Consider the following 230,686-nt stretch of genomic DNA (forward strand, 5'->3'; position numbering starts at 1 on the left):
ATCGCTTGGCTTACCTCCTTTTTGCTCTACTGCAACTATTGGAGTTGCCGGTACATCAACAACTTCTACTAGAGTGTCTTTCTTACATGAAAAAATCGTAGAAGCTAATAAAGGAAAAATAACTAATTGTTTCTTATTCATTTTTTTCGAGTGATTTCCTCAATTAAATCTATATAAGCTTGTTTTGCTTCGTCTTCAGACAAATGACTAACTTGCATCCATGCATTCAACTTAAACGCATCGACAACATCATGCGTAGAGTAATTGATACTTCCGATATTTCCGAAAGCCGCTTGCTTATAAAAAGCGTACAAACGAAGCATAATATCTTGTGGAAGCGAATCTTGCTCCATATTAGAAGCTATTTCAAAAGCTTCTTTAAATTGACTATCTAAATCTTTTTCAGACATAAATTATGCAAGTGCAATGATCGTTTGATTACCAACTGCCTTCTCTTGTAATTTCACATTTACTTTAGTACCGATTGGCAAATAAATATCTACTCTTGAACCGAACTTGATAAATCCTGCATCAGTTCCTTGAACTACATTCGTGCCTTCTTCAGCATAATTGACAATGCGTTTTGCTAATGCACCCGCAATTTGACGATACATGATTTCACCAAAGACTTTATTTTCAATCACTACTGTTGTTCTTTCATTTTCGGTACTCGCTTTCGGATGCCAGGCCACAAGGTATTTCCCAGGATGATATTTACTGTATTTCACCAATCCCGAAACTGCATAACGAGTTACGTGTACATTTATTGGCGACATAAAGATGGAAACCTGTAGTCTTTTATCCTTGAAATATTCCGGCTCAAAAACTTCCTCAATTACAACCACTTTACCATCCACTGGCGCAACGATTTGATTATCATTTGCCGCTATGGTACGGTTTGGATTTCTGAAGAACTGCAAGATCATAATAAAGAAAAAAAGTAGCACCAGATGTAAAGCCAAACGCAACCATGATACTTCTACTAATTTATCTACCAATAACAATCCCACAACAAAACTGATTGTGGCAATCAAGATGATTTTATAACCTTCTTTATGAAACATATTCTAAAATTTTAAATAATAAAAAAACAAATGGAGCTACAAATATAATACTATCCAATCTATCGTATATACCTCCGTGACCCGGCATAATATTTCCACTATCTTTAACATTGGCCAAACGTTTGAACTTCGATTCCACTAAATCTCCTATGGTCCCAAAAACACTAACAATGATTGCAATTCCTATCCAAATTAAAAAGGAAAAAGAGGTTACATAATACTGACTGATAATTATTCCTGCCACAATGGCAAAAAACATTCCGCCTGCAAAACCTTCAATTGTTTTTTTGGGCGATATTCTCTCGAATAGCTTATGCTTTCCTAAAGATTTCCCTACAACATAGGCAAATGTATCGTTTGTCCAAATCAATATAAAGATACCAATAATTATTGAAGGTATGAAATAACCTCCTACAACAGGTAATTTTGTTATACAAATAAATGAAAATACAATATATCCAATCAATGTTGCCCACTTAGACTGGGCAAATGGTTTTTGGTTTTTAGAAAAAAGCCAAAAAGTCAATAAAACCATCGTCATCACAGCGATAAGAACCAATGCTAAATCAATCCATTGCGGGGAAGAAAAAACAGAAAAATTAATAAAAATAATTGCAGAAGCAAGTATAGCTAATACTTTGGGTAATTTGACAAGAGCAGTAAATTCATTCACGGTTTGTAACATGAATAAACCGAAGAGGATTAAAAAAGATTCTCTTGAAAAAAGGGTAGCTGATATTAATAGTACAATATAAACTAAACCGGATAATGAACGTATTACAGTTTCATTCATTTTACAGATCCTCAAGTAGTAAAAGGTATAAATTCTTTGGAGAACTTCCGTAATGCAAAAAGTCTTCTTCTTTGGTTTCCTCGAAATATTTTATGCTAGTAATGTTGGTTGGATAATCTGTAGTATAGCGTTTTTTAATTTCTCTCAATCCATCACTTTTGCCCAATACGATTTGACTGGTTGAAGCAACTACAATGATGTTTAATGGTAATTCTGCTACCTTTTTTTGTTTGATTTGAGAAGAAGAAAACATAATCGAACCTTCTTCCGCCACTAAGCTTTCACAACAAGTAAGAAGAAATTTTGGATTGGTTGCATTTTGATACGAGATATTATTATCCTCCAGCATCTTGAACAAACGTGGTTCGATGCATAATGCTTCAGACTCAAACCAATCATTCTCTTCCATGATATTTTCAAATTGTTCATTGAGTTCGGCAATATTTTCACAGTACAAAAACTTTCCACCGTTCTTCTTAAAATTATGAGTGAACTGCTCATCCACTGGAAGTTGCGCGTTTACATCTTGAAAAGGATTATAATCGTTATCATTTGCTTCACTGGAAGCGTCACTGCTAGTGCCAAATATTTTTCTGAAAATACTCATCTATTGCTTTAAAATGTGCGAACTCTTTGATTCATCAATCAAAGATAAAAAAATCTTAACCTAATTTTCCGATTAGATTAAGATTTTTACTGTTTTTATTAACGAAGTTTTTAACAATTATTCTCCGAAAATTTCTTTTTCGAAAGGTCTTTTGCCAAATATGTTTTCTAAATCGTCTTTGAAAATCACTTCTTTCTCGATTAAAATATCCGCAAGTTGCTCTAACTTACCTCTATTTTCCTGCAGAAGCTTGATAGCTCTTTGGTATTGTGCTTCAATAATTAGTGATATTTCTTGATCAATAGTACGTGCAGTTTCTTCAGAATACGGTTTTGAGAAATTGTAATCTGTTTGCCCTGATGAATCGTAATAGGTAATATTTCCTAATTTTTCATTCAAACCATACACTGTAACCATGGCTCTTGCTTGTTTGGTTACTTTCTCCAAATCACTCAAAGCACCTGTAGATATATTGTCAAAAATTACCTTTTCAGCAGCACGACCACCCATGGTTGCACACATTTCATCCAACATTTGATTAGGACGTACTATTTGACGCTCTTCTGGCAAATACCAAGCAGCTCCCAAACTTTGCCCACGAGGCACAATAGTCACTTTTACAAGTGGTGCAGCATGTTCCAACATCCAACTTACCGTCGCATGTCCTGCTTCGTGAATTGCGATTGCTCTTTTTTCCTCTGGAGTGATGATTTTATTTTTCTTTTCTAAACCTCCTACAATTCGGTCAACAGCATCAAGGAAATCTTGTTTATCTACAGCAACCTTATTATTTCTAGCTGCAATTAATGCTGCTTCGTTACAAACATTGGCAATATCTGCTCCTGAAAAACCAGGTGTTTGTTTAGCCAAAAAGTCAGTATCTAAGTTTTCTACTTTTTTAAGCGGTGCCAAATGCACTTCGAAAATTTCTTTACGTTCGCGAATATCCGGCAAATCAACATAGATCTGTCTGTCAAAACGACCGGCACGCATCAATGCTTTATCCAATACATCCGCTCTGTTTGTAGCTGCCAAGACAATTACACTGGTATCGGTTCCGAAACCATCCATTTCGGTCAGTAATTGATTCAATGTATTTTCACGCTCATCATTAGAACCTGAGAAATTATTCTTTCCACGGGCACGTCCCACCGCATCAATCTCGTCAATAAAGATAATGGCAGGTGATTTTTCTTTCGCTTGTTTGAATAAGTCACGAACACGAGATGCTCCTACCCCAACAAACATTTCTACGAAATCAGAACCTGACAAAGAAAAGAAAGGCACTTGTGCTTCTCCAGCAACAGCTTTCGCTAGTAACGTTTTACCTGTTCCCGGAGGACCAACTAATAAAGCACCTTTAGGTATTTTTCCTCCTAAATCAGTATATTTTTTTGGATTTTTAAGAAACTCAACGATTTCTTGAATCTCTTCTTTAGCCCCTTCTAGACCAGCTACGTCTTTAAATGTAGTTTTTACATCGTTCTTTTCATCAAAAAGCTTCGCTCTTGACTTTCCAATGCTAAAAATCTGACCACCGCCACCTCCGGCACCACCACCAGACATACGACGCATCATGAAAAACCAGAAACCAATTAAAATAATTATGGGTAGAAAATTAAACAGTACGTCTGCAAAATCACTTGACGTCTTGTAATCGTAACTTGCTAATTTTCTTCCTTTTTGAGCATCTTCCAATCTTTTTTGAAAAATTTCATCATTACCAATTTCCAAGGTATAGTGTGGTCCCGAATTCGTTTTTCCTAACCAATTATTTTTGGGTAATTTTTCATGACCTTTTAGAGCTAAAGCTCCAGGTTTTAGAAAAACTTCTGCCGATTTTTTATTATAAACAACGACTTTATCTACCTGTCCGGCATCCAAAAACTCGTTAAATTTAGAAATGGTTGTTTTAGAAGGTTCAACCCAACGAGATTGTCCTGAAATCCATATAGCAAAAAAGATGACTCCTATAATGCCATAAATCCACCATGGATTAGGTTTAAAATTATTTTGCTTTGTTTCTTTTGACATAGCTATTTTTGATTAATATTTGTTTTCAATTGTTGTGATTTTCGCATCACCCCAAAGACTTTCTATGTTATAGTATTCCCTAATATGCTTTTGGAAAACATGAACCACAATATGAACGTAGTCCATTAATACCCATTCGCCATTGTCAGTTCCTTCTACATGCCATGGTTTGTCTTTAAGTTCTTTTGAAACTACTTTCTGAATTGAATTAACGATTGCATTCACCTGTGTGTTGGAGTTACCATTACAAATTACAAAATAATCGCAAACCGTATTCTCTAATTCTCTTAAATCAAGAATATCTATATCATTTCCTTTTACGTCTTCAATTCCCTTAATGATATTTGCTAATAAAATATCATTGTTTACATCTTTTTTCGCCATTTAATTCTTATAAATATTTTGCACAAAGTTATTGATTTTTGTCTTTATTTTGAAGACAAAATGCAAATGTGCTTTCTTGACAAAGTTCCAAAATTTGACACATGAAATTAATCAAACTCGATGCCATAGATTCAACCAATGATTTTTTAAAAGGACTGTCACAAGATCAAGCCCTAGAAAACTTCACTGTTGTCACTGCCAAATCACAGACAAAAGGAAAAGGACAACATGGCGCTACATGGCACACAGAGACTAATAAAAACCTAATAACCAGCATCTTAATCAAAAATACTTTAAGTAACATTGAAGGTATTTTTGCCCTTAATATTTCGGTAGCTTTAGGAATAACCAAGGCATTAAAAAAGTTTAAAATTCCTTCAATTTCAATCAAATGGCCTAACGACATAATGGCAGACAATAAAAAAATTGCTGGCATATTGATTGAAAATTTGATTAAAAGTGACGGTTCAATTGAATCAATTGTTGGTATTGGATTGAATGTCAATCAAACTAATTTCGATAATTTGCCCAAAGCTTCCTCGTTAAAAAACATCACAAACACTGAATTTGACCTCGATGTAATTTTAGAAACCATCGTAATGGAAATTCAACTTCAAATCAATTGTATTGGTCAAAATCAATCCAAACAGCTTTGGGAACAGTATGAAGAAAATTTATTCAAGAAAGGAGTCCCCATGGCGTTTGAAGAAGCATCGGGTGGTAAATTTATGGGAATAATCCGAGGTGTTACTCCAACCGGAAAACTCGTCGTACAAGTAGAAGATGATTCGTTTCGTGAGTTTGGAATAAAGGAAGTGCAATTATTATTTTAAAAAAGAAAACCCAAGCAAAATACTTGGGTTTTCATTAAATCTTTATGAGCTGACTTACAGCTTTGTCATGTTTTGTGCCAACGTTTCGATGAATTTAGTAATTGGATTTTTGATCATCATCGCCATCATTGCATTGAATTCGCCATCAAAAAACAATTGTACACCCGTAGTATCTGCACCTTCTTCAGTTAAGTTAGCAGTTAATGTAAATGGTAATTTACTTGAAGCTGCCCCTAATACAATTTTAGAGTTTGGAGTCGATTCTTTTTTTACCAATTTTATTTCAGGCATACCTTTCAAACCAAATTCGAAACAATTTTCGTCGATTACTTCAAATTTAGCGATGTTATCTGGCATTAACTTTTCGAAGTTTTTTACTTGCGATAATTCGTTGAACAAGTATTCAGCTGATTTTGAAACCGATACTTTTGGGCTTTCTAAATTCATTCTTTTGTAAGATTATTTAATTGAAAGACATAAAGAAAGACTTTACATCTTATAAAAATGTTTTTAATTCCTATAGTGTTTTACAAAAACTATACCTCAACACTCCATTCCGAAGGATTTTTACGCCATTCTTTTAACGTATCCTGTTCTGCTTCGGTGATGTATTCTTTGGCAACCGCTAAATCCAATAAATTATCATAATTACTCAACGTGAATAAATCTACATTGGCATTTTTAAAATTATCTACTGCCACCTGGAATCCATAGGAAAAAATGGCAGCCATTCCTTTTACATTTGCCCCTTCATTACGCAAAGCTTCTACAGCTAAAAGACTACTGTTTCCAGTACTGATCAAATCTTCCACTACCACGACATTTTGCCCTCTTTGCAAAAAACCTTCCACTTGGTTCATACGGCCGTGTTTTTTTGGTTCCGGACGTACATATACGAACGGTAAACCTAAATCTTCGGCAACCAAAACACCAATTCCAATGGCGCCTGTCGCCACTCCGGCAATAACATCCGGCTTCCCGAATTGTTTTTCAATATTCTTTGCAAACTCGTCTCTGATATAATTTCTTATGGCAGGAAACGACAAAATTACCCTGTTATCACAGTAGATTGGAGATTTCCAACCTGAAGCCCATGTAAAAGGATTTTTAGAATTCAATTTAATTGCATTTATTTGTAAAAGCAATTCGGCAGTTTTACTAGCTGTATCTTTATTAAAAATCATACTGCAAATGTATAAAGTTTTTGTAAACGACAAACCTCTTTTCTTGACAAATCAGATTGTCAAAGAGACTGATTTTAAGTTTTTTTTACTTGAAAGCATTGATATTGAACAGCTTATTGTAAGCTACTTCCAGAATAAAATCAATAAAGCCTATTTGTACCATCCTGACGAAAAGGAAATTATTAAAAAATTAAAGGAGAAAATCCCTGTTAACAAAGCTGGTGGAGGATTAGTTTATAACAAAAAAGGGGAAGTTTTATTCATTTTGCGCAACGGAAAATGGGATTTACCAAAAGGTGGATTGAACAAATCGGAAGAAATTGAAGACGCTGCCATTCGTGAAGTAGAAGAAGAAACCGGTGTAAACCAACTTAAAATCACCAACAAACTGCAGAAAACGTACCATATTTTTAAACGAAACGGTAAGTACAAACTCAAAATCACACAATGGTTTGAGATGCATACCGACTTTGACGGAACTACGGTTGGTCAAGCTGAAGAAGGCATCGAACAAGTTGCTTGGCTAAATCCGACACAAATAGAAGACGCTTTGAAGAATTCGTACGAAAACATCAAATTACTTTTCGAAGAAGAAAAAAAACTACAACGTTCCTAAACCGCACTTATTTTTCTACCCTATATACCGGATATTGCAGATGTGCTTTTTCATAGTACACTGAATTTTTATGCACCCAATCCAGTTGCATTTCTGGACTTTTGGCAAAAGTACTATCCGTTTTCAATTTTTCATCGAACTGTTGTTTAAGAATCGGGGTTTCCTGAAGGATTTTTACTGCCAAATCTTCAAATAAATAATCGGAGTAACCTTCTTTTTGTTGTAGAATCGTATCGAAGAAATTCCAATTGAAGAACGAATCTGTCATTTCGGGCTCAAGTGCTTCTATAAGGTATTTTATTGCTTTTTGGTTCGTCGGGATGATATAATCTCCTTTCTCGAAACGTACTTTTTCCGATACTTTCACCACTGATGTATTGCGATGTGGGTAATGTCCTTCGTAGGCTTGCGTAGCTGTCGTATAATTGGCAATGCGGTAACTTCCCACTTCTAGTATAGTATCTTTTTTTAAGAGCGAATACTCGCAACCGTTTTCTTTCAACAACGCAATCACGTTCCACCATGATTTTGGAACGATATACGCTTCAGGAATTATGACACTCTTTGTTGCCTTATAATGCGAATAGAAATCGATTGGCTTGTCGAAAGGTTGACTTCTGTCGTAAAACAATCGGTTGCCCGTAGTTACCTCACTTTTTTTGATTATTCCTTCGTAACCTAAAAAACGACGTTTGACCATTTTGGAAGAATCGATAGTCCACGAATAAGGATAGACACTTTTCGGTTGGAATAAATTCGCATTTGCTTTTCGAGCCTCTTTAATCGACTTTCCGTTCGAATCGGCATAATGAATTACACTCGATAGGAATTCATAAGTTGCTTTTACCCTTTTGTCATAGTCTTTCCACATATGCGTTTCCACCACATAACCAATAACATTGAACAGCGAAGTATATCCTGTGGTATATCTTGGTGAATCATTAAACTGCACAAACCCTTTGTCCGGAGTACCGCTCCATACGTTTACATACGGAGTACTTTCAATACCTTTTGCTTTCAAATCGGCTTCCAATGCCGGTGTGATTTGTTGTGTCATGAAATTGTCCAGCTCCTTCCCTATTTTTGACGGCTCTGTTTGAATAAACGTTAACGTATACTGGTAATCGGCACCATTGCTTACATGATTGTCGATAAAGATATCCGGATTGACTTTATGAATTATTTCCACCAAACCTTTTGTATTCTTCGTATCCGACTTCATCATGTCACGGTTCAGGTCATAGTTTCTTGCATTTCCTCTAAAACCGTATTCTTCCGGGCCGTTTTGATTGGTTCTCCATGTTGAATTTCTATTCAGATATCCTCCAATATTGTAAACCGGAATGGTTACAACAATAGTATTTTTAGGCACTTTAACTTTAGCAGTGGCCAAATCTCGGAACAACATCATCGAAGCATCAACACCATCGGGTTCGCCGGCATGAATCGAATTGACAATTAGCACCACCGTTTTCTCCTTGTTGTTGTAATCCAATTTTCCATCGGCACTGTAAGTAACCATATGCAATGGGTTACCACTGTCTTCGATGGCCATCTTTTGCATTTTGATTGTACCAAAATCCTTATCCAGCAATTGATAGAATGAAATGACCTCCTTATAAGTGGCGGACTGATTTCCGTTTCCTTTTTCGAAGAAGGTTAGGTATTTGGATTGACTGTAAGTAAGAGACGACAGAAGAAAAAAGAAGGCTAGGATTTTATTCATGGGTTCAAAAGAAAAGGCAAGGAAACTCCCTGCCTTATGATTGTCTGTAGTTATTATTTCACTTCCACTGCGGGTGGCACCAATACTTTGTAGTTTCCGCCGTTGCGAATTACATCACGAACAATACTTGAACTGATATAAGATGTATCTGCAGCGGTCAATAAAAATATGGTTTCGATTTTTGACAAACGGCGGTTGGTATGTGCGATAGCCTTTTCGAATTCGAAATCGGCGGGATTGCGCAAACCGCGGAGAATAAAATCGGCTTCGAATTTTTTACACAAATCGATGGTTAAACCTTCATAGGTAATCACAGAAACCGAATCTTCTCTTTTGAAAGTTTCTTCGATGAAGCGTTTGCGTTCCTCTAACGGGAACATGTATTTCTTTTCCGCATTGACACCAATTGCAATAATAATTTCATCGAATAGCGGAATACTTCTATTGATGATATCGACATGTCCTAAAGTAATAGGATCGAACGATCCTGGAAATATGGCTCTGCGCATAAACTATTTATTTAATGCTAATTCAATCGCGTTAGTAAACAAATCCTGAAGTGAGATACCGGCTTCTTTGGCTTGTTGCGGAATTAGACTCTCGTTTGTTAATCCCGGTATGGTATTCATTTCAAGCATGTACGGTTCTCCGTTGACTAAAATGTATTCGCTACGGGAGAAACCACTCATTTTTAATACTTCGTAGACTTTTTTAGCCACTTCACGAACACGTGCTTCCACTTCCGGGGTTAATCGTGCCGGCGTAATTTCCTGTGATTTACCTAAATATTTGGCTTCATAATCGAAGAAATCATTATCCGAAACGATTTCGGTAATTGGCAATACGATAACTTCCCCTTTATAATTGATTACCCCTACTGATACTTCGGTACCGTCTAGGAAACTTTCGATAATAATTTCATTGTCCTCTTTATACGCATTTTCCACTGCGGTTAAGAAATCTTCTTTATGATGTACTTTGGAAATTCCGAAGCTGGATCCCGATTTGTTCGGTTTCACGAAACAAGGCAATCCGACACGTTCGATAATCGCCTCTACATCGATGGCATCGCCTAAATTCAAATAATACGACGTTGCCGTTTTAATTCCGTACGGTTTTAGAACCGATAACAAATCCCTTTTATTGAATGTTAGCGCCGCTTGATAGTAATCGCAAGACGTTTGTTTGATATTGAGCAATTCGAAATACGCCTGCATTAATCCGTCTTCACCCGGCGTACCGTGAATGGCATTAAAAACAGCATCGAAGGTAATTTTCTGACCGTTTACCACAACTGAGAAGTCATTTCTATCGATTGGAAATTCGGTTTCATTATCGTCTACGTATACCCATTTTTCTTTGAAGATATGGATACGGTAGCCTTTGTATTGAGTTGGATCGAGATTTTGGTAGACAACGTTTCCGCTTTTAAGTGAAATTTGGTACTCGCTAGAGTAACCTCCCATAATGATGGCGATATTCTTCATATATATTATTTTGGATTGTAGGATAGCCCTGATGGAAGCGGCATCCTTTTTTTGCTTTCCTATAAGGCAAAAAAAGATATAGCGTACAGCAGGATTAGCTCCTAATAAACAAAATTATCATTTTTTTGAATGAATTGGCTTTCGCATTTTATATTTTTTACATAAAAATTTATGTAAGTTTGCAGTAAATCACTTAATCTATGAGTTGGAAACGATTTCTCCTTAGTTTTACTTTTTTCAAGCAAGTAGCCCTTGCGTTACTTATTGTTGTAGCTTGTTTATTTCTATTCATGTATTGGATAGGATTTACAACGAATCATGGGCAGGAAATTACTGTTCCCAATTTAAGCAAATTGACTTTAGAGCAAGCGGAAGAAAAATTGGATGAGTTGGATTTGGATTATGAATTATTGGATACGGTAGATTACAATGCTACATTTCCTGAGTTGACGATTGTACAACAAGATCCACGTCCGGGTACCAAAGTGAAGGAAAACCGTGTTATTTATGTAAAGATTAATGCATCGGGTTATGCCAAAGTACGTTTACCAGATTTGGTACAAAAGACGTACCGTCAGGCTGTACCGACATTAAAAGCGTTAGGTTTGGAAGTGGGTGACACCAGCTATGTTCCGAATTTAGCCAAAGACATGGTATTAGAGATGAAAATAAACGGTTCGCCAGTGAGAGCCGGTCAACAGGTAACCAAAACCACCAAAGTTGATTTGGTTTTGGGAGATGGTAAAGTAGGTTTTGACGAAGAAGAATTGGAAGACACTCCGCAAACGGATTCCATTGTTGCTGAAGAATAAGAATGAATCAAGAAATTTTTGAAAACGAAGAGCTGGACGACGAATTGTACGAACATCACAAGTTCATTTCGCCTAAAGGTCAGTCGATATTACGAGTAGATAAGTTTTTAATGCAACTTATCGAGAATGCTACGCGCAATAAAATACAACAGGCAGCGGAAAGAGGCAATATCTTTGCCAATGGCGTTGCTGTAAAATCCAATTACAAAGTCAAGCCGTTTGATGAGATCAAGGTAATGCTATCGCATCCACCGTTTGAGAATCATATTATACCGGAAAACATTCCGTTGAACATTGTGTACGAAGACGATGCCCTATTGGTGATCAATAAGCCTGTAGGTTTGGTGGTTCATCCGGGACATGGCAATTACACGGGTACATTGGTGAATGCTTTGGCCTTTCATTTTGACAATTTACCGATGAACAGCAGTGAGCGACCAGGCTTGGTGCATCGTATTGACAAAAACACTTCCGGGTTGTTGGTGATTGCCAAGACCGAGACTGCGATGACGCATTTGGCGAAGCAATTTGAAGAAAAAACCACCGAAAGAGAATACGTTGCGATTGTTTGGGGTAATGTGAAAGAAGACGAAGGTACTATTGAAGGCAACTTAGCCCGTCACGCGACCGATCGTATGCAGATGGCGGTATATAAAGATCCGGAGATTGGCAAACCTGCGATTACCCATTACAAAGTATTGGAACGATTTGGTTATATCACTGTGGTATCTTGTATTTTGGAGACAGGCCGCACCCATCAGATTAGAGCCCACATGAAACATATTGGTCACCCCTTATTTAATGATGAGCGTTATGGTGGTCATTTGATATTGAAAGGAACAACGTTTACCAAATACAAACAATTTGTAGAGAATTGTTTCAAAATTTTACCAAGACAAGCATTACATGCCAAGACCTTAGGGTTTGAGCATCCGGTTACGAAGGAATATATGCGTTTTGATACCGAAATTCCGAAAGACATGACCGAGTGTATTGAGAAATGGCGTGTGTATTCAAAATCACATATTTTCAATCAAGAAGAAGAGTAATAGTTATGGGAAAACATTCACTTCGTACCGATAAAACCTGCTTGAACTGCCATCATGTAGTCGAAAACAGATTCTGCCCCAACTGTGGACAAGAAAACAAAGAGACGAAGGAATCCTTTCACTATTTATTCACGCACACCATTGAAGATTTAGTACACTACGACAGTGGTTTTTGGAAAACCATCAAATACTTGTTGTTTTATCCAGGTCGGTTGAGCAGAGAATACATTGCTGGTCGACGCAAAATGTTTGTACAACCGGTAAAGCTGTATATTTTCATCAGTTTCGTTACCTTCTTTTTATTGTCGATTTTCACTACGATCAATCAACATTCTGGAACGCCGATTGCGGTGGTGGATAAAGAAAAAGCAAGTATAGAAAAGGAGAATATCCGCTTTTCGACTGAGAAGAAAAATACCATACAGATTGACACGACCAATATTGACTCCAATTTAGGTGAGTTGAAAGGCAGTTTTGGGGAATGGCTCAATGAAAGAGCCCGTTTTGTTGCTCTGCATGCCAAAGACAAAGATTTTGTGAAGCAATTTTATAAGAATCTATTCAATACTATTCCGAAAGCCTTGTTCTTGTATATGCCACTATTTGCATTTGTGTTGTGGTTGTTTCATAACAAAAAGAAATGGTTCTATTTTGACAGTGGCATTTTTACCATCCATTATTTTTCGATGATTTTATTGTCCTTTACCATTAATCAAGTACTCACCGAGCTCCTGTATTGGTTGTTTGGAGAAGCCAATGTAGCTACTTTGACAGGATTCATGGCCTTTGGATTGATGGTTTGGTGGTTGTTTTATTTCTTCCGTTCGCATCGTTTGTTTTTTCAGGAAAACCGATGGGTATCCCGATTGAAAGGAATCTTTATTTTTTCCATTAATTTAGTGCTGTTGCTAGCCCTTATCGTGTCGTTGCTAGCCTACAGTGCATTAAATGTTAATTAATCCTAATTTTTTTGATAATCTTTATCAATTTGGTTAAATTCGTTTAACAATTACTCATTTTATGAAAAACAGCATTTTAGTTTTGGCTGCGGCTACGTTTACGTTTACCAGCTGTACCAGTCAAAAGTCTACTTCCACCTCTTTCAAGCCGGAAGCAAAAGAAGACATTACCAAGTACATGAATACCATTACGGCTGAGGATTTAAAGACACATCTTTACATTGTAGCTTCTGATGAAATGCAAGGAAGAAACACCGGAGAAGAAGGTCAGAAGAAAGCCGGAAGATACCTTATCGACCAATATACTAAGAACGGGATTTCGTTTCCTACCGGAGCTTCGGATTTTTACCAACCGATACCCTCTTCCTATTTTCAAAAAGCATTCAGTCCTAAATTAGGTGATTCTGAAAACATTTGGGCTTTCATAGAAGGTTCTGAAAAGCCGGATGAAATTTTGGTGATTTCTGCGCATTATGATCACGTGGGTATGAAGAATGGTGAGATTTATAATGGTGCCGATGATGACGGATCTGGAACAGTTGCTTTGTTAGAAATTGCGCAAGCCTTTCAACAAGCGAAGAAAGAAGGAAAAGGGCCGAAACGTTCGATTTTATTTTTGCATGTAACTGGTGAAGAGCATGGTTTGCATGGTTCACGTTTTTATACTGAAAATCCGTTATTCCCTTTGGCTAAAACCATTACCGACATCAACATAGATATGATTGGTCGTCGTGATGCACTACACAAAGACAGTAACAATTATGTGTATGTTATTGGTTCGGATTATTTATCGAGTGACCTTTACAACATCACAGAAGAAGCGAACAAACATTTTGTAAATTTACAATTGGATTACAAATACAATGATCGTAATGACCCGAACCGTTTTTACTACCGTTCTGACCATTACAACTTTGCGAAACACAATATCCCTTCGGTGTTCTTCTTTAACGGAACACATGAAGATTACCACCAGCCGGGTGACGAACCGAACAAGATCGAGTACGATGCTTTGGCAAAAAGAACACAGCTCGCCTTTACGGTTGCATGGGAATTGGCCAATCGTAATGACCGACCTGTGGTTGACAAATCAGGTAAATAAACGCAAAACTCCGACTTTCGTCGGAGTTTTTTTTGCCTTATTTTTCGTTGTGTAACGAATTATTTTCCATGTATTTGATCCATTTCTTACCAAGTCTCATAATGCAGTACACCGCCACTACAGACAAAACAAGCAACAGTATCTGTATACAAAGTAGGCCAATACTAAGATTACTAATTGGGGTTTCCATTGCACTTGTTTATTTCTTTTTATAGTATATATAACTAAAAGAAAATGAATAAATTATACAACGGCTGTAATTCTTTTGGAGTAGAACGCTTGTGTTGCTCTTTTCGATAGATGCGTTGTTTTGCTTTTTCCAAGCCTTACTTCGCTTCTTCAAGGCGTACCTTTCTTCTTCCAAGGCTTACTTTTCTTCTTTCAAGGCTTACTTTACTTGTTCCAAGCTCTACTTTTCTTCTTCCAAGGCTTACTTTACTTGTTCCAAGCTCTACTTTTCTTCTTCCAAGGCTTACTTTACTTGTTCCAAGCTCTACTTTTCTTCTTCCAAGCCTTACTTTGCTTCTTCCAAGGCTTACTTTTCTTCTTCCAAGCTCTACTTTACTTGTTCCAAGCTCTACTTTTCTTCTTCCAAGGCTTACTTTGCTTCTTCCAAAGAGTTTTGCGCTTGACCCAAGCCATTTTGCACTTGACCTAAGCCATTTTTCACTTGACCTAAGGCATTTTGCGATTGACCTAAGCCGTTTTGCACTTGTCCTAAGGCATTTTGCGATTGACCTAAGCCGTTTTGCACTTGACCTAAGCCATTTTGCACTTGTCCTAAGCCATTTTACACTTGACCTAAGGCATTTTGTACTTGACCTAAGTGACACTTCGCTTGGTCCAAGGCTTACTTTGTTTGGTCTAACTCTTCTTTTATTTCTTTGTGGTTGCTTTTGATTACTTCGTATGTCGAGTATCTGAAAACTTTAGCCTTTTCAGGTTTTTGTTCTGATTCATAACCTTCAGGATATCCTTTGTTTACATAAAACTGTCCCGTAAATTTTATCCGGTCACCGTTGTATCCGAGTGTATCCGTTAATTGTACTACTTTATCAATCGGTTCGATAAAAACACTTTTTTGAGACAAGCTGTCTTCCTTATCGTAAAATTTTTCAATATCATTTGGAGTTGCCCAGTTGGCGCAGTCACAAGCCCATCCGATATATTCCAATTCGATGGTTTGGGTTTTGTGTTCCAATTCTCTAGTTTGAAAATTAGAGCAACCCATTAAAAAGAAAACGAATAAATTCAGTGCAATTGTTTTCATGATTGAGTGAAAGAAAAATCTTTTATGAGTTACAATGCCTCAACGTAATAGGCTACAAACTCTCGGGGTAACGAATACAGATCCCACCATTCGAAAAAGTGAGGGCTTGCGCTTTCGATGTTTTCGAAACCTTTGTTTCGGAAGAGTTTTTTGGTTCGGGTTTGGTGGAAATACTGCGAGACCGTGATGGCGCTTTTGAGGTGCAGGCTGTCCATGATGCGAATGGAATTAACCACCGTTTTCTCGGTATCGTTGCCATAATTATCGACAAAAATTTGATCGGCCGGCACTTGGTGTTGCACCAAGTATTTTTTCATGGCATTGCCTTCCCATTGCCCTTCCCTACCCAATCCGCCGCTTACAATGATGGTTTTCACGCGATGGTTGTTGTACAGTTCCAGTCCCTTATCGACGCGCGCTTGGAGTCGTTCGGAGAGCGTTCCGTTGGGATTGACTTTACTTCCGAGGATGATGGCTACATCGGCAGGTTGATTTTTATCGCGGTAGCCGTCGTAGATGATGTAAATGGTGTGTATAGTTCCCCAAATCAGTGTTCCTAGAATCATTTTTTTGGTGTATTGGAGTGCTTTTTTCATGGATCAAATTACTTCTTATTTCTTCTAACGATTTTAACTACAAGGAATATACCCAGCAAGATAGTTACTATTAGACCCATTGTTTTAGGGTAATTCATTTTAGGATTATGCAGTTTCGCCTTTTCCTTTTTCAAGCCTTCTTTTGCAAACATCATTCTTTTTTTGAATAGTTCACTTTCAAATCCGTACTCTTTTGCTTTTTCGAATACTATGACTGCATTTGCATAATCTTTCTGAAGCAATCTAAAGTTACCTAATTCGAAAAGCATAGTTGCAACGATTTTATCTTTGGGCTTTACCAATGATATTCTCTCATTCAGTTGGTAAAAAAGTGCTCTATATAATTTTTGAAGTTTTGGGGTATCTAGAAACTTTTTTGGGCTACTTTCATTTCCAAAATCAGTACCCAATAAAAACTCACCGGTTATATAGTTGTCCCCTTTGATTTTAGCTTCTAGGATATTGACATGAATCCATTCTGACCCACGGTGTGAATTTGGATCGATTTCAATCGCTTTTTTGATCCATTCCAATGCTTTTTGGTTATCCCCAATCAACTCGTAAATGGTTCCAATGTTTGAAGCCGTAGAATACTTGTTAGGCTGTTTTTTTTCAATGTTTAAATACAGTTGAAGGGCTTCTTTGTATTTCTTTTGCAGAATAAGTACCAAACCCTTGTCAGACAAATAGGCCAAATCATTTGTCTTTTTATACAGACTATCCAATTTGAAAACCATTTCGTCAAATTCATTTTCATAAAATTCATGACCGAAAGGCAAAACATTCGAATAATCTTCATACAAATAATGACCACTTTTCAATATTTTACTTTCACCGTTTAGGCAGGCGAAAGATTTAAAGGATACAATTAATAAAAGTATCAGGAGGGATTTAAGTGTTTTCATTTATTATTTATGTGTTTTTAATTGCTGGTGGTTGATCTGTTAGTTCGTTTTTGTTTCGTTTTTGTAGTTCCCCATTAATGAAAGCTTCCTGTATATTCCTTATTCTTCACATCATAATAGGCAGCTATCGATGCTTGTTTCCATCCCACGGCTTGTATTACTTTGCCGTTTAATTGGGTTTCATTGAGTACTGTTATTTTCCGATAGCAACAACCAATCCATGCATATCTGGCTTCTTGCGGCAGCACAGTAAGATCTTGAGTACGATGGAATTTTTCCAGTACGTTTTTGGGTACTGCTTTCATTTTAGCATAGGCTGTATCTCTTTCTATTTGAGCAATCGTATAGAATAGAATATAAGATACGATGAAAGCCACCAAAAACAATCTGCCTATTTTGAGATAGGAAACGGTATGGGTTTTGAAACTAATTAGTATTGCCGTGGCTAAACCGGTAATCAAGACAGTTACCACAAAGTAACCTATAGTAGTGCCGCACTCCAGACTTATGACGGTAGAAAGTATTGTGGTTACTAAAAAAAAGACTAGATATCGAGACATAGAGTTGGTTTACGACTTCTTTGGGAGCGCTGTTGCTGTTTGAAAAACAAAACTACCACTTTTTTAGGGTAGTAGTTGCTATTTTTTGTGTGTAGGAAACTAATTCCGGGTTATTGGCATTTTATACATTCACTCCAAAGAGATAACCGACTAATGCAGAAAGCACCATTGCGATTGTTCCCCAAATGGTAATTCTCAAAATTGCTTTTTTGCTGCTTGAACCGCCTGTTTTGGCTGATGTAAGTCCAAGAATGATAAGAAATACGATTGTAAATCCGTACAGCCAATATTCCATTCCTTTTACCGGGGCAAAGAAAACCACTACAAGAGGCAATACGCCACCAACGGTAAAAGAAGCCCCAGAAGCCAAAGCCGCTTGTATTGGGTTCGCCTGACTGATTTCGTTAATGCCTAGTTCGTCTCTAATATGTGCTCCTAATGCGTCTTTTTCAGTAAGTTCAATGGCGACTTGCATAGCCGTTTCCTTTTTGAGTCCGCGTCTTTCATAGATTTGAGCCAAAATAGCGAGTTCTTCCTCAGGCATTTCTTTGAGTTCTTGAATTTCTCTTTGGATGTCGGCCTTTTCGGTGTCGGTTTGTGAACTCACCGAAACATATTCGCCGGCAGCCATGGACAAAGCGCCCGCTACAAGTCCGGCGACAGTTGCCAAAACAATTGGTTCTCTGGTTGCGCTTGCTGCGGCAACCCCAATAGCTAAGCTTGATATGGATATTATTCCGTCATTGGCGCCAAGAACTGCAGCTCTTAACCAGTTGCTTCTGTGAATGTAATGGCTATCTAAGTAGTTGTCAATTGTTATCATACGTTAATTATTGTGTTGTTGGTTTCAGTTGTTCTAATTTACGGATAACTTCTAAATCTACACTATAAGGAATTGACGAAGGCCTAAAATTGTAATGATTTGTGTTTGGGCTTTGTGATGGCATGTTGTAATGGTTTCGCTATCGATTTTAAAACTAATGGGAAAAGATTATTGAATGATAACCGTAACGTTGAAAAAAAAAATTCAACTTTTAGGTTTTAGTTTATATTCTTTTTGGGCACGAGCTAGAAGCTCGCGCCAGCGTGGAGTTTTAAATATTCAAATGCAAAATTGTCAACAAAACAGAGAGTAGTATTTCAAACTCTTTGTCATGCTGATCTTCAAAACAGTTCAATTCAAGAGTTATACCTTTACTATCGAGTATTTTTTTAAGTTTTACCTTGGCCACATTTTTTGAATTTAGTGAGATAGTTGCCCATTTTTTGTTTAAAAAGTAAAGCAAATTTGATTTCACTACAATGTTATCATCTCCCATATCAAACTCCGAAAAAAATAAATTATGGCTTTTAATCTTGATTTCGTTGGTTAGATTTTGTTCTTTAATTTTAAGAGTAAACAAAAAACTAGAGCACTTCACTAGCAAAGTATCGTTTTGATAAATTTCGGCTTTGATTTTTGAACCCAATAAAAACATTCTCTTCATTGTTACAATTAGTTCATTGTCTTTATAAACATAAACCTCAGAATTTACGTTATTGGGTAATTGTATTGTAAGAGTTGAGGACATGTATTGTAAGGTATAAATTGCTTTAATCGAGAAGGTCGTTGTTTAGATACTCCACATTAACTTACCTCGAACTTCAGACTTTAGCTGTGTTTTGCAGATAATTGTAAATATAGGAAAAATTGGATTTGGGTGCTGATATAGGAAAGTAATAGCTACAAAAAAAGCCCTGAATTACTTCAGGGCTTCTGGGTGAAAGACGGGTCTCGAACCCGCGACCTTTGGAACCACAATCCAACGCTCTAACCAACTGAGCTACAATCACCATTTGGTTTTGCTAGAGGGCTTTGCTTCGTGATGAAACTCATTTCCCTTTTGCGAGTGCAAATATATTGCAAAAGTTGGGTTTTGCAAAAGATTTTTACAAAAATTTACTTTAAATCCCCTAAGCTATTGACAGCCAAATACCTTTCCACGGTAAAACCTTCGGCAAAGTCGGTCCCAATGAGTCTTCCGAGGTCTTGTGCGCGGTATTTTACGCTATCCAAAAAGTTTTTGGAGGTGATTGGCGTCTCCGGTTCGTTGGTATCCGGATTATAAAACTGTGACGAGTACGCCATAATGGATTCCATTTTGATGTCCATAAATCCGGTGACGTCAACAACGAAATCGGGTTCGATAGGCAACCACTGTATGTAATGATATACCAATTTGGGGCGCCATGCTTGTTGGATGCTCCCGTTGTAACTGGTTTCTATTTTGGGTAATCCGGATAAAAAGCACGCATCGGAAACCAATTTATTCCCTTTACCGTGATCGATGTGACGGTCGTTGATGGCGTTACAGATGACGATATCGGGTTGGTATTTGCGAATCATTCGGATGACTTCGAGTTGGTGTTTTTCGTTGTTTCGGAAAAAGCCATCGCGGAAGTTTAGGTTTTCGCGAACGGAGATATTCAGGATTTCGGCTGCTCTTGCTGCTTCTTGGTCACGGATTTCGGCTGTTCCTCTGGTTCCTAGTTCGCCTCGGGTTAAGTCGATGATTCCAACTTTCTTCCCTAGGGAAATTTCTTTGGCTAAGGTGGCAGCGCAACCTAATTCTACGTCGTCGGGATGTGCTCCGAAGGCTAGTATATCTAATTTCATAAATTAATTCGGTATTGTCATGAAGCCGTTGGTATTATAATACCCGTTTCATGGTTTTTGATTTGTTTACGGTTTCCTCCCATTCGGATTCCGGATGACTGTCTTTGGTAATACCACAACCGATAAAAAGCTGTGCGGTATTGTCTTTGATTTTCATACAGCGCAGGTTGACAAATATGTCGGTCGCATTGTCGTCGTTACTGAAGTTATGGTTCAGTTCACCCAAAAAGCCCGTATAGAACTCGCGATCATAGCCTTCGTGCTTTAGGATAAAGTCTTTGGCTGCGAACTTAGGCAAACCACATACGGCTGGCGTTGGATGCAGGATATCGATTACTTTTTTCAGGTTGGAGTCGTTGTTGATGATTCCTTCCACATCGGTTCTCAAATGCAATAAGTTTCCGGCTCTGGTTGTATAGGGATTGGACGCATTGATATTGAAGGCATGCGATTTTAGGTTTTCGAGAATGAACTCGGTTACAAACTCCTGCTCTTCTTTTTCTTTGTCTTTCCAGAAAACGACTTCGGTACCTTGATACGTTTGTGTTCCGGCTAATGCCATCGTATTGAAGACATCGCCTTCAGCTTGGATTAATTTCTCTGGGCTCGCTCCCATCCACATTCCGATTTTCGGATGGAACCAGCAATAGCAAAAGGCTGCTGGATACAATTGAAGCATGCGTTCAAAGATGGCTTCCATTTCGAAGCTGTCCAATTGCACTTTTTCTTTGCGAGAAAGCACCACTTTGTTGAATTCGCCTCTCTTGATGGCAAAAACGCCTTTTTTTACCAAGGCCAGAAACTGTTCTTTTTCGTAAAGATCGTCATGGCTTTCGGCGATATGCGATTCAAATTGCTTTTCGAAATAAATACTATTGTATTTGACTTCGGCATTGTCAAGAGGAAAAACAATCGGAGCACCATCGAAAGGCGCGAAAACGAATCCTTTTTCAAGAAAGTTTTCCGAGAAATAGAGATGGTCATTATTTTGAAAAACGCCAATTAAAGTCTTCGAATTGGGTTTTCGGTAAACCACAAAGGGTAAATTGAGCTTCTGATGCAAATGCACTTTTTCGAATAGACTTTTCATCCTTATCTTTTTGGCAAAATCATATTGGTTAGTTTACAAAGCGAAATCACTTTTCCTTCTTCATCAACTATTTTTATTTCCCACAAGTGAATTGATCTTCCTTTATGTACGATTTTGGCAGTAGCAGTAACGATTCCTTCTCTTTTGCTTTTTAAATGATTGGCGGAAATTTCGATTCCTCTTACTTCCTGCTTTTCATGGTTAATAAACATAATTGAAGCGGCACTTCCTACACTTTCCGCCAAAGCTACCGTTGCGCCACCGTGGAGTAACCCCATGGGCTGGTGTACTTTGGAATTCACAGGCATTGTGGCTGTTAAATAATCTTCCCCGGCATCAACATATTCAATTTCAAGGGTTTGCATTAAGGTGTTTTTACACCAATCATTACATTTTTTAAGAACTTCTTCTTTATTAAAAGACATATTTTCCATTTAGTATATCAAATTTACGAAATTTAGGATTAAATTTTATTCGGCAGAATAAAAAACAATTTCATTCGTTAATTTATATTACCTATTTTTATCCAAATTTAATTTGAACAATGCGTTATACTTTTCTGTTTTTTATTGTTTTCCTCTTATCCTTAACCTCTTGTAGGCAAGATTTTGAAACGGTTCCAAGCAACGGAAAACTAGCCTTTTCTAAGGATACGGTTTATTTGGATACGGTTTTCACCAATATCAGCTCGAGTACTTATACTTTAAAAGTGTACAATAAAAGCAATGATGATATTCACATTCCAACGATTGCATTTGCGAATGGTGACAATTCAAAATACCGTATGATGGTGGACGGAATGACCGGAAGAGACGGTAAAGGAAAGTATTTTGAAAATGTAGAGATTCTGGCAAAAGACAGCTTGTATGTATTTATTGAAGCGACCGCAGGTATTGAAGATGCCGATCCGGTTGACTTTTTATACACTGATAAGGTTTTATTTGATTCCGGTAGCCTTCAACAGGATGTGGACTTAGTAACGCTAATTCAAGACGCCTATTTTATTTATCCTGAACGTACGCAAAATCCGGATGGAAGTTATACCTACGAAGGAGAACCTTTAACTGAAAACGATCCAAAAATCACCGCTTTTCCCCTTGATGAAAACGATCCTGTGAATGGCAACGAATTGCATTTCACGAATACGAAACCCTATGTTATTTATGGTTTCCCAACCGTTCCGAACAATAAAGTATTGGAGATTGATCCCGGTGCGAGAGTTCATTTTCATGACCAATCTGGGTTGATTGTAGCCGATAATGCCAGTATTCATGTGAATGGCGCTCCATCGACGACTGAAGCTTTAGAAAACGAAGTTATTTTTGAAGGTGATCGTTTGGAACCTGGTTTTGCAGAAATACCCGGACAATGGTTTGCGGTTATTTTAACCGATGGAAGTACTGATAACCGTTTCAAGAATCTAACAATTAAAAATGCAACGGCTGGCCTTTTCATTCAAAATAACGATGGTACTGCTGTAGATATTGAAAATACACAGATTTACAATTGTACGGTTGCGGGTATCTTAGCGCGCACCGGAAGAATCAACGGAAGAAACATTGTCATCAATAAAGCCGGACAATATGCTTTGGCTTGTACTTTAGGTGGTACTTACAACTTTACGCATTGTACTTTTACCAATTATTGGTCGGCTGGTTCGCGTTCGACACCTTCTGTTTTATTGGATAATACTTTATTAGTCGACACTACTCTTTTTGTAGCACCATTAAGCGCAACAATAACGAATTCCATTATTTACGGCACTAACAGCATAGAAATTGGATTAAAAAAGGACAATAGTGCTGCTTTTACAACCGACATTAGTTATTCTCTTATCCGTTTCAGCGATATCAACAATCAGTTTACCGATCCGATGTATGATTTCGTCAAAAATCCGGCATCTAAAAACAATATCGTAAGCAATTTCCAAACGTTGAATGATCCGAAGTTCAAAAACCCGCAAAGAAACAATTTGAGAGTTTTATTGGGTTCTTCTGTAATCGATAAGGGAAATCCTGCCGCTTTGGTTGCCAGAGATGCAGATGACATCCTAAGATCTATCACCACTCCAGATTTGGGCGCTTATCATCATTTGAATGAGTAATAAAAATTTACTGCATAAAAAATCCCGCTTAAAGGCGGGATTTTTATTTATAGGTAATTCTGTTTTAGAAAACAAACATCGCTCTTTCGCTCATCATGTCGTTTACTTCATCAGCAACTTGCTCTAATACTTCTTCGTTGGTGTGATTCATCAATACACGATCGATTAAATCCACAACCGTTTCCATATCTGCTTCCACCAAACCACGCGTTGTGATTGCCGGAGTTCCCACACGGATACCTGAAGTTACAAAAGGTGATTTATCATCAAATGGCACCATGTTTTTGTTTACGGTGATTTCTGCTTTTACCAAAGCATTTTCAGCTTCTTTACCAGAAATATTTTTGTTACGTAAATCGATTAGCATCATATGGTTGTCTGTACCACCAGAAATGATATTGTAACCTCTTTTCACGAATGCTGCAGCCATCGCTTTAGCATTTTTCTGCACCTGAACTGCATAGGTAAAGAACTCATCCGATAAACATTCTCCAAAAGCTACCGCTTTTGCAGCAATGATATGCATTAAAGGTCCGCCTTGATTTCCAGGAAAAACTGACATATCCAAAACGTGCGACATCATTCTGATTTCTCCTTTTGGAGTCGTTAATCCCCATGGGTTTTCAAAATCTTTACCCATCATGATCATACCACCACGAGGTCCGCGTAATGTTTTATGTGTTGTTGTTGTAACTATATGACAGTGAGGAATTGGATCATTCATTAATCCTTTGGCAATTAAGCCTGCAGGGTGAGAAATATCGGCCATTAAAATAGCCCCAACTGAATCTGCAATTTCGCGGAAACGTTTGAAATCCATATCACGAGAGTAAGCCGAAGCACCTGCGATGATTAATTTCGGTTGTTCTTTTGTTGCAATTTCTTGAATTTTATCGTAGTTCAACACGCCGGTTTCTGCATCAACACCGTAAAAAACCGGGTTGTATAATTTTCCTGAAAAGTTTACTGGAGAACCGTGAGTTAAGTGACCACCGTGCGACAAATCAAAACCTAAGATGGTATCTCCCGGCTTTAAACAAGCAGCAAAAACAGCAGTATTCGCTTGAGAACCAGAGTGTGGTTGAACATTCACATACTCGGCACCAAAAAGTGCTTTAGCTCTGTCGATAGCGATTTGTTCTACAACATCCACTACTTCACAACCACCATAGTATCTTTTACCTGGATAGCCTTCTGCGTATTTATTGGTTAAACATGATCCGGCAGCTTCCATTACCTGGTCGCTTACAAAATTCTCAGAAGCAATAAGCTCGATTCCATGAATCTGTCTGTCTTGCTCATCAAGAATTAAATCAAAAATTTGTTCGTCGCGTTGCATTTTTATTATTTTTTGTTAAATACCCGTCAAAAGTACAAAAAGTGTTTGGTATAATCCCAATAGAAACTATATTTGAACTATCAAAACAACGTTTTATCACAAAAAAATATATTATGCCTATAACTGCTAACAACCCAAACAGAAAATCATGGTTAGAAATTTCTTCCGATAGTGATTTTCCCATTCAGAACATTCCCTTTGGTGTGTTTTTAACCAAAGAAAACATAGTAACTGTAGGGACGCGTTTAGGCGATTTTGCCATTGATTTGGGCGCATTACAACAGTTGGGATATTTTGAAGGAATTGAGTTGACAGATGACGTTTTCTTACAAGATACATTAAACGATTTTATTTCTGACGGAAAGAAAACATGGCGATTGGTTCGCAACAGAATAGCAGAGATCTTTGATGCTGAAAACCCCGATTTACGAGACAACAAAAAACACCGCGATGTAGTTATTTTCAGAATGGAAGATGTGGAAATGCAACTTCCCGTTTTTATTGGAGATTACACTGACTTTTACTCAAGTAAAGAACATGCTACCAATGTAGGAAAAATGTTCCGTGATCCTGAAAATGCTTTATTACCCAATTGGTTGCATATACCTGTAGGTTACCACGGAAGAAGTTCTACCATTGTTCCTTCAGGGATTCCGGTTCACCGCCCAATGGGACAAACCATGCCTGCAGATGCAACTTCACCGGTATTTGGTCCGTCACGTTTAGTGGATTTCGAATTGGAGACTGCTTTCATTACTACAGACGCCAACATTATGGGTGAAAACATTCCTGTGAACGAAGCAGAAGATTATATCTTCGGAATGGTATTGTTGAATGACTGGAGTGCACGCGATATCCAGAAATGGGAATATGTGCCGCTTGGACCATTCTTAGCTAAGAATTTTGCATCATCAATCTCACCGTGGATTGTAACCATGGACGCATTGGAACCATTCCGTTGCGCACAACCAAAACAAGAACCAACTCCCCTACCGTATTTACAGCAAGAAGGAGATCACGCCTTTGATATTAATTTGCAAGTGGCCATTACTCCGGAAAATGGTGAAGAAACTGTAGTATGTGATTCGAATATGAAATACATGTATTGGACGATGAGTCAACAGTTAGCACACCATACTATCAATGGATGTCGAATCAATTCGGGTGATATGATGGGTTCAGGAACCATTTCAGGACCAACAGAGAACTCTTTTGGATCGATGCTGGAATTGACTTGGGGTGGAAAAAATCCAATCCAAATGAAAGATGGTTCAGAGCGCAAATTCATTAATGATGGTGACACTGTAATCATGAGAGGTTATTGTCAAAATAATGAGGTACGAATTGGTTTTGGTGAAGTCTCAAGTAAATTACTTCCTCCAACACCTACTAAATAAAATATTACGTTTTCATTAACAGATAGATAAGAGCAATTGAATTAAATTGCTCTTATTTTTTTACACATATCAAAGAAAACAATCAAAAACTAACGAAATGAGATTGACTTTTATATTCTTACTTTCTTTCCTTTCGATTTCATTATTTGCTCAAAAACCATGTGAATCCAATTCAAAGTATAATGAGTTTGATTTCTGGATTGGTGAATGGGAAGTTTATGGTCCAAAAGGAATTGTGGGTCATTCTAAAATCTCTAAAATTCTAGACAACTGTATAATTCTTGAAGAATGGGTATCAGCCAATTCACAGCAAGGTTTGATTTTTTCGGGAAAAAGCTACAATACCTACAATGCAGCATCAGGACAATGGCAACAAACTTGGGTAGATAATACTGGTGGTACTACCGAATATTTAACTGGTAAATTTGAGAACAACAGCATGCAGTTTCTTAGCCGACCATTTAACAACGGAAAAAACAGTTCGATACGACGTCTAACTTTTTTTAAATTGGAAAATGGCTATGTAAGACAATTGGGAGAAATTTCAAATGATGAAGGCAAAAATTTCAGTACCGAATACGATTTAGAATACCGTAAAAAAAAGACTTCCGAACAAGAGGAAATCCTTACACTTCTTAAAGAAATGGAATCGAATTACAATAAAGGAAACTTTGAAGGAATTGCCGATTATTATTCAAAAAAAGGAAAAATTATTGGGCGAAACACTGAATTTTCGGGTGAAGTAGAGCTCAAAAAATACTGGAAATCATTTGAAAATCTGGGTGGAACATGGAAATTAACCAATTTATCCTTTGAACCCATCAACGAAACAATTTGGCAAAAAGGAATTTCTGAAATCAAAGACAAGCACAACAAAGTGCACAAAGTCAATTTTACCCTAGTATTTATAAAAGAAAACAATCGTTGGAAAATCCTTCAAGATAGTTATTGGTAAAAAATAACATCAATCCTATAAAAGTTTTTTTGGCTTGATATTTGTCTTTCCAAATACATAACTATATTTGCCAAAATTCAAGACTATGAAGAAAATTACATCTTTCGTATTACTTATCGGATTATTAGTGAGTTGCAGTGGTGTTAAAAAAACCCAATCTCTATTGAGTGACGGTAATTATGATGCTGCCATCAACCGTTCTGTAGAATCTTTAAAAACGAACAAAGCTTCAAAAGGAAAACAAGATTATGTTTATTTATTAGAGGAAGCTTACGCAAAAGCGAAAGATCGTGATCTGCGTGAAGTAGAAATGCTTCAAAAAGATGGCAATCCAGCTAATCTTGAAAAAATTTACAATACCTATTTACAACTCAACAATCGTCAGGAAAAAATCAGACCTTTATTACCTTTACCGCTTTTACAGGAAGGTCGTAATGCTATTTTCCCGTTCGATGATTATTCTTCACAAATCATAAAAACACGCGAAGCCTTATCAAAGTATTTGTATGACAATTCGAAAGCTTTAATGAAACAAAATGATAAAATGAGCTATCGTAAGGCGTATGATGATTTTGGTTATTTGAATGAAATCAATCCAGGATACAAAGACATTAAGAAATTAATGGATGAAGCACATTTCAAAGGCACTGATTTTGTACATGTGTATACTAAAAACGAAACCAACATGATTATTCCGGCTCGTTTGCAGAATGATTTATTGGATTTTAGTACGTTTGGCTTGAATGACAAATGGACTGTGTACCATAATAACCGTCAAAAAGATATTAAATACGATTTTGCAATGATCGTGAATTTCAGAAACATTACCATTTCTCCCGAACAAGTTAAGGAGCGTGAGTTTGTAAAAGAAAAACAAATTGTTGATGGCAAAAAACCTTTGCTTGATGCCAATGGAAATCAGGTAAAAGATGATAAAGGAAATGTAGTTATGGTAGACAACATGAAAACAGTACGAGCTACCATTTATGAATTCAAACAATTCAAAGCCTGTCAAATTACTGCTAAAATTGATTATATCGATTTCAGAACAAACCAATTGATTGATGCATTCCCACTCTCAAGCGAATATGTTTTTGAATATATCTATGCGAATTACAATGGTGATAAAAATGCTTGCGATAGCGAATATTTACAATATTTTGGCCGTAGAGCTACTCCATTCCCAAGTAATGAGCAAATGGTTTATGATTCAGGAGAAGATTTAAAAGCCAAACTAAAAAATATCATTACCCGAAATAAATTTAGAAGGTAAACAAAATAAAAAAGCTCTGATTTCTCAGAGCTTTTTTTATGAATTTATTTTTTCACCACTAACCTAAATCCTTCACCGTGAATGTTTAGAATTTCCACATTTGTATCCGATTTCAGGTATTTGCGCAATTTAGCGATATATACATCCATACTTCTTGAAGTGAAATAATTATCGTCTCTCCAGATTTTTGTTAATGCTAATTCTCTTGGCATCAAATCATTTTCATGCAATGCAAGCATTTTAAGCAATTCATTTTCCTTTGGCGACAATTTAATAGGTTCTTCACCAGGGAACGTTAAAAAACGCAATTTAGAGTTCAGATGAAACTTTCCGATTTCGAATTCGAACTTAACCACATCTGCTTTCACTTCAGAGGCTTTACGTTGAATAATTGCTTTAATTTTCATCAATAACACTTCCGAGTCGAAAGGTTTATTCAAATAATCATCAGCACCTACTTTATAGCCTTTAAGAACATCTTCCTTCATTGTTTTAGCTGTTAGAAAGATAAGAGGCACTTCTTTATTCTTTTCACGAATTTCTTTTGCTAAGGTAAAACCATCCTTATACGGCATCATTACATCCAGAATGCACAAATCGAAATTGTCTTTTTTAAACTTTTCAAAGCCTTCCATTCCATTCTTAGCCAATACGACTTCAAAGTCATTCATAGACAAATAGTCACGAAGAATTGAACCAAAGTTTGGATCATCTTCAACTAATAATATTTTCTTGTTTGTATCCATAATTTAATAAATTAATGGGAGTTTGATTATAAATGTACTTCCTTTTCCTTTTTCACTCTCGACCAACACTTCTCCGTGATGGTCATCAACTATTCTTTTTACATAGGCAAGACCCAATCCGTGTCCTTTTACGTTATGAATATCGCCGGTATGTTCACGATAAAATTTATCGAATATTTTCTTTTGCGCAATTTTACTGATTCCCAATCCTTGATCTTTGATTTTAACTACGATGAAGTTTTTAATATTCTCAGAAGTCACATGAATGACAGGTCTTTCCGGAGAATATTTCACCGCATTTTCCAATATATTGACCAAGACATTGGTAAAATGAACATCATTAAGTAATACAGACGTTTTAGTAGCTTTCAGATTTACATTAATCTCACCTTCTCTATCTTCCACAATAAGACTAACATGCTCAACTGCTTCCTCAATAATATCATGCATATTGCATGTTTCTTTTCTGATATCTAATTCTCTCTTTTCTAATTTCGAAATTCGCAATACATTTTCCACTTGCGCATGCATTCTCTTATTTTCATCCTTAATCATTTGAAGATAACGATGTACCTTCTCTTTATCATCAATCACTTTTGGATTTTTTATTGCATCCAAAGCCAAATTAATTGTAGCAATTGGAGTTTTGAATTCGTGTGTCATATTATTGATGAAATCTGTCTTGATTTCAGAAATATGACGTTGAGTATTCAATTGTTTCAATGCACTGTAATAAGCAACGATAATGATAGCAGTAAACAAGAACGACAGAACAGCAATACCAACTAAATCAGATGCTAAAAATGCTTTCTTTTTAGGAAAACTAACCAACAATTGAAATTTGCTCACACCCTCATTATCGGTAAAAATAGGGGTGTCAAAAGTGGTTTTTTTATCGAATTTAAATTTTTCCGATTTAACTTTTGTAGCCAATCCGTTACTATATATTCCGAACTCGAAAGGCGTATCTATTCCATATTCCTCCAATTCATTTCGAAACAACGCTTCCAACTGTTTATTGGAGACACGTTGCGTAATGGAACGCGTAGCAGCAATATCTTTGAAATTGAGTTGAAATTGCGCCTTATCCAATACTTCTACCACACCCGATTTTTCTGTTTTTTCAGATGGAAGGACATCATTGTTAGCAGGATTACTTTCCACATTACTTTCGTTGTAAACCTCTGTCACCCTTTTTGCAACATAATTTTTAATTCTTGTGGAATCATTAGCTTTATCAAAGAACGAGGCTGAAACCGAATAATCTTCTGGGATAATACTACTTGAATATATTATCGTTTCATTCGTTAATTCGTTTTTCTCAACATAGAAAAATTTCATCAATTCACTACGTTGCGGTGCTTTACCAATACTATCTTTTAACTGGTTGAACCTACTCAAAAATGAAAACGCTTCCTGTTCTTCAACTTTCTTTGCAACATTCGAAATTACCTGTTTAACTTGATAGGTAAACTGCTCGTCTTTGTTTTTAAAAGAAGCGTGAATAAGATAGCCTTGAACAGCAATGATACCCAAGAGGGCCACTGTCATTAAAACAATCACTAAACGAAACAAAGCCTTATTCATTGATACAAATTTAATATTTTAACATTTGAATCTTAAAAGGATTAACCAAATATTAACAATTAATAAATTTACTGAAGATTTTTCAAAATTTTAAGAATTTCGGAGAAATTTGACTTTGTTTCTGCAAAATTTTCATTTTTTATAACAAAATCACTTTTAGCCATTCGTTCCTCATCCGACCATTGATTGTGAATTCTTTCCAAAACATCCTTTTCTGACGCATTATCTCGCTGCATAACACGTTTGATACGCGTCGCCTCAGAAGCATAAACTGTAATTATTTTATCACAAAACTTATAACTACCACTTTCAAATAAAATAGCAGCTTCTTTAATTACGAACGGATGTTTTTCATGCACTTTCAACCAATCGTCAAAATGTTTTTTTACTAATGGATGAATGATAGCATTAAGCTTTTTTAATTTCTCAGGATGATTAAAAACTATTGCAGCCAATTTTTTTCGGTCAATAAGATGATCACGAACCACATCTGATCCAAATACCGAAGCAACTTCACTAACGGTTTCAGGATGCAGCATTATTTTTTTCGCTTCATCATCAGCAATGTAAACAGGAATTCCCTCGGCTTCAAAAAGTCTTGCGATAGTTGTTTTTCCACTACCAATGCCTCCGGTAAGTCCAATTACTTTTGTCATCAAAGTTTAAAAAAAAGTTCAGGGAATGCTTCTTGTGGTTTTTTCTTAAGTATAAAAATTTTAAAATACGATTCGATAAATCCCAAACCATATCCAAAGAATTGTCTCCATAAAGCAATAATCGAATTAAAACCGACTATCAGGTTTCTATTTTGATAGGTAGACACCAAAAATATCAAGACAGTATAAGCGAAATACAACTTCAAAATCCAATCACCGGAAGTAAAAATCAGTTCCAAAATGCCAATCCCGAAGAATATAACAAACAATGCAGGCAAGAAAAACGTGGGTTTTGCATATTCCGGATACCATAAATTCAAAATGGGACGTACTTTTCCGAACTTATTGACCTGAATATAAAACTTTTCCCAGTCGATTCTTCTTTTGTGGTAAACAAAGGCTTTGGAGATTAGTTTTGTTTCAAACCCTAATTTCCATAATCGGATAGACAAATCCGGATCTTCACCTGGATGGATATTAGAAAAACCTTTTGAAGCTTCAAAAGCTTTTTTGGAAATACCCATATTAAAACTACGGGGTTGAAATTTTTCCAATTTTTCAGATGCCCCACGAACACCCCCAGTTGTCAAAACAGAAGTCATGGTAAAATTAATTGCCTTCTGAATAGAAGTAAAGCTAGGCAGCATATTATCTGGACCGCCAAAGCAATCAACATACTTTTCATTAAGACTCGATTCAACTTCCGTTAAATAATTGGAAGGAATAATACAATCGGAATCGAGGATAATATAATAATCTCCTTTCGCATACTGCATCCCAAAATTACGGGAATCTCCTGGACCTGAATTGTATTTAAGATAATAAGTCAAATTCAATTTTCCGCGGTATTTATCAACGATACTTTCGCACGGAATACTTGAACCATCCTCAATAATAACTATCTCAAATGACTTTGTGTAAGTTTGTTTAGTCAAACTATCCAAAAGCTCGTCAATCTCATCAGGACGATTATAAACAGGTATGATAAAAGAAAAGTTCATCTCTACAATTTTGGCAAAGGTACATTTTAACAAAAAAAGCCACAATAAATTGTGGCTTTTTTTAACATTTATAATTCTGTAAATCTATTCTTTAATCACTTTTACCGTGTTTACCAAACCGTCAACCGTAACTTTAACCAAATACGTTCCTTTTGACAGTGAAGTCATATTGATTTCCGAAGATAACGCATTCACTTTTTGCGTTAATACTTCCTGACCCAATAAATTATACACAGCAACTGATGAAATTTCTTTTACATAAGATATTCTAAAAATATCTTTAACAGGATTAGGATATGCTTTAAATCCTTTCAAATCAAAAGAATCTGAGCTTAGAGAAGCATCATAAGCAGAAACTCTGAAATTACCAATTGCAGTATTACCATATTCCCAAACTCTGAAATACAAAGTTTCACCAGGGGTTCTACCTGTAAGAGAAATTAGAGGATGGTCTCCAGAAGCACTTAATGAATCATTACAACCTTCTAAAACTAAACTATTACAAGCTCCACTGTAAACAGCACCACCGGTATCATCAAGACCACCTACAGATTCATTCACTTCAAAAGTCAATGATCCAGAAGCTGGAACAACAGCACTATACCAAACATCACCACCTAAATAACTTGCACAACCTGGAGCAGGAATAGTTGGATCTGCATTTTGAGACGCAGTTGCTCCGGCATTAGTACCAGTCACTTCACCAGCAGCAAAATTACCACCAGGAATTAAAACTACAGCACCTGAACAATCATTATTTGCCGGCGGAGTTGGCAATGTTGTAAATGAATAGGTTACCCAGTTACTATATGATCCAGAACCACAATCCGTTCTTAAGTGGAAATAGTATTGTGTACTAACATTCAATCCTGATGCTGCATAAAACTCACCTGCTAAATCTGTACCAGAGCCAGCAGGGTTAGTAGCAACATTATCTAAAACATATTGATAGTTTCCTGATGTAGCATTCCAACTTAAATCAACAGAATTGTGTGTTAAGTTATTACCAACAATTCCAGAAGGAATTATACATGCCGGAGATAATAAATTAAGAGTAAAAGTACCTTGTTCTGCAGTACTGCTCCACACTTGTATATAGTAAGTTTGTCCAGGCGTTAATCCAGTTAACGCTTCTGTAGTTGCTGCAGTTAGATCTGAATTACAAGTCCCTGTTAATAATGTCAATGAATTACAATCGGCACCTGAATATATTGCAAAATTAGCCGATGTCATAGTTAACGGAGTAACTACACAATCAACAACTCCATTTGCAGGTCCAACAAAAGAAAACCAAACATCTTGAATTGTTCCAAAAGTATCACAAGAAGGTTGAGTTGGGCTAATATCACCACAAGTATTATCCGAATTCACATCAACACCGTTAGTACTAACTGACAATGCCGTAGCACAAGTTTGATTAGCAACAGCAGGAGTACAAGCTGAAACACAAGATGTCACCATTGTGAATGCTCCAGTATTACCTGCATTCCATCCTTCAATTGCAATATAATAAGTAGTAGTTCCATCAGAAGTAAAATTCAATTTGGATCTAGTACCACCAGCAGAACATGACGCTTCATCATCGTTCGCTCCTATTAACGTCAAAGCTCCAGAAGTTCCAGTATAAACCAACACCGAAGTATCGTAAGCAGAACCACACAAATCAAGCGTTACAGTTTGTGGAGTACCACTTCCTGTATAAGAAAACCAAACATTTGGCGCATCCATATCAGCACCAAAACCATCTGGAGCATCATCTTCGTCTAAAGAGGCAGTGGCAGTAGTTCCATTATATGTATTACCACAAGTAACAGCAATTGCATTAGCAAAATTATCATTAGCTGGTGGAGATAAAGTATTTACAGTTAAAAGGTTTGTTGCTACACTAACATTATAGTAAAAATCATAGGGGCCAGCACCACATCTTGTATATTCATACACTTTAGCATAGTATGTTGTACCAGCAGTCAAGCCAGTAACAGTTACCGCCGTACCAGTTCCATCATAAACAATTTGCTCACCTCCCGCATAAGCAGCAGCTGCAGTATTAGCCGGAGCATTTCCATTTACGGGATCAGTAAAAGAGTTCACAGAGTTAAAATAAACTACACGTCTAGTTCCATTTCCATTAACCCAATTTAAAGGTATAGTAGTCAAAGTTGCTGTACCTTGGGCTAAATTGGTAACTTGTGTTGCAGGTGCATTAGGTGGATTGACTACAACTGAAGCTGTTTGTGCTGATTGTCCTGAAGGCGTACAAGTTACATTCAATCTATAATATATTGTTGTTCCTGCAAATGCAGGAGGTGTATAAACTGAAGTAGTAGCTCCTGTCCCAGTAGCTACATCTGTCCAAGCATCACCCACACCATTATCATCTGATTCTTGCCATTGGAAAGTTAAACCTGAAACACCTGGTGTAAAACCAGTACATACAAGATTTGCAGGTATAGCACCGTTACAAACATTTTGAGCAACTGGCGCAACACTTCCTGATGAAGGTGTCCCTGTACAAAGCACAGGTGGAGTCCAAGTAAACGTTAATCCTGAAGCCGGTGAAACTGTACTATTTAGAGTAATTGTTGCATTATTAGCTAAACCAGCTGTAGTGGCAGCCCAAGATGTTGTACTTGTTCTATTGTTGTAATTTGCATTAGTTGATGCTCTTAACCCCACTTGAAGTGTTGTTGCAGTTGCACTTCCGATAGCAGTACCGTAAATTACATCAATAACATTAGTAGTTTCGTTCAAAACAATCTGATAATCAATAGTAGCCAAAGACACATTATAAGGTCTCATTCTGGTAAATTGAATAACCAAACTTTGATTTGGAGCAGTTCCATTCACTTTATAACTGATTCTTCCAGCAACATTAGTAAACGTCCTTGAAGTTCCTGTTGAAGTACAGTTGGCAGAAATTGTAATAGTTGTAGCCGTTGTAGAAACTACAGTTGACCCCGCTGGAATACCAGTACCAGCTACAACAGAACCAACAGCAAATTCAGAAGCATTACCCGAAGTAATTGTTAATACTGGAGAACCATTCGTATTACTTCCCGTTACTGCGTACCCCCCATTGGAGTCTGTTCCAAAAGCTGAAATTGCACCATCGTACACATTAGTAGTACTTATGGGCACATATGTATTAGTGGCAGGTGCAGAAGCACCAAAAGAAACAAAACCATTTGTATTTACATAAATGTTTGTTCCTGAAGCATAGTTTACCCCACTAAAATTGAAAGCAAAAGGCAATGCAATGGTATAATTCACATCATCTAAGGCTGTAGCAGCTGTTCCTGAAGCAGTCGTTTGACTTGCCAAAACAGTATCACCTGTTAAACTGGTATACGTTCCGCTAGATTGCGAAAACGAATAATTGTTCACTTGCCCACTACTCTCCGTAATCCCGGCAAGCAAAAGGGCAAGTAAAAAAGTAATTTTTTTCATATTAGTCTGTTTATTTTTAATTAGCACAGCAATTTATGAAAAAAACTAAATACTTGTTAATTTTTTAAAAAAATTAAAACAAAATCAACAATATCAAGTTAACAAAAAAAACAACCTTTACGAACTACTTTTTAGTAATCTTGACTGTTTTCAGTTGATTTCCCGAAGACAACCGAATCATGTAAACTCCTTTTGAAAAACCGTACATATCCAATGAAAAATTCGAGCTACGCATCAATTTTTCAAACATCATTTTCCCTGAGATATCAAAAATAGCAACCTTTTCTATTTCAGTTGTATTAATGATATTGACACTATTATCTACAACTGCAGGAAACACTTTTAACCCTACAAAATTTGTGTTAGTAACACCCATTAAAGTCGGAACCCATTTAAAAATAGCACCCGATACCGGAGGAGCAATCGTGTTCACCATTGCACAACCTGTTGAAGGTGAAAAACCAGAATCCGTTGCCGCCCAAGAATTGGTAGAACTTACAGAAGAAGATACCCATCTATTGTTGTAATCCGTTTGTACATAACCACCCAGCCCTACCTGTGCACTATAACCATTAGGACCGAAAGACATGCTACCATAAACCACTTCAACCTCGTTAGTGGTTTCATACAAACGAATTTGAAAATTATAATTATGACCTGCTCCGCCTACTCTTTTAAAATTCTTCCATTGTGCAACAAATACTCTATTTGGAGCCAGACCAAGTGTTTCAATACTTAATTCCGAATCTACAGCTCCTCCCAAATCCGAACCTAAGGCAGAAACTCTATTTCTAAGCTCATCATTTGGACTCATGTCATGTGTACCATTCCCATCAGCATCAGCAAATTGAGACAACGGTGATGTAGCAATTTGAGAAAATACAGCATTATTACCTAAGCTACTTTTACCGAAAGACAGCCATCCATTTGTATTTACTGCCACTTTATCAAAAGTATTTCCATTAAAAACAAATTCAAATCCAATTGAAAATCCAGGACCTGGTATAAGATTTTCAGTTTCCCCATTAAGGTTGTTCGGATCAATAAAACAATGATTTGCACTAGAAGCATTCCCAAGAACAATTCCTCCATTAATTTCATTATAAACTCCCACTGATTGTTCAAAAGTATAACCTGAAGAGACATTAGGATTTGCCATAGGCTGCGCACCCTGTTGAGCATTACTTTGTGTAGTTAAGAATAAGATAAATAGTAGCGTATTAAATTTCATTATATTTTTAGTTTAGTGTATTCAAATAACAGAAAAGCCCTGAAATTTCAGGGCCTCTACTTTAAAAACGGGTATTATTGTATACTTTCTATTTTGACCATTTCATTGGTATCTGCAAGATAATCTACCCCATCAAAACCAAATCCAAAAAGATTCAAGAAATCTTGTTTATAACCAGCCAAATCTCCAATTCCCTTCAAACTTTCAGTATCAGCTTGCGTCCATAATGTTTTCACAGCCTCCTGAACGTCATCACGCATTTCCCAATCATCAATTCTGATACGCCCTTTATCATCCAAAGGAACTTCATTTCCATTGTACAATCTATCTGCAAAAAGACGTTGAATTTGTTCAATACATCCTTCGTGAATACCTTTTGCTTTCATTGTTTTGTACAACAAAGAAATATACAATGGAATTACCGGAATTGCTGAACTTGCTTGGGTAACCAATGCTTTATTTACCGAAACATAGGCTTTACCTCCTAAATCTTTCAAAGATTCTGTAATTTCAAAAGCAGTAGCTTCCAAATGGTCTTTCGCACGACCAATAGTTCCTTTTCTATAAACCGCCTCAGTTACTTCAGGGCCAATATACGAATACGCCACTGTTGTAGCACCTTCGGCCAAAACCCCAGCTTTTTTCATAGCATCAATCCACATTGTCCAATCTTCTCCCCCCATAACCACGACAGTGTTATCAATATCTTCCTGAACAGCAGGCTCAATAGAAACTTGAGAAACTATTCCGGTATGAAAATCAACTGTTTTATCGCTAAAAGTCTGTCCGATTGGCTTAAGTGAAGAACGATGTAAAACTCCAGTAACAGGGTGCAAACGTACTGGCGAAGCCAAACTGTAAATAACCAAATCTACTTGACCTAGGTCCGATTTAATCATATCGATAGTTTGTTGTTTTATTTCATTAGAAAACGCGTCACCATTGATACTTTTGGCGTATAAACCAGCTTTTTTTGCTTCTTGTTCAAAAGCAGCTGAATTATACCATCCCGGAGTAGCTGTTTTTCCAGGAGCAGGTTCTTTTTCAAAGAAAACTCCAATAGTTGAAGCTTCAGAACCAAAAGCGGCAGTAATTCTAGAAGCCAAACCAAATCCGGTTGAAGCTCCCACTACTAAAACTCTTTTAGGTCCGTTTATATTTCCTTTCGATTTTACGTATTCAATCTGATTTTTAATGCTCTGAGCACATCCTTCTGGATGAGCTGTTAAACATATAAATCCACGCATTCTTGGCTCTATAATCATAATTTTGATTGTTAGATTTCTAAATTGTGAAACAATATAGAATTGTTAGTTATTTTATTTATCTGTTCAATTATTTTTGGTCACACAAAGCTAGTAAATATCTGAGAAGTCTGAAAATCAAAACTTCTAAAAAATCTAGTTTAGTAATGCTTTAGCGTGTGTCAGTGCCGATTCTGAAATATTCTTACCAGAAAGCATTTCCGCAATTTCAATTACCCTTTCCTCATTAGAAAGCAACTGTAATTCTGAAATTGTATTTTCGCCTTGAATTGTCTTAAACACTTTATAATGTTGATGTCCTTTTGCGGCGATTTGCGGCAAATGTGTAATAGCAAACACTTGCATTTGATTACTCATTGCTTTCATAATATCACCCATCTTATGCGCAATTTCTCCTGAAACTCCAGTATCTATTTCATCGAAAATAATGGTTGGTAATTTCGAATAATTGGCCAAAATAGACTTCACCGCCAACATAATTCTCGACATTTCCCCACCTGAAGCCACTTTCTTCAACAAACCAAAATCAGTTCCTTTATTTGCCGAGAACAATAATTGAATTTCATCTTTACCAGAAATCTGGTAGTTTTCGGAAGGTCGAATTTCGAAGTTAAAACGTGCATTCGGCATTCCTAATTGTTCTAGTATAGTCGTAATCTGATCTGTTAGCACCGGAACTGCATTCTTGCGGTTTTCTGAAATTTTCAATGCCAAATCATCCAAAACAGAAATCAGTTCATTCAATTGCAAATTCAATTTTTCAATATGACTATCCAAATCATCGGCAAGAACCACCTTGTTATCCAAATCATTTTGAATTGTAAGTAAATCCTCCACTGATGTCACATTATGTTTCTTCTGTAAACTATATATAACTTGTAATTTTTGGCTTACCAATTCCAAACGTTCAGGATCATTAACTAATTTTTCGGATTGAGTATTCAATTCAGCCATTATATCATCAAACTCGATTAAAACACTCGAAACTCTTTCAAACAGATCATTAAAATCAGTCGAAATGGCAGCAATTTTATGTAATGAAGTTTTCACTTCTTTCAATGAGATTATAATTCCAATTTGTTCCTCATTGGCTAAAGCCAGTGATTTATCCAAACTTTCCTTGATAAACTCAACATTACTAAGTTTTTCCAATTCCATTTCCAAATCAGCCTGTTCCCCAACCTTCAAGTTCGCAGCTAACAATTCTTCCAATAGAAAAGCAGTATAATCTGATTCTTTAGACAAACTATCTTTTTCTTCAATACGCTTTTTTAGCTCACTTTTAACCGATTTGTATTTAGCCAGATGTTGTTTGTATTCCGAAAGAATAGTATGATGGTTAGCTACAGCATCCAGAATTTCAATTTGATATGTCTCATTAGACAACTCCTGTGTTTGATGCTGAGAATGAATATCAATCAGAAATTCTCCCAAATCCTGCAATTCATTCAAATTAACCGGACTATCATTAATAAATGCACGTGATTTACCTGAAGGTAAGATCTCACGTCGAATAATGGTCATTGGCTCATAATCCAAGTCATTTTCGGTAAAAAAATCTTTAAGATTGTATTTGTCTATTTGAAAATGTGCTTCGATTACACATTTTTGCTCTTTATCTTTAAGTGAAGTTAGGTCGGCACGTTTTCCCAAAACCAACCCTAAGGCACCAAGCAAGATTGATTTTCCCGCTCCGGTTTCCCCAGTAATAATAGAAAACTGGTTGGAGAAATTCATTTCCAACTGCTCTATCAGTGCAAAATTTTTAATGGATAAGGAAGTAAGCATTCAAGAAATTTAATAAGTAATCTGGCTCCACTTACTCGTATTTGTTGGAGATAGTTTATTTAATGTTGCCAAAACATCTGTAATATCGACTTTGGGACCTTCTGTGAATACACTGAGAATTTCATCAGCTTTAGCATCAAAAAAAACACGAGTTAAATAGGCATTGGGGCGAACATTAGCCACTTCTGTTAATGTCTTCAATGCTTTTTTAATCCCTTCTTTGCCTTCTTTTTGATTTTCACTCATTTTATCCAAAGCTCCAAAATGGTATTCGTACATCGTTTTTCTAAATGCGGAATAGGTTGGAGACAACATATCATTAACCAAATAAAATCTGTTTTGATTGCCTGTTGACAACCAAGCTTTATCTTGAGTTTGTTGTGCCTGAACAACAATATTCGCAGCCGTTTCGAGTGATTTTGTACCACCTTCTAAAGAAAAAGTATCCGCATCTATACCAACAATCATATTTGCATAAAATGCAACGATCGATATTAAGTTGTTTTCAAAATTATTAGGATCATAGTTTATGTTTTGAAATTCATTGTATACAAAACCCACTTCTTTATCATTTACATTTAAGATAGAAGTTGAATACGTTGAATTATAAACCGGTCGTGAAGCCTGAACTTGTAATGATCCAGAAAACTGGTTTACATTATCAAATGAAGTAATATTAAAAAAGAAAGAACAATCGATTTTTTCAACTCCTCTATAGGTCTTATCTGACCATTTGGTATTATTTAGAAATTCAGTTAATGATTTTTGTAATGTTTTAAAAATCTGTTGATTTGTTGCCGCCACCTGATCTGTATTGAATGTCACAGAACAATTCAATTCTTGTGCAAAAGCAGAACTAACAAGCGACAGGAATACAACAACAATATATTTACGCATAATAAGCTATAATTTTATTTACAATATCGATAGCAACTTCTTCTTTGGTCTTCAATTCTTGAGGCTCTATTGTATACTCTTTATCAATAAAAGTAACTTTATTAGTTGGCTTACCAAAACCAGCACCAGTATCATTCAAAGAATTTAACACAATCAAATCTAAGTTTTTTTTCTGGATTTTTTGCTTAGCATGTTCAATTTCATTTTCAGTTTCCAATGCAAAACCGATTAAAAACTGATTTTTCTTGATTTGACCTAACGAAGAAAGAATGTCCTTAGTTTTTTCTAATTCTATTGTAAACGAAGCATCGTTCTTTTTTATTTTCTGATCCGCTACATTTTTAGGTCGATAATCCGCTACAGCAGCAGCAGCAATAGCTACATCGACAGCATCAAAATAATCATGACAGGCCGAATACATTTCTTCAGCTGAAACCACTCTAATCAACTTAATTAATGAATGTTTCACCTGAAGATGTGTTGGCCCTGAAACCAAGATGACTTCTGCGCCCAAATTTGCAGCAGCAATTGCAATATCGAATCCCATTTTACCGGAAGAATGATTTCCAATAAACCGAACAGGATCGATCGCTTCATAAGTAGGTCCGGCGGTAACTAATATTTTCCTTCCTTTTAAAGGCAATTTACTTTCTAAATCTTTCTCCAGAAATGCAATGATGTTTTCAGGCTCAGCCATTCGACCTTCCCCCGATAATCCGCTTGCAAGTTCTCCTGACTCAGCTGGAATGATTGTATTACCGAACTTTTTAAGTTTTTCAAAGCTATCCAAAGTTGAAGGATGCTTGTACATGTCCAAATCCATTGCTGGCGCAAAATACACAGGACATTTTGCAGAAAGATAAGTCGCAATTAGCAAATTATCACAATTCCCATTTACCATTTTAGACATGGTATTGGCTGTTGCAGGTGCAATAACCATAAAATCAGCCCAAAGTGCCAAATCCACGTGGTTATTCCAAACTCCGTTTCCTTCTTCTTCATTAAAAAAAGAATGATAAACAGGGTTTTTAGATAAAGTTGCCAAAGTCAGCGGGGTAACAAAATCTAAAGAAGCAGGTGTCATGATCACTTGGACCTGAGCACCTGCTTTTATAAAAAGTCGAACCAATGACGCTGATTTGTAAGCGGCAATCCCACCAGAAACTCCTAGTATTATTTTTTTACCACTTAAAACAGACATTAGTTGTTTTATTTTGATGACTTATGATAGATTTTACCTTCCAACCACTCTTGAACTGCTAACGCATGAGGTTTAGGTAATTTCTCATAAAATTTAGAAACTTCGATTTGTTCTTTATTTTCAAAAATTTCTTCCAAGCTATCATTATAGGTAGCAAATTCTTCTAACTTTTCAATTAACTCTTTTTTAATTTCAGCGTTAATTTGGTTAGCTCTTCTTGCCATAATAGTAATTGCTTCATACACATTTCCGGTCGGCTCTTCTATTACAGTTTTATTGTAAGTCACCGTATTCACCGGAGCTGTTGTTTTCTTTAAATCCATACCCTTACTTATTTTGAAAATTGTTGTAATTCATTATTTATTCTAACCAACATGTCGTCAGCTACACTTTTAAACTCTGTATTTGAATTGAATTTTAGCAATGCATCATATGCATTTTTTGCTGCATTCAAACGTTCCTCCATTTTTGAAGGTACACTATTAATTGCCAATTGATAACTAGAATCCAATTTGTAATACAAAGCTTTTTCCTTAAATGGAGTTCCCGGATACTCTGAAATAAAATTATCCAAAGCCTTTATTGCCGATTTATAATCTGAAATTGTATTGTATTGTTTTGCAATTTCAAATGCTTTCTTCTCTAATTTTTCTCTTAAGTTCTTTACCGTAGTATTTGCTTCACCACTAAAACGTGAATTTGGATACTTATCGATAAATGCCTGCATTTTTGTAATAGCTTTTTCTGTATCCGTTTGATCTAACGAGTATACAGGAGACAATTCAGAATAAGACTTCGCACCTAAAAAAGCAGCCTCTTCCGCTCTAGCGTTAGTTGGATACAACGAAGCATAGCTTTCAAACTGATAACCTGCTAAATAATACTGTTTTGTTTTATAATACGATTGTGAAAACATATAAAACAGATTTTCAGCTTCTTTCTTTCCTCTGTAAGCAGAAGCAATTTGTTCAAAAAGACGAATCGCTTTGTTGTACTTTTCTGCTTCGTATAGTTTAGTTGCTGCTTCATATTTAACAGCAACATCTTCAGATTTTAAAGCTTTTTGGTATTCCCCACAAGATGAAATGACCCCTGCAAGCAACAACACATATATAAGTTTATTCATATTTTGATTTAAAACAGTCAATTTTAGGGCATTCCCTTCGCCTTAAAACGAACTGCAAAGTTAGTCATTAATTTATTTTTACAAAACTTATTTTTCTGCTTATTTGGACAGCTGTTTTGTAAAAACATCCAATCGATCAGCTAGGTTCTGATTCACATTTACCAAAGGTAAACGAACCGTATTTTCAGACAATCCCAATGATTTAAAAATCTCTTTAATTCCTCCAGGATTTCCTTGTTCAAAAATCATATCGATACTATCCATTAATTTATAATGCAACGCGTAGGCCTCATCAACCTTACGTTGTAATCCCAATCGAACCATTTCGGAAAACTCCTTTGGATACCCTTCTCCGATTACTGAAATCACACCTGCACCACCTGCAAGAACCATCGGTAAAGTAATCATATCATCACCAGAAATTACCAAAAACCCTTCCGGTTTGTGCTGAATTAATTTCATTGCCTGTACAATATCACCCGCTGCTTCTTTAATTCCGACAATATTTTTAAAGTCATTTGCCAAACGCATTACAGTTTCCGGCAACATATTACTAGCCGTTCTTCCTGGCACATTATAAACAATTACAGGAATTGGAGAAGCTTCCGCCACCATTTTAAAATGTTGATAAATTCCTTCCTGAGTTGGCTTATTATAATAAGGAGAAACCGAAAGTATTGCTGTAAATTTTGAAAAGTCTCTTGTTTTTAATTCTTCAACAACCTTTAATGTATTATTCCCCCCCACACCTAACACCAATGGTAATCTACCATTGTTAGCCTCAACGATTGTGTTGATAACCAATTCTTTTTCATCTTGCGATAAAGTTGCTGATTCGGCAGTAGTTCCCAAAACCACCAAATACTCCACTCCACCATCAATTACGTAGTTTACAATTTTTGTAAGTGCTTCGGTATCGACTGAAAAATCTTTTCTGAATGGTGTTACCAAAGCAACGCCAGTTCCCATTAATGACTGCATAATAATCTATATTTTGTTTAAAATTTTTAAATATCGGAATAATTCATGAACAAAAACTTTATAATTCTCCGCATTGGTATTAATCATCAAATGATGCAATCTTTTGTCCACAGCTGAAAATCCAGCTTTAAATAAAGCTTTAGAATGATGCGTAACCAACAACAAGGGCGTTTTTTCCATATCGTAGTAACTGATCAGCATATCAAAAGGTGTATTGATAAAATCGTTTACAAAAGCTACTGAAAAATCTCCTTTCCAGCCCATATGCTTAGCACTGAATGCGGGCTGATCAGTAACTTCATTTTTTTTTACCTTATCCTTAAAAACCAAGACGGTAATATTACCAGAAGGAATACCTTGTTCTACTAATTCTCTTACTAATTGCTCCTTTTCGGCAAAATAACTTTCATCAACTAATATGCCTACAGTGCTGACTGGCGAAGCCAAAGAGCTGGGTTTTACATTGTGCAGACTACTTTTGAGTATTTTTTTAACAGATAATTCTTTTATATACTTTGTAAACATATTATATTTGCGTCTTGCAATCTTCGGAGCAAAGTTAAGTTTTTGTATTTAATTGGCACGATAAATGCATTGGTAAAAATAAAAAGAGAATATTACAAATGAAACATTTTGGTTTAATTTTAACGTTATTCGCTGTAAGTTTAAATACAACAGCACAGGACGTTGTTACAATTATTGAAGGTAAGCAGATTAATATCAATGATAAATCTGCGGCTAAAGAAGATTTTGAAGCCTTGATCAATCCTTTTAGAGAAAAAATCAACAAAGATTTAAATCAGACTCTTGCCGTTTGTCCAGAGACATTGGATAAAACCAAAGGACAATTCCAAAGTAATATTGGAGATTTCTTGGCTCAATTGGTGTTGGATAAAGCAAATTTTGTTTTTACACAAAGAGGTAACAAAAACATCGACATCAGCATTCTTAACCACGGAGGAATCAGAGCTATGATTCCACAAGGTGCAGTTACTGCTCGAAACGCATTCGAAGTATTGCCTTTTGAAAATTTTGCAGTAGTAGTAGAATTAAAAGGAGAACAAATTGTAGAATTTGTTAATTACTTCATTAACGAAAGAAAACCGCATCCTATTGCCGGTCTTACTTTTACCATCACTGCAGATAAAAAACCAAAAGACATCAAAATCAAAGGAGAACCTGTTGATTTGGCTAAAACATACTATGTTGTTACTAACGATTACTTAGCCAATGGTGGGGATAAAATGGAGTTTTTCAAAAAAGCCACTAACTTAACGTCTTTAGATTATAAATTACGAAATATGTTAATTGACTACATGAAAGATGTTGACACATTACAAATACCGAATGAAGTTAAAGTAACACAAGAGAATTAAAGCAATGAAAAGAAGAGAATTTATTAAAAGTACGGCTGCAGGAACTACTTTACTGGGGCTTGGAGGTTTATCATTGAGCAGCTTTAACTCTGCTGTAGAAATAAAAAAGATTACCATCTTACATACTAACGACACTCATAGTCAGATTGATCCGTTTCCTGCGAATCATCCAAAAAACCCAAATATGGGTGGTGTTGCAAGAAGAGCTGCCGTTGTGGAGCAAATCAGAAAAAGTGAAGAAAATGTATTATTATTAGATGCTGGAGATATTTTTCAAGGAACACCATACTTTAACTATTATGGTGGTGAATTGGAATTCAAACTGATGAGCATGATGAAATACGATTTGGCGACAATTGGTAATCATGATTTTGACAACGGTATCGACGGTTTATATGCACAATTACCACATGCTAAATTCGAATTTGTAAATTCTAATTACGATTTTAAAAACACAATTATGAATACTCACGTAAAACCGTACAAAGTATTCAAAAAAGCAGGTCTTAAAATTGGTGTTTTTGGATTAGGAATCGAATTAAAAGGTTTAGTAGACAAAAATCTATACAAAGAAACTATTTACAACAACCCTATTGAGGTAGCTACAGATACTGTAAAAACATTAAAAGAAGTTGAAAAATGTGATTTAATTATCTGTTTATCACATCTTGGTTTTGAATATAAAAATGATCCAGAAAAACCTTCTGATATCATGTTGGCTCGTAAAACCAAAGATATTGATTTGATCATCGGAGGTCACACGCATACTTTCTTAGACAAACCAGTTGTTGAAAAGAATTTGGATGGAAAAGAAGTAATCGTTAATCAGGTTGGTGCTTACGGTGTTAACCTTGGTAGAATTGACTTCTTCTTTGATAACAAAATGAATTTATCAGCTGCTGGAAAGAAAATATTAATCTAACGCTCCTTATTACTTTCAGCCAATATCATGAATTTATAAAGTGCATACTGCGCAAATACATATAGAATCATAGATATTGGCTGAAATATTACCATTGATACATAAAATAGTTTCAACACTATAATAAATTGAATGACTGCAAACAAAATACTATTAATTAGTAGCCAATAATTCATTTTATTTTCTTCAATAATATAATTTGACAGAGCAAAACCTCCTAGAAAGCTCATAAATAAAACCTGGATGATGTATAATCCGAAACCCTCTCCTAATTCATCCATAGTCATAAAAGTCAAATAAGCAAACACTGTTAAAAAAGGAATACTTCCCAGAAATACAGGCAAAAAACGCTTAATTTTTACATTTTTAAGTACTAAATAAATTACCAACGTCCTGTGCAATAAAAAAAAAGTAGAAGCCAGAACTATAGAGGTAAAATCCCTAGAAATAAATAACAAATTGGCCAACAACGCAAAAAACATAGACACTAAAAAATAAGGATTTCGCCTAGTTGATGTTTTCCAATATATAAGTGTTAGTATTGGAATTATAAGAGGTTTGAGAATATAAACAAATGCTATTTTATTAAAAAACTCTGCAAAAATTTCAGCAAAAGAAACAAAGAAAAAAAGCACTAAAAGCAATTTCTCTTCCGATTTATTTGAATTTTTAATTTCTCTTGCTATCATTTAAATTCCTTTTTGTTGAATAAGTCACCTTATAACTTATCATATAAAAATAAGACACGAATTGAGCTGCTAAGTTTAGCAACAAAAACACATACATGTTTACATAAAAATTATAAACTATATAAAAAACATCCGTTGTTATAAAGCAAATACACATAATCAAAGCATAAAATGTTTTAAGATTATGCGCTGCGACATGATTGATTATCGCCAAAGACGCCAGTGTTGAAATAACGAGTCCATAGATTAGATACATCACCAGTGTAGTAGTAGAGATATCACTCATCAGCGTCAGCATAATATACACAACAGCCAAAAAAGAAACCAAATTACCGAAGAAATACACAATTTTTTGAGTCTCTAAATTTTTAAAAGAAAAATCATGAATTACATAGTAAAGCATCACTACATAGGTAAACATATTCAGTAAAGTAATAACAACCTGATGATTTTCAACATCAAGCAATACAATCATATCAGATGCATAACTACTCAGAAGTCCAAGAAAAAAAAATACCTCAATCTTAAATTCATTTCGTTGGAGATAATAATAGAATATCGCTGGAACAATAATCGGTTTAATCAAAAAAGTGAGCCACTCCCATTCTATAGCTGTACTGATTACCGCAATTACAGAAGTGATTACATATAAAACCAATGAAGGATATTTTGATTGCATTGAATTGTTGTTACATTTTGGTTTTATTAGTTATTAGAAAAAATCGCACAAGAAAATAATAAGATACTATATTCGCCATTAAAGTTAAACATCGGAACAATATAAAATCAAAATAGTAATAATAAACGACATAAAATAAATCTGCCATTAAATAGCAAAAACTGGTTAACATCAAATACACATCCGCTTTGGTATGTTTCAAATTGTATAAAATGGAATTCAACACCACCAAAGAGGAAAGAATACAACCATACACTACCATTGGCACATAGAGTTCATAAGATGTATCAAAGATCATGAACAACAATACATACATCAAACAAGATAAAAACAGCACCATTAAAAATATGTAGGCTAAATTGACTTTATCTGTGAAACGTATTTTCACTTCAAATAGACTTTTTATGATATGGCTTATTAAAATTCCATAACCAAAAGCATTCAAAATCAAAATATAAAGTAACGCTTGGACGTCTTCGAAAAGATTCAGTATACCGCTAACAAAAAAGAACAACAAAACCAAGATATGCCAAGGATTTACCTTTCCATCCGATTCTTGCCAATAATAAAACATAATGGCAGTTGGCACAACTGGCTTACTAATAAAAACCAGGTATTCATTACCAGCCATAGACGAAATAAAGAATATAATTCCTGCAATGACATATAACGCTAATGCTGGATTAACTGATCTCATTTATACCATATTAGTATCTAAATACATATTTTCCCTATCGATAAAGTAGGCAACAATGTAAAAATAAGAAATGATTTGCAAAGCAAATTCTATGTAAGTTAAAGCTTTTACATTTAAAACCATATTGGTAAATACAAAAATAACATCTGCCACGAGACTGAAAGAAGCAGCCAAAAAAACCAACGATGCAATTTCAGAAAAATTCGTCATTAAGAAATTATACGAGCTAATACTTACAAAAAGCCCCAAAACAATTCCGTAAGACACACAAGCAAAAGTCAAATCAATTGATTTCATTGAAAAAGCATCCAGCAGAAAATACATAGCAACCATTAAAATGATAAAATAAAAAATACTCAAACTAAAATTTACTTTACAAAAGCCAATTTTAAAAGCATCCTCTGTAACCACTTTTATCAACATTATATAGGGAATGTAATCCAGCACAACAAGATAACTGGTAATTCCTTCCAATTTCACTAATGCAATAGCGTCAGAAACAAAATAAACAAGCAAAACGAAGACCAATTCCAAGCTTAACACTTTCTTTTCTGAAAAAAAATAGTATGCCAATAAAGCTGGAATAATCATTGGTTTTGATAAAATCAGCAGCCATTCGTTATTAATAATCGAAGCTAACAGAACCAAAAAACCTGCGATTACGAACAAATAAATCGAGACAATCCTACTTTCCATGAATCATATTTTCAAAGTCATTTTCACTGATTATTGGAATATTCAACTGATTGGCTTTTTCCAATTTAGCCGGCCCCATATTATCTCCAGCAACCACGTAACTCGTTTTGGCTGAAATAGAACTACCTACTTTTCCGCCATTATCTTCAATGGCTTTCTTTAAATCATCACGTGAGAATTTTTCAAAAACCCCAGAAACCACAAAGACTTTCCCATCTAAAATAGAGGAAACTGATGTATTTGCTTCTTCTGAAATTTCCAATTGTACACCGAATTCCTTCAATCTTTGAATGATTATTTTATTTTCTTGATTCTCAAAATATTCAATTAAACTTTGCGCTATTTTCTCACCAATTTCGTCAACGGCAATCAATTCTTCTGTAGTAGCTACTGATAATGTTTCTATATTTTTATAATGTTTCGCTAGTTTTTTTGCCACTGTCTCACCAACATAACGAATACCTAAAGCATACAAGACACGATCAAAAGGAATCTTCTTTGACTTTTCAATTCCAGTTATTAAATTTTCAGCAGATTTATCGGCCATTCTTTCCAACACTACCACTTGCTCTTTCTTCAGTTCATACAAATCAGCATAATTAGTAACCAATCCGTTATTGAACAATAAAGCCACCGTTTCACCACCCAAACCTTCAATATCCATTGCTTTTCTGCTGATATAATGTTGAATCCTACCTATAATTTGAGGAGGACATCCATAAAAATTAGGGCAATAATGATTGGCTTCACCTTCTTTTCTCTCCAATTGAGTATTACATTCAGGGCAATTGGTTATATAAGTTGTCGCTACAGAATCGGAAGCTCTTTGTGACACATCCACCCCAATAATTTTAGGTATGATTTCCCCTCCTTTTTCTACAAACACTTCATCACCAATTCGTATATCCAGTTTTTCTATCTGATCCGCATTGTGTAATGAAGCTCTTTTTACTATTGTTCCTGCCAATTGAACTGGTTCCAAATTCGCCACAGGAGTAATCGCTCCTGTCCTACCCACTTGGTATGAAATTGAATTCAGGCGCGTAGAAACTTGTTCCGCTTTAAACTTATACGCAATTGCCCAACGAGGAGATTTAGCGGTATATCCTAATTCTTCCTGTTGATGAATACTATTGATCTTAATTACAACACCATCGGTTTCATAAGGTAATTCGTGTCGGTGTTCATCCCAATAGTTAATAAACTCCAATACTTCGTCCATATTTTTAGCCAATTTGGAATGTACTGGCACTTTAAACCCCCATTGACGCGCTTTTTCCAAACCATCGAAATGTGAAGCTATTGGCAGATTATTTCCAATTAAAGAATACAGCAAGCAATCGAGCGGTCTTTTCGCAACCTCGGCACTATCTTGTAATTTTAAGCTACCGGAAGCCGTATTTCTTGGATTAGCATAAGGCGTTTCACCAATCTCTATCAAATCTTGGTTCATTTTTTCAAATCCGGCAAAAGGCAATATAATTTCTCCTCTGATTTCAAACTTATCAGGATAATCACCTTTCAATTGAATTGGAACCGCTTTAATCGTTTTGATATTATTGGTTACATCATCACCTTGAAAGCCGTCTCCACGCGTTACAGCACGCTTCAACTTACCTTTTTCATACAAAATACTAATAGATGCACCATCATATTTCAATTCACACGTAAACTCAAGATTCACATTACCCAACAATTTTTGAGCACGTGTTTGCCAATCGAGTAAATCTTCTTTGGAATAGGAATTATCTAAAGAATACATTCGAAATTCATGCTTAATTGTCTCAAAATTTTTGGTTACAGCACCACCTACTCGTTGCGTAGGCGAGTTTTCATCAAAATATTGTGGATACTTTTCCTCAAGATCTTGTAATTCTTTAAGCTTAGAATCAAACTCAAAATCTGAAATTGTAGGATTATCCAATACGTAGTAATTGTAATTATGTAAGTTTAATTCTTCTCTTAAGGCTTGAATTTTAGGCAACACATCCATATAAAATAAAAAAAATTGGCTGAATTAGTTTAATGCAACTAATTTAACCAATTTCCAGTAAAGCAAGGCTTTTTTTCTTTATTTCTATTGTTCTAAAATGGAAGACATTTGTTCGTACAATTCACCTTTACTAAAAATAGCACCTTGTTTCACTAATTCGAAAATTTCTGGGTTTCTGTCACCTGCAAAAACCTTTTGTCCTTTCTGTACTTCCACAGTATCAGTAAACAAATTATCACTCAACCACTCTAACCCTGTTTTGGTCATAAAATCTACGTCTTCAGCAGTTTTGATGATAATCGTTCTCATATATACTTCATCACAGTAGAATAAAAAGATATAATTTTTAGAATAATGTTCTAAATAACGTGCATTTGTTAAAACTCCTTCCCAAATCAAATCTGAGAACACCTCAATTTCTTGATCTGCTACATCGGGTTTGTGCTCTTTGATCAAATCCCATTCGTTTTTATCTATCTGTTGTGCCGAAAGAAAGTTGATAAATTCTTCGTGCAATTCTTCCAATTGCTCCTTTGACAGTTTTGCGTATTTCATCAATGCATAATTTATTAATAAGACTCTACCTCTCCAATCACTATAATATCAAAATTACAGCCAAAGATGTTTAAATATAAAACTTAATACAGTAAGGTCAAATCTTTAGTATAAAAAAAGTCCCGAATTCGGGACTTTTACAATGTATGTTTTGTACAAAATTATGCTTGTTCAGCAACGATTTCGTAAGCTAATTCAACGATTACTTCACGGTGTAAACGAACAGAAGCAGTATATTTACCAGTTCTTTTCACGATACCTGAAGTGATGAATTTTTTGTCAATTGCTTGACCGTTTTTACCTAAAACTTCAGCGATATCAGCGTTAGTTACCGAACCAAAAAGTTTTTCACCACCTGCTTTAGCAGTAATTTTGATATCCATAGCTTTCAAAGATTCAGCTAAAGCTTTTGCATCAGCAACGATTTTAGCTTCTTTGTGTGCTTTTTGTTTTAAGTTTTCAGCTAATACTTTTTTAGCTGATGGAGTTGCTAATACAGCAAATCCTTGAGGAATTAAAAAGTTACGACCGTATCCTGGCTTAACAGTTACTACATCATCTTTAAATCCTAAGTTTTGAACGTCTTGTTTTAAAATAAGTTCCATGTTGTTGTCCTTATATTTTAGAAGTTAGGTTCCTTTAGGGAAACCAACAACTAGAGTTTATAAATTATTTTAATAAATCAGCTACGTATGGCATTAAAGCTAAATGACGAGCTCTTTTTACCGCTACAGATACTTTTCTTTGGTATTTCAAAGAAGTTCCTGTTAAACGACGAGGAAGGATTTTACCTTGCTCATTTACAAATTTTAATAAGAAATCAGCATCTTTATAATCAACATACTTGATTCCTGATTTTTTGAAACGACAATATTTCTTTTGTTTGTTCGTATCAATGTTTAAAGGCGTTAAATATCTAATATCTCCGTCTTTTTTTCCTTTTGCAGATTGCTCGATTGTTGACATGATAATTAAGCTTTTTTAGTTTTTAACTTTTCTCTTCTTCTCTCAGCCCAAGAGATTGCGTGTTTATCTAAACTTACAGTTAAGAAACGCATTACACGTTCATCACGTCTAAATTCAGTTTCAAAAGCTTTTAACACTTCTCCTTCAGCTTGGAATTCAAATAAATGGTAAAAACCAGATTTTTTGTTTTGAATTTCGTAAGCTAATTTTTTCAAGCCCCAATCCTCTTTCGATACCATCTTAGCACCTTTTGAAGTTAAAAAATCTTCAAATTTGCTAACTGTTTCCTTTACCTGTTGTTCAGATAAAACGGGATTCAAGATGAAAACAGTTTCATAATGATTCATAGTTATAAAAATTTATTTGTTATAAAATTGGGTGCAAAAGTAGTGCTTTTATTTTAACCCGCAAACATTTCAGACAAATAATCGATGAAATTGCATTTTTTGCACAAAAAAGTTTGGAGGATAATTTTTTTATCCTATTTTTAACAAACCAATCTATTAAAATTGACGCTTATGAAGTTGAACTGTATTGTTGTAGATGATAGCTCTATCCAAAGAATTTTGGTCACAAAATTAGTAGATGCACATCCGAACCTTAATTTAGTTGGCGAGTTCTCAAACGCCGTCGAAACTAAAAACTGTTTAGCCACCAAGCAGGTTGATTTGTTATTTCTTGACATTGAAATGCCAGTTATTAACGGATTTAATTTACTTGACGGATTAAAAGAAAAACCTCAAATCATTTTCATTACAGCTAAAGCTGAATATGCAGTCAAAGCATTTGATTATGACGCAACCGATTATCTTCAAAAACCCATCACCAAAGAACGTTTCAATGCGGCAATCAAAAGAGCAATGGATTTGTACCAGCTTCGCCGAGAAAGTCTTGAGGAAGAAGGAGAACACATTTTCATTAAGAGCAATCTGAAAAAGTTGAAAATTTACACCTCAAAAATCAAATGGATTGAGGCTTATGGTGATTATGTAAAGATAGTAACGGAAGATGACAGTCATTTAGTACTTTCAACAATGAAATCTTTTGAAAAGGATTTATCCAAAGAGAAATTCATCAGAGTACATAAATCATTTATTATCAATATTGATAAAATCGAGAAGTTTAACAGTAAATTCGCAGAAATAGGAGTAACAAAAATACCTTTAAGTAGAAATAAGAAAGAAGATCTAGTAAAGGCTCTTGAATCTTAATCTTTAATAAAAATCAACATTTACAGTAACTTTAATTGTTCTGTATTGTGCAATCATATCAAAGCTGTTCAGTATTCTCTGAATGGCTTTTTTTGTATTTCCCAAGTGATTCTCTTGCGGTATTTTAATTAGTATTGTCCGTATATATTCGTTACGGATTTTACTTACCGGCGGTTCTTCCGGACCAAGAACAGGTATATCAAATTGTTGCTTCAATACTTGATACAACCACATCGAACCTTCCTTCAATTTCTCGAAATCTTTATGCTTTAGTGTAAGCTTTATTAATTTAAAATAGGGCGGATATTTATAAATATGTCTTTCATACAATTGCTCCTTATACATCCCTATGTAATCATTATGAGTTACCTGCTGTATCGTATTATGAACGGGATTATAGGTCTGAATTACCACATTTCCTTTTTTGTCAGAACGCCCTGCCCTACCTGAAACCTGTGTCATCATTTGATAACTACGCTCAAACGCCCTAAAATCAGGAAAATACAGCATCGAATCTGCATTAAGAATTCCAACCAATGACACATTATCAAAATCCAAACCTTTTGCCAACATTTGAGTTCCTACCAAAATATCAATCTCTCTGTTCTTAAAACTATCGATTAATTTTTCGAAGGCATACTTACCTCGTGTGGTATCCTGATCCATTCGTTTAACATTCTTCGATGGAAAAAGGGAAGCCAATTCCAACTCAATTTGTTCGGTACCAAACCCTTTTGAAGTCAAATCGACACTTGAGCATGCATGACAATTGGTTGGTTTTGCCATACTGTAACCACAATAATGACAACGCAACTGTCCTTTAAATTTATGATAAGTCAAACTTACATCACATTGAGGACATTGCGGAATATGTCCACAAGTCATGCATTCAATAACCGGCGAATAACCTCTCCGATTTTGAAACAAAATAATTTGTTCACCATTCGATAAAGCTTCGGTCATACTTTCAATTAAAAACTGACTAAAATGACCCGTCATCTTTTTTCTAAAGTAATTATCCTTCAAATCTACCAGATGAATTTCAGGCAAAACTGCATTTCCAAAACGTTCTTGCAATTCAACGAAACCATATTTTCCACTTTGCGCATTAAAATAGCTTTCAATACTTGGCGTAGCTGAACCCAGCACCACTTTCGATTCATGAAAATTCGCCAATACAATGGCTGCATCGCGAGCGTGATAACGAGGCGCAGGATCGACTTGTTTGAAGGTTGGTTCGTGTTCTTCATCCACTACGATCAAACCGAGATTTTGAAAAGGCAAAAACAAAGCGGATCGGGCTCCAATAACAATCTGCGCCTTATCCGATTGATTCAAAACTTGATTCCAAACCTCTACCCTTTCATTATTGCTGTATTTAGAGTGAAATACCGCTACTTTATTTCCGAAATGCTTCGTTAAACGGTACACTAATTGTGTGGTCAAAGCAATTTCCGGCAACAAATACAATACCTGTCTGTTTTGCTCCAAATAGCTTTCAATTAATTTAATATATACTTCCGTTTTACCTGAAGCCGTAACCCCATGGAACAAACAAACATCTTTGGTTTTTAAACCTTCTTGAATTTGACAAAAAGCCTCATTTTGATGGTGACTCAACGTGATTTCACTCTCCTCCACATCCTCAAAAGAAACCCTATCATGTTGCATGAAATATTCTTCGAAAATCCCTTTATCAATAAGTGCTTTCACAATGGCAGCCGTAGCTCCAGAGTAATCTATCAATTCTTTTACCGAAAGCGGTTTGCGTTGCGAAGCTTGTAATTGAAAATAACTCAACACTACTTCTTTTTGCTTCTGGGCATTTTTCAAGAGATTCAACAACTCTTCAAGTCTATCTGCTGAGTTAAATTCAGGAAACAGTCGAATATAACGAACCAACTTAGGTTTGTATTCGTCCACCATTTCCTCTTGTAGTGACAACACTCCTTTTGCCATCAATTGCTGGATAACTGGAAAAACTTTTTTCTTATTCAGAATTGAAGCCGCTTCGGTGATTTTAATTGAAGTTTGTTGTTGCAATGCCTCAACCAATAGGTATTCCTCATCCGATAATTGCGTTGGATCTAGTTCGATATTTTTCTGAGCCGCAATTATTGTTTCACTTTCCAGCATCAGTGCCGTAGGTAAAGCAGTACGATATACTTCACCGATGCTACACATATAATAAGATGCAATCCATTGCCAATGTTTTAGCTGAATTGCTGTTACAATAGGAAACTCATCAATAATCTGATGAATCTCTTTAGCTTCATACAAAGTGGGTGAATCATTGTGCTTATCAGCAACTAAACCGGTATAGAATTTACTTTTACCAAATGGCACGGCTACACGACATCCTTTTTTGATATAATCAAACTCGGCCTCAGAAACTTTATAAGTAAAAGTCTGTGGCAGCGCAATTGGTAAAATAACTTCTATAAAAAACATTTATCGAACTCTAACCCAAGTTTGAGAGCGGCCAATTAAAGAGATCCCCATATAACCGCGAACCACTAATTTTTCTTTACCTTCCAGTTTTAAGTTGCATTTGTACAAACTACCTGATTCCGGATCTAAAATTTTTCCTCCGCTATACTCGTTGTCATCTTTTTGTAATCCACGAATAATAACCATCCCTAAAACTGGTTTGTTTTTATCTGATCCTTCACATTTATCACATTTGCGATCTCTTTTAGTTTCATCAAAAATTTCGACAATTTTTCCGTAAATCTTTCCGTTGTTTTCATAGATTTCTACAACAGATTTCGATTTTCCTGTTTTATCATCGATGGTTTTCCATTTTCCGGTAACAGTTTGTGCATTAATTTGCGTACAAGCTAAAAGCAATAAGGTCAGTAGTATTCTTTTCATAGTTATAAGTTATAAATTTAGAGATGAGGATTTTTCGTTGGATTTGATTTTAATTTAGCAATGGAAGCATCTAATTCAAAACCTAACAACAAAACCATACAGTTAATCCACAGATAAAACATGACAACCAAAAGTGTGCCAATGGATCCGTAGAGTTCATTATATTTCGAGAATTTCACTACCCATATTCCAAAAAAATAGGAAGATAGTACAATTAATATCGTAGTAAAAACTGTACCTATAGTGATTAATTTTTTCCTTTTAGATTGTTTAATACCATATTTAAAAAGTATAGCGGTTGCCAAAAGAATCATAAGTATTACAAAAACGTATCTTCCCATTTCCAACAAGGATATCTTATCGGAAACTCTACTGGTTAACACATCCTGAATAATCGTTTTTTGAATGATAACCTCCAAAACAATGATGGCGGCAACGGTAATAATAAGAATACTCGTTAACAACAATGAAATGAGCAACGCTACAAAATACTGTCTGAAATAAGGGCGTTTCACTGTTACATGCAACGATGTTTCAAAACCACTCATAACCGCATTTACGCCGTTTGTCATTAAAAAAACAGAAAGAAAAACCCCCCAAGACAATAATCCGGAATGACTATTATGAAGGATATCATTAATAATCTGTTCAATAGCCGCAAAAGTAGTCGGTGGTACACTTTCCTGAACGAAATAGAGAAAATCTTCCTGAAATCCTTCGATGGGAATGTAAGGAATCAAGTTCAGAATAAATAACGCAAATGGAAACAAAGCCATAAAAAAGCTAAATGCAATAGCAGCCGCTCTATAACTGATTCCTCCTTGCAAAATACCTGAAATGTAAAATTCAATAAGATCGTAAAAAGAGACACCTTCAAGCCAAGGCAGCTTAATATTATCTAAAATCACCACCAATTGTTTAATCAGCGGAATCTTATTTAGTATTTCTCTGGTTTCACTCATTTAGATTGCTTTCAGACTTAAATCCATATTATGAACCGAATGGGTCAATGCTCCCGAAGATATGTAATTTACGCCACATTCAGCATATTGACGGATGGTATTTTCGTTAATATTTCCCGAAGATTCTGTTAAACATTGATTCCCAATAAGTGCCACCGCTTTTTTGGTATCCTCAAAATTAAAATTGTCAATTAAAATTCTGTATACACCATCGGATTGCAAAATTTCTTGAATTTCAGCCAAGTTTCTAGCTTCAACAATAATTTTCAAATCCAGATTATTTACTTTTAAATAGTGCTTCGTTTTTTGAATAGCCTGAGTAATTCCTCCAGCAAAATCATTATGATTGTCTTTCAGCATCACCATATCGTACAATGCAAAGCGATGATTTTCTCCACCACCAATTTTTACAGCCCATTTTTCGGCTGCGCGAAATCCAGGAGTTGTTTTTCTGGTATCTAAAACTTTCGTAGCTGTTCCTGCAAGCAAATCAACGTAATGACGTGTTTTCGTAGCAATAGCACTCATTCGCTGCATCGAGTTTAATACTAAACGTTCGGCTTTTAAAATTGACTGAGAACTTCCTGAAACATGAAAAACAACATCACCATATTTAACCCGACTTCCGTCTTCAATAAAAACCTCGACTTGTAAATTCGCATCAACGTGATTAAAAATCATTTTGGCAAACTCTACACCTGCTATAATTCCTTCATCTTTTACTAAAAGTTTTGCCTTTCCTAAAGCTGAAGAAGGAATACACGCTAACGAACTATAATCGCCCGGACCAATATCCTCACGAATTCCATTTTTTATAATTGACAATAATTCTTCCTGAAACTGTGCTTCTGAAATCATACGATTGAATTTTTTATAAGGTTGCTAAAATAAGGAAAAAACTGGATTTTGTTATTTGTTGAATTGTTATTTGACAAAGCTTTTCAAGTTTGTAACTTTGCTTTTTCCGCAATTCACTTAAAATGAACATTAAATTATTGGCCATAGGCAAAACCGACAATAAAAATCTTCAAGCTTTAATTGATGATTATACCAAAAGATTATCGTTTTACATCAAATTTGAACTGGAAATCATTCCGGATATTAAAAATGTAAAAAATCTCAGCGAATCCCAACAGAAAGAAAAAGAGGGAGAACTTATTTTGTCGAAACTCTCTGCTACTGATCAGCTTATTTTATTGGATGAAAACGGGAAAAACTTTTCCAGTGTTGGTTTTAGTGAAGAATTACAAAAAAAAATGAACTCAGGTGTAAAAACCTTGGTATTCGTAATTGGCGGTCCGTATGGATTTAGTGAAGAAGTATACAAAAAAGCCCAAGGAAAAATTTCACTTTCTGCAATGACCTTTTCTCATCAAATGGTTCGTTTGTTCTTTATTGAACAATTGTACCGTGGATTTACTATCTTGCGCAACGAACCTTACCATCATCAATAAGTGTTATCCGTACTGATTCCAACATACAATTATTCAGCATTGCAACTCGTAAATGAAATCCATCATCAATGCGAAGAGGCGCAAATTATCTTTGAAATTGTAGTTTCTGATGATGGTTCCAACGACAAAACAACTTTATCTGAGAACCTTACAATCAATAATTTATCATACTCCCAATTTGAACAAAATCCTACCAATTTAGGCAGAGCCATAAACAAGAACCTTTTATCTAAAAAAGCTCAGTACGAATGGTTACTTTTCATGGATTGCGATACGTTTCCGAAAGATAAAAACTTCATCATTAATTATCTTGGCGAAATACAAAAAAGCGATCAACTTGTACATTTCGGAGGTATTTGTTACAAAAAAAACTTTCCCAACAGCAATCAGATTTTAAGATGGAAATACGGCAGAAAACGTGAAGAAATCAAAGCTTCTGATCGGCAAAAACATCCTTACAAGAACGCACTAACTTCCAATATTTTAATTCATAAAACCATTTTTCAAAACGTAACTTTCAATTCGAAGATTACAGAATATGGCTATGAAGATTGGGTATTTGTTACCGATTTACAATCCGAAGGAATTACTATCAATCATATCGACAATCCGACGTATCATTTGAATTACGAAACCTCTAAAATCTTTTTAGAAAAAACGAAAAAAGCGTTAGAAACATTAGTATTTATTGAAGAGTCCAAACTTATTTCAACTGAAAAAACCAAAGTTCAAAAAGCATACAAATTCCTTCAAAAGTTTAAATTATCGGGTGTTTTTTGCTATTTCTTCAACTTGTTTTTTAAAGAAATCGAACGCCAACTAGTTTCGTCAAATCCATCTTTATTGATATTCGATTTTTACAAATTAGGCTACTATGCTAGGTTGAAATCAAATCGTTAAATAGTGCTTCCCACTTTGACATAATCGGCTCGATACCGAATTGTTTTACAGAACTATTCCCCTCACTTCCGATTCGCTTACGCAATTCAATATCTTCCATTAATGTTTTCATTTTTTGCACAAAGTCGTCTTCAGTTCGACATAAATAACCATTATTACCGTTTTCTATTATTGTTCTTGGACCAACGGGGCAATCATAAGCAACAATAGGTAATCCCATAATTTGCGCTTCAAGAAGTACCATTGGAAACCCTTCGGAACGTGAAGTCATCACATAAATCGAAGATTCTAGGTATTTATCTTGAATATTTTTAACCGGTGCATAGAAATTAACAGAAGTTGTAATGTCCAAAGAATCGGCCATCGCAAGATGTTCATCCAACAAATGTCCATTACCATAAATATCCAAAACCCAATCTTTTTTCTCTTGAACAACTTTACTCCAAATTTGAAGAAGTCTATCAATTCCTTTTTCATAAGAGTGACGCGCTATCGAAATCACTCTCTTTTGGGTCAGATTACTCGTCACCTCCGAACGAAAACTAACAGGATTCGGTATAATCTCTCCTTCTAATTGCCATTCTTCGCGGCTATGTTCTGATAAAAAAACTCTTTTTTCAAATGTTTTCAAAAGCGTTACCCGGAGATATGCCCGTAGCGAATTTAAAAAATCAAATGATTGTTTTCTAGTTTCATTATATTTTGATCCATGAATTTCAAATACAATCTTTGCCTTACTTTTTACGAAGAGATTAAAACAAAATCCTTTCCAACCAAAATCACAAATAACAATAAGATCCGGCTGAATTCGATCGAGATAGGACTTTACTTTTTTATAATAATCCAATATACGAAATGGCTTAAATCCATTGGTTTTACAATCTATTACATTAACTTTCCGATTAAAATCGTAAAAAAAAGAAGTTGTTTCATTATTGGAAGTCAGAATATAAACTTCGTGACCACAAGCTTCAATGAAATGATTGGTTTTAATTGAAAGAACTCTGGCCACTCCTCCTTCATCATATACAGTAGGTGTCAGATATAGAATTTTCATTTTTTTGAACTCAAAAATTCATCATAATTCCTTATATAATCCTCTTCGGCAAACTCTCCTGAATTCAAAACCAAACAAACTGATCCTGAAGAAAAATTTTGAAGCTCGCGCCAGAATCCAGGTGGTATCAAAAGACCAACATTGGGTTTATTGAGAAAGAAAACTTGCTTTTCATGACCGTCATCAATGATAACCTCAAAGCTTCCACTGAGAGCAATCAATAATTCCAGTTGTGCAATGTGAGAATGTCCACCTCTGAAAGCACTTGAGGGAACATCAAAAAGATAATACACTCTTTTACATTCAAATGGAATGGTTCCATTTTGAATAAAAGCCAGATTTCCTCTAGTATCTTTAATTGTTGGTATTTCTATCAGCTGTATCTTTTCCAAAATCTTCTAAATTAATCGTTTTGTCCACAATAAAAAGTGGCCTTTGTTTCACTTGATTATAAATCCGTAACACATACTCTCCAATTATTCCTAGTGAAATGAGTTGCACACCACTGAACAAAATTATAGCCAAAATTGTTGCCGTAAAACCCTGAGGAATGTCGTTGTACATTAACTTGCGGTATAAATTATACCCAAAATAAAGCAATGAAATACATATTGTCATCAATCCTAATCGGGTGATAAAACGAATTGGAAAATCACTGAAATTAAAAATACCTTTAAAAGCCAACTGTATCAGTTTTCCCCAAGTATATTTTGAGTTTCCAGCGAAACGTTCTTGTCTTTCATATTCAAATCCAATTTGTTTAAAGCCAACCCAGGCTCTAATTCCTCTCAAATACCGATCCTGTTCGGGCATTTCATTCATCAAATTGACAACTCTTGTACTCAACATAGAAAAATCCCCACTATCGATAGGTATTTCGAAATTAGAAATTCTTCGTTGCAGGCGGTAGTATAACTTGTAGCAAATCCGTTTCAAAAGGGATTCTTTTCTGTTTTTTCTAACCGCATAAACCACATCGTTTCCTTTACAAAGCAAATCATAAAAATCATGAATCAATTCAGGCGGATCTTGTAAATCACCATCAATTATTAAAACACCTTTTCCGGGATTACTATATTTCAAACCAGCACTAACTGCAATTTGGTGCCCATAATTTCTAGAAAGAAAAATTCCTTTGAAATTGGTATCATTGCCACAAATATCTTCAATCATTTCCCGAGTCATATCAGTGCTTCCGTCGTTCACCAACACAACCTGAATAGAAAAACTGGCTGTTTTGATTATTGCTTTCAATCGTTCCACTAATGGATACAATGTTTTCTCTTCATTATAAAGAGGAACTACAATAACTATATCATTTTTAAAGGAATTCATACAATCGTTATTCTGTTATGGTAGAATCTTTAACCCGTATTACAATTGATTTCTTTTGATAAAAATCCATTAATTCCTGGTTTTTCCAATTATTTTTATCATTTGTAAGTCCCATATCCACCGCATTATAAATTGTTGTTGGTTTGTTTTCCAAAGGTTCAACTACACAATCCTCATTTTTAGTATTTTCAAGAAAATGAAATCTTGCTTTCAATTCTTTATCATACTTATAAGCTTTCAAAGAAAGTAAATCTTTATATGCAATTGTTACATTATTATGTGAAATGAAATTAAAAATAATCAAAATCCCTAAAACAACTTTTGTGGATGGATTGATTTCAAAATGAACTCTGTCTAAAAAATAATGAACCAATGTTGCAAAAAAGTAGAAAAATGTGACACTAAAAAAGAATACCGAAGTATTGATGGTTCTTCCTGGTGGTGGACCATTAGTACTCCATAACCCAGGAAATATTCCCATGAACACAATCAAAAGAAGCAATCCAAGAACCAATAAAGGGTGTAAAAAATATCTTGACGGTATTGCTACAATTTTTTCTTTAATCGTATTGAATAGAAAAAAACAAATTAATGTCAGCAATGGAATCCAAAGTGTAATGTAATAAAATGAAAGTTGAATTGATTTCAATATTGAATGCACTAATAAATTCTTAACCGTAAAATGACTTCCTCTCACGGAATTTCCTGGAGCGAGAACTTCAAAAGCTGCCAATCCACAGGTTAACAGCAATAGCAACAATAATAGCCAACTGATTTTCTTTTCCTGAACATAAAATAACACATTCAAAAGACAATGAATCAGCAGCATTATAATCACAATAATTTCATTGCAACCCATGATCATTGGCAAAAGAACCAATGCAGCCAACACGTATTTTATTTTTTTAGTTCTATAATAATGAATAAGTGACGTAAAGTAGAATAATGCCAAGGAAACTGGCAATTGATTCGTTATAGCTCCTGGCATCCAGTAAAAACCTTCACATAGATCCGGCATCAAAAAAAGATAGGAAAATACGATTGCTGATGACAACCCTAATTTTTCACATTTGTTCAAATCCAATTGTAAACTTGCGACAAAAGCAAAAACTGAAAAAACAAATAACCCAAAAAGGAGAATCGGCAAAATTTTAAAACCGAAAAAATCATTGAAATATAGAGGATCTAAACTAAGTAAACCATTAGAAAAATACCTTCCCGACCAATCATGATATCTTCGAATTTGTACACTCCAGAAAGGCTCCAACTGAGATTCATAAGCATACCAAAAATCATCAGAACCTGGATTATTAAAAAAAGAAAGCAACAACAACGGAAACAAACTGATTAACATCAGATAATACATAAGTTTAGGGCTAACAATAATATCTGTTACTCTCTTAAATTTATTGAAAAAAATCATGGTAGTTTTGTCGCTAGGTTGACTGTTTGTCATATTTTTGCCTCAAATATAACTCTTTTGTCTACAAAAATGATTAAAAAACCCATTGTTAGTGTAATCTGCCTCTGCTATAATCATGAAGAGTATGTGACGGATGCATTGGACTCAATCATTAAGCAAACGTATGACGAAATAGAAATTATCATTATCGACGATTGCAGTACAGACAAGTCGGTTGAAAAGATTGAACTTTGGTTACAAAACCACCCCGAAATTGTTTTCATCCAAAACAAAGCAAACCTTGGCAACACCAAATCCTTCAATATTGCTGCAAAGCAAGCCAGTGGAGAATATCTGATAGATTTTGCGACTGATGACCTTCTGATTGAGAATTGCATTGAGAAACAAGTCGATCGATTTCAAAATTCCATATATAAAAATATCGGATTAGTATATGGCAATACCCTTCTTGTTAATGAGAAAGGTGAATTTCATTCCTATTTTTTTGATGTAGACCACAATGAGAAAACAATTGTAAAAAGACCAACAGGAAGAATATTTGACCATGTTATCGATACGGGAAAAGCGATATGCTCAGTTTCTGGCATGGTTTCCAAAAAGGCATTCGATCAATTAAATGGTTATGATGAACAATTAGCTTATGAAGATTTGGATTTATGGGTTAGATTATCGTATGAATATGAAATCGATTACATTGATTCGGTATTGGTCAAAAAAAGAATCATTTCAAATTCTTTAGGTTCGCAATTCCACCGAGAAAAAAAATATTCCCAAAAAATCAATCATTCCACTTATCTGATTTTAAAGAAAATCATTCGATTGGTTACCACCAAAAATCAATGTAAAGCACTGTTAAGGAAGATTAATTATGAGATCAATCTTTCCATAAAATCAAAAAACTATGGTTTACTAATTAAGTTACTTATTGTAAAAATGAAAACACATTGGTTAATGCTTATTAAACCAAACTTTTCCTGAAAATCATCACCAAAACACAAGTATACAAAACGTAGGTTATGGCGTGCGCAATAACAACTCCTTCCGTTTTTAAGCAATTAATCAATAGCGTACTTGAAAACAACAATATCATTAATGAAATTAATTCGGTTATTATGAATGTTTTAGTCATTTTTTTAGCAAAAAACTGCATTCCAAGAATCAAAGATACACCTTTAAAAAAATCGCCAATCAATTGCCAGAAAAACAAGGTTTCTACAGGTTTAAAATCATCCGTAAACAAAAGCTGTATCAAACTATTTTTCAAGACAAAAACCACAACCAAACCAATTCCGAACACTGGGATAATGTGTTTATAAAATCCTCGAATCACCTCTTTCGTTTCGTCCTCATTTTCTGCCAAAACCATTTTCGGATAATAATAAACGGTTATTAATGTGTTCAAAAACAACAAATAATACGATGATATTCGACACATTGCCTCCCAATAACCTGCGGCATTAATATCCACTGTTGCAATCAAATGATTACGTATCAAGAGTAGAACCAAAGGACCAAAAATCCCCGACACCAATGCCATAAGAAAATAATGCGACAAATTTTGCAGCAAACTCCAGTCAAATAAACCGGGTTTAAAAAAAGTTGCTATAGAAAAATCTTCCAATAGAAAAAAGAGACTCACGAAAAACAACAATCCAGGCGTAATGATAATCGAAACGAGCGCACCGTAAATCTGAAAGTTAAAAACCAAAATCACAGTGACTATTAAACTCAAAAGTGTACCTATAATCGTAATATAAATAATCTTTTTAAACTTCCCTAAACCATTAATTACTGCATTTAGATATAATCCACCAATATGAAGTGGCAATACGAAAGCTAATAATTTAAAAATGTATTCAAAATGATACTGCTCCCCAAAAATAAACGTGTTCAACTGTTCAGCCAATACAAAAAGTGAAATTCCAAAAACAATGGTTACTACAAATAAGCAACAAAATAAGGTAGAAATAATTTTCTTCAAACCCTCTTTGTTTTTTTCATTTTCAGCCACATACTTTACTATTCCCGACTGAAAACCAAGACTAGCCACATTTTCAATTGAAACCAAAAAATTACGAAGGTTTCCTAACAAAGCCATCCCGGTTGGGCCAACAAAAATAGCCAACACTTTTGATGTAATTAAACCAACACCAATTTTAAGCAACACACTGATACTGTTCAAAGAAGTTATTCGAAACAGTTCTGAGGTTTGTATTTTTTTTACAATCCTCACTTAGTGTACCGATTTAAAACTGAAATAATATGACTTACTTCATCATCTGTCAAAACAGCACTCATTGGCAAACTCACTACTTCATCATGAATTTTTTCAGTAATCGGAAAAGACAATTGATTCCATTCCGGAATTGCCTTTTGTTTGTGTGGAGGAATTGGATAATGAATCATGGTTTGGATTCCATTTTGATGTAAATAGTCTTGAAGTTGTAGTCTGTCTTTACATCGAATGACAAACAAATGGAACACATGATTATCTGATAAATCCCAATGAGGCAAAACAATAGCATCGTTATTAATTTCGTTGATATAACGTTTTGCGATACTTCTCCTTCTTTCGTTATCCGAATCCAAATCGGGAAGTTTTATATTTAAAAAAGCCGCTTGTAATTCATCCAATCTGGAGTTAAAACCGATACTTTCGTTGTAATATTTTATTTCAGAACCGTAATTTCGCAATTTAAGAATTGTTTTTGCTAACATTTCATCATTGGTTAACACGGCTCCACCATCACCCAATGCACCAAGATTTTTACCTGGATAGAAGCTGAATGTTCTGGTGTGACTTCCTTGAAATGGCAATCCGTGACCTTGCGCGGCATCTTCAACAATTAAAAGATCATATTGATAACCCAATTCGATTATCCGATCCATTTTTGCTAACTGCCCATACAAATGAACGATTAAAATCCCTTTGGTTTTATCCGTAATTTTTTCCTCAATTAATTCAGGATTGATATTATAAGTGGTTAACTCCGGTTCAACCAAAACAGGTACTAATCCAGCATGCAGAATTCCTAAAATACTGGCAATATAAGTATTGGCTGGAACAATAATTTCGTCACCTTTTTTCAACACGCCTCTTTCGATATAAGCCAAAAAAGTCAATGTAATGGCATCCAATCCGTTACCTACTCCAACACAGTACTTGGATTTACAGTATTGGGAGAAATTTTGTTCAAAATCCTTGACTTCATTACCCAAAATATACCAGCCACTATCCATAACCCGCTTCAGTATTTCCTGAAAAACGGCTTCATAGCGAAGGTTTATTTTTTTAATGTCTAAAAATGAAATCATAGTTTAATTTTATAATGCTCCTGTGAATAAATAGCACAGCCTAATTCTTCTTTCTGTTTCAACAATCCTTCATTATACGAAGTTCCATCATTGACAATACCCATGTCAAAAAATCGCTTTCCTTCCCTTTTGAATTTTTCAATCAAATACATAAAAAGAAAATCCAAGGCTCTATCTTCTTCACCTTCTTTTGTTGTTGCTCCGTACTGTGATTTAACGCCGTTTTCAAATTCAAAAATGGTTATTCCGGCTAAAATAGTTTCCTCTTTATAGATCGAAAATTGACGAATAGAATGGGGAAATAAAACCTTTAACTTTTCCATTTCATCTAAAGTGTGTACAGGACTTGATTGGTGTTTTTCTGACAGTCTCGGGACCAACACTTTTTCCCAAAACACCTTGACACTCGATTCCTCTTTAATCTCCAAATGCAAATCATCAAACTTCTTCCAGTGTTTTTCTTTCGATTTATGAAAACGATGCTGTTGTGAATAATCAATTAGCAACGCCATATCCTTTCGATAGGCAGTGACACCTTTCTGAAACAAACAAAAATCAAGACCAAGATTTCCAATTTCACTATACAGCGGAGGTTGCATTTTAATTGTAAAATTAGTTATACCATTGCTTAGCAAAAAGGTTAAAACACTTTGAAAAACCAACGTAAAATTGGATCCCCCAATATTTTTTGTCATAACAAATCCGCCGTAGGTTAATCCTTGATGCGAAATCACTTCGCTTTTAGAAATAGTAGCAGGAATAATGGCAATAAGATTCTTTTTCGAGTCAAAAACCAGCATTGAAAAATCTTCAAACCGATCTTTATGGTATTCCATGAAATCTCTATGAAATAGGAATGTGCCATTTTTAGCCTCTGAAACAAATTGGTTCCAAATAATATAATCTGAGGATTGGTATTTTTTTACGGAATAGTCTTTCACTACTTTACATGTTTTGAGTATAGTAGTTATAATCTTTCAAAATAGTGCGGATAAATTCTCTGTTATTGGTAGTCTCCATTTTTTTGATACCTGTAACTTTTTCGATTTTTTCCTTCAACTTATTAATAAGTTCATAATCATCCTGTGCAACCGCGTTATTGAATGTTTCCTTAATAATTCGCATATCATTATCGGAAAGTTTAATTACCATAGCATACGTTGGCACGTATTCGTTTCCAATTTCTTCCAATATCGTATTGCTAATAGTGATACTGTTCTTAAGAGTAATTACTGCTGTACCTGCAGCCATATCTCCAAAACGTTGTACTTTTTTACTAGAAACCATCGCAATTAGTCCAATTATACCTCCCATTAAATTATTTTCGATAATTCTAAAAATCCAACGTATCAAATAATCGCCAAAACCGGCTTGGTACCCATCCAGTTTAACCACTTTTATTTTGATTAGTTTTTTTCCGATGGTCTGTCCTTCAAAAATAGATTCCAATACCAACGAGTAAACAAAAACAGGAAAAAATAAAACAATGATTACAGTTATACCAGACCAAGGATCTGCATTATCAATGTAACTTGACAATCCCAACATATTCAAAAACACATAGGAAATTACCAAAACGTAAGCCAATTTGATCACAATATCTATAAAACTTGCCAGTATTCGTTCGCCTACAGAAGCTGCTTTAAAATTTATATTGACATTTTGTGTTGTATTTATTGTTAATTCTGACATAATAATTATTTTAGCACTCTAATGAGAGAAGTAGCTTTTATAAAACAAAATAAAGAAAAATGGCTTGAACTTGAGCAAGCAATTTTGGGTAAATCTATAAAAAATCCTGATGAAATAGCCAATTTGTATATTCAAATCGTCAATGACTTATCCTATGCCCAAACGTATTACCCTAAAAGTAAGACTGTTGTGTATCTAAACCATTTGGCCTCACAGATTTTTCAGAAAATTTACAAAACCAAAAGAACCGAAACAAATCGACTTGTGTATTTCTTTACAACAGAGGTACCGCTATTGGTTTATCATTACAGAAGGTATTTACTGTACGCCTTTGCGTTGTTTTTTGCTACTGTTGCCATAGGAGTGGTATCGGCAAAATACGATCAAGATTTTGTGCGATTGATTTTGGGAGACGCTTATGTGAATGAAACATTAGACAACATCAAGGATGGAAATCCTGTAGCAATTTATAAATCGGGAAGTAATTGGGGCAGCTTTGTGGGTATAACATTCAACAATTTACGCGTTGGAATTATGTGCTACATCTACGGATTTTTTGCAGGAATTGGTACCTTTTACATTTTCCTTCAAAACTGTATCATGTTGGGTTCTTTCCAATATTTCTTTTATGAACAAGGTGTCTTTTGGGAAAGCGTTCGTGGCATTTGGATTCACGGTTCGATGGAAATTTTTGCGATCGTAATAGAAACTGCAGCCGGATTCATTTTAGGCGCTTCAATCCTATTTCCAAGGACTTTTTCAAGAATAAATTCTTTGAAAATTGGTTTTAAAGACAGTTTTAAAATTTTCTTGAGTACTTTTCCCTTTACCATATCCGCGGGTTTTCTGGAAGGGTTTATCACAAGATATTCAATTGACATGCCCATTTGGCTTAGTAGCTTTATCATTTTATCAACATTGGCAGCTATATCCTATTACTATTTAATATACCCATTTCTAGTTCATAAAAAAATTAACAATAATTATGTTCCAACTCTATAAAAAAAGAACTTTTGGAGATTTAATTTCCGATACTATTGCTTTTTTTAGAAGCAACGGAAAACATTATTTTAAAAACTATATTTCAATCAACGGAATCTTCATTGTTCTTTTTGTTATTATTATTTATTTCCTGATGCGACTATACATGGATTTTATATTCTCCATGTCAACAATGGCTGGTCAGAATAATAATCCTGAAAGTATTTTCAACCAATATTTCAATGAAAATTTTCCATTATTCATAGGAAGTATAATCGTGACAATGCTATTGGCAATGATTGTATCGATGTTAAATTTTGCTTTTCCGGTAATTTATCTTGACTTAATGGAAAAAACCAAAGGCAATGAATTTGGATCCAAAGAAATTATTACTGAGTTGAAAAATAATGTCGGCCGATTGTTCATTTTTGCTATCGCTTCCATTTTTATTATGATGCCTATCCTATGCATCATTGTAATGATTGTTTTTGCATTGGTATTCATAATCATTGGTTTCCCTTTACTCTTCATCGTTTTTCCGGCTCTATTGTGTTGGGTTGGACTTAGTTTCTACGATTACCTTACCGCAAAATCAGGCTATTTTGAAGCGTTGGGAAATGGATTTTCATTGTTAAAGCAAAAATTCTGGACCAATATTGGTACCGTTGCAATTGTTTTATTCATGATACAGGTGGCACAAGGTATTATTACCATGATTCCTTATATGATTGGAATGTTTTCCATGATGACCACATTACAAAATCCGGAAGCAATTCAAGATGGCACTTTTTTAAGTGGGTTTTCTTTATTATTTTCTGTTGTAATGGTATTATCAGTTCTGTTAGGACTATTTTGTAATAATATACAATTCATTAACCAAGGGCTCATTTATTACAGCCTACGTGAAGAAAACGAAGAGCATGGTTCTCATTCTGAAATTGATTTAATTGGTACTGACAGTGAATAGACTTTTATATATTTTTTTATTTTTTATTTCGACTAGCTATGCTCAAAGAGACTCTTTGGATATGGCAAAAGTAAATATTGATAAGACATCAGCAGTTGAAGTCCGTCATTTCGGATCTGACTTTAAATCCAAATACAAAGATCCAAGTTTCGTCTATGAATTCAAGACACCTGAGAAAAATGCTTGGGACCGATTCAAAGAAGCGATTGCCGATTTTTTCAATGACTTGTTTGGATTCGCGGATAACAATATTTCGGCTAAAACAATCGAAATAATCTTAAAATCAATAGCTGGACTTATCATTTTATTTGTGATTTATCTCATAGTGAAAGCGATAATGAATAAAGAAGGAAAATGGATTTTTGGAAGAAATTCAGACAAAAAAATCATTGATTACTCTGAAGTCGAACAAAACATTCACAGTGTTAATTTTGAGAAATTAATCAAAGAAGCTTTAGAACGCGGAGAAAAAAGAATCGTTATTCGATATTATTATCTATGGTTGCTAAAAAAAATGTCGGATAAAAACATCATTGAATGGGATATTGAAAAAACCAATTCGGATTATAGTTACGAAATTCAAAATGAAAAGCTCAAAACAGATTTCAATTATCTTTCGTACCTCTATAACTACATCTGGTATGGTGAATTTGAAGTTACAGAAGACATCTTTGATAAGACTAGAAAATCATTTGAAACCACTTTCCAATCATTAGTAAAATGAACAACAAAATAATTTTATATATCGTTATACTATTACTAGTGATTATTGGTGTGGGCTACATTGACGCTGCGCGACCAAAACCCATAAATTGGAATCCTAGTTATAAAGTCAGCGACAAAATTCCGTTAGGACTTTATGTGTTTGATAAAGAAATCGGAGGATTGCTTAAAGATTCCAAAATTGAAAAGTTAGACGTAACACCTTATGAATTTTTCACGCAGAACTATGCGAATTCGGAGGATTATGAAAATGACTCCATTGCTCCCGTATATACAAAAGAAGGTACATTTCTGTATATTGATGAATCAGCACGTTTGGACGATGAATCCATCAACGAAATACTTACCTTCGTTTCTTACGGTAACAAAGCTTTCATCAGTGCAAAGGATTTTCCAAGAAGTTTACAAGACAGCTTACAACTAAATCTTACTTCCGAATATTCATTTGGTATGGATATTTATAATTCGGTGTACAATGATAAACTTGGGAAAAAAGAATACAAACTCAACGAAGGAGTTTCCAATAGTTATTTCAACAAAATAGATTACGAAACCACTACTGCTTTGGGTTATATCAGACAGGATACATCCAGAATCAATTTTGTGAAAATAAATTATTATCAAGGAGAGATTTACCTTCACAATCAACCGGCTGCCTTTACCAATTTTCATTTGCTAAAAGACAATCATCACGAATATGCCGAAAAAGTACTTTCCTATGTTCCTAAAGGAAATATCTTTTGGTATACCAAAGAACAAATGGGCAATAAGGATTCTGAATCGCCATTACGCTATATTTTGAGTCAACCGGCGCTAAAATGGGCATGGTATATTTTCTTGATTGGTACATTATTGTTCATGATTTTTAATGTCAAGAGAAAACAACGTATTGTTCCTATCATTAAACCATTGCACAATACCACAATTGATTTCGTAAAAACCATTGGAAATTTATACCATCAGGAAGGAGATCATGACAATATCATCGAGAAAAAAATCATTTATTTTCTGGAAAGAGTACGAAATGAATATTTAATGGACACAACAGTTCTTGATGATCATTTCATCCGAAAATTACACCAAAAATCAGGAAAAGACATTTCAGTAATAGAGAAAGCGGTTCGATTAATCAATGCGCACAAAAAAAGTCCGCACTCTGCCATTGAATCCGATTTAATAGAAATTTCAACAGCAATAGAAAACGTTTTACATAAAGACTAACAATATGGAAGAGAATACAGCACAGGAAGTAAATTTTGAATCACGCATCAATTTAAATCCACTTTTAGAAAATATTAATGCTATAAAAAAGGAAATCGCAAGCGTTATTGTGGGTCAGGAAAAAATGATTGACCAATTATTGGTAGCCATTTTATCCAATGGTCATGTACTTTTGGAAGGCGTTCCTGGTGTAGCTAAAACCATTACGGCCAAATTAGTAGCCAAAACATTGAACATAGATTTTAGCCGTATCCAGTTTACGCCCGATTTAATGCCTTCTGATATTTTAGGAACTTCTGTGTTTGATTTGAAAAAATCAGAATTCGAATTCAAAAAAGGACCCATTTTTTCCAATTTGATTTTAATTGATGAGATCAATCGTGCCCCAGCTAAAACACAAGCGGCTTTGTTTGAAGTAATGGAAGAACGCCAAATCACAATTGATGGGAACCAATTTGCATTAACTGCACCGTTTTTAGTAATCGCAACACAAAACCCAGTAGAGCAAGAAGGAACGTACCGTTTACCAGAAGCACAGCTGGACCGTTTCTTGTTCAAAGTAAGTATCGATTACCCTAAATTGGAGGAAGAAATTGCCATTATCCAACGTGAACACTCGTTACAAAGCAACAACAAGTTGGAAAACATCAAAGCGATTTTAACCGCATCGGATATTGTTAGCTATCAGGCATTGGTAAAACAAGTGATTGTTGAACCAAATCTAATTCAATACATTGCCAAAATAGTAACCAATACTAGAGAAAACGGTTTCATTTATTTGGGTGCCTCTCCACGTGCTTCTATTGCTATTTTGAACGCTGCCAAAGGATTTGCTGCCATCAAAGGTCGTGATTTCGTAACTCCGGAAGACATCAAAGAAGCTGCGATCCCAGTTTTACAACACCGTATCATTGTAACTCCGGAACGCGAAATGGAAGGGATTACGAGTACTGAAGTAATCAAACAAATCATTGATTCAGTAGAAATTCCAAGATAATTTTTAATCTTAATAAGTCCGATTTGAATTTTTTTAAAAAACTATACATCAATAACTTCTTTTTCTACTGCCTTATCGGCATCGTAGCACTATTTTGTTTGGCATTCATGTTTCCAGTGCTTTACAATATGGTGTGGAATGCATTATTGACACTAATCACATTCCTTGTATTGGATATAGTGATAGTCTTTTTTGCAAAAACCGGAATTGAAGCCACTAGGATAACTCCAGAAAAACTTTCGAATGGCGATGAAAACCCTATCCGATTGGAAATCAAAAACTATTTCACGTTCCCGATTTGGATAAAAATTATTGATGAAATTCCGTTCCAATTCCAAGTCCGTAATTTTGAAATCAATAAAAAAATAAAGGCATCCGCTGAAGAGATTCTAAATTATAATTTACGTCCAACACAACGTGGGGAATACCATTTTGGCAACTTGAACATCTATGTTTCTTCACCCCTTCGACTCATTTCAAAGCGTTTTATATTCGATGGTGGAAAAATGGTGCCAACTTACCCTTCCTACATTCAATTACGAAAGTATGACTTAATGGCTTTTTCTAACAATCTACACCAATACGGACTAAAAAAAATAAGAAGAATTGGTCATACGATGGAGTTTGAACAAATCAAAGAATATGTACAAGGCGACGATATAAGAACATTGAATTGGAAAGCTACAGCTAAGAAAAATGCCTTAATGGTCAACCAATTCCAAGATGAAAAATCACAATCAGTATATATGCTCATCGATAAAGGGCGTGTCATGAAAATGCCTTTTAACGGATTGAGTTTATTGGATTACGCCATCAATTCCACCTTGGTTTTATCCAATATCATTCTGAAGAAACAAGACAAAGCCGGAATGCTAAGTTTCTCTAAAAAAGTGGAGAACCGTGTAATTGCAGAAAAGCGTTCGTCGCAAATGCAGAAAATACTGGAATCGTTATACAATATCAAAACCGATTTCTTCGAGAGTGATTACAGCCGATTGTATGTTGATATTAAGAAAAACATCACGCATCGAAGTCTGATTATTTTGTACACCAATTTTGAGACATTAGATAATCTACACCGTCAATTACCCTATTTGAAAGGAATTGCCAAAAATCATTTATTAGTAGTTGTCTTCTTTAACAATACCGAATTGAATCAGTTCATCGATAAAAAAACGGAAACCATTCAGGAAGTATACGATAAAGTCATAGCCGAAAAATTCACTTTTGAAAAACGTTTAATTGTCAATGAGTTGAAAAAATATGGGATTTACACCGTACTTACCCAACCTGAGAATCTGACACTAGACACCATCAATAAATATTTGGAAATAAAAGCCAGAGGAATTCTGTAATTCATTGTGTTTTTCTCATTTGGAGATGAAAAAAAACTTAGTAACTTAGCCATTTAGTAACTAAGCTATACTCCCATTGAAACAAATCACTTCGGTACAAAATCCATATATCAAATCTTTGGTTTTACTTCAGGAAAAATCGAAAGAACGCAAAAAAACGGGAACATTTTTAATAGAAGGTGTTCGAGAAATTGAATTGGCCCAAAAAGGCGGATATGAATTGCTAACGATTTTATACTGTAATGACGTATTGGATCATTCGCAAATAGCAAAATTCGCAAATACTGAAATTGAACGAATAGAAATCTCCCGTGATGTCTATCAAAAATTAGCTTATCGCGACACAACGGAAGGTATTTTGGCCGTAGCAAAAGCCAAATCATTCCATTTATCTGATTTACAACTACCTGACAATCCTTTGATTTTAGTAGCCGAAGCTCCTGAAAAACCGGGAAATATTGGTGCCATGCTGCGCACTGCAGATGCTGCAAATTTGGATGCCGTAATTATTGCCAATCCGAAAAGTGACATGTTCAACCCGAATATTGTCCGTTCGAGCGTAGGTTGTATTTTCACCAATCAGATAGCAGTTGGAACGACCGAAGAAATTATTCGCTTTTTAAAAGATAACAATATTGATTTTTATGCTGCTACATTGCAAAATTCGACAAGCTATCATGTGCAGGATTATACCAAAGCAACTGCATTAGTTGTAGGTACCGAAGCAACCGGTTTAAGTCAAGAATGGCGCGATCATGCTACACAGAATATTATCATTCCGATGCAAGGTGAAATAGACAGTATGAATGTATCGGTTGCCGCCGCAATATTGATTTTTGAAGCCAAAAGACAACGCAATTTCAAATGATAAAAAAACTCTTTTTTCTAATTCTTGGTTGTATGGCTATCCTGATGGTTTTCCGCAAAAAAATTGCCGATTGGTATTTCAAAAATAAAACCAAGCATACTGTAGAACAGGTTATTTCTAAACACGAAAAAAAAGTATTGGAGAAGTACACTCTAAACTTTAAAGAGGCGAAAATTGATTCCACTAACTTTGAAATTGCTTTATTAGCCTTTAAAGATACTCGAAAACTGGAGCTATATGCCAAAAATCCAAATTCCGATTACAAACACCTCAAAACATACGACTTCACCGCTTTCAGTGGTAAGATTGGCCCAAAATTAGTCAACGGAGACAAACAAATACCAGAAGGTATTTACAGCATGGAATACCTCAATCCGAATAGTCGTTATCATCTTTCCATGAAAGTCAGTTACCCTAATGCTTTTGATTTGGAAAAAGCCAAAACGGATGGTCGAACTGATTTAGGTGGAGACATTATGATTCACGGAAAAAAAGTAACCATTGGATGCATACCCATTGGAGATAAAAACATAGAAGAAGTCTTTACTTTGGCTGCCAAATCGACCAATCAGCGGTTTCCAATCATCATTGCTCCAACCGATTTCCGCAAAAACAAAAAATTCCCTGTTATTGAATCCATTAATTGGGAAAATGAACTATATTCCACCATTCAATTCGCACTAGAAAAATACAACACACTATGAAGAAAATTTACTTTTTCGCATTACTACTAATAAGTTACAATGCATTTGCACAAATTACTTCGCAACAAATAGATGAAGTTACTGCTAAAACATTAACGGCTTTTAATGTACCCGGTATTGCTGTTGCTGTGGTGAAAGACGGCAAAATAGTTCATGCCAAAGGCTATGGTGTAAAGTCATTGCAAACTAACGAACCCGTTAACGAAAATACCCTATTCGGAATTGCATCCAATAGTAAAGCATTTACATGTACGGCCTTGGCTATATTAGCTGATGAAGGTAAATTAAAATGGGACGATAAAGTCACTACATATTTACCTCACTTCAAAATGTATGATCCGTATGTAACACAACAATTTACAATTCGTGATTTGGTAACCCATCGTAGTGGTTTAGGTTTAGGCGCCGGAGATTTGATGGTTTGGCCTGACGGCACCGATTTTACAGCCACAGAATTGGTGTCCAATATTCGTTACCTTAAACCGGTTACCAGCTTCAGAAACAATTTCGAATACAATAATGTTTTGTATGTAACTGCGAGTGAAGTTGTAGCAAAAGTAAGCGGTAAATCATGGGCCGATTTTGTACAAGAGCGTATTCTAAATCCTGTTGGAATGACTAACAGCGTAAGCAATGTTGGAAATTTAAAAGACACTTCCAATGTTATTGACCCTCATGTTCCTACGGATGGTAAATTGGTAATTATCCCAAGATACAGTAGTCATATATTTGACGGTGCAGCGGGAATTTACTCGAGTGTAGCTGATATGAGCAAATGGGCTTTGGTTCAGTTGAATGGTGGAAAACTCGACAACAACAAACCATTGCTGTCCGAAGCGCAATACAGAGAAATGGGGCAATTACAAACGATTACACCAAGTTTCACTAGAGCACCATACAATACACATTTCAGTGGATATGGTTTGGGTTGGTTTTTGAGCGATATTAAAGGCTACAAACAATTGTCGCATACAGGTGGTTTGGAAGGAAACGTAACACAATTCACTTTAATTCCTGAACTCAATTTGGGAATCATAGTATTTACCAATCAACAATCCGGAGGAGCATTTTCAGCAATCACAAACACAATCAAAGACAGTTATCTAAATGTAGAGACTAAAGATTATGTGAAATTATATAGCGAAAGAGAAGCGGAAGCCTTTAAAAACCATGAAAAAACCATGTCAGAAGCTTTCGGAATTGCCAAAGAAACGTTTTCATTCCCTTATTTAGGCAAGTATAGAGACAATTGGTTTGGTGAAATTGAATTGTACCAATCCAATGGAAAATATTATTTTAAATCCACTCGTTCTAAAAACCTAAAAGGCCAAATTTTGAGCTACAAAGGCGATACATACATCGTGAAATGGGACAATCGAACCCTAACAGCCGATGCTTTCATGACTTTCGAAAACAAAGGAAAAAAAATGACGATGAAAGCCATTTCCGATTTAACGGATTTCAGTTATGATTTCCATGATTTGGAATTTACGAAAGGAACTTCAAAAGGTGTTAAAAAATAACCTAATTTTCATACAACTCTTTGAAATGTTTTCAAAAGTGAGTAATTTTAAGGAATAGAAGAAGAATGACATGGTTGAGATAGATATCGAGAAGGAAAACAAAGCAATTGCTCAGGAATACAAAGAATTACTTCGCATTAGTTACCAGACCCTTACAACTGAAGACAAAAAACTGATCAGAAAAGCTTTCGATGTTGCTGTGGAAGCACATCAGGATCAACGTCGTAAATCAGGTGAAGCTTATATATTTCACCCCATTGCTGTCGCTAAAATTGTGGCTGGTGAAATCGGTTTGGGTGCCACTGCCATTGCTGCTGCCTTAATGCACGATGTTGTAGAAGATACTGATGTTACCGTAGAAGATATCGAAAAGTTGTTCAACCCTAAAGTTGCTCAATTGGTTGCCGGTTTAACCAAAATATCTCAGGTTAAAAAGGACATGAATATCTCTATGCAGGCGGAGAACTTCCGTAAGATGCTACTTACCTTGAATGATGACGTTCGTGTAATCATTATTAAGTTGGCCGACCGACTTCATAATATGCAAACCATGGAATCCATGGCCGATTACAAACAAGTCAAAATTGCTTCAGAAACCTTATACATTTATGCTCCTCTTGCCCATCGTTTAGGCTTATACAATATCAAAACACAACTGGAAGATTTAGGACTAAAATATACCGAACCGGCCGTTTACAATGATATCGTTAGTAAAATAAAAGAAACCAAAGAAGAACAGGACGCTTATATTAAAAACATTTCCGATGTGTTGAAAAAATCGTTGGATGAAGAAGGAATAGAATATATTATCAAAGGCCGACCAAAATCCATCTACTCGATTCGACGCAAGATGGCAGCACAAAACGTAAGTTTTGATGAAGTGTATGATAAGTTTGCCTTACGCATTGTTTACAAATCGAATCCTCACGATGAAAAATTTCTAGCTTGGAAAATCTATTCGGTAGTAACGGATCATTACCGCCCGTCTCCGAGTCGTTTGCGCGATTGGATTTCTTCTCCAAAATCAACAGGATACGAAGCGTTACACATTACCGTTATGGGACCATTGGGAAGATGGGTTGAGATTCAGGTTCGAAGTGAACGAATGGATGAAATTGCCGAAAAAGGATACGCAGCACATTACAAATACAAACAAGGTGCTAACGAAGAAAGCGGCTTGGATACGTGGTTGAATTTATTAAAAGAAGCATTAGAAAATTCGGAAACCAATGCCGTAGATTTCGTGGAAGATTTCAAAATGAATTTGTATGCCAAAGAAATCTATGTCTTTACTCCGAAAGGAGAAATCAAATCCTTGCCAAAAGGGGCAACTTCTTTGGATTTTGCCTTTTCCATACATTCTGAAATTGGTGTAAAAACAAGAGGAACGAGAGTTAATGGAAAATTAGTTCCGCTGAACCATGAATTGAAAAGTGGCGATCAAGTAGAAATTATTACTTCAGCCAATCAAAAGCCAACCGCCAACTGGTTGGATTATGTAACTACCGCCAGAGCTAAAAATAAAATTCGCAACGTACTCAACGAGAATACAAAGAAAATTGGTGAAGAAGGAAAAGAAATTCTGGAGCGAAAACTGCGCCATTTAAAAATTACCCTGAATGAAACTACGGTCAACGAATTGGTTGCTTTTTTGAAATTAAAAACCAGTCTGGACTTGTTTTATCGTGTTGGTATTGGATCAGTAGACAATCAGCAATTGAAAGATTATGCAGCTCAAAAAAGCAATACCTTTTTCAATTTCTTCAAAAATAAAATCAAACGAACTCCGACCAATCCGGAGATGTTGCAAAAAGACGAACTCACTAGCAATTACGACTTGTTGGTGTTTGGTGTCGAACAGGATCGATTGGATTATAAACTATCCTCTTGCTGTAACCCGATTCCTGGTGATCCCGTATTCGGTTTTGTGACTATCAATGAAGGAATTAAAGTACATAAAAGAGATTGCCCTAATGCCATCAGTATGCAATCAAACTATGCGTATCGTATTATTCAAGCAAGATGGATTGACTCTTCACAACAGGAATTCAAAGCGACTCTTCAGATTACCGGTATGGACAGTATCGGACTCACAAACGAACTAACGAGAGTGATTTCGAACAATATGCATGTTAACATTCAAAATATTTCACTTTCTGGAGAAGCTGGTATTTTTAATGGTAAACTAACTGTTGTAGTTCCGAATAATACAGTACTTAAGAAATTGATTGACAACATCAAAAAAATTGACGGGGTAGACAAAGTAACTAGAGTTTACAATAATTAACTTAGTAGTCTATTCCTGATCCATTTCTGAAAACAACACCATTTATCTCAGCATTTTATTCGTAAAAAGATAATCGGCTGTCTGGTACCATGAAATGGCCTCATCGAAAAACGTCTTGTTTATTGGAATGGGCGTTAGACTATTGTCTGATTTATTCCAAGTATAAAAATTTTGTTTTTTCTGATCCGACAAAACCATCACTTTATCCTGCTTCATCAGTACTAATTTTCGATAAGTTCCCATCAAGGCTCTTTCTTTAAAATTATCTACCAGCACATTTTTCCCAAAGAAATTGGATTCATATTTCCAATTCAGCATCGAAAAGAACGTTGGAAACAAATCAATTTGAGAACATTGCTTCTCAATTTTTTGGTTCATCTTGTTGGGCATATTGATAATGAAAGCGGGAATATGGTAATTGGCAACGTCAATTTCTTCTTTCCCTGCACTGCTCGCACAATGATCGGCTATAATCACAAAAACCGTGTTTTTAAACCAAGGTTTTTGTTTCGCTTTTTCGAACATTTCTTTCAAAGCAAAATCGGTGTATTTTACCGCTCCATCACGACTAGTTCCGGATGGAATATCTATTTTACCTTCCGGATAAGTATACGGACGATGATTGGAGGTAGTCATTACAAAGTTGAAAAACGGAGTTTGATTTTTATAATGCGCATCGGCTACTTCAATCATTTTACGGTAAATATCTTCATCACAAATGCCCCATGCATTTTCAAAAGTCACTTCGCTATCGTTAATATTATTTCGAGTGGTTTTTATTTGATCACTTAAAACACTCCCTCTTCCCCTATCGTAAATAGTAAATCCATTACCACCGAAGTAAGCATTCATATTATCAAAGTAACCATCACCTCCATAAAAGAAATTGGAAGAATATCCTTTTGATTTAAAAACGTTAGATACGGTAAACAAATTTTGATTCTCCGGTCGTTTTACAATACTTTGACCCGGAGTGGGCGGAATACAAAGTGTCATGGCTTCCATTCCTCGAACCGTTCTGGTTCCGGTTGCATACAAATTATTGAAAAAGACACTCTTTTGCGCAATACTATCCAAAAAAGGAGTAATATTCTTCTTATTACCAAACTCCTTCATAAAACTACCGCTCAAGCTTTCTACCAAAATGAAAACCACATTCTTTTTGACTTCAGGTTGATTGTTTCCACTTTTAATCGTTCTTTGAATCGAGAAATCATTGAAACGAAACGTCGCATTATTTTCCTTCAAATTATTTTTCACAATGGCAAACGCCTTATTCTTATCTATCGAAGTATAAAACTCATCATACTTCATTTGATTGTTCCGAAAAGCGGCAAAAAAAGAATAGATTCCTGATTTGGAAATTTCCGAATTGTAACGGTTCGAAGACCATTCAGCCTGATTATTGGTAATACCCATTGCAAAAGTCAATCCAATCCCAGCTACTACTAAAAGTAGAATCACACGTTCTTTCCAAGTCGCTTTTGTTGCAAAAGTAGTTGTGAATGATTTTCTTTTATTGAAAAAAAACAGCACTAAAAAAGTTACTACAGTCACACCTAAAACCAACAAAGGCAAAGGATAGGATTCCTGAATATTAGACACTACTTCATGGGTATAAATCAGATAATCGACAGCAATAAAATTGAATCGTGTTTTAAATTCTTCCCAAAACGTTATTTCGGCAAAAAAAGTAAGCACCAAAACAAACACGGTAAGTGATGTAAAGCACCAAACCAACAATTTATCCAACCACGAACCAATCCATTTGTTCGGAAAAACGGCAAAATAAAGTGTTGCAGGAAAAACAATAAAAGCTATGGTTCCGATATCAAAAATAAAACCGGTGAAGAATGTTCGCAAAACCGTAAAAAGATTCCAAGACACGTCTTTCTTCTCCCAAACATAAAAAACGATACGTAAAATTTGAGAGGTAATTAAAAACCATACCATAAAATGAAGCAAAACCGAGAAACGATTTCGCATACTATTCAATACTAATTTTATCATTGCTGAAGATTAAGTTTACAGCAAAGGTGATATTGAAATTAGAAGAAATTTAGAATTTTAAAAATGCAGGGTGAAATTATGCTGTCCGTTTTCAAAACCATATTCAATTCGCCAATGGTTCAAATCGACAATTTTTTTTACGATAGACAACCCCAAACCGTTCCCTTTCGAAGAAGGATCAATCTTTGCAAAGCGTTCAAATAGTGTGGTACTACTAAGTGGTTTCGAACTGCCGGTATTCGAAAAGGAAAGCGAATGATTGTTTAATGCAACCTGTATCGTTCCGTTTTCAATATTATGATTGATTGCATTTAAAAATAAATTACTCACTAAAATTTCAAATAGTGATTGATTGGTTTTCTTTAGCACATCGTTTTCCAAATGGAGAGTAATGGTAATATTTTTGGAAAGCGCCTGTTCTTTAAAAAAGTCGGACTGATGGAGAATTGTGTCATTTAATACTACCTCTTCATCCACTACATACTGTTTGCTGTCTAATTTTGACAATAATAACAAATTACGGTTCAACTTACCAAATCGGGCTGTTCTTTCGTTGAGCTTATCCAAAAGTTCAAACTGTTCGTCATTCAAGTCGGTGCGTTGTAATAATGTTTCGATTTTACCTTTAAAAATCGCAATGGGTGTTTGCAATTCATGAGCGGCATTTTCGATGAACTCTCGTTGACTTTGGAAGATGATTCGATTCTTTTGGATAAGATTTTGAAGGGCATGATTCAGTCTTTCAAATTCTTCCGTTGAACTGGCGATTAATTCGATGTCTGTTTCCTTATCAATTTCAAATCGTTCAATTCGATCCAAAGCCACATAAAACGGATTCCAAATCGTCTTCGAAATGATTTTGGTAATTATAAAAAAACCTAAAAATAACAGAAGTAGCAATGAAATAAAAAGCGTAACCGTACTAAATACCAAGTTTTCTTTTCCCACCATATTCATTCGGGCCGAAAAAGTATACGCTTTACCTTCAATTTGTATTGGAGATTCTAAAATTCGGAACGGTTCGACTTCTTTATTCACCGAATCATAAAAATTAAAATCAAACAAGGTATCCTTTACCTTACCATTTGCTTTTTCAATTTTCATATCGTGACTGAAATTATTCCAAGAAACGATATCTTTTTCTTTCAGTTTATGAAGAGTATGATTCGTAAAATTATCCTTTAGAACCAATAGATCTTCATCGGCATCATTTTCAAAAAGAAAACTGGAAATGAGATAAAATGAAGGTCCGATACTTAGTAATACAACTAAAGCATACACAAAATAATAGTTCAGTGTTTTATGAAGTAATTTTTTAGTCATCTTCCCATTTATAACCCGTTCCATATACAGATTTGATATAATCGCTGCTTCCAGATTCTTTTAATTTCTTTTTTAGGTTTTTGATATGCGCGTATACAAAATCATAATTATCGAGCATATCGGCCATATCTCCGGAAAGATGCTCCGCAATGGCACCTTTTGACAATACTTTATTTTTATTCCCGATGAGAAACAAAAGCAAATCCATTTCTTTTTTGGTGAAATCAATTTTATTTCCTTCAATTTTTACGGTTTTACCCAATACATCTACTTCAATTTCATTAAAAACCACCAAATTATTTCCACCGAAATTCTTTCTTCGTACCAATGCTTGAATCCGAACCAGCAATTCAGAAAGATGGAAGGGTTTGGTGAGATAATCATCGGCACCAAGATTGAAGCCTTCGATTTTAGTTTCCAGAGTTTCCTTCGCCGAAATAATAATCACTCCGTCTGTTTTATCCAATGTTTTCAGCTTCTTGAGAATCTCAAATCCGTCACCGTCCGGGAGCATTAAGTCCAGAACGATACAATCATAATCGTATAAACTGATTTTATCGATAGCGGATTGGCAGCTATCACTCATTTCGCAAAGTATTTCATTTGACTTCAAATAGTCACGTATACTATTGGCGATTTCTTTCTCGTCTTCGATAATTAAAATTTTCATGATGCAAATAAGTGACTCAAATTTGAAGCAAAATTGAATTTGGCGAATCAATGAACTAATGTACTACATATTTCCTAGAATTCACAGTTACGCTCATAGCATCTCCTTACATTCTTGCCATCTTGCTTCCAGCATTTTTCGGTAGTACTCCAAAGTCTCCAATTTCATACGGTATTGCTCTTGAATATGCCAACCGCATTTGTATAATTTTACTCTTATCCGTTCTTCAATTACAATTAAAGCCTGCATTTCGTATGAAGATATATCTTCCTCTTGCTGTTTCCAAAACTCCAATGCCTGCAAAGCCATTACTACCGATGTATACTTCTCAGTAATCCTCTCAATCTGACGACGTATTTTTATTTGCTCGAATTCATTTTCCCTGATTTCATTCTTCAAAAATACTTTCATACTTTCTTCCTGTTCTTTAAAAAACGGCATCTTTTCCTTTACTTTTTTTTCAGCAGTTTCAGCATATTGACATCCTTCTCTCAACATTTTCATTGCCCGCACGGGTATATTCTTCTGGTCCAACTCATATAATGACAATTGGCTACGCGAAACTTTTAAAATTATAGCGGTGTCTTCCTGTGTAAGACCCAACATGGATCTGAAACTACTATTTCTATTCATCTATTTTATTTTTTTATCAGAAAATTCTTAGTAGCAATTTTTAAGCCAGAAAAAAAACTTACTACTTTCAATCAGTAGCATTTTTAAAATATCAAAAAAAAAATGCTACCCATGATTTGTAGCAATTTTTAAATAGTAAATTTTCTCTGCTACACAATCAAAACAAAACTACTTTTCAAAAGGAATTCTTATAAACAATCTGATGTCCATTCGTTTACAACTTTACTCCTTTCATAATTTTTTCTTTTAAACAAAAGAATTATCTTTGCAGGATATGACACAAATAGCTTCGGATAATACTTCAAATCAGGAAATTGTAAAAAATGTTTTTACACTGTACCTGGAACAAAAAGGCCATCGCAAAACTCCTGAACGTTATGCCATCCTTCAGGAAATTTATGATAGTGAAGAGCATTTTGATATTGAAAATCTGTATATCAAAATGAAAAACAAAAACTATCGCGTTTCCCGTGCTACTCTTTACAATACCATTGAATTACTTTTGGATTGTGGATTGGTGCGTAAACATCAGTTTGGTCAAAACCAGGCACATTATGAAAAATCGTACTTCGACAAGCAACACGATCATATCATCATGACCGATACCGGAGAAGTAATCGAATTTTGTGATCCGAGAATTCAAACAATAAAGCAAACCATGGAAGAAATCTTTGGCATAGATATCCAAAACCATTCGCTCTATTTTTACGCTACAAAAAAACAATAATTACAAATACAACAACACAACACAATGACTGTAGACTTACTGTTAGGATTACAATGGGGTGATGAAGGCAAAGGAAAAATTGTCGACGTACTAACCTCAAAGTACGACATTATTGCCCGTTTTCAAGGTGGGCCCAATGCGGGACACACTTTGGAATTTGACGGAATCAAGCACGTTTTAAGAACGATTCCTTCTGGAATTTTCCACAAAAACTCAATCAACATTATAGGTAACGGTGTCGTAATTGATCCTGTGGTTTTCATCAAAGAGATTGAAGGCTTGGAAAAATTCAATATCGATATCTATTCAAAGCTTTTAATTTCAAGAAAAGCACACCTAATACTTCCTACTCACCGCTTATTGGATGCCGCATCTGAAGCCGCAAAAGGGAAAGCGAAAATTGGATCTACATTAAAAGGAATCGGTCCAACGTATATGGACAAAACCGGACGTAACGGAATCCGTGTTGGCGATATTGAATTAGCCGATTTCGAAGAGAGATACCGTAATTTAGCCAACAAACATGAGGAAATGATCAAGTTTTATGATGTTTCCATACAATACAATTTGGCCGAATTGGAAAAGGAATTTTTCGATGCAGTAGCCGACTTAAAAAAATTAACTTTCATCGATTCTGAAGAATACTTACACCAAGCACAAAAAGCAGGAAAATCTATTCTATGTGAAGGTGCTCAAGGTTCGTTATTAGACGTAGACTTTGGAACCTATCCATTTGTTACCTCTTCAAATACAACAGCGGCAGGTGCTTGTACCGGATTAGGAATTGCACCGAATAAAATCAAAGAAGTATATGGAATTTTCAAAGCCTATACCACCCGTGTAGGTAGTGGGCCTTTCCCTACTGAAGATTTTGAAGAAGCTGGAAATACTATGGCTAAAGTGGGTAACGAATTTGGATCGGTAACCGGCCGTCAGCGTCGTTGCGGATGGTTGGATTTAGTTGCTCTAAAATACGCTATTCGAGTGAATGGTGTTACGCAATTGATGATGATGAAAGGTGACGTTCTTTCCGGATTCGATACTTTGAAAGTGTGTACATCTTACCAATACAAAGGGCAAACAATTGATCATTTACCGTACAACATTGAACCGGAAAATGTAACACCGGTTTATACAGAATTCAAAGGTTGGCAAGCAGATTTAACGGGTATGAGTGCATACGACCAATTGCCAAAAGAATTGAAAGACTACATTGATTTCATTGAAAAAGAAGTGGAAGTGCCAATTACAATTGTATCAGTTGGCCCAGATAGAAAACAGACCATCACAAAATAATACAAATAAAAAAAACGCTCTTACTGAGCGTTTTTTTTATATCTTATCTATTTATTATTCGATTACTAGATCTTTCTTCGTTACCGCTTTGTATTCTGCTCCAATTTTATCGAGCATCACTTTCCATTCGGCAGCATTTTGCTGGATGATATTGTTGAATTTTTCTTCAGCTTGAATTTTTACTTTACAATTCGCTTCAGTAACATTTTTCTCGTCAGCAGTTTTCAAAACCTCCATGAACTCCATAAAAGCTTTTCTCTTATTTTCTTCACAAGCCTTAATTTCATTACTTTCGATAATTCTCAATCCGAAATCACCTTCTTGAGTAGCATTCCATTTTTTTACTTTAGTAAGTTGCGCTAACGCTTTCACATACTTCGCCTGATTTGCCGCTTCTTGTTGCTTACTGTTTGCTGCCGCCTTTTCAACTGCTACTTGTACATCCTTAATACCACATCCAGAAGATTGCGAAAAAGAAAACTGTGCACCTAAAGCGAAAAGAGAAATAATAAAAACTTTTTTCATTCGTTTATTAGATTTTTATTTAAAAGCCAAAAATAGTTTTTTTAATTAGAATACAAATACATAGATAATGATTTGTAAAGTCCTATTGTTAGCTTTTACACAAAAATAAAGCCTATATTTGTAATTCTACATTACTATAATACAATGCCAACACGAATTTCAGCATCATTTCAATTATTCTTGAGAAAAATTTTACGTCGTTTTGAAATTTTCTTTTTTCTTGCCAAAGAAGTTTTATCAGAACGCAATTTCATTTATTTCTCCTGTGTAGCTGTTGCTATTTCTTGTGCATTTGCGGTAATACTTCTAAAAAGTTTTGCTCACAATGTTTTTTTGTGGGCCAACTACATCAATAATTATTTAAAATTACCTTACTCGAACAGTATACTTCCTATTGTCGGTATTATTTTGACTGTTGTTGTGATCCAACGTTTTTTGGGTGGTAACATCGAAAAAGGAAGTTCCCGTATATTACATTCGGTAGCCAAAAAGGGAGGAATTATACCCCGAAAGCAAATGTATGCACAAATCATAACCAGCTCACTTACCGTTGGTTTGGGTGGATCTGCTGGATTAGAAAGCCCGATTGTGATTACCGGCGCTGCTTTTGGCTCCAATTATGCTCAAAATTACAAGCTGTCGCAAAAAGACCGCATTTTACTATTAGCCTGTGGTGTTTCGGCTGGAATTGGTGCTGCTTTCAATGCTCCTATTGCTGGCGTATTATTTGCAATTGAAGTCATACTGACTGATATTACCATTTCTGCCTTTATACCCATTATGATTTCAGCAGCAACAGGTGCCTTGATTTCTAAAATAGTATTGAGTAGCGACATCCTTCTTAGTTTCCAACAAGAACAAGATTTTAACTTTAGAAATACGCCTTACTATGTTTTGCTGGGTATTTTAGCCGGTTTGGTTTCTGTATACCACGCAAGAACATTTCGAAAAGTAGAACATTATTTTGCTCATTTTTCGGAAAGAAAATATGCCAAAGCTATTTTTGGTTCATTGGTTTTAGCCGTATTAATTTTTCTTTTCCCTACACTTTTCGGTGAAGGATACGAAAGCATCAAAACGCTGTCTACTGCGCATCCCGAAGAATTATTAGACAACACTTTATTGGAAAGTCAAAAAAGTAAAGAGTGGGTACTATTACTTTTTGTTGGAGCCATTGCATTAATTAAATCAGTGGCAACAGGAATTACATTAGGAAGCGGAGGCAATGGAGGTAACTTTGCACCTTCCCTATTTGTTGGATCGTATCTTGGTTTCTTTGTGGCTAAAACTGTGGAAATGCTAGGACTTTCAAAATTACCCATTACCAATTTTACCATTGTGGGCATGGCAGGAATTTTGAGCGGTTTATTTCATGCACCGCTAACTGCCATATTTTTGATTGGAGAAATCACCGGTGGTTATGATTTAATGATTCCACTAATGATAGTTTCTTCCATTAGTTTTGCCATTTCAAAGCGTTTTGAAATCCATTCGATGGATGTAAAAACATTGGCAGACAAAGGAGAAGTATTTACCAGCGATAAAGACCGTAATATTTTGCAAAGTATTGATGCGTTAAATTTAATCAAAACGCACAACGAATCAGTTACCGAAGACACTTCATTGGAAAAATTGACAGCGCTTTTATCGTCTCGCAAACAAGAGATTTTTCCGGTTTTAAACAGCAACAATCAACTGATTGGTATTATAGAGTTCAACAAAATCCGCGATGTGATTTTCAATTCTTTTCAGGTAAAATATTCGACGGTTAAAGAATTCATGTACTATCCAGAAGTAACGTTAGAATATGACGAAGACATCGACTCTATTATGGAAAAATTCGATTTTTCAGATCACGAAACATTACCCGTACTTAAAAATGGTAAATTTTTTGGCTTCTTATCCAAACTAGATATTTTGGAGGCGTATCGTATCAAATTCAAGGAAATGGTGATTGAATAAGTGATAAATAATTCTTAATGCAATCCTGATTTGGCTGATTTTAGTTAATTTTGGCAAAAAAATAAACATACTTTGAGTAAGATATATTTTCGAATTTTCCTTTTCCTACTGATTACTTGTCAGCACCAAGGCTGGTCACAGGTTAAGTCAGCACAAACGACTCCTCCTGCAGACAGCAAGCAGATTTTTATTGAACATTCAGACTATTTGGATATTTCTGAAAAAGAAGTACCAGGCGCTGTTGTACTTACAGGAAATGTTGTAGTTATTCATCAAGGAGTACGTATGACTTGTAACAAAGCCTATCATTTTACCAAAACCAATTATGTAAAAGCCTTTGGAAATGTGAACATGGTTCAAGGCGATACACTAAGCATGAGCAGCAAATATGCCGAATACGATGGCAATAAAAAATTTGCTTTTGCCTCTGGAAATGTCATCATGACCGATCCAAAAATGACGGTTACCACAGATACCATCAACTTTGACAGAAACAGTCAGATTGCGTATTACAACACGGGAGGAACCATTCGTGATGCAGAAAACACATTAACCAGTAAGTCAGGAACCTATCACTTGAACCAAAAGAAATTCCAGTTCAACACCGCTGTAACGGTTAAAAATCCGACACATACCATTCGTACCAATCATTTGGATTATTACACCAATTCGGGTCATGCCTATGTGTTCGGACCATCCACTATTGCTTCAGCAACGAACACGATTTATACCACAAAAGGATTCTACGATACAAAAAAAGACGAAGGAAAACTCCAGAAAGGTTCCAAGATCAAATACCGGGACCGGATCATAGAAGGAGAAGATTTGTACTATGATCGTAAAAAAGATTATGCTCGCGCTATTAATAATGTAAAAATCACCGATACGGTCAACAAAATGGTGGTAAGAGGTCATTATGCTGAAGTTTTCAAACAAAAAGACTCCATGTATATTACCAAAAAAGCATTGGTATCAGGACTTTTTGAAAAAGATTCGGTTTGGTTTCACGCCAAGCGATTGGTCGTAACCGGAAAGCCACAAGAACGTATTTTAAGAGGTTACAATAACGCCCGTTTCTTTAAAAAAGACATGAGTGGCAAATGTGATTCCATTCATTTTGATCAGAAAAAAGGATTGACACAAATGATTGGGCAACCTATTTTGTGGAATGGTAAAAATCAAATGACGGGTGATGTAATGCATTTGATATCGAATGCCAAAACAGAAAAAATAGATTCCTTAAAAGTACTGAACAATGCTTTTATCATTTCCAAAGACACTATTGGAAACGGATTTAATCAGGTGAAAGGACAAAACTTATTTGGTAAGTTCAAAGACAACAAACTGCACGAAGTAGATATTGTCAAGAATACCGAAGTACTATACTACATGAGAAACGACAAACAGGAACTCATTGGTATCAATAAAAATGTCAGCAGTAAAATCAATATGATTCTCAACGGGAATACCATCGATACCATTACTTTTTTCACCAATGTAGACGGTGATATTTTCCCGGAAAACGAATTGCCTGAAAATGCAAGGACGCTACGCGGATTTGTATGGCGCGGTGACGAACAACTTTTATCCGTTGACGATATATTCCCGAAAGAAGAACTCGAACTCGACGCCAAGGCCAAAGCGGAAGTTAAGAAAAAATCACTGGAACCGGATGCGCCAATGGAAGCTTCAAAGGAAACATTGGAATACGACAAACCGAAACCAACTGCTAAAAAACCGGTTGCAAAGAAGAAAAAATAAACAAGTAATGCTCAACGATTTCTACAAATACCAAGCCCAAACTTCCCCCTATCCATTAGGAATGGAAGTTTCTCACGCATTGGGCTCATATATCTACGATACCAAAGGAAAGAAATACCTGGATTTTGTTGCCGGTGTATCAGCATGTACATTAGGACATCAGCATCCGAGAGTTAAACAAGCCATTATTGATCAGTTGGACAAATATGCCCACGTAATGGTATATGGCGAATATGCGCAAGATCCATCGGTAGCCTTGTGCAAGTTAATGGCAGAACACATGCCTCCGCAATTGAATAAAACCTATTTAGTGAATTCTGGTACTGAAGCTACAGAAGGTGCTTTAAAATTGGCCCGACGTGTAACAGGAAGAAGCCAACTGATTTCCTGTTTTAATGCGTACCACGGCAACACTATGGGTTCGATGAGCGTGATGGGATTTGAAGAACGCAAGCAAATATTTCGTCCTTTGATTCCGGATGTAGATTTTATTACATTCAACAACGAAGAAGATTTACTTAAAATCACCGAGAAAACAGCAGGAATTATCTTAGAAACCATTCAGGGTGGAGCTGGTTTTATACAGCCGCATAATGACTTTTTAAAGAAAGTCCGTCAACGTTGTGACGAAGTGGGTGCTATGATGATTTTGGATGAAATACAACCTGGTTTCGGAAGAACAGGGAAACTATTCGGATTTCAGAATTATGATGTGGTTCCGGATATTGTCGTAATGGGCAAAGGAATGGGTGGCGGAATGCCTGTGGGTGCGTTTACTGCCAATGAGAAGCATATGGATTTATTAAGCCACGATCCAAAACTGGGTCATATCACCACTTTTGGTGGTCATCCGGTAATTGCTGCCGCCTGTTTAGCCACTTTACAAGAATTGGTGGAAACCGATTTAATGCCGGAATGCTTGGAGAAAGAGCAATTATTTCGTAAATTGTTAGTACATCCTTTGATTAAAGAAGTACGCGGTGAAGGATTGATGCTTGCTGCTATGACAGAAAGTCCGGAAATCACCAATAAAGTAATCTTCAAATGTCAGGATAAAGGATTGATTTTGTTCTGGTTACTGTTTGAAGGCTGTGCTATACGCATCACTCCGCCTCTAACCCTTTCAAAAGAAGAAATAGAAGAAGGATGTGGCATTATTATTGAAGCTATGAATGAAGTATTGAGTGAATTGTAACGTTTTACTGATTACAGAATTCGATAAGTTTACTACAATACAATTATAGGACTGAAAAATAGCCCCGATAGAGCCGGTATCCTTTTTTGTTGAATTTCATTTTCACGGAATTTCGGAAAGATACAACAACAAAAAAGATAAAGGCGAAAGCGGGATCAGCTCCAAAAAAAAATAAAAATTGTTAATTAAATTGTTCACAACAATTGATTTTCAATACCAATAACAAATTAAAGGTTTCCTAATTTTATTAAGGATAATTCTAAAAGCAATGAGTATGCATTTGAGTCACGAAGAAGAAGATCGCAATTTATCCTTATCACGTTTTGAATCAATGTTGAAAACAAACAAAGTGTTGTTTTTTGATTCAGAAGAATTTGAGGATATCATACTACATTATATGGATATCGGAAAGCCGTCATTGGCTAAAAAAGCGCTCAAATTAGCTTTAGAGCAACATCCGAAATCAACAGGTTTACGATTGGTCCAAGTGGAAATGCTGGTTTTTGAAGACAAATTGGAACCCGCTGAAAAACTGCTTAACGAATTGTATGCTATAGAGCCTACCAACGAAGAAATTTACATCCAGAAAGCCAATATTTATTCCAAAAGAGACAATCACGAAAAAGCGGTTGAACTTTTGAAAATGGCGCTACGCTATACCGATGATTATGCAGATGTATATAATTTGATTGGTATGGAATACCTTTTCATGGACGAATTGGAATTGGCCAAAGAAAACTTCATCAAATGTTTGAACGAAGAACCCGAAGAACAATCCAGTTTGTACAATGTTATTTACTGTTTTGAATTTTTGGAACAATACGAAGATGCGATTGCGTTTTTAACGAAATACATCGATGAAAATCCGTACAGTGAAATTGCGTGGCACCAATTGGGTCGTTTGAATTATTCGATCAAACGCTATGAAGAAGCGTATTTTGCTTTTGATTATGCCACTGTAATTGACGATCAGTTTATGGGTGCCTTCATGGAAAAGGCAAAATCATTAGAGCGTTTAAAAAGATACGAAGAAGCTATAGAAAACTATCAAGAAACCATTATTTTGGACGATCCAACTTCATATGCTTTGTTACGAATTGGGAAATGTTATGAAAAACTAGGTAACGAAATAGAAGCTTTAAAATTCTACAACGAAACCGTTCATGAAGATCCACTTTTGGATAAAGGTTGGATTGCCATCACCGATTTATATTTTAAAAAGAAAAATTTTCAAAAGGCTTTATTTTTTGTCAACAAAGCATTAGCTATTGACAGTGAAAATAAAATGTACTGGAAACGATATGCTACCATAAATCGTGCTTTAAATTTTTATGAAGAAGCTGAAATGGGCTATCGTAAAGCCGTGGAATATGGCGATTATGAATTGGACACCTGGTTGTACTGGGTAGATATTTTACAATTCTTGGGTGAGTTTGATGTTGCCGTGCAAACCTTACTTCAGGCTTGCGAGTATTTCCCGGAAGAGCACGAAATCGAATACCGTTTGGCCGGTTTGTACTTCATGTTACACGATACTGAAAAAGGCTCTTTTCACCTTAACAATGGTTTACGCATCAGTTTTAAAAACAGAAATACTCTGGAAGAATTGTTCCCAATCATTTGGGAAAGAAAATCGGTACAGGATATTGTAGAACGCTACAAAAAATAATGAAAAACTATTTGGTTTTAATGGGATTACTATTTTTTTGTCTAAGTTTTGGACAAAAAAAGACCAATCCTCCAACAGCAACTGAATTAATTATTAACAAAGAAGAAAAAAACTACAATCCAGATATTAATGGAGACTCTTCGAAAAAGAATTCATTAGAATTAGAAGACTCTACTGTATATTCTATAACAGCAATCGAAATAAAACCCGAATTCAAAGGAGGTAGTAAGAATTTCTACAATGTATTCAATAAAAGTTTCAAATTGTCTTCTAGTCTTGAAAACGATGTCAAAGGAAAAATTATAGTAGAGTTCATAATCGAAAAGAACGGAGAACCAAGTAATATTAGATTAGTTCGTGATTTACCTTATCCAGGAATAAGCATAGAGGCAATTCGAGTATTAAAAACCATGGGGAAATGGCAAGCCGGCATTCAGAATGGCAAACGTGTTCGAACTTCCTACTTACTTCCCATTGAAATAGATATAAAAGCGAATACTGATTATAATTCCTATGTTCCTCAAAAGCAACCCCAAACCTTTGATACCACAAAATGAAAAAACTAGGTTTGTTAGGTAGAAATATCAACTACTCGTTTTCTCGTAACTATTTTGCCCAAAAATTCATCAATGAAGGATTATCGCAAGACTACAGTTATGAAAACTTTGATATTCCATCCATTGCTCAATTTTCATCCATTCTAAAAAACAATCCGACTACCATTGGGATGAATGTTACTATTCCTTACAAAGAAGAAGTCATTCCGTTTTTAGATCAATTATCCGAAAATGCCAAAGCCATTGGTGCCGTAAATACCATTAAAGTGTTAGCTGACGGTAAACTGGAAGGTCACAATACCGATTATTTTGGTTTCACCGAATCGTTAAAACCATTACTTGAAAGTCACCACAAAAAAGCACTGATTTTAGGTACTGGCGGAGCTGCGAAAGCCGTTGCTTTCGGTTTGCAAACTTTAGGAATCGACTATCAATACGTTTCCAGAAAAGCTTCCAAAAAAACGATTACGTATCAAGATCTTAGTCTATTGATTTTTGAAGACTATACCATTATTATCAACTGTACTCCTTTAGGAACACACCCTAACATAGAAATTTGCCCTGACCTGCCCTACGATTGTTTTACTGAAAAACACATTGCGTACGATTTGATATACAATCCGGAAACAACCGAATTTTTAAAAAGAGCCAAACAAAAAAAAGCCGTTACTAAGAACGGCTATGAGATGTTAGTTTTACAAGCTGAGAAAGCTTGGAAAATCTGGACAGATTAGTATTTTTTCAAGTTTCTGGCAGCAGCAATTTTATCAGCGGCCAACTTTTTATACGTCGTGAATTGTTCTTCCGACAACAACTGTTGCATTTCGGCGTATTTCTTTTCTTCCAAAGCATCTTGCTTTTTAACTACTTCTGAAGAAGGAATATTCATTTCCATTAGCTCGTCATTCAAACCAACATACTTATTCGTCAATTGAAAATACTGCGCTTCCTGTTCCGATGATAATTTTAATACCGATACTTCTTTTTTGTACTCTTTACTGGTTCTCAAATCTTTGTTAGCAGTTTGGGAATAACCGGCTATCGACAATAACAATACCGATGCAATGAATAACTTTTTCATAATAGTAGGTTTAACTGAATGTAAATTTATGAAATAAATTGAATTACACAATTAATCCAATTTATAACCTACCATAGAACGAACAATTTAAACCAAAATTGTGGTTATAAAGGATTATGTTCCCTCTAAAACGGTAATTCACCAATTAAAAATTGTTTTATAACGGTTTTTACTTTTGATTTTAGTTCGATTTTAGTAACTTCGGCGGTAAATAACTGTAAATATCCTGCAAGATGCAAGAAGAAAAACACGATAACCTGTCAGTGGAGAGTACAACGACAGACGGAAATATTACTCAAAATGAAGCTGAAATTGTAAACGAAGCGGTTGAAGTAATTGAAAACCTTAATGCTGAAGTGAGCGAAGATGCTTCTATAGAAGAAAGTCATGACATTCCAATGAAAGACTATGAAACTTTGGACATGGATCAACTTGTTTTAGAATTAGAACATTTGGTGAGCCAAGAAAAGGTTATGGCAATTCGAAACCATGTTGAAGAAATCAAACAAGCCTTTTTATCAAAATACAATCATTTTATTGATGAAAAGAAAGAAGAATTTTTACATGAAAACCCGAATTCAAACGAAGAATTTGAATATCATTTTCCATTAAAAACCAAATTCGACTCGATATACAACAACTACAAAACTAAAAAAAGCTCTCATTTTAAAAGTCTAGAATCGGCTTTAAAAGACAATCTTCAAAAGAGACTGGCAATTATTGAGGAGTTAAAAACAATAATTAATCCCAATGAAAACATCAAAGACGCGTTAAAACATTTCAATGATTTACGTGAAAGATGGAAAAATGCCGGTCCTATACCTAAAGACAAATACAACCACGTTTGGAACAATTACCATTTCCATGTGGAAAATTTCTACGATATTTTACATTTAGACCGCGAGGCACGCGATTTGGATTTCAAACATAATTTGGATCAAAAATTAAAAATTATAGCTCGCGCCAAAGATCTATTAAACGAACACGATGTTTTCAAAGCTTTTAGAGAATTACAATCGTTACACAAAATCTGGAAAGAAGAAATCGGTCCGGTTTCTAGAGAACATCGAGAAGAAATTTGGAATCAGTTTAGCGAAATTACCAAACAAATGCACGATAAGCGTGAATCTATGTTTGGCCAAATGCGCGAAATCGAACAAGAGAATTTGAATAAAAAACGTGAAATTATTGCTGCTATTGAAGCAATCGCTACCGAAAAAGTAGAAGTACACACCGGTTGGCAGGCACAAATCAATAAAATTGAAGCGTTACGACAAGAATTCTTCTCAACAGGTAAGGTTCCCGTTGAAGTTAACGAGCAAACTTGGAGCGATTTCAAAACGGCTGTCCGCAATTTCAATGCACATAAAAATTCGTTCTATAAAGACATTAAAAAAGAGCAGCAATCCAATTTAGACAAGAAAAATGCTTTGGTAGCCCGCGCCAGAGAATTACAGGAAAGTGAAGATTTTGCTGCTGCAACACCTGTAATGAAACAAATTCAGGAAGAATGGAAAAAAATTGGTCATGTTCCGAAGAAGTTTTCCGATGCTGTGTGGGCAGAATTCAAAGAAGCCTGCAATCACTATTTCGATCGTTTGCATGCGGCTAGAAATCAAAACGAAGAAGTAGAAATCATAGCTTTCGATAAGAAGAAAGAATATCTTGAAAAAATCAAAGAATTTGAATTTAGCGGTAATCATAAAACTGATTTAGATGCCATTAAAGCGCATATTGAGACTTGGAAAAGTTTCGGTAAAGTGCCTTTTGCAAGACGTCATATTGAAGGTAAATTCAATAAAGTGTTGGATGTATTGTTTGAAAAGTTGAGTTCAAGCAAAAAAGAAGCGGAAATGATGCGTTTCAATAGTCGTTTGGAACAATTAGGCAATGACAACCGAAAAATTGACGGTGAAAAGATTTTCATTCAGCGTAAAATTGAAGAAGTACAGAATGAAATTTTCCAATTGGAAAATAATATTCAGTTTTTTGCCAATGCCAAGAAAGACAATCCTATGGTTGCAGAAGTGAAGAAAAACATTGACCGCCATAAGGAAGAATTAGCCACTTGGAAAGAGAAACTGAAACAGTTAAGAAATATGTAATAAAAAAGCCATCATAATGATGGCTTTTTTTTATTTCTTCTCTTCTTCTTTTTTTGTTTCTTTTTTGACTTCATTCGTAGGGACTGTTTCACCACTTCCTTCCTTAGCCACTTCTTGCGTTTTCGACTTTAAAAGCGTTCCTTTTGGCACTCTGTTGATATTAAATTTAGCTTTAAAACCTGTAGACAATCCCCATTTGTCTTCAGTAATCAACATCCCTTGTTCGTCAAAGAATCCAAATTCACCTGTATTAGGCGATAAAGCTCCTTCGTTTAATGCTTCAATTTCAATATGATTAATTCCTTCCAATAAACCAATATATAATTTATTCGAATTGGCTCTTAACTCTACCATTGTAACAACTAACTTTCCATCGACCCATACTCTAATTCTGTCTGCATCAATCTCGCCAAAATCCCTATAGTTAAGAGAAATAGTTGCCGATTCAGTCTTAAATTCACCAAAATACATATGTCTTCTGAAATCTTTACTGTTATCGTTTCCTTCTTTAACAACCACATTGGATTTATTCATTTTTTCAGCATAAAGTTTCCCTACATTCAAATCGCTTTTAGGCTGATTGGACATTCCTCTAGGTTCAATTTTCGGTTCTTCATAAACCTTGGTTGGAAACTTGAATCTTTCAGGCTCAAAGGGTTGAGAAATCGAATATTGAGGATTGGCAGGAGCTGGTTTGGCTTTATCATCCGGTTTAGGCAAATCGACTCTTGGCAATGCAACAGCCTTCAGCACTTTACCGTCCTGAGCATACCCTATTAAGGGCAAAAAAGAAAGTATGACTATTATTTTCTTCACAGCGTAAATCTAACAAAAATTATTCCAAAGCTACATTATTCTTTTTCAAAACTATATTCCCTTTCTACAAGACAAATTCGGGTTGTATAGGATTGGTACCACTTTTCTCTGCCTTTTTGCTGCGCCACCAAGTGGTCAATGTTTTGTTTCCAATTGCGAATTGATTCCAAATTCTCCCAATAGGATACTGTAATACCTATTTGGTTGCGTGCCGATTCCACTCCTAAAAAACCATCTTGTTCTTTAGCCAGCTTTACCATTAAATCAGCCATTTCATCATAACCTTCTTCGATATCCGTGCGAACCGAGGTAAATATCACTGCATAGTAAGGTAGTTCCATTTTATAATCGTAATTTTTTAAACGCCATAAAAACTGCATCGTGTAAGACATCACCATGGTTTTTTCCAGCAAACTGACAGAAATGAACCTCCTTGGCTGTATCCGAGGCTGATAGTACTTCATTCAACATTTTAGCATCATTTTCCATTACCTCCCCTTCAATGCCAATTCCAATGAATATTTTCAGTCTTTGTTTAAAACCTGCTTTAGCAAATTCAGGAGTTAATTTAAGTAACGATTGATTGTCCCACCAAAGACTTGGACTAATGATGATATAATTCGAAAAAAGCGTTGGTTTTTTAAACAAAATTTCGGCTGCCAGCAACCCACCCAATGATTGACCGATGATGGTTTTTGAATCGGTTGTTTTGTATTTATTTTGCACGAAAGGCTGTAATTCATTTTCGATGAAAGCAATGAATTTTGCAGAAGAACCTGTAGTTGGGTAATCTTTTTTATCTTGCTCGATTGTTGTTGGAAAAGTAAAATCCCGTTTTCTGTCCACGTTAGCAATACCAACCACTATTGATTTTGATACTGCATTAACCCAATCAAAATTTCCATATTGTACCAAACCTGCGATATGGATAAAATCTTCATCGGCAGATCCATCAAGTAAGTAGATCACCGGATAGCTCTGATTCGCGTCATATCCGGCGGGAAAATAAACATTAATCGTTCGTTCTTCGTTGAGTATAACTGACTTAATAGTTTCGATTTTCCCTAAAACAAAATCTTTGCTTTGGGCATTTGACAATAATGAACAAATTAATAATACGGCGGATAACGCTTTTTTCATTATAGGATTTTATATTTTAAAGTTTTTTAGCTTCTTCCCAGAATACGTCCATTTCCGCCAATGTCATATCAGAAAGATTCTTACCCAGTTCGCTAGCTTTACCTTCCAGATAAGTGAAACGTTTAATGAATTTCTTATTCGTGCGTTCCAAGGCATCCTCAGGATTTATTTTTAAGAAGCGAGCATAATTAATCATAGAGAACAATACATCTCCAAATTCAGCCTCTATTGCATCCTGATTACCATTTATAACTTCATGTTGTAACTCACCTAACTCTTCTTGCACTTTCTCCCAAACTTGTTCCGGTTCTTCCCAATCAAAACCAACACCTTTCACTTTATCCTGAATACGACTCGCTTTGACTAAAGCGGGTAAACTCTGGGGAACGCCTTCCAAAACCGATTTTTTTCCTTCTTTAAGTTTAAGCTTCTCCCAATTTTGTTTCACTTCTTCTTCGTCGGCAACAACCACATCTCCATAGATATGAGGATGGCGGTGGATTAGTTTATCACAAATATCATTGGCTACATCGCCCATGTCAAAATGTCGCGTTTCACTTCCTATTTTGGCGTAAAAAACTATATGGAGCAACAAGTCGCCCAACTCTTTCTTTACTTCATCCAGGTCATTTTCCAAAATAGCATCGCCGAGCTCGTATGTCTCCTCAATGGTTAAATGACGTAACGACTGCAATGTTTGCTTTTTGTCCCATGGACATTTTTCACGGAGATCGTCCATGATATCAAGCAATCGGTTAAAAGCATCTAGTTGTTCTTGGCGTGTGTTCATAAAATAGTTTTACTTCGTACAGTTCGACCTCAAGGTCGGAGTTGTGTAAAAATAACAAATCCTGCTGTAGGTTACCCACAGCAGGACTTATAATTATGTTAAAATTGGACTATTCTTTCGATTTAGTCGCTTTTGCTTTTTTAGGTTTTTCTTCTGTAGTTGTCTCTACTTTATCAGCTTTAGCTGCTTTTTTAGCTACCTTTTTAGGAGCTTCAGCTTCTACAACTTCAGCTACTTCAACAGTTGCTAAACCTTTAGCTTGTAAAATATTATACCAGTTTAATACTTTTTTGATATCCGAAGGATATACTCTATCTTGATCATAATCAGGTAAAACCTCTAAGAAATAAGCCATCAAAGCTGCTTTATCATCTTTTAAAACAGGAGCCTGACCACCATTTTCTTTTGTAGCAATAGCATTCATTACTTCAACCAATGGTTTTTCTTCAGAATACGTATACATTGAGATTTCGGATAGCAAACTTACATTACTGCGCATGCCCACTGTTACTTTTTTACCGTCAACTAATGATTCGGCAACAAAGCCAGTACGTGTTTGCATTTTTAATTCATACAATCCCGGTTTACCAGAAACAGCTAAAATTTTTTCTAATTTCATTTTTGTAATTCTATATTGTTCAACTAATTATCTTCCTTTTTTTGGTGCTGCAAAACGCATACGGTAATCAGGACGAGCCTTTCCTTCCATTATATTTTGCAATTTCTTTTTTATTAACGTTTTTTTCAGTGTAGAAATTTTATCCGTAAATAAAATTCCTTCAATATGATCGTATTCATGCTGAATAACCCTAGCAATCAGACCATCATAAACTTCAGTTTTTTTCTCGAAATTTTCATCAAAATACTCAATGGTGATTTTTTCATTACGATACACATCCTCACGAACATCAGGAATACTCAAACAACCTTCATTGAATCCCCACTCTTCTCCTTCTTCCTTTAGGATTTTCGCATTGATGAATGTTTTTTTGAAACCTTTCAATTGATTTGCCTCTTCTTTGGACAAATCATCACTTTCACTGAAAGGTTCAGTATCAACAATAAACATACGTATCGCAAGTCCTACTTGAGGTGCAGCCAATCCAACCCCATGTGCATTGTACATGGTTTCGTACATGTTTGCAATTACATCTTTCAAATTAGGATATTCCGGTGTTATGTCTTCTCCGACTTTTCTTAAAACCGGGTCACCATAACCTACAATTGGGTAAATCATTTTTACATTTATTTTAAGCGTTACCCTAAAAGGGAAGTACTACATGCCACTTCAGGTAAATCTTTCAAAAACGAAAGTGACCTGCAAAGCATTCCTTAACGCATTTTTTTTAAAATTTAGAATGCAAAAATAAGTAAATTTCGAATTAAACGTTCAATTTTAATACTTGATTCGTCTTTTTTCTTACAGCATCACATAATTCCGCATTATCATTGAGGTTTTGACCAAAAGAAGGAATCATATCTTTCAATTTGGCCTGCCATTCAGGCGATTTGTATTGCTCAGGGAAGCATTTTACCAACAATTCAAGCATAATCGAAGTTGCAGTTGACGCTCCTGGAGAAGCACCTAATAAAACTGCTAAAGAACCATCTGCTGCAGAAACCACTTCGGTACCAAACTCCAACACACCGTTTCCTTCTTTGTCTTTTTTGATAACTTGTACACGCTGTCCCGCAGTTTCCAATACCCAATCCTCTTTTTTCGCAGAAGGAACATATTCTTTCAAAGCTTTCATACGATCTTTTGACGATTGAAATACTTGCTCAATAAGGTATTTTGTCAATGGAATATTTTTCATTCCCGCTCCCAACATTGGTTTAATATTATCCAATTCAATGGATTTAATCAAATCAAAGTAAGAACCACTTTTCAAGAATTTTGTAGAAAAACCAGCATAAGGTCCAAATAACAACTCCTTTTTGCCATTAATCATACGAGTATCAATATGAGGTACCGACATTGGTGGTGCCCCAACCGATGCTTTACCATAAACTTTTACAGCATGCTTTTCAATAACATCTGGATTGGTACATTTTAACCATTGGCCACTTACCGGAAATCCTCCATAACCATGTCCTTCAGGGATATTGGCTTTTTCAAGTAGCAACAATGAACCTCCTCCTGCACCAATAAAAACAAATGGTGTATAGGTACGTTTTTTTTCTCCAGTCGTTAGGTTTTTAGTTTTGATACGCCATTTCCCATCCGATTTCTTTTTCAATTTGTAGACATCATGATTGAAATGCATCGACACTCCATCAAGGCTTTCTAAGTATTTAAAAATACTACGTGTTAAAGCTCCAAAATTTACATCGGTACCATATTTCATGGAAGTAGCCGCAATTTTATCTTTGCCTTTACGGCTTTCCATTACCAATGGCGCCCACTCTTTAATAACATCTACTTCTTCGGTATACACCATTTCTTTGAACAATTCAAAGTGCTGTAACGCCTCAAAACGTCTTTTTAAGTAACTTACATTTTCTTCTCCCCAAACAAAACTCAAGTGAGGCACACTCTTGATAAATGTCTCTGGGTTTTTCAACAATCCTTTCTCAACCAAATACGACCAAAACTGTCTCGACACTTCAAAAGCTTCTGAAATTTTCACTGCTTTTTTAGTATCAATAGAGCCATCTTCCAATTCGGGAGTATAATTCAATTCACAAAAAGCGGCATGTCCGGTACCGGCATTATTCCATGCATCGGAACTTTCAGCAGCTGCGACGTCTAATCGTTCATAAATTTCAATCGTAAGATTGGGTTGTAATTCTTTGAGTAATAATCCTAGAGTAGCGCTCATAATTCCGGCGCCAATTAATACTACATCAGGTTGCGTTGTGGGAGTTGTTGTCATTTGCTCAAATTATGATGCAAAGATAACCTCTAAAAAGCAAAATTTATCTTAATTTTCAAGTGATTACCCATTTTTTGAAAATTATCAAAAAACACTAGATCATTTTTCGGGTTAAATAATCTCTAAGCATAATTGTTGCAGAAATTTCATCAATTAGTGCTTTATTTTGCCGTTGTTTCTTTTTCAACCCACTATCTATCATGGTCTGAAAAGCCATTTTTGAAGTAAAACGTTCATCGACCCTAACCACAGGCATATCTGGAAAAGTTTCTTTGAATTTGGCAACAAATGCTTCAATCACAGGAGTGCTTTCCGAAGGCTCGCCATTCATCTGCTTGGGTTCGCCAATAAGTACTTTAAAAACATCTTCTTGATCAAAATAGTTTTTCAAAAAAACCAAAATCGTTTCAGAAGGAATGGTAGTTAATCCCGAAGCAATAATCTGTAGCTCGTCGGTAACTGCTATTCCGGTGCGTTTCATTCCGTAATCAATGGCTAAAATTCTTGGCATGTTCAAATGTTTTTGCAAAGATAACGCATTTGTCGGTTGGGTAATAAATAAATAAAACCTCCACTCAAAACGAGTGAAGGTTTCATCAAAAAAAATTGTATTACTGCCTATTTTTCCACAATGATAAAATCAGATCTTCGGTTGGTAAAATGATCTTCTTCAGAACATTTTATACCGTTTTTACAATTATTTCTCAATCGTGTTTCTCCAAATCCTACGGCACTTTCAATTCTGTTAGCCGAGATTCCTTTGGATAAAATATAAGTTTGGGTTGATTTGGCCCGATTATCGGACAATTTCAAGTTGTACAAATCTTTTCCTCTTGAATCGGTATGCGATTCTATTCTAATTTTTACTTTCGGGAAATTGGCCATTACATAGACCACTTTGTCCAATTCTGTGGCAGCTTGTGGTGTAATATCCCATTTGTCATAATTAAAGAAAATAGGATTAATGTCAATTTTTTCATTCCCATTATCTTTCACTACAAAATCATCCAGTTTTGCCAATTCAAAATCGACCGTGTTCGTATCACCGTTAACATCTCCAATCTTAATTTCTTTATCCTGTGTACTAAAATTAGGTTTTGAAGCAATTAACTTAAAGTTCCCGACACATGGTACCTGAAATTCAAATTTACCGTTGGCATCAGTAAAATATTCATACTTCAGATCACCAAAAGAATCCAACACTTTGATAGAGGCTTCATCGATCCCTAATTTCGTTTTAGAATTCACTACCTTTCCAACAACCATCTGATTGCATTCTGGTTCACTTTTCGTAAAATAATAAATATCATCATCGCCTTTACCCGTGTCTCTATTCGATGAAAAATAACCGTATTTCCCTTTTGTATCCAAAATAAATGAAAAGTCATCTTTATTACTATTTACAGGTTCACCAAGATTTTTTGGACTAGAAAATTCGTTCCCGGTTTGCTTGCTCTCAAAAATATCCAAACCTCCAAATCCGTAATGACCTTCAGAAGAAAAATAAAGTTTACCCTCACTAAAGAAAGGAAACATTTCCCTACCCACTGTATTGATTTTCGGTCCTAAATTCCTTGGCGAGTTCATTGTTCCGTCTCCAAAAACCTCAACAACATAAATATCGGTTTCACCATAACCACCTGGCATATCGGACACAAAAAACAACCATTTCCCATCAGGGCTTAATGAGGGATGCCCAACACTATAATCCAAACTATTAAAAAACAATTTTTCTCCTTTGGTCGATTTATCATTCTCAATAGTGGCTTTGATGATTTGAAAATTATTTGTTCCCTTTTTGTCGTTTTTTAGTCGGTTACCTTTCATCGTATTCGTTGTATAATAAAATGTTTTCAAATCGTTGGAAAACGTAATCGTTGCATCATGATACTTGGAAGCGATATCCGAAAGAAAAGGTTGTTCGTTGAACAAACTTCCATCGGAGCCATTTCGATCTGCCACGTACATAGCCAAATAAGGCTGCTCATTCCATGAATAAATCTTTTTGGTAACAGTTCCTTCTTCTTTTGCTGAGGAATAAACCACTTTATTGCCATAAAAAGTGGCTCCAAAATCAGAGTTTGGACTATTATTGCTCAAATTTTTAATATCATACAGTGATTTCTTTTTACTAAGACTATCCAAATGTTTTTGATTTTGAGTAAAATGCTTTATTAGTGCATTGTCGTTTTTCTTACGAAGTGCCTCTTTAGTTACTGCATTTGCTTTATCGTAATCTCTTACCCCTCTTAATGCCTGAGTATAGCGAAGCAGATACAAATCGGAAAGATTCTGTCCCTGAATATCGTACAGCTTCTGATACCATGTTAATGCCTTTCGCATATCATTCAAGTTATAGTAGGTATCGGCAATATTAGTCATTGTCTCTACAGAAAGGTCCGAATTCTTCTCAGCATATTCTTCATACAACTTTGAAGCATCAACATAGGACATTTCATTAAACATTTCGTTGGCAGCTTTCAGTTTCTGCTGTCCGTAAAAAATGCTGGAAAATAAAACCAGGCTTAATGTTATTGCTTTTCTCATAGCGTTAGGTATTAGAAAAATCTTGGCGATTTGATTGTGGTTGTTTTTTGAGGTAACTGATAACGTAGAATAATTTCATGTGATCCATCATTGTATTTATTCAATCGAGTAACAGTATAATCAAAAGAATATCCTAGAAAAAAACTATTGGAGACCTGAATTCCGGCCAATGCACTAACAGAATCATCCCATCTGTAAGAAGCTCCGAGTGTTAGTTTTTCCTTCAACAGAAAATTAGCCGATATATCCGTTGACAAAGGTGAACCACTCACAGCTTTTACGAGAGCCGAGGGTTTAAACTTCACACTATCGGATAAATCGAACACATAGCCTCCGATAAAATAGAAATGCAATTCATCTGAAATAACGGATTCCTGAATGTCATCGTAATAATCACTTCGAAGAAAATTTGGAACAGACAAACCCACATACCATTTATCAGAATACAAGTAAGCACCTGAACCCAAAACGCCCATCATTTTGTTGTTTACATTCGTATTCAGAAGCACATCGTCACTGTCGTAGAATCTTCCTTTGGACCAATCTATATTCAGCAATCGGATACCTGCTTTCATTCCAAGAGCCAATTTAGCCGATTCGCTTAGTTCAATCGTATAAGACATATTTCCTGCCAAAGTTTGTTCACTTGAAGGCCCTAAATCGTCACTGATAAAATTCATACCCAACCCAATCTTCTTATTTTTTAATGGAGAATGAATACCCAAGGTCCCCGTTTGTGGTGCACCTACGATACTAACCCATTGTTTTCGCAATAGCAAGTTGGCTTCAAAAGCTCCTACAGATCCTGTATAACCTGGGTTAACCATCATCGTATTGTACATATATTGTGTATACTCCGGATTTTGCTGCGCTATGCTATGGTGTATGCAAAAGAACGAGCATAACCATAAAGCATATATTGTCTTTTTCGTAGTATGTATCATGTTATAAGAATTTTAATTAATAAAAAAGAATCATGAGACAGGAGCGCCTATCGCATGATAAATAACCATCCGGATTTTGCAACATTCAATACATTATCTCTAGTCTCAAAAATGTAATAATAGGTTCCAGTCGGTAAAACATTTCCACTAAAAGTTCCTCCAACATTAGCGATACCTTTCCAATCATTTTTATAACTATGCGTACTAAATACCAAGTTCCCATATCGGTTATATACTTCTAGTTTATTATTTGGATAATCTTCTGCACATTGTATATTGAAAAATTCATTTGAGCCATCTCCATTTGGAGTAAATTCATTAAAAACAGTCAAACATGCTGCGCCGGGAGCAACGCAATTTTCGACTACCAAATCAAATGTTGCCGAATTTGCCGAATTACAAACCGCTGTATTTACATAACTCACACTAACTGTATTGGCGCCTACTTGCGTCCAATTAACAGTAACCGACGCATCATTTGCTCCGCCACCAATTACAATTTGACCACCTGACCCTACAGTCCAACTATAACTGTTCATATTCGATTCTGTTGTATAAGTAACGGGTTCAAAAACACAAGTCTGATCAGCATTGTCATTGATAGTGGCATTTCCTCCAATAGTAAAATCAACAGTTATAGCCAAACGTGTCATGCTTGAACATCCCGTAGTCATATCTACAATACTTGCATAATACACCATCCCATCTATTAAAAGTGTAGAAGGACTTATCACGTTACCGTTACTTGGTGAATCGTACCAAATAACTCCTGTTTCATTCACCTGAAGCGATGCTACTGTCGGATTGGTTGATGGACAGAAAACTTGTGTGCTGTTAGTAGTAGTTGGTGTTATGCCATCATTCAAATTTGCTGCAACAGCTAAACGAGTTGTACTTGAACAACCAGTTACAGGATCTGTAATCCCCGCATAATAGATTATACCATCTACTAATAGCGAAGTAGAAGACAAAACATTTCCTCCTGTTGGAGCATTATACCAAATCACATTGGACTCGTTTACTTGTAGTGATGCTATAGTTGGTGCGCTTGACTGACAAAAATCTTGAGTTGAATCATTCGTTGTAGGTGTTAGAGCCGTATTTAAATTGGCTTCAACCACTAAGCGACTAGTACTAGAACAACCGCTAACCGGATCGGTAATTCCTGCATAATACATCATACCATCTATTAAAAGTGTCGTTGGTGGAATTATATTTCCGCCAATTGGTGCATCGTACCAAACTACATTCGATTCATTTACTTGAAGAGAAGCCACGGTTGGATTTGAGTCCGCACAAAAATCTTGTGTTGCATCATTGGTTGTTGGGGTTACTACCGAATTCAAATCGACTGCTACCGCCAAAAGTATTGAACTTGAACAGCCGCTAACCGGATCGGTAATCCCAGCATAATACATCATTCCATCTATTAAAAGTGTCGTTGATGGAATTACATTTCCCCCACTTGGAGCATCATACCAAACTACATTGGATTCATTTACTTGAAGAGAAGCCACTGTTGGATTTGAGGCCGCACAAAAATCTTGTGTTGCATCATTGGTTGTTGGGGTTACTACCGAATTCAAATCGACTGCTACCGCCAAAAGTATTGAACTTGAACAGCCGCTAATTGGATCGGTAATCCCAGCATAATACATCATACCATCTATTAAAAGTGCCGTTGATGGAATTACATTTCCACCACTTGGTGCATCGTACCAGATTACATTCGGTTCATTTACTTGTAGAGAAGCCACCGTTGGATTGGAAGCCGCACAAAACTCTTGGGTCGCATCATTGGTTGTAGGTGTCATAGCCGAATTCAAATTTGCTTCCACAGCCAAACGTGAAGTACTTGAACAGCCGCTAACCGGATCAGTAATCCCTGCATAATACATCATACCATCAATTAAAAGTGTTGTTGGTGGAATTACATTTCCGCCAATTGGCGCATCATACCAAACAACATTGGATTCATTCACCTGAAGAGATGCGACAGTCGGGTTAATCGATTGACAAAAATCTTGTGTTGCGTCGTTCGTTGTTGGTGTCAGCACTTCAGTTATCTGAACAGTCGCTGCTTTTAATGTGCCGGGGATATTGGTACAACTTGCATCGCTACTCATTGCCACATAATACGTATAAGGATTTCCGGCCAATGTTAAACCAGAAATGGTCAATTGTCCTGAACTATTTATCGCATAAGTCACACCACTGAATGTACCATTTGTTATTGGTTGCGAATAATCGTTGGTAAAATACCAAGCAAATACCGGATTTGTCAAAGTAGATGAAGGCTGTAAAACCGCGTTATTCCCTAAACAAATTTGAGCATTGTTTGCATTAATATCTCCAGCAACCGAAAAAGGCAGTAGGGTAAATGTAATAGAAGCTCTGTCGGATTGTGCTGATTGACAGAATTGCGTTGAACTCACACCCACATAATAGGTATATGTTCCCGGTAATAATCCTGTCAGTTGAAGTGTACTAGCGTTTTGCCCTGAAATAAGTATTTGATTAGTTCCGTCAAAACTATACCAATAATAAACCGGATTTGTCACTGCGGGTACACTATTCAATTGTGCACTCAACAAAACATCACCGCTCGCACTGCATAAAGTAGTATCGGTATCCGAATTAACCAATACATTGAAAATTGAACCATTAGGTGATGTTGCTTTAATAGTAACTGTTATCTTGGTTCGCGACAACACTTCACAACCTCCTCTTATCGGCTGAACGTAATATTCATAAACTCCCGCTGTTAAATTGGATGGAAGTGTATACGAGTTACCATTAGCAATTATAGTTCCGCCAAATTCGGCATCATACCAACGGAAAGTAGTACAAAGATCACCTGTTACAGAAATCGTGGCTCCCTGACAAACTTCAATTGTAGTTCCTGTGCCATCAACTACTGCAATGGCAGCTTCACGTCTTACATAGTTGACTTGTAAAAAGTCCAACATATTTACAGCACCTCCCAATCTGATTTTTACTCTATCGTAGGGTGGTGTTTGCGCATTCGATGCAATCACAATTTCATCATTGTTAATTACTTCTAAATTCACCCCTGCAACTCCTGCAACTAATGGAGCACCTACAGGAGTATCCCCCATATAGCGCTGTACACTGAAACCGGATAAGGCACCTACGGTAAGAGCGGTTCCTGGTTTGGTTAATTTTATTTTTAAAATATCGGATGTTAATGAAGGGGTTCTGAACTTTACGGTTAATTCCGAAACAGATAAAACGCCTACCCCATTGTATAGAGTAGCATAACTATTATCATCGTTGTCAACCGAGTTCCATGGATTTACAACATTGTTTGTACTACCTAAAACCCCCACTCCGAGATCAAAAGTTCCATAAAAAATATCTTCTACATCACCCGGTTTACAAATCAACGGGTTGGCTTCTCTTGTATAATAAGCTTCATACACTTTTGCGTTTTGCACCACAGCTACTGTCGACCCCACAATGATTCTCACTCCGTCAAAAGCTTTTGGCCCGGTAATATCTGAAGGAACAAAAGTATATTCAAAGCTGTTTTCTCCAGGCAACAAATCGACCAAACTTCCAGACAAAGGCTGAAGAGTTCCAATGGGTTGTGGTACTCCTCCACCATCACGTTTGGTTGCAATTACTGAAATAGCGCCAATCAACGCCAATCCTCCATATTGAGTACCTAATTTTACGGATACTGGAGTTCCTGCTGCAATGGTAGTGTTCCATTGTAAAGTTTGCCATGTAGTCCCAACACCTAAAGCGCCCAATCCACTCGATATTGTAGCAAATGTTTGTGGATCTTTATCAACCGCATTACCATCATTAAGCACTGTTCCTGTAAGAATCGAAGCAGAGCTTTGAGTATCGGCGTACACTCTTTCCATAAATTTGATACAGTCTGCTGGATCATTTACTATAACCGTCACAATCTTACTTACACTACAGTTCCCATTACTCGCCACAGCTGTGAAAGTATAGGTTCCTGCCGCAGTAAAAGGGCCCACAGTAGTAGAAGTCAATAAGGTTCCATTGGCATCGTACCAACTCACACTAGCATTGGAAGTCGCTTGTAATGTTACCGTATCACCAATATTTATGATATAATGATCTGGATTCACATCCAATTGAGGGTAGGAATTTACCGTTACAACAACAGCTTCTTCCGCAGAAGCGCAAGGTACTCCAACTACAACAGCTTGTATATAATATGTTCCGCTAACTTGGATTGTTGCAACCTGATCCAAAGGAATTGTATTATGATTGTTATCTAAAAAAATATACGTGGTTGCTCCTGATGCATCAAAATTAAGTATCGCATCCTTTAAATTCACTGTACCACAACCGATTAATGTTGCAGCTACATCTAAATCAACTTGTTGTGGAAAAACAACCTCAACCGGAACTAATGTGCCATTGGCATTTTCACAAGTGCCATTGACTTCTATAGATAGGTAATAATTTCTTGGTGTATTGGAAGCATTCAAACCGGTAATGGTCAATGAACCTGTAATAGCATCTTTAGAATAAGTAATTCCGGAATGTCCTGAATACCCAGTGATTATTTCATCTGTTTTATTTTGATCTGTATAATAATGGAATACACTATTGGCAACATTGGTCGTGGGTGTCAGTACGGCTACCCCCAAACAAGAAGCAATTACCGGACTGTTTATCGAGATATCCGCAGCAGTAGGAAGTGCTATGAAAGTAACAGTAACTGCAATTCTTGACGATACTGTTGGACATCCAATTTTCCTTGCAGCTACATAATAAGTTGTCGTAGTGTTCAAAACCGGAGTAGTAAAACCAACATTATATGCAGTAGTGGCAACCGGAGTGGTACTGTTGGGTGAATCATACCAAAGCAATTCATTTTCGCTGTCCGTTTCAGCCATTAGCGTTACGGACTGTGGTCCACAAATAGAAAGGTTTTGCGAAGCCAACGCGATTGTTGGAGCTCCGGGAGATTTATAAACCTCATACAAACGTAAACCTCTGCTTACATTCAATTGAACCAAAGCCGATAAAGTTACTTTAACTCTGTCAAAAGCCTGTCCCGGAGCAATAGCTATAGTTGCTTTTTGTCCAGCGCTTAATAAACCTAACACATCCAAATCCAGCAGTGTGCCCACATCAAGTGTATGAACAACCGTTGCACCATTTAGTGCTTCGATTTTGAGTCCATCTGCAAGTCCTAAATTTAAGACTGCCGGATTATCGAGTTGTAATGTTACATGATACTGGTCTGTCGGTTTAGATACCGTATTGAAATATACGGTTTGACTTATAGTCCCAGCCACAGAGAGTACACCCAAACTGATTTGCGAATAACTATTCACATCAGCATCGATGGCTCTTTCCGGATGATCAACCTCAGCAGTGCCTAAACCCAGCAAGTCAATCGTTCCTCCTGTTCCATCGAATGAAGTCGCAAAAGCAGGATCGCAACTATCTTGTCCATCGGTATAAAAAGCATAATACACCCGCATACTATTTGATGTTCCCAATAATAGTGCATTGGTATTGTCTGTTATTTCTATTCGATTATACGGAACATTTGGAGTAATGGCAAAGTAAAAATTACCATTGGCATCTCGAATCAACCTCCCTGCTTCATTAGAGAAATTATTCTTACTTGAAAAACTACTGACTACAGTGGCATTGTTTTTGGCTGCGACTGTAAAAAAATGATTCCCGAGAACGACAGTTCCAAGTAGGTCCGCAAGGCCACTACCTAAATTACCCCCTAATAAGGAATTTAACACATCTTGATCAAAATCAATCCGAACAAAGGTTGTTTTCCCTGCGGGAACCGTTGTTGGAAATTCCAATTCAATTTTCCCACTGTAACCACCTATCCCTACGGCCACACCACCGTAAGATTGTAGTGTTGTATAAGAATTGTCATACAAGGTGGCATTAGTTGGATTAGTGGCATGATCAGAAGAAACTAACGAATTTGCGTTAATAAAATTAACTTGCGCTTTTGATTCTGTATAGGAAAAAAGAAATACAAACACAGAAACACAATAAGCGAGGATTGCGTTATCCCAAACGGTAAATTTCCAATTCATAAGCAATAATTTAAATGTTCAACTTCAGTATAGGGTGCAAAAATTATATACCTTTTAAAAAAAGTCTTGACATTTATAAAGTAAAACGGAACATAAAAACACTGTTCCTCAAAAGTGCAACAGATAAAAAACCTGTCTCTTTTGAAACATACCTTATTTCAATTATTCTTAGGGGGATCTAGAATAGTAACTAAAAAGTCTAACTCCTAGTTTTGAAGTTCTTTTGGACTAAATCTATGTTTTTGGAATTCTCTGGTATTTTCACCTGAAATCATCACGCTTAAATGACTAATGGATACTCAGTTATAAAATACTTACATCTTAAAATTACAAAAAAACTGTAAGATAAATCCGATAAAAAATAACAATTTCGACAAATTGAAAGAAAATAACGACAAAATGAACACTACCTACTCTCTTATTTTGAAAGAAAAATAGAATTCCAAAATTCAAAAAAAGTAAATCAACACGGAGTTTCCATAAAACTCTAAAAATTAACATTCTATGTATGTTAAAGTAGAAAGTAAATTATTTTTTGTAAGTTTTTTTTTGATAAATTAGTAATGATATTCGTATCAGTTTTTAAAGAATCACTTTCTGACAATTGTACATATGATGGAGAAGCAGGCTACAAAATACAGATTTAAAATTTCGAATGTATTTATACTTCTCTTTATAATTGTGCTCTCATGCGCCGCACTGATATTCCTAAATACATTCACCATCAAGATTTTGTCGGCAAGTAGAGCTTATGTCAATGGTGAATCACATTATTCAAAAGCTCAAAAAGACGCCGTTCGTCACCTCATTACGTATTTATATACGCATGATGACAAACATTGGAAATTGTACCTCCGAGAAATGAAAGTTCCTCAAGGAGATGGTGCAGCTAGAATTGGTTTAGTCAATAATGCAGCTACGAATGAAATTAAAAAAGGATTCATTGCAGGAAGAAACAGTCCGAAAGATCTTGACAACATCATTTGGTTGTTCAAAAACTTCCAATCGGTCCCCTTCATGGCAAAAGCAATTAACGAATGGGAACAAGGAGACCAACTGATTAATGAACTTTCACAAATAGGAGACAAAGTGCATCAGAAAATTGAAGTGTATGATTTAGACAACAAAGAAAGACAAAATATGCTAATGGAAATTAGTCACATTAGCGAAAAACTAACCCTAAATGAACTCAATTTCTCCAATACTTTAGGTGAAGGCACTCACATTCTCAAAAACTACCTCATATTTACTAACATCTTTTTCATCCTCGTAATCATAAGTACAGTATGCATTTATTATTACAAAATGTTGAAAAAAATAACGCACTACAACAAAGAAATTGAAATCAATAACCAAAATCTAATCCTTGCCAACAAAGAATTGGACAAGTTTGTTTATAGTGCTTCTCATGACTTACGATCACCCATTACTTCATTAAAAGGACTCATTGAAATAGCCAAAGATGAGGACAACCTGGAGGAAATCAGAAATTACTTGAACATGATGAATCAGAGTCTTACAAGACAAGATCAATTCATATGTGACATTATCGACTATTCCAGAAATAAACGATTGGAATCTCGTAATGAAGAAATCAATATTGATGAAACCATAGACGAAGTGCTATCACAACACAAACATAGTAAAGAAGCCAATGGCATTGAAATTCAAAAAGAACTATCAGTAAAACAAGTTTACATTGATCCGTTACGCATCAAAATTATTTTAAATAATTTGGTGTCAAATGCCATAAAATATTCCGACAAAAAAAAGCATTTCAAATACATCCAAATTAAAACTTCCACCTGGAACCAATTACTTAAAATCGAAATTCAAGACAATGGAATTGGTATTAAGGAAGAATTTCAAGATAAAATTTTTGATATGTTTTTTGTAACAAATTCTAATCTAGGTTCAGGCCTTGGTTTGTACATTACCAAAGAAGCAGTGGATAACCTCAACGGAAATATAGCTGTTCATTCTGTCCTTGACATAGGAACCACCTTCACCATAACAATACCATTAAACCATGAAAGCTAACTATACCTTTCTATTAATTGAAGACAATGCCATCGATCAACTGGTAACAAAACAGTTACTATGCAAAACTTTGGGTATTGACAACATCAATATAGTAGACAATGGTAAAGAAGCACTGCAATGGATTACCAATAACGTAGAAAATCTAGACAATTCTTTGGTTATCCTACTGGATATCAATATGCCGGTAATGAATGGTTTTCAGTTTTTGAAAGAATATGAAGCTTTACCCGAAGGTGTAAAAAAACAAACATTGATTTTCATGCTTTCTTCTACTTTAAGCAACGAGGATTTAGATAAAATAAAAAAGAGTTCTTGTGTCAAAACACTATTAAACAAACCTCTATCCATACAGAAACTCCTGCAGTTCATCTGATAAAAATGGAAAAACACTACTCATAACCCATTAGCCCACTGATTTCATTTTTTTTTGCGAGTTAACTACTCTCCCAAATAAATAAAAACATTGGTTACCAAATGTTTTGGTGTTGCATTGATGGACTGCCCTCCTCCCCCGGAAGGTACAGTTACAATATGAGAGTGATTTCCATTTGTGACAGTCGTATAAAGTGTTGTAGGCCAAATATCATTGGTACCTACCGTTTCAGTGATTAAAGGCACCAACGGAAGTACATTGGTAGCCAAACCTAATGTTTCTGCATTATTATGCGAATCGGTAAAGTTATGGGAATGATCGCCGCTTAAAGCTGTTGTAACATTATAGGTAATATTGGGCAAATTAGCCTGACTTAATGCAAATGTATTGGCTCCTCCTATCGCTTGCATTGCCTCAGAGTTATTGGTTGTTTTAATGAATCGATCATCCATGTTGGGTAATGTAGCACCAATTCCAATACCAGTCGCATTATTTTGAGCAACTACAGGCAATGTCGTTGTATTTCTTCCATTCAGTAAAAACCAACCTTTATGGTCCGTGGTTTCTAAAGAGTATTTAATATCACCAACAGCAAGGCTGTTTGGTCCCATCCAATTCCATTGAGTCCCATCGTTATAATACAGCCCTTCATAAACGGAAACAGGACTAACTCCCACCGAAGCAGTAGTGTTATAAGCTATCATGCCTTCTACATGATGCTGTAAAGGAGCTGCATTATCTGTAGTTATCAACACAAGTCGTGGTAACAATAACCCTTTATCTGTACAGTAAATATCTAAAACAGCTTCAGCATTCGGTGTGATTGTGTTAACACCTACATTCTGAGAATGCATTGAGAAAGTAAAAAGCAATAAAACAATGCCTTTCAAATGAACTCTAATAACTGTAGTTAACTTCTCCATACGATCTTGTATTAAGTTGAATGGTCTTTCCGGTGTATTATTTCCCTAAATAAACAAAAGTGTTGGCTACCATATGCGATGCTGCAGGTAACGTAGAAGCACTACCTCCTGTAGTGACTGTCGCGGTATGGGTATGACTCCCGTTAGTTGATGAAATTCCTGTATCTATAGCAACCGTATCAGAACCCACATTATTATTCATTATATTGAGTACAACACCACTTAAAATACCAAGCAATCCGGTAACTAAATTCAAATTTTCTGACACACCATGGTATTTGTCTTCATAATCATGAGTATGACTTCCCGCACTGCCAGCTGTACCAGAGAAAGTAACATTGGGCAAATGGGACTGTGTGAGATTTCTATTAGTAGTACCTCCGATGGCTCCTAAAGATTCTGCCCCTGATTTTCCCTTTAAAAAACGATCTGTAGCATTTGGGAGATTAACAGTAAAACCGGCCAATAAGGCATTTGAAGCCGCATTACCCGGTAAGCTGGCGATACTTCGCCCATCCATTAAATACCAACCATTATGATCTTCTGTAAGTAAGCTTTGCTTAATATCTCCGTTAGCTGTGGTCAAAGGTTCCAAACGAACCCACTGACTTCCATCATTGTAATAAAACCCTGGTGTTACCATCGAATTTCCAGTACCCGAGGTTGCAGTATTGTAGACTATCATTCCGGCCACATGGCATGTCAAAGGGGAACAGTTGGGTGTATTTTGAAGTTCAATTCTTGAAATCAAAACACCACTATTGGTACTAAAAATATCCAAAATAGCTTCTGTACTAGGTGTAGATGTTCCAATTCCCAATTGCGCTAAAACACATGGAGATAGGAAGAAAAGCAGTAGATGAGTTAATCTTTTAATCATTTTTTTTCTTTTTTATCAGTTCCCCAAATAGATAAAAATATTGGTGGCAATGTATTTAGGAACATTATCAACCGGCACTCCTGAACCACCTGAATTAAAACTTACGTTATGCGTATGATCTCCCGATGCTGCAGATGTTCTTGTTACCGTCGTCATCCCATCTTTAGCTACTGCTTCAGTTACAAAAACAGTCAACGCATTGGTAGACAAAAGTCCAATATTTTCATCCCCGGCATAGCAATCAACACTATGGGAATGTGCTCCTAGTGCATTGGTTGTTCCGATAAAATTGACATTCGGCAAATGGCTTTGTGCAATCGTAAAACTATCGTTACCACCTGTTGTTCCAACGGTTTCACTGCCTGTTTTCCCTTTTAAAAAAAGATCCACACCATTCGGCAAATTACTACCATATCCCAAAGCAGTTGCTCTCGATTGGTGAATAGCCGATAAACTACTTATAGGTCTTCCGTCCAGTAAAAACCATCCATTATGATCTACCGTTGCAAAACTGTGCTTGATTTCTCCTATGGTAATCGTATTCGGGGTAAAACGTATCCAACTACTGCCATCATTAAAATAAAGTCCGGGATATACCATTGAGACTCCTGTTCCGCTTTGCGCGGTATTGAAAACTATAATTCCTTGTGTATGACTCGATAAAGGTGTAGCCACCGCTGTACTTACTAAGGAAACCCTTGGTAGTAAAATACCTTTATTAGTAGACACTACTTCCAACATAGCATCCGAATGAGGAGTAGTCGTTCCTATTCCTACCTGTGCTGTCATAGCAGTGTAATAAAAAAATAGGAGTAGTAATTTCCGCATAAGTTATTTGTATCTGAGTTACCTTTTGCTCTCTTTTGTAGGGGTCGGTAGACGTATTCTTTAAAAAAAGTGACATTCTGACTTCGGCTAGCTTTTGAAAAGAGGATGTACCGGTTATTTTACTTGCAATCACAAGTCAAAATTCTTTCTAAAAATGACCTTAACGTAAATTTAAATCAAAAAAAGCTAAATTATTTTGTAAGAATTTTACACTGCAAAAACCTTGATTTCACAAGTCTTTCGGAAGTTTTTAGATGGTGAATTAAAAGTTTAGCCAAAAGCGTAACTATTTTTTCAAGTGATACAACATCTTTTGTGAATAGGTCAACTATAATTTACTTCATCCGAATTATAGTTTCCTTTTGAGTAATCAAAACAGACAATACAACAATCTGAATTACAAGATAGTAAACTAAAATCACCAAAAAAAATACAATTCCCACCAATTAAAAAAAATCAAGAAATGGACATTTTAGCTGTAAAAAAGAGGGTGTATTGGGAAACAAATTGAATTTATTCTCCTGAACGTACCTTAAATTGAAGTTGACTTATTTCATGGTAATAGGCACTAGTTGCGCCAAAAATACTTTTTACATATTGCTTGACTTCTTTAACTGTTTGCAAAAGTCCGTTTTGAAGGTCGTAAAGTAAATGATTTCGTTCCTGTAAAGCCTCACTGTAAAGCCCATGACTTTCTACCAAATTCGCATTATGCAATTGCAATGAATCGAATTTCGATTGCAATGCAATTAATTTGAGTTCGCTTTCATTTGGGTTGTAAACTGGATTATTTTCCAAAATGCGTATCAAAGCTCCGAAATGTTCCAATTTCTGATTGTACGATTGTTGTGAAGCACAAGCTTGGTTATGAGTAGTTTCTGCAACGCCTTTAAGTACAACACCTTGAATTTTTTTATTGATGGCTTTTGCTACTTCCAAAATGGATTTATCAACTCCTGAAGCGGCAAAAGCATTTATGATTTTTGTACTAAACGGCTTAATATCTTCAAATGCTTTTCTACGATTATTGGTATGCAGATGGAAGTGTTCCTTCTGTTCTTGAACCACAAACAATGTTTTAAAAGCTGTATTTGCTAATAGTTGCAATTGATCAATTTGTAACCGAGGGTTAGAAGGATTATAAACATCACCCAAACTTTGACAAAAAGCAATTAAAATTTGAAAGTTATATACATTTTTTGCATGCCCTTTATCAGGAATCATCACGCTTCCCATTTCATTTAAATTCCCAAAGTCAGAAGTAGTATTCATTCTTATAGCCGTGTGGTGTTTCCCAAAAGTATAAAAAATACTTTTGTAAGAAAAATCTTGTGTAAATATTATTCCACGGATGTACCAATAGAATGCCATCTTTCTAAAATCAAATGTATTTAGTATTGTTATCTTTCGGTATATTTGTTGCTATCCACTTAAAAGTGGGATTACGATTACAATACATCCATTCGTTATCATTTCTATTTCAATGAACGTACTTCAACAAATAACTCCTATACTATTACATACTGGAGCAAACTCTGGAAAATCAAACCTACAGAACGGAATTATAGTGGCTCAAAAACATAAAAAGGGTATTGCAATCACAAAACGGATTCAAGCAAAAAGTAGCAACATAATTGCAAGCAGTAAAGTTCTACTATCCTTGTTTTCTTTTAAAATCAATAGGAAGATAAATGCCTATTCTTTCATTATTGCACTACTAACACTTTGCAATTCTGCACCTTTGAATGCAAAGGAAACATTCTCCAGCAATCTCAATCCCAATGGAAGTATTGGTAATTCAGAACAAAACTATATCGGAACTATCAATAAGAAGTTGAATGTGGTCTTTCATATCAAAAACTCAAATGGTCTTTTGGAGGGTTTTTATTATTATGAAAAAATTGGTGTCGACATCAAATTAATAGGCAAACAGACCGGTAACACAATGGCTCTTTATGAATTGGATTATCAAAACAATAAAGTCGCCCAAATCAAAGCGGAAATCCATTCAAAATCAATTAGTGGTCAATGGACGAATCTCAAAACAAACCAAACCTTCGCATTGCATCTATCCCTTACCTCAAAGCCAATTCCTGTATTACCCAAAAAACTAGAGGGTATTTACATTCCAGAAACCAAAGAGAACCAATGCAACATTTCTTTCCATGTTACTAAAGTAAAGGGAGACTATCGATATCAATTCCAATCCGATTCCCGAAACAAAAGTGGTGCAGTTACTTTCTACCGAAGCTTGGATGAAAATGCAGTTTATATAATTTTCAAAGGGATCAAATGGGCCGAAAACCTAGGCGATGTAAGCAATGAAGAAGATGTAGTGGATTCGAAGAGAAAGGAAATAAAGTTACCCGATGAAATCGAAGGACTTCTCTCTGAAGAAGAAATCACCATTCAAAATACAGGAAACGCAATGAATTATTATGTCAAATTATACGATTGCGATCAAAAATTCATCCATTTACAAAAAATTAAAAAGCCGAAGTAATTTCATAATTTCAATTCAACAACAATGGAACAAAGTAATAGCAATTACTGGATACTTTTCCTTTTAGCACTTCTCACCTCCTGTACGCCAAGAGCCAACAAATTGTATGCGAAAGATTTTATCCTTTTGAACAAAACGGAAATGGCTAAAAAGTACAACAAACTTTATACGACTCAAAAGGTAGACTTCTCAGAACTCAAAGAAAACAAAGTATACCTATCGCATCGAAACAACGATGCATTTCAAATTGTCGTTTTTAGCAATGACCATTACATCTATACCACTCAGTTACTTCCACTGTATTTACTGGATAGTCTCCGCTCCGCAAAGCTATTCAGAACCAATTATTTTGTTGCAGAAAAGAAAAACCTAAAAATTGAATACATTACGAAAGATATTCAATCCAAAATAGAAGAAGGAAGAATTGAAAAGGATACCATCTTCATGAATGAAAATCAAAACGGCAACAATCAGACTCGTAAGGTGTCATTAAAAAACAAATACATCGTATTACCTGATGTAACGGCATATAATTTTAATGATTTTATAATCGTAGAGAAGCAAAAACCTAAGAATGCCATCAAAAAAAACTAAAACATAATTCTACAAACGTTTTATAATGCATAAAAAATATATCCTAACGCTACTACTTCTAACCGTTCTCTCGGCTTTAGGACAAACCCGAATGGAAATGTTGCGTTCTGGTTTGAACGGCAATACTATAGCCAAATTAATTCAAGATGAAGAAGATAAAGGCTTTTTTACTGATCCCGTTGATGATACCCTTAACTTCAATAAAGTAATAGACAACATTTACAAAGACAAAAAGGGCAAAGTATATCTTCTAACAGGAAGCTTCCGACCCATTGCTAAAGATACCGCAGTATACTTTGAATACTACAAAGACATATCGGATTTCCTCGAATTGAAAACCTACAAATCCATCAAAAACGGTTTCTTTCAAAATAAAAATAAGGTGTATATCTGGTGGGAAAACTCAGACGGTAATTACCCTATTGAAGTTAAAGGAGCTCATGCGAAAACATTTGTCCCTTTTGACAGCATTTGCGGCGGTTACGACAAAAAACATGTCTTCTATGGTGGTGGTCCTGATGACTTTGAAACCATCAAAGGTGCCGACCCCAAAACGATTAAGGTCGTAAACCCAAAAAAAGGTTGCTGGAATTGTAACAATTGCTATTTCATTGACCGCAAATCTGTATACTTTGGAGTAACAAAAATAAATGGGGCCGATCCGATCTCTTTCCAATTAGTAAACACCGAAACTGTTGACGCCGAAGACAAATACGGATATTATTTTGATGGCAAACGGATCTCTACTAAATAATTTGCACTCTTTCTCTAAAACATCAACCACTCTTAAAATCCAACATTCCTTAGCATATAACATTGAAAATGAGTAACTTTAATGAAATCGATTTCTGAACATCCAATAAAAATCGATTTTCTTTCGGAAATAACAGATATCATAATCTGTAAAAATCATTTTCAATAAATGCATCATGCTAGGCAAAATAGAAATCCAAAATTTAAAACTAGAACATTACAAACAGTTAATTGAAGTAATGAAAGCCTCCTATCCCGACTGGCAAGGTGGTGTGTGGAGTGTTACTTCCATTGAAAAACTACTACAGCAATTCCCGGAAGGTCAATTCGTAATTCTGGATAATGATAAAGTAGTCGGTACTGCTTTTTCAATCATCATAAAATACGATGACTTCGGTGATAATCATACTTACAAACAAATCACTGGCAACTATACTTTTTCTACCCATAACCCAAAAGGCGATGTTCTTTATGGTATCGAAGTATTTATTCATCCTGACTATCGCGGACTGCGTTTGGGTCGACGCTTGTACGATGCCAGAAAGGAACTTTGCGAAAAACACAACTTAAAAGCTATTGTTTTCGGTGGCCGTATTCCCAATTATCACCAATATGTCAACGAGTTAAAACCCAGAGAGTACATCGATAAAGTGAAACGGAAAGAAATATACGATCCGGTACTTACCTTTCAGTTAAGCAATGATTTTCACGTAAAAAAAGTACTGCAGAATTATATTCCGGAAGACGGCGAAAGTGGCGAATATGCTACCCTACTCCAATGGGACAATGTATACCATATTCCCGACTATACCGCAACTACTAGAATCAGAAAAAATGTCCGATTGGGATTGGTTCAATGGAAAATGCGGGTGTTCCATTCCATGGAAGAAATGTTCCAACAAATCGAATATTTTGTCGATGCCATTTCTTCTTACAAAGCCGACTTTGCTCTTTTTCCTGAATACTTCAACGCGCCTCTTATGGCCAACTTTAAAGACATCCCCGAAGCGGAAGCAATAAGAACCATGGCACAATACACAAACGAAATTGCCAATTTTTTCAGCAGACTCGCCGTTACTTACAATGTCAATATCATCACCGGAAGTATGCCTCTGTATGAAAATGAAGAATTGCGTAATATCGGTTATGTATGCCATCGTAACGGAACCATGGAGGTATTTTACAAATTACATATCACTCCTGATGAAGAAAAATTCTGGGGTTTGAAAGGAGGAAATAAATTACAAACCTTCGAAACGGATGCAGGTATTATTGGAGTGCTCATTTGTTATGATGTAGAGTTCCCCGAACTTCCTCGTTTGTTATCCGAAGAAGGTATGCAAATTCTCTTTGTGCCTTATGCCACCGATACCCAAAACTCCTATTTAAGAGTACGATGCTGCGCTCAGGCAAGAGCCATTGAAAACGAATGTTTTGTCGCGATCACCGGAAGCGTGGGTAACTTGCCACAAGTGGAGAATATGGACTTGAATTATTCACAGGCTGCCGTCTTCACTCCTTCCGATTTTTCTTTTCCTTCTAACGGAATCAAAAGTGAAGCAACTGCCAACACCGAAATGATCTTAATCTCCGATGTCGATTTAAAACTACTGGATGAATTGCACGTCTATGGAAGTGTCCGAAATCTAAAAGATAGACGGAAAGATTTCTATGAACTGAAAAAGAAACTATGATAATATCTGTCGGAAGTCATATTATTCTTTACGATAGTAGCAAAATTCCAGGATTTTAGTTTCAAGTACTGTTTTACTGAGAAGTTTTGGATATTTTTGTGTTTATCATTGTATCTCGTACCATTGTCTTTTCTAGATAAAGGTAGTACTATCAAAGCACATAAAAAATGAATTCTGAAAGCACTTTTTCTTTTTTCTTGAAACAGCCTTACCCTTTTTATTATAAAGGCAATAAACTGTTCTGGATTGTAAGTGTCATCTTTCTGATTTCTTTCTTTTTCAATTACTTACTCCAGCCATTTGATGTCAATAGCAATGAACATAAAATGGATTATTTCTGGATTTCGGTTATCCATTCGCTTTCACCCATAGCCGTGGTATTGTGTTTCTCTTTACTGTTCAGGCTGTTTCCAACTATAACGAACTCCTGGACCATGAAGAAAGAATGCATTACTGTTTTTCTTCTCGTACTTTTTACCGGAATAACACAATTCCTAATCCGCGATATCATTTATAACAATCCGCTAAACGGGTCATGGCATTATTTCAGAGAAGAAATTACCAATTCACTAGTGGCTGGGTTTTTCCTTGCTCCAATTATCATCTTCATCAATCTGAACCACCGCAAACTAATCAACAAACAAAATGCCGAACGCCTCTCTTCTACCTTATCGCATACTGAACCAACAATAACCGATACGATAATTACCATCACCACCGAGGTCAAATCCGAAAAATTTACCTTCTGTAGCAATACATTTCTTTATGCCAAAGCCGAAGGAAATTATGCCGAAATCTATCTGAAGGAAGCAACAAAAGTGCAAAAAGTAGTGAAACGCATTACAATTAAAAACCTGGAAGCGCAACTAAGTTCTTTTCCGTATATCCTAAAAACACACCGCTCAATTGTATTGAATCTGAATCATATCGAACAGGTGGCCGGAAATGCACAAGGTTATAAAGTCACTCTGAAAGACTGTCCGGATCCCGTTCCTGTTTCACGAAATTATATCCAAGCGTTCGATTTCGCTGTAAATACAATCTAAAACTGCCTTGTCATTCGTCCCAGAAGTTGCTGTCAGTCCCAAAACCTTGCCCTTCATCCCATAATCTTGTTCTTTGTAACAAGTAATTGTAGCATTCCTTTTTTGCCCGCAACTTTGTCAAAAAAAAAATCGGAATTATGCGTAGATATGACTTAGACTGGCTTAGAGTAATTGTATTCGGATTACTCATTTTTTATCATGTAGGAATGTTTTTTGTAACTCCGGATTGGGGCTGGCATATTAAGAACAACCAAACGTACGAGTGGATTAAATATCCCATGTTATTTTTAAACCAATGGCGGTTACCTATCCTTTTTGTAATTTCAGGCATGGGTACATCTTATGCACTTTCGAAAAGAAATGCGGGCCAGTTTGCCTGGGAAAGAACCAAGAAATTACTATTACCGCTTATCTTCGGAATGCTGGTTATTGTGCCTCCACAGGTGTATATTGAAAAGCTTTCCAAAGGTCTAATCAAAGGCAGTTACTTCGACTTTTGGCCATCGCAGGCCTTTATTGGTGAATACCCCGAAGGCAATCTAAGCTGGCATCACCTCTGGTTTATTCCTTACCTGCTTCTATTTTCATTAGTACTTATTCCCGTTTTCCTTTATTTAAGAAAAAATCCCGATTGTGGCATTTTGAGGCTGACAGCAAAAATAAGTACCACCAGATGGGGTTTGTACTGGTTTGTCCTTCCTTTGTATCTGATTGAATCTTTTATAGAACCCTTTTTTGAAGAAACCCATGCTTTGGTAGGCGACTGGTTTGTGATCATGAACAGCATTACTCTATTCTTTTTCGGATTCTTACTGATCTCCGTAAAAGAAGTATTCTGGAGCACTGTGGAGAAAAACAGAAAAAGTTATCTGTTGTGCGGAAGTATTGCTTTTGCTCTTTTCCTGATGCTTATCACCGCTTTTGAAGATGGATATGTAAGACACTTCATTGAAGCACTGGTGTATGTTGTTTCGTTCTGGTCATGGATACTGACTTTATTTGGTTATGCCTCAAAATACCTCAACAAACCCAGCCATGTTCTGGCCTATTGCAACCAGGCTGTCTATCCATTTTATATTCTCCATCAAACCGTTACGGTGATTCTGGGCTACTTCATAATGCATCTCCAATGGAATTTTGCAGTAAAGTTCCTGTTCCTATCGGTTGGCACTTTCCTGATTTCATGGTTGGTCTATGAAGGCTTCATCAGAAGATGGCTGTTGATACGACCGTTTTTCGGTTTACAACAGACCAAAACAACCAAACAGTATGGAATACTGGAAACGAATTAATTCAAGGGATTGGTAATTTGTTGCATGTACTTTCTATATTTGCTTAACTAGTTCATCAACCGATTACCAATCGCTATCTTTTTCCATCACAAAACTATTACAAAAAACAATGAAAAAAGTTCTGTTTTATACTTTCCGATATCTTACACTTTATTTTCTTAGTTTTTTACTTTTTAAGTCAGTAATCCGATTTTCAGATTACAATGATACCGTTTACAACATTATCTTCATTCCATTTTTAATTATATTGCTTACTATCAATTTAATAGTGCTCTATAGTAAAGAGTATTTCAGAGGCAAAAAACAAGGCACAATCCATTACAAAACAACAAATTATACCGTTGGCTCTATTATCTTGTTTTTTATTGTTACCTATCCTTTATCTGTATGGTATAATGACAATGGACAAATAATTTCGTCAAAATTGGTTAGCGGCCACGAAGAGGTAACGCTTACGCTTTATGAAAACAACAAGTTCGAGATTAGTGAACAGAATCCACATACATCAAGTCATTATTTTGGCGATTATACTTTACAAAAGGATACGCTTCATTTATTTAGAGACGATATTGTTGAAGTCTCTGAAAACTTACTTACAAACCATTACCTCTATAATGCCAAGCAAAAGAAATTTATTCCACAATCTGAAGGTTACAACGAATTAATTGACCCGGAAGAAGTATACGGTATACTAGAGTAATTTATACCGTAGCGTCTTCTTACTTAAAATCAATTCATTTTTTTTGCTTATAAATATATATTTATTGTTTATCAATAAATATTTTAGTATTTTTAACCATAACTTTAAAACTAAAGAGTATGGAAATTAGAATCAATTCGAAGCAAATACTACTGCTTTTACATGTCCTTTCTTGGATAATTTTCATTGGATTATGCATACAAGCCGGTGGATTTATTTTCAACACATTCTTTACCTATTACATCAATCCAATTGATGCTCACTTTTTTTGGAAGGAAGTCGATTTATCAGACCTTTATGCTCATGATCCTGGGTATTTTTTAGTAGAATGCTTAATTATGACTATTGTAGCTGTCTTGAAAGCGCTATTATTTTATCAGATAATCAAAATCCTTTACGATAAAAAACTCAATATGACTCAGCCTTTCAACAAAGAAACTGGTCGATTCCTTTTTTTAATTTCCTATATAGCTCTCGGAATTGCTATGTTTTCGCATTGGGGAGCTAAACATGTGGAATGGTTTTTAACGAAAGGAATAAAAATGCCCAGCATCCAACAATTACATTTAAGCGGAGCCGATGTATGGTTGTTTATGAGTGTAATCTTATTTGTTATCGCACATATCTTCAAAAGAGGTATCGAAATCCAATCCGAAAACGAATTAACCATATAAGCTATGGCTATAATTGTAAACCTTGACGTGATGATGGCAAAACGTAAAATGTCTCTTAACGAACTCTCAGAGAAAGTCGACTTAACTTTGTCCAATCTTTCCATTCTAAAAACAGGAAAAGCAAAAGCAATTCGTTTCAGTACTTTGGAAGCCATCTGTAGAGTTCTCGATTGCCAACCCGGCGATATCCTGGAATTTGTCGATGAGAAATAACAACAAACCTATTAGCCTAATCATTATCGCATTTTGACAATCACTATGTTGCAATAAACAAAAGAGGAACGCAGAAGGGTTCCTCTTTTACTTGGTATACTACCACTACTACTGCCTACTTCTAAGTGATATTTAATAGGCAACTTGAAAGTTATGATTGGAGCAACGAAGCGAGAATCAAAAAGGGCGCCTCAATGAAACGCCCTTCAGAATTAAAATTAAGATTTCGCTTTAGCTTCTTTACAGTTGCCGCAACATGTTCCATCAGTCGCACAAGAATGCTTTTCCGCAACTGAGGAAACAGCTTTCGCTTTGTCCTTAGCGCAACAGTTCTTTTTATCGGCTGCTGCCACTACACAACATTTGGAATTATCCGACGTACTAGCCGCTTTCTTATCTGCCGAACAACAAGCTTCTTTTTTAGCTTTTGCTTTGGATTCCTGTGCATTCGCTGTTAAAGTAAATGCAAAAAGGAATACTACTATTATGATTGAATTTTTCATGATTTTGATATTTAAATGAATTATAAAGTGTGGCGCACAGAAAAACATCTACTATCCTTCGAACAAAGAAATAGCAATGTAAAATCCATAGCACTGATTGTATCGAAAATAATTTAAATAATTTGTGGCGGATGCCAAATATCAAAAGATGATAAAGTAATTAAAAGTCGCTTGAGATTGAAGTTGTTTTGCTGAAGGGGTTCCAACAAAAACTGAGGGATTGGCTTTTCAAAAGAAGTCAAAAACAACTGTATTTTACAACAAGGTGAAGTCAAACAGCTTTCTTTACTGCAACCATCGGTTTCATCATCCGAATCCGGCACTTCTGAACAAGTCGTACCGCATTGCTCCGAAGTCATTTTAGCATACAAAGAAGCCACTACCGGCATTTCTGTCAGCATTAGAATATGAAAGCTCAATATAAAAGCCAAATACTTCATCAATTCAAAAATAACGAAAAACAGTATTTCTAAATAAGACAAACCAAAACTTTATGATTTTATTATGCTATTTTTCAGCTTCTTATTCAATAAAACTCTACTCAACATCCTTAATTTTAACTTCATAAACGCAAAAAGAACCTACAAGCTTGTCGTATAAAATGACTGCCCTTCTTACTCTTCTTGCATATACTTCTTTACAAAGTAACATATATGGCGTATATATGGCGTATATATGGCGTATATATAGCGTATATATATCGGGTTTATGTCGTGTTTATGTCATATCAAAATGCAGTTGTATTATTAGATGATTAAACCCTCCGACTTCTCAGATATTCAGATTCATCCTAACAACCTTAAACCATTAACAACAAACAATAAACAACAAATCCCTTTTTTTTAACAAAATCAAGTTTTTTAGTGTAGGTGTAGTTTTGGCACTTTCAAAACTTTATCTTTGCTGTAAATAGATTTTTTATGCAACACTTACAATCAATAATAGAACAAGCTTGGGAAAACAGAGCGTTGTTACAGGAAGAAACGACACAAAACACAATCCGTGAAGTGGTGAATTTACTAGACGCAGGAACCCTTCGCGTAGCAGAACCAACAGACAACGGTTGGCAGGTTAACGAATGGGTAAAGAAAGCAGTCGTAATGTACTTCCCTATCCAGAAAATGGAAACGTTTGAGGTGGGTATCTTCGAATACCACGATAAAATTCCATTGAAAAGAGGCTATGCTGAAAAAGGAATTCGTGTAGTACCTCACGCTGTTGCCCGTCACGGTGCATACATCTCAAAAGGGGTGATCTTAATGCCAAGTTACGTAAACATTGGTGCATATGTTGACGAAGGTACGATGGTAGATACTTGGGCAACTGTAGGTAGCTGTGCACAAATCGGTAAAGACGTTCACCTAAGCGGTGGTGTAGGTATCGGTGGTGTATTGGAACCATTACAAGCAGCTCCGGTAATTATCGAAGATGGTGCTTTCATCGGTTCGCGTTGTATCGTAGTGGAAGGTGTTCGTGTTGAAAAAGAAGCAGTTCTAGGTGCCAATGTATGTTTGACGGCTTCTACCAAAATCATCGATGTTACTGGTCCGGAACCAGTAGAATACAAAGGTATCGTTCCAGCTCGTTCTGTAGTAATCCCAGGAAGTTACGCTAAAAAATTCGAAGCGGGTGAATACCAAGTCCCTTGTGCTTTAATTATCGGAAAACGCAAACCATCAACCGATTTGAAAACATCTCTTAACGATGCATTAAGAGAATATAACGTAGCAGTATAATTCCCTAATGAAAGTATTAGTAATACAACAGAAAATGATTGGCGACGTACTGGCTAGTACAGTCATCTGCGAAGCAATCAAAACACAACATCCCGACTGGAAAGTACATTACATGGTACAACCCAATACGATGCCTGTTGTAGACAATAATCCTTTCATCGATAAAGTGGTCTTTTTCGAGAAAAAGAAAAAAGACGGATTTCTCAAGTTAATCCAGTTCGGACTTGAACTCAAAAAAGAAGAATACACTGCTGTTATTGATGCCTATGGAAAATGGGAAAGTATTATTCCTGCCTATTTCTCCGGCGCCAAAACCAGAATAGGAAATCAAAAATGGTATACTAAATTACTGTTTTCCGAAACAGTTATCCCTAAAAAGAATATTGAAGGTTCGGCCATAGCACACCGTTTGCAATTGGCCGAAGCTTTACTCAAAAAGCCAACTTCTATCCTATTCCCTAAAATTTACCTGACGGATACCGAAATAGCTTCGGCTCAAAAAAGCATTCAGGAAAGGCTGGATACCTCAAAACCAATCGTTATGATCAGTGTCTTGGGAAGTGATACCAACAAGAGCTTACCTACCGCACAAATGGCCACCACTCTGGATGACATTGCAGCACAAAGCAAAGCTCAATTATTATTCAATTTCATGCCCAACCAGGAAGCTGAAGCCAAAGCCATTTATGACGCTTGCTTGCCTGAAACGCAACAACAAATTGTACTGGATTTTTATACCAAAGGATTACGCACTTTCTTGTCGGTACTTTCACAATGTGATGCCATGATTGGTAACGAAGGAGGTGCCGTAAATATGGCGAAAGCATTGAATATTCCAACGTTTACCATTTTCTCTCCGTGGATCAACAAATCGTCATGGAATATGCTTACGGATGATAAAAACCATATTGCCGTACATTTAAACGATTACCATCCGGAAATCTATAACGGACAGCATTCCAAACAATTCAAACAACAGGCACTGGAGCTGTATAAAAAACTAACGCCCGATTTGTATCGAGCGTCATTAATTGATTTTATAAAGCGAATTACTTCGTAAATTTTTCCAAATACCAGTTTACTTGTGCTTCTAAACCTTGCTTCAAGCTTACTTTAGGCGCATAGCCCAATAAGTTTCTAGCTTTATCGATAACAGCAGCAGTTCTTTGCTGATCTCCTTTACGAGGTGGCTGATGGTCTATAATTAAGGTTTTATTCATGATTTCTTCCACCGCTTTGATGCCATCGGCAGTAGTATTCACTTCATCGGTTCCTAAATTGATGATTTCTCCGTCTACCTTGTCTTCTTTTCCGATAATCGCCGCTAGTCCGTCAACAATATCCCCAACATAAGTAAAACTTCTTTCATGCTTTATACTTCCTTCAAACAAAGGAAATGGTTTGTCGTAGTACAAATTCTCAATTAGTTTAGTGTACAATTTCTCCGGACGCTCTCTTGGACCAAATACTGAATACAATCGAATAGAGCAAGCTTTCAACTTACCGGTACGTTGTAACCCCAGTACCAATTGCTCAGCAGCTAGTTTAGTCGAACCATAAAACGAAACCGGTTTTGCAGGCACTTCTTCATCTACAGTTGCTTCGATACCATACACCGATGAAGTCGCAATGTTCACGAATGATTTTAATCCGGGATTGAATTCCAAAACCGCTTCCAATAAGTTTTGAGTTGCATATATGTTATTATCCACATACTCCTGTAAAGAAGTCGTAGAAGAAATACCCGGTTGAGCCGCTAAGTGGTAGACATAATCGAAAGGCTTCTCGAATACAGCACTCAAATCCGAATTCAAATCAACGCGATGAATCTGAATTCCTTTATCTGCCAAATCTTTAGCATTTAACTCTTTTAAATTCACATCATAATAATCATTGATGTTATCAATCCCGACAACTTCATGACCTAATGAATATAACTTTTCACATAAATGTGATGCAATAAATCCGGCTGCTCCAGTAACTAATATTCTCATTATGCTGGTAGTTCTTGTTTTTTAATACCAAATGGAGTCCATTTGATTTTTTTATCTTTTACTTCTTTTCTGATGGCTAAATTGGCTGCCAAAGATTCAGGTGTTTTGTACCCTCTGGCATGATCCAAATGCAGTACGATTGCTTTATGACGAATTTGCTTTCCTTTGACTCCGTAATTTTCCAAACGCTCCCCAAATTCTCGGTCAGGACCACCGTATTTCATACGCTCGTCGTATCCGTTTACAGCAATCATATCCTCTTTAAAACCCGAAGAATTACAATTATTAAACGAAGGAGTAGTTGGTGAAAAGAAGTCCAATGCTTTGGCCGCAATTGTAGTAGAGCCTAATTTCAATACATTAGAAAACCCTAACTTATCAATACTCTTCAACCATTTCACATTGAAACATTTCCCTGAAACAATATCTTCTTTGGTAATATATTTACTAGTAGTCATTGGTAATTTGCAGTAGCCACCGGAAAGAAACTTCCCTTTTTGAGCTTGTTTCGCATGAATTTCTACAAAATCCTTACGAGGAATACAATCCCCATCAGTCATTATAATATATTCGTAAGCCGCATCAACAATGGCAACATTTAAAATTTCCTGACGTCTGTATCCCATATCTTCATGCCATAAATGACGCAAAGGCACTGGATATTCTGCAGCGTATTTATCAATTAAGTCTTTGGTGGACTGGCGAGATCCGTCATCAGCGATGATAACTTCAAAATCTTTATACGTTTGAACACTATATCCAATTAAGACTTTTTCCAACCATTCCTCAGCATTATACGTACTGACTACAACCGATATTTTCATAAATTAATGATCAATTTAGGTACAAAGGTAATTGATTTTTAGATTTTATACCTGTTTTACAAATTTCTGCTTTATTTGTTTCGTTTCCAAAAGAAGATTTTCCTTTTAATTTCCCTTCTTCGGTGAAAACTATATTGAAAATTGTCTGCTTTATTTTTTAAAACCTCATACACTTTATCACTTTCAATTCCTGACAGTTGAGCATATTCAGCACTAATAACCTTCAATACCTTCTCGTTGGAAGTCAGTTTTGCCAAATTAGTCATTCTCAACTCAAAAGACATGTTTTGGTGAAAATTCATCCGATTCAAATCCACCAAATAGAAATCATACCGATTATTTTCTTCTTTCTTGATTAATGTATTTCCGGAGGTATTGTCGATGAATTCAATTCCTTTTTCATGCAATCGGAAAGAAAACTGTGCAAACTGCTTCAGTATATTTTCAAAGTCGGGATAATCTGTATTCGTTGTCAATTCCCGAAACATCAAATCCATAGCCAACTGTTCACTAATGTAATAACTTTTTCCCAAACCTAACAAACCGGATTCTTCTATAAATCCAATCGGTTGTGGCGTACAAAATCCATTTTCAATAAGGTAATTGGCATTTTCAAACGATCTTCTCGCTTTCGATTTTCGGATATATCGGTACACGAACTGATTAAAAAACTTGGGAATCTTAAACGCTTTCACATTGATTTCCAAACCATCGGACAGTAGAAACGTTTTAATCAAATTTCGTGTTCCGCCATATAAAACCTCGCCTTCCTTTTCAAAATCAGTTATACATTTGAGTATTTCATTGCTTTTATTTTGAAAATTTGCATTGAATTGGATCTTCATATGGTCTTTAATTAGTACTGCAAAATTAACCTTTTTAATATATTTACTTTATTTTTACACCAAATATTAGCTTACACAATGTTCGACCATTATCTTATCACCCGATTTAATCTAAGAAACCCGAAATGGGATGTTACCAAAAACAATGAATCGTTATTAACCGACGATTGGATGGAAGACAGAATGTGGCTGTTTGAAAACTTTTGTTTTCCATCGGTTACTGCACAGGTAAATCAGAATTTTGAATGGTTATTATTTTTTGATACTACCACTAGTGATAAATTCAAAAACAGGATAACGGAACTTACTCGAGATAAAAAGAACATTACTATTTTCTTTATTGATGGGATGCCAGCTTTTTATGATGAAATCCAACAATACATTACAACCAATAGCGAAGGAAAATCACATCTGATTACCTCTCGAATTGACAACGATGACAGCATTAGCAAATATTTCATTGACGAGGTACAAAAACAATTCAAAGTACAGGATTACCAAGCCATTGATATCATAAATGGATATTCATTGCAGGTAAAACCTAATTTTATATTGGGTAAAAAAGAACATATTTTCAATCCGTTTATTAGTTTGATTGAAAAAAATGACCATCCAAAAACGGTTTGGTTTAGTGATCATAATATGTGGAAAAAAGAAACGCGTATCACACAAATCACGAACAAACGACTTTGGCTATCCATTATTCACGAGAAGAACAAAGTAAATGAGTTTGATGGTTATGGCAATATCAAATGGGAAGATATAAATGGTGAGTTCATTCTATCCGAAGCTATCAATAAAAAAATAAGTACCGATTTAGCGCCGTTTAGTTCGTGGTGGTTTTTAAGTTTGAAAAACTTCCTTTATGTTAAGATGGTTTTATTCAGTAAGGTTATCAAACGAAAACTAGGTGTTTATAAAATCAAATAGGCAATTGGATTAAATCCGCAAATTCTTTATTAAAATGTTCTACGGTTATTCTTTGTTTTCCTCCCCAAGGGAAAAAAGTCAATTCACCGAAATAGGTTTTATTTTGAATTGAATACAAATCAACACGCATAAAGATGAAATCTTGAGAAAGTTTTTCGGCAACCCAAATCATTTCTTCAAAATTATCCGGTCGTTTCATATCCAATTCTAAAAAATTAGAGCGATAATTTTCTTCCTTGATTTTGTTCCAATTCAAATCGTAATAACAGTTTCTGTATTTTGAATCGTGAAATGTTTTTACCCAAACGTATTTTGCTTTACCATTAAAACAGAAAAACTTATAATCAACAATACATTTTTCCTCCAATTGTGACAAGTAATTTTCGGCTAAGATTCTTGGTTTGATTTCTTTATAAATCGCTTCTTGATTTACTTTACTGTAATCCCTTTTCATAAAACCACACAACTCTTTCTTGGCTTTTTTACTATCTAATTTAGTCTTGTCGGGCACAATAACATTAAAACCAGAACCATGGGTTGCTTTTAAAACAAATTGATCGGGTAATTCATCAAAATTGATAGCGTCAACTTCATCAAAAACTCCTATTATGCTATTCAGATATTGCTCACCAATTCTTTCCTTCACAAATTGCCTAACCTCGTACTTATCCACATAGTTCTTGTAACTTTCTTTGTAATAAAAAAGCTTTAACCATTGAAGTTTTTCCATAAACTCCTCAGGTTTGTCTAAATCTAAAAACTTTAGATTTTTACTATAGTATTTTGCTTTAGAGATAGCAACATCACTAGCTCCAAACATTTTCAAAATTACTGTGTAAACAGCAAAAAACTTTCTTTTAATAAAATTCATTGTTTTTTAGGTATTTCGATTATTCCATTCTTCATCTTTTCAGTAATTTCTTCATTTATAAAATTATCACCTAAAATGATGCCAATTGACTTTACATTCATCATTATGAACAAAAATCAAAGTATATCAACTCAATTTACTAGACTTCCAATTTGCATCCATTAACCCTAAGCTAGTTTCTCCATCTATTATAACTTCTGGAATTTCGCCTAATATTGGCAACATAGATTGAAATAGAAGTAGCACAGGGCATAAATAAAAAACAATCAAGGGATTCATTATCAAAAATGAAAAAGCAACAATTCCTAAAAATTTAGGAAGTTGAAGCAATTTTCCGTACTGCTCATTCAAGCATTGTAATAGTATTTTTTTGGCACCACCATTGGGTATGAAAGTTAATTCTCCAAAATAAATTGTATCATCAACAGAATATAGATCAACACGCAAAAAAGGAAACCCTTCCGATAATCGAGCGGCTACATCCTTCATTTGGTCTAAATTTGCAGGTTTGGGTAGTTCTGCTTCAAGATATATCTTACAATTTACATCGGGTTGGTATTTAGTCCAATTCAGATCGTATACCGCCATTTTACCAATACCGTTTTCAGTTGATTTAATTAAAACATTGGCAGGTACACCATCAAAACATTGAAACTTATAATCAATCAATGTATTGCCATTCCCTTGCTCTAACAATTCTTCAACAATAATTATCGGTTTTAGGTTTTTATAGATTTTCTCTCTGAACTTATAATAATAATTGGAGGCCATGAATTTTCTCAATCTGGCTCTTTCTTTTTCCAAATTCAGTTTCGATTTATCATGAACAATTAAATTATACCCCGAACCGTGAGAGCATTTTAAAGCAAATTTATTGGGCAATTTATCAAAATTAATGGCATCAACAGAGTCATATGTGGCAATCAATTTTACCAAAATATCCTCACCTACTCTTTCTTTAACCACTTCCCTACACTGGTACTTATCTGCAAATTTTCCAAAACTTTCATCATAATAAAAAAGTTTGAGCCATTGCAGTTTATCGGCAAACGTAACCGGATTTTCTAAATTCAGTTTTTCTCCGGTTTTTAGATAGAACTGCAATTTTGATATTGCAATATCATTGGAAGAAAACGTTTTTAAAAGATTCAGATAGAGTTGACAAAACTTTTTTCTGAAAAAATTCATTGTATTATTTTGCATTATTAATCACAACCTCGTTCAATTCATCAAACATTTTTTTGGCAATCACTTCTTTCGTAAAATTGTCAATTAAAAATTGGTATCCATTGGTAATGAATTTTTGTTGTAAGTCAGCATCATGAATTAAATACGATACCTTATCCGCAAAACTTACGGGATTACCCACTTCAGCCAGTAATCCTGTTTCTCCATCTACCACAACTTCAGGAATCCCTCCTGCGTTTGCTGCCACAATTGGAACATGACAAGCATAGGATTCTAATAAAACGCCACCAGTAGGCTCATTATTAGAGGTAAATAAAAATAAATCAAATTCGGGTAAAATTTCGGGGATGTCCTTTCTAAATCCGGCAAAAATAATTTCGTTTTCCAAGCCTAATTCGCGCACTTGGCTTTTTATTTCAGCTTCTAGTGGACCATCTCCAACAAGTATATATTTAATTTTTTCTCCTCTTTTATGTAATTCCGCTACAGTATTTACCCAAGTTTTATGATCTTTAAAACCAGTAAATGCCGCTATATTACCCACAATTTTATAATCCAGTGGGATATCAAACTCCTTGTGCAGCAATCCTGTTTTATGCTGCTTTGGAAACTTATTAATATCTGTAACACTCCCTACCACAGAAAGTTTACTATGATCTTTCACTGCAAATTTTAGCACATCCACCACCGGATAGGACACACAAATGATTTTTTTGATGCCTTTATAGTTGTATTTCCATTTTCTGAAAAAATTGGTATCCACCCTTTTTATTAAGGTTCTACAAAGAACAAGCGGTGTTTTTAATCCATAAAACAAAGAGGATAGTACGGCTAAAGTATGCGACTCACTGTTATGAATAAAAACAACATCTGCTTGGTGTTCAACAGCAAATTTCTTTAAGTCTTTCGCAAATTTCAAATCGTATTCTGATCGAATATCATAACCGAAAACCTTCATGTTTTTAGCAGTAGCTATTTTGAATACTTCTGAATCTTTGGGACATATAATCCATTGTTCTTCAACATAACCGAAATCTCTAAATGCTTCATATAAATAAATGATCTTCTGTTCATGGCCTCTCCATCCCTTTGAAGCAGTTATTTGAAGTAATCTCATAAGTAGGTATTAAGAATTTTTTAACAAATATATCACTTTTATCAAGATCCTTTTTATCACAAATTGTTATTCTTTACCTTTAAAAAAAAGTTTCTTTCATCATTTTAACAACATTTTCTTATTATTGCATAATATATATTCTATTCGGTGAAATTAAAAAATTACAATACCCCTAGAAAAATTTTTATTTCATTACTTAAAAAGATGAAGTTCCTTCCTTTGAAGCTATACGTACCTATTCAGTATGAATCAGTTACTCAAAAAAGGCTCAATTTGGAAAAACCGGAAACTTTTAATGAAAAACTCCAATGGTATAAAGTCTACTATAAAAACCCTTCATTTCATCAGCTTGCAGACAAATACAATGTAAGAGACTATATCAAACAAAAAGTTGGCGAACAATACTTAAACGACTTGCTGGGTGTTTATAAAACTCCAAAAGAAATTGATTTTGAACAGCTTCCTGAAAAGTTTGTATTAAAGTGTGTACATGGCAGCGGTTTTAATTTAATAGTAAAAAACAAAAAGGACATTTGCTTTAAGCAAACAATAAAGCTTTTGAAAAAATGGCAGAAAAAGAACTATTACAACAAAGGAAAAGAATGGTCCTATAAAAATATCGAACCTTTAATTATAGCCGAAAAATTCCTGGAAGATTCCAAAAATAAAATCATTAATGATTACAAGTTTTTTTGCTTCAACGGCGAAATAAAATTCATTCAAGTCGATTTGGAACGCAAAGTGAACAACTTTAGATGTCACTATGACACCAACTGGCAAAAACTTCCTTTTTATCATGAGAAAAATCCGTTTTATACCGGTGAAGCGGAGCAACCTTCAAACCTTGAAGACATGATTTATGTGGCACAAACATTATCAAAAGACATCCCATTTGTTAGGGTCGATTTGTACTCCATTGATAACAAAACAATTTTTGGTGAAATGACATTTTATCCTTCCAATGGAACAAATCCTTACTTACCTTTGGAGTACAATAAAATAATAGGCAATTATTTCGTTCTACCCAATAAAATTTAGACATGGACATCAACACTGAAGTACACAACGCATACGAAATCATTAAAAACGGAGGTATTATACTTTATCCTACAGATACGGTTTGGGGTATTGGATGTGATGCAACCAACCCAGAAGCGATAAAAAAAATCTATGCTTTAAAACAACGTGAAGAAAGCAAAAGCATGATTGTTTTGATGAATGGGGAACGTATGATGTATACTGTATTCAAAGACATTCCCGAAGTGGCTTGGCAAATTTTAGACTTATCAGAAAAGCCAACCACCTTAATTCTGGACAATCCGCGAAATGTTGCGGATAATGTCGTAGCAGAAGACAAAACACTTGGAGTACGATTAGTCAAAGAACCTTTTTGCTTCAAATTGATGGAACGCATGAAAAAACCTTTGGTTTCCACTTCCGCTAACATCTCCGGCGAACCAACCCCGAAGTCTTTCAAAGAAATTTCACCTGAAATTATAAAAGGTGTCGACTATGTAGTAAATTTGCACCACGACAAGATTTGTGACAAACCTTCAACCATTATCAAATTAACCGCTGACAGTCAAGTTAAAATCATAAGAAAATAGGTTCTGTAGCAGTCATAGTTTACAGTTTTCAGTTTAAAGTCAACCACTTTACACTGTAAACATTTAAACTTTAAACTTCAAAAATGAACTACAAACAACATTTAGAAAATAAAATATTCAGTATCATCACACAAGCGGCGCATGAACTTAATGTAGAATGTTATGTGATTGGCGGATTTGTGCGTGATATTCTTTTGGATCGAAATCACAAAAAAGACATCGACATCGTTGCTGTAGGCAGCGGCATCGATTTGGCTTTAAAAGTATCAGAACTGATTCCGCACAATCCTAAAGTACAGGTTTTTAAAAATTATGGAACAGCCATGCTTCGTTATGAAGATATGGACATTGAATTTGTAGGAGCTCGTAAAGAAAGTTACCATTTTGACAGCCGAAAACCAATGGTAGAAAATGGTACTCTCGAAGACGACCAAAACCGCAGGGATTTCACGATCAATGCACTTGCTTTGTCGCTAAACGAAAACAACTTTGGAGAATTGGTAGATCCATTTGGCGGTGTGAATGATTTGCAAAGCAAGATTATCCGAACACCGTTAAACCCAGACATTACCTATTCTGATGATCCGTTACGTATGATGCGTGCCATCCGATTTGCATCACAACTTCATTTTGAAATCGAAGCAGAATCATTGGAAGCGATTTCAAGAAATAAAGATCGGATCAATATCATTTCGGGCGAAAGAATTGTAGATGAACTCAACAAAATACTGATGTGTCCTCAGCCTTCAGTTGGTTTTTTATTATTGTACAAAACCGGTTTATTAGACATCATACTCCCTGAACTAACTGCATTAAATAATGTGGAAGAAGTGGAAGGACATACCCATAAAAACAATTTTTATCACACTTTGGAGGTTGTAGATAATATTTGCCCTAACACAGATGATGTTTGGTTACGATGGAGTGCATTATTACATGATATTGGAAAAGCACCAACCAAGCGCTACAACAAAAAACAAGGATGGACATTTCATGGACATGAATTTTTAGGTGGTAAAATGGCCAAGAAAATCTTCGAAAGATTACACATGCCACTCAATCACAAATTGAAGTTCGTTCAGAAAATGGTCATGATGAGTTCACGTCCGATTGTTTTGGCACAAGATATCGTTACCGATTCTGCAGTTCGTCGATTGGTTTTTGATGCTGGAGAAGATGTAGAAAATTTAATGATTTTGTGTGAAGCGGATATCACAACCAAGAATCCTAAAAAATTCCAGAAATACCATAATAATTTCAAAATCGTTCGTGAAAAGATTGTTGAAGTAGAAGAACGAGATAAGGTTCGTGTATTTCAACCGCCTATCACTGGAGAAGAAATTATGGGATTATTTAATTTAAAACCATCACGCGAAATTGGCGTATTAAAAGAAGCGGTTAAAGAAGCTATTCTGGAAGGGGAAATCCCGAACGAATATCAGGCGGCCTATGATTTTGTTTTGGCCAAAGCTGAAAAGATGGGATTGAAGAAAGTGAACTGACAATAATCATAATTCCCTACTAAAAACTATTTGATATTTGCAACGCTGAAATTATTGAGTTATGAATTTTACCAAAATTGCTAAAACCGCTTTAATCTTTGTTTATGCTGTTATAATTGCTGGAGCACTAGTCCGAATGACAGGTTCAGGAATGGGTTGTCCTGACTGGCCAAAATGTTTCGGTTACTATATTCCACCAACCGATGTAAAAGAACTCACTTGGGCTGAAAACCGCGTTTTCAAAAAAGGAATGGTGATTATCAAAGAGGAAAAATTATGGGTAGCTAAAGCCGATTGTTTAACTGGTAAAACATTTGATGCCTCTCAATGGGAGCCCTATACAAAACACGATTATGCCGTATTCAATCCAATGCACACATGGGTAGAATACATCAATCGGTTAATTGGTGCTCTGGCTGGTTTCGTTTGCCTTTTTATGGCTGTAGTTTCTATTCTAGAATGGAAAAAGAACAAAAAAATCACATTGTTGTCTTGGCTTGTGGTTTTTCTTATGGGATTCCAAGGATGGCTGGGTGCTACCGTTGTTTATTCGGTATTGAATCCCCTCAAAATTACCATCCACATGGTCATGGCGTTGATTATTGTTGCTTTTATACTCTATATCATCCATTTGGCCAATCCTAAGGAAAATAAAACCGTTTTCAACGCTATGTTCCGCAATATCCTTTGGTTAACTCTATTCATGACACTGCTTCAGGTTGTATTAGGCACACAAGTACGTCAGTTTGTGGACGAACAAGTAAAATCAGGGGTAACTGATGCTTCTTTATGGCTAAATCAACCGGAAATTAGCTTTTATTTTCACAGAACCTTTTCTCTAGTTGTGTTGTTTGCCAATTTCTTTCTGTACTTAAGAAACAAACGTCTGAATTTAGGTTTTGAAAAAATCAATTGGGTACTTGTACTTCTTTTGATTGAAACTTTATCAGGCATGATGATGTACTACGTTGATTTTCCTTTTGGTAGTCAAGCCTTACATTTGGTATTAGCATCCATCCTATTTGGAGTTCAATTTTATTTGATTTTAGAATGTAAAAAATCGAAGGTGAGTGTATAAAAATTAAAACACAATCAATTTACACCAAGATAAGAACCGTATTTAATGGGAAAAGTGGCCATTGAAAATTACCCAATCCATTCTTTGAAGTCAGTAACACGCTCACGTGCAACAATCACTTCGTCTTCGGAATAGGTTGGCAAAATAATTTTCAGGCGTGAATTGGTATGCACTTGTATTTCCTTGATTCCTTTCATCGGAATGATGAATTTTCGGCTCACACGGAAGAAATCCTTCGGATCTAAATCGGTTTCCAATTGCTCCAAAGTCCCATCCAACAGATAATCTCTATTGTCTATCGTATGCAAGTATGTTCCTTTGTTTTCACTATAAAAACATTCGACCTCTTCAATTGGAATGAGTTTTAACTGTTGACCAACCTTAACTGTAAATCGTTTTTTATAGCTTTTATCCACAGGATTGACCAACATACGCTTAATCATTTCAAAATCGAGCGATAAATTGGTTGCATTCTGAGTTCGTATTTTGAATTTCTGAACGGCTGCTTCTAAATCGTCTTCATCGATGGGTTTTAGTAGATAATCAATACTATTGAGTTTGAAAGCCCTCAATGCATATTCATCATAAGCCGTTGTAAATATTACCGCACTTTTGATATCTATGGCTTCAAATATTTCAAAAGACAATCCGTCAGACAGCTGAATATCCAAAAAGATCAAATCCGGATGTTGGTTCTCTTGGAACCATTCTAACGCTTCTTCGACAGAGTGAAGCATAGTGTTAACAGTTAACCCCAACTTTTCCACTTTTCTTTGTAACAATCGAGCGGCTGGCTTTTCGTCTTCGATAATAATAATATTCATTTGTGGCTTTCCTTAGTTTGTAGTAGATGGTTTTGATAAAAAATAGCTTATTCCCATTTTCCGGGTTTGTCTTTGTCCATTAATTCTTTAATCTTTCTTTCTTCCCAATCGGCACCAAAAATCCATCCTGGCAAAAATAAAGAAAGACCATGTGTTAGCAAGCCCAATCCCCAGAAAAAGGCGGTAAAAAAGTTATGCAACTGAAAATACGATTCTCCCGGATCCAATTCCTGAATATTAATAACAACAATCATTAAGTTCACCATGAGGTAAACACCCGCGTGCGTATAAAATCCTTTTATCTTTTTTACCCTTTTGGCAACTTCATAGTATTGCGCTTCTTCAGGAGTGCTCGGAACAAAATCTTTAAATGCTCTACGTTCCATTCTTCGTTCTCTTCTGCTTTCGATACTCATTTTACAATTGTTTATTCTGATTGCGTTTTTCTTCTTCCATAAACTCTCTAATCTTTCGTTCTTCCCATTCTTTGTTCATAAATGGAAACCAATTGAACACTTTAGCTCCGTGAAACAGAACACCCACACCCCATCCAAGCATTGGCCAAAAAAACCAAATATGATCCGGTGAGTACTTCAAATTGACAAACATCAAAAACAAATTGACCAAAACGTACGATATCAGATTGCCGTAAAACCCTTTAATATCTTCAACTTGCTTTCTGGCTCTTTGGTATTTTTCGTATTCTTCTTTGTTATAGTTTTCCATTGGTATCCTATTTTTTAAAGTCCATTTTATCCTCATTCATTATCTTTCCGATTTGCTTTTGTTCCCAATTGTCTCCAAATACTTTTTCAGAAAAGAAAAGTTGAAAACCTTCAACGGCAAATACAAAAGTCCAAATCCACATAAAAAATTCATTCATATAGTTTAGCGGTATGAAATTCAGTGGTGCTCCAAAATACGTCTTGGTTATATAAACTGCCAATCCAATCAGGTACACCAAAAGATGTCCATAAAAATGTTTGATTTTACGCACCCTTTTTCTTGCCAATGCTTCAAGGGTATTTTCTGGTGATTGATACTTCTCCATAACTATTTCCATTTATTGTTTGAAGCATTTTGTTTATTTAAGATTTCCCTTATTTTTCTTTCTTCCCAGTTTTTACCATAACCGAAAGTTTCAAAAGCGTGCATTGTTAGTCCGAATCCCCATCCCAACATTGGAAACCAAAACCATTGAAATCCGCTTGAAGTTTGTAGATTAATAAAAATTAAAATTGGAATCACGCAGCAGTAAGAGATTAGGTTGCCATAAAACCCTTTAAGTTTTTCAACTCGTTCTTTTGCTCTGGCATACGCCCTATTTTCGTTGTATATATTTTCAGTTTCCATAAATGCAATTTGTTTTGTCAGTATTGGAATTTTCACTTTAAAGAAAACATCGTTTTCTTCAATTAGCACTTTCCTTTCAGAGATCAAGGCATAACGGTTGACAATATTTTGCAAGCCAACCCCTTTTCGATCTTGTAACACTTCTTTCTTTTGTAAATTATTCTCAATGATCAGATAGTTGTTCTCCACATAAATCCTGATATGAAGTGGTTTTTTTTCACTTACTACGTTGTGTTTAATGGTATTTTCCAATAAAAGTTGTAGCGAAAGTGGCACTACACGTGCTTCGGGATTATCAAAATCAGATGGTAGCTCATACGTAATACTATTTTCGAATCGCATTTTTAGCAAATTCATATACGTTTTGGCAAACGACAGTTCTTCTTCCACTGAGACCAATTCCTTATCCCGCTGTTCCAGCACATAGCGATAGATTTTAGATAACGAAGTAGTAAACTTCTGGGCACTTTCAGGGTTTTCTTCAATCAAAGAACTCAATACGTTCAAACTATTGAATAAGAAGTGAGGATCGATCTGATTTTTTAAGCTCTCAAATTTGGCAGAAGCTGTTCCTGCTATAATTCGCTGCTCTTTGATTTTATTTTCCTGATACGTTTTGTAAAAGTAAAAAGCATAAAACGAGACCGAAACAAACAACGTAATAATAACTGCAACTACATAGTTCCCGAGTTGTTCATTTGCAATAAAATCACTAAACCCCTTTTTTTCAATGATTACATCTTCAAAAATCCGCAGTAGAAAAATAACACCCATTGAAAGCAAAAAAGAAGACAGAAAACCGATTATTACTCTTTTGGCTGAAAATCGGTTTTCAACAAAGACTCTGTCCAGATATAAAAAAAGTGCTTTATTCGAGTAACCTAAAGTAAATGAATACAATTGCGTATATACAAATCCGATAAGTAATTTATTTGCCGATGGCAATGCATTCCCGAAAGCAAGGTTAATCAGTTGAATGATCATAAATACCCCGCATCCAAAAAGGAAGACTTTTACTATTTCTTTGAAAGAGACTTTCATTCTTTTCTACTTCTTTATTTTTTTGTGGATTATTGTTTTGCTTTAAGAAGTGCAGATGCGATAAATCCGACACCCATACCAATTAAGGTTCCTACTGCAATTTTATCGACACACATTCCGATTCCCATTCCAACGAACATACATCCGATAAAAACTTTACTACCAATGTTGCTCCAAAGATTATTGTTTTGATTTTCCATGATTTCTATTGTTTTTTTTAGTTTGTTATCTGATTACTTTGTACAGTTTTCCAATGTTTTTTTGGCTCTATCCAATCCCCAGTTTGGGTGCAATGCTGTTTCTGGCTTAAAAGTAGCAAAAAGTTCAATCGATTTCTCAACTTGAGCACATAAAGGTTTAGTATCTGCACCTGACCATTTGGCTCCACCAATTTCAAATTCAGCTTTACAAAATACAACTCTAGGGTTATTTGGAGCAATAGCTTGAGCTTTAAAATATTGTTCCATTGCTTTATTAGAATATTTCATTCCGTTAGTCATTGGATCTTGAACAATCCATGCGGTATACACTAATGCCTGTAATACCATAATTTCTGCATTATTCGGACTAATGATTGCTGCTTCGTCTACTGCTTTTTGTGCTTTTTCCAGTAACGCAGGTGCTTTTTCTCTGTTCTCTGGTTTGAAAGCTTCGGTAGTATTAATCATTCCGATATAATAATTAGGCAACCAATTGTTTTTTTCCACTGATGCAATTCGTTCAATTTTTGCAGAAGCTTCCGTTGGATTACCTTGTCCCCAAAGAGCCAAAGACTCTCCCATGTTTTGCTCAAATTTTGCTTGTCCAAATACAACTGAACAAAATAATAAAACCGCTGTTGTAAATAATCGTACCATAATTTTTTAATTTAATTTGTTTAAAATTTATTGTATTGTTTTTGATGATTGAAACCCTTTGTTTGAATTTCTGAATCAAAAGTACTGTGGTTATAACTCCTTTAAAATTTATTCTGACCGAACTGTCGTTTTTACAGGATGAATTGTTCTAAAGTGTAATTTCTTTATTCAACAGGGGAATTATCAATAGTATATGAACAAAAAAAACCTGAAACATAAAGTCCCAGGTTCTTAATTATTTATAAAAAAGAATTATTTGTCAACCGTAAATTTGAGACTACTTATCTTGTTATCATTTTTCACTTTTAAGAAATATACTCCTTTTGTTAAATGATTGATATTAAGCTCGAATACATTTGCTAGAATCTTTTGGGATGGAATTACAACCTGCCCCATAACATTGTAAACCTCAAGATTGGCATTTTCACCGAGAGATAGTAATTTAACATTCAAATTAGTACTCGCCGGATTAGGATAGACTGTTAAATTATCTGCAATTTCATCAGCTGAATCAATTCCTAAAGTACAAGTACCTGAAAAATTCAGTTCAAGACCCATCTGACCTAAGTTTGCGGCTACAAGAGTTGGTGTTCCTCCCGCAAGAGAGGTTGTATAATAAGTAGTTGTTAAATTAGGATTAGTATAAGCATTTAAAGGATAATAAGCCGATGCACCCGTCGTTTGAGCCATTCCGAAATACACTAATTGATTAGCCGTAAGAGCAACGGAAGGACTAAAATTAAATGTTCTAAAAGTATTTAAATCTCCATTCGCTATAGTTAAAGTATTTGTGCTCGTAGCTAAAATTGCCCCGGAACTATTTAAAATAACACCATAAATATTTCCTCCAACTGAAGCCGGATTATTTGCAATTGCAATATTTAAACCGGTTATTGTAGACGCGACAGTTGTTTGGAATGGTGTGGACAATATACCTGAACCTGAACCAAAACCAACTGCTGTATTATAAGTTACCGGGTTTTGGGCTGCACCATAGGCTCCACAACTTACCGTAGTATTAAAGTTGAATGAATTGTTTGTATTTACTTGATCATTCGGAACACTCACATTTAAAGTATTGGCACCTAAAGCAGCGGGTGTCCAGTTATTAAAATTTACTATCTGGGTTGCTCCTGGTGCAATTGTGGCCACAATTTTAGTATCGGTATAACTATTTGCACCCGTCATATTAGCACTTACTGAAATATTAGTTAAAGTAGTATTGCTCTTATTTCTTACTACAGCAGAAATAGGAACGGGCGTATTCAATACATTCGCTACATTACCTAACGTAGTAATGGTTTCAACAGACATTTCATTTGTATAAGGATTAGGATAACCGAATCGCATAACAGGTCTGAAATTTGTTGTAGCCAAAGTAGTTGGTGCTACCGTTGCACTTGCTGCGGAAACACATCCTCCAGTTAATCCAGAGGAATTAGAATCATACGTAGCTGGTGTAGTTGCAGCAGTACCACTTCTCACAAAATCATAAGCAACATAAACTGAACCACCGTTATACACCAATGGTGTGCTCAATGTTAAATCAATATTTGTTGCATTTGCTGGAACAGTATACGCACCCGAATAGACTTGTGTCATCCCTGTAATGATAGTATTCCAATTTGTTCCCAATGTAAAAGAGGTATCAGTACTGTTTTTCATATAAACAGTTAAAGTCCCGGTTACGGGTACATTTGCCCCAGCAGTAGTAACAAAGCCAAACAAACTCAATGATGAACTTGCTGGAATTCCTGTCAGTTCAGAGGTTAATACAAGCGCAGAACCTCTCATAAATGAATGGTTATTGGTTCCATTTGGAGCGCGATTCTGAGTTGTCGAAGCATCACTTACTGGTGCATTAACAATAGCGGTTACTTGCCCAAAGGTTACTGCTGTTGTTAGAATTAAAAATGTGAAAATCAGCGTAATTTTTTTCATAAGTTAATTTTTTAGATATCACTAATTTAACCAATTTTAATCACACAAATAAACTTTATTTAAATCTCACAATTTTTACATAAAAAGTTAATTACTATTACTATTCTTACAGATTATCCAAATTATTTGCTTTCTTATCGCTGCTTATTGTCCAAAAGAACCCCACGAAAAAGAAACGATCTGCAGGTTGCCCAATGGCCTGGCGCTGAAAAGTACCCGCCAAATCGGGAGAATTGGCATACTGATATCCAAATACATTGTCTCTTCCTAATACATTTGAAACCGAGAAGAACAATATCTTTTGTTGCGTTAACAGATACGCCCAACTCAAACTCAAACTATTGTAGGCTTTCGTTTTTCCATTCATGAATTGTGTCTGATTGGGATCGTTATACGGTCGACCCGTTGCAAAACTATTGGTTATACTGATTTGTGATTTCCAATCGTTTACCCAATACTTCCCAACTACAGAAACCGTATGATCGGCTACAAAACTAGGCTGTACTTCGGCACTATAATTTCTAAAATCTCTCTTACTATCAATAAAAGAATACGAAACCCAGTAATCTAAATTTTTGATGGTCTTACTGTCTCTCCAAAACACATCCAAACCTTTGGCATAACCAAAACCATTGTTGGTATAGTTACTGTTGTACATTGCTGTTTGGGTATCGTACTTCACTAAATCTTTATACTCTTTATAGAAAACCTCAGCACGCAATGTTCTTTTATTGGCAGAGTACATATAATTCAAAATATAATGAGCTGTTTTCTCATAATTGAAATCGGTAGTGTATTTCAGGTACTCTTGCTTTGGAGTTTGATGGAAATCTCCATACGCCAATGAAAACTGTCCGTTTTGTGAAGATTTAAAAGCCAAAGAAACTCTAGGTTCTACAATTCCTTTATCCAGTAGGTCATTGTACATTCCTCGTGCTCCCAATTTCATGGCAACGTTTTTCGATAAAAAGATATCGGCTTCGGTGAATACGGCACTCACACCACTTGAATAACCACTGTTGTAATTGGTATCACCAAAAGGTTTAAAAGTTTCGTCAAAGTTCGTAATAAAATAGTCGCCACCAAAAGCCAATTTCACTCGATCCGAGAACTTCTTATCCAATTTCACTTTAAGATGCGAAGCTACTTCCCTATTGTTCAAATTATCCTGATTCAAGTTGAAGTACACGTTATACAAGCCAAAGCTTACCCCTGTTTGAATTCCCCATCCCGATCCGAAACTACCTTTGTACGATGAATTGAAATACAGGTTATTGTTTTTATTGCTCACTCTTACGGGTGAAGTTGCATTGATATCCTTCTGATTCAAGTCAAATTCAGAATAATCGAAAGCCGAGTACATTTTGAGTAAACCATTTTTAAGTTTCAAGCGGTAAACGGCTTCTCCTGAAACACCTCGGTAGGGTTTGTTCCAATCGGCGTTTTGAGGAATTGCCCATTGATACGGCGCCAAATCAATGTAAGACGTATTGATACTGAACGAACTCTTGTCCCATTTTTTTGTTCTTCCGATACCTAGACCGACGGTCATGAACGAATATTCGGTTTTGTCCTGATCGGGTTCAGAAATCGAATTCATCAATAAAACACTAGACAAAGCATCGCCAAATTCGGCAGAGTAACCTCCTGTTGAAAACGTCATTCCGTTGAAAAGAAAAGGAGAAAAGCGACCACGAGTAGGCATATTATTAGCAGTTACCCCATAAGGTTGTGCCACACGAATACCATCAATATAGGTTTGGGTTTCATCACTTTCTCCACCACGAACAAATAATCGTCCGCTCTCCCCATTAATTTGTGCACCGGGTAAAGTTTGCAACGCACCAACGATATCTCCAGCCGATCCAGCAGTAGTAACAATATCCAACGGTTTTAAAGCCGAAGCCTTACTATTATCCCCAGCTTTAAACGAACCCGCAGTAATCACAACAGCATCCAATACATTGATACTCGCACGCATTTTCAACGTAATTGCTTGTGCTTTTTCGATGACAATGGGCGATTTCAAATCGTCATAATTTAAAGCCGTAGCTACAATTGTTTGGTTTCCTCTTTCGGTGGTTTCGAAAGTAAACTCCCCTTTCTCATTGGTAGTAGCGCCATCATAAGTTCCATCGATGTATACATTGGCACCTACTAAAGGACGTTCTTTGTTGTCGATAATCTTTCCAGAAACCGTTTGATTTTGTGCCAATGCACTAACTGAAAAGAAAAAAAGTAAAAGTTTAAAAGCAGTATTCATGGTTTGTTTATTTTGATAGTCCAAAATTGCACTGAATAGCCTTCCTCTACAACTTATACTAACTGAACTGTAGAATTTTTAGGATGAAGTGTTTTTTAGCACTTAGTTTTTAGCTCATAGTCCTTAGTACCAGTTAAAAAGTCTTTGGTACCACTTAAAGAGTATTTAGTACTTAGCAAATAGTCCTTAGTACCAGTTAAAGAATCTTCAGTACCACTTAAATAATCATCTGTACCACTTAAAAAGTCTTCAGTACCACTTAAATAATCATCTGTACCACTTAAAAAGTCTTCAGTACCACCTAAATACTCATCTGTACCACTTAAAAAGTCTTCAGTACCACCTAAATACTCATCAGTACCACTTAAAAAGTCTTTGGTACCACCTAAATACTCATCAGTACCACTTAAAAAGTCTTTGGTACCACTTAAATAATCTTCGGTGCCACTTAAAAAATCTTTGGTACCACTTAAATAATTATCAGTACCACTTAAAAAGTCTTTGGTACCACCTAAATAATCATCGGTACCACTTAAATATCCGATTGACTGCTAACTTTCGTTACACACGAATCATTATCTTTGGCCAAATTAAAATTTACATGAAAAACGTATTCCTAAGCCTGCTGCTTGCTGTTTCATTTTCCAATTATGGTCAGGACTATTTTGAACAATTCAAAACCTCTTGGAAAAACGACCATGATTTTACGAAAACAGAGAAAATCATCAAAGAATGGGAGTCTAAAACAACCAACGATCCGAATTTATACATCGCGGCTTTTAATTTCTATTTCACCGAATCCAGAAAAGAAATCTTGGCATTGGATACCCATCCTGGAGAAGGAGAAAACTTTGAGCTTAAAGATTCTTTGAATAAAACTGCCGGATATATTAAGTCGACTAACCTTCGCAATGACGGACTGTTCGACTTGAGTCAAAACTATTTGACAACCGGAATTCAAAAATTCCCTACTCGATTGGACTTGCGTTTTGGAAAGATTTTTGCCTTGGGCGATTTCAAGCGATTGGATGATTTCACGAAAGACATTTTGACTACGTTGGATTATTCTGCTAGCATCAATCATAAATGGTTGTGGAAGGAAGATAAGCCACTTGAAGGCGAAATTATTTTTATCAAATCGGCCGTTCAGGATTACCAAAATACACTATACCAAAACAATTCGTATGTGAATATGCGAAAAATTGCCGAGAAGATGAATACCCTGTTCCCAAAAGATCCGATTATTTTATCGACTTTAGGAACGAGCTACTTATTGGAAGAAAAACATGAAAAAGCATTAACGATATTTAAAGAAGGAAATAGTTTAGATCCTAATGACGAAATCATTATAAACAACATTGCCTTTTGTTATTTCCATTTGAATGACAAGGCCAATGCAAAGAAATACTACGAGCAATTAACGAAAGCTAAGAATACTGACATTAGTGAATTTGCGAAAGAGAAACTAAAAGAATTGAAATAATAATTCAACAGAACGATATAAAAACCTAACTCCAAAAGTTAGGTTTTTTTTGTGACATTTTCAATTGCAAACAATCCAAACCAATTGGCCCTTCGACTTTTCTCATCCAAAATCTTTTGTAACTTTACTTCAATAAAAGCATTATCATGAAAAACCTATTTTACACACTTCTGCTTTGTTGCGGATTGGCTGTCACTGCACAAACTGACAAACAGCAACTCTATAATGAAAAGTTAGCAAAGGAATTGGGTGCCGATGACTACGGAATGAAACATTACATATTTTGTATTCTAAAAACCGGATCCAATACTACCGCCACGCCTGACGAGAAAAAGAAATATTTCGAAGGTCATATGGCCAACATCAATAAATTAGCAGAAGAAGGCAAACTGGTTGTTGCAGGTCCCTTTATGAAAAACGACCGTAATTACCGTGGTATTTTCATTTTCAACTGTGCTACTGTTGAAGAAGCACAAAAATTGGTGGAAACTGACCCTGCAGTACAAGCCAAAATCTTTGAGGTAGAACTAACGCCTTGGTACAGCAGCGCCGCTTTGATGGAAGTAGCCAAAAACCACGACAAAGTAGCCAAAACCAAGTTTTAATATGAATATTGAGAAATTACAGGCTATATGCAAGGCCTTACCTCACGTCACCGAAGATATTAAATGGGGCAACGACCTGTGCTTTTGCATAGGCGGAAAGATGTTCTGTGTTGCAGGCCTAAACCAGATACCTACTTCCGCATCGTTTAAAGTAACCGAAGAAGAGTTTGAAACCATGAGTCAGTTACCAGGCATAAAACCTGCTCCGTATGTGGCTAAATACAAATGGGTTTTGGTGGAAGATATTAATACGCTTTCTGCCAAAGAATGGGAACACTATACCAAACAATCGTACAATCTGGTCAAAGAGAAACTGACACCAAAGATTAAAAAGGAACTCAACCTACTCTAGTCAGCCTGCTTCTAGAGGTTAACTTTAACATTTTTACAAGATTTTTTGGCTCACTGTACTGTATTTTTGCGGTGACCATCCCAATTACATAGCACTCATGAAAACACTAAGCCACATCAAGAAGCACTATTCCCGCATCAAATACCAAAAACTGGCTGTCGTTGCTGTTCTGATTGGATTCCTTTGTGCTTTTCTGGCTGTTTCGCTAAAGCATATCACTGAACATTACGAAGACATTTTGTTTCATAAAGCTTCTGCCAATAGCTTCTTGTTGTTGGTATTCCCGGCTTTCGGTCTGTCTGTTATTTATTTCTTACGATACTATCTGTTCAAAAAGAAAGAAAACAAAGGCATCAAGGAAATATTTGATACAACTTCCGAAAGAAAGAATAGTCTTCCGGTTTACAAAATACCATCCCATTTCATCAACGGATTGCTTACTGTAGCTTTCGGTGGTTCCACCGGTATTGAAGTGTCAACAGTGGTGGCCTCAGCTACGGTGGGTTCTGTAGCGCAGGAAAAGGAGAATCTGTTCAACCGTCATAAAACAGAATTGATTTGTGCGGGTGTTGCTGCAGGTGTAACGGCGCTTTTCTGTAGTCCGTTTGCCGGTATACTCTTCGCTTGGGAAGTCATTTCCAAGAAACTCACCAAAACATTTCTGATTACAACCTCAATTGCCGTAATAACCGCACTGATCGTTATTTACTTACTGGACGAGAAATCTCTTTTCCATGCCGATGTCACACACTGGAACTGGAAAGCCACACCGTATTTTATGCTGTTGGGTGTCATTGCCGGAATGAATTCGGTTTACCTGACCAAATGCGTGATCTTCTTTAAAAAGAAGTTCGCAGCCATCAGCAAACATTCAACACGAATTCTGTTAGGCTCCGGCATCCTAAGCATCGCTTTACTGGCTTTACCTCAATTGTATGGTGAAGGGTATCATGCTATTAAAGAAAATCTGATTAATTCCAACCAATTAACGCTTTCATTGTCTTTATTCCTGACATTCTCCGGCATCATCATTCTAAAACCTATTGTGACTTCAGCTACGCTGGCCGCAGGTGGCGATGGTGGTGTATTCGCACCAAGCATCTTCACAGGTGGTTTTATCGGCCTCTTATTGGCCATTCTCCTGAATACCTTTTTTGATGCACAGGTCATCCCGTTGAATTTCATGATTCTCGGAATGGGTGCCATGCTAAGTGCCAGTATCAATGCTCCTTTTACAGCTATCTTTCTAACCTGCGGTCTCATAAACAATTATGTCTTGCTTTTCCCCGCAGTCATTGTCTGTTTAGTGGCAAAATACACCGCACAATACATTTATCCGCATACCGTTTACAGTTACCAGCCTAAAAAAGTCAGTTAATTTATGCCTACACACAAAATAAAACGCAATTACCGCAAAGCGAAATACGTACTCTACAAAGAAACACTGGTTGATTTCAGAGAGCACTTCTGGGCTTTCTTAGGTGCTTTTGTCGGCATGGGTAGCATTGCTTACCTCCAGTACAATGCCTTTCCAAAAGAAGATTATGTTTTTCTGATAGGCTCTTTCGGTGCCTCATGTGTCTTGGTCTATGGCGTAATCCAAAGTCCGCTGGCGCAACCCCGAAACTTAGTCGGTGGTCACGTAATTTCAGCTTTGGTTGGTGTAACAGCAGCTAAACTTTTCCCTGATACCCTTTGGTTGGCTTCAGCCCTGGCAGTAGGACTGGCAATTGTTGCCATGCAAATGACCAAAACATTGCATCCTCCAGGTGGCGCCACTGCCTTGATTGCAGTTACCGGTTCTCCGGCAATTTTAAAATTAGGTTATTGGTATGTTATTTCACCGGTACTGACTGGTGCATTGATTCTTTTACTGGTGGCATTGCTTTTTAACAATATGACTACCAACAGACACTACCCTACTAACAAAAAATTCACTAAGTTTAAAAGCAAAATTTTCGACAGGATCAAATCAGAAAGTGCAAACTAAACTAACGGATACAATGACACCATCAAAAACCTTCTTAACCGGAATATCCGGTGTTTTACTTTTTGCCTTAACCACAATTATTGCAGGAATAGTACACCCCAATTACAATCCGATGGCACAGTTCATCAGTGAATTGTATGCAGTAGATGCGCCCAATGCAGATTTTATCCGTTTCTATTGGTATATTCCAAGTGGAGTTCTTCTCTTTTTGTTTGGTTTATTTGCCATTCAAGAAGCCCCGAAATCTGCTTTAGCCACGTTAGGCTTTTTAGGAGTAGGTTTGGGTTATGGATTAGGAACTGTTTTTTGCGGATTTTTCAATTGTGATGCCGGTTGCAATCCTGATTTAGTCAATCCGAGTTTTAGTCAAATCTTACATAACTTCATGGGATTTCTGACCTATCTGATTGTACCATTCAGCATTTTATTCGTAGCTATAGCCTCCCAAAAATGGAGAAATGCTACTTCTTTTTCACTATGGAGTTTTTTGTTTGCGGCTGTTAGTTTTGTCTTTTTTCTACTATTGAACGTCAATCTACAATCCCCTTACAAAGGAGTAATTCAACGTATTATTGAAGGAAGTATTTTACTTTGGATTATTTTCTGCGCTATCTATCTCTTCAAAAACAAACACAATGCTACAGCTGAATAAAGTCCATCATATTGCTATTATCTGTTCCGATTATTCAAAATCAAAGTATTTCTATACCGAACTCCTTGGATTGAAAATTCTTCAGGAAGTCTACCGAGAAGAAAGACAATCCTACAAATTGGATTTGGCACTCAACGGCATCTATACTATCGAATTGTTTTCGTTTCCGGATCCACCACAAAGAGTATCAAGACCAGAAGCGGCCGGATTGCGTCACTTAGCGTTTGAAGTGAATGCCATTAACGCTACCCGAGATTTTTTACTACAGCACAACATCATTTGCGAAGCAATCAGAACCGATGAGTACTCGGGAAAACGCTTTTTCTTTATTGCCGATCCCGATGGTTTGCCTATCGAATTCTATGAGAGCTAATTAAAATCTTATCAACAAATCGGATTTCCTAAATCCAAAATCGAAATTATATTTTACCTTTGACGTTTCAATAATACAAACGATTATGGTTTACAAATTCAGAGTCATTCTTGACGCAGAAGAAGATATTTTCAGAGATATTGCCATCGAAGAAAAAGACACCCTGGAAGACTTACACAATGCATTAGTGAATGCTTTCGGTTTTGATGGAATGGAAATGGCAGCATTTTATACTTGTGACGACAAATGGAATCAAGATGAGGAAATTCCTTTATTTGATACCGGGGATACTCCGGGTGAAGGATTAACCATGGGTGACTATCTTTTATCATCTACCTTTGATGAAGAGAATACCAAAATGATTTATGTGTATGACTTTTTGAACATGTGGACTTTCTTCGTTGAATTGGCAGCTATTGAAGAACCTGAAGCAGGCGTAAGTTATCCTGATTTATTATTCTCTCACGGAATAATGCCGGCTTTCGCACCAGATAAAGAATTTGAAGCAGAAAAAGACGGCGGCTTTCATGACGAGTTCGAAGATGACTATGATGAAGATGATTTAGATATGTTCGAAGGAGACGATTCTTTTGAAGACTACGGCTTCGAGGAAAACTGGAATTAATTTTTAAAGTAACATAGGTTCTGAGATTCTAAGGTTTAAGATTTATGAGCACATTCAGAGATTTATTGATTTGGCAGAAATCAATGACTTTAGTCACAGAAATTTACCTTTTAACCAATTCATTTCCTAAAGAAGAAATCTACGGACTCACTTCACAAATCAGAAGATGTTCGATATCAATACCGAGTAATATAGCTGAAGGATTTGGAAGAAATGGCAATCAGGATTACCTGAAATTTTTGAATTTTTCTATTGCTTCTCTTTTTGAAATGCAAACACAAATAGAAATTGCTTTTAACTTGAATTATATTACTCAACAACAATTTAATACAATATACAACGAAACTAGAGAATTGGAGCGTATGACAAGTTCTTTTATCCGAAAAATAAAGGAACGCATATAAAAACTTTGAAACTTTGTGACTTAGCACCTTAAAAAAAAATGATCAACCTATTTAATACACACATTGACAATCTTTCCATACACAGAGTAGGAAACAAAAGTCGTAACGAAGCTATTTTCTTATCCGATCAGCCGTATGGCTTAAATGATGAAATCATGCCGCTTTTAAAAGAGTTCTTCTTCAAGCCTTTCAGAAGTAGTGAAGAAAACTATTATCAGTTTGCTCATGATGTGGATTTGGATTACAACGAAATGTACAACCTGGCTACAGAGATATTTGCTAATCCGGGAAGTGTACATGAAGTTTCCAAAAAAATAACCAAACATTTATTCGAGCAATCCAACCATCCGCACATTAAAAACGGTGAAGTGTATGTTGCTTATTTGACTAATGTTTCTATTGATAACAAACCGGTTGATGCTATTGGTGTTTTCAAAAGTGAAATCAAATCCGACTTCCTTCAGTTTGAAGAAAACGGATCGCAATTGGACATGATTTTACAACAAGGTATCAACTTGCAAAAACTGGATAAAGGTTGTTTGATCTTCAACTATAAAAAAGAAGAAGGTTACAAAATCCTTACCGTAGATAGCAATCGTTACGATGCGCGTTACTGGTTAGAACACTTCTTGAGTGTAGATGCGTTCCAAGACGAAAACTTCATGACGAAAAAGTACCTTAAATTTTGTCAGGACTTCGCAAAAGAAGTAGTACTTCCTGCGGAAGACAAAAAAGAGGAAGTAATGTTCATGAACCGTGCTGTAAATCACTTTGCAAAGAATGACAATTTCGAAGAAGCCAATTTCTTAAGTGAAGTAATTGACAACCCGGATTTAATCTCAGAATTCAAAAATTTCAAAGTAGATAAAGGAGAAAAATACAGCATTGAAGACTTGACTACCTTCCCGATTGCCAATGCAGCAGTGAGCGATGCACGTCGTAAAATGAAAAACGTGATTGAACTGGATACCAACATCCAAATCAAGTTAGACTTCATCAACCCTGAAAGTGCTGAAAAGTATGTGGAAAAAGGCTGGGATGAAGAAAAACAAATGTATTACTACTTGGTGTACTTCAACAAAGAACAAAAATCATAATACAACAAAAATCCTCAACAGTAGTTGGGGATTTTTTTTAGGTTTTATAGTGCACTCAGTAGAGAATGGACTTCGGCAAACAGTACTTCATTTTTTAATGGTTTTGTAAGATAGCTGTCACATCCCAATTCAAAGACTTTTTTTCTGGTTTCTTCAGTCACATCTGCCGTAACCGCAATAATTGGAATTTGAGCATTATGACTTCCGGCATTTCCTTTCCTAATCTCAATCGTAGCTTCATAACCGTCCATTACGGGCATTTGTAAATCCATTAAAACAATATTGACAATTTGATTTTTTAGAATTGCAATCGCCTCTTCCCCATTATTGGCAAATACTAATTCGATATTATTCCATTTGCTCACTATTTTTTCAATTACGTACTGATTAACGCGATTGTCTTCAACAACTAGAACTCTTTTGTTCTTAAAATCATATTGTAAATCAATTGCAGCTACTTGGTCCGATTCTTTGTTTTCAACCACTTCAAAATCGAGTGCAAAAGTACAACTGGTTCCTTTGTCGATGACACTGGAAACGTGTATGGAACCTTGATGAAGATCTATTAATGATTTCACGATAAACAAGCCTAAACCGTGTCCGCCAAATTGTCTTTTGTTGTTACTGCTATTTTGTGAAAAAGAATCAAATATACTACCCATCTTTTCGTCGGAAATCCCTATACCCGTGTCTATAATCTCAACGATTAATGTTCCAAAAGCCTCCTTTTTCAGAATAAACTCAACCTCTAATTGTATCGTTCCCTCCGAAGTGAATTTTAGAGCATTGTTCAAAAGGTTATTCAAAATTTGACTTACTCTTTCCTGATCACCAACTATTTCTTGTGGGATTTCACTTTTTTCATTATACACAAAATCGAGGCCTTTGTTTTTAGCCAAAGTTTCGGCATTTCGTCGAATACTTCCAATCAATCTTCGGAGATCGAACGGTTTCTTTTCGAGTACTATTTCACCTTTATCTATTTTAGAAAAATCGATTATATCATTGATCGAACCCAATAAACTCTTCGAGGATTCCTTTATAATCTTACAATCATCTTCAATCTGTTTTGTAGTGTTTTCCTTCAAAATCAGATCCGTTAAATTTAAAATTGCATTGAGCGGCGTTCGCAGTTCATGACTAATATTGGATAAGAAGTACGATTTCAAATCGCTCATTTCTTCTGATTTGGTCAATGCAATAATGTTGAGTCTTTCCTTTTCATTCTTAAGATTTCGAATCAGATTAGACATCGAAAGTGAAAGAAAAACAATTTCGAAACCGGTGCCAAATTTCGGGCTGTTTTGGGTCAAGAAGTTATTATCCAACAAGCCGATATTGTACAAAATAAAAATTCCGAAACCACTGATTAAGCATAAAATACCAACGGTAAAGAAATAATCTACCGGAACTTTGGTAGTATACAAATAAACAATAGAGCCAATGATGAGCAATAAAAAAAGTAAAGACAACAAATTCACAACGATATAAGCCAATTGTAGTGCTTGCGGCACAAACACAATCGTTACAAAGAGCACCCATAAAGACATATATGCTACTTTATATAGCAGATAGAGTTGTTTACTGTACACTTTTATTTTTAGAAACGCTTCGCTGTATTTTCCAGAGAAATAAACCGCAATGATGGCAATTAAAAGTACTGCGTGTGTATCAATCCATCCCAGATCGTGAGAAATATATTCATGCAAAAGACCATCAATTGAAAATTGCAGTAATCCTACAAAAAAAACGTAGAGGGTATAGTATAAAAATATCTTCTCTTGTAAGGCAAAATAAAAGAAGAAATAAATGATGCCAACGATGGCTAAAATCCCATAGAAAAACCCAAAAAACAATTCCTCACTCGCCGTTTCACTTATAAAGTTACTTGCGGAATGTAGTTTCAATGGCAACTTGAGCACTTCACCATCGCTTTTAATATGCAAAAACAAACTAACCTTTGCATTGGGTGGAAATTGTAATTCAAAAATATTTTTTCGGCTATTGAAGCTACGCTCTTTATAAGGAATAGCATCACCGTTACGAAGTATTTGAATGGCATTGGAGTTTTCATCTACTACATACAATTCTACCAAATCGGTTATTGGTCTAGCCGTTTCAAGGTAATACGTATAAAATGCATTCGATTGATTTTCGATTGTGGTTTTTGTCCAATAATGATTCTGCGTAAATCCTAAATCTTCAATTTCATTTTTTATTATTTGGGGATTATATTTAGCAAAGCTTCCACGAATTTGATTAAACGTTAGCTTTTGAGAACCAACATTTACAATTGAAGTATGTTTATGCAGAGAAATTTCGTTTTGTCTTGAATTGGTCAGTATATACTGTGCATTGCATAAATTGTAAGCAAAAATGAAGAGTAAAAAAAGGGGGCATTTTAAAACTCGCATCATAATAAATCGCAGCTGTTTAAGGTAATAGGCAGTAATTTACAACTTATTTTCAATTAAACGATTATTAAATTGATTTATAGTTACTTATACTAACCGAAAATGAAATCACTTTTTGTTAAGACACAAACAAATTACTCACTCGATCAAGTCTTTGTTATTTCTATATAATGTCTTCCTAAATTTCTATGTGATTATTTTTTCGTTTTAAAAATTTAATCACACTTTCTGTGATTATTTTTTTATTTTAAAAAAGAAATCACAATTCCTGTGATTATTTTTTCGTTTTGGAAAATAAATCACAACGATGAGAGTTTCGGCGGAATAATAAAACACCGAAGGCTTGAAGGGTTTATAGGATAGTTGCCTAAGTCCGTTTGGAAAGTTGTGTAAATAAAAAACCCGAAACTTTCGTTTCGGGTTTATTTCCGCGGAGAAAGAGGTATTTGAACCTTATATATTTTGATATAGCTAATTTTTTAAAATTCCTTTATTGTCAATAACTTACATCAAATGTTGATATTTATTATTATCCAAAAACATTATTAAATCATATCTTTACTGTCAACTAAATTGTCAACTGATAGAAATTTATGAGAAGTACGTTCAACTTAAAAGAGCCTAACAAGGATAAGGAAAGTTTGATTCTATTTTCTGCCTATTTCAAAATGGAAGGGCGCAAATTTGTCTACTCAACAGGTGAAATGATTCATCCTAACGATTGGGATTTTGAAAATAGACAGCCTAAGAACCTCAACGGAAGAACAGAATCGGCTAACAGACTGAGAGGAATCAATAGGCAATTAGAGCGTTATTCAAATTTTTTTTCTGATTTGATACAGAAATATAAACTTTCTAATAGGGAGATAAATATTGCCGATATTAAAGATGATTTTGATGTTGAGTTTAAGCGTACTACTTCTATTTCAAGTAAATTCTTTGAGGTTTACGATTTGTTTCTAACTGAAAAGAAAAGCGACTTTACGGATGAAGCTAATTCGGAAACAACAATAAAACGATATGAGTATAATAAGAAGCTACTTTTTGACTTTCAAGCATTCACTGGTAAGAAAGTTAATTTTAATCAGATAGATAAAACCTTTTACAATTCGTTTATTGAGTTTTCAATCTCGGAAAAAAAGCACTCTGCAAACACTGTTAGAAGAAATGTTGGATTACTTAAAACCTTTCTTTATTGGGCAACTGAAAACAATCATACTTATAAAACCGATTATCAAAAATTCAAATCACCTAAATCTCAGTTGACTGATGAGGTTGCTTTGACTTTGGAACAAGTTCAGGAAGTCTTTGAGTTTGATTTTAGCAATAATGAAAGATTAGAGCGTGTAAGAGATTTATTTGTCTTTGGTTGCGCCACCGGAATGAGAATAAGCAATTATTCAGATATACAAGAGAAAGATATTCAAGATGGATTTATAAAGGTTCGAGATAAAAAGAATACTGATAAAGCTTTGGAAATTCCGTTAAATGATTTTTCTATTTTCCTGCTTAAAAAGTATGATTATAAGCTCCCAAAAATATCAAATCAAAAGTTTAACGACTACATCAAAGAAGTATTTCAAACCATTGGATATAATCAGATTATCAAAAAAACTGTCAAAGTTGGAAAAGACATAATTGAACAGTTAAACCCGCTATACGAAAGGATTTCATCACATACAGCCCGAAGAAGTTTTATTACGATAATGAAGAACAATAAAATCCCTGATAAGGTAATTATGAGCTATACAGGTCATAGAAGCTTGGAAGTGTTCAACAAATATTATAAGCCAAATAACGATGATAAAAAAGACTTTATGAAGTCAGTTTGGAAAATGGAAAATGCACAACTTAAAAAAGTAGATTAATGACTACAATTAAAAAAACCTTTTATATTGACAATGTTGAAGAAATTGACGTTTGTGGTTCAAAATTCATTACTTTAGATGGCGGAGCATTTCAGCTACCTTATGATATAAAACCTGCAAAAGGTGAGCACAATTATTCAACCTGTGAAGGCTGTAAAACACAAAGAGAACACATTGCTGAAGTAATTAGTAAGGAAAATAAATTTCCAAATTGCTGTGAAGCTCATAAAAAACTACATCTACTTAAAGAGTTCAAATTAGATGACTTCAAAGAAATTGATAGGAGTCTTGCAGACAAGATTATATTTATACATCAATTTATAATTAATCATATTGACAATGATAATTGGTTTGAAGATTTTGAATGTTATTTTGAATATGTTTTGGATAGTCTTGGAAGCTTTCCTAAGGGTTATGGCCCACCCTATCAGCTAAGCAATTTTATTGAATTTTTGAAAAATTTGATTGAGAACAATAAGAATAAATTAGAATCTGATAAAATATCAAAAATAGAAATAGATAGAAGACTGGATTGTATATTGAATCATATTCAAAATTCTTTTTTCCCAATAGATGAAGAGAAAAAAATATCAACAAAAGTTAGCAAGGATTTAAACCTGTTACTTTCAACTTACAATAAATGGTATAAAACATTTCCTTTTGAACTTACTTATTTTAAGCCTTTACAGCAAAAATACGGTAGAACGTTACCAATTTTAGAAGGCCCTGTAAAATACAATAAATACACAGGTTTATCAACAGCAAAATTGCATACAAAGGATAGTTTAACTCAATTTTTAGTTGATTTAACCAAAGCCATTATAACAAATATTAACGGGTTAAAATTATATGAAAAAGGATTGTTAAACAATGCTCAAAAAATACAATTAGAATTAGTTCTAAGTAATAGAGAGTTAGAGCTTTCTGAGATAAATTCTATTAAGGAAATTGATTCAAAAAGGTATATAAAAACACTTAAAAACTGGTTCAAATCTGAGAAAAAATTTATCACCGAAATAACTCCGTTATTAAAAATCAGTGACTTATCAACTCAAGAAAAACAAAAACCTCAACTTAGTATCAAACAAATAGCATTGAAATTAGTTTACGAAGGTGCAGTTGTCAATAGAAATAACTCTAAGAATATTGTAAAAGAATATGGTCACACATCGGGTGAAAAACTTTTTCAGGAATTCACTTATTTTTCCAGTCAAGCGAATAGAAAAGGTAATCCATCACCTCAAACACTGAAAAAATTTGACAATAAGATTGAATTATTTGAAAGTGTGATTCAATTACTGCCTGAACCTAATAAACAAAGGGCTTTGGATGAATTAAATATACTCAAAATGAATCGAGATAATTTATTTGGGTAAAAATTGTAACCAGTTATAACCGGTTACCCAAATCAAATTAGACAAAACATTTGCACATAACTCAAAAGCAAATGTTATGAATAATCCCTTTGAGATAATCGAACAAAGATTATCAAACATCGAAAACCTTCTGTTGGATATTAAGCATAAACCGATAGAAGAAGAAAAAACCGAAAATCTAACGGTAAAAGAAGCCGCTGAACTCCTAAAGGTTTCTGAACAATCAATACACAATTACATCAAAAGAGGTTTTTTACCGGCTCAAAAAGTTGGTAGAATTCTGCTTATCAAACGTATTGATGTTGAGCAATCACTCCAAGAAGTAAAATCCCTAAAGTACAAAAGAGCCTAATCCTCAAAGTTGAGGTAATAATCTGCTGGAAATGGGAAACATCTATACATTAGGACAAAGTGGGACAAATAAATCGGGACAAAAACCTGTTTTTATCTCAGGAAATGGCTCTGACCTCAGCAATGATGAGGTTTTGAAAGGAAGGGCAAAGCGCAAATTTATTACACAAAGTATGATGTTAAGCCTGATGGATGTAGCAAAGGAAAAAGGCGATAATGAAAAGCAGAAAAGCTATTGGAACAGTTATTATTGCCAAAACCGTGTTACAAGCGTTAATGGTCGGTTATATGGCAACTACTGTAAAAATAGATTTTGCACTCTTTGTTGCAGTATCAGAAAAGCTGAAATCATAAACAAATATTATCCCATAATTGAGGAATGGGAAAAGCCATATTTTGTAACATTAACGGTCAAAGCCTGTTCTGCCAATAGACTAAGAATAATGGTAAAAAAAGTGATGCAGGGATTCCAAATGATAAAGGAAAGACACAAAAAGAGTTTTCAACGAGGAAAGGGAATCAAACTAATTGGAGTTAAATCGTTGGAGTGCAATTTCAATCCAACTAAAAAGACCTATAACCCTCATTTACACCTTATCGTTGCCAACAAGGAAATGGCTGAAATATTAATTCAGGATTGGCTAAAACTGTGGACACCTAAATTTGCTCAAAGACAGGCACAGGATATGAGAGAAATATTCAACGCTGAAACAGGGCTGATAGAAATTATAAAATATGGAAGTAAGATATTTACTGAGCCTGATATAAAGAAAAAAGGCGAAAACACTTCTTATCAAATTTATGTTTCCGCTTTAGATAACATTCTAACTGCTATGAAGGGCATTCGTATTTTTGAGCGTTTTGGTTTCAATGCTGAAAAGAAAGAAGAAATAATCACAAAAGAACCTCAACCGGTTACAAATTATGAGGAATGGGAATTTAACCCTCATTGTTTTGATTGGCAAAATACAGCCACAGCTGAGGTTTTAACCGGATATAAGCCAAAACCTCAACTGACAGCTATATTGTCAAACTGTATTGATATCACTTCTCAATGAGCCTGTTTCCATTCTAAGAGATAATGTATATAAACTATCAGGTAAACACTTTTTAGGATTGAGAATTTGAAATGTATTTTGATTACATTTGATAAAATTCTAAAAAATTATGGAAGGTTTGGAAATATTAGAGCAAAAGGTCAATTATAAAGGACTTATAAACAGTATTGATATAAAACCTGATGAATTTTTATTGCCATTACACGAAGTAATTGTCAACGCTATACAAAGTATTGAGGATAGAATTAATCCATCTGATAATGGCTCAATTATAATTAAAGTCCATAGAAATTTTCAAACCAAACTTAATTTAGAAGAAAATGAAGAAGAGTATCATCCAATTTCCGGTTTTACAATAATTGATAACGGAGTTGGTTTTACTAATAAACGAGAAACAGCATTTAGTACTCCTTTTACAAATTTTAATTATGAAAAAGGTGGAAAGGGAATGGGAAGGTATACTGTTTTAGCTTGTTTTGGAAGTATGGATATTGATAGCTCTTTTCAAGATGACAATAATTTTTATCAACGACAATATAGATTTGATAATGTTACAGGTTTACAAAAATATCCTGAACAACAAAAGGCTTACAACTCTGCTTTTAAGAATAATACCACCATAAAACTAAATAATTTTTTGCCGGAATATTATGAATTTGCGAAAAAGTCCCAAATAAAAATTAAAGACATTGCAGATAGTATTATTCAACATTGTTTATTGTTTTTCATTGATTCTAAAAACTCACCAACCATAAGGATATTACACGATGAAGATGATATTAATAATGCGATAGTCTTAAACGATATTTATAAATCTGTTATTGAGATTGAGAAAATTGAAAAAGATATAAAAATTGAAAATGTGCCGGAAGCATTTAATTTGAGTTACATAAGAAATTATGACGGAGTACATTCTCATTCTATACATTTATGTGCAAACAAAAGAGAAGTCGGTAAAAAACAATCTCTAACTAATTATTTACCTTCATTTAAGGAACTTCACAATGATGAAAGGAAATATCATTTGTCAATATATGTTGAAAGTGATTTTTTAGATAGAAAAAACCATCCACAAAGGAATAAATTTATGCTTCCTGAAAATTCTGCCAAGAAAAATGATTATGATGAGGTTTCTTTGGATGAACTATTCAAAAACATATCTGAAAGCATAAGAATTAATTATTCGGAACATATTGAAGAAGCTGAAAAAGAGAAAAGTCAACGAATAGAAAAATACATACTTAACCCGAGTAAACCAAGATTAAGATATAGACATTTATTAAACGTTAAAGATGCGTTTTCAGATATTCCAATTAATGCTTCTGATGAAACTTTAGAAGCAAGATTACATGAGAAAGAATTTAAGTTAGAACAAAAAAGAGAGAAAATTTTTGAAAGAGTTTTCAAAAAGAAAGAATATGATAAAGAAGAATTTGGAAACATTGTAAATAATATTTTAAAAGAAGAAGCAGCGTTTTCTAAAGACAAACTTGCGGATTTAATGATTAAAAGAAAGTCGGTAATTAAATTGTTTCAAAAATATATTCAATGGAGAGAAGATGGTAATTTTATGCTTGAAGAAGATTTGCATAATATCATTTTTACAATGGGAGCTGAAACAGATAATATGCCTATCGAGTACCACAATTTATGGCTGTTAGATGAAAGATTTACTTTCCATACTCATACCTCATCAGATATAAAAACTAAAAGCAATAAAAATCTCGAAAGTGATGGAAATAAAGAACCTGATGTTTTAATATATGATGTGCCTTGGGCATACTCTGATAATATTGATAAAATCAATTCCTTAGTTGTTTTTGAGTTCAAAAAGCCAGGAAAAGAAATTAGTAACAAATTAAATTTGGATGAATTAATTTTGAAGTACTTTCAGGATTTGATGAGTAGTAAAGCACGAAGCAAAAAAGGCACACTTTTAAATATTGAAGATGATACTCCAAAATTTGGATATGTAATTTGTGAACTAAATAAAGATAATATTGAGCATAACTGTAAATGGAACGGATTTAAGAAGACTGCTCACGGTCACCTATATAAAATAAATCCTGACCTAAATATGCATATTGAAGTAATGACGTATGAACAAATGTTAGATTTTTCAGAAAAAAGACATCATACATTTTTTAGAGCATTAGGAATAGATACATTATGATTTAATATATACAAAACCCAGCTTACACGCTGGGTTTTATTTTGATTTATATAATTTGATTTTAAAATTTCATACGTTGAATTCTCACTGCATTTAGTATAGCCAATAATGCAACACCAACATCAGCAAAAACAGCTTCCCACATAGTAGCCAAACCACCAGCTCCAAGAATTAAAACAATACCTTTTACTACAAAAGCTAATGTAATATTTTGCCAAACTATTCTTTTTGTTTGCTTACCTATATTGATAGCCATTGGTATTTTACTTGGTTTATCATCTTGAATTACAACATCAGCAGTTTCAATAGTGGCATCACTACCTAAACCACCCATTGCAACCCCAACATTACTTAAAGCAACTACCGGAGCATCATTCACCCCATCACCAACGAAAGCAACAGTTTCATTTTTAGCTTTGATTTCCTTCACCTTGTTTACTTTGTCTTCCGGTAGTAAATCACCAAAGGCGTTAGCAATACCCAATTTTTCAGCCACAAACTTTACAACGGTGCTTTTATCACCACTTAACATAGTGGTTTTTACATTCAACCTCTTAAGCCTATTAATCGTTTCATGAGCATCATTTTTAATTACATCGGCTATTGTTATGTAACCAACAAACTTTTCATCATAAGCAACTGCTATAAGCGTGTAAACGATTGAATTTGGGTCAATATCGTATGGAATAGAATATTTATCCATCAGTTTAAAGTTTCCTACTAACAGACTTTTATTGTCAACGGTTGCTTTCAATCCATGTCCTGCAATTTCTTCTACATTTCTAAGTTCGATTGAAGTATCTATTTTGCCAACAAATTCATGAATTGCTGTTGCTACTGGATGAGTACTTTGACTTTCTAAAGTATTGACCATTTGCAATATTTCCTTTTCATTAAACTGCTTATCAAAAACCACTTCTTGTACTTTGAAAACGCCTTCTGTCATTGTTCCGGTTTTATCCATCACAACGTTTTGAACTGAGGCAATAACATCAAGAAAATTGCTCCCTTTGAATAATATTCCGTTTCTACTTGCTGCGCCAATTCCGCCAAAATAACCCAATGGTATTGATATTACTAAAGCACAAGGACAGGAAATTACCAAGAAAATCAATGCTCTGTACAACCAATCGCTAAAAATATAATTAGTCACAAACAGCATCGGTAATAGACAAATGGCAACAGCTAAAAACACTACAACTGGGGTGTAGATTTTTGCAAACTTTCTAATGAACAATTCAGTAGGTGCTTTTTGAGCTGTGGCATTTTGTACTAACTCCAAAATCTTTGAAAGCTTACTATCTGTGTAGGCTGTGGTAACTCTTACCTGAGAAACTGTATTCAGGTTTATCATTCCTGCCAAAACCATATCTCCTTTTACTTTTGTATCAGGTTTGCTTTCGCCTGTTAGTGCTGCCGTATTGAATGAAGCTGAATCAGAAACCAATTCACCATCCAAACCTAATTTTTCACCGACCTTTAATTGGATTACATCACCAATTTTGGCATCAACAGCTTTTATTATTTGTGGAACAGAATCGATCAAAACTGTTACCTCATCAGGTCTTTGGTCTAATAGAGATTTGATATTGGCTTTGGCTCTTGTAACAGCTAATGTTTGAAAAACCTCACCGACAGCATAAAAAAGCATCACAGCAACTGCTTCAGGGTATTGAGCAATTGTAAATGCACCAACAGTTGCAATAACCATCAATAGAAATTCAGAAAAGATTTCACCTTTCTTAATGCTTTCAAACGCTTCTTTTATCACAGGAAATCCAACAGGAATATAAGCCACTACATACCAAATAATTCTTATCCATCCTGAAAACCAATGAGGCAATGAATAATTATCAAAACTAATAGCTACTAATAATAATACTAATGAAATAATAGCAGGTAAAAACATAGAAAATACGCTCCCTTCTCCTTCGTGGTTATGCTCGTGTCCATCATCGTCAGTGTGCTCGTGTGTATGAGCGTCATTATGATGGTGCTTCTTTTTAATCAAATCTTTTGCACCAGCTTTGGTGTAGATTTTTTCTTCTTGTGTGCAGCAAAGCTGTTTGCCTTGTGCATCATATTTATGTTGATGTGTCATAGTACTTATGTATTAGCATTGAATATTTCCTGAATATCTTTAGGAATCTCCATTGGTTTTAAAGGTGGTACATTAGCACCCCCCGTATTTCCAACAGGAATATTCCCAACAAAAGATTTAACACCACCTACTAAAAGTCTTGGAATTTGACCAATTACCTCTTTAGTATTTTTAATTCGGATACCAAAAAGCAACATTTTCCAGTGTACATAGCTGTGTTCGTATGGATATTTCTGTCCAATGATATGTGCTCGCTCTAAATGATTCCAACTTTGTTGCAATTCATTTATTATTAAATTGCTTTTTGCCTTAGCTAATTCCTCTTTATAAAAAGGAATTAACGATTTTGGCATTGAGATATAAAATTTCATATTTTATTAATGTTCGTGTTCTCCACCACCTTTGGACTGTGCCAATAGATAGTAAGCACCTTTAATCACAATTTTGGCATCTGAAGGAATTTCTTCAATCACTTTTACTTCAGTATAACCTAAATCAGTTGTTCCTACTGCAACCTCAACGGCTTTGAAATGAATTTCCTTGTGCTTTTCTTCGCCTTCTTTGTGTTCGTGTTCTTCAGGTTCTTTTTTCGGTGCTTCTTCGTGTCCTTCTACCTGAATGTAGATAAAGTACTTATCGCCATTTCTCACAACCGCATCTTTGGGAAGTGCAGGAACAGTTTGATTTGAGATATTGATATTTGCTGCTACATACATTCCCGAAATCAAATCTTTAGTACTACTCGTAATTTTAGCGTGTACTGCCACCGTTTTACTTTCATTTGAGAAAGATTTATTAATTCCGAAGATTTTTCCTTTGATTGATTTATTGGATTGGTTAGTCAATACAAAATCAACTTCCTGACCAATTGAAATTTTTCCTAAGTCTTTTTCAAACACATTCAAATCGAGGTGCATTTGAGTATTATCAACAACCTCAAAAAGTGTTACTCCTGTTTCTGCAAATGCTCCTTTGGTAATACTGATTTTACCAACATAACCGCTTATAGGAGAAACAATCGGAACTAAGGAAGTACTCCCTTTAGGACTTACATTCAATGCCAGTAATTTATTTTTGGCAGCTTGAGCTTTGGCTCTTTCTGATGCCAATTTTGACTTCACTTCTTGAAATGCTTTTCGTGGATTTACATTTTCATCAGTAAGGGTTTTTTGGCGTTTAAATTCCTGTTCCAAATATTCAATATTGGCAACAGCTGATTGATATTCTTCCTGCATTTCAGAAACCTCAAGATTTTGGATTGTAGCTAATGTTTTGCCCTTAGTTACAAATGTTCCTTCCAAAACAAAAATATCCTTTACAACACCACCAATAAGCGTAGAAACATCAGCTCTGTTTTGTGGTGGCACTGCTGTATAGCCATTGGCTTTGATAATTGTGTTGAGGTTCTTCATTTCAATACTTCCGGTTTCAATTCCGATGGTCTTAGCCTGTATTTCAGTCAGTGCTACTTCCGTTTGTGACTTTTCTTCTTCGTGTTCTTCAGCAGCTTCTTTTTTACCACAGGAAACGAGCAGAAATAACGAAACAGAAAGTATAAATAGTGATGATTTATTTATGAATATATTTTTCATTTTACTTGTTATTAATTGTTAAGGATTGATGGGAATTGCAACTGAATTGCACTCTGATTGTAAAGATTAACTGCTTCAGCATTTTGTTTCTTTATATCAATAGCCTGATTTAAGAAGCTGATATATGACCAATAACTCATATCACCATTGGCATAGCTTTTTTGCGCTGTATTGATGATTTGATTGGCATATTCCAAGCCTTCATTTTGATAGTAGTCAAGAGCTTTTTTCTGCTTATCATATTCGGTTTGCAATTCCTCTTTTTTCAGCTTCAGGGTTAACTTATTCCTGTCGAACATCATTTGAGACTGTGAAACGTTGATTTCTGATGCTTTGGCTTTTGCCGTATTAGCTCCACCAAACAAAGGAATCTGTAAACCGGCTGTAAATCCCTGAAACATTGATTTAGTGTCAATAGTTTGTGCAAAATAGCCTAATCCAAATTTTGGCATCCTTTGGGCTTTGTAAACACTTGTTTCCTTTTGATTGACTAATATCTGTTGAGAATAATAATCATTTACCAAACCATCAACCTTTGAATTACTCTCTAAAGTATTTTTGTATTGCAATGCAGAAGAAGCATCGGGAATAATATCATTATCGCTTTGCACAAAGTATTGCAATTGTTTCTGATAGATAGCCAAATCAAATTCAATCTGAGCTTTGAAGGTTTCAATTTCCTTTACTTTAGCTTTGGCACTTATAACTTCAATTTTACCGCTTTCTCCTGTTTGAAAACGCAACTCAGCATTTTTGAGGAATTTGGTATATATCTCATTCAATTCATTATTGAGCTTTTGTAATTCGATACCATACAAATATTGATAGTAAACCAACGTTACAGCCTTTTCAATTTCATATTCAGATAATGCTTTTCTCTTTTCCGCCAAGTTTCCCAATTCTTCCTGTAATTCTCTATTAGCCTTAGTTATTTTCCCGATAGGAAAATACTGCTGAACCGAAACATTATGGTCATAAGCATCACTGTTGAATTGTCCACCCTGATACTGAATTTGTAATGGGTCAGCCTGAAAAGCTCCTTTTTTAAGTGCTTTTTGCTTATCAATTTCCTTATCAGCTATTTTCAAAGTACTATTATTCTTCTTAGCTAATTCAACAGCTTGTTCCAATGTTACTGTTTGAGGATTTTGAGCAAATGAAAATGTGCTCAATAGCAGTATCACAACTGTAATGATTGGAGTTTTCATATTTTTTCTTCTTTTGATTTTTGTTTCAAATAATAAATAGAGTATTGGCAATACAATCAACGTTAATAGTGTTGCTGAAAGCAAACCACCTATAACGACTGTTGCCAATGGCTTTTGAACCTCAGCACCACCGCTTGTGGATAATGCCATTGGCATAAATCCTAACGATGCTACAGCTGCGGTCATTAAAACAGGTCGTAGCCTTGTTTTTGTTCCTAATAGAATCCTTTGTAAAGGGTCGGTGATACCTTCAGTTTTAAGCTGATTGAAATAGGATATAAGTACAATTCCATTTAATACAGCAATACCGAATAAAGCAATGAAACCAATTCCGGCTGAAATACTGAAAGGCATCCCCCTAAGCCATAAGGCAAAGACACCTCCAATAGCGGAAAGAGGAATTGCAGTAAATATCAAAAGAGATTGTTTAATACTACCAAATGTGAAATATAATAACACCATAATCAAGCCTAAAGCAATAGGAAGTGCAACTGATAATCTTTTATTAGCCTCGATTAGGTTTTCAAACTGGCCACCATAAGTAATGTAATAACCGGCAGGAAGTTTAAAGTTTTTATCCAACTTAGATTGGATTTCCTCAACTACACTTTTAACATCTCTACCACGAACATTTAAGCCTACAGTAATTCTTCGTTTTCCATCTTCACGCACAACCTGAACAGCTCCCTGTTCATAGCTGATGGTTGCCACTTGAGAAAGTGGAATTTGTTGCCCATTTGGTAGCGGAATAAATAAATTACTTACATCTGAAATGTCTGTTCTGTTATCTCTATTCAATCGTACAACGATATCAAAGCGTTTGCCTTCTTCATAAATCTTTCCTGCACTATCTCCTGCAAATGAGGAGCGGATAATTTGATTGATGTCGCTAATATTCAATCCATAAAGTGCAATCTTATCATAATCATACTTAACGGTGATTTGTGGCAATCCTGCCACCTTATCGGCTTTCAAATCGCCAATGCCTTCTATAGATTTAATTTTGCCCGTAAGTTCTTTGGCTTTATTGTCTAAAACTTCTAAATCATCACCAAAAATCTTAATGGCTACATCACTTCTACTGCCAGTCATAAGCTCATTAAAACGCATTTGAATAGGTTGGGAAATTTCGATGTTAGCTCCAGGAATCACTTCCATTTCCTCTTTCATCATATTTGCTAAATCTTCCCAATTATCCGCTGAAGTCCATTCGCTTTTATCTTTCAAAACAATAATCAAATCAGCACTTTCAATAGGCATTGGGTCAGTCGGGATTTCACCACTACCAATTTTTGCCACTATGGTTTTGATTTCAGGAAATTTTGCTTTTAAAATCTTTTCATATTTAGTTGTCGTTTCTACTGTTTGGCTTAAAGAGCTTCCAGTCATAATGGTAGCATTTAGAGCCAAATCCCCTTCCTCAATCGTTGGTATAAATTCACCACCCATATTTTGAAAAGTAAAAAAGGCTAATGCAAATAAACCAATTGAAATTAGTAAAACTGCCTTTTTCATTTCCAAAGCCTTATTGAGTAATGGAGTGTATTTACTTTCAAACCAAGCCATCATTTTATCACTAAAATTGGCTTTATGCTCTGTGTTTTTTGACAGGAACATTGCACTCATCATTGGTACATAAGTTAAAGACAACAAGAAAGCTCCAATAACAGCAAAGCCAACTGTCATAGCCATTGGCTTAAACATTTTTCCTTCTGTTCCAACTAAAGCTAAAATTGGCAAATACACAATCAAAATAATGATTTCTCCAAAAGCTGCACTGTTTCTGATTTTGGAAGCTGAGTTGTAAACTTCACTATCCATTTCGGCTTGTGTCAATTCCTTTTTCCTTTTGAGTTTGGCTAAATGATGCATAGTGGCTTCAACTATAATTACTGCGCCATCGACTATAATTCCGAAATCAATAGCACCTAAACTCATAAGGTTACCGCTGACACCAAAATAATTCATCAGGATAACGGCAAAGAGCATTGAAAGTGGAATTACTGAAGCGACAATAAGCCCTGCACGAAGGTTTCCAAGAAACAGAATCAATACAAATATGACTATTAATGCCCCTTCGATGAGGTTTTTGGTAACCGTTCCAATAGCATTATCAACCAATTTACCTCTATCAATAAATGGTTCGGCAACAACGCCTTCAGGTAAGCTTTTATTGATTTGTTCCATTCGCTCTTTTACCCTGTCAACTACTGCACTTGAGTTTTCTCCTTTTAACATTAGAACCAATCCACAAACGATTTCTCCTTTTCCATCTTTGGTAGATGCTCCATAACGCAAAGCTATACCTTCACGAACTGTTGCTACATCACGAACCAAAACAGGTGAACCGTTTCTATTTTTGATAACTACATTTTGTAAATCACTTATTCCTGAAGCCATTCCAACACCACGAATAAAATAAGCATATTGGTCTTTCTCTATGTAAGCACCACCGGTATTTTGGTTATTTTTTTCTAACGCTTCAAAAATCTCAGTAATGGTTACACCCTGACTATTAAGGGTATTCGGATTTACTGCAATTTCATATTGCTTTAATTTTCCACCCCAACTGCTAACCTCTGCAACGCCTTCTACACCTTGCAACTGAGGAATAATTATCCAATCCTGAATGGTTCTCAGTTTTACGGCATCAAATTTATCTTCGTAGCCTTTTTTGGCATAAACGTCATATTGGAATATTTCACCAAGTCCGGTAGAAATAGGAGCTAACTCAGGAGAACCGGCATATTTTGGGATATTTTCTTCAGCATCTTTGATTCTTTGGAAAATCTGTTCTCTTGCCCAATAAATATCTACGTCATCTTTGAAAACCACAGTTACAACCGAAAGTCCAAAGCGTGAAATACTTCGCAACTCAACAACTTTAGGAATGGTTTTTACAGATTGTTCTAATGGGTATGTGATTAATTGCTCTACTTCCTGACTGGCTAAAGTTGGAGCGGTTGTAATAATTTGTACCTGATTATTGGTAACATCAGGTAAAGCATCAAGCGGTAACTGCTTAATGGAATAGCTACCCCAAGCCAACAGCACAAGGGTAAAAAGTAGTATAACGAACTTATTCTTTATACTGAATTGTATAATCTTATCTAACATTGAAAATGTATATAATGAATTAGAAAATATGCAAATGGATATTTGCTATTATTAGTGCTACGGCACAACTTTCTAACCCGAAATTACTCGGGCATCATTATACTATTTGTGGGGGTTGCCAGATACTTCCGAAAAAATTGGAATGTAAAGTTGAAGTATAAGTTGAAGTTGAAGATTTTATTTCTTCAAACTGAACTGGAAAATCGTAAATGATTTCAGGTGTATAGGTTAAAGTAACCTGTCCACAACAATTGCAAATGCAAAATGGTGAGCACATGTCATTACTCTTATTGTGTGAATGATTGTCTTTATCTGATGAATGATTAACCGTCGCATGTGCAATACTGTTAATCTCTATATCTGCACAAGGAACAGTAGAGAGAACAAAAATGTAAAAGGATAGTATGACAGTTATAAATTTCACAGTGTAAATTTAAGAAGATAATATTTATATTCTAATTTTTAGGAAAAATTTATAAACTAAAAGAAGGAGAATTGTCAACTATATTGTCAACTAAAAAATAAAAGCCCCGAATATCGGGGCTTTATAACCATTTTCGCGGAGAAAGAGGGATTCGAACCCCCGGACCTGTTACAGTCAACAGTTTTCAAGACTGCCGCATTCGACCACTCTGCCATTTCTCCAGTAAGACTCGCACTACTTCCGTATTGCGAGTGCAAATATAACACTGTTTTTTATTTCTGCAAGCGTTTGATGAAGAAAAAAACGAAATATTTACAACTTATTTTTTAACTGTTTCATTTCGTTTCATTTACATCCGAAACTTTTTTTTAATAAGTTACGTATTCTACGATTTCTAATCCGTAACCAATCATACCTACACGCTTACCTACTTCGGTATTGGATACCAATCGGATTTTAGAAATATCCAAATCATGCAAAATCTGAGCTCCAATTCCGTAATCTTTGCTGTCAATAACAATTTTAGGCGCTTTCATTTCGCCTTGTTGCTGCAATTCTTTCAATTCGGCAATACGATTCAACAAACTCACCGATTGCATATCCTGATTGACAAAAATTACTGCCCCCTGTCCTTGTTCATTAATCACTCTGAACATATCATCCAATTGTTTGTCGGCATTATTGGTAAGCGTTCCCAATAAATCATTATTCACTTGGGAAGAATTGATTCTTGTTAATACCGGTTCACCTGAATTCCAAGTTCCTTTTGTAAGCGCAATATGAATTTGTTTATTAGTCGTTTGTTCGTAAGCACGCATTCTGAATGTACCGAAACGCGTTTGAATATCGAAATCTTCTTTTTTCACGATCAGACTGTCATGTTGCATTCTGTAGGCCACCAACGCTTCGATTGAAACCAATTTTAAATCGAATTTCTTAGCCACTTCAACCAATTGCGGCAAACGAGCCATGGTACCATCTTCATTCATGATTTCCACAATCACTCCAGCCGGTTTAAATCCAGCTAAACGAGCAAAGTCAATTGCTGCTTCTGTATGTCCTGTACGACGTAATACACCGCCTTGTTTTGCAATTAAGGGAAAAATATGACCCGGGCGTGCCAAATCAAATGGTCGTGTCTCTGGATTAATTAATGCCTGTACAGTTTTCGCTCTATCTGAAGCCGAAATACCCGTAGTTACTCCATGACCTTTCAAATCTACAGAAACGGTAAAAGCTGTCTCCATATGATCTGTATTGTTCGTTACCATCGCTCTAAGTCCTAATTCCTTACAGCGACTTTCGGTTAATGGCGTACAGATTAATCCTCGACCATGTGTTGCCATAAAGTTGATCATTTCTGGTGTTACTTTTTCAGCAGCAGCCAAAAAATCACCTTCGTTTTCACGATCTTCGTCATCTACTACTATAATCACTTTTCCTTGACGGATATCTTCTATAGCTTCTTCTATTGTGTTGAGTTGAATGGTATCAGTAGCCATTTTTTTATTGTGTATTGTTGTTATTGTTTAATTTTTTGGTAATAAATTCAAATGCGATTCTAAACGGCTCCGTAATGAAGTCAAAATTCACTCCACCGTTATCATTTATAGCAATTTTGGTAAAATAGATTGCCAATGGCGTTAGCACCATAGAAGACAACCACGCTCCCATGAATGGAGATATACCTGATTCTTGTGCAAACTTTTTACCGAATGTATTCAGAAAGTGAAAAGTAATGAAGATTAGCATAGCAAAAACAATAGGTAATCCCAATCCTCCTTTTCTAATAATTGCTCCTAAAGGCGCACCAATGAAAAACATAAAAATACACGCGTAAGCAATTACAAATTTCTCGTAGATGGAATGCCAGTGGCTGTTGATGTCTTTTCTTTTGGATTTGAATGTCATTTCATTCATTTCAAGATTTTGTTTTGAACTTATTGCATCACTCGAGGCAACTTCCAAAACTCTTAATTTGTCCTGACTCTTCAAAAAGCTTGTCAAATCTGGAGTTTTTGGATTCTTGGGTTTTACTGAATCCACTTGGTAGTAATTGGTAACTCCTAATCGTTGGTATACATTATCAGCAACAGAAATCACTTCTTTATTATAATCTCCCGTTAACGAATCGACCGTATATTGCAATTCACTAATTTTCAACATCGAATTGGTATTTGTTATTTCATCATCAGCTCCTTCTACCCTATTTAGCTTTGACAAATCGATGTTAATATTATATTTTTTGAAAAACGCTTTTGCAAAAGGCATTTTTTGTCTTTGCTTGAAATCTTTCGGTGTTACATCTTCATAATAATATCCATCTATCAACACCAACTGCAAAAGATTAGACTCCTCACTACTGATTAAATGTCCCTTTTTAGACTTAATTACTGTTTTAGCACCTTCACCCAGATTCGATTTCTTGTGAATGGTTACACCGGTAAGTATTTCTCCATTTTCACCTGATTTTTTATCCACTTTGATATTGATACTCCCGATATCACTAAATTGCCCTTCTGCAATTGCCAATGCAGGTTTTACTTGCGCAATGTTTTTTCTGAAATTGACAAACTTATACTCGGCATACGGAATAACATTATTCGCGAAGAAAAAAGAGCACAAACTCAACAACAGAATAAAAATCCCTAACGAACGAAGCGTGCGCTGAAAAGATACACCCGCAGATTTCATGGCAGCAAACTCATAATTTTCGGCCAAATCACCGAATGTCATGATAGAAGAAAGCAATACCGTTAGCGGCAATACCATGGGAACCAATTTGGGCGATGCAAATAGCAAAAACTTAAAGATCATAATAATATCTAAGTCTCTACCTGCTAATTCGGAGATAAACAACCAAACGGTTTGGAGTATGAATATAAAAAATAAGATTACAAATACCGAAGTAAATGTAATCAAGTAGGTTTTTAAAAGATAACGATCAAGAATTTTCATTCATCAAAATTAGTCCAAATTATTGATGTAGTAATTAGGATATTTAGCTTTAACAAAGGTAAAATGATTTTTAGCTAACGCAACATTTGTTTTAAAAGAATTAACAGTCAGGGTTACTTTAGTTCCATTTTTACCTACAGTGATAGTATTATAAATTGTATTGGTAGCAACATCTACACCAACCAATATTTGTTTTCGGTCATCTTTTGAACTGATTGGGGTCAGTTTTACATACTGAATTTTCTTTCCTTTCACAGTTTGTGTTATGTCCCAAGCATATTTAAAACCTTTACTGAAAAAAGTCAGCATTTTTGCTGGAGTATCATTATCATCCTCCCCTTTACCAACAGAAACTACACTCACTTCTTCATCTTCTTTAGAAATTGTGTATACTTTTTTCCCATCACACATTTTTGTCACACCCATAAAATTCAGAATATACTGATTTCCACTTAGCGTCACATTTCCTTTGCTATCTTGGTTGATATTTTCTTTTGTATTTTGCAAGTTGTATTTAAAATCCAGTTGGATATTTTTATACGTTTTCACTTTAGCGGATACTTTATCCAATAATGCTTTTGCTTTCTCTGCATTTTGAGCTTGCATTGAAAAACTCAACAAAACGATGACAAGTACACTTACTATCTTTTTCATAATTAACTATTATTTTGTTCATTCATAAAAAACTGTTCCAGAGAAGCCAAGTCAGGAATATTAACCGAACGCGCTTTACTTCCTTCAAAAGGACCAACTATTCCTGCAGCTTCCAATTGATCAATCAATCTTCCGGCTCTATTGTAACCCAATTTTAATTTACGTTGGATTAACGATGCAGAACCCTGTTGCGCAGTAACGATTACTTCCGCTGCTTCTCTAAACAAAGAATCTCTTTCTGAAATATCTATATCAAGACTTATGCCACTATCTTCACCAATAAATTCTGGCAACATATAAGCCGTTGCATAGGCTTTTTGCGATCCGATAAATTCAGTGATTTTTTCCACCTCCGGAGTATCCACAAAAGCACACTGTACACGTACCAAATCGTTACCGTTAGAGAATAGCAAATCACCTCGTCCAATTAACTGATCGGCACCACCCGAATCCAAAATTGTTCTTGAATCGATTTTTGAAGTTACTCTAAAAGCAATTCTAGCCGGGAAATTCGCTTTAATCATACCTGTGATTACATTCACCGAAGGTCGTTGAGTAGCAATAATCAAATGGATACCGATAGCACGCGCCAATTGAGCCAAACGAGCGATTGGAGTTTCCACTTCTTTACCGGCAGTCATAATCAAATCTGCAAACTCATCCACTACCAAAACGATATACGGTAGAAAACGATGTCCGTTTTCAGGATTTAATTTACGTTGTTTGAATTTTTCATTGTATTCTTTAATGTTACGCACCATGGCATCTTTCAATAAAGAATAGCGATTATCCATTTCCACACACAATGAATTTAGTGTGGTTATTACTTTCGAGTTATCGGTAATAATAGCATCTTCGGCATCTGGAAGTTTCGCCAAATAGTGTCTTTCAATTTTATTAAAAAGTGTCAACTCTACTTTCTTAGGATCGACCAACACAAATTTCACTTCAGCAGGATGTTTTTTGTACAACAAAGACGTTAAAACGGCATTCAAACCAACCGATTTACCTTGTCCGGTCGCTCCCGCCATCAATAAGTGAGGCATTTTAGCCAAATCGACAACAAAAGTTTCATTAGAAATCGTTTTCCCTAATGCAATTGGCAGTTCCATTTCCGCTTCTTGGAATTTAGCCGAAGCGATAACTCCTTTCATTGGAACCATTGTTGGATTTTTATTCGGTACTTCAATTCCGATTGTACCTTTCCCCGGCATAGGCGCGATAATACGGATACCTAATGCAGATAATGACAAAGCGATATCATCTTCCAAGCTTTTGATCTTAGAAATACGAATTCCGGCTTCGGGAACAATTTCATACAACGTCACCGAAGGACCAACCGTCGCTTTAATTTGAGCGATGTCAATTTTATAATTGCGAAGAGTTTCAACAATTCGGTTTTTATTTTCTTCTAATTCTTCCTGATTAATTGTGATTCCACCAGTTCCGTAATCTTTAAGTAAATCAATCGTTGGGAATCTGAAGTTGGACAATTCTAAAGTTGGATCAAACTCACCAAAATGCGACACCAATTTAGCTGCCAGATTTTCTTCGATTATATCCTCTTCTTCCACTTTCTCTATAACCAATTCATCAGGATGTGGTTTTACATCTTCCTGAACAACTTCAGGTTTTTTTGAAACTTCCAAAGACAATTCAGAAGCTGTTCCAATAGTTGGCTTTAAAGCTTCTTTATTGATTTCAAATTGAGAAGGAACTGTTTTTAACGTAATTTCTCCCAATTCTTCCTCATTCTCTTCAAAATCATTTTTATTTGGTGTTGTAATCAAATTATCTTGAGTCGTTGAAGTTTCTTCGGCAACAGCGAATTCCTCAAGATTATAAGCCGCTGTAGACGATGCTGAAACCGGCGTAGACAAATCGTCACGAATTTCATTTTTCGTTTTCTCGAAGGCTCCTTTAATTTTGTCCGGAGAAACCTTAACCTTAAAAATAAGATAGATTACGATTCCGAAAAGCAAGGCCAATAAAGTTCCCGTTTTTCCGATATAATCCTGAGAAAATAAATTCATTTCGAACCCAATCACACCCCCTAGTTCTGGCAATTGCTTTCCAAAAAAACCAAAAAGAATGGATAAAATGATGATGACAAAAATATCCCAAAACCATGTTTTTTTCAATTTCGAAACCGCCATATCCAATACAAGATAGGCTCCAGTCAAAAACAAAAGTCGAGCAAAAAGGAAGGAAGCAACTCCAAATCCTCTATAGATGAAAAAATCCGCCAAAAAGGCACCAAATTTACCTAACCAATTCTGTACTTCAGAATTTCGGTCGGTAAAATCATTCAATTCGCTTTGATCGAATTTCCCATTTACAAAATAAGACACAAACGATACCGTCAATGCTACTGCAAGTAGGATTAACAATATTCCGAAAGTGACACTTTGTTTTCTATTGGGTGCAAAACGACTGAAAAAATTAATTTCTTCAGGTTCAATAGCAGCTTCGGTAGTTTTTTTTGATTTGGCCATTAATAATGTAAACGTTTAAAACAAAATAACTGTTCTACTTATTAAAATAGTTTAGGAACATAAATTATTGCACCGATTGTAATTGCAGTCATTGCTGCGAAGAATACAGCTCCAGCAGCAATATCTTTAATAAAACCGATACGTTCGTGATAATCTGGGTGCACAAAATCTGCAATTTTTTCAACGGCAGTATTCAAACCTTCAATACTTAGAACCAATCCAAACACCAAGATTTGAAACATCCACTCTGTTGTAGAAATTCCAAAATAAAAACCTGCAATTGTCATTAGTACAACCAATGAAGACTGAACCATCACACTATGCTCAGTGGTAATTAATTTCACTGCACCTTTAAAAGCAAACACTATACTTTTCAGTCTTCCTGTAAAAAGAGTTTCGTCTTTTTTAAATTCCATATTATAGCGCTGTTAACGCTGCCTCGTAGTTAGGTTCGTCAACAATTTCGGCAACTTGTTCTGTATATTTCACAACTCCATCTTCATCAATCACAATTACAGCACGCGAATGCAAACCTGCCAACGGACCGTCAGTAATTGTCACGCCGTAGTCATTCCCGAAAGAATTACTTCTAAAATCCGACAAATTCATAACATTATTCAACCCTTCAGCTCCACAAAAACGATTTTGCGCAAAAGGCAAATCACGTGAAATACACAATACTGTTGTATTCGGTAAATTACTCGCTTTTTCATTAAACTTACGGACTGAAGTAGCACAAGTTCCTGTATCTACACTTGGAAAAATATTCAAAACCACTTTAGTTCCTCTGTAATCTGCCAGTGTTTTCACTGACAAATCTGTCGCTACTAATTCAAAATCTTTTGCTTGAGATCCTACTTCAGGTAAATTACCCACAGTAGTAATTGTATTTCCTTTTAATGTTATTTGAGCCATCTTATTGTTTTTTTTAATGCTTCCAAAAGTACAGAAAAAAATCGATTATTTATTTGGAAGTTTAAATTGATTTATCGTAATATTGCAATATTAAAATACAAACATACAATGGGCGCATCCAAATCCGATTTTTTTACAGTAGAACAGAACGAAATAGCCACTTTATTTAAGGCTATGTCACATCCAGCAAGAATTGCCATAATAGACTATTTATTAAAAGTGGACAGCTGTATATGTGGTGATATTGTAAACGAATTGCCTTTGGCACAACCTACAGTTTCTCAACATTTGAGAGAATTAAAAAATGCTGGAATCATTAAAGGCACTATAGAAGGCACTGCAATTTGCTATTGTCTCAACAACGAAACACTAGAGAAATTTGAAAATTATTTCAGTATCATTAAGAAAAAATTACAGAATAAATGCTGCTAATTACTAAACAATTACATTATGAGACTATCCGAATTTAAAAAGTATTTATCCGAAAGTGATAATTTCGAGATCCAATTACCTGATGGCAAACAAATCCCAAGTCATTTTCACATTACAGAAATGGGCATTGTCAATAAGAAGTATACCGATTGTGGTAATACGTTCCGTGAAGAAAATTATTTTACTTTTCAATTATGGCATACAGACGATGTTTGGCATAGATTGACTTCCGAGAAAGTAATAAAAATCATTAGTGGTATCGAAAAAAACACAGTTGAATCTAACTATGAAATTGTTGTAGAATACCAGACTGAAGCTACTATTGGTAAATTTGGTTTAGCCCACAACGGAACAACTTTTGTATTGACTTCCACTAAAACAACTTGTCTTGCCAATAGTCAATGTGGAATTATCCCAGAAAAAGCCAAAAAAGAATTACAAGAACTTACGAATTGCTGCCAACCCAACTCAAACTGTTGCTAATAAAATGGAAAAGTTCTTTACAAAATACAAGAAACCAATTATTATTACTCTTGGAATAACTCTATTGAATCTCTATTATGGTTTTGACCCTAGATTTACAATTATTAACCTTTTATGGCTTTTGGTATGATTAACATTCTAGTACTCTGTACAGGCAATAGCTGCCGTAGTCAAATAGCGCATGGCTATTTATCCCATTTTACCGATAATGAGAAGGTAAAAGTATACTCCGCCGGAGTAGAAACGCACGGTGTAAACCCTAGAGCTATCGAAACCATGCAAGAAGAAGGAATAAATATATCGGAACATACTTCCAATCATATTGACGAATATACTGGAATTGATTTCGACTTCATCATCACCGTTTGTGATCATGCAAAAGAAGTTTGCCCTTATTTCCCTTCAAATGCGATCAAACTTCATCACAACTTCCCAGATCCAGCAAAATTCATTGGAAACGAAGAAGAAACCAAGGCAGAATTCAGGAAAGTACGAAAATTAATCGAAAATTTTTGCCAGGATTTCACAAACAAACACCTAACAACCTAACGTACTTATTTATACTGTTTTATGATTTTTGTAAGATAATTTTTGGTAACTTTATATAGAACTTAAAATTAAAGAATTATGAAAGTAGCAACGATTATTGTAAGAGTATTGTTAGGTGCTTTATTGATTTGGGCATCACTAGCTTTCTTCTTAAAACTAGCACCAGAAACCGAAGCCGTAGGAGAACTAAAAGCCTTCAAAGCTGGAATTGTAGCCTCACACTATATTATGCCTTTAGCTAAAGCAATAGAGTTATTATGCGGAATCGCCTTTGTAGTTGGAAAGTTTGTACCTCTAGCCAATTTAGTAATTCTGCCAGTTACTGTCAACATCCTTTTGATCAACTTAATGATGAGCACAGACACTATGGGTTTGATAATGGGATTATTTGTCGCTTTTGCCAATGTATTCCTAATCTACAGTTACTGGGATAGATACGAAGGAATCGTTTCTCCATAAAAAAAGCTCTCACAATTGAGAGCTTTTTTATTTATCTATAGAACCTAGAACCCTTTGCATAAAAGCGTTTAAGGCTTCTTTTTTATCCGTTCCAGTCTTCACCATTTTATTCACTTCCAAAGCACCATACATATTGGATATCAATTCACCAATTACATCCAATTCTTCATCTTTTAAAGAAGGAATTTCGGTAAGAGCTTCAAGAACTTCAATAGTCTCAACGATATAATCCTGATCATTTTCCTCAATAAACTGTGTCAAATGTTTAATTACCGGTAACTTCATAATTAAAGGATTTCTGTAACTAGCTCAGTTAAAACCTCCGCTTTGTTCGTTTGAGTTTCATTCACCAATTTCCCACCAACAAAAGTTGCAAAGGTTGGTAAGTTAGAAACATTAGCCATCTTTCTTGATTCTGGCGAATTTTCAGCATCAACAATTACAAAAGTTATATTTTCGTTTTCTGTTGCCAATTTTTTGAATTTAGGCTTCATGATTCGGCAATTCCCACACCAAGAAGCTGAAAACTGTACCACTACTTTTTCATTGTCATTAACAACGTTTTGTAATGTATCTTCGTTTAATTCCAGTAACATATTTCTAATTTTAAAAAAAAATTCCAAACCCCAATCATAAACAACATAATTTACACATTGGAATTTGGAATTAAGTTATTGATAATTGATTTAGTTTTGAGCCAAGTAAGCTGCAGTACTTAATCTGTCAGCATTCATCGCTTCTTTACCTTGTTCCCAGTTAGCAGGACACACCTCACCTTTAGTTTGTACGTGAGTATAAGCATCGATTAAACGCAAGTACTCACCAACATTTCTACCTAACGGCATATCATTAACACTTTCGTGGAAAATTTTACCAGTTTCATCAACTAAATACGTAGCACGGAAGGTAACGTTTGATCCTTCAACTAAAATATCATTTGATTCTTCATCATATACTTCTTGAGCATCTAAAATATCTAAAGCTTTAGACAAATTGCGCGTTGTATCAGCTAACAAAGGATAAGTAACACCTTCGATACCACCATTGTTTTTAGCAGTGTTCAACCAAGCAAAGTGTACTTCGTTGGTATCACAAGAAGCTCCGATAACAATTGTGTTTCTTTGCTCAAACTCAGGTAATGCAGCTTGAAAAGCGTGTAATTCTGTAGGACACACAAAAGTAAAATCCTTTGGATACCAGAACAATAATACTTTTTTGTTGTTTTTTGTTGCTTCTTCTAAAACGTTGATTCTTAAGTTATCTCCCATCTCAGAGATTGCATCAACGGTAATGTTAGGGAATTGTTTTCCTACTAATGCCATAGTTTTTAATTTTAAATTTTGGCAAATGTAGCTATTGCATTTTGTAATTTCTCCACTCTTTTAAAACAAAAATATTATATACCGATAGAATTATCTTATAGAAAGCAATTCACAGTTTTTTTATTGATTTTTTCATAAATTTAAATTCATTATACAATAAAATACATAAAGAATTAACAAAATTCATTAAATTTAAATACTAATAAGATTGCAGTATATTATACCTGCTTTTAATTACAATCAATTTAAAAAGACCAATAAAACTATAATTTTTATCTATTAAAACCAAGAATATCATAGATTATCATTCTTTAATTTTACAATCAGGTTATTAATAATCAAATACAAAAACACATACAATGGAAAACAACACAAATTCACACGCACATGCAGGTAATGGTGGTGGGAAATGTCCTTTTTCAGGAGGAAATTCAGCCAAACAAAGTGCCGGTGCAGGAACCAGAAACACAGACTGGTGGCCTAACCAGTTAAAATTGAACATTCTTAGACAACATTCCTCCCTTTCCAATCCTATGGGAGAAAAATTCAATTATGCCGAAGCATTCAATTCGATTGATTTTGCCGCATTAAAAAAAGACATTCACGAAGTGATGACTACTTCTCAGGATTGGTGGCCTGCTGATTATGGAAATTACGGACCGTTTTTTATCCGTATGGCGTGGCATAGCGCAGGTACATACAGAACTGGTGACGGACGTGGCGGTGCCGGATCAGGAACACAACGTTTTGCTCCATTAAACAGTTGGCCGGATAATGCCAATCTCGATAAAGCCAGATTACTATTATGGCCTATAAAGAAGAAATATGGCAATAAAATATCGTGGGCCGATTTAATGATCTTGGCTGGAAATTGCGCTTTAGAATCAGCTGGCTTTACACCTTTTGGATTTGCTGGGGGACGCGAAGATGTTTGGGAACCTGAAGAAGACATTTATTGGGGAATAGAACAAGAATGGTTGGGAGACAATCGTTACTCAGGAGAACGTGATTTGGAAAATCCTTTAGCAGCCGTTCAAATGGGATTGATTTATGTTAATCCACAAGGACCAAACGGCAATCCGGATCCATTATTAGCAGCAATAGACATTCGCGAAACATTTGCTCGAATGGCAATGAACGACGAAGAAACCGTTGCACTTATTGCAGGCGGTCACACATTAGGAAAAACCCATGGAGCAGCCGATCCTGATCAATATGTAGGACGTGAACCCGCAGCTGCAGGAATAGAAGAACAAAGTTTAGGTTGGAAAAACACCTATGGAACCGGAAACGCAGGCGACACCATAACCAGTGGTTTAGAAGGTGCTTGGACTATCACTCCTACAAAATGGAGCAATAACTATTTCGAAAACTTATTTGGCTACGAATGGGAATTGACTAAAAGTCCGGCTGGAGCCCATCAATGGAGACCTAAAAATGGCGCAGGAGCAGGATTAGTTCCGGATGCACATGATCCTTCAAAAAGTCACCAACCTTTTATGCTCACAACAGATTTATCCTTACGATTTGATCCTATCTATGAAAAAATATCCAGACGCTTCTTGGAAAATCCTGAAGAATTCAATGATGCATTTGCAAGAGCTTGGTTCAAATTGACTCATAGAGACATGGGGCCAAAAGTTCGTTATTTAGGCCCTGAAGTTCCAAACGAAGAATTAATTTGGCAAGATCCAATTCCATCCGCAACACACCCGTTAATCAACGAACAAGATATAGCTGCTTTAAAAGCGACAATCCTTGCTTCCGGCCTAACGGTTTCCCAATTAGTTTCCACTGCTTGGGCTTCCGCATCAACATTTAGAGGTTCTGACAAACGTGGTGGTGCCAATGGTGGCCGAATTCGCCTTGCTCCACAAAAAGATTGGAAAGTAAATAATCCTGGACAATTAACAAAGGTGCTTGAAACATTAGAAAAAATCCAAAACGATTTCAATAAAAAAGTATCTATAGCTGATTTGATTGTTTTAGGCGGATGCGCAGGAATTGAACAAGCAGCTAAAAACGCAGGCCAAAACATCACTGTTCCATTTACTCCCGGAAGAACAGATGCTTCACAAGAACAAACTGATGTGGATTCTTTCTCTGTACTTGAACCTTTAGCAGATGGTTTCCGTAACTATGCTAAAACAAAATTTACAGTTTCCGCTGAAGAAATGCTGATTGACAAGGCACAATTATTAACATTATCAGCTCCAGAAATGACTGTTTTACTAGGTGGTATGCGTGTTTTGAATACTAATTTCGATCAATCACAAAGCGGAGTATTCACCAAACGTCCGGAGACACTGACGAATGATTTTTTTGTCAATTTATTGGATTTGAATACGCAATGGAAGTCGGTTTCAGATACCGAAGATGCCTTTGTCGGCACCGATCGTTCTTCGGGTGCAATTAAATGGATGGGAACCCGAGTGGATTTGATTTTTGGTTCAAATTCAGAACTACGTGCTATTGCAGAAGTATACGCTTGCGAAGATGCACAACAAAAATTCGTAAATGACTTTGTTGCGGCTTGGACTAAGGTCATGAATTTAGACCGATTTGACTTGGCATAATCAAAATTAGAAAACAATAACAAAAGGTGATCTTCGGGTCACCTTTTGTGCTTTAATTTATCAACATCATCCCTAATTACCAATTGGTTTTATATATTTGTTGGCTTTTAACAAACAAACCAAACAAATTATATGTCATTTTTTAATTTATTTAGAAAAAAACCTCTAACTACAATATTACAACAAGGCGGTGACGGAGAGCATTCGGGATTAAATAAAGTACTGAATGTAAAAGATTTAACTTTCTTCGGAATTGCAGCTATCATTGGTGGCGGAACCTTTTCTGCAATTGGTAACGCTTGTTTTTCAGGTGGTCCCGGAGTAATCTTATTATATGTAATGTGTGCCATTGCTTGTGGTTTTACAGCAATGTGCTATGCAGAATTTGCTTCAAGAGTTCCGGTTTCAGGAAGTGCTTATACTTATGCCTATGTGTCATTTGGGGAATTGTTCGCATGGATTATCGGTTGGGCATTATTAATGGAATATTCAATTGGTAACATTTACATTGCCTTTTCATGGAGTGGATATTTTACCAATTTGCTTGAGACTTTTGGTATACATTTACCAGAATGGCTTACCATAAATTATAAATCGGCACATGCGGCATTTATAGATAATAAAGTTGGCGAAGGATTAACAGCTTGGCAAAACGCACCGTCAATTGGCGGATTACGAATCATTTTTGACATGCCGGCTGTATTAATCAACATATTGATTACCTATTTAATTTACAAAGGCACCAAAGAATCCAAAAACCTAAGCAACGCAATGGTTTACATTAAATTAGCCATCATCTTATTAGTAATCATAGTAGGTGCTTTCCATATTGATATTGATAACTGGACTCCTTTTATGCCAAATGGTTTTGGTGGTGTTATGGCTGGAGTTTCTGCTGTATTCTTCGCTTATATTGGTTTTGATGCTGTTTCAACTTTAGCAGAAGAAAGTAAAAATCCGCAACGCGACTTACCAAAAGGAATGATTTATTCATTGATAATCTGTACTGTGGTATACATTATTTTAGCCTTGGTTTTAACAGGAATGGTTAAATATGACTTATTAGGAGTTAGCGATCCTTTGGCTGAAATTTTTGCCATCAAAGGAATTAAATGGATGTTATTCATTGTTTCTATTGCTGCTGTTGTAGCCATGACCAGTGTAATGTTAGTTTTCCAAATGGGACAACCTCGTATTTGGATGACTATGAGTCGTGACGGATTAATGCCGAAAAAATTTGCCGAAATACATCCAAAACACAAAACTCCAGGATTTGCAACAATTGTGACTGGTTTTGTTGTAGGATTACCTATTTTCTTTACCGATGAAAATTTCGTTCTTGACTTTACAAGTATTGGAACTTTATTCGCATTCGTATTAGTTTGTGGTGGAGTCTTGATGCTCTCTGCGCAAAGCGAAGCTGAACTAGCTGAACGTGCTACCAAAGGAAAATTCAGAATCCCTTATGTGAATTCTAAGTTCATTTTTCCTGCAATTGTAGTAATCGCTTCGGTTTTAGTGAACTATTATGTTCCGACATTTTTTGGTGATACTTTTGATTTTTCTGAAGGAAAATTAGCAGCCAACTTACCTATGCTTGCCTTCTTTATTTTAACAATCGCAATGGCTGTGACGGCATTTCTTAAGAACTTATCATTAATCCCTTTGTTAGGACTGATTTCTTGTTGCTATTTATTAACAGGAATGGCCGTATCAAACTGGAAATGGTTTGGAATTTGGTTAGTAATCGGTTTAGTGATTTACTTCGCTTACGGATTTAAAAACAGTAAGCTTAACAAAAATAAAATACAAGCAACTTTAGAAGATTAAAAATAAAAACCCGATGAAATTATCGGGTTTTTTTATACTTAAAATTCAGCTTTAACTTCAATTGTCATTACCTCACCACTAACCGGATGCTTAAAAGTAATTGCTTTAGCATGAAGGTGTAAGCGATTCGCTTTTGTTCCGTATAAATCATCTCCTACAATAGATGTATTTAATCCTAAAGGATGAGAGGCATGCACTCTTAATTGGTGAGTCCTTCCGGTTATTGGATAAAAATGCACTCGGGTTTTACCATTGTCTACAGAAATTGTTTCCCATTCTGTTTGTGCCGGTTTTCCATATTCATAACAAACCAATTGTCGTGGTCGATCCTCCAAATCTACACGAAGCGGCAATTCAATCATGCCACTTTTATTTACCAAAACTCCGTCCAATAACGCTTCGTAGCACTTCTTTACTGTTCGTTTGATAAACTGACTTTGCAACTCTACATAAATCTCTTGCGATTTGGCGATTAACATAATACCCGAAGTAGACATATCTAAACGATGAACAATCAATGGACCTGTGGCATCTGGAAACTTAGTTTTCATACGTTGGTATACCGAATCGGAGATTTCTTTTCCAGGTACGGACAAAAACTCGGAAGGCTTATTCACCACTACAATAACGTTGTCCTCATATACAATTTCCAACTCTTTACCTTCTGCTGGATTGTTTAAAAAAGGGTTCTCGTCCATTATAATTCCATCCAACATATGTCCTAATAAAATAGGCTCGCATTTGCTCTTACAAGCCGGATAAAATTGACCGTGTTTGCGAACTTCAGATTTTGGCGATTGTCCCCACCAAAACTCAGCCATACAAATGGGCTTCAAATTGTACTCGAAAGCATAATGCAATAACTTTGGTGCAGCACACTCACCAGCTCCAGCCGGTGGATTATTGTCAAATATATCCCCTAAACTTTTGCGCTTTCGTGATTGATTTAAAAAAGAATACTCCGCAAATAATTTTTGTTGTAATGCCGCCGATTTAGTTTTACGCTCTTCCTTCAACTGATTGATTACATCATCAAAAATCTGAAACTCTTTTTGTGCATCGTTAATTTTATAATTCCAATACGCCGACATTTTTTTCAACAAAATACCTTCTTGCTGACTTTGATCCTTCAACTCTTGAAGTAATTTTTCATATTCTTCTGAAGAAAGTTGTTGTTCAGCTTCTATCCGCTGCCGGTTTCTGATTATTTTCTGCGCTTTGACATGATTTTTATGACGTTGAATATCACGTTCAGCTTCCTCTTTGGTATTTTCCAACTTTTTTATAGTATTCAAATAATCCGATTCGTTTTCCAGTTTTTCAATTTTTGCATTGATCACATTGATGATTCCTTCTTCCTTTTTGAAAAAACCATCAGGATCAAGCATGTCAAAAACCGTTGGTACAAAATAATCCAAATGATTCACTTCCGCCAATTTCCCTGAAAAAGCCCATAAATAACCTAATTCTCCATTGCTATTCTGACAGACCAATACGCCAAACATTTTACCAATAACCAAACCATCCTGATCTTCAATTAATCCGAAGTTATGTTCCCAATCTGTTTGCGTTGTTAAATAATGTTGCAATTCACGAGAAGCAATTACACTCAACTCATGTGGTTCATAATAAAATGGAAAGGTGAATTTTTCAGGCAAAGCAATACCTGATATATCCGTTTGAAAGGGTTGAAAAAGGTTTTTTAACATTTGGCAAAGATAAAGTAAACAGTCAAAATAAAACTCGACACCTAATGAAACAAGATTCCACAGAAATTAAACAAAAAAAGTCTGCAAACTCCAACATTGGCTCGTCATTTGCTATGATACAAAAGAACATGTATAAAATACATTCAACAATTCCATAAAATCACCGAATTAAGTAAAGACTATAAAAAAGAGAATAGACATCACAACAGAAATACAAATAATCAAAAAGAATTAAAACAGAATAATTTTAAATATTTTGGAGTATTTTTACTTAGTTTTAGAAAATAAATCTATAATTTTGCATTAGTTTAGATTTTAATTCTTTTAATCTTTATTAAATCCGAATTCTTAACCAATCTAAACTCCTTAAAGTATATGGACGCTATAGATAAAAAGCTACTGAAGTTGCTTCAAACAGACAGCAAAAGTACAACAAAAGAATTATCGATGAAATTAAATTTATCGGTAACTGCTGTTTACGAACGTATTAAAAAATTAGAAAAAGACGGAACCATCAAGAAATACGTTGCTTTAGTAGACCGCAACAAAGTCAATAAAAGCCATGTGGTTTTTTGTCATATTAAGTTAGTACAACATGCAAAAGACTTTATTGCCGAATTTGAAAATGCAATTTTAAAACTTGATGAAGTCTTAGAATGTTTTCACGTGAGTGGTGATTACGATTACATACTCAAAATCTGTGTAAAAGACATGGAAGAATATCGAGAGTTTATGGTTACTAAATTAACATCCATTAAGCACATTGGAAGTACACATTCCTCGTTTATGATTGGGGAAGTAAAAAACACAACTGTATTTGATATCTAAACCATGAAAAAATACCTATTCATTATATCGTTATTTCTTTTAACACATTGTGATTCCAAAAAATCGGCCATAGATGCTGAAAAAGAAGCAAAGAACAGATTAAAGAGAACCTGGATGTTGGTCGAACTCAAAGGATATACAAAATCGTTTTTGATTGCCAATTCTGTAAGTTTGGATTTAACAGGAGAAGAAGCTGCTATTTATGGAGGATGCAATCGCATCAAGGCAAACTTTGATATAGTAGACGACGAAACCATCAACTTTGAAGGTTTTATTTCTACCAAAATGTTTTGTAATAAAACAGCTGATTTAGAAATAAAATATTTGCAGATGTTAGAAAAATCGACCATTTACAAAGTGGAAGGCCATCAATTAACTTTAGCAACAGAAAAGGGAAAAACCTTAAAATTCATCGCACAAGATTGGGATTAATTTTTATAACAATTTATTGCCTATTTACTACTTTTAATAGTTTATAAATTGCTAATTTTGCCATTCGAATTTAAAAACAACATAAAATATATACTATGAGTTCATTTGACGTAGTTATAATAGGTTCAGGTCCTGGTGGATACGTATCAGCAATACGTTGTGCACAACTAGGAATGAAAACAGCCATTATTGAAAAATATTCAACTCTTGGTGGTACTTGTCTTAATGTAGGCTGTATCCCATCAAAGGCTTTATTAGCTTCTTCTCATCACTTTGAAGAATTACAGCATTTTGCAGATCACGGGATTGAAGTTTCGGGAGAAGTAAAGGTAAACCTTGAAAAAATGATTGCTCGCAAACAAGCAGTTGTTGATCAAACTTCAGGTGGTGTGAAATTTCTAATGGACAAAAATAACATCACCGTTTTTGAAGGTGTTGGTTCATTCGAAAATGCAACGACTATCATTGTAACTAAAAATGATGGTTCAGTTGAAAAAATCGAAGCTAAAAACACTATTATCGCTACGGGTTCTAAACCTTCGTCTCTACCATTTATCACTATTGACAAAGAAAGAGTAATCACTTCTACCGAAGCCTTAAAATTAACAGAAGTTCCTAAACATCTGGTTATTATTGGTGGTGGAGTAATTGGATTGGAATTAGGTCAGGTTTATTTACGCTTAGGAGCTCAGGTTTCTGTTGTTGAATTCATGGACAGAATTATTCCTGGAATGGATGCTGCTTTATCCAAAGAATTGACCAAAGTACTGAAGAAACAAGGAATGAAATTCTATACTTCACATAAAGTACAATCTGTCGAAAGAGCAGGAAATACAGTGACCGTTAAAGCGGAAAATGCAAAAGGTGAAATCATCACTTTGGAAGGTGATTATGCTTTGGTTTCTGTTGGTCGCCGCCCATATACAGACGGGTTAAATGCCGATAAAGCGGGAGTAAAAATCACAGAACGAGGTCAAGTGGAAGTAAACGATCATTTACAAACAACTGCTTCTAATATTTATGCTATTGGTGATGTGGTTCGTGGTGCCATGTTAGCTCACAAAGCAGAAGAAGAAGGTGTTATGGTTGCCGAATATTTAGCAGGTCAAAAACCACATATTGATTACAACCTAATCCCCGGTGTTGTTTATACTTGGCCAGAAGTTGCTGCTGTTGGTAAAACGGAAGAACAATTAAAAGAAACTGGTATTGCCTACAAAGCTGGAAGTTTTCCTTTCAAAGCATTAGGACGTGCTCGTGCCAGTGCAGATACAGACGGATTCGTAAAAATTCTTGCCGATGCAACTACAGATGAAGTACTAGGTATTCATATGATTGGTGCCCGTGCTGCCGATTTAATAGCGGAAGCAGTAACTGCAATGGAATTCAGAGCATCTGCCGAAGATATTTCAAGAATGTCACATGCACATCCGACTTTTGCTGAAGCAATCAAAGAAGCAGCTTTAGCCGCTACAGGCAACAGAGCATTACACGTGTAAGAAAAAACACTATATTTTTAAAAAACCCGCTTTTTGCGGGTTTTTTGTTATATTTCTGTTAAATCAATTGAAAAGGAAAATTAACAACTTTCCACAAAAAAACATTTCTTATTACGGTATCCTCATTATTACAACCTAAAAAAAAACATAATCTCAGAACAGTCCTTAAAACTGCTACAATTAACCAATCAATCAAAAACACAAACCACCGCAACCCCCATGTAATCAAGTATTTTAATCGGTTGACATTTAATAAATTTGCACGTCTCCAATTAAAAAAAGCATGAAAAAAATTACTCTTCTTACCATTATTACTTGCCTTTTTTCGTACATAACCAGTTTTTCACAGGTTGGAATCGGAACCACAACTCCAAGTGCTTCTTCCCTACTTGAACTAAAAAGTACAAACTCAGGTTTATTAATCCCTCGTATCAGTTTAACCTCCTCAACAGATGTTACTACAATACCAAGTCCTGCAACAAGCCTTTTAATTTACAACACAAGCACTATAGCTGATATCACCCCAGGATTTTATTATTGGGATGGTTCTTGGAAAGCATTAACCACTTCAGGAACACCTTCAGTAAGTCCGGGTTTGACTTGGAATTTAAGTGGCAATACAGCAACTGCTGCTGATTATATAGGAACAAACAATTTTTTCCCTTTTAACGTTAAGGTAAATAACTCTGACTTTGCAAAATTCCATCCAAACGGTGGCATCAACATTGGATTCAATTCGGTAGCCAATAATAATAATTCAGTAGCCATAGGAACTTCTGCACAAGCTTCAAACAACAATGAAGCTCTTGCTTTAGGCACTTCTGCCAATGCAAGTGGCTATCAATCAGCAGCATTAGGCCGTTCCTCTGTCGCTTCAAACAATAGTGCATTGGCATTAGGTCATTTATCCAACTCATCGGGTTACAGATCATCAGCAATAGGTTACTCCGCGACTGCATCAAACAATAATGCCATTGGATTAGGAAATGCTTCCAATGCTTCTGGCGAACAAGCATTAGCTTTGGGATTTGAAGCAGCGTCTTCGGGGCAAAATGCAACAGCCATCGGTTACCAAGCAACCACATCGCAAGCCAATGCTATCGTATTGGGTAATTCCAGTAATACAAGTAACAAAGTCGGAATTGGTACAAACACACCAGATGAAAGATTACATGTTGCAGGATCTGTAAAGATAGTCGATGGCACACAAGCCAATGGTTATGTTTTAACTTCGGATGCCAATGGAAAAGCGTCTTGGAAAGTTCCAACTCTTTTGAATTCCTACGGTGAAATTTACAAAACATCCAATTCAACATTAACATCAGGGGTAATTACTTTTGGTACTAACGGATTAAACCAAAGCACAACATTAAATGCAAATAACATTCAAGTAAGTAAAACCGGAACATATAGAATAACCTATTCTGTTACTTTCCGAAGAAATAGTGGAGGAACAACCATACCTGAATTTTTCATAGCTGTAAATTCATCAGAAATAGCGGGAACAAGAGCTACGGGAACAGTTTCAAACGGAGAATCCATTACAATAACAAAAAGCAGATTATTCAACTTAACGGCTTCACAACAAGTAAGTATTCATTCCAATATTAGTGATGTAAACACCACTATTTTAGGCATTGGTACCAGCCTATTGGTTGAATCTGTAAATTAATAAAAACAAAAAGCCGCTCAATGAGCGGCTTTTTGTTAAGATTGCTTTTTACTAATGCGCTTAATTAGGAAATAAGCACCAAATCCTAACAAAGCAATCCCCCATAATTGTACAACGAAAGCAATAATCGCTTCAAGCATAAACCAACCTGTTTTTAAACTATCCCAAATTTGTAAACCAATATTAGGACGATAGGCATTTATACTCTTCTCATTGGCAATCATCTCCTGTTTCACAGAATCATTCTGATAAATCGCTAAAGTAAGCGTACTGAAATTCACTTGATCTTTCAGCGAGAGATTTTCAATTTTAACATTATCATTTTGTTCTTTTTTTGCATCCAATTGCTCCTCCGCATTCAACACGTTATCCAATTTCTTTCCTTTGCCATCAATCGCCTTTTCAATTCTCTTTTCCGAAACAGAACTTCTCTTTTGTGCCAATTCGTTTGCCAACATTTTCAATGAAACATCATCTGCTTTAATTACTCTGTAATCCAGAAAATCGATTTCTTTTGCAATGGTTTTAATTACTGTGTCCAGCTTGGTATTAGGAACACGTATTGTAATATCATTCGTTACGGCATATTTCGTTGTTATTAAACTACTGTCCTGGCTCACTTTAGTTTCTTCTTTTTCAGAAACAACACTCTGAAGGTTGGTGTAAGTAACAAAACCACCAAATTTTGTGGTTGCATCTTCAATAGCGTAAGTTGATTTGGCAACATTATCCACTTTGAATTTAATATCCGCAGTACGGACGAATTTTCGGTCGGAATTTTTAGGTTCTTTGGCTGCAGAAGAGGAAATCACTTGAGTAGTATCTGCCGATGCTGCCGCAACTTCCTCCGCAGCAACTTCCTCAGAATAGTCTCTTTGTTTACAAGAATAAACAATCATGGCAACCATCAGTAGCGCCAAACCAGTGTAGTATACTTTTTTCATACAAATAATTGATTAAAAGGTTAAAATTAAGCGTGTAGTTTTTTAATCAATATTCTTATGAAATTTAGTGTTAAACTAAACTTCACTGCACGAAAAAACATGCCAAAAAAAGGCGATTCTTCTATTTTAGTTTTTATTTAACTTTTGATTCTCGAACCCGTAAGTTTTACATCCGCATATTTCCAACTTTCAGCAATTTGATCATCCGTTTCAGATGCTTTGGCTTTATCTTTCAATTTTTCGTAAGCCAATTGAAGTCCGTGTTGTGACCATCCGTTTTTGGGTAATCTTTTCAAATCCTCCTGATAGGTAAAAACTGCCTCTTTATAAAACTCTCCATCCATCTGAATGGCTCCTAGATGATGACGCACCGAAAAAAACCAATCTGGAGGCTCATTATAATTCAGACCGTCTTCGATAGCAATAGCTTCATTCAAGAGACCAATACTTTGAAAGTATTTTTTTTCCGTTGCATAAATTTCAGCCTTCAATACTTTAAAGGCAATAGTAACAACATCATGCATGGAATTTATTTCCCAAATGGTCATTTTTTTCAAATAATCATCTTTCGTAAAAGCCTCAAGTTTTGCCAGTTCTACTTTAGCATTCTTACTATCCTTTTTTCCTAAAAAAGCCATTCCTCTGGCATAATGTGAAATCGCTTTTGGATATTTAATAGTATCACTGATTAATTTCATCTTCATTATATCATCCCACCTTCCAAATTTCACTGCAACGAAATATGGTATCACGTAATAATGTTGCAAAGTGCCCAATCCGGGAATTACCATTGTTGAAGGATGAACCATTTCAGATGTTTTATTTGCTCCGATGATGGCCCATTTTGAGTTACCTTCCAAAGTTGCAGTAGCAGCCATAAAATGATAATTATGTGGATAGTAAGCCAATGGATAGGCACCTTGCGCATGACAAATAGTAGTATAAAGACTGTCGATTTTCACAGCATTTACATTAGACATTGTTCCTTTATGATACTCACCAGTACGGATGTAAATATGCGAAGGCATGTGTGTTAAATGACCCGATCCCGGAACCAAACCTTTGTCAAACATTGCTGCCGATGCATTCCCTCTTTCCGGATTTTTTGAAGCTTCAACGGCATGTATGTAAAAATGATTGGCACCAATGTGTTTCGGGTCTTTCTTTAAAATCTGTTCCAATAGAGCAACTATCTCGGGAGTCCATTCTTTTGGTTTACCATTCTTCTCATACAAATCCCAAGGATGCAAGTCCAAAATCGATTCAGCATATAATGCATTGATCTCAATGTCGTCACTATATTTATCATTCACCACTTTCATAGCTTTGGAGTAAGCGATATCAAGATAATTCCTATTGTCAATCGGTTTTCTAACATATCTTTTTGAGAGTGAATTAATAAGTGCTTTTTCCTTTTCTGTAGCATTTCGAGATAATTCTAACGCCTTCTGAATTGCTTTATAAGCTCTTTCATAATTGTCCGGTTCCATACCAGCGTTATAATTTGGTCCCAAAACATAAGCTAATCCCCAAAAACACATGGCACATTCGGGATCAAGCTTTGTAGCATAATAAAAAGAACGTGCCGCTTCGGCATGATTGAATCCATATGCCAATGCCAATCCCTGATTGAAATACTTCTGCGCTTCCGAATTTTTCGTCGAAATAGCATAATTAATCACATCCAAACCTTCAAAAATAGGCGCTTTTTTATCCGAAGAATACCAATCGACATCACTAACGGGTGGTGGACAACCATAGCTATTCATTCCAATTTTAGCAACCTCTTTGACTATAACATTCTCTTTTCTGCAACCGAAGAAAAAAAGAGAAACCATCACCAAAAACAAAACTTTTTTCATGGTACTTTTTCTATTAAAATTACTCAAAATCAACGATTTAATTCATTTTATTTTCAAATACCAATCGGATATAGTAGCAAAATGCATTTTCCTTGTTTACTTCAGGGTTAAATAGTAATTTTACATTTAAATAAATCACTTGAGAACATCCATCATAAAGACCGTTTCAAACCAACCGGAATTTAAGCACCAATTACTGACTTGGTCACAGCAATTCCGTGAAATTGTCTTTTTGGATAGTAACGATTACCCTCAACACTATTCCAGTTACGATGCTATTTTAGCGGTAGATGCGTTTACTTCCATTCAAACCGATTATCACAATGCATTTGAAGATCTTAAGCAATACCAGCAACAAAGTAAAGATTGGATTTTTGGGTATCTATCGTATGATCTAAAAAACGATACCGAAAAACTTAGTTCGAACAATTCAGACTTTTTGAATTTCCCGGATTTGTTTTTTTTTCAGCCAAAGAAATTGTTTCTGATAAAAGGTAACGAGGTTGAAATTTGCTATTTGAACATGTGCGATGATGAATTGGAAGAAGATTATGAGGAAATTTTAAGTGCAATCAAAAAAGAAGAAAAAGAAAAAACTTCTATTGTAATCCACCAACGCATACCGAAGGAAAAATACATTGAAAAAGTCAATACTATGTTATCTCATATCCATCGAGGTGATATTTATGAAGCTAATTTCTGCATGGAATTTTATGCAGAAGCTGCCGAAATTGACCCGTTGGATTGCTATCAGAAATTGAATACGATTTCAGAACCTCCTTTTGCCACTTTTTTCAAAAACGACACGAATTATTTACTCTGTGCCTCTCCAGAACGTTATTTAAGAAAAGAAGGTTCAAAAGTCATCACGCAACCTATTAAAGGAACTTCCAAACGTTTTGAAGACATGATTTTGGACGAACTGTCAAAAAAAGAATTAGAGCAAAACCCGAAGGAGCGTTCCGAAAACATCATGATTGTTGATTTAGTTCGGAATGACTTGTCTCATACCGCCACAAAAGGATCTGTTCAAGTTGAAGAATTGTGTGGTATTTATACGTTCAAGCAAGTCCATCAGATGATTTCAACGGTTGTTTCCGAAGTAGATCCTTCAGTTTCATCAATCGAAATCATTAAAACTACTTTTCCTATGGGAAGCATGACCGGAGCTCCTAAAATTTCGGCTATGCAGATTATAGAAGAATTGGAAGAAACCAAGCGAGGTTTGTATAGTGGTGCAGTAGGTTACTTCACTCCTACCGGTGATTTCGATTTCAATGTTGTTATACGAAGTATTCTATACAATCGTAAAGCGAATTATGTTTCATATTCTGTAGGAAGTGCAATCACGGCGCTTTCTGATCCTGAAAAAGAATACGAAGAATGCTTATTAAAAGCCAAAGCGATGCTGGAAGTTTTAAGCTAATACATTAGAAGATAAAAAGACATGTATAACATGAAGAAAAAAACAACGTTTTTATGTTTAGCACTATTCTTTACACCACTAGCCAGTTTTGCAGGTTGGGCCCGTGAAGCAAAAGACACTTATCTGGGTATTACAATGTTCGTTTTCTTATTCACTTTAAGCATTACTTCTGCTCTATTTTTTGGACTTATTTCGGCTCTTCTAACCAGAATTATCTTGTTTGTTTTAAATTCGTTACATATTATACGAAGTAATTTTATTTTTAATTTTAAAAACAACAAAAAGACACGTCATTTAACGATGATTGCCATTACACTAATCAGTGTATTTTGTTTTTGTGTCACAAACAAATTTCATATTTCAGCTATTATTGCAGGAATAGTATGGGGTTGTATTACGAGTATTTCATTTCGCTTTTTTTTATTAAAGTTTACACCTGTTAACTAAATAGTGATGCTTCAAAACTTACAAAATCATATTCAAAAAAACTTACCTTTTCTATCAGGTAAAAAATTGCTTTTAGCGGTTAGTGGAGGCATTGACAGTATTGTTTTGACTGACTTATTACTCCAACTCGATTTTAAAATTGGTGTAGCGCATTGCAATTTTCAATTAAGAGCGGAAGAAAGCGATCAGGACTTTTCTTTTGTAAAAGATTTTTGCAAAAAAAATAACATCTCCTTTTTCGGCACCCATTTTGATACAGCGCACTATGCAGAAATGAACAAGCTTTCAATCCAATTGGCTGCACGAAAACTTCGTTATGAGTGGTTTGATGAATTACTCAATACTGAAGGTTTTGACTATCTTTTGACAGCGCATCATGCCGATGATTCTATTGAAACCTTTTTAATCAATTTGACTCGTGGAACTGGTTTGGATGGTCTCACCGGTATCCCGCAGCAAAATGATAAAATCATTCGCCCTTTGCTACATTTCTCAAGAGAAACAATTGAAAAGTATGCCAAAGAAAATAACATCCAATGGCGTGAGGATTCCAGCAATGCTTCTGATAAATATGTACGAAATAAAATTCGACATGCTGTTATTCCCATACTGAAAGAATTGAATCCGTCGTTTCTAGCTTCTTTTCAAAACACCATTGAAAATTTACAACAAACACAATCATTAGCCTTCGATGCAACTGAACTAATGTATGCTAAAATCGTTTCTGAAGAAGGAAATGAAAAAAAAATAGACCTCGAAAAACTTCTGGAACTCGACAATTACAAAGCGTATTTGTACCAATGGCTACAACCATTCGGATTTACAGCCTGGAATGATATTTACGATTTGACCAAAGCGCAATCGGGCAAGCAAATATTTTCTGAAAATTACTTTTTACTAAAAGACAGAACAACCTTAATCTTGTCTGAAATCAAAAAAAACAACGATTCAATTTTTTTGATTGATGAAGATTCTTCAGGAATTGTTTACCCAATTAAAATGCATTTCAGTGACCAAAATCACATTTCAAATGCAGGTACAAACACTATTTTTGTTGATAAACTTTCGTTAAAGTTTCCGTTAACTTTACGAAAATGGCAAGATGGTGATTATTTTTACCCCGCGGGAATGTCAGGAAAGAAAAAAGTCAGTAAATACTTTAAAGATGAAAAGTTTTCATTGCTAGATAAAGAAAACACATGGCTTCTTTGCTCTGATAATCAAATCGTTTGGATTGTAAATCATCGAGCTGACCAACGTTTTACCGTTACTAACAACACACAACATATTATTAAAATAGAATTACAATAATGAAAAAAATCTTAACCTCAATTGTACTATTTCTTACCTTTTTAGGTGCCCAATCACAAATTTTAGATCCTGTAACTTGGAAAACATCAGTAGAAAAAAAATCAGATACTGAATTTGTGTTGGTTTTGGATGCTACTATAGAAAACGAATGGCATATGTTTTCGCAATTCACACCGGATGGCGCTTCTTTACCAACGGTAATTCAATTCAAAAACGCCAAAGGAAACTATACTTTAGTAGGAAAAACCAAAGAAAGTCCTTATAAAAAAGTGTACAGCGATATTTTTGAAGTAGACGAATATTTATTTGAAAACAAAGCGCAATTCAGACAAACTATAAAATTGACCAACCCAAATGCAACTTCTGCAAAAGTGTATGTAGAATACCAAGTTTGTAAAGAAGCCTGCATTCAACAAGATAAAACGTTTGACATTAAGTTACCTATAACAACTGCAGCGACTGAAACAACTGAAACTGCAAAAGACACCTCGAGTAAAGTTATCGCAGTACCTTTGATTACTGAGGAAAACAAACCTAGCGATACAACAGCTTCCTCTTCTCAACAAGAAGATACTGATGCTAAATTGTACGGTCTCACACTATCCGAAATCAAACAACTAAAAGCTGAATCTACTTCAGATGCATCATCAAATCCAAAGATTCAAAAATCGTTGTGGAGCATATTCGGATTGGGTTTTATTGGTGGTTTATTGGCGTTGCTAACTCCTTGTGTGTTTCCAATGATTCCATTAACTGTGAGTTTTTTCACTAAAAGCGGAGGAAAAAAAGCATCTGGTGGTGTAGGAAAAGCGATTTTATATGGTGCTTTCATTTTAGGAGTATATTTAATCTTAAGTATTCCATTTCACTTATTAGACAGTTTGAATCCCGATATCTTAAATGAAATTTCAACCAATGTATGGCTGAACATCATTTTCTTCGTCATATTTATCTTTTTCGCCTTTTCTTTCTTCGGTTTTTATGAACTAACCTTACCGGCGAGTTGGACCAATAAAACCACACAAGGTGAAAATATCGGAGGAATTTTAGGTATATTCTTCATGGCATTGACATTAGCGATCGTTTCGTTTTCATGTACCGGACCAATTTTAGGTTCATTATTAGCAGGTTCATTGACAGCGGATGGAGGTGCATGGCAGTTAACCGCTGGTATGGCTGGATTCGGATTTGCATTAGGCTTACCATTTGCATTATTCGCTATGTTTCCTAATATGTTGAATTCATTACCGAAATCCGGCGGATGGTTGAACACAACCAAAGTCGTTTTAGGATTTTTAGAATTGGCTCTCGCCTTCAAATTTTTATCGAATGCCGATTTAGTGAAACACTGGGGAATTTTAAAGATCGAACCTTTTTTAATCCTTTGGATCGTCATTTTTGCCGGTTTAGCATTGTATCTATTTGGAAAAATCAAATTTCCACATGATTCACCGCTACAAAAATTATCGATTTTCAGAACTGCACTAGCCATAATCACGAGTGTATTTGTACTGTATTTGGCATCAGGATTCAGAGTCAACGAAGAAACCAAAACTTTTAGTTCTTTGAATTTATTGAGTGGATTGGCTCCACCTGTAGGATACAGCATTTTATATCCTAATGAATGTCCGAACAATTTAAATTGTTTTAAAGACCTAAAATCCGGACTGGATTATGCAAAACAGCAAAACAAACCGGTACTGATAGATTTTTCAGGTTACGCCTGTGTGAATTGCCGTAAGATGGAAGAACATGTTTGGTCAGTTCCTGAAGTAGATCGATTATTAAGAAATGATGTAGTATTGATTTCACTATATGTGGACGACAAAAAAACATTGCCGCAAGAAGAACAAATTGAAGTGAGCAGAATTGACGGAGGAACGAGAGTTCTGGAAAATTATGGCCACAAATGGGCTCATTTTCAAACCAAGTTTTTCCAATCAAATTCACAACCTTTCTATGTGCTTTTCAACCCGAAAACCAATGAAATTTTGAACACTCCGGTGGCATATATGCCCAATTCCGAGGAGTACAAAGCATGGTTGGAAAGTGGTATCAAAAATTATAAAAAATAAATCAATCCCGGGAAACCGGGATTTTTTATTACCATAACTTTTCTATATTTGTGTTATTATAAGCCATTTAAAAAAATATACGCCATGTTAGTAAAAGTATTTGGTAGCGCCGTTTTCGGTGTTGATGCCACCACCATTACCATTGAAGTAAACATCGATAAAGGTATCGGTTACCATCTAGTAGGTTTACCCGATAATGCCATAAAAGAAAGCAGCTACCGCATTGCTGCCGCTTTAAAGAACAACAACTACCATTTTCCCGGAAAAAAAATTACCATCAATATGGCGCCTGCCGATTTACGGAAGGAGGGTTCTGCATACGATCTAAGTATCGCCATAGGTATTCTTGCTGCTTCGGGGCAAATCAAATCGGAGGAAATCGATAAATATGTCATTATGGGGGAATTATCACTCGATGGCAATCTTCAACCTATTAGAGGCGCATTATCTATTGCCATTAAAGCCAAAGAAGAAGGATTCAAAGGATTTTTCTTACCCAAACAAAATGTAAAAGAAGCGGCTATTGTTACTGGATTGGATGTGTATGGTATCGAGAATGTTACTGAAGTGATTGATTTTTTTGAAGGAAAAGGGTCATTGGAACCCACAACCATTAATACTCGGGAGGAATTTTACAAAACATTGGATTATCCTGAATTTGATTTTGCGGAAGTTCGTGGACAAGAATCGATTAAACGCTGTATGGAAATTGCTGCGGCCGGTGGTCACAATATCATATTAATTGGTCCGCCCGGAGCAGGAAAAACCATGTTAGCCAAACGTTTACCTAGCATTTTACCTCCAATGACATTAAAAGAAGCTTTGGAAACCACTAAAATACATAGTGTTGCTGGCAAAGTAAAAGATACCGGATTAATGAATCAAAGACCGTTTCGTAGTCCACACCATTCTGCATCGAGCGTTTCGTTAGTGGGTGGAGGGAGTTATCCGCAACCCGGTGAAATTTCTTTAGCGCATAATGGGGTATTATTCCTAGATGAATTGCCCGAGTTTAAACGGGAAGTTTTGGAAGTAATGCGCCAACCTTTAGAAGACCGAGAAGTTACCATTTCAAGAGCCAAATTCACAATAACTTATCCCTCCTCTTTTATGTTGGTTGCCAGTATGAATCCTAGTCCGGGAGGTTATTTTAATGATCCCAATGCACCTGTAACCTCTTCCCCTTCCGAAATGCAACGCTATTTAGGAAAAATTTCCGGACCATTGTTAGACCGGATTGACATTCATATTGAAGTAACTCCGGTTCCATTCGACCAACTGTCCGAAAAAAGAAATGGAGAAAGTAGCGTCAAAATTAGAGAGCGTGTTACCAAAGCCCGAGAAATCCAATCCCAACGATTTACCAATTACGATCATGTGCACTACAACGCCCAAATGACTACAAAGCAAATTAGGGAATATTGCGAACTGGATGAAGTCGCATTACAACTTTTAAAAACTGCAATGGAACGTTTGAATCTTTCTGCAAGGGCTTATGATCGCATTTTGAAAGTATCCCGAACTATTGCCGATTTAGAAGCTTCGGAAAACGTTACGTCCCACCACTTAGCGGAAGCGATTCAGTACAGAAGCTTAGATAGAGAAGGCTGGTTGGGGTGATTATGAGTTATGAGTTATGAACTGAGCCGCAGACGAAAGAAACGAAGCCTGTCTTAATTTGATGCTATCCAGGTATCGCGAAATTGCGCCTGTTTACGATTGAACCTTTTTGCTTGTTCGTTGAGCCTTTTTGCCTCTTCGTTGAACCTTTTTGCTTCTTCGTTGAGCCTTTTTGCTTCTTCGTTGAACCTTTTTGCCTCTTCGTTGAGCCTTTTTGCCTCTTCGTTGAACCTTTTTGCTTCTTCGTTGAGCCTTTTTGCTTCTTCGTTGAACCTTTTAGGTTGTAATTATAAGTTCCGAATAGAATTGTAAAGCTTATTTCTAGCCCTGATAGTAGTGGAAAGCAAAACGCTCAAAAAGCACTTTCTATTTTACACTACCAAAGAGCGACCAACGGAAGCTCCTTTTGTAGTGATAAAATGGTGTTTTTTGAACGTTTTCTTGCAACGTATAGAAGGAAAAGCTCCTAATTTTAAGATTTTGCAATATTGTTTATCATCCCTTTAAAAATAAAAAAATGAAAAGGCAGCATACTGTACCAGTAGAGTCTACCCAAAATACCTTTGGGGCGAAAAGTAGCTATTTGATGTAAGGTGTTGTCGTCATCAATTTTAAATTCCAACCAGGCTTCACCGGGTACTTTCATTTCGGCAAAAAGGAGTAATCTTCTTTTCTCTTTATCCGCTAATAAAACACGCCAAAAATCAAGCGAATCACCACCATCTAAATGCGTTGGACTTGTTCGACCTCTTCGCAAACCAACACCACCAAAAAGCTTATCTATAAACCCTCTGATTTCCCACATCCATGTGCCATAATACCAACCTTTTTCTCCTCCTATTGACCATATATTTTCCAAAGCATTTGAAGTAGCATTGAGTTGTATTTTTTGATAATCTTTCAAACATCCGTATTTGGGTACTTCGATATAGTTTTTCAAGTGTGGTTTAAAATTGCTGCTGGACAAACTGTCTTTCCAACTGGATAAGACTAAGTTTTGTTCAATCTTCTTAAAAGCCAATTTAATGGCATCTGTATAGGATATTGGTTTGATATTTAGGATTCTTTGCAATTGATTGTCTTTGCAAATCACCTCAACCTTCATACTATCCACTAAGTTCCGAGCCAATTTAAAAGAGGTAGAAGTGACAAAATACAACCAATATGAAGAAAGTTTAGGTGTCATAAAAGGTACCGTTATCATTACGATTGTAAACCCCCTCACTTTCGCATACAATTGCATCATTTGTTTGTAGGTCAATACATTGGGACCGCCAATATCAAATGATTTATTGAAGCATTCTTCTTTATTGATTACACCAATCAAATACTGAATCACATCACGAATCGCTATAGGCTGAGATTTTGTCAGCACCCATTTTGGGGTAATCATCACGGGCAATTTTTCACATAAATCCCTGATAATTTCAAAAGAGGAACTACCCGACCCTACAATTATTCCGGCACGTAAAACGGTCAGATTAAAATTTCCTTTGTATAAAATATTTTCCACGTTACTTCGGGAATGCATATGTTTGGAGAGATTGGGGTCGTTCACAATGCCGCTTAAATAAATGACTTGTTTGACATTCATCTTATCCATATAAAGATTAAAATGTGAGGCTGAATTGGCTTCCATTTCCACAAAATTCTGTGTTGAATTGGCCATGGAGTGAATCAAATAATAGGCTACGTCTATTGTATCAGGAAGCGTATCAAAGCTAGGTTCATTAATAAAATCCACTTCCCATATAGTCACTTTTTTTAATGTTTCTTCTTCCAATCCTAGTCGTGAACTATCACGAACACAGCAAACCACTTCATGACCACTAGCTAGTAATTCAGGCAAAAGTCGTCTGCCTACATATCCATTTGCACCTGTTAGAAGAATTCTCATTTTACACTATTTATCGTTTGCCATTTTTTTTGGTATTCACCGTTTTTATCGTATTCCGATGCTTGTTTTTTAGTATCAAAATATCTTGAAGATCTAGGATCATTCCCTACACCGGCGAGATAAGCCCAATTGCCCCAATTATTAGAAACATCGTAATCGATCAACTCTTGTTCAAAATAGGAAGCACCATAGCGCCAATCCACCTTCAAATCATTAATCAAATAACTTGCAACTATTTGACGGCCTCTATTACTCATAAAGCCAGTACACTTCAATTCGTTCATATTCGCATCTACAAAATCATTACCGGTCTCTCCTTCTATCCAAGAATGTAATTGATCCAGATTGGTGTTTTTTTGATATTTGATCGATTTAGCAATACCATTTAACAAAAACAATTTTTCGTTGTGTTTCTTAAACATAAATCGGAAAAAATCACGCCATAATAGCTCAAATACTAACCAATATGTGGATTCATTTTCACCATATTCTGCTTCAAATTCTTTAATTTTAGCGTAAATATACCGAGGAGAAATAGAGCCCATTGCCAGCCATGGCGAGAGTTTGGTAGAATAATCGCTTCCCAATAAACCATTTCGTGTTTGCTTGTAGTTTACTATCAATTTTTTATCAAACAAATAATAATCAAGTCGTTGACAAGCATTTGTCTCCCCTCCTACAAAGTGTAAAACACTTCTTTCATCAAATTCCACCGTATTGGAACCTATTAAATCAGAGAGGGGAGGCAAATTGAATTCGGGCAAAAAAGGCGATTGTATTACACTTGGAGCGTTATAAATAGCTCTGACAGTCGATTCTTTTTCTACTTTCTTTCTAAAATCTGTAAAAACATCTGGAATATTTTTGATAGAAAAGGGTAAATCTTCCGGATGATACAATGTGCTCGTGCTAAAAATAGACACATCGCAATGTATTTTGGATGCAGCAGTTCGAACTTTTTCTAAGGTATTTTTTTCACTATAGGCAACTTCTTTTTTCGTATAGATTTTAGTGGCTCCATATTTCAAAATAATTTTAGGGATTTCAATTTCAGGTTTCCCTTTCACTACTAGTAAACCTGAGCCTCTTTTTTTTAATTGATCATTTAAGTCTTGTAAGGATTCCAATAAAAATTTAGCTCGGTATTTCCCAGTTTTCTGAAATCCAAAAGCACTTTTTCCAAAGTCATTTTCATCAAAACAATAAACAGGAATGATCTCTTTATTATTTTGAATGGCTTTAAAAAGCACTTCGTTATCATTTACTCGTAAATCTGTTTTAAACCAAACTATAACTCGCTGCATTACTCAAATTTTTAAGTTACCCATTCCTCCATCTACCGCCAATATTTGTCCTGTAACCCAACCTGATTTTTCACTTAACAAAAATGAAATCATATGAGCAATATCTTCGGGCTGACCTATTTTTTGCATCGGATTACGTTTCTGCATAGCTTCAATTTTCTCATCAGTTGCTAAAAATTTTGCACTCAATGGGGTATCCACTAAAGATGGAGCGATTGCATTCACTCTTATTGCTGGTGCAAATTCAGAAGCAAGTGATCTTGTTAAGCCTTCAAGTGCCCCTTTCGCCATTGCTATTGAAGAATGAAAAGGCATTCCAACACCAACAGCGACAGTACTGATTAATACAATGGATGCATTTGGAGATTGCTTCAAATTGGGCAAATAGTGTTGAATTACATTCACAGCTCCCAGCGCATTCACTTTATAATCTGTTAAAAAATCTTCCTCTTTGTATCTGTGAAATGGTTTTAGATTTATGGTACCCGGAAAGAAAACGATACCATCAATTGGTTCTTCCAGCTGTGGTAAACTTGCACTCGAATAGTCAACAACAGAATAAGAAGAGTCATACTCCGTAAATTCTCCTTTCGTACTAAGTCCAATAACATGGTAAGAATCATTTTGCATAAGGTTTTTGGTAGCCATAGCTATTGCACTTGATGCGCCGGCAAATAAAACTGTTCTTTTCATTGTTTTGTTTAATTTATTTACAATAAAGTTAAACAAAAATACACTAAGTACTATGCAAACAAGCCTTAAATTTTTGCAAAAAAAATAGCCAACATAAAGTTGGCTATTGAAATAAAAAGATAGATTATTAATTAAGTTCTGCAAAAGTATCACCTTGACGGATATCTCCTGTTTTAAACCCTCTCATAAACCAATATTTTCGCTGTTCTGAGGTTCCATGGGTAAAAGATTCTGGAACCACGTGTCCTTGCATACGACTTTGAATCGCATCATCACCTACAGCTTCTGCAGCGCTGATTGCTTCATCAATATCATCAGGATCCAAATTTTGCTGATTGTATTTCGCCCATAATCCTGCATAAAAATCGGCTTGAAGTTCCAAAGCAACAGACAATTTGTTCGCTTCTGCCTGGGTCATATTGGCTTGCAATTTTCGGACTTTATTCGAAGTACCCAAAACCGTTTGTACATGATGCCCCACTTCGTGTGCAATTACATACGAAATGGCGAAGTCGCCACCTTTGGCACCAAATCGGGTTTTCAATTCATTAAAGAATGCCAAGTCCATATAGACTTTTTCATCTCCTGGACAATAAAACGGACCAGAAGCTGCGGTAGCTGATCCACAAGCTGTTTCCACTGCATCGGTAAATAAGACCATTTTTGGCAATCGGTATTGCAAATTATTTTCGGCAAAAATTTTCTCCCAAGTATCCTCATTATCCGCAAACATCGTAGATACAAAATCACCAAGTACTTTTTCCTCTTCAGTAAGTTCTCTTTGTTCTGTTGGAGCCGAAGTCGTTTGTTGCTGATTCATTTGCTCCAGCACAGGCGTGATCATTTGTGCATTCTCTCCACCGAAAAGATTTACTAATAGTATAATAATTCCAATGATTCCACCACCTGCGACTACTTTCCCTCCAGATGACATACCTCTTCGGTCTTCTACGTTATCACTTTGACGTCTACCTTGCCATTTCATATTGTTTGTTTTTTAGTTGATGTGAATATAAAAATAAATTTAGATTTATTGTAGCCATTTTAGTAGCATATTTTCAAAAATGTCTTTATCAATAGGTTTAGAGATATAATCATTCATACCCGATTCGAGACATTTTTCCTTTTCCCCTTTAATGGTTCCGGCAGTTAAAGCGATAATTGGGACTTTACTATTGAATTTCCTAATATCAAGAGCCGCTTCATACCCATTCATAATTGGCATTTGAATGTCTAGTAAAATTAAATCCGGATTGAATTCGCTACTCCGTTGTACTCCAATTTTACCATTTTGTGCTTCAATAATGTTTGCCTTTGGTAAAAGCTTTTTAATCAATGTCCGAGCCAAAAGCATATTAATTTTATTGTCTTCCACAATTAGAATCTTCTTTTCCAGTTCAAAAACATTCCGCAGGTATTGATGACTTAAATCCTCATAACGCACATCCAAGTTATTGACATCTATGGTATTGATTCCTTCGTCTTCTGAAAAATAATCCAACGTCAAATCAAAATAAAACGTACTCCCTTTTCTGAAATCGCTATGCAATTCCAAACTACTGTTCATTAAATTCAATATCTTATTGGAAATAGCCAATCCTAAACCTGTTCCACCATACTTTCTTGTGGTAGAATTATCTTCCTGTGAAAAAGGTTCAAAAATTTTATCCTGGTTTATTTTTTTGATTCCAATTCCGCTATCAATCACTGAGATTCTGATTTTGGATTTGTTTTCGTCCTGATCAATCAAATCCATTCTTAGCTCAACCGTTCCTTTGCTGGTAAACTTAACGGCGTTTGACAATAAATTGAGCAAAATTTGTTTGATACGAAGTGCATCTGTTGAAACGTATTTAGGCACACCCACACCAATATTGAATTTCAGTTCGATATTCTTTTGCACCGAATCGAATTTAATGATATCTAACACCTGATTGGCGGTTTCGAATAAATTGACTTGTTGGATTTCCAAATCCAACTTGCCGGTTTCAATTTTAGAAAAATCTAAGATATCATTAACAACATCCAATAAAATTCCAGCCGATTTGTTAACGGTACTTAAATATTCGTGTTGGGTTTTATCCAGTTGGGTTTCGCCCAGAATATCAGTAAAACCGATAATTGCATTCAAAGGTGTACGTATTTCATGGCTCATATTCGCCAAAAACTCTGATTTGGCCTTATTGGATGCTTCAGCATACTCACGGGCTTTGATTTCCGTTTCGATGGCTTTTTTCTCGGTGATATCAATTAAAATCCCTTCGATATAAGCTACTTTACCTTCTTTTAAAATCGTATCTCCAAACTCTTCTATCCAAATGTATTCCCCCGATTTCTTTTTAAGACGATACATAACATGAAAAGGTTCACTTCTTTCAATACACTCATTGGTATATTCTTTCAGATTTTCTTGATCGTCCGGGTGCACCAAATCAATTAACGACACTTCCCCTTTTATGAATTCCGACTTGTTGTATCCGGTTAGTTTCTCGATTTCATCATTCAGATATACTTTTGTCCAATTATCATCGAATTCAGAAAGATAAACCGTACCCGGAATATTATCGGCTAAGAGTTTGAATTTATCTTCACTTTCTTGAATTAATCGCTCCGAATGGATACGTTCTATTGTAGCAGAAATATTATTGGATAAAATTTGTAAAACGCCGATTTCATCTTCAGTCCATTTTCTACCATTGGTACAATCATCGAAACCTATAAATCCATAGAATTGATTTTTTACAAAAATAGGTAGTATAACAATGGTGATAATATTCTGTTTTTCCAACATTTCTCTGAGATGGCTATCGCCAATTTCGCTAACCACTTCATTAAAAATCTTGTCCCGCAGCAATGCAATAATCATAGTGTCAATCTCTTCATGCGGAATATTCTGTAATTCATTATTCGGCAATTGAGAAAAAATACCTTGTCTTACCCACTCTTGTTTTTGGCTTAATGTTAAAGTAATCGGATTGTTCTCAAAGTAATAAATTCGATCCACGTTTGCTGCTTCACCCAATTTGGACAATGTGGTACTGAAAATTTCATTGAACGCTTCATCAATATCCGTTTTTTTAATAAGGATTTCAGTTGAAGAAGCAATGGCCGCAAGAATTTTGGTTTTTTCTTCCAATCGTTTCTCCGTTTCAAGACGCTTACTGGATTCTATCGCAAGTGACACCACTTCCGATACGGAACGCGCAAAATTGATATCATCATTGTCCCAATTTCGAAATTCCTTGGTTGTTTCAAAAGACAAAATAGAATGCAATTGTCCATTGACCATAACAGGCACATCAAGAAGAGATTTAATGCCGTTTTTGGGAAAATAAGTCTCCGTGAATTCTATAGTTGCATCGTTATTATACACATCTGAAGCAACAACAATATTGTCTTTTTCGAAAATCTCAAAATAGATTGGGTTTTCCGATTTGTAACTCACCAAATTTTCACCAAAACTATCCGAATGCAAAGAATAAGTATAGGGGCAAAACAAATTCTCTGTGGTGTAATTCCAAAAACTAATACGGTCAATTTTTGATCCTTGAGAAGCAGCTCTCAAAATATTCTTCGCCATATCCTCAAAAGAATCATTTGCGGTATACTGCTGCGTTACTAGATTATTGATGGTTTTGCTGTAAATTTCATTTTTGGCCTGTCGTTCAAACTGCTCCAGTTGAATTTTTTTGAGCAATGTCACATCTCGGGCAATAGCTCCAAAACCAGTAACTCTTCCTTCGTTATCACGGGTTAAAGACACTTTTTGAGAAATCCACAATTCCGAACCGTCTTTTTTTCTCGTAGGGAATTCGATGGTTGGAATTTCCTCATTCTTACCATAATATTTTTTATAAAACTCTAAAACTTCGGCAACATAGTCTTCTCTGATAAAATCGCTAAAATGTTTGCCTATGATATCATTATCCGAATAATTCAACAATTTTCTGGAGAATGGATTCAAATAAATAAAATAACCGTACTTATCAATTTCATAGATGATATCCGAAGCATTTTCAATAAGAGTTTTGTAGTGATTCTGCGTTTCCTGTTGTTCGGTTACATCATGACCGATACCCAAATAGGTATCCTCCGAATACTTGGAATCCTTCCATTGTATGTATTTATAGCTTCCGTCTTTGCATCTTAACTTACGTACATAAAGCGTTTTACTTATCTCATAATTCTCGGTGGTAAACTCTTCATCCTGCGTAAGTTTCCAAAAATTAAACCCTTTAACTTCCTCCGAAGTATAACCCAAGATAGCTGTGATAGTTTGGCTGCAATACACAACTTCACCGGCTTTATTCACAGCAATTACCAATGAGGTACCTTTGTTTACAATATTATCTGCAAATAAGAAATTATCTTTTACTTTTAAGTTAACAATGTACCTGACATGATTAATAATAGAAATTAAAAATACACTATACAAGGTTGTAACCATATACACTTTAGGTATCCAACCTTTATAATTGAAAAACAATAAAATGAAGAAATTTGTAACCGCAAAAATCCAATATATTCCTGGAGTTCTGAAAATATTATACGAGAGTACAAAGAGAATTAGCAAATCAAAATAACTAGCTACATGTTCGGGAACATTGATGATCCAATAGAGAATCAGAAAATAATACCCAAAAAAAACAATCGTGAATATTTTACTTATATTCTGAAAAACACTTTGAACTCTTTGGCTCAAAAAATAAATCATAACCAATACCACACCAATTGTAGCATTAATCTCAAAGGAATCTCTCCCTCGAACTGTAAAATATTCTACCAGAAACTCTATAGTTGGAATGGTAACTCCCAAAAAGAGAAAGTACAGACTGTATTGTTCATTGGAATTTTCAATTTCAGAATAGCCTTCTATTAAATCGCGATTAACCGCTGAATAACCTTTAAAACCGTAAAAAATGACGAAGGCCAAAATAAAAATAAAGAAAGTAATAAACCACCAAGAATGATAGATATTATTAGTCAATTGGAGTGATAAATCATCCAAACTAGCAACACTTAAGGAATTGAACAGTATAATAAACTTAACCATCGATTCTAAAATCATTAATAGGCTGTGTTTCTTAAATTTATGAAGCAAACTAAACCTAATTTAGTAAAAAAAATGATATCCTTACTTATTTAGACGCTTTTTTATTTTTCTCTTCAATCCACTTGGACATAAATTTTGTACTCTGAAAAGAATGTTGGTATAGCAAGTTCCCAATAAAATTTGTTCGACGGTGTTCTCTTATATTTTCATAAAGTTCGTTGATTCGATTTTGAAATTGATTTTCAAACTGACTGCTGTTAAACTGTTGCAATATTCCAAACCCGTTTTTCTGCTTTTCACTCCAAAGATTTTGGTTAGTATACAAAGCCACAGCACTTGCACTAAAGGTTTCAAAATCGTCTGCTACAAAGCCACTCCAATTGGAATTATCCGCAATGCCTTCAATACCTATAGTAGTGGTAACTGACGGAGTTCCCACCTGCATAGCTTCCAATAGTTTCCCTTTTTGACCTGCACCAAAACGCAGAGGTGCCAGCATTATTTTTGCACGTTCAACCACTTCCTGAGCATCTTCGGCTCGACCCATAATTAAAAAACCTTCCTTTTCATTCTGCAATTGTAGTACTTTTTGACTTGGATAGGCACCATAAACAAAAAGTTTAGAGTGAGGTAATTCCTTTTTAATCAAAGGCCAAACTTTTGTCTTTAACTGCTTCACTGCATCCCAATTCGGTTCATGAATAAAGTTGCCAATAAAAACAAAATCGTTTCTATTCTCAAATTGCAACAAATCATCCACCTTCTTTGATTCATAAAACATTGGCAAATAATACAGTAAATCTGAATCAATTTTGAAACAATTTTTCAGAATACTCATTTCATATTCTGAAATCATCAAAGTCAAATCACACCTGTAAATACTAGCAATTTCGCGTTTTGCGATGTCGGAATCCAACAAGTTTTGAAGATTGAAATTGATTTCTTTTTTCACGGAATTTTGTCTTTCCAACCGAAGACAATGCAAATCCTCCGTATCCAAAACACGAATGGCATTCGGACAATTTTCCGCAACACGCCAACCAAATTGCTCTTCAGAAATGTATCGATCAAAAAGTACCATATCCGGGTTCATTTTTTTCACAAATGCATCAAAATCGGAAGAGTTCAGTTCAATACTTACTTTCTGAATTCCTTTTGAATTCAAGTCGAATGAAAACTCACTTTCCTGAGCAGCCGAAGCAAATGTAACCTCAAACCCTTGGCCAATGAATAGATCAATCAGCTGAAGAATTCTTATTCCCGCAGCGGAAGAAGTGGGTTCTGGCCAAACCAAACCGATAACTAAAAGGTGCTTCTTTTTCAAATTGAATATTTTATACAAAATACCCACTTTTATCTGTAATAATCAATGTCAAAAAATGTAATTTTGCATACTTATTTTAAGAAAATGCTGGGATTAAAATTAAAGACTGACCCAAGATGGGCCAATATCGTAGAAAGTAACATTGGTGAAATTTTATCAGACCATGCTTGGTGTGAACAAAAAGCAGCAACCAATGCAATTACCATGATCATCAATAATTCCGAAAAAGAAGAATTGGTTACCGAACTGATTACTATTGCTCGCGAAGAAATGGAACACTTTCAAATGGTTCACGATATCATCAAAAAAAGAAATTTGGAATTTACCAGAGAACGAAAAGATGATTATGTCAATCAATTGGCCAAATTCATGAAAAAAGACGGTAGTCGTGAACAATCCTTAATTGATCGATTGCTATTTTCGGCAATGATTGAAGCCCGTAGTTGCGAACGTTTTAAAGTACTTTCAGAAAACATAAAAGACGAGGAATTAGCAAAATTTTACCGCGACTTAATGATTAGTGAAGCTGGACATTATACCACTTTCTTAAATTTTGCCCGAAAATATGGCAATGTGGATGAAGTCAATAAACGTTGGAAAGAATGGATCGAATTTGAAGGCGAGTTAATTACCAACTACGGAAAAACAGGAACTATTCACGGTTAGTCACAAGGCTATCGTATCTTTTATTCACAAAGAAAAACAACATTTTTAAAAAGAAAACTATAGAATTTTCGCCACAAAAGGTTATTTTTATATTTAAAATAACTTTTTGAAGGCGAAATTTTTTCATATTCTTCTTTTTCTTTTTGCAAATCAGCTATTTGCACAACAACCCGTTACCATTCAATTAACCGAAAAAGACGGCCTACCTGACATTGAATTCTACGACATTTTAGAAGACAAGAGCGGTTTTATTTGGCTAGCTGCCGACAAAGGGCTGTATCGCTATAACGGAAAATCATTTGTTAATTTTACGCATCCCGAAAAAAGAGGTTTGTCTGTTTTTGGTTTATTTCAAGATGAAAATGGTACAATCTGGTGTAATAATATTTCCGGTCAATTCTTTTATGTGAAAGATGGAAAATTGATCTTGTTTACCGACTTAAAAAATGAGTTAAAAGGACAACTCCCAGAATTTATTGTCAAAAAGAATGAACTTATTGCATTCTCAGAAAAAGGAATATTCAAAATCAATACTCAAAGCAAAAAAAAGGAATTAATCAAGGACAAATTTTCAAATTCTCCTTATTACAGAAATCCTTTTCAATACAATAATCAATTGTATTTCTCTTTGACCAATGAAATCAAAACTTTTAATCACAATCAAGTTGAAACTCAATTTACATTCACTAATAAAGGGATAGAACCCAAAAACAATGCCTTCTGTGATTTAAAAGGTGCACTTTTGTTTACAACGTTTTATGATGGAAAACAACATTTCTTTATAAAAGGAAATCAAGACAGATCATTTACCAGTATAGAAGTACCCAGTCAATTAATTGACAAAACTTTTGTTCGTATCTTGAAAGAAGACAATTTACTCTGGTTTTGCACCAATCAAGGTGTGGTGGTATGTCGTCAGGAAGGACATAAAATCATCTATAAAAGCACCTATTTACCCAACGAGTATATTACCAAAGTAATAAAAGATAAAAACAATAATTTCTGGTTTAGCACATTAAGAAATGGCGTTTTTATTATGCCCAATATATATATACAAAAAATACAACTTCCGGAAATTGCCAAAAACGTGAGCACAATGACAGTTATTGGCAATGATAATATCGCATTTGGAACACCCGAAGGGTTACTGGGAATAGTAAATACAAAAACGTACAAAAGCACAACTTTTCAACTCGAAAACAAATCGAAAATATGGCAACTGGTATACAATGAAAATTTCAACTCATTGTTTATAAGTCAGGAAAATCAATCGTATCTCTGGAACCTTAACGAAAGTACAATCTATAAACTCGCACATTTCACTGCTTCAAAAACGATGGTGGTGGCACAAAACAACTCTTTACTGAATGCCAGTTTTGACAGAGCCAATGTTATGGAAAACCCATTCACTGGTAACCGAAATCGAACCCTTTTCAATACCAATTTAACCCCAAAAATTTCAAATAGTACAATTACCCCAACCATTAAAAACATTAGAAAAAAAAGAGCGTACACTTGTTTTTATAGCTTAAACAACAATACTAATTATGTAGGTTTTGTTGATGATTTAATTCAATTTGATTCCGATTTCAAACCCACTGTTATACGTCATAAAAACCAACCTATTTTTGCAATTGGCATAGCAGAAACCAATGACGGCACCATTTGGGTTTCCACATTCAAGGATGGCATATTAGGAATAAAAGACAAAAAAGTAGTCTACAATCTAAATGCAAAAAAAGGATTACTTTCCAACGAAACAGGGAAACTTAAAAGTGATGGTGATCAACTTTGGATTTCGACCCAGGGCGGACTTCAGGTTTTTGATGTAAAAACAGGTTCGTTTCTAAATATTACCAAAAATGACGGACTCGAAAGTTACAGTATTTCGGATATAGAAATCATTCAAAACCAAGTGTATCTCTCCTCCAACAAAGGAATATTTACTTTGGATAAAACCAAAAGTTTTAAGAACCTGCAAAAGCCCGAAATATATTTCACAGGAGTAACCATTCAAGACAAAAACTCAGCTATACAAAAGAATTATTCGCTTAGCTACAATAAAAACGCTATTAAAATAAGCTTTAACAGTAATGGTTTCCAATCTTCAGAGAGCATCACTTACCACTACCGCCTGACTGGATTCGCAAATGAATGGCGACCATTGGAAAAAGGAATTGATTTTGTTCGGTATTCCAGCTTACCTCCTGGAAATTATAGTTTTGAAGTAAAAGCAGAAAATCAAAATAAGATTCAATCCAAACCCATTTCAATCCATTTTGCAATAGAAGCTCCATTCTGGCAAAAATGGTGGTTTTACACATTTCTTTCGTTGATTACCGTTTTTATGATTTGGTTTTATTTCAGAAATCGCCTTCAAAGAGTAGAAACAGAAAAAAAGGTAATGATTGAAAAAGCTGAAACCGATAAAGAGCTTATTCTTTCTCGACTTGAAAATTTGCGTTCTCAAATGAATCCCCATTTCATCTTCAATGCACTAAATTCTATTCAGGAATATATTTTAACCAATGAAAAAGAAACTGCCAGTACTTTTTTGGTTAAATTTTCACGTCTGATGCGCATTTACCTTGAGCACAGCAAAGAAAGTGAAGTACCACTAGAAGAAGAATTAAAAGCCATGCGATTGTATTTGGAACTGGAAAAAGACCGCTTTGAAGACACATTAGATTATACCATCATTGTAGACAAAGCACTAGACACGCAATCACTAAGCGTTCCGTCTCTTTTTATTCAGCCTTATGTAGAAAATGCTTTAAAACATGGTTTGCTCCATAAAAAAGAAGATAGAAAGCTCGAAGTCCATTTTCGCATGAATCCAGAAAACGACACATTAATCTGTACAGTTACTGATAATGGGATTGGTAGGAAAGCATCCGCTGAAATGCATGGTAAAAAAGCGTACCTGCACAAATCCTTTGCAACCAGTGCCAATCAAAAACGAGTGGAACTAATCAACAAAACAAGAACCAAAAAAACCAGTGTTACAATTGAAGATTTACATGATAGTGATTTTGTCGCTACTGGAACAAAAGTGACTATATTAATTCCCATCTGAAAAATTTCAGCAAAAACTATGATTGTTTCAGAAAGAAATTAGGCCAAAGTAAAGAAAGAATACTAAAATTTGCAGTAAAAACAGAATCATGAAGGTTATCATTATAGACGATGAAAACAAAGCAAGACGTCTTATCAGCACTATTATTTCAGAAAATTTTCCCGAAATAACTTCTTTACTTGAAGCATCTGATTTAAAAGAAGGTGTTTCTCTGATTAAAGAACATCAACCTGAAATTGTTTTTTTGGACATTGAAATGCCAAATCATTCCGGTTTGGAGATCATGGACTTTTTTGAACCCAATGAAGTTAATTTTCAAGTAATCTTTATTACGGCCTATAACGACTATGCCATTCAGGCTTTTAAACTATCTGCTGTAGACTATATTTTAAAACCCGTAGATATTTCCGAATTAAAAAATGCAGTTGAGAAAGCAAAACAAAATATTGAGAAAGCAAACATCAACGACAAACTCGAAAATCTTAGAAAAGTATTCCATCAATTATCCCTGAATAAGATTATTTTGGAAGTTCCCAAAGGCATTCTTTTTGTTGCACATGACGATATCATTTTGTTTGAAGCAGACGGAATGTATACTAAAGTATACATGAAAAACAACGAATCTCAATTGATTTGCAAACCGCTTAAACATTTCGCAGATCAACTTTCTGAAAAGTTTATTTTCTATAAACCTCACCGATCTTATTTGGTTAATTTGCGATACATGAAAGAACTTTCAAAAAAAGACGGATTTCATATAATCATGGAAAACAACAAAACTATTCCAATTGCAAAAGAGAAAAAAGAAGAGTTCATGCAAATGATTCAGGAATTGTTTTAAAATACATTTCAGCAAAAAAAAGAGACTGTTCAGAAAAAATTTGACTACTCCATCTTCATTCAGTTTGATCTTTGTAACGAACATTAAATCAAACGGCTATGAGATTACAATTACTCTTTTTTACTTTCCTTTGTTGCACTGTGGAAGCGATTGCACAAATTCCAACAAATGCGTTAATCAAAGATTATAAATTTACTAACGGAGCCATAACCAGCGAAGTCAATCCGGCACTTTACTCAGGGAGCGCATTGCTAGTTCCCACAGGAAATTCAAGAACAAACACTACTGACCGAAATGGTGAAGCAAACAAAGCCATCAATCTAAATGGGGATTCTTTTAGTGCTGGCGGAACCAATGCGGCGAGTGTAAATAATTTTGCAGTAAGTTTTTGGTTGAAAACCACAACCAATGAAACCCCTAAACGCTATATTTTAGACCAACACAATACCGCTGCCAATCCAGCTGGTTTCAGTATCGCTTTAAAGGACGGAAAAATTTATTTTAATGGACAATACAGTTGGAATTTTCAATCCACAAGCGGAGCCAGCGGTGTACAAGAAGTAATTAGTCAGAACATTAATGACGGCCAGTGGCATCATGTTGTATGCCAGATGAGTTCAACAAGTTCTGGTCAATACGCTGGAAGCTTGGTGCAATACACCTTAACGTATACCTATTCAATGTATATAGATAATGTTTTTGTTGGAGCCGATGCTGAAACCAATTACGCCTCAGGATTAGCATCAGACACCTATTCGGTTAGAGCAATTACAGCCAACAAACCATTGTTAATTGGAAAAAGTCATGATATCAATTTTTCAAATTATCAAGATGAAATCGATCAAATCCGATACTACGAACGTGTTTTAACCACACCGGAAATTGACATACTTTTTAATGAAGACAAACCTAGAATTAAAATCTATGTAAATGCGAATGCAACCGGTGCCAACAACGGTACAAGTTGGACCGATGCCTATACTAGTCTCGATGCCGCTATCACAGCTTCTACTTCTGCCAATGAAATTTGGGTAGCTGCAGGAACTTACAAACCATCGGGAACTGCAAGAACCTCAACATTCATGATGAAAAATTCTACAAAATTATATGGCGGATTCATCGGTACTGAAACGCAAATAAACCAAAGAAATCCTAAAACAAACACCACTATTTTATCCGGTGATTTGAACGGGAACGATACGAACAACATCATTGCGACTGAGTCATCCCGACAAGACAATGCGTATCATGTCATTACAGTGAGAGGAAACATTCGGGATATAACTGTAGATGGATTTACAATCACTGGTGGAAATGCCAACGGACCAACATTAACTGGTGGCACAGCATCGGCACAATACTATCATACACGTGGTGGAGCAGTTTACATCAATACCTTTGCAGCCAATGACAATGCGGTTATTACGCTTCAAAATTGTATTCTAGAAAAAAATACGGGCTCAGATACTGCAGTAATGTCGGGTTATTTTGCCGGAGGTGTAAACAATCAAATTTTCAATGCTAATCTTGACTCATGCATCATTCGTGATAATCATTCGTCAACAAATGCACAAATCCTTATTGCCGGTGCCAATGGTTATTCTTGGTATGGTAACAGCGAAATTAAAAACTGTCTTTTTTACAACAATACATCAGCATCTGGTGCATCTTGCTTGTATCTAAGTGCTAGTACTACTAATGGTGGAAATCAAAACGGTATCAATGTCGATGTAATCAATTCAACATTTTCGAATAATACTGGAGTAACCGGAAATACAATACGCACGGACAACGGATCCAATACCCGTTTTAAAAATAGTATTATATACGGTAACGGATCGACAACGCCATTCTCAATCAACGGTACATTGGGTGGACCGTCTTTACAGAATACCATCTCGCAAGGTGGACAAATTAGCGGTATAAACAGCAATCCTGATTTAAAATCGGATTACACATTAAATTCAGGTTCACCAGCCATCGATGCGGGTAATAACAATCATATTCCATATGGATTAAATCTTGATTTAAATGGAAATCCACGTATTGTAAATACAACTGTTGACTTGGGCGCCTTTGAATATGATGCCACATTGAGTAATGACAACTTTGATGCATTTGATGCTTTCACTATTTTTCCAAATCCAGCAAATAACCATATTACCATCAATAGTTTAGAAAGTATTGAAAAAATAGAAATCTATTCATTGTTGGGGCAAAAGGTAAGTTCATTCTCTTCTGTATGGGCCGATATCTCTGAACTTCCATCAGGTATTTATCTCCTAACCATCCAAACTACCGAAGGTAAAATTGGAACTAAAAAAATGATCAAAAAATAATTTAGACTACCAATTCAATTTAAAGTGCTTCTCAATTTAGGAAGCACTTTTTATTTGTTTTCATGTAACATTTCTTCGTAATAATTGTCTAATTACTATAATTGAAAAACTAAAGAAATTATGCAAGCTCACGAAATTGATTACCATATTTATGGTGAAGAAATGCAATATGTTGAAATAGAATTAGACCCACAAGAAGTTGTTGTTGCCGAAGCAGGAAGCTTTATGATGATGGACAACGGCATCAAAATGGAAACAATTTTCGGTGATGGATCCGGACAACAAACAGGTATCATGGGTAAACTTTTAAGTGCTGGTAAACGAATGCTTACTGGCGAAAGTTTATTTATGACCGCTTATATGAACCAAGATTCGGACAAAAGAAAAGTATCGTTTGCATCTCCGTATCCTGGAAAAATTGTCGCTATCGATTTAACTCAGTATCAAGGAAAATTCATTTGCCAAAAAGACTCTTTCTTATGTGCTGCCAAAGGCGTTTCGGTAGGTATTGAGTTTTCTAAAAAATTAGGCCGTGGGCTTTTTGGTGGTGAAGGTTTCATCATGCAAAAAATTGAAGGAGATGGAATGGCTTTTGTACATTCTGGTGGAACATTGGCCCGCAAAGAATTACAACCCGGCGAAGTTTTAAAAGTAGATACAGGATGTATTGTTGGTTTTACCCAAGATGTTGATTACGATATCGAATTCATTGGAGGAATCAAAAATTCAATCTTCGGAGGAGAAGGTTTGTTCTATGCTACACTTCGAGGACCAGGAATAGTCTATATCCAATCGTTACCTTTTAGTAGATTAGCCGGCAAAATTATTGCCGCTGGTGGATTCAACAGTACCAAAGAAGAAGGTGGAGTTTTAGGTGGATTAGGAAAATTAGTCGACGGAATTTAATCTGAGACTTCAATACATAAAAAAAAAAGACTAAGCAATGCTTAGTCTTTTTTTTTATGTATTCTTAGTTCTTTATATTTTAACGGACAATTTTTTAATTCCCATACTAAACAACGTAAAAGCCTGAATATCTACATTTTCCTGGATAGTTGCTGCCACAGATTTTCCGGCACCATGTCCAGCATTGATATCGATACGAATTAGCATCGGATTTGAACCCGAATATTTCTCTTGCAATTCGGCAGCAAATTTAAAACTGTGTGCAGGCACTACACGATCATCATGATCACCTGTAGTTACCATAGTGGCAGGATATTGTCTATCGGGTTTCACATTATGCACCGGCGAATATTTTTTAATATACTCAAACATTTCCACCGAATCTTCCGAAGTTCCATAATCGTAGGCCCAACCTGCTCCAGCAGTAAATGTATGATAACGCAGCATATCTAAAACTCCAACAGCAGGTAAAGCAACTTTCATCAAATCCGGACGTTGCGTCATTACTGCACCAACCAATAATCCACCGTTTGAACCTCCTCTAACTGCTAAAAAGTCATTTGAAGTAAACTTCTCAGCAATCAAATATTCGGCTGCTGCAATAAAATCATCAAAAACATTTTGCTTCTGCATTTTAGTTCCCGCATCATGCCATTTCTTTCCGTATTCACCACCACCTCTCAAATTGGGTACTGCAAATACGCCTCCATTTTCCAACCAAAGCGCTGTAGAAATACTGAAACTTGGCGTTAAACTCACATTAAAACCTCCATAACCATAAAGAATGGTTGGATTCTTTCCATTAAGTTTGATTCCCTTTTTATAAGTAATAATCATGGGAATTTTAGTTCCGTCTTTGGAGGTATAAAATACTTGTTTGGATTCGTATTCGTCCGAATTGAAATCAACTTTCGGTTTTTGATATACCTTAGAAATTCCGGTTTTAGGATCTAAAGAATAAATACTTCCAGGAGTATAATAATTAGAAAAGAAATAATACAAAACATCATCTTTAGGTTTACCCGAAAAACCACCTGCTGTACCTACTCCAGGCAACTCAATAGTACGAACTAAATTACCATTATAATCAAATTGTTTCACCAAAGAAACAGCATCCTTCATATAATCTGCAAAAATAAAACCACTACCGGTTGTAACAGATAAAACATTATCCGTTTCACCGATTAAATCTTTCCAGTTTTCCGGTGTTGGATTCGCCACATCTACGGTTACAACCTTCTTATTTGGTGCTTTGTAGTTGGTATAGATGAACAATTTACCACCTACGTTTTCAACAACATCATTATCGGAATTGAAATTATCCACAATTGTAACAATTGGACTATTTACTGCAGAAAGATCTTTAATATACAATTCGTTACCGGAAGTCGAATTCGAAGCCGAAATTACTAAATAGTGATCGTCTTCCGTTACACCACCACCAACATAACGTCGTTTTTGATCTAAACCAAAGATTACTTTATCTTCTTTTTGAGATGTCCCTAATTGATGATAATACAATTTATGTTGATCGGTTTTTGCCGAAAGTTCACTTCCATTTGGTTTGTCATAACTTGAATAATAGAATCCATCGTTTTTATACCAAGAAATACCACTAAACTTCACATCAACCAATTTATTCTCGAGCACTTGTTTTGTTTTCGTATCAATAATAATTACTTCGCGCCAATCAGATCCACCAATTGAAATTTGATACGCTGCTTTACTTCCATCTTTTGAAAAATTAATTCCTGCCAAAGAAGTCGTACCGTCTGTAGAAAAAGTATTTGGATCCAAAAAAACCTCTTCTTTTCCTGATTGGTCTTTACGATACAAAACCGATTGATTTTGTAAACCGTTGTTCTTAAAAAAGTAGGTAAAATCACCCTCTGTAAAAGGTGAGCCTATTTTCTCGAAATTCCACATTTTTTCCAAACGCTTTTTCAAAGCATCTCGATACGAAATCTGATTTAAATAGTTATAGGTAACCGAATTTTGCTCTTTTACCCAAGCTTCTGTTTCTGAGGAGCGATCGTCTTCCAACCATCGGTAAGGATCAATCACTTTGATACCAAAGTAGCTATCAACATGTTCTACTTTTTTTGTTGTAGGATATTTCATTCCTTTTGCAATCTTTTTTGTTTGAGCATTAGCCGAAATTGTAATTACTATGGCCAATGATGTAACTAGTTTTTTCATTGTTTGAATTTGGTTTAACACAAAAATACGTTTTCAAACCATATTATCTAGTTAATAACAAAATACTCGAAATTTGTTACAAATTAAAATTAATTCCAATACTAAAGTTTCTACCAATATTTGGAATACCGTCTGCTTTTAATCGCGACAAATGGGAAACATACTCACGGTTGAGCACATTATTACCATTTAAACTTAATTCACATTTAAATGCTTTACAATTAATTTGACCTCCCAATCCGAAATTCAACAAACTATATTCCGAAGTTTTCGTTTCAAACATTCCAACATTGTTTTGAGCAAAAAAAGTGTCAAAGTTTAAAGAGGCATAACCTGCTTTAAGCCATTTGAATTTAAAATCAGTTTTAATGGTATTACTCCATTTATTAGAAGGAATTAGTGGCAAAAATTCTCCATCTTGTTTCTTCCCGGTTACAGATTCGAAGCTACTGGTAATATGCAGCCAATCTACTGGATGCGGATGCAAGTGAATTCCGGCTTCCCCACCATATAAATTGGCATCGTTTTGTACATAATCGTAAACATCATTACCGTCGATCACATTACCATTCGGAGCAATAAAAATATAATTCCTGATACGGTTGTAAAATCCATTCACAAAAAATTCAAAATGTTTATTTCCGTATTCAAAATTCAAATCGGTTTGAATGTTTTGTTCATTTTTAAGATTGGCATTACCAATTTCGTAGCGATTACTCCCTTCATGAACCCCGTTTGATGTTAGTTCGGCTAAGTTGGGTGCTCTAAATCCAGAAGCAATATTCAAACGCATGGTTAAATTAGCGGTGATTGATGTTTTATAACCCAATGAAGCGTTCCAACTGTTGAATTTTTTATCAATGGCTTGAAAATAACCTTCTTCTCCCACTATTCCATGATTTTCGGTAGTAATATTTCTATTATCAAAACGAATACCCGCTTGAATTACATGCTTTTTCAACGTATAATTTGTCGTTATCAAAGCTCCGACATCATTAGTTTTAGCATTAGGAATTAACATCTCCTCACCAAAATTGGTATTTGTTTGTGTCATTCCTTGTACACCAAAAATAGTTTCAAATTTTCCGAATTTTGGAAATTCATATTTTGCATCAAAATTAAAAGTTTGCAAATCCATATCTAGAATAGGTTTCAAACTATCTTCAAATTCTTTTCTATCGTTAGCTATATATCCAAAATCCAAATTCAATTTAGAGTTTTTAAAGAAGATTTTATTGTGCAAGCTTGCAATTTGACTAAACACACCCTGACGCGGGAAATCTGGGTTTCTAACCGTTGTGTTTTTACCAATTTCCTCGGGTAGTCCTAAAGTCAAAAGGTTTAAATTATAGCGAAAGGTTGAAGAAAATTTAGCATTACTGTAACTAATACCGGTTTTAAAATCGGTTTCTTCAAAACGAGTATTGGTAACCCTGTTTCCATTTGGCATTTGGTAATCGATATGGGTATTATAGCTACCCCTAGTTAAAAATTTCCAATTTTCATTGGATGATTTCAAACCAAAACTGGTCGTACTACCTTGTGAATTGGTAAAATACTTTTGGCTAAAATCTGCTGCATATGAATTCGGATTTGCAAATTTTTCTGGATTAAAATACAACACACCTCCCAAAGCATCTGAACCATATAATAAAGAAGCCGGTCCTTTGATAACCTCTACACTTTCAACACCATTATCATTCAATCCTAAGCCGTGTTCTTCGCCAAATTGCTGATTTTCCAATCGAACACCTTGTGTATAAATCAAAACTCTATTTCCGCTTAAACCACGTATAACCGGCTTACCTATGGAAGTACCTGTAGAAATATTGGACACTCCGGGAATCGTTGCCAAACCCTCAACTAATGAAGCCGCTCCTTTTTGTTTCAAATCTTTGATCTTCTGATTTTCAACTTTCATTACATTTTGCGATTGCATTTTATTGAAAACTGTCGAAACGATCACTTCATCAATATGGTGAGTATGTTCCTCCGTCAATACAACATCATACTCTGTTTCACCATCTTTCAATTGGATAGTGACAATGGTACTATCAAATTCAGGGTGTGAAAAAATAATCGTAAAACTTCCCGATGGTAAATTCACAAATCGGTATTTACCTTCTTCGTTGGTAATTATTTCTTTATGCAACTCTGGAATAGCCACAGTAGTATTTTTAATGGGATACTTATTTTCGTCCGATACAGTTCCGGAAAAGCTGCTTTGCGCATTTACAAAAGACGTTAACCCTATAAATAGGGATATAAAAAATGATTTCATTGGATTTAATGATTATTGTTTAAATAGAAAATGGAAATCCAAAATGAATTGGAAATCCTAAAAAATATCGTAAACAATAAAAGAAGGTGGGCCTCGGGATTTTGATGTACTACCAGAGAAAAAAACAAATTTTTCACCGTAACCAAACAAACTGATAGTATCGTAAACCGGAATTTTACTTTCAAAAGTAAAAAAATCGGTTGGTATGTAGTTGCTAAAAGCATATTCACAAACAAAACAGTCGTCAAAATCATGATGACTGTGTGTGAATTCAGTTTTATCTTTATGGTATTTGTGGTCGCAATGTTCAGAAGTTAATTGCTCGACTAAATGCTCGAATGAATGCAGTGATTGAAACAGTACTCCAAAGAGTACTACCATCACCAAAGAGTAGTTTAATATGACTAATTTCTTTTTCATTCTGAACAAATATATAAAACAAAAAATAAATCCGTTCAACAAAAAGTCAAACGGATTCAAATTAATTTATTTTTTAAGCGGTTACACTAAATTATTAGCTACAAGATATTCAGCGATTTGAATGGCATTTGTAGCGGCACCTTTACGTAAATTATCCGCAACAATCCACATATTTAATGTATTCGGCTGACTTCCATCTCGACGAATTCTACCTACGAAAACATCGTCTTTGCCTTGGGCGTATAAAGGCATTGGGAACGTAAAAGTATCTACATTGTCCTGAACAGTGACACCTTGGGTATGATGCAAAATCTGACGAACATTACTTACTTCAAAGTCTTTTTCAAACTCAACGTTTACCGCTTCACTATGCCCTCCAACAACTGGTATTCTAACTGCAGTGGCTGTAACAGCAATTGTTTTATCGTCTAAAATTTTTTGTGTTTCACGAACTAATTTCATTTCCTCTTTAGTGTAATCATTTTCTTCAAAAACATCACATTGAGGTATTGCGTTGCGGTGAATTTGATATTTATAAGCCATTTCACCTTTTACACCTTCGTATTCATTTTCCAATTGTCGAACCGCTTTCACACCTGTTCCTGTGATGGACTGATAGGTAGAAACAACTACACGCTTGATGTCGTATTCTTTATGTAATGGTGCCAAAACCATTACCATTTGAATAGTCGAACAATTGGGGTTAGCAATAATTTTATCTTCTTTCGTCAAAACAGAAGCATTGATTTCAGGAACAATTAATTTTTTGGTTGGATCCATTCTCCAAGCAGAAGAATTGTCAATTACTGTGGTACCAACCTCAGCAAATTTGGGTGCCCATTCTTTAGAAGTATCTCCACCAGCAGAAAAAATTGCAATAGCAGGCTTCATGTCAATAGCTGTTTGCATTCCAACCACCTTATACTTATTGCCTTTAAATTCAATCTCGTTTCCAACAGATCTTTCTGAAGCAACTGGGATTAATTCTGTAATTGGAAAATTTCTTTCCGCCAATACCTGAAGCATTACTTCTCCTACCATACCGGTAGCACCTACAACGGCTACTTTCATCTTAAATGTGTG

Annotated in this window: 213 protein-coding genes and 2 tRNA genes (1 of these 215 running past the window's edge); 88 read left to right on the plus strand and 127 right to left on the minus strand. The window is 35.4% G+C overall.

Translation table 11 applies throughout. The features are described 5' to 3' along the window. The 7 genes from ACFO7M_RS07205 to rsfS all read right to left on the minus strand — a co-directional run. Positions 1 to 141, minus strand: partial view of a superoxide dismutase gene (locus tag ACFO7M_RS07205; RefSeq protein ID WP_379734841.1) — the start only. It extends 726 nt beyond the left edge of the window; 141 of the gene's 867 nt are visible here — the first part of the coding sequence; the start codon lies at positions 139 to 141; its stop codon lies off the left edge, out of view. Beyond that, entirely contained in the window at positions 138 to 410 is a 273-nt protein-coding gene (locus ACFO7M_RS07210) for an acyl-CoA-binding protein (RefSeq protein WP_379713600.1), read from the minus strand. Before ACFO7M_RS07210 ends, ACFO7M_RS07205 begins: the two co-directional genes overlap by 4 nt. A gap of 3 nt (positions 411 to 413) precedes the next feature. Next, on the minus strand, positions 414 to 1,064 hold the full coding sequence (locus ACFO7M_RS07215; RefSeq protein WP_379713602.1) for a phosphatidylserine decarboxylase family protein: 651 nt from the start codon (positions 1,062 to 1,064) through the stop codon (positions 414 to 416). Then, positions 1,054 to 1,857 carry a phosphatidate cytidylyltransferase gene (locus ACFO7M_RS07220; RefSeq protein WP_379734843.1) on the minus strand — a complete coding sequence of 268 codons (804 nt, stop codon included), beginning with the start codon at positions 1,855 to 1,857 and terminating at the stop codon, positions 1,054 to 1,056. The genes ACFO7M_RS07215 and ACFO7M_RS07220 overlap by 11 nt, the downstream gene beginning before the upstream one ends. Position 1,858: 1 nt before the next feature. Then, complete coding sequence (locus tag ACFO7M_RS07225; RefSeq protein WP_379713606.1) at positions 1,859 to 2,464, minus strand: LUD domain-containing protein; 606 nt, start codon at positions 2,462 to 2,464, stop codon at positions 1,859 to 1,861. A gap of 117 nt (positions 2,465 to 2,581) precedes the next feature. Then, entirely contained in the window at positions 2,582 to 4,498 is a 1,917-nt protein-coding gene (gene ftsH / locus ACFO7M_RS07230) for an ATP-dependent zinc metalloprotease FtsH (RefSeq protein WP_379713608.1), read from the minus strand. Between the two features lie 12 nt (positions 4,499 to 4,510). Continuing rightward, complete coding sequence (rsfS, locus tag ACFO7M_RS07235; RefSeq protein WP_379713610.1) at positions 4,511 to 4,882, minus strand: ribosome silencing factor; 372 nt, start codon at positions 4,880 to 4,882, stop codon at positions 4,511 to 4,513. A gap of 101 nt (positions 4,883 to 4,983) precedes the next feature. On the opposite strand from rsfS, the gene ACFO7M_RS07240 reads away from it, so the two are divergent. Further along, complete coding sequence (locus ACFO7M_RS07240) at positions 4,984 to 5,715, plus strand: biotin--[acetyl-CoA-carboxylase] ligase (RefSeq protein ID WP_379734845.1); 732 nt, start codon at positions 4,984 to 4,986, stop codon at positions 5,713 to 5,715. A gap of 54 nt (positions 5,716 to 5,769) precedes the next feature. Here the strand turns inward: ACFO7M_RS07240 and ACFO7M_RS07245 are convergent, their stop codons facing one another. Continuing rightward, positions 5,770 to 6,162, minus strand: coding sequence for an SRPBCC family protein (locus ACFO7M_RS07245; protein ID WP_379713614.1), 393 nt, complete (start codon positions 6,160 to 6,162; stop codon positions 5,770 to 5,772). 89 nt (positions 6,163 to 6,251) lie between these two features. Then, positions 6,252 to 6,899, minus strand: coding sequence for an orotate phosphoribosyltransferase (gene pyrE / locus ACFO7M_RS07250; RefSeq protein ID WP_379713616.1), 648 nt, complete (start codon positions 6,897 to 6,899; stop codon positions 6,252 to 6,254). A gap of 7 nt (positions 6,900 to 6,906) precedes the next feature. Here pyrE and ACFO7M_RS07255 point away from each other — a divergent pair, with 7 nt between their 5' ends. After that, complete coding sequence (locus tag ACFO7M_RS07255; protein ID WP_379713618.1) at positions 6,907 to 7,515, plus strand: NUDIX hydrolase; 609 nt, start codon at positions 6,907 to 6,909, stop codon at positions 7,513 to 7,515. A gap of 7 nt (positions 7,516 to 7,522) precedes the next feature. Here ACFO7M_RS07255 and ACFO7M_RS07260 read toward each other — a convergent pair whose 3' ends face one another. Genes ACFO7M_RS07260 through ACFO7M_RS07270 form a run of 3 tightly spaced genes read right to left on the minus strand, consistent with a single transcriptional unit; the run spans position 7,523 to position 10,728 of the window. Then, positions 7,523 to 9,241, minus strand: a complete 1,719-nt coding sequence (locus tag ACFO7M_RS07260) for a M14 family metallopeptidase (RefSeq protein WP_379734847.1) — start codon at positions 9,239 to 9,241, stop codon at positions 7,523 to 7,525. Positions 9,242 to 9,294: 53 nt separating this feature from the next. Further along, positions 9,295 to 9,750 (minus strand): pantetheine-phosphate adenylyltransferase, encoded by a 456-nt coding sequence (coaD, locus tag ACFO7M_RS07265; protein ID WP_379713622.1) that lies wholly within the window; start codon positions 9,748 to 9,750, stop codon positions 9,295 to 9,297. Positions 9,751 to 9,753: 3 nt separating this feature from the next. Next, positions 9,754 to 10,728: a D-alanine--D-alanine ligase gene (locus tag ACFO7M_RS07270; protein WP_379734849.1), complete on the minus strand. Its 975-nt coding sequence runs from the start codon at positions 10,726 to 10,728 to the stop codon at positions 9,754 to 9,756. 200 nt (positions 10,729 to 10,928) lie between these two features. Here ACFO7M_RS07270 and ACFO7M_RS07275 point away from each other — a divergent pair, with 200 nt between their 5' ends. From ACFO7M_RS07275 to ACFO7M_RS07290, 4 genes are all read left to right on the plus strand, one after another. Continuing rightward, the gene (locus ACFO7M_RS07275) at positions 10,929 to 11,540 is read left to right on the plus strand and encodes a PASTA domain-containing protein (RefSeq protein WP_379713626.1); all 612 of its coding nucleotides are present in this window, start codon (positions 10,929 to 10,931) and stop codon (positions 11,538 to 11,540) included. Positions 11,541 to 11,542: 2 nt separating this feature from the next. Further along, the gene (locus tag ACFO7M_RS07280) at positions 11,543 to 12,589 is read left to right on the plus strand and encodes an RluA family pseudouridine synthase (protein ID WP_379713628.1); all 1,047 of its coding nucleotides are present in this window, start codon (positions 11,543 to 11,545) and stop codon (positions 12,587 to 12,589) included. Between the two features lie 5 nt (positions 12,590 to 12,594). Next, on the plus strand, positions 12,595 to 13,548 hold the full coding sequence (locus tag ACFO7M_RS07285) for a DUF3667 domain-containing protein (protein ID WP_379734850.1): 954 nt from the start codon (positions 12,595 to 12,597) through the stop codon (positions 13,546 to 13,548). A 61-nt stretch (positions 13,549 to 13,609) separates the two neighbouring features. Next, positions 13,610 to 14,650, plus strand: coding sequence for a M28 family metallopeptidase (locus tag ACFO7M_RS07290; protein ID WP_379713632.1), 1,041 nt, complete (start codon positions 13,610 to 13,612; stop codon positions 14,648 to 14,650). A gap of 326 nt (positions 14,651 to 14,976) precedes the next feature. Here ACFO7M_RS07290 and ACFO7M_RS07295 read toward each other — a convergent pair whose 3' ends face one another. The 11 genes from ACFO7M_RS07295 to ACFO7M_RS07345 all read right to left on the minus strand — a co-directional run bounded on the left by ACFO7M_RS07295 (position 14,977) and on the right by ACFO7M_RS07345 (position 22,152). Then, on the minus strand, positions 14,977 to 15,483 hold the full coding sequence (locus ACFO7M_RS07295) for a hypothetical protein (protein WP_379734851.1): 507 nt from the start codon (positions 15,481 to 15,483) through the stop codon (positions 14,977 to 14,979). A gap of 17 nt (positions 15,484 to 15,500) precedes the next feature. Next, positions 15,501 to 15,920 carry a hypothetical protein gene (locus ACFO7M_RS07300; protein WP_379734852.1) on the minus strand — a complete coding sequence of 140 codons (420 nt, stop codon included), beginning with the start codon at positions 15,918 to 15,920 and terminating at the stop codon, positions 15,501 to 15,503. A 29-nt stretch (positions 15,921 to 15,949) separates the two neighbouring features. Next, the gene (locus ACFO7M_RS07305) at positions 15,950 to 16,516 is read right to left on the minus strand and encodes a YdcF family protein (RefSeq protein ID WP_379713636.1); all 567 of its coding nucleotides are present in this window, start codon (positions 16,514 to 16,516) and stop codon (positions 15,950 to 15,952) included. Positions 16,517 to 16,524: 8 nt separating this feature from the next. Then, positions 16,525 to 17,421: a tetratricopeptide repeat protein gene (locus ACFO7M_RS07310; protein ID WP_379713638.1), complete on the minus strand. Its 897-nt coding sequence runs from the start codon at positions 17,419 to 17,421 to the stop codon at positions 16,525 to 16,527. A gap of 74 nt (positions 17,422 to 17,495) precedes the next feature. Continuing rightward, the gene (locus tag ACFO7M_RS07315; RefSeq protein ID WP_379734853.1) at positions 17,496 to 17,981 is read right to left on the minus strand and encodes a hypothetical protein; all 486 of its coding nucleotides are present in this window, start codon (positions 17,979 to 17,981) and stop codon (positions 17,496 to 17,498) included. A 121-nt stretch (positions 17,982 to 18,102) separates the two neighbouring features. Then, the gene (locus tag ACFO7M_RS07320) at positions 18,103 to 18,804 is read right to left on the minus strand and encodes a VIT1/CCC1 transporter family protein (protein WP_379734854.1); all 702 of its coding nucleotides are present in this window, start codon (positions 18,802 to 18,804) and stop codon (positions 18,103 to 18,105) included. Between the two features lie 271 nt (positions 18,805 to 19,075). Continuing rightward, complete coding sequence (locus ACFO7M_RS07325; RefSeq protein ID WP_379734855.1) at positions 19,076 to 19,552, minus strand: hypothetical protein; 477 nt, start codon at positions 19,550 to 19,552, stop codon at positions 19,076 to 19,078. Positions 19,553 to 19,739: 187 nt separating this feature from the next. After that, positions 19,740 to 19,815 (minus strand) — tRNA-His (locus tag ACFO7M_RS07330). 105 nt (positions 19,816 to 19,920) lie between these two features. Continuing rightward, complete coding sequence (gene bshB1, locus ACFO7M_RS07335; RefSeq protein WP_379713648.1) at positions 19,921 to 20,637, minus strand: bacillithiol biosynthesis deacetylase BshB1; 717 nt, start codon at positions 20,635 to 20,637, stop codon at positions 19,921 to 19,923. Positions 20,638 to 20,671: 34 nt separating this feature from the next. Continuing rightward, positions 20,672 to 21,727, minus strand: coding sequence for an isochorismate synthase (locus tag ACFO7M_RS07340; protein WP_379713650.1), 1,056 nt, complete (start codon positions 21,725 to 21,727; stop codon positions 20,672 to 20,674). A 2-nt stretch (positions 21,728 to 21,729) separates the two neighbouring features. Beyond that, positions 21,730 to 22,152, minus strand: a complete 423-nt coding sequence (locus ACFO7M_RS07345; RefSeq protein WP_379713652.1) for a PaaI family thioesterase — start codon at positions 22,150 to 22,152, stop codon at positions 21,730 to 21,732. A gap of 119 nt (positions 22,153 to 22,271) precedes the next feature. Between ACFO7M_RS07345 and ACFO7M_RS07350 the strand changes: the two genes are divergently transcribed. After that, a complete protein-coding gene (locus tag ACFO7M_RS07350; protein WP_379713654.1) occupies positions 22,272 to 23,831 on the plus strand; it encodes a hypothetical protein in 1,560 nt (519 codons plus the stop codon). A gap of 64 nt (positions 23,832 to 23,895) precedes the next feature. Here ACFO7M_RS07350 and glyA read toward each other — a convergent pair whose 3' ends face one another. Continuing rightward, a complete protein-coding gene (gene glyA, locus ACFO7M_RS07355; RefSeq protein WP_379713656.1) occupies positions 23,896 to 25,170 on the minus strand; it encodes a serine hydroxymethyltransferase in 1,275 nt (424 codons plus the stop codon). 113 nt (positions 25,171 to 25,283) lie between these two features. Between glyA and fahA the strand changes: the two genes are divergently transcribed. From fahA to ACFO7M_RS07370, 3 genes are all read left to right on the plus strand, one after another. Further along, entirely contained in the window at positions 25,284 to 26,567 is a 1,284-nt protein-coding gene (fahA, locus tag ACFO7M_RS07360) for a fumarylacetoacetase (RefSeq protein WP_379734856.1), read from the plus strand. Positions 26,568 to 26,664: 97 nt separating this feature from the next. After that, positions 26,665 to 27,522 (plus strand): nuclear transport factor 2 family protein, encoded by an 858-nt coding sequence (locus tag ACFO7M_RS07365; protein WP_379734857.1) that lies wholly within the window; start codon positions 26,665 to 26,667, stop codon positions 27,520 to 27,522. A gap of 85 nt (positions 27,523 to 27,607) precedes the next feature. Beyond that, a complete protein-coding gene (locus ACFO7M_RS07370; protein ID WP_379734859.1) occupies positions 27,608 to 28,795 on the plus strand; it encodes a hypothetical protein in 1,188 nt (395 codons plus the stop codon). Between the two features lie 44 nt (positions 28,796 to 28,839). Here ACFO7M_RS07370 and ACFO7M_RS07375 read toward each other — a convergent pair whose 3' ends face one another. The 14 genes from ACFO7M_RS07375 to ACFO7M_RS07440 all read right to left on the minus strand — a co-directional run bounded on the left by ACFO7M_RS07375 (position 28,840) and on the right by ACFO7M_RS07440 (position 45,246). Continuing rightward, positions 28,840 to 29,541, minus strand: coding sequence for a response regulator transcription factor (locus tag ACFO7M_RS07375; RefSeq protein ID WP_379713664.1), 702 nt, complete (start codon positions 29,539 to 29,541; stop codon positions 28,840 to 28,842). A 3-nt stretch (positions 29,542 to 29,544) separates the two neighbouring features. After that, positions 29,545 to 31,128 (minus strand): sensor histidine kinase, encoded by a 1,584-nt coding sequence (locus tag ACFO7M_RS07380; RefSeq protein ID WP_379734860.1) that lies wholly within the window; start codon positions 31,126 to 31,128, stop codon positions 29,545 to 29,547. 68 nt (positions 31,129 to 31,196) lie between these two features. Continuing rightward, positions 31,197 to 31,784, minus strand: coding sequence for a dephospho-CoA kinase (gene coaE, locus ACFO7M_RS07385; RefSeq protein ID WP_379713668.1), 588 nt, complete (start codon positions 31,782 to 31,784; stop codon positions 31,197 to 31,199). Then, positions 31,784 to 32,785 (minus strand): glycosyltransferase, encoded by a 1,002-nt coding sequence (locus ACFO7M_RS07390; protein WP_379713670.1) that lies wholly within the window; start codon positions 32,783 to 32,785, stop codon positions 31,784 to 31,786. The genes coaE and ACFO7M_RS07390 overlap by 1 nt, the downstream gene beginning before the upstream one ends. Positions 32,786 to 32,869: 84 nt before the next feature. Next, entirely contained in the window at positions 32,870 to 36,232 is a 3,363-nt protein-coding gene (locus ACFO7M_RS07395; protein WP_379734861.1) for a T9SS type A sorting domain-containing protein, read from the minus strand. Between the two features lie 124 nt (positions 36,233 to 36,356). Continuing rightward, positions 36,357 to 37,463 (minus strand): T9SS type A sorting domain-containing protein, encoded by a 1,107-nt coding sequence (locus ACFO7M_RS07400; protein ID WP_379734862.1) that lies wholly within the window; start codon positions 37,461 to 37,463, stop codon positions 36,357 to 36,359. A gap of 74 nt (positions 37,464 to 37,537) precedes the next feature. Further along, the gene (gene fabV, locus ACFO7M_RS07405) at positions 37,538 to 38,728 is read right to left on the minus strand and encodes an enoyl-ACP reductase FabV (protein WP_379734863.1); all 1,191 of its coding nucleotides are present in this window, start codon (positions 38,726 to 38,728) and stop codon (positions 37,538 to 37,540) included. Positions 38,729 to 38,863: 135 nt separating this feature from the next. After that, positions 38,864 to 40,516 carry a DNA repair protein RecN gene (gene recN, locus ACFO7M_RS07410; protein ID WP_379734865.1) on the minus strand — a complete coding sequence of 551 codons (1,653 nt, stop codon included), beginning with the start codon at positions 40,514 to 40,516 and terminating at the stop codon, positions 38,864 to 38,866. 9 nt (positions 40,517 to 40,525) lie between these two features. After that, entirely contained in the window at positions 40,526 to 41,413 is an 888-nt protein-coding gene (locus tag ACFO7M_RS07415; RefSeq protein WP_379734866.1) for a DUF4835 family protein, read from the minus strand. Continuing rightward, positions 41,406 to 42,614 carry a bifunctional phosphopantothenoylcysteine decarboxylase/phosphopantothenate--cysteine ligase CoaBC gene (coaBC, locus tag ACFO7M_RS07420; protein ID WP_379734867.1) on the minus strand — a complete coding sequence of 403 codons (1,209 nt, stop codon included), beginning with the start codon at positions 42,612 to 42,614 and terminating at the stop codon, positions 41,406 to 41,408. Before coaBC ends, ACFO7M_RS07415 begins: the two co-directional genes overlap by 8 nt. Positions 42,615 to 42,622: 8 nt before the next feature. Continuing rightward, the gene (locus ACFO7M_RS07425) at positions 42,623 to 42,937 is read right to left on the minus strand and encodes a DNA-directed RNA polymerase subunit omega (RefSeq protein ID WP_250597961.1); all 315 of its coding nucleotides are present in this window, start codon (positions 42,935 to 42,937) and stop codon (positions 42,623 to 42,625) included. An 8-nt stretch (positions 42,938 to 42,945) separates the two neighbouring features. Next, positions 42,946 to 43,740 (minus strand): outer membrane protein assembly factor BamD, encoded by a 795-nt coding sequence (locus tag ACFO7M_RS07430; protein ID WP_379713684.1) that lies wholly within the window; start codon positions 43,738 to 43,740, stop codon positions 42,946 to 42,948. A 99-nt stretch (positions 43,741 to 43,839) separates the two neighbouring features. Then, the gene (gene dapA / locus ACFO7M_RS07435) at positions 43,840 to 44,721 is read right to left on the minus strand and encodes a 4-hydroxy-tetrahydrodipicolinate synthase (protein ID WP_379734868.1); all 882 of its coding nucleotides are present in this window, start codon (positions 44,719 to 44,721) and stop codon (positions 43,840 to 43,842) included. 6 nt (positions 44,722 to 44,727) lie between these two features. Further along, positions 44,728 to 45,246, minus strand: a complete 519-nt coding sequence (locus ACFO7M_RS07440) for a DUF6913 domain-containing protein (protein ID WP_379734870.1) — start codon at positions 45,244 to 45,246, stop codon at positions 44,728 to 44,730. A gap of 98 nt (positions 45,247 to 45,344) precedes the next feature. Between ACFO7M_RS07440 and ACFO7M_RS07445 the strand changes: the two genes are divergently transcribed. Continuing rightward, positions 45,345 to 46,097, plus strand: coding sequence for a 5'-nucleotidase C-terminal domain-containing protein (locus tag ACFO7M_RS07445; protein WP_379734871.1), 753 nt, complete (start codon positions 45,345 to 45,347; stop codon positions 46,095 to 46,097). A gap of 4 nt (positions 46,098 to 46,101) precedes the next feature. Further along, on the plus strand, positions 46,102 to 47,019 hold the full coding sequence (locus ACFO7M_RS07450; protein WP_379713692.1) for a bifunctional metallophosphatase/5'-nucleotidase: 918 nt from the start codon (positions 46,102 to 46,104) through the stop codon (positions 47,017 to 47,019). Here ACFO7M_RS07450 and ACFO7M_RS07455 read toward each other — a convergent pair. From ACFO7M_RS07455 to rpsF, 9 genes are all read right to left on the minus strand, one after another. Further along, positions 47,016 to 47,708: a lysoplasmalogenase family protein gene (locus ACFO7M_RS07455; RefSeq protein WP_379713694.1), complete on the minus strand. Its 693-nt coding sequence runs from the start codon at positions 47,706 to 47,708 to the stop codon at positions 47,016 to 47,018. The two genes, ACFO7M_RS07450 and ACFO7M_RS07455, sit on opposite strands and share 4 nt — an antisense overlap. After that, positions 47,689 to 48,387, minus strand: a complete 699-nt coding sequence (locus ACFO7M_RS07460; protein WP_379713696.1) for a hypothetical protein — start codon at positions 48,385 to 48,387, stop codon at positions 47,689 to 47,691. The genes ACFO7M_RS07455 and ACFO7M_RS07460 overlap by 20 nt, the downstream gene beginning before the upstream one ends. Before the next feature lie 10 nt (positions 48,388 to 48,397). Continuing rightward, on the minus strand, positions 48,398 to 49,084 hold the full coding sequence (locus tag ACFO7M_RS07465; protein WP_379713698.1) for a hypothetical protein: 687 nt from the start codon (positions 49,082 to 49,084) through the stop codon (positions 48,398 to 48,400). Then, complete coding sequence (locus tag ACFO7M_RS07470; RefSeq protein ID WP_379734873.1) at positions 49,085 to 49,780, minus strand: hypothetical protein; 696 nt, start codon at positions 49,778 to 49,780, stop codon at positions 49,085 to 49,087. Continuing rightward, positions 49,770 to 51,773: an NAD-dependent DNA ligase LigA gene (gene ligA, locus ACFO7M_RS07475; RefSeq protein ID WP_379734875.1), complete on the minus strand. Its 2,004-nt coding sequence runs from the start codon at positions 51,771 to 51,773 to the stop codon at positions 49,770 to 49,772. Before ligA ends, ACFO7M_RS07470 begins: the two co-directional genes overlap by 11 nt. Before the next feature lie 84 nt (positions 51,774 to 51,857). Then, entirely contained in the window at positions 51,858 to 52,328 is a 471-nt protein-coding gene (locus tag ACFO7M_RS07480) for a DUF6495 family protein (RefSeq protein ID WP_379713704.1), read from the minus strand. Positions 52,329 to 52,489: 161 nt separating this feature from the next. After that, positions 52,490 to 52,933: a 50S ribosomal protein L9 gene (gene rplI / locus ACFO7M_RS07485; RefSeq protein WP_379713706.1), complete on the minus strand. Its 444-nt coding sequence runs from the start codon at positions 52,931 to 52,933 to the stop codon at positions 52,490 to 52,492. A gap of 64 nt (positions 52,934 to 52,997) precedes the next feature. Beyond that, positions 52,998 to 53,294: a 30S ribosomal protein S18 gene (gene rpsR, locus ACFO7M_RS07490; protein WP_014164395.1), complete on the minus strand. Its 297-nt coding sequence runs from the start codon at positions 53,292 to 53,294 to the stop codon at positions 52,998 to 53,000. A 5-nt stretch (positions 53,295 to 53,299) separates the two neighbouring features. Next, a complete protein-coding gene (gene rpsF, locus ACFO7M_RS07495; RefSeq protein WP_379713710.1) occupies positions 53,300 to 53,641 on the minus strand; it encodes a 30S ribosomal protein S6 in 342 nt (113 codons plus the stop codon). Positions 53,642 to 53,812: 171 nt separating this feature from the next. On the opposite strand from rpsF, the gene ACFO7M_RS07500 reads away from it, so the two are divergent. Next, the gene (locus tag ACFO7M_RS07500) at positions 53,813 to 54,505 is read left to right on the plus strand and encodes a LytR/AlgR family response regulator transcription factor (RefSeq protein WP_379713712.1); all 693 of its coding nucleotides are present in this window, start codon (positions 53,813 to 53,815) and stop codon (positions 54,503 to 54,505) included. A gap of 3 nt (positions 54,506 to 54,508) precedes the next feature. Here ACFO7M_RS07500 and priA read toward each other — a convergent pair whose 3' ends face one another. From priA to nadC, 4 genes are read right to left on the minus strand one after another with little or no spacing between them, the layout of a single operon-like run. Continuing rightward, entirely contained in the window at positions 54,509 to 56,956 is a 2,448-nt protein-coding gene (gene priA, locus ACFO7M_RS07505; RefSeq protein WP_379734877.1) for a replication restart helicase PriA, read from the minus strand. Next, a complete protein-coding gene (locus tag ACFO7M_RS07510; RefSeq protein ID WP_379713716.1) occupies positions 56,957 to 57,379 on the minus strand; it encodes a DUF2147 domain-containing protein in 423 nt (140 codons plus the stop codon). Positions 57,380 to 57,396: 17 nt separating this feature from the next. After that, a complete protein-coding gene (locus ACFO7M_RS07515; protein WP_379713718.1) occupies positions 57,397 to 58,341 on the minus strand; it encodes a YihY/virulence factor BrkB family protein in 945 nt (314 codons plus the stop codon). Then, positions 58,342 to 59,199, minus strand: a complete 858-nt coding sequence (gene nadC / locus ACFO7M_RS07520; protein ID WP_379734879.1) for a carboxylating nicotinate-nucleotide diphosphorylase — start codon at positions 59,197 to 59,199, stop codon at positions 58,342 to 58,344. Between the two features lie 122 nt (positions 59,200 to 59,321). Here nadC and rlmH point away from each other — a divergent pair, with 122 nt between their 5' ends. Together rlmH and ACFO7M_RS07530 are read left to right on the plus strand one after the other, a co-directional pair. After that, positions 59,322 to 59,795, plus strand: a complete 474-nt coding sequence (gene rlmH / locus ACFO7M_RS07525; RefSeq protein WP_379713722.1) for a 23S rRNA (pseudouridine(1915)-N(3))-methyltransferase RlmH — start codon at positions 59,322 to 59,324, stop codon at positions 59,793 to 59,795. Next, complete coding sequence (locus ACFO7M_RS07530) at positions 59,796 to 60,695, plus strand: glycosyltransferase family 2 protein (RefSeq protein ID WP_379734881.1); 900 nt, start codon at positions 59,796 to 59,798, stop codon at positions 60,693 to 60,695. It abuts the gene before it with no gap. Here the strand turns inward: ACFO7M_RS07530 and ACFO7M_RS07535 are convergent. The 4 genes from ACFO7M_RS07535 to ACFO7M_RS07550 are packed head-to-tail and all read right to left on the minus strand — an operon-like array spanning position 60,673 to position 64,543. Continuing rightward, a complete protein-coding gene (locus ACFO7M_RS07535; RefSeq protein ID WP_379734883.1) occupies positions 60,673 to 61,752 on the minus strand; it encodes a glycosyltransferase family 4 protein in 1,080 nt (359 codons plus the stop codon). The two genes, ACFO7M_RS07530 and ACFO7M_RS07535, sit on opposite strands and share 23 nt — an antisense overlap. Beyond that, a complete protein-coding gene (locus tag ACFO7M_RS07540) occupies positions 61,749 to 62,144 on the minus strand; it encodes a sugar 3,4-ketoisomerase (RefSeq protein ID WP_379734885.1) in 396 nt (131 codons plus the stop codon). The genes ACFO7M_RS07535 and ACFO7M_RS07540 overlap by 4 nt, the downstream gene beginning before the upstream one ends. Next, entirely contained in the window at positions 62,107 to 63,087 is a 981-nt protein-coding gene (locus ACFO7M_RS07545) for a glycosyltransferase family 2 protein (RefSeq protein ID WP_379734887.1), read from the minus strand. Before ACFO7M_RS07545 ends, ACFO7M_RS07540 begins: the two co-directional genes overlap by 38 nt. Before the next feature lie 7 nt (positions 63,088 to 63,094). After that, complete coding sequence (locus tag ACFO7M_RS07550; protein ID WP_379734889.1) at positions 63,095 to 64,543, minus strand: DUF6056 family protein; 1,449 nt, start codon at positions 64,541 to 64,543, stop codon at positions 63,095 to 63,097. A 36-nt stretch (positions 64,544 to 64,579) separates the two neighbouring features. On the opposite strand from ACFO7M_RS07550, the gene ACFO7M_RS07555 reads away from it, so the two are divergent. Further along, positions 64,580 to 65,488, plus strand: coding sequence for a glycosyltransferase family 2 protein (locus tag ACFO7M_RS07555; RefSeq protein ID WP_379734891.1), 909 nt, complete (start codon positions 64,580 to 64,582; stop codon positions 65,486 to 65,488). Here the strand turns inward: ACFO7M_RS07555 and ACFO7M_RS07560 are convergent. Genes ACFO7M_RS07560 through ACFO7M_RS07575 form a run of 4 tightly spaced genes read right to left on the minus strand, consistent with a single transcriptional unit; the run spans position 65,469 to position 69,517 of the window. Then, positions 65,469 to 66,692: an O-antigen translocase gene (locus tag ACFO7M_RS07560; protein WP_379734892.1), complete on the minus strand. Its 1,224-nt coding sequence runs from the start codon at positions 66,690 to 66,692 to the stop codon at positions 65,469 to 65,471. The two genes, ACFO7M_RS07555 and ACFO7M_RS07560, sit on opposite strands and share 20 nt — an antisense overlap. Positions 66,693 to 66,739: 47 nt before the next feature. Next, a complete protein-coding gene (locus ACFO7M_RS07565; protein WP_379734894.1) occupies positions 66,740 to 67,825 on the minus strand; it encodes a DegT/DnrJ/EryC1/StrS family aminotransferase in 1,086 nt (361 codons plus the stop codon). Beyond that, on the minus strand, positions 67,822 to 68,766 hold the full coding sequence (locus ACFO7M_RS07570; protein ID WP_379734896.1) for a FemAB family protein: 945 nt from the start codon (positions 68,764 to 68,766) through the stop codon (positions 67,822 to 67,824). Before ACFO7M_RS07570 ends, ACFO7M_RS07565 begins: the two co-directional genes overlap by 4 nt. Positions 68,767 to 68,770: 4 nt before the next feature. After that, complete coding sequence (locus ACFO7M_RS07575) at positions 68,771 to 69,517, minus strand: RDD family protein (protein ID WP_379734898.1); 747 nt, start codon at positions 69,515 to 69,517, stop codon at positions 68,771 to 68,773. A 21-nt stretch (positions 69,518 to 69,538) separates the two neighbouring features. Here ACFO7M_RS07575 and ACFO7M_RS07580 point away from each other — a divergent pair, with 21 nt between their 5' ends. From ACFO7M_RS07580 to ACFO7M_RS07625, 10 genes are all read left to right on the plus strand, one after another. Next, a complete protein-coding gene (locus ACFO7M_RS07580; RefSeq protein ID WP_379713744.1) occupies positions 69,539 to 70,519 on the plus strand; it encodes a stage II sporulation protein M in 981 nt (326 codons plus the stop codon). Beyond that, positions 70,503 to 71,465 carry a hypothetical protein gene (locus ACFO7M_RS07585; RefSeq protein WP_379734900.1) on the plus strand — a complete coding sequence of 321 codons (963 nt, stop codon included), beginning with the start codon at positions 70,503 to 70,505 and terminating at the stop codon, positions 71,463 to 71,465. The genes ACFO7M_RS07580 and ACFO7M_RS07585 overlap by 17 nt, the downstream gene beginning before the upstream one ends. Before the next feature lie 61 nt (positions 71,466 to 71,526). Beyond that, the gene (locus ACFO7M_RS07590; RefSeq protein ID WP_379734902.1) at positions 71,527 to 72,189 is read left to right on the plus strand and encodes a DUF4129 domain-containing protein; all 663 of its coding nucleotides are present in this window, start codon (positions 71,527 to 71,529) and stop codon (positions 72,187 to 72,189) included. Continuing rightward, positions 72,186 to 73,409, plus strand: coding sequence for a DUF4350 domain-containing protein (locus tag ACFO7M_RS07595; protein WP_379734904.1), 1,224 nt, complete (start codon positions 72,186 to 72,188; stop codon positions 73,407 to 73,409). Before ACFO7M_RS07590 ends, ACFO7M_RS07595 begins: the two co-directional genes overlap by 4 nt. 4 nt (positions 73,410 to 73,413) lie before the next feature. Continuing rightward, on the plus strand, positions 73,414 to 74,406 hold the full coding sequence (locus tag ACFO7M_RS07600; protein ID WP_379734906.1) for an AAA family ATPase: 993 nt from the start codon (positions 73,414 to 73,416) through the stop codon (positions 74,404 to 74,406). Positions 74,407 to 74,429: 23 nt separating this feature from the next. Further along, the gene (locus tag ACFO7M_RS07605) at positions 74,430 to 75,761 is read left to right on the plus strand and encodes a DUF58 domain-containing protein (RefSeq protein ID WP_379713754.1); all 1,332 of its coding nucleotides are present in this window, start codon (positions 74,430 to 74,432) and stop codon (positions 75,759 to 75,761) included. A gap of 76 nt (positions 75,762 to 75,837) precedes the next feature. Next, positions 75,838 to 76,629 (plus strand): TrmH family RNA methyltransferase, encoded by a 792-nt coding sequence (locus ACFO7M_RS07610; RefSeq protein ID WP_379734908.1) that lies wholly within the window; start codon positions 75,838 to 75,840, stop codon positions 76,627 to 76,629. 32 nt (positions 76,630 to 76,661) lie between these two features. Next, entirely contained in the window at positions 76,662 to 77,333 is a 672-nt protein-coding gene (locus ACFO7M_RS07615; RefSeq protein WP_379734910.1) for a L,D-transpeptidase family protein, read from the plus strand. After that, the gene (locus ACFO7M_RS07620) at positions 77,330 to 78,856 is read left to right on the plus strand and encodes a serine hydrolase (protein WP_379734912.1); all 1,527 of its coding nucleotides are present in this window, start codon (positions 77,330 to 77,332) and stop codon (positions 78,854 to 78,856) included. Before ACFO7M_RS07615 ends, ACFO7M_RS07620 begins: the two co-directional genes overlap by 4 nt. Before the next feature lie 70 nt (positions 78,857 to 78,926). Continuing rightward, positions 78,927 to 81,143, plus strand: coding sequence for a RelA/SpoT family protein (locus tag ACFO7M_RS07625; RefSeq protein WP_379713762.1), 2,217 nt, complete (start codon positions 78,927 to 78,929; stop codon positions 81,141 to 81,143). 42 nt (positions 81,144 to 81,185) lie between these two features. On the opposite strand, the gene ACFO7M_RS07630 is transcribed toward ACFO7M_RS07625, so the two are convergent. The 4 genes from ACFO7M_RS07630 to ACFO7M_RS07645 form a co-directional block, all read right to left on the minus strand. Next, positions 81,186 to 83,153 (minus strand): LTA synthase family protein, encoded by a 1,968-nt coding sequence (locus ACFO7M_RS07630; protein ID WP_379734914.1) that lies wholly within the window; start codon positions 83,151 to 83,153, stop codon positions 81,186 to 81,188. A gap of 57 nt (positions 83,154 to 83,210) precedes the next feature. After that, on the minus strand, positions 83,211 to 84,476 hold the full coding sequence (locus ACFO7M_RS07635; RefSeq protein WP_379734915.1) for a sensor histidine kinase: 1,266 nt from the start codon (positions 84,474 to 84,476) through the stop codon (positions 83,211 to 83,213). Next, on the minus strand, positions 84,469 to 85,146 hold the full coding sequence (locus ACFO7M_RS07640) for a response regulator transcription factor (RefSeq protein WP_379734917.1): 678 nt from the start codon (positions 85,144 to 85,146) through the stop codon (positions 84,469 to 84,471). Before ACFO7M_RS07640 ends, ACFO7M_RS07635 begins: the two co-directional genes overlap by 8 nt. 93 nt (positions 85,147 to 85,239) lie before the next feature. Beyond that, positions 85,240 to 85,779 (minus strand): hypothetical protein, encoded by a 540-nt coding sequence (locus ACFO7M_RS07645; protein ID WP_379734918.1) that lies wholly within the window; start codon positions 85,777 to 85,779, stop codon positions 85,240 to 85,242. A 274-nt stretch (positions 85,780 to 86,053) separates the two neighbouring features. Here ACFO7M_RS07645 and ACFO7M_RS07650 point away from each other — a divergent pair, with 274 nt between their 5' ends. Both ACFO7M_RS07650 and ACFO7M_RS07655 read left to right on the plus strand, forming a co-directional pair. Beyond that, positions 86,054 to 86,506 (plus strand): Fur family transcriptional regulator, encoded by a 453-nt coding sequence (locus tag ACFO7M_RS07650; RefSeq protein ID WP_379713772.1) that lies wholly within the window; start codon positions 86,054 to 86,056, stop codon positions 86,504 to 86,506. Positions 86,507 to 86,530: 24 nt separating this feature from the next. After that, positions 86,531 to 87,802: an adenylosuccinate synthase gene (locus tag ACFO7M_RS07655; RefSeq protein ID WP_379734920.1), complete on the plus strand. Its 1,272-nt coding sequence runs from the start codon at positions 86,531 to 86,533 to the stop codon at positions 87,800 to 87,802. Positions 87,803 to 87,856: 54 nt separating this feature from the next. Here the strand turns inward: ACFO7M_RS07655 and ACFO7M_RS07660 are convergent, their stop codons facing one another. Further along, the gene (locus ACFO7M_RS07660; RefSeq protein WP_379734922.1) at positions 87,857 to 88,327 is read right to left on the minus strand and encodes a hypothetical protein; all 471 of its coding nucleotides are present in this window, start codon (positions 88,325 to 88,327) and stop codon (positions 87,857 to 87,859) included. Positions 88,328 to 88,471: 144 nt separating this feature from the next. On the opposite strand from ACFO7M_RS07660, the gene ACFO7M_RS07665 reads away from it, so the two are divergent. The 6 genes from ACFO7M_RS07665 to ACFO7M_RS07690 all read left to right on the plus strand — a co-directional run bounded on the left by ACFO7M_RS07665 (position 88,472) and on the right by ACFO7M_RS07690 (position 96,205). Beyond that, a complete protein-coding gene (locus ACFO7M_RS07665; RefSeq protein ID WP_379734924.1) occupies positions 88,472 to 90,289 on the plus strand; it encodes a chloride channel protein in 1,818 nt (605 codons plus the stop codon). Between the two features lie 72 nt (positions 90,290 to 90,361). Continuing rightward, complete coding sequence (locus ACFO7M_RS07670; RefSeq protein WP_379734926.1) at positions 90,362 to 92,050, plus strand: OstA-like protein; 1,689 nt, start codon at positions 90,362 to 90,364, stop codon at positions 92,048 to 92,050. 7 nt (positions 92,051 to 92,057) lie between these two features. After that, positions 92,058 to 93,245, plus strand: coding sequence for an aspartate aminotransferase family protein (locus tag ACFO7M_RS07675; RefSeq protein ID WP_379713782.1), 1,188 nt, complete (start codon positions 92,058 to 92,060; stop codon positions 93,243 to 93,245). A gap of 274 nt (positions 93,246 to 93,519) precedes the next feature. Beyond that, positions 93,520 to 94,914, plus strand: coding sequence for a tetratricopeptide repeat protein (locus ACFO7M_RS07680; protein WP_379734928.1), 1,395 nt, complete (start codon positions 93,520 to 93,522; stop codon positions 94,912 to 94,914). After that, positions 94,914 to 95,471, plus strand: coding sequence for an energy transducer TonB (locus ACFO7M_RS07685; RefSeq protein WP_379734930.1), 558 nt, complete (start codon positions 94,914 to 94,916; stop codon positions 95,469 to 95,471). Before ACFO7M_RS07680 ends, ACFO7M_RS07685 begins: the two co-directional genes overlap by 1 nt. Next, positions 95,468 to 96,205 carry a shikimate dehydrogenase family protein gene (locus tag ACFO7M_RS07690; RefSeq protein ID WP_379734932.1) on the plus strand — a complete coding sequence of 246 codons (738 nt, stop codon included), beginning with the start codon at positions 95,468 to 95,470 and terminating at the stop codon, positions 96,203 to 96,205. Before ACFO7M_RS07685 ends, ACFO7M_RS07690 begins: the two co-directional genes overlap by 4 nt. Here ACFO7M_RS07690 and ACFO7M_RS07695 read toward each other — a convergent pair. Then, complete coding sequence (locus ACFO7M_RS07695; RefSeq protein ID WP_379734934.1) at positions 96,202 to 96,552, minus strand: hypothetical protein; 351 nt, start codon at positions 96,550 to 96,552, stop codon at positions 96,202 to 96,204. The genes ACFO7M_RS07690 and ACFO7M_RS07695 overlap by 4 nt on opposite strands. A 233-nt stretch (positions 96,553 to 96,785) precedes the next feature. Here ACFO7M_RS07695 and ACFO7M_RS07700 point away from each other — a divergent pair, with 233 nt between their 5' ends. Next, positions 96,786 to 98,657, plus strand: coding sequence for a DUF349 domain-containing protein (locus tag ACFO7M_RS07700; RefSeq protein ID WP_379713790.1), 1,872 nt, complete (start codon positions 96,786 to 96,788; stop codon positions 98,655 to 98,657). Positions 98,658 to 98,687: 30 nt separating this feature from the next. Here the strand turns inward: ACFO7M_RS07700 and ACFO7M_RS07705 are convergent, their stop codons facing one another. The 11 genes from ACFO7M_RS07705 to ACFO7M_RS07755 form a co-directional block, all read right to left on the minus strand. Continuing rightward, positions 98,688 to 99,473: a hypothetical protein gene (locus tag ACFO7M_RS07705; protein WP_379734936.1), complete on the minus strand. Its 786-nt coding sequence runs from the start codon at positions 99,471 to 99,473 to the stop codon at positions 98,688 to 98,690. 35 nt (positions 99,474 to 99,508) lie between these two features. After that, positions 99,509 to 99,814 carry an antibiotic biosynthesis monooxygenase family protein gene (locus ACFO7M_RS07710; RefSeq protein ID WP_379734937.1) on the minus strand — a complete coding sequence of 102 codons (306 nt, stop codon included), beginning with the start codon at positions 99,812 to 99,814 and terminating at the stop codon, positions 99,509 to 99,511. A 1-nt stretch (position 99,815) separates the two neighbouring features. Beyond that, positions 99,816 to 100,613, minus strand: coding sequence for an alpha/beta hydrolase (locus ACFO7M_RS07715; RefSeq protein ID WP_379734939.1), 798 nt, complete (start codon positions 100,611 to 100,613; stop codon positions 99,816 to 99,818). A gap of 16 nt (positions 100,614 to 100,629) precedes the next feature. Then, a complete protein-coding gene (mazG, locus tag ACFO7M_RS07720; protein ID WP_379734941.1) occupies positions 100,630 to 101,403 on the minus strand; it encodes a nucleoside triphosphate pyrophosphohydrolase in 774 nt (257 codons plus the stop codon). 109 nt (positions 101,404 to 101,512) lie between these two features. Further along, positions 101,513 to 102,022 (minus strand): DUF5606 domain-containing protein, encoded by a 510-nt coding sequence (locus ACFO7M_RS07725; RefSeq protein ID WP_379713800.1) that lies wholly within the window; start codon positions 102,020 to 102,022, stop codon positions 101,513 to 101,515. 27 nt (positions 102,023 to 102,049) lie between these two features. Next, positions 102,050 to 102,640: a peptide deformylase gene (def, locus tag ACFO7M_RS07730; RefSeq protein WP_379713802.1), complete on the minus strand. Its 591-nt coding sequence runs from the start codon at positions 102,638 to 102,640 to the stop codon at positions 102,050 to 102,052. A gap of 145 nt (positions 102,641 to 102,785) precedes the next feature. Continuing rightward, positions 102,786 to 104,279: a malate:quinone oxidoreductase gene (locus ACFO7M_RS07735; protein WP_379734943.1), complete on the minus strand. Its 1,494-nt coding sequence runs from the start codon at positions 104,277 to 104,279 to the stop codon at positions 102,786 to 102,788. 94 nt (positions 104,280 to 104,373) lie between these two features. Further along, positions 104,374 to 104,790 carry a Holliday junction resolvase RuvX gene (gene ruvX, locus ACFO7M_RS07740; RefSeq protein WP_379734945.1) on the minus strand — a complete coding sequence of 139 codons (417 nt, stop codon included), beginning with the start codon at positions 104,788 to 104,790 and terminating at the stop codon, positions 104,374 to 104,376. A gap of 107 nt (positions 104,791 to 104,897) precedes the next feature. Then, positions 104,898 to 106,826, minus strand: coding sequence for an OmpA family protein (locus ACFO7M_RS07745; RefSeq protein WP_379734947.1), 1,929 nt, complete (start codon positions 106,824 to 106,826; stop codon positions 104,898 to 104,900). 11 nt (positions 106,827 to 106,837) lie between these two features. Next, positions 106,838 to 107,770 carry a type IX secretion system membrane protein PorP/SprF gene (locus ACFO7M_RS07750; RefSeq protein ID WP_379734949.1) on the minus strand — a complete coding sequence of 311 codons (933 nt, stop codon included), beginning with the start codon at positions 107,768 to 107,770 and terminating at the stop codon, positions 106,838 to 106,840. Positions 107,771 to 107,817: 47 nt separating this feature from the next. Further along, positions 107,818 to 113,853: a gliding motility-associated C-terminal domain-containing protein gene (locus tag ACFO7M_RS07755; protein WP_379734951.1), complete on the minus strand. Its 6,036-nt coding sequence runs from the start codon at positions 113,851 to 113,853 to the stop codon at positions 107,818 to 107,820. 612 nt (positions 113,854 to 114,465) lie between these two features. On the opposite strand from ACFO7M_RS07755, the gene ACFO7M_RS07760 reads away from it, so the two are divergent. Both ACFO7M_RS07760 and ACFO7M_RS07765 read left to right on the plus strand, forming a co-directional pair. Continuing rightward, complete coding sequence (locus tag ACFO7M_RS07760) at positions 114,466 to 115,893, plus strand: sensor histidine kinase (RefSeq protein WP_379734952.1); 1,428 nt, start codon at positions 114,466 to 114,468, stop codon at positions 115,891 to 115,893. Continuing rightward, positions 115,883 to 116,269 (plus strand): response regulator, encoded by a 387-nt coding sequence (locus tag ACFO7M_RS07765; RefSeq protein ID WP_379734953.1) that lies wholly within the window; start codon positions 115,883 to 115,885, stop codon positions 116,267 to 116,269. Before ACFO7M_RS07760 ends, ACFO7M_RS07765 begins: the two co-directional genes overlap by 11 nt. Positions 116,270 to 116,334: 65 nt before the next feature. Here ACFO7M_RS07765 and ACFO7M_RS07770 read toward each other — a convergent pair whose 3' ends face one another. From ACFO7M_RS07770 to ACFO7M_RS07785, 4 genes are all read right to left on the minus strand, one after another. Beyond that, on the minus strand, positions 116,335 to 117,192 hold the full coding sequence (locus ACFO7M_RS07770) for a hypothetical protein (RefSeq protein WP_379734955.1): 858 nt from the start codon (positions 117,190 to 117,192) through the stop codon (positions 116,335 to 116,337). A gap of 37 nt (positions 117,193 to 117,229) precedes the next feature. Continuing rightward, entirely contained in the window at positions 117,230 to 118,072 is an 843-nt protein-coding gene (locus ACFO7M_RS07775) for a hypothetical protein (RefSeq protein ID WP_379734957.1), read from the minus strand. A 15-nt stretch (positions 118,073 to 118,087) separates the two neighbouring features. Beyond that, positions 118,088 to 118,900 carry a hypothetical protein gene (locus ACFO7M_RS07780; RefSeq protein ID WP_379734959.1) on the minus strand — a complete coding sequence of 271 codons (813 nt, stop codon included), beginning with the start codon at positions 118,898 to 118,900 and terminating at the stop codon, positions 118,088 to 118,090. Positions 118,901 to 119,413: 513 nt separating this feature from the next. Beyond that, positions 119,414 to 120,271, minus strand: a complete 858-nt coding sequence (locus ACFO7M_RS07785) for a hypothetical protein (RefSeq protein ID WP_379734961.1) — start codon at positions 120,269 to 120,271, stop codon at positions 119,414 to 119,416. Between the two features lie 112 nt (positions 120,272 to 120,383). Between ACFO7M_RS07785 and ACFO7M_RS07790 the strand changes: the two genes are divergently transcribed. The 9 genes from ACFO7M_RS07790 to ACFO7M_RS07830 all read left to right on the plus strand — a co-directional run bounded on the left by ACFO7M_RS07790 (position 120,384) and on the right by ACFO7M_RS07830 (position 128,369). Next, positions 120,384 to 121,403 carry a hypothetical protein gene (locus ACFO7M_RS07790; RefSeq protein ID WP_379734962.1) on the plus strand — a complete coding sequence of 340 codons (1,020 nt, stop codon included), beginning with the start codon at positions 120,384 to 120,386 and terminating at the stop codon, positions 121,401 to 121,403. Positions 121,404 to 121,427: 24 nt separating this feature from the next. Further along, positions 121,428 to 121,997 carry a hypothetical protein gene (locus ACFO7M_RS07795; RefSeq protein ID WP_379734964.1) on the plus strand — a complete coding sequence of 190 codons (570 nt, stop codon included), beginning with the start codon at positions 121,428 to 121,430 and terminating at the stop codon, positions 121,995 to 121,997. A 25-nt stretch (positions 121,998 to 122,022) separates the two neighbouring features. Then, positions 122,023 to 122,751 (plus strand): DKNYY domain-containing protein, encoded by a 729-nt coding sequence (locus ACFO7M_RS07800; RefSeq protein ID WP_379734966.1) that lies wholly within the window; start codon positions 122,023 to 122,025, stop codon positions 122,749 to 122,751. 175 nt (positions 122,752 to 122,926) lie between these two features. Beyond that, the gene (locus ACFO7M_RS07805; protein WP_379734968.1) at positions 122,927 to 124,444 is read left to right on the plus strand and encodes a GNAT family N-acetyltransferase; all 1,518 of its coding nucleotides are present in this window, start codon (positions 122,927 to 122,929) and stop codon (positions 124,442 to 124,444) included. 167 nt (positions 124,445 to 124,611) lie between these two features. Further along, a complete protein-coding gene (locus ACFO7M_RS07810; RefSeq protein ID WP_379713816.1) occupies positions 124,612 to 125,490 on the plus strand; it encodes a LytR/AlgR family response regulator transcription factor in 879 nt (292 codons plus the stop codon). A 137-nt stretch (positions 125,491 to 125,627) separates the two neighbouring features. Beyond that, on the plus strand, positions 125,628 to 126,782 hold the full coding sequence (locus ACFO7M_RS07815; protein ID WP_379734970.1) for an acyltransferase family protein: 1,155 nt from the start codon (positions 125,628 to 125,630) through the stop codon (positions 126,780 to 126,782). Positions 126,783 to 126,891: 109 nt separating this feature from the next. After that, the gene (locus ACFO7M_RS07820) at positions 126,892 to 127,482 is read left to right on the plus strand and encodes a hypothetical protein (RefSeq protein ID WP_379713820.1); all 591 of its coding nucleotides are present in this window, start codon (positions 126,892 to 126,894) and stop codon (positions 127,480 to 127,482) included. 119 nt (positions 127,483 to 127,601) lie between these two features. Further along, positions 127,602 to 128,156, plus strand: coding sequence for a DUF2975 domain-containing protein (locus tag ACFO7M_RS07825; RefSeq protein ID WP_379734972.1), 555 nt, complete (start codon positions 127,602 to 127,604; stop codon positions 128,154 to 128,156). Positions 128,157 to 128,159: 3 nt separating this feature from the next. Beyond that, on the plus strand, positions 128,160 to 128,369 hold the full coding sequence (locus tag ACFO7M_RS07830) for a helix-turn-helix domain-containing protein (protein ID WP_379713824.1): 210 nt from the start codon (positions 128,160 to 128,162) through the stop codon (positions 128,367 to 128,369). A gap of 218 nt (positions 128,370 to 128,587) precedes the next feature. Here the strand turns inward: ACFO7M_RS07830 and ACFO7M_RS07835 are convergent, their stop codons facing one another. Together ACFO7M_RS07835 and ACFO7M_RS07840 are read right to left on the minus strand one after the other, a co-directional pair. After that, entirely contained in the window at positions 128,588 to 128,872 is a 285-nt protein-coding gene (locus tag ACFO7M_RS07835) for a hypothetical protein (protein WP_379734974.1), read from the minus strand. Positions 128,873 to 128,985: 113 nt separating this feature from the next. Then, positions 128,986 to 129,354, minus strand: a complete 369-nt coding sequence (locus ACFO7M_RS07840; protein ID WP_379734976.1) for a hypothetical protein — start codon at positions 129,352 to 129,354, stop codon at positions 128,986 to 128,988. 438 nt (positions 129,355 to 129,792) lie between these two features. On the opposite strand from ACFO7M_RS07840, the gene ACFO7M_RS07845 reads away from it, so the two are divergent. Both ACFO7M_RS07845 and ACFO7M_RS07850 read left to right on the plus strand, forming a co-directional pair. Then, positions 129,793 to 130,608, plus strand: coding sequence for a 2,3,4,5-tetrahydropyridine-2,6-dicarboxylate N-succinyltransferase (locus tag ACFO7M_RS07845; RefSeq protein WP_379713830.1), 816 nt, complete (start codon positions 129,793 to 129,795; stop codon positions 130,606 to 130,608). Positions 130,609 to 130,615: 7 nt separating this feature from the next. Further along, positions 130,616 to 131,668 (plus strand): glycosyltransferase family 9 protein, encoded by a 1,053-nt coding sequence (locus tag ACFO7M_RS07850; RefSeq protein ID WP_379734978.1) that lies wholly within the window; start codon positions 130,616 to 130,618, stop codon positions 131,666 to 131,668. Here ACFO7M_RS07850 and ACFO7M_RS07855 read toward each other — a convergent pair. The 3 genes from ACFO7M_RS07855 to ACFO7M_RS07865 all read right to left on the minus strand — a co-directional run bounded on the left by ACFO7M_RS07855 (position 131,658) and on the right by ACFO7M_RS07865 (position 134,271). Beyond that, positions 131,658 to 132,602 (minus strand): NAD-dependent epimerase/dehydratase family protein, encoded by a 945-nt coding sequence (locus tag ACFO7M_RS07855; protein ID WP_379713834.1) that lies wholly within the window; start codon positions 132,600 to 132,602, stop codon positions 131,658 to 131,660. The genes ACFO7M_RS07850 and ACFO7M_RS07855 overlap by 11 nt on opposite strands. Then, positions 132,602 to 133,426: a glycosyltransferase family 2 protein gene (locus tag ACFO7M_RS07860; protein ID WP_379713836.1), complete on the minus strand. Its 825-nt coding sequence runs from the start codon at positions 133,424 to 133,426 to the stop codon at positions 132,602 to 132,604. The genes ACFO7M_RS07855 and ACFO7M_RS07860 overlap by 1 nt, the downstream gene beginning before the upstream one ends. Positions 133,427 to 133,497: 71 nt before the next feature. Beyond that, entirely contained in the window at positions 133,498 to 134,271 is a 774-nt protein-coding gene (locus ACFO7M_RS07865) for a Kdo domain containing protein (RefSeq protein ID WP_379734979.1), read from the minus strand. A gap of 78 nt (positions 134,272 to 134,349) precedes the next feature. On the opposite strand from ACFO7M_RS07865, the gene ACFO7M_RS07870 reads away from it, so the two are divergent. After that, the gene (locus ACFO7M_RS07870; RefSeq protein WP_379734981.1) at positions 134,350 to 135,201 is read left to right on the plus strand and encodes a glycosyltransferase; all 852 of its coding nucleotides are present in this window, start codon (positions 134,350 to 134,352) and stop codon (positions 135,199 to 135,201) included. Here the strand turns inward: ACFO7M_RS07870 and ACFO7M_RS07875 are convergent. From ACFO7M_RS07875 to ACFO7M_RS07885, 3 genes are all read right to left on the minus strand, one after another. Next, complete coding sequence (locus ACFO7M_RS07875) at positions 135,194 to 136,072, minus strand: ATP-grasp fold amidoligase family protein (protein ID WP_379734983.1); 879 nt, start codon at positions 136,070 to 136,072, stop codon at positions 135,194 to 135,196. The genes ACFO7M_RS07870 and ACFO7M_RS07875 overlap by 8 nt on opposite strands. A gap of 126 nt (positions 136,073 to 136,198) precedes the next feature. Then, positions 136,199 to 137,260, minus strand: a complete 1,062-nt coding sequence (locus tag ACFO7M_RS07880) for an ATP-grasp fold amidoligase family protein (protein WP_379734985.1) — start codon at positions 137,258 to 137,260, stop codon at positions 136,199 to 136,201. A gap of 4 nt (positions 137,261 to 137,264) precedes the next feature. Next, the gene (locus ACFO7M_RS07885) at positions 137,265 to 138,377 is read right to left on the minus strand and encodes a glycosyltransferase family 4 protein (protein WP_379734987.1); all 1,113 of its coding nucleotides are present in this window, start codon (positions 138,375 to 138,377) and stop codon (positions 137,265 to 137,267) included. 204 nt (positions 138,378 to 138,581) lie between these two features. Here ACFO7M_RS07885 and ACFO7M_RS07890 point away from each other — a divergent pair, with 204 nt between their 5' ends. The 4 genes from ACFO7M_RS07890 to ACFO7M_RS07905 all read left to right on the plus strand — a co-directional run bounded on the left by ACFO7M_RS07890 (position 138,582) and on the right by ACFO7M_RS07905 (position 142,564). Continuing rightward, complete coding sequence (locus tag ACFO7M_RS07890; protein ID WP_379713845.1) at positions 138,582 to 139,415, plus strand: ATP-grasp fold amidoligase family protein; 834 nt, start codon at positions 138,582 to 138,584, stop codon at positions 139,413 to 139,415. A gap of 2 nt (positions 139,416 to 139,417) precedes the next feature. After that, on the plus strand, positions 139,418 to 139,984 hold the full coding sequence (locus tag ACFO7M_RS07895; RefSeq protein WP_379713847.1) for an L-threonylcarbamoyladenylate synthase: 567 nt from the start codon (positions 139,418 to 139,420) through the stop codon (positions 139,982 to 139,984). Between the two features lie 83 nt (positions 139,985 to 140,067). Then, entirely contained in the window at positions 140,068 to 141,486 is a 1,419-nt protein-coding gene (locus tag ACFO7M_RS07900; RefSeq protein ID WP_379713849.1) for a CCA tRNA nucleotidyltransferase, read from the plus strand. 61 nt (positions 141,487 to 141,547) lie between these two features. Continuing rightward, positions 141,548 to 142,564, plus strand: a complete 1,017-nt coding sequence (locus ACFO7M_RS07905; protein WP_379713851.1) for a COX15/CtaA family protein — start codon at positions 141,548 to 141,550, stop codon at positions 142,562 to 142,564. A 68-nt stretch (positions 142,565 to 142,632) separates the two neighbouring features. Here ACFO7M_RS07905 and ACFO7M_RS07910 read toward each other — a convergent pair whose 3' ends face one another. The 10 genes from ACFO7M_RS07910 to ACFO7M_RS07955 all read right to left on the minus strand — a co-directional run bounded on the left by ACFO7M_RS07910 (position 142,633) and on the right by ACFO7M_RS07955 (position 151,388). Beyond that, complete coding sequence (locus ACFO7M_RS07910) at positions 142,633 to 143,388, minus strand: LytR/AlgR family response regulator transcription factor (RefSeq protein ID WP_379713853.1); 756 nt, start codon at positions 143,386 to 143,388, stop codon at positions 142,633 to 142,635. A 47-nt stretch (positions 143,389 to 143,435) separates the two neighbouring features. Beyond that, the gene (locus tag ACFO7M_RS07915; protein WP_379713855.1) at positions 143,436 to 143,804 is read right to left on the minus strand and encodes a 2TM domain-containing protein; all 369 of its coding nucleotides are present in this window, start codon (positions 143,802 to 143,804) and stop codon (positions 143,436 to 143,438) included. Between the two features lies 1 nt (position 143,805). After that, positions 143,806 to 144,114: a 2TM domain-containing protein gene (locus ACFO7M_RS07920; RefSeq protein WP_379713857.1), complete on the minus strand. Its 309-nt coding sequence runs from the start codon at positions 144,112 to 144,114 to the stop codon at positions 143,806 to 143,808. A 7-nt stretch (positions 144,115 to 144,121) separates the two neighbouring features. Further along, positions 144,122 to 144,439, minus strand: coding sequence for a 2TM domain-containing protein (locus ACFO7M_RS07925; protein ID WP_379713859.1), 318 nt, complete (start codon positions 144,437 to 144,439; stop codon positions 144,122 to 144,124). 2 nt (positions 144,440 to 144,441) lie between these two features. Next, positions 144,442 to 145,782: a 2TM domain-containing protein gene (locus ACFO7M_RS07930; RefSeq protein WP_379713861.1), complete on the minus strand. Its 1,341-nt coding sequence runs from the start codon at positions 145,780 to 145,782 to the stop codon at positions 144,442 to 144,444. 29 nt (positions 145,783 to 145,811) lie between these two features. Beyond that, positions 145,812 to 145,982, minus strand: a complete 171-nt coding sequence (locus tag ACFO7M_RS07935; RefSeq protein WP_379713863.1) for a hypothetical protein — start codon at positions 145,980 to 145,982, stop codon at positions 145,812 to 145,814. A gap of 33 nt (positions 145,983 to 146,015) precedes the next feature. Then, on the minus strand, positions 146,016 to 146,639 hold the full coding sequence (locus ACFO7M_RS07940) for a tetratricopeptide repeat protein (protein WP_379713865.1): 624 nt from the start codon (positions 146,637 to 146,639) through the stop codon (positions 146,016 to 146,018). Between the two features lie 252 nt (positions 146,640 to 146,891). Beyond that, the gene (locus ACFO7M_RS07945; RefSeq protein WP_379734989.1) at positions 146,892 to 148,580 is read right to left on the minus strand and encodes a T9SS type A sorting domain-containing protein; all 1,689 of its coding nucleotides are present in this window, start codon (positions 148,578 to 148,580) and stop codon (positions 146,892 to 146,894) included. Between the two features lie 106 nt (positions 148,581 to 148,686). After that, the gene (locus ACFO7M_RS07950; RefSeq protein WP_379734991.1) at positions 148,687 to 150,843 is read right to left on the minus strand and encodes a TonB-dependent receptor; all 2,157 of its coding nucleotides are present in this window, start codon (positions 150,841 to 150,843) and stop codon (positions 148,687 to 148,689) included. Between the two features lie 95 nt (positions 150,844 to 150,938). Beyond that, on the minus strand, positions 150,939 to 151,388 hold the full coding sequence (locus ACFO7M_RS07955) for a hypothetical protein (RefSeq protein WP_379735512.1): 450 nt from the start codon (positions 151,386 to 151,388) through the stop codon (positions 150,939 to 150,941). A gap of 56 nt (positions 151,389 to 151,444) precedes the next feature. On the opposite strand from ACFO7M_RS07955, the gene ACFO7M_RS07960 reads away from it, so the two are divergent. From ACFO7M_RS07960 to ACFO7M_RS08005, 10 genes are all read left to right on the plus strand, one after another. Continuing rightward, positions 151,445 to 152,326 (plus strand): tetratricopeptide repeat protein, encoded by an 882-nt coding sequence (locus ACFO7M_RS07960; protein ID WP_379713871.1) that lies wholly within the window; start codon positions 151,445 to 151,447, stop codon positions 152,324 to 152,326. A gap of 146 nt (positions 152,327 to 152,472) precedes the next feature. Then, positions 152,473 to 152,931 carry a YciI family protein gene (locus ACFO7M_RS07965; protein WP_379734993.1) on the plus strand — a complete coding sequence of 153 codons (459 nt, stop codon included), beginning with the start codon at positions 152,473 to 152,475 and terminating at the stop codon, positions 152,929 to 152,931. Between the two features lies 1 nt (position 152,932). Beyond that, a complete protein-coding gene (locus ACFO7M_RS07970) occupies positions 152,933 to 153,283 on the plus strand; it encodes an MmcQ/YjbR family DNA-binding protein (RefSeq protein WP_379713875.1) in 351 nt (116 codons plus the stop codon). Positions 153,284 to 153,380: 97 nt separating this feature from the next. Further along, positions 153,381 to 154,661 (plus strand): chloride channel protein, encoded by a 1,281-nt coding sequence (locus ACFO7M_RS07975; protein ID WP_379713877.1) that lies wholly within the window; start codon positions 153,381 to 153,383, stop codon positions 154,659 to 154,661. A gap of 3 nt (positions 154,662 to 154,664) precedes the next feature. After that, positions 154,665 to 155,273, plus strand: coding sequence for an HPP family protein (locus ACFO7M_RS07980; RefSeq protein ID WP_379713879.1), 609 nt, complete (start codon positions 154,665 to 154,667; stop codon positions 155,271 to 155,273). A 13-nt stretch (positions 155,274 to 155,286) separates the two neighbouring features. Continuing rightward, complete coding sequence (locus ACFO7M_RS07985) at positions 155,287 to 155,925, plus strand: DUF998 domain-containing protein (protein ID WP_379713881.1); 639 nt, start codon at positions 155,287 to 155,289, stop codon at positions 155,923 to 155,925. Continuing rightward, complete coding sequence (locus ACFO7M_RS07990) at positions 155,909 to 156,298, plus strand: VOC family protein (protein ID WP_379713883.1); 390 nt, start codon at positions 155,909 to 155,911, stop codon at positions 156,296 to 156,298. Before ACFO7M_RS07985 ends, ACFO7M_RS07990 begins: the two co-directional genes overlap by 17 nt. 85 nt (positions 156,299 to 156,383) lie before the next feature. Next, positions 156,384 to 156,923 carry an IS1096 element passenger TnpR family protein gene (locus tag ACFO7M_RS07995; RefSeq protein ID WP_379713885.1) on the plus strand — a complete coding sequence of 180 codons (540 nt, stop codon included), beginning with the start codon at positions 156,384 to 156,386 and terminating at the stop codon, positions 156,921 to 156,923. A gap of 44 nt (positions 156,924 to 156,967) precedes the next feature. Further along, positions 156,968 to 157,327 carry a four helix bundle protein gene (locus ACFO7M_RS08000; RefSeq protein WP_379734995.1) on the plus strand — a complete coding sequence of 120 codons (360 nt, stop codon included), beginning with the start codon at positions 156,968 to 156,970 and terminating at the stop codon, positions 157,325 to 157,327. 38 nt (positions 157,328 to 157,365) lie between these two features. Further along, entirely contained in the window at positions 157,366 to 158,424 is a 1,059-nt protein-coding gene (locus ACFO7M_RS08005; protein WP_379713889.1) for a nucleoid-associated protein, read from the plus strand. A 44-nt stretch (positions 158,425 to 158,468) separates the two neighbouring features. Here ACFO7M_RS08005 and ACFO7M_RS08010 read toward each other — a convergent pair whose 3' ends face one another. Continuing rightward, entirely contained in the window at positions 158,469 to 160,841 is a 2,373-nt protein-coding gene (locus ACFO7M_RS08010) for a hybrid sensor histidine kinase/response regulator (RefSeq protein WP_379734997.1), read from the minus strand. Positions 160,842 to 161,431: 590 nt separating this feature from the next. Between ACFO7M_RS08010 and ACFO7M_RS08015 the strand changes: the two genes are divergently transcribed. The 5 genes from ACFO7M_RS08015 (at position 161,432) to ACFO7M_RS08035 (ending at position 167,664) form a co-directional block, all read left to right on the plus strand. Then, positions 161,432 to 162,706, plus strand: a complete 1,275-nt coding sequence (locus ACFO7M_RS08015) for a tyrosine-type recombinase/integrase (RefSeq protein WP_379734999.1) — start codon at positions 161,432 to 161,434, stop codon at positions 162,704 to 162,706. Beyond that, positions 162,706 to 164,082, plus strand: coding sequence for a hypothetical protein (locus tag ACFO7M_RS08020; protein ID WP_379735001.1), 1,377 nt, complete (start codon positions 162,706 to 162,708; stop codon positions 164,080 to 164,082). Before ACFO7M_RS08015 ends, ACFO7M_RS08020 begins: the two co-directional genes overlap by 1 nt. Positions 164,083 to 164,158: 76 nt before the next feature. Then, complete coding sequence (locus ACFO7M_RS08025) at positions 164,159 to 164,434, plus strand: helix-turn-helix domain-containing protein (RefSeq protein WP_379713897.1); 276 nt, start codon at positions 164,159 to 164,161, stop codon at positions 164,432 to 164,434. 31 nt (positions 164,435 to 164,465) lie between these two features. Further along, complete coding sequence (locus ACFO7M_RS08030; RefSeq protein ID WP_379735003.1) at positions 164,466 to 165,491, plus strand: protein rep; 1,026 nt, start codon at positions 164,466 to 164,468, stop codon at positions 165,489 to 165,491. Between the two features lie 109 nt (positions 165,492 to 165,600). Next, positions 165,601 to 167,664 carry a hypothetical protein gene (locus ACFO7M_RS08035; RefSeq protein ID WP_379735004.1) on the plus strand — a complete coding sequence of 688 codons (2,064 nt, stop codon included), beginning with the start codon at positions 165,601 to 165,603 and terminating at the stop codon, positions 167,662 to 167,664. Positions 167,665 to 167,725: 61 nt separating this feature from the next. Here ACFO7M_RS08035 and ACFO7M_RS08040 read toward each other — a convergent pair whose 3' ends face one another. The 12 genes from ACFO7M_RS08040 to tpx form a co-directional block, all read right to left on the minus strand. Further along, complete coding sequence (locus ACFO7M_RS08040) at positions 167,726 to 169,765, minus strand: heavy metal translocating P-type ATPase (protein ID WP_379735006.1); 2,040 nt, start codon at positions 169,763 to 169,765, stop codon at positions 167,726 to 167,728. A 5-nt stretch (positions 169,766 to 169,770) separates the two neighbouring features. Then, on the minus strand, positions 169,771 to 170,136 hold the full coding sequence (locus ACFO7M_RS08045; protein WP_379735008.1) for a DUF3703 domain-containing protein: 366 nt from the start codon (positions 170,134 to 170,136) through the stop codon (positions 169,771 to 169,773). 6 nt (positions 170,137 to 170,142) lie between these two features. Further along, the gene (locus tag ACFO7M_RS08050; protein WP_379735010.1) at positions 170,143 to 171,357 is read right to left on the minus strand and encodes an efflux RND transporter periplasmic adaptor subunit; all 1,215 of its coding nucleotides are present in this window, start codon (positions 171,355 to 171,357) and stop codon (positions 170,143 to 170,145) included. Positions 171,358 to 171,368: 11 nt separating this feature from the next. Further along, positions 171,369 to 175,682, minus strand: coding sequence for a CusA/CzcA family heavy metal efflux RND transporter (locus ACFO7M_RS08055; protein WP_379735012.1), 4,314 nt, complete (start codon positions 175,680 to 175,682; stop codon positions 171,369 to 171,371). Between the two features lie 97 nt (positions 175,683 to 175,779). Continuing rightward, positions 175,780 to 176,106 (minus strand): DUF6660 family protein, encoded by a 327-nt coding sequence (locus ACFO7M_RS08060; RefSeq protein ID WP_379735014.1) that lies wholly within the window; start codon positions 176,104 to 176,106, stop codon positions 175,780 to 175,782. A 136-nt stretch (positions 176,107 to 176,242) separates the two neighbouring features. Beyond that, a tRNA-Ser gene (locus ACFO7M_RS08065) sits at positions 176,243 to 176,327 on the minus strand. Positions 176,328 to 176,474: 147 nt separating this feature from the next. Further along, entirely contained in the window at positions 176,475 to 177,608 is a 1,134-nt protein-coding gene (gene ribB, locus ACFO7M_RS08070) for a 3,4-dihydroxy-2-butanone-4-phosphate synthase (RefSeq protein WP_379713913.1), read from the minus strand. A 4-nt stretch (positions 177,609 to 177,612) separates the two neighbouring features. Then, positions 177,613 to 179,064, minus strand: coding sequence for an LptF/LptG family permease (locus tag ACFO7M_RS08075; RefSeq protein ID WP_379713915.1), 1,452 nt, complete (start codon positions 179,062 to 179,064; stop codon positions 177,613 to 177,615). Between the two features lie 9 nt (positions 179,065 to 179,073). Beyond that, positions 179,074 to 179,718 carry a LolA family protein gene (locus ACFO7M_RS08080; protein ID WP_379713917.1) on the minus strand — a complete coding sequence of 215 codons (645 nt, stop codon included), beginning with the start codon at positions 179,716 to 179,718 and terminating at the stop codon, positions 179,074 to 179,076. A 2-nt stretch (positions 179,719 to 179,720) separates the two neighbouring features. Continuing rightward, positions 179,721 to 182,213, minus strand: a complete 2,493-nt coding sequence (locus ACFO7M_RS08085) for a DNA translocase FtsK (RefSeq protein WP_379735016.1) — start codon at positions 182,211 to 182,213, stop codon at positions 179,721 to 179,723. A gap of 41 nt (positions 182,214 to 182,254) precedes the next feature. Next, positions 182,255 to 182,629, minus strand: coding sequence for a diacylglycerol kinase (locus ACFO7M_RS08090; protein WP_379713921.1), 375 nt, complete (start codon positions 182,627 to 182,629; stop codon positions 182,255 to 182,257). A 1-nt stretch (position 182,630) separates the two neighbouring features. Continuing rightward, positions 182,631 to 183,128: a thiol peroxidase gene (gene tpx / locus ACFO7M_RS08095; RefSeq protein ID WP_379735017.1), complete on the minus strand. Its 498-nt coding sequence runs from the start codon at positions 183,126 to 183,128 to the stop codon at positions 182,631 to 182,633. A 108-nt stretch (positions 183,129 to 183,236) separates the two neighbouring features. Between tpx and ACFO7M_RS08100 the strand changes: the two genes are divergently transcribed. The 4 genes from ACFO7M_RS08100 (at position 183,237) to ACFO7M_RS08115 (ending at position 185,051) form a co-directional block, all read left to right on the plus strand. Beyond that, a complete protein-coding gene (locus ACFO7M_RS08100; protein WP_379735019.1) occupies positions 183,237 to 183,560 on the plus strand; it encodes an ArsR/SmtB family transcription factor in 324 nt (107 codons plus the stop codon). Between the two features lie 18 nt (positions 183,561 to 183,578). Beyond that, complete coding sequence (locus tag ACFO7M_RS08105) at positions 183,579 to 184,043, plus strand: DUF6428 family protein (RefSeq protein ID WP_379735021.1); 465 nt, start codon at positions 183,579 to 183,581, stop codon at positions 184,041 to 184,043. Positions 184,044 to 184,169: 126 nt separating this feature from the next. Then, on the plus strand, positions 184,170 to 184,592 hold the full coding sequence (locus ACFO7M_RS08110) for an arsenate reductase ArsC (protein WP_379735022.1): 423 nt from the start codon (positions 184,170 to 184,172) through the stop codon (positions 184,590 to 184,592). Positions 184,593 to 184,670: 78 nt separating this feature from the next. Beyond that, positions 184,671 to 185,051, plus strand: a complete 381-nt coding sequence (locus ACFO7M_RS08115) for a DoxX family membrane protein (RefSeq protein ID WP_379713931.1) — start codon at positions 184,671 to 184,673, stop codon at positions 185,049 to 185,051. Between the two features lie 27 nt (positions 185,052 to 185,078). Here ACFO7M_RS08115 and ACFO7M_RS08120 read toward each other — a convergent pair whose 3' ends face one another. The 3 genes from ACFO7M_RS08120 to ACFO7M_RS08130 form a co-directional block, all read right to left on the minus strand. Next, positions 185,079 to 185,336, minus strand: a complete 258-nt coding sequence (locus tag ACFO7M_RS08120; RefSeq protein WP_379713933.1) for a DUF6952 family protein — start codon at positions 185,334 to 185,336, stop codon at positions 185,079 to 185,081. A gap of 2 nt (positions 185,337 to 185,338) precedes the next feature. Beyond that, positions 185,339 to 185,647, minus strand: coding sequence for a thioredoxin family protein (locus ACFO7M_RS08125; protein ID WP_379713935.1), 309 nt, complete (start codon positions 185,645 to 185,647; stop codon positions 185,339 to 185,341). A gap of 90 nt (positions 185,648 to 185,737) precedes the next feature. Further along, a complete protein-coding gene (locus ACFO7M_RS08130) occupies positions 185,738 to 186,373 on the minus strand; it encodes a peroxiredoxin (protein ID WP_379713937.1) in 636 nt (211 codons plus the stop codon). A gap of 359 nt (positions 186,374 to 186,732) precedes the next feature. Here ACFO7M_RS08130 and katG point away from each other — a divergent pair, with 359 nt between their 5' ends. Both katG and ACFO7M_RS08140 read left to right on the plus strand, forming a co-directional pair. Then, a complete protein-coding gene (katG, locus tag ACFO7M_RS08135; protein WP_379735024.1) occupies positions 186,733 to 188,949 on the plus strand; it encodes a catalase/peroxidase HPI in 2,217 nt (738 codons plus the stop codon). 132 nt (positions 188,950 to 189,081) lie between these two features. Then, a complete protein-coding gene (locus ACFO7M_RS08140) occupies positions 189,082 to 190,779 on the plus strand; it encodes an amino acid permease (protein ID WP_379713941.1) in 1,698 nt (565 codons plus the stop codon). Between the two features lie 38 nt (positions 190,780 to 190,817). Here ACFO7M_RS08140 and ACFO7M_RS08145 read toward each other — a convergent pair whose 3' ends face one another. Next, positions 190,818 to 192,488: an RluA family pseudouridine synthase gene (locus ACFO7M_RS08145; protein ID WP_379713943.1), complete on the minus strand. Its 1,671-nt coding sequence runs from the start codon at positions 192,486 to 192,488 to the stop codon at positions 190,818 to 190,820. A 375-nt stretch (positions 192,489 to 192,863) separates the two neighbouring features. Here ACFO7M_RS08145 and ACFO7M_RS08150 point away from each other — a divergent pair, with 375 nt between their 5' ends. The 4 genes from ACFO7M_RS08150 to ACFO7M_RS08165 all read left to right on the plus strand — a co-directional run bounded on the left by ACFO7M_RS08150 (position 192,864) and on the right by ACFO7M_RS08165 (position 196,919). After that, the gene (locus ACFO7M_RS08150; protein WP_379713945.1) at positions 192,864 to 193,316 is read left to right on the plus strand and encodes an Lrp/AsnC family transcriptional regulator; all 453 of its coding nucleotides are present in this window, start codon (positions 192,864 to 192,866) and stop codon (positions 193,314 to 193,316) included. Between the two features lie 3 nt (positions 193,317 to 193,319). Further along, the gene (locus tag ACFO7M_RS08155) at positions 193,320 to 193,748 is read left to right on the plus strand and encodes an META domain-containing protein (RefSeq protein ID WP_379713947.1); all 429 of its coding nucleotides are present in this window, start codon (positions 193,320 to 193,322) and stop codon (positions 193,746 to 193,748) included. 95 nt (positions 193,749 to 193,843) lie between these two features. Further along, positions 193,844 to 195,247, plus strand: coding sequence for a dihydrolipoyl dehydrogenase (lpdA, locus tag ACFO7M_RS08160; RefSeq protein ID WP_379735026.1), 1,404 nt, complete (start codon positions 193,844 to 193,846; stop codon positions 195,245 to 195,247). A gap of 283 nt (positions 195,248 to 195,530) precedes the next feature. Beyond that, the gene (locus ACFO7M_RS08165; protein ID WP_379735027.1) at positions 195,531 to 196,919 is read left to right on the plus strand and encodes a hypothetical protein; all 1,389 of its coding nucleotides are present in this window, start codon (positions 195,531 to 195,533) and stop codon (positions 196,917 to 196,919) included. A 35-nt stretch (positions 196,920 to 196,954) separates the two neighbouring features. Here ACFO7M_RS08165 and ACFO7M_RS08170 read toward each other — a convergent pair whose 3' ends face one another. Together ACFO7M_RS08170 and ACFO7M_RS08175 are read right to left on the minus strand one after the other, a co-directional pair. Next, positions 196,955 to 197,863, minus strand: a complete 909-nt coding sequence (locus ACFO7M_RS08170; protein WP_379735029.1) for a DUF4349 domain-containing protein — start codon at positions 197,861 to 197,863, stop codon at positions 196,955 to 196,957. Between the two features lie 137 nt (positions 197,864 to 198,000). Next, the gene (locus ACFO7M_RS08175) at positions 198,001 to 199,725 is read right to left on the minus strand and encodes a hypothetical protein (RefSeq protein WP_379735031.1); all 1,725 of its coding nucleotides are present in this window, start codon (positions 199,723 to 199,725) and stop codon (positions 198,001 to 198,003) included. A gap of 139 nt (positions 199,726 to 199,864) precedes the next feature. Between ACFO7M_RS08175 and ACFO7M_RS08180 the strand changes: the two genes are divergently transcribed. The 5 genes from ACFO7M_RS08180 to ACFO7M_RS08200 all read left to right on the plus strand — a co-directional run bounded on the left by ACFO7M_RS08180 (position 199,865) and on the right by ACFO7M_RS08200 (position 206,604). Continuing rightward, positions 199,865 to 201,151 carry an anthranilate synthase component I family protein gene (locus ACFO7M_RS08180; protein WP_379735033.1) on the plus strand — a complete coding sequence of 429 codons (1,287 nt, stop codon included), beginning with the start codon at positions 199,865 to 199,867 and terminating at the stop codon, positions 201,149 to 201,151. Positions 201,152 to 201,181: 30 nt separating this feature from the next. Beyond that, positions 201,182 to 201,598 carry a hypothetical protein gene (locus tag ACFO7M_RS08185; RefSeq protein ID WP_379735034.1) on the plus strand — a complete coding sequence of 139 codons (417 nt, stop codon included), beginning with the start codon at positions 201,182 to 201,184 and terminating at the stop codon, positions 201,596 to 201,598. Positions 201,599 to 201,604: 6 nt separating this feature from the next. Continuing rightward, positions 201,605 to 202,909, plus strand: coding sequence for a tRNA lysidine(34) synthetase TilS (gene tilS / locus ACFO7M_RS08190; RefSeq protein WP_379735036.1), 1,305 nt, complete (start codon positions 201,605 to 201,607; stop codon positions 202,907 to 202,909). Next, complete coding sequence (locus ACFO7M_RS08195; RefSeq protein ID WP_379735038.1) at positions 202,909 to 204,984, plus strand: protein-disulfide reductase DsbD family protein; 2,076 nt, start codon at positions 202,909 to 202,911, stop codon at positions 204,982 to 204,984. The genes tilS and ACFO7M_RS08195 overlap by 1 nt, the downstream gene beginning before the upstream one ends. Positions 204,985 to 205,068: 84 nt before the next feature. Further along, positions 205,069 to 206,604 carry a YifB family Mg chelatase-like AAA ATPase gene (locus tag ACFO7M_RS08200; RefSeq protein WP_379713965.1) on the plus strand — a complete coding sequence of 512 codons (1,536 nt, stop codon included), beginning with the start codon at positions 205,069 to 205,071 and terminating at the stop codon, positions 206,602 to 206,604. A gap of 472 nt (positions 206,605 to 207,076) precedes the next feature. On the opposite strand, the gene ACFO7M_RS08205 is transcribed toward ACFO7M_RS08200, so the two are convergent. From ACFO7M_RS08205 to ACFO7M_RS08230, 6 genes are all read right to left on the minus strand, one after another. After that, on the minus strand, positions 207,077 to 208,501 hold the full coding sequence (locus ACFO7M_RS08205) for an SDR family oxidoreductase (protein ID WP_379713967.1): 1,425 nt from the start codon (positions 208,499 to 208,501) through the stop codon (positions 207,077 to 207,079). After that, entirely contained in the window at positions 208,498 to 209,805 is a 1,308-nt protein-coding gene (locus ACFO7M_RS08210) for a DASH family cryptochrome (protein WP_379735040.1), read from the minus strand. Before ACFO7M_RS08210 ends, ACFO7M_RS08205 begins: the two co-directional genes overlap by 4 nt. A 3-nt stretch (positions 209,806 to 209,808) precedes the next feature. Then, a complete protein-coding gene (locus ACFO7M_RS08215) occupies positions 209,809 to 210,498 on the minus strand; it encodes an SDR family NAD(P)-dependent oxidoreductase (protein WP_379735042.1) in 690 nt (229 codons plus the stop codon). A gap of 127 nt (positions 210,499 to 210,625) precedes the next feature. Further along, entirely contained in the window at positions 210,626 to 211,483 is an 858-nt protein-coding gene (locus ACFO7M_RS08220; protein ID WP_379713973.1) for a neutral zinc metallopeptidase, read from the minus strand. Between the two features lie 45 nt (positions 211,484 to 211,528). Then, entirely contained in the window at positions 211,529 to 215,566 is a 4,038-nt protein-coding gene (locus tag ACFO7M_RS08225; protein ID WP_379735044.1) for a PAS domain S-box protein, read from the minus strand. A gap of 70 nt (positions 215,567 to 215,636) precedes the next feature. After that, complete coding sequence (locus ACFO7M_RS08230) at positions 215,637 to 216,875, minus strand: glycosyltransferase family 4 protein (RefSeq protein WP_379735046.1); 1,239 nt, start codon at positions 216,873 to 216,875, stop codon at positions 215,637 to 215,639. A gap of 84 nt (positions 216,876 to 216,959) precedes the next feature. Between ACFO7M_RS08230 and ACFO7M_RS08235 the strand changes: the two genes are divergently transcribed. From ACFO7M_RS08235 to ACFO7M_RS08255, 5 genes are all read left to right on the plus strand, one after another. Continuing rightward, positions 216,960 to 217,541, plus strand: coding sequence for a tRNA-(ms[2]io[6]A)-hydroxylase (locus ACFO7M_RS08235; protein ID WP_379735514.1), 582 nt, complete (start codon positions 216,960 to 216,962; stop codon positions 217,539 to 217,541). A gap of 106 nt (positions 217,542 to 217,647) precedes the next feature. Beyond that, on the plus strand, positions 217,648 to 220,617 hold the full coding sequence (locus ACFO7M_RS08240) for a sensor histidine kinase (protein WP_379735048.1): 2,970 nt from the start codon (positions 217,648 to 217,650) through the stop codon (positions 220,615 to 220,617). Between the two features lie 88 nt (positions 220,618 to 220,705). Then, the gene (locus tag ACFO7M_RS08245; protein ID WP_379713981.1) at positions 220,706 to 221,458 is read left to right on the plus strand and encodes a LytR/AlgR family response regulator transcription factor; all 753 of its coding nucleotides are present in this window, start codon (positions 220,706 to 220,708) and stop codon (positions 221,456 to 221,458) included. 98 nt (positions 221,459 to 221,556) lie between these two features. After that, positions 221,557 to 223,797 (plus strand): T9SS type A sorting domain-containing protein, encoded by a 2,241-nt coding sequence (locus tag ACFO7M_RS08250; protein ID WP_379735050.1) that lies wholly within the window; start codon positions 221,557 to 221,559, stop codon positions 223,795 to 223,797. A 120-nt stretch (positions 223,798 to 223,917) separates the two neighbouring features. Then, positions 223,918 to 224,703 carry a TIGR00266 family protein gene (locus ACFO7M_RS08255; RefSeq protein WP_379735052.1) on the plus strand — a complete coding sequence of 262 codons (786 nt, stop codon included), beginning with the start codon at positions 223,918 to 223,920 and terminating at the stop codon, positions 224,701 to 224,703. Positions 224,704 to 224,775: 72 nt separating this feature from the next. Here ACFO7M_RS08255 and ACFO7M_RS08260 read toward each other — a convergent pair whose 3' ends face one another. The 4 genes from ACFO7M_RS08260 to ACFO7M_RS08275 all read right to left on the minus strand — a co-directional run bounded on the left by ACFO7M_RS08260 (position 224,776) and on the right by ACFO7M_RS08275 (position 230,674). Beyond that, the gene (locus tag ACFO7M_RS08260; protein ID WP_379735516.1) at positions 224,776 to 226,824 is read right to left on the minus strand and encodes a prolyl oligopeptidase family serine peptidase; all 2,049 of its coding nucleotides are present in this window, start codon (positions 226,822 to 226,824) and stop codon (positions 224,776 to 224,778) included. 154 nt (positions 226,825 to 226,978) lie between these two features. After that, positions 226,979 to 229,183, minus strand: coding sequence for a TonB-dependent receptor (locus tag ACFO7M_RS08265; protein ID WP_379735054.1), 2,205 nt, complete (start codon positions 229,181 to 229,183; stop codon positions 226,979 to 226,981). A gap of 57 nt (positions 229,184 to 229,240) precedes the next feature. Continuing rightward, positions 229,241 to 229,603, minus strand: coding sequence for a hypothetical protein (locus tag ACFO7M_RS08270; RefSeq protein WP_379713989.1), 363 nt, complete (start codon positions 229,601 to 229,603; stop codon positions 229,241 to 229,243). Between the two features lie 81 nt (positions 229,604 to 229,684). Beyond that, positions 229,685 to 230,674, minus strand: coding sequence for an aspartate-semialdehyde dehydrogenase (locus tag ACFO7M_RS08275; RefSeq protein WP_379735056.1), 990 nt, complete (start codon positions 230,672 to 230,674; stop codon positions 229,685 to 229,687). Positions 230,675 to 230,686: the final 12 nt, after the last annotated feature.

Source organism: Flavobacterium sp. GCM10023249 (genome assembly GCF_042653365.1).
In the GTDB taxonomy this organism is placed as follows: Bacteria; Bacteroidota; Bacteroidia; order Flavobacteriales; family Flavobacteriaceae; genus Flavobacterium.

Excerpts from the sequence above, each read along its gene's own strand:
- rplI (WP_379713706.1), bottom strand. The coding sequence starts at position 52,933 with ATGGAACTTATTTTAAAACAAGACGTTCAAAACTTAGGATTTAAAGAT.
- ACFO7M_RS07785 (WP_379734961.1), bottom strand. The coding sequence starts at position 120,271 with ATGGCATTCTATTGGTACATCCGTGGAATAATATTTACACAAGATTTT.
- rpsR (WP_014164395.1), bottom strand. The coding sequence starts at position 53,294 with ATGTCAACAATCGAGCAATCTGCAAAAGGAAAAAAAGACGGAGATATT.
- ACFO7M_RS08165 (WP_379735027.1), top strand. The coding sequence starts at position 195,531 with ATGAAAAAAATTACTCTTCTTACCATTATTACTTGCCTTTTTTCGTAC.
- ACFO7M_RS08000 (WP_379734995.1), top strand. The coding sequence starts at position 156,968 with ATGAGCACATTCAGAGATTTATTGATTTGGCAGAAATCAATGACTTTA.
- ACFO7M_RS08145 (WP_379713943.1), bottom strand. The coding sequence starts at position 192,488 with ATGTTAAAAAACCTTTTTCAACCCTTTCAAACGGATATATCAGGTATT.
- ACFO7M_RS07290 (WP_379713632.1), top strand. The coding sequence starts at position 13,610 with ATGAAAAACAGCATTTTAGTTTTGGCTGCGGCTACGTTTACGTTTACC.
- ACFO7M_RS07665 (WP_379734924.1), top strand. The coding sequence starts at position 88,472 with ATGCCAACACGAATTTCAGCATCATTTCAATTATTCTTGAGAAAAATT.
- ACFO7M_RS07270 (WP_379734849.1), bottom strand. The coding sequence starts at position 10,728 with ATGAAGAATATCGCCATCATTATGGGAGGTTACTCTAGCGAGTACCAA.
- ACFO7M_RS07715 (WP_379734939.1), bottom strand. The coding sequence starts at position 100,613 with ATGAAAAAAGCGTTATCCGCCGTATTATTAATTTGTTCATTATTGTCA.
- ACFO7M_RS08040 (WP_379735006.1), bottom strand. The coding sequence starts at position 169,765 with ATGACACATCAACATAAATATGATGCACAAGGCAAACAGCTTTGCTGC.
- ACFO7M_RS08125 (WP_379713935.1), bottom strand. The coding sequence starts at position 185,647 with ATGTTACTGGAATTAAACGAAGATACATTACAAAACGTTGTTAATGAC.
- ACFO7M_RS07545 (WP_379734887.1), bottom strand. The coding sequence starts at position 63,087 with ATGAATTCCTTTAAAAATGATATAGTTATTGTAGTTCCTCTTTATAAT.
- ACFO7M_RS07940 (WP_379713865.1), bottom strand. The coding sequence starts at position 146,639 with ATGGTACGATTATTTACAACAGCGGTTTTATTATTTTGTTCAGTTGTA.
- ACFO7M_RS07860 (WP_379713836.1), bottom strand. The coding sequence starts at position 133,426 with ATGAAAATATCGGTTGTAGTCAGTACGTATAATGCTGAGGAATGGTTG.
- nadC (WP_379734879.1), bottom strand. The coding sequence starts at position 59,199 with ATGATTTCAGAAGCACAGTTTCAGGAAGAATTATTGTCAATTATAAAA.
- ACFO7M_RS07380 (WP_379734860.1), bottom strand. The coding sequence starts at position 31,128 with ATGAATAAGGCTTTGTTTCGTTTAGTGATTGTTTTAATGACAGTGGCC.
- ACFO7M_RS07510 (WP_379713716.1), bottom strand. The coding sequence starts at position 57,379 with ATGAAAAGAATACTACTGACCTTATTGCTTTTAGCTTGTACGCAAATT.
- ACFO7M_RS07700 (WP_379713790.1), top strand. The coding sequence starts at position 96,786 with ATGCAAGAAGAAAAACACGATAACCTGTCAGTGGAGAGTACAACGACA.
- ACFO7M_RS07245 (WP_379713614.1), bottom strand. The coding sequence starts at position 6,162 with ATGAATTTAGAAAGCCCAAAAGTATCGGTTTCAAAATCAGCTGAATAC.
- ruvX (WP_379734945.1), bottom strand. The coding sequence starts at position 104,790 with ATGCCAAGAATTTTAGCCATTGATTACGGAATGAAACGCACCGGAATA.
- ACFO7M_RS07650 (WP_379713772.1), top strand. The coding sequence starts at position 86,054 with ATGACACAAATAGCTTCGGATAATACTTCAAATCAGGAAATTGTAAAA.
- ACFO7M_RS07350 (WP_379713654.1), top strand. The coding sequence starts at position 22,272 with ATGCGTTATACTTTTCTGTTTTTTATTGTTTTCCTCTTATCCTTAACC.
- ACFO7M_RS08195 (WP_379735038.1), top strand. The coding sequence starts at position 202,909 with ATGAAAAAAATCTTAACCTCAATTGTACTATTTCTTACCTTTTTAGGT.
- lpdA (WP_379735026.1), top strand. The coding sequence starts at position 193,844 with ATGAGTTCATTTGACGTAGTTATAATAGGTTCAGGTCCTGGTGGATAC.
- ACFO7M_RS07780 (WP_379734959.1), bottom strand. The coding sequence starts at position 118,900 with ATGCGGAAATTACTACTCCTATTTTTTTATTACACTGCTATGACAGCA.
- ACFO7M_RS08155 (WP_379713947.1), top strand. The coding sequence starts at position 193,320 with ATGAAAAAATACCTATTCATTATATCGTTATTTCTTTTAACACATTGT.
- ACFO7M_RS07240 (WP_379734845.1), top strand. The coding sequence starts at position 4,984 with ATGAAATTAATCAAACTCGATGCCATAGATTCAACCAATGATTTTTTA.
- ACFO7M_RS08025 (WP_379713897.1), top strand. The coding sequence starts at position 164,159 with ATGAATAATCCCTTTGAGATAATCGAACAAAGATTATCAAACATCGAA.
- tpx (WP_379735017.1), bottom strand. The coding sequence starts at position 183,128 with ATGGCTCAAATAACATTAAAAGGAAATACAATTACTACTGTGGGTAAT.
- ACFO7M_RS07995 (WP_379713885.1), top strand. The coding sequence starts at position 156,384 with ATGGTTTACAAATTCAGAGTCATTCTTGACGCAGAAGAAGATATTTTC.
- ACFO7M_RS07960 (WP_379713871.1), top strand. The coding sequence starts at position 151,445 with ATGAAAAACGTATTCCTAAGCCTGCTGCTTGCTGTTTCATTTTCCAAT.
- ACFO7M_RS07680 (WP_379734928.1), top strand. The coding sequence starts at position 93,520 with ATGCATTTGAGTCACGAAGAAGAAGATCGCAATTTATCCTTATCACGT.
- ACFO7M_RS07320 (WP_379734854.1), bottom strand. The coding sequence starts at position 18,804 with ATGATAACAATTGACAACTACTTAGATAGCCATTACATTCACAGAAGC.
- ACFO7M_RS07260 (WP_379734847.1), bottom strand. The coding sequence starts at position 9,241 with ATGAATAAAATCCTAGCCTTCTTTTTTCTTCTGTCGTCTCTTACTTAC.
- ACFO7M_RS08220 (WP_379713973.1), bottom strand. The coding sequence starts at position 211,483 with ATGAAATGGCAAGGTAGACGTCAAAGTGATAACGTAGAAGACCGAAGA.
- ACFO7M_RS07285 (WP_379734850.1), top strand. The coding sequence starts at position 12,595 with ATGGGAAAACATTCACTTCGTACCGATAAAACCTGCTTGAACTGCCAT.
- ACFO7M_RS07965 (WP_379734993.1), top strand. The coding sequence starts at position 152,473 with ATGAAAAACCTATTTTACACACTTCTGCTTTGTTGCGGATTGGCTGTC.
- ACFO7M_RS07615 (WP_379734910.1), top strand. The coding sequence starts at position 76,662 with ATGGCTATCCTGATGGTTTTCCGCAAAAAAATTGCCGATTGGTATTTC.
- ACFO7M_RS08005 (WP_379713889.1), top strand. The coding sequence starts at position 157,366 with ATGATCAACCTATTTAATACACACATTGACAATCTTTCCATACACAGA.
- ACFO7M_RS07340 (WP_379713650.1), bottom strand. The coding sequence starts at position 21,727 with ATGAAAAGTCTATTCGAAAAAGTGCATTTGCATCAGAAGCTCAATTTA.
- ACFO7M_RS07310 (WP_379713638.1), bottom strand. The coding sequence starts at position 17,421 with ATGAAAACACTTAAATCCCTCCTGATACTTTTATTAATTGTATCCTTT.
- ACFO7M_RS07855 (WP_379713834.1), bottom strand. The coding sequence starts at position 132,602 with ATGAGAATATTAGTTACTGGAGCAGCCGGATTTATTGCATCACATTTA.
- ACFO7M_RS07255 (WP_379713618.1), top strand. The coding sequence starts at position 6,907 with ATGTATAAAGTTTTTGTAAACGACAAACCTCTTTTCTTGACAAATCAG.
- ACFO7M_RS08245 (WP_379713981.1), top strand. The coding sequence starts at position 220,706 with ATGAAGGTTATCATTATAGACGATGAAAACAAAGCAAGACGTCTTATC.
- ACFO7M_RS07630 (WP_379734914.1), bottom strand. The coding sequence starts at position 83,153 with ATGATAAAATTAGTATTGAATAGTATGCGAAATCGTTTCTCGGTTTTG.
- ACFO7M_RS07805 (WP_379734968.1), top strand. The coding sequence starts at position 122,927 with ATGCTAGGCAAAATAGAAATCCAAAATTTAAAACTAGAACATTACAAA.
- ACFO7M_RS07915 (WP_379713855.1), bottom strand. The coding sequence starts at position 143,804 with ATGAGTATCGAAAGCAGAAGAGAACGAAGAATGGAACGTAGAGCATTT.
- ACFO7M_RS08020 (WP_379735001.1), top strand. The coding sequence starts at position 162,706 with ATGACTACAATTAAAAAAACCTTTTATATTGACAATGTTGAAGAAATT.
- ACFO7M_RS07945 (WP_379734989.1), bottom strand. The coding sequence starts at position 148,580 with ATGAAAAAAATTACGCTGATTTTCACATTTTTAATTCTAACAACAGCA.
- ACFO7M_RS08250 (WP_379735050.1), top strand. The coding sequence starts at position 221,557 with ATGAGATTACAATTACTCTTTTTTACTTTCCTTTGTTGCACTGTGGAA.
- ACFO7M_RS07725 (WP_379713800.1), bottom strand. The coding sequence starts at position 102,022 with ATGAAATTAGAAAAAATTTTAGCTGTTTCTGGTAAACCGGGATTGTAT.
- ACFO7M_RS07375 (WP_379713664.1), bottom strand. The coding sequence starts at position 29,541 with ATGGATACAAACAAGAAAATATTATTAGTTGAAGATGATCCAAACTTT.
- ACFO7M_RS08090 (WP_379713921.1), bottom strand. The coding sequence starts at position 182,629 with ATGGAATTTAAAAAAGACGAAACTCTTTTTACAGGAAGACTGAAAAGT.
- ACFO7M_RS07465 (WP_379713698.1), bottom strand. The coding sequence starts at position 49,084 with ATGAGATCAGTTAATCCAGCATTAGCGTTATATGTCATTGCAGGAATT.
- ACFO7M_RS07775 (WP_379734957.1), bottom strand. The coding sequence starts at position 118,072 with ATGATTAAAAGATTAACTCATCTACTGCTTTTCTTCCTATCTCCATGT.
- coaD (WP_379713622.1), bottom strand. The coding sequence starts at position 9,750 with ATGCGCAGAGCCATATTTCCAGGATCGTTCGATCCTATTACTTTAGGA.
- ACFO7M_RS07760 (WP_379734952.1), top strand. The coding sequence starts at position 114,466 with ATGATGGAGAAGCAGGCTACAAAATACAGATTTAAAATTTCGAATGTA.
- ACFO7M_RS08030 (WP_379735003.1), top strand. The coding sequence starts at position 164,466 with ATGGGAAACATCTATACATTAGGACAAAGTGGGACAAATAAATCGGGA.
- ACFO7M_RS08200 (WP_379713965.1), top strand. The coding sequence starts at position 205,069 with ATGTTAGTAAAAGTATTTGGTAGCGCCGTTTTCGGTGTTGATGCCACC.
- ACFO7M_RS08115 (WP_379713931.1), top strand. The coding sequence starts at position 184,671 with ATGAAAGTAGCAACGATTATTGTAAGAGTATTGTTAGGTGCTTTATTG.
- ribB (WP_379713913.1), bottom strand. The coding sequence starts at position 177,608 with ATGGCTACTGATACCATTCAACTCAACACAATAGAAGAAGCTATAGAA.
- rpsF (WP_379713710.1), bottom strand. The coding sequence starts at position 53,641 with ATGAATCATTATGAAACTGTTTTCATCTTGAATCCCGTTTTATCTGAA.
- ACFO7M_RS08110 (WP_379735022.1), top strand. The coding sequence starts at position 184,170 with ATGATTAACATTCTAGTACTCTGTACAGGCAATAGCTGCCGTAGTCAA.
- ACFO7M_RS07280 (WP_379713628.1), top strand. The coding sequence starts at position 11,543 with ATGAATCAAGAAATTTTTGAAAACGAAGAGCTGGACGACGAATTGTAC.
- ACFO7M_RS07790 (WP_379734962.1), top strand. The coding sequence starts at position 120,384 with ATGAACGTACTTCAACAAATAACTCCTATACTATTACATACTGGAGCA.
- fabV (WP_379734863.1), bottom strand. The coding sequence starts at position 38,728 with ATGATTATAGAGCCAAGAATGCGTGGATTTATATGTTTAACAGCTCAT.
- glyA (WP_379713656.1), bottom strand. The coding sequence starts at position 25,170 with ATGCAACGCGACGAACAAATTTTTGATTTAATTCTTGATGAGCAAGAC.
- ACFO7M_RS08055 (WP_379735012.1), bottom strand. The coding sequence starts at position 175,682 with ATGTTAGATAAGATTATACAATTCAGTATAAAGAATAAGTTCGTTATA.
- ACFO7M_RS07745 (WP_379734947.1), bottom strand. The coding sequence starts at position 106,826 with ATGAGAAAAGCAATAACATTAAGCCTGGTTTTATTTTCCAGCATTTTT.
- ACFO7M_RS07450 (WP_379713692.1), top strand. The coding sequence starts at position 46,102 with ATGAAAAGAAGAGAATTTATTAAAAGTACGGCTGCAGGAACTACTTTA.
- ACFO7M_RS08150 (WP_379713945.1), top strand. The coding sequence starts at position 192,864 with ATGGACGCTATAGATAAAAAGCTACTGAAGTTGCTTCAAACAGACAGC.
- ACFO7M_RS07935 (WP_379713863.1), bottom strand. The coding sequence starts at position 145,982 with ATGGAAAATCAAAACAATAATCTTTGGAGCAACATTGGTAGTAAAGTT.
- ACFO7M_RS07425 (WP_250597961.1), bottom strand. The coding sequence starts at position 42,937 with ATGGATTTAAAGAAAACAACAGCTCCGGTGAATACGGTGACTTACAAT.
- ACFO7M_RS08170 (WP_379735029.1), bottom strand. The coding sequence starts at position 197,863 with ATGAAAAAAGTATACTACACTGGTTTGGCGCTACTGATGGTTGCCATG.
- ACFO7M_RS07535 (WP_379734883.1), bottom strand. The coding sequence starts at position 61,752 with ATGAAAATTCTATATCTGACACCTACTGTATATGATGAAGGAGGAGTG.
- recN (WP_379734865.1), bottom strand. The coding sequence starts at position 40,516 with ATGCTTACTTCCTTATCCATTAAAAATTTTGCACTGATAGAGCAGTTG.
- ACFO7M_RS08045 (WP_379735008.1), bottom strand. The coding sequence starts at position 170,136 with ATGAAATTTTATATCTCAATGCCAAAATCGTTAATTCCTTTTTATAAA.
- ACFO7M_RS08260 (WP_379735516.1), bottom strand. The coding sequence starts at position 226,824 with ATGAAATATCCTACAACAAAAAAAGTAGAACATGTTGATAGCTACTTT.
- ACFO7M_RS07590 (WP_379734902.1), top strand. The coding sequence starts at position 71,527 with ATGGCAAAAGTAAATATTGATAAGACATCAGCAGTTGAAGTCCGTCAT.
- ACFO7M_RS07865 (WP_379734979.1), bottom strand. The coding sequence starts at position 134,271 with ATGAAGATCCAATTCAATGCAAATTTTCAAAATAAAAGCAATGAAATA.
- pyrE (WP_379713616.1), bottom strand. The coding sequence starts at position 6,899 with ATGATTTTTAATAAAGATACAGCTAGTAAAACTGCCGAATTGCTTTTA.
- ACFO7M_RS07415 (WP_379734866.1), bottom strand. The coding sequence starts at position 41,413 with ATGCGTAAATATATTGTTGTTGTATTCCTGTCGCTTGTTAGTTCTGCT.
- ACFO7M_RS08255 (WP_379735052.1), top strand. The coding sequence starts at position 223,918 with ATGCAAGCTCACGAAATTGATTACCATATTTATGGTGAAGAAATGCAA.
- ACFO7M_RS07925 (WP_379713859.1), bottom strand. The coding sequence starts at position 144,439 with ATGGAGAAGTATCAATCACCAGAAAATACCCTTGAAGCATTGGCAAGA.
- ACFO7M_RS07920 (WP_379713857.1), bottom strand. The coding sequence starts at position 144,114 with ATGGAAAACTATAACAAAGAAGAATACGAAAAATACCAAAGAGCCAGA.
- ACFO7M_RS07395 (WP_379734861.1), bottom strand. The coding sequence starts at position 36,232 with ATGAAAAAAATTACTTTTTTACTTGCCCTTTTGCTTGCCGGGATTACG.
- ACFO7M_RS07890 (WP_379713845.1), top strand. The coding sequence starts at position 138,582 with ATGAAGTTCCTTCCTTTGAAGCTATACGTACCTATTCAGTATGAATCA.
- ACFO7M_RS07950 (WP_379734991.1), bottom strand. The coding sequence starts at position 150,843 with ATGAATACTGCTTTTAAACTTTTACTTTTTTTCTTTTCAGTTAGTGCA.
- coaBC (WP_379734867.1), bottom strand. The coding sequence starts at position 42,614 with ATGTCTGTTTTAAGTGGTAAAAAAATAATACTAGGAGTTTCTGGTGGG.
- ACFO7M_RS07440 (WP_379734870.1), bottom strand. The coding sequence starts at position 45,246 with ATGTTTACAAAGTATATAAAAGAATTATCTGTTAAAAAAATACTCAAA.
- katG (WP_379735024.1), top strand. The coding sequence starts at position 186,733 with ATGGAAAACAACACAAATTCACACGCACATGCAGGTAATGGTGGTGGG.
- ACFO7M_RS07990 (WP_379713883.1), top strand. The coding sequence starts at position 155,909 with ATGCTACAGCTGAATAAAGTCCATCATATTGCTATTATCTGTTCCGAT.
- ACFO7M_RS08215 (WP_379735042.1), bottom strand. The coding sequence starts at position 210,498 with ATGAAAAGAACAGTTTTATTTGCCGGCGCATCAAGTGCAATAGCTATG.
- ACFO7M_RS08035 (WP_379735004.1), top strand. The coding sequence starts at position 165,601 with ATGGAAGGTTTGGAAATATTAGAGCAAAAGGTCAATTATAAAGGACTT.
- ACFO7M_RS08120 (WP_379713933.1), bottom strand. The coding sequence starts at position 185,336 with ATGAAGTTACCGGTAATTAAACATTTGACACAGTTTATTGAGGAAAAT.
- ACFO7M_RS07305 (WP_379713636.1), bottom strand. The coding sequence starts at position 16,516 with ATGAAAAAAGCACTCCAATACACCAAAAAAATGATTCTAGGAACACTG.
- ligA (WP_379734875.1), bottom strand. The coding sequence starts at position 51,773 with ATGGATGTGTTGCCTAAAATTCAAGCCTTAAGAGAAGAATTAAACTTA.
- ACFO7M_RS08080 (WP_379713917.1), bottom strand. The coding sequence starts at position 179,718 with ATGAAAAAGATAGTAAGTGTACTTGTCATCGTTTTGTTGAGTTTTTCA.
- ACFO7M_RS07365 (WP_379734857.1), top strand. The coding sequence starts at position 26,665 with ATGAGATTGACTTTTATATTCTTACTTTCTTTCCTTTCGATTTCATTA.
- ACFO7M_RS07300 (WP_379734852.1), bottom strand. The coding sequence starts at position 15,920 with ATGAAAACAATTGCACTGAATTTATTCGTTTTCTTTTTAATGGGTTGC.
- ACFO7M_RS07500 (WP_379713712.1), top strand. The coding sequence starts at position 53,813 with ATGAAGTTGAACTGTATTGTTGTAGATGATAGCTCTATCCAAAGAATT.
- ACFO7M_RS07595 (WP_379734904.1), top strand. The coding sequence starts at position 72,186 with ATGAACAACAAAATAATTTTATATATCGTTATACTATTACTAGTGATT.
- ACFO7M_RS08235 (WP_379735514.1), top strand. The coding sequence starts at position 216,960 with ATGCTGGGATTAAAATTAAAGACTGACCCAAGATGGGCCAATATCGTA.
- ACFO7M_RS07835 (WP_379734974.1), bottom strand. The coding sequence starts at position 128,872 with ATGAAAAATTCAATCATAATAGTAGTATTCCTTTTTGCATTTACTTTA.
- ACFO7M_RS07390 (WP_379713670.1), bottom strand. The coding sequence starts at position 32,785 with ATGAACTTTTCTTTTATCATACCTGTTTATAATCGTCCTGATGAGATT.
- ACFO7M_RS08225 (WP_379735044.1), bottom strand. The coding sequence starts at position 215,566 with ATGATTTTAGAATCGATGGTTAAGTTTATTATACTGTTCAATTCCTTA.
- ACFO7M_RS07215 (WP_379713602.1), bottom strand. The coding sequence starts at position 1,064 with ATGTTTCATAAAGAAGGTTATAAAATCATCTTGATTGCCACAATCAGT.
- ACFO7M_RS07905 (WP_379713851.1), top strand. The coding sequence starts at position 141,548 with ATGAATTTTACCAAAATTGCTAAAACCGCTTTAATCTTTGTTTATGCT.
- ACFO7M_RS07325 (WP_379734855.1), bottom strand. The coding sequence starts at position 19,552 with ATGTCCTCAACTCTTACAATACAATTACCCAATAACGTAAATTCTGAG.
- ACFO7M_RS07930 (WP_379713861.1), bottom strand. The coding sequence starts at position 145,782 with ATGAAAGTCTCTTTCAAAGAAATAGTAAAAGTCTTCCTTTTTGGATGC.
- ACFO7M_RS07815 (WP_379734970.1), top strand. The coding sequence starts at position 125,628 with ATGCGTAGATATGACTTAGACTGGCTTAGAGTAATTGTATTCGGATTA.
- ACFO7M_RS07315 (WP_379734853.1), bottom strand. The coding sequence starts at position 17,981 with ATGTCTCGATATCTAGTCTTTTTTTTAGTAACCACAATACTTTCTACC.
- ACFO7M_RS08050 (WP_379735010.1), bottom strand. The coding sequence starts at position 171,357 with ATGAAAAATATATTCATAAATAAATCATCACTATTTATACTTTCTGTT.
- ACFO7M_RS07690 (WP_379734932.1), top strand. The coding sequence starts at position 95,468 with ATGAAAAAACTAGGTTTGTTAGGTAGAAATATCAACTACTCGTTTTCT.
- tilS (WP_379735036.1), top strand. The coding sequence starts at position 201,605 with ATGCTTCAAAACTTACAAAATCATATTCAAAAAAACTTACCTTTTCTA.
- rlmH (WP_379713722.1), top strand. The coding sequence starts at position 59,322 with ATGAACATTAAATTATTGGCCATAGGCAAAACCGACAATAAAAATCTT.
- ACFO7M_RS07370 (WP_379734859.1), top strand. The coding sequence starts at position 27,608 with ATGAAGAAAATTACATCTTTCGTATTACTTATCGGATTATTAGTGAGT.
- ACFO7M_RS07750 (WP_379734949.1), bottom strand. The coding sequence starts at position 107,770 with ATGATACATACTACGAAAAAGACAATATATGCTTTATGGTTATGCTCG.
- ACFO7M_RS07585 (WP_379734900.1), top strand. The coding sequence starts at position 70,503 with ATGTTCCAACTCTATAAAAAAAGAACTTTTGGAGATTTAATTTCCGAT.
- ACFO7M_RS07825 (WP_379734972.1), top strand. The coding sequence starts at position 127,602 with ATGGAAATTAGAATCAATTCGAAGCAAATACTACTGCTTTTACATGTC.
- fahA (WP_379734856.1), top strand. The coding sequence starts at position 25,284 with ATGCCTATAACTGCTAACAACCCAAACAGAAAATCATGGTTAGAAATT.
- ACFO7M_RS07625 (WP_379713762.1), top strand. The coding sequence starts at position 78,927 with ATGGTTGAGATAGATATCGAGAAGGAAAACAAAGCAATTGCTCAGGAA.
- ACFO7M_RS08010 (WP_379734997.1), bottom strand. The coding sequence starts at position 160,841 with ATGATGCGAGTTTTAAAATGCCCCCTTTTTTTACTCTTCATTTTTGCT.
- ACFO7M_RS07445 (WP_379734871.1), top strand. The coding sequence starts at position 45,345 with ATGAAACATTTTGGTTTAATTTTAACGTTATTCGCTGTAAGTTTAAAT.
- ACFO7M_RS07695 (WP_379734934.1), bottom strand. The coding sequence starts at position 96,552 with ATGAAAAAGTTATTCATTGCATCGGTATTGTTATTGTCGATAGCCGGT.
- ACFO7M_RS08275 (WP_379735056.1), bottom strand. The coding sequence starts at position 230,674 with ATGAAAGTAGCCGTTGTAGGTGCTACCGGTATGGTAGGAGAAGTAATG.
- ACFO7M_RS07755 (WP_379734951.1), bottom strand. The coding sequence starts at position 113,853 with ATGAATTGGAAATTTACCGTTTGGGATAACGCAATCCTCGCTTATTGT.
- priA (WP_379734877.1), bottom strand. The coding sequence starts at position 56,956 with ATGTTTTTTATAGAAGTTATTTTACCAATTGCGCTGCCACAGACTTTT.
- mazG (WP_379734941.1), bottom strand. The coding sequence starts at position 101,403 with ATGAACACACGCCAAGAACAACTAGATGCTTTTAACCGATTGCTTGAT.
- ACFO7M_RS07870 (WP_379734981.1), top strand. The coding sequence starts at position 134,350 with ATGTTCGACCATTATCTTATCACCCGATTTAATCTAAGAAACCCGAAA.
- def (WP_379713802.1), bottom strand. The coding sequence starts at position 102,640 with ATGATTTACCCAATTGTAGGTTATGGTGACCCGGTTTTAAGAAAAGTC.
- ACFO7M_RS07430 (WP_379713684.1), bottom strand. The coding sequence starts at position 43,740 with ATGAATAAACTTATATATGTGTTGTTGCTTGCAGGGGTCATTTCATCT.
- dapA (WP_379734868.1), bottom strand. The coding sequence starts at position 44,721 with ATGCAGTCATTAATGGGAACTGGCGTTGCTTTGGTAACACCATTCAGA.
- ACFO7M_RS07515 (WP_379713718.1), bottom strand. The coding sequence starts at position 58,341 with ATGAGTGAAACCAGAGAAATACTAAATAAGATTCCGCTGATTAAACAA.
- ACFO7M_RS07975 (WP_379713877.1), top strand. The coding sequence starts at position 153,381 with ATGAAAACACTAAGCCACATCAAGAAGCACTATTCCCGCATCAAATAC.
- ACFO7M_RS07455 (WP_379713694.1), bottom strand. The coding sequence starts at position 47,708 with ATGATAGCAAGAGAAATTAAAAATTCAAATAAATCGGAAGAGAAATTG.
- ACFO7M_RS07225 (WP_379713606.1), bottom strand. The coding sequence starts at position 2,464 with ATGAGTATTTTCAGAAAAATATTTGGCACTAGCAGTGACGCTTCCAGT.
- rsfS (WP_379713610.1), bottom strand. The coding sequence starts at position 4,882 with ATGGCGAAAAAAGATGTAAACAATGATATTTTATTAGCAAATATCATT.
- ACFO7M_RS07970 (WP_379713875.1), top strand. The coding sequence starts at position 152,933 with ATGAATATTGAGAAATTACAGGCTATATGCAAGGCCTTACCTCACGTC.
- ACFO7M_RS07620 (WP_379734912.1), top strand. The coding sequence starts at position 77,330 with ATGAAGAAAATTTACTTTTTCGCATTACTACTAATAAGTTACAATGCA.
- ACFO7M_RS07640 (WP_379734917.1), bottom strand. The coding sequence starts at position 85,146 with ATGAAAATTTTAATTATCGAAGACGAGAAAGAAATCGCCAATAGTATA.
- coaE (WP_379713668.1), bottom strand. The coding sequence starts at position 31,784 with ATGACAAAAGTAATTGGACTTACCGGAGGCATTGGTAGTGGAAAAACA.
- ACFO7M_RS07675 (WP_379713782.1), top strand. The coding sequence starts at position 92,058 with ATGCTCAACGATTTCTACAAATACCAAGCCCAAACTTCCCCCTATCCA.
- ACFO7M_RS08205 (WP_379713967.1), bottom strand. The coding sequence starts at position 208,501 with ATGAGAATTCTTCTAACAGGTGCAAATGGATATGTAGGCAGACGACTT.
- ACFO7M_RS07770 (WP_379734955.1), bottom strand. The coding sequence starts at position 117,192 with ATGGAGAAGTTAACTACAGTTATTAGAGTTCATTTGAAAGGCATTGTT.
- ACFO7M_RS08140 (WP_379713941.1), top strand. The coding sequence starts at position 189,082 with ATGTCATTTTTTAATTTATTTAGAAAAAAACCTCTAACTACAATATTA.
- ACFO7M_RS08270 (WP_379713989.1), bottom strand. The coding sequence starts at position 229,603 with ATGAAAAAGAAATTAGTCATATTAAACTACTCTTTGGTGATGGTAGTA.
- ACFO7M_RS07710 (WP_379734937.1), bottom strand. The coding sequence starts at position 99,814 with ATGGAACTACCTTACTATGCAGTGATATTTACCTCGGTTCGCACGGAT.
- ACFO7M_RS08085 (WP_379735016.1), bottom strand. The coding sequence starts at position 182,213 with ATGGCCAAATCAAAAAAAACTACCGAAGCTGCTATTGAACCTGAAGAA.
- ACFO7M_RS07635 (WP_379734915.1), bottom strand. The coding sequence starts at position 84,476 with ATGACTAAAAAATTACTTCATAAAACACTGAACTATTATTTTGTGTAT.
- ACFO7M_RS07820 (WP_379713820.1), top strand. The coding sequence starts at position 126,892 with ATGAAAAAAGTTCTGTTTTATACTTTCCGATATCTTACACTTTATTTT.
- ACFO7M_RS07850 (WP_379734978.1), top strand. The coding sequence starts at position 130,616 with ATGAAAGTATTAGTAATACAACAGAAAATGATTGGCGACGTACTGGCT.
- ACFO7M_RS08210 (WP_379735040.1), bottom strand. The coding sequence starts at position 209,805 with ATGCAGCGAGTTATAGTTTGGTTTAAAACAGATTTACGAGTAAATGAT.
- ACFO7M_RS07880 (WP_379734985.1), bottom strand. The coding sequence starts at position 137,260 with ATGAATTTTTTCAGAAAAAAGTTTTGTCAACTCTATCTGAATCTTTTA.
- ACFO7M_RS08100 (WP_379735019.1), top strand. The coding sequence starts at position 183,237 with ATGGGCGCATCCAAATCCGATTTTTTTACAGTAGAACAGAACGAAATA.
- ACFO7M_RS07345 (WP_379713652.1), bottom strand. The coding sequence starts at position 22,152 with ATGTCTTTTAATAAAGAAGAAGTTCTTAAAAAATGTAATGATTGGTGT.
- ACFO7M_RS07600 (WP_379734906.1), top strand. The coding sequence starts at position 73,414 with ATGGAAGAGAATACAGCACAGGAAGTAAATTTTGAATCACGCATCAAT.
- ACFO7M_RS08130 (WP_379713937.1), bottom strand. The coding sequence starts at position 186,373 with ATGGCATTAGTAGGAAAACAATTCCCTAACATTACCGTTGATGCAATC.
- ACFO7M_RS07575 (WP_379734898.1), bottom strand. The coding sequence starts at position 69,517 with ATGTCAGAATTAACAATAAATACAACACAAAATGTCAATATAAATTTT.
- ACFO7M_RS07470 (WP_379734873.1), bottom strand. The coding sequence starts at position 49,780 with ATGGAAAGTAGGATTGTCTCGATTTATTTGTTCGTAATCGCAGGTTTT.
- ACFO7M_RS07910 (WP_379713853.1), bottom strand. The coding sequence starts at position 143,388 with ATGAATATTATTATTATCGAAGACGAAAAGCCAGCCGCTCGATTGTTA.
- ACFO7M_RS07810 (WP_379713816.1), top strand. The coding sequence starts at position 124,612 with ATGAATTCTGAAAGCACTTTTTCTTTTTTCTTGAAACAGCCTTACCCT.
- ACFO7M_RS07830 (WP_379713824.1), top strand. The coding sequence starts at position 128,160 with ATGGCTATAATTGTAAACCTTGACGTGATGATGGCAAAACGTAAAATG.
- ACFO7M_RS07550 (WP_379734889.1), bottom strand. The coding sequence starts at position 64,543 with ATGACAAACAGTCAACCTAGCGACAAAACTACCATGATTTTTTTCAAT.
- ACFO7M_RS07685 (WP_379734930.1), top strand. The coding sequence starts at position 94,914 with ATGAAAAACTATTTGGTTTTAATGGGATTACTATTTTTTTGTCTAAGT.
- ACFO7M_RS07655 (WP_379734920.1), top strand. The coding sequence starts at position 86,531 with ATGACTGTAGACTTACTGTTAGGATTACAATGGGGTGATGAAGGCAAA.
- ACFO7M_RS08265 (WP_379735054.1), bottom strand. The coding sequence starts at position 229,183 with ATGAAATCATTTTTTATATCCCTATTTATAGGGTTAACGTCTTTTGTA.
- ACFO7M_RS07985 (WP_379713881.1), top strand. The coding sequence starts at position 155,287 with ATGACACCATCAAAAACCTTCTTAACCGGAATATCCGGTGTTTTACTT.
- ACFO7M_RS08105 (WP_379735021.1), top strand. The coding sequence starts at position 183,579 with ATGAGACTATCCGAATTTAAAAAGTATTTATCCGAAAGTGATAATTTC.
- ACFO7M_RS07580 (WP_379713744.1), top strand. The coding sequence starts at position 69,539 with ATGAGAGAAGTAGCTTTTATAAAACAAAATAAAGAAAAATGGCTTGAA.
- ACFO7M_RS07645 (WP_379734918.1), bottom strand. The coding sequence starts at position 85,779 with ATGAATAGAAATAGTAGTTTCAGATCCATGTTGGGTCTTACACAGGAA.
- ACFO7M_RS07795 (WP_379734964.1), top strand. The coding sequence starts at position 121,428 with ATGGAACAAAGTAATAGCAATTACTGGATACTTTTCCTTTTAGCACTT.
- ACFO7M_RS07900 (WP_379713849.1), top strand. The coding sequence starts at position 140,068 with ATGAACTACAAACAACATTTAGAAAATAAAATATTCAGTATCATCACA.
- ACFO7M_RS07460 (WP_379713696.1), bottom strand. The coding sequence starts at position 48,387 with ATGCAATCAAAATATCCTTCATTGGTTTTATATGTAATCACTTCTGTA.
- ACFO7M_RS08015 (WP_379734999.1), top strand. The coding sequence starts at position 161,432 with ATGAGAAGTACGTTCAACTTAAAAGAGCCTAACAAGGATAAGGAAAGT.
- ACFO7M_RS08175 (WP_379735031.1), bottom strand. The coding sequence starts at position 199,725 with ATGAAAAAAGTTTTGTTTTTGGTGATGGTTTCTCTTTTTTTCTTCGGT.
- ACFO7M_RS07400 (WP_379734862.1), bottom strand. The coding sequence starts at position 37,463 with ATGAAATTTAATACGCTACTATTTATCTTATTCTTAACTACACAAAGT.
- ACFO7M_RS07800 (WP_379734966.1), top strand. The coding sequence starts at position 122,023 with ATGCATAAAAAATATATCCTAACGCTACTACTTCTAACCGTTCTCTCG.
- ACFO7M_RS07980 (WP_379713879.1), top strand. The coding sequence starts at position 154,665 with ATGCCTACACACAAAATAAAACGCAATTACCGCAAAGCGAAATACGTA.
- ACFO7M_RS08075 (WP_379713915.1), bottom strand. The coding sequence starts at position 179,064 with ATGAAAATTCTTGATCGTTATCTTTTAAAAACCTACTTGATTACATTT.
- ACFO7M_RS08185 (WP_379735034.1), top strand. The coding sequence starts at position 201,182 with ATGAAGAAAAAAACAACGTTTTTATGTTTAGCACTATTCTTTACACCA.
- ftsH (WP_379713608.1), bottom strand. The coding sequence starts at position 4,498 with ATGTCAAAAGAAACAAAGCAAAATAATTTTAAACCTAATCCATGGTGG.
- ACFO7M_RS07885 (WP_379734987.1), bottom strand. The coding sequence starts at position 138,377 with ATGAGATTACTTCAAATAACTGCTTCAAAGGGATGGAGAGGCCATGAA.
- ACFO7M_RS07275 (WP_379713626.1), top strand. The coding sequence starts at position 10,929 with ATGAGTTGGAAACGATTTCTCCTTAGTTTTACTTTTTTCAAGCAAGTA.
- ACFO7M_RS07210 (WP_379713600.1), bottom strand. The coding sequence starts at position 410 with ATGTCTGAAAAAGATTTAGATAGTCAATTTAAAGAAGCTTTTGAAATA.
- ACFO7M_RS07555 (WP_379734891.1), top strand. The coding sequence starts at position 64,580 with ATGATTAAAAAACCCATTGTTAGTGTAATCTGCCTCTGCTATAATCAT.
- ACFO7M_RS07765 (WP_379734953.1), top strand. The coding sequence starts at position 115,883 with ATGAAAGCTAACTATACCTTTCTATTAATTGAAGACAATGCCATCGAT.
- ACFO7M_RS07480 (WP_379713704.1), bottom strand. The coding sequence starts at position 52,328 with ATGAAATACGCAAAACTGTCAAAGGAGCAATTGGAAGAATTGCACGAA.
- bshB1 (WP_379713648.1), bottom strand. The coding sequence starts at position 20,637 with ATGAAATTAGATATACTAGCCTTCGGAGCACATCCCGACGACGTAGAA.
- ACFO7M_RS07565 (WP_379734894.1), bottom strand. The coding sequence starts at position 67,825 with ATGATTTCATTTTTAGACATTAAAAAAATAAACCTTCGCTATGAAGCC.
- ACFO7M_RS07895 (WP_379713847.1), top strand. The coding sequence starts at position 139,418 with ATGGACATCAACACTGAAGTACACAACGCATACGAAATCATTAAAAAC.
- ACFO7M_RS07660 (WP_379734922.1), bottom strand. The coding sequence starts at position 88,327 with ATGAAAAAAGTTTTTATTATTTCTCTTTTCGCTTTAGGTGCACAGTTT.
- ACFO7M_RS07845 (WP_379713830.1), top strand. The coding sequence starts at position 129,793 with ATGCAACACTTACAATCAATAATAGAACAAGCTTGGGAAAACAGAGCG.
- ACFO7M_RS07220 (WP_379734843.1), bottom strand. The coding sequence starts at position 1,857 with ATGAATGAAACTGTAATACGTTCATTATCCGGTTTAGTTTATATTGTA.
- ACFO7M_RS07735 (WP_379734943.1), bottom strand. The coding sequence starts at position 104,279 with ATGACAACAACTCCCACAACGCAACCTGATGTAGTATTAATTGGCGCC.
- ACFO7M_RS07875 (WP_379734983.1), bottom strand. The coding sequence starts at position 136,072 with ATGAATTTTATTAAAAGAAAGTTTTTTGCTGTTTACACAGTAATTTTG.